Annotated in this window: 198 protein-coding genes, 1 pseudogene, 1 riboswitch and 2 other annotated features (2 of these 202 running past the window's edge); of the genes and pseudogenes, 62 read left to right on the top strand and 137 right to left on the bottom strand. The window is 38.0% G+C overall.

Annotation, left to right across the window (positions count from 1 at the left end):
- The 5 genes from M2M59_RS02760 to M2M59_RS02740 all read right to left on the bottom strand — a co-directional run.
- A protein-coding gene (locus tag M2M59_RS02760) for a GNAT family N-acetyltransferase (protein ID WP_147194962.1) crosses the window boundary here: on the bottom strand, window positions 1–219 show its beginning. It extends 237 nt beyond the left edge of the window; the window shows 219 of its 456 coding nt (coding positions 1–219); its start codon is at window positions 217–219; its stop codon lies beyond the left edge, outside the window.
- Window positions 220–370: 151 nt separating this feature from the next.
- A complete protein-coding gene (locus M2M59_RS02755) occupies window positions 371–1045 on the bottom strand; it encodes an N-acetylmannosamine-6-phosphate 2-epimerase (RefSeq protein WP_147194965.1) in 675 nt (224 codons plus the stop codon).
- Window position 1046: 1 nt separating this feature from the next.
- Window positions 1047–1922 carry an ROK family protein gene (locus M2M59_RS02750; protein WP_249775441.1) on the bottom strand — a complete coding sequence of 292 codons (876 nt, stop codon included), beginning with the start codon at window positions 1920–1922 and terminating at the stop codon, window positions 1047–1049.
- Window positions 1923–1931: 9 nt separating this feature from the next.
- On the bottom strand, window positions 1932–2603 hold the full coding sequence (locus tag M2M59_RS02745) for a FadR/GntR family transcriptional regulator (RefSeq protein WP_249775440.1): 672 nt from the start codon (window positions 2601–2603) through the stop codon (window positions 1932–1934).
- Window positions 2581–3297 carry a FadR/GntR family transcriptional regulator gene (locus M2M59_RS02740; RefSeq protein WP_249775438.1) on the bottom strand — a complete coding sequence of 239 codons (717 nt, stop codon included), beginning with the start codon at window positions 3295–3297 and terminating at the stop codon, window positions 2581–2583. The genes M2M59_RS02745 and M2M59_RS02740 overlap by 23 nt, the downstream gene beginning before the upstream one ends.
- 193 nt (window positions 3298–3490) lie before the next feature.
- On the opposite strand from M2M59_RS02740, the gene M2M59_RS02735 reads away from it, so the two are divergent.
- From M2M59_RS02735 to M2M59_RS02720, 4 genes are all read left to right on the top strand, one after another.
- Window positions 3491–4360: an N-acetylneuraminate lyase gene (locus M2M59_RS02735; protein ID WP_249775437.1), complete on the top strand. Its 870-nt coding sequence runs from the start codon at window positions 3491–3493 to the stop codon at window positions 4358–4360.
- Window positions 4361–4452: 92 nt separating this feature from the next.
- The gene (locus M2M59_RS02730; protein ID WP_147194980.1) at window positions 4453–5994 is read left to right on the top strand and encodes a sodium:solute symporter family protein; all 1542 of its coding nucleotides are present in this window, start codon (window positions 4453–4455) and stop codon (window positions 5992–5994) included.
- 232 nt (window positions 5995–6226) lie between these two features.
- Window positions 6227–7345, top strand: coding sequence for a C39 family peptidase (locus M2M59_RS02725; protein ID WP_249775436.1), 1119 nt, complete (start codon window positions 6227–6229; stop codon window positions 7343–7345).
- 48 nt (window positions 7346–7393) lie between these two features.
- Window positions 7394–8449 carry a DUF5776 domain-containing protein gene (locus M2M59_RS02720; protein ID WP_249775434.1) on the top strand — a complete coding sequence of 352 codons (1056 nt, stop codon included), beginning with the start codon at window positions 7394–7396 and terminating at the stop codon, window positions 8447–8449.
- A gap of 183 nt (window positions 8450–8632) precedes the next feature.
- Here M2M59_RS02720 and M2M59_RS02715 read toward each other — a convergent pair whose 3' ends face one another.
- A complete protein-coding gene (locus M2M59_RS02715; protein ID WP_147194986.1) occupies window positions 8633–9496 on the bottom strand; it encodes a pentapeptide repeat-containing protein in 864 nt (287 codons plus the stop codon).
- Window positions 9497–9679: 183 nt separating this feature from the next.
- Between M2M59_RS02715 and M2M59_RS02710 the strand changes: the two genes are divergently transcribed.
- The 3 genes from M2M59_RS02710 (at window position 9680) to M2M59_RS02700 (ending at window position 13953) form a co-directional block, all read left to right on the top strand.
- Window positions 9680–11029 carry a uracil/xanthine transporter gene (locus M2M59_RS02710; RefSeq protein WP_249775433.1) on the top strand — a complete coding sequence of 450 codons (1350 nt, stop codon included), beginning with the start codon at window positions 9680–9682 and terminating at the stop codon, window positions 11027–11029.
- A gap of 82 nt (window positions 11030–11111) precedes the next feature.
- Window positions 11112–12743 (top strand): gamma-glutamyltransferase, encoded by a 1632-nt coding sequence (ggt, locus tag M2M59_RS02705; RefSeq protein ID WP_249775432.1) that lies wholly within the window; start codon window positions 11112–11114, stop codon window positions 12741–12743.
- Between the two features lie 46 nt (window positions 12744–12789).
- Window positions 12790–13953 (top strand): oxalate decarboxylase family bicupin, encoded by a 1164-nt coding sequence (locus M2M59_RS02700; RefSeq protein WP_147194990.1) that lies wholly within the window; start codon window positions 12790–12792, stop codon window positions 13951–13953.
- Window positions 13954–14087: 134 nt separating this feature from the next.
- On the opposite strand, the gene M2M59_RS02695 is transcribed toward M2M59_RS02700, so the two are convergent.
- Both M2M59_RS02695 and M2M59_RS02690 read right to left on the bottom strand, forming a co-directional pair.
- Complete coding sequence (locus M2M59_RS02695) at window positions 14088–15572, bottom strand: FAD-dependent oxidoreductase (protein ID WP_249775431.1); 1485 nt, start codon at window positions 15570–15572, stop codon at window positions 14088–14090.
- 89 nt (window positions 15573–15661) lie between these two features.
- A complete protein-coding gene (locus M2M59_RS02690) occupies window positions 15662–16327 on the bottom strand; it encodes a YoaK family protein (RefSeq protein WP_147194995.1) in 666 nt (221 codons plus the stop codon).
- A gap of 617 nt (window positions 16328–16944) precedes the next feature.
- On the opposite strand from M2M59_RS02690, the gene M2M59_RS02685 reads away from it, so the two are divergent.
- A complete protein-coding gene (locus M2M59_RS02685) occupies window positions 16945–18156 on the top strand; it encodes a SpoIIE family protein phosphatase (protein ID WP_249775430.1) in 1212 nt (403 codons plus the stop codon).
- 101 nt (window positions 18157–18257) lie between these two features.
- Here the strand turns inward: M2M59_RS02685 and M2M59_RS02680 are convergent, their stop codons facing one another.
- The 4 genes from M2M59_RS02680 to M2M59_RS02665 all read right to left on the bottom strand — a co-directional run bounded on the left by M2M59_RS02680 (window position 18258) and on the right by M2M59_RS02665 (window position 22378).
- Complete coding sequence (locus M2M59_RS02680) at window positions 18258–19346, bottom strand: Ger(x)C family spore germination protein (protein WP_249775429.1); 1089 nt, start codon at window positions 19344–19346, stop codon at window positions 18258–18260.
- Window positions 19331–20365, bottom strand: coding sequence for a GerAB/ArcD/ProY family transporter (locus M2M59_RS02675; protein ID WP_249775428.1), 1035 nt, complete (start codon window positions 20363–20365; stop codon window positions 19331–19333). The genes M2M59_RS02680 and M2M59_RS02675 overlap by 16 nt, the downstream gene beginning before the upstream one ends.
- Complete coding sequence (locus M2M59_RS02670; RefSeq protein ID WP_249775427.1) at window positions 20362–21780, bottom strand: spore germination protein; 1419 nt, start codon at window positions 21778–21780, stop codon at window positions 20362–20364. The genes M2M59_RS02675 and M2M59_RS02670 overlap by 4 nt, the downstream gene beginning before the upstream one ends.
- Window positions 21781–22177: 397 nt before the next feature.
- Window positions 22178–22378, bottom strand: coding sequence for a hypothetical protein (locus M2M59_RS02665; RefSeq protein WP_249775426.1), 201 nt, complete (start codon window positions 22376–22378; stop codon window positions 22178–22180).
- A gap of 843 nt (window positions 22379–23221) precedes the next feature.
- On the opposite strand from M2M59_RS02665, the gene M2M59_RS02660 reads away from it, so the two are divergent.
- Window positions 23222–24964, top strand: a complete 1743-nt coding sequence (locus tag M2M59_RS02660; protein ID WP_249775425.1) for an ABC transporter ATP-binding protein — start codon at window positions 23222–23224, stop codon at window positions 24962–24964.
- Window positions 24965–25143: 179 nt separating this feature from the next.
- Here M2M59_RS02660 and M2M59_RS02655 read toward each other — a convergent pair whose 3' ends face one another.
- The 3 genes from M2M59_RS02655 to M2M59_RS02645 form a co-directional block, all read right to left on the bottom strand.
- On the bottom strand, window positions 25144–25668 hold the full coding sequence (locus tag M2M59_RS02655; protein WP_147195006.1) for a DUF1643 domain-containing protein: 525 nt from the start codon (window positions 25666–25668) through the stop codon (window positions 25144–25146).
- Between the two features lie 103 nt (window positions 25669–25771).
- Entirely contained in the window at window positions 25772–26404 is a 633-nt protein-coding gene (locus M2M59_RS02650) for a DUF1801 domain-containing protein (protein WP_147195008.1), read from the bottom strand.
- 33 nt (window positions 26405–26437) lie between these two features.
- The gene (locus tag M2M59_RS02645) at window positions 26438–27235 is read right to left on the bottom strand and encodes an ABC transporter substrate-binding protein (protein ID WP_249775424.1); all 798 of its coding nucleotides are present in this window, start codon (window positions 27233–27235) and stop codon (window positions 26438–26440) included.
- A gap of 346 nt (window positions 27236–27581) precedes the next feature.
- Between M2M59_RS02645 and M2M59_RS02640 the strand changes: the two genes are divergently transcribed.
- From M2M59_RS02640 to M2M59_RS02630, 3 genes are read left to right on the top strand one after another with little or no spacing between them, the layout of a single operon-like run.
- Window positions 27582–28172 carry a DeoR family transcriptional regulator gene (locus M2M59_RS02640; RefSeq protein WP_249775422.1) on the top strand — a complete coding sequence of 197 codons (591 nt, stop codon included), beginning with the start codon at window positions 27582–27584 and terminating at the stop codon, window positions 28170–28172.
- Window positions 28173–28208: 36 nt separating this feature from the next.
- Window positions 28209–29765, top strand: a complete 1557-nt coding sequence (locus M2M59_RS02635; protein WP_249775421.1) for a copper resistance CopC/CopD family protein — start codon at window positions 28209–28211, stop codon at window positions 29763–29765.
- Between the two features lie 18 nt (window positions 29766–29783).
- A complete protein-coding gene (locus M2M59_RS02630; RefSeq protein WP_249775419.1) occupies window positions 29784–30416 on the top strand; it encodes a YcnI family copper-binding membrane protein in 633 nt (210 codons plus the stop codon).
- 247 nt (window positions 30417–30663) lie between these two features.
- On the opposite strand, the gene M2M59_RS02625 is transcribed toward M2M59_RS02630, so the two are convergent.
- From M2M59_RS02625 to M2M59_RS02545, 17 genes are all read right to left on the bottom strand, one after another.
- Complete coding sequence (locus M2M59_RS02625) at window positions 30664–34185, bottom strand: S8 family peptidase (protein ID WP_371923800.1); 3522 nt, start codon at window positions 34183–34185, stop codon at window positions 30664–30666.
- Window positions 34186–34444: 259 nt separating this feature from the next.
- On the bottom strand, window positions 34445–36109 hold the full coding sequence (locus M2M59_RS02620; protein ID WP_249775417.1) for a glycerol-3-phosphate dehydrogenase/oxidase: 1665 nt from the start codon (window positions 36107–36109) through the stop codon (window positions 34445–34447).
- Window positions 36110–36256: 147 nt separating this feature from the next.
- Window positions 36257–37747: a glycerol kinase GlpK gene (glpK, locus tag M2M59_RS02615; protein WP_249775416.1), complete on the bottom strand. Its 1491-nt coding sequence runs from the start codon at window positions 37745–37747 to the stop codon at window positions 36257–36259.
- Between the two features lie 240 nt (window positions 37748–37987).
- The gene (locus M2M59_RS02610; protein ID WP_147195130.1) at window positions 37988–38818 is read right to left on the bottom strand and encodes an MIP/aquaporin family protein; all 831 of its coding nucleotides are present in this window, start codon (window positions 38816–38818) and stop codon (window positions 37988–37990) included.
- A gap of 187 nt (window positions 38819–39005) precedes the next feature.
- On the bottom strand, window positions 39006–39551 hold the full coding sequence (locus tag M2M59_RS02605; RefSeq protein ID WP_280524617.1) for a glycerol-3-phosphate responsive antiterminator: 546 nt from the start codon (window positions 39549–39551) through the stop codon (window positions 39006–39008).
- A 336-nt stretch (window positions 39552–39887) separates the two neighbouring features.
- Window positions 39888–40670 carry a YibE/F family protein gene (locus M2M59_RS02600; RefSeq protein WP_249775414.1) on the bottom strand — a complete coding sequence of 261 codons (783 nt, stop codon included), beginning with the start codon at window positions 40668–40670 and terminating at the stop codon, window positions 39888–39890.
- Window positions 40667–41785: a YibE/F family protein gene (locus tag M2M59_RS02595; RefSeq protein WP_249775412.1), complete on the bottom strand. Its 1119-nt coding sequence runs from the start codon at window positions 41783–41785 to the stop codon at window positions 40667–40669. Before M2M59_RS02595 ends, M2M59_RS02600 begins: the two co-directional genes overlap by 4 nt.
- Before the next feature lie 118 nt (window positions 41786–41903).
- The gene (locus tag M2M59_RS02590; protein ID WP_249775411.1) at window positions 41904–42821 is read right to left on the bottom strand and encodes a nucleoside hydrolase; all 918 of its coding nucleotides are present in this window, start codon (window positions 42819–42821) and stop codon (window positions 41904–41906) included.
- A 343-nt stretch (window positions 42822–43164) separates the two neighbouring features.
- Window positions 43165–44415: a right-handed parallel beta-helix repeat-containing protein gene (locus tag M2M59_RS02585; RefSeq protein ID WP_249775410.1), complete on the bottom strand. Its 1251-nt coding sequence runs from the start codon at window positions 44413–44415 to the stop codon at window positions 43165–43167.
- A 183-nt stretch (window positions 44416–44598) separates the two neighbouring features.
- Window positions 44599–45279 carry a DUF4956 domain-containing protein gene (locus M2M59_RS02580; protein WP_147195136.1) on the bottom strand — a complete coding sequence of 227 codons (681 nt, stop codon included), beginning with the start codon at window positions 45277–45279 and terminating at the stop codon, window positions 44599–44601.
- 18 nt (window positions 45280–45297) lie between these two features.
- Window positions 45298–46005 (bottom strand): polyphosphate polymerase domain-containing protein, encoded by a 708-nt coding sequence (locus M2M59_RS02575; RefSeq protein WP_249775409.1) that lies wholly within the window; start codon window positions 46003–46005, stop codon window positions 45298–45300.
- Window position 46006: 1 nt separating this feature from the next.
- Entirely contained in the window at window positions 46007–49096 is a 3090-nt protein-coding gene (gene pelG, locus M2M59_RS02570) for an exopolysaccharide Pel transporter PelG (protein WP_249775406.1), read from the bottom strand.
- Between the two features lie 2 nt (window positions 49097–49098).
- Window positions 49099–50514 (bottom strand): GT4 family glycosyltransferase PelF, encoded by a 1416-nt coding sequence (gene pelF / locus M2M59_RS02565; RefSeq protein WP_249775405.1) that lies wholly within the window; start codon window positions 50512–50514, stop codon window positions 49099–49101.
- Window position 50515: 1 nt separating this feature from the next.
- The gene (locus M2M59_RS02560) at window positions 50516–52348 is read right to left on the bottom strand and encodes a DUF2194 domain-containing protein (RefSeq protein ID WP_249775404.1); all 1833 of its coding nucleotides are present in this window, start codon (window positions 52346–52348) and stop codon (window positions 50516–50518) included.
- Window positions 52332–53237, bottom strand: coding sequence for a hypothetical protein (locus M2M59_RS02555; RefSeq protein WP_249775403.1), 906 nt, complete (start codon window positions 53235–53237; stop codon window positions 52332–52334). Before M2M59_RS02555 ends, M2M59_RS02560 begins: the two co-directional genes overlap by 17 nt.
- Window positions 53238–53239: 2 nt before the next feature.
- Entirely contained in the window at window positions 53240–55423 is a 2184-nt protein-coding gene (locus tag M2M59_RS02550) for an NAD-dependent epimerase/dehydratase family protein (protein ID WP_249775402.1), read from the bottom strand.
- A 515-nt stretch (window positions 55424–55938) separates the two neighbouring features.
- Window positions 55939–57090 carry a glycerate kinase gene (locus M2M59_RS02545; RefSeq protein ID WP_249775400.1) on the bottom strand — a complete coding sequence of 384 codons (1152 nt, stop codon included), beginning with the start codon at window positions 57088–57090 and terminating at the stop codon, window positions 55939–55941.
- Window positions 57091–57296: 206 nt separating this feature from the next.
- On the opposite strand from M2M59_RS02545, the gene M2M59_RS02540 reads away from it, so the two are divergent.
- Entirely contained in the window at window positions 57297–58079 is a 783-nt protein-coding gene (locus tag M2M59_RS02540) for a helix-turn-helix domain-containing protein (RefSeq protein ID WP_249775398.1), read from the top strand.
- 84 nt (window positions 58080–58163) lie between these two features.
- Here the strand turns inward: M2M59_RS02540 and M2M59_RS02535 are convergent, their stop codons facing one another.
- The 3 genes from M2M59_RS02535 to pxpB are packed head-to-tail and all read right to left on the bottom strand — an operon-like array spanning window position 58164 to window position 60651.
- Complete coding sequence (locus tag M2M59_RS02535; protein ID WP_249775397.1) at window positions 58164–58931, bottom strand: LamB/YcsF family protein; 768 nt, start codon at window positions 58929–58931, stop codon at window positions 58164–58166.
- Between the two features lie 2 nt (window positions 58932–58933).
- Complete coding sequence (locus M2M59_RS02530; protein ID WP_249775396.1) at window positions 58934–59944, bottom strand: 5-oxoprolinase subunit C family protein; 1011 nt, start codon at window positions 59942–59944, stop codon at window positions 58934–58936.
- Window positions 59941–60651, bottom strand: coding sequence for a 5-oxoprolinase subunit PxpB (gene pxpB, locus M2M59_RS02525; protein ID WP_249775393.1), 711 nt, complete (start codon window positions 60649–60651; stop codon window positions 59941–59943). The genes M2M59_RS02530 and pxpB overlap by 4 nt, the downstream gene beginning before the upstream one ends.
- A 265-nt stretch (window positions 60652–60916) precedes the next feature.
- On the opposite strand from pxpB, the gene M2M59_RS02520 reads away from it, so the two are divergent.
- The 8 genes from M2M59_RS02520 (at window position 60917) to M2M59_RS02485 (ending at window position 68696) form a co-directional block, all read left to right on the top strand.
- Window positions 60917–61624 carry a DUF969 domain-containing protein gene (locus M2M59_RS02520; RefSeq protein WP_249775391.1) on the top strand — a complete coding sequence of 236 codons (708 nt, stop codon included), beginning with the start codon at window positions 60917–60919 and terminating at the stop codon, window positions 61622–61624.
- On the top strand, window positions 61624–62577 hold the full coding sequence (locus tag M2M59_RS02515) for a DUF979 domain-containing protein (RefSeq protein ID WP_147195164.1): 954 nt from the start codon (window positions 61624–61626) through the stop codon (window positions 62575–62577). The genes M2M59_RS02520 and M2M59_RS02515 overlap by 1 nt, the downstream gene beginning before the upstream one ends.
- 13 nt (window positions 62578–62590) lie before the next feature.
- Window positions 62591–63238 carry a pyroglutamyl-peptidase I gene (pcp, locus tag M2M59_RS02510; RefSeq protein ID WP_249775389.1) on the top strand — a complete coding sequence of 216 codons (648 nt, stop codon included), beginning with the start codon at window positions 62591–62593 and terminating at the stop codon, window positions 63236–63238.
- Window positions 63239–63686: 448 nt separating this feature from the next.
- Window positions 63687–64556 carry a MurR/RpiR family transcriptional regulator gene (locus tag M2M59_RS02505; RefSeq protein ID WP_249775388.1) on the top strand — a complete coding sequence of 290 codons (870 nt, stop codon included), beginning with the start codon at window positions 63687–63689 and terminating at the stop codon, window positions 64554–64556.
- Between the two features lie 3 nt (window positions 64557–64559).
- Window positions 64560–65687: an amidohydrolase gene (locus M2M59_RS02500; RefSeq protein WP_249775386.1), complete on the top strand. Its 1128-nt coding sequence runs from the start codon at window positions 64560–64562 to the stop codon at window positions 65685–65687.
- A complete protein-coding gene (locus M2M59_RS02495) occupies window positions 65688–66503 on the top strand; it encodes a GNAT family N-acetyltransferase (RefSeq protein WP_249775385.1) in 816 nt (271 codons plus the stop codon).
- Window positions 66500–67606, top strand: coding sequence for an o-succinylbenzoate synthase (gene menC / locus M2M59_RS02490; protein ID WP_249775384.1), 1107 nt, complete (start codon window positions 66500–66502; stop codon window positions 67604–67606). The genes M2M59_RS02495 and menC overlap by 4 nt, the downstream gene beginning before the upstream one ends.
- A 13-nt stretch (window positions 67607–67619) precedes the next feature.
- Complete coding sequence (locus M2M59_RS02485; protein WP_249775383.1) at window positions 67620–68696, top strand: YkvI family membrane protein; 1077 nt, start codon at window positions 67620–67622, stop codon at window positions 68694–68696.
- Window positions 68697–69066: 370 nt separating this feature from the next.
- On the opposite strand, the gene M2M59_RS02480 is transcribed toward M2M59_RS02485, so the two are convergent.
- Genes M2M59_RS02480 through M2M59_RS02465 form a run of 4 tightly spaced genes read right to left on the bottom strand, consistent with a single transcriptional unit; the run spans window position 69067 to window position 73862 of the window.
- Window positions 69067–70647, bottom strand: coding sequence for a hydantoinase/oxoprolinase family protein (locus M2M59_RS02480; RefSeq protein ID WP_249775382.1), 1581 nt, complete (start codon window positions 70645–70647; stop codon window positions 69067–69069).
- Entirely contained in the window at window positions 70647–71741 is a 1095-nt protein-coding gene (locus M2M59_RS02475; protein ID WP_249775381.1) for an S-methyl thiohydantoin desulfurase family protein, read from the bottom strand. The genes M2M59_RS02480 and M2M59_RS02475 overlap by 1 nt, the downstream gene beginning before the upstream one ends.
- A 30-nt stretch (window positions 71742–71771) precedes the next feature.
- Window positions 71772–73091 carry a purine-cytosine permease family protein gene (locus M2M59_RS02470; RefSeq protein WP_249775380.1) on the bottom strand — a complete coding sequence of 440 codons (1320 nt, stop codon included), beginning with the start codon at window positions 73089–73091 and terminating at the stop codon, window positions 71772–71774.
- A 48-nt stretch (window positions 73092–73139) separates the two neighbouring features.
- Window positions 73140–73862 (bottom strand): aspartate/glutamate racemase family protein, encoded by a 723-nt coding sequence (locus tag M2M59_RS02465; RefSeq protein ID WP_249775379.1) that lies wholly within the window; start codon window positions 73860–73862, stop codon window positions 73140–73142.
- Window positions 73863–74076: 214 nt separating this feature from the next.
- Here M2M59_RS02465 and M2M59_RS02460 point away from each other — a divergent pair, with 214 nt between their 5' ends.
- Entirely contained in the window at window positions 74077–74664 is a 588-nt protein-coding gene (locus M2M59_RS02460) for a TetR/AcrR family transcriptional regulator (RefSeq protein ID WP_249775378.1), read from the top strand.
- 106 nt (window positions 74665–74770) lie between these two features.
- On the opposite strand, the gene M2M59_RS02455 is transcribed toward M2M59_RS02460, so the two are convergent.
- The 5 genes from M2M59_RS02455 to M2M59_RS02435 form a co-directional block, all read right to left on the bottom strand.
- Window positions 74771–76198, bottom strand: coding sequence for a M20 family metallopeptidase (locus tag M2M59_RS02455; RefSeq protein WP_249775377.1), 1428 nt, complete (start codon window positions 76196–76198; stop codon window positions 74771–74773).
- Between the two features lie 32 nt (window positions 76199–76230).
- Window positions 76231–77655 carry a YfcC family protein gene (locus M2M59_RS02450; protein WP_249775376.1) on the bottom strand — a complete coding sequence of 475 codons (1425 nt, stop codon included), beginning with the start codon at window positions 77653–77655 and terminating at the stop codon, window positions 76231–76233.
- Window positions 77656–77984: 329 nt separating this feature from the next.
- Window positions 77985–79598, bottom strand: coding sequence for a M20/M25/M40 family metallo-hydrolase (locus tag M2M59_RS02445; RefSeq protein ID WP_249775375.1), 1614 nt, complete (start codon window positions 79596–79598; stop codon window positions 77985–77987).
- A 57-nt stretch (window positions 79599–79655) separates the two neighbouring features.
- Window positions 79656–80417: a dimethylarginine dimethylaminohydrolase family protein gene (locus M2M59_RS02440; RefSeq protein ID WP_249775374.1), complete on the bottom strand. Its 762-nt coding sequence runs from the start codon at window positions 80415–80417 to the stop codon at window positions 79656–79658.
- Window positions 80418–80442: 25 nt separating this feature from the next.
- Complete coding sequence (locus M2M59_RS02435; RefSeq protein WP_249775373.1) at window positions 80443–81315, bottom strand: dimethylarginine dimethylaminohydrolase family protein; 873 nt, start codon at window positions 81313–81315, stop codon at window positions 80443–80445.
- 153 nt (window positions 81316–81468) lie between these two features.
- Between M2M59_RS02435 and M2M59_RS02430 the strand changes: the two genes are divergently transcribed.
- Window positions 81469–82206 (top strand): IclR family transcriptional regulator, encoded by a 738-nt coding sequence (locus M2M59_RS02430; RefSeq protein WP_249775372.1) that lies wholly within the window; start codon window positions 81469–81471, stop codon window positions 82204–82206.
- Window positions 82207–82262: 56 nt separating this feature from the next.
- On the opposite strand, the gene M2M59_RS02425 is transcribed toward M2M59_RS02430, so the two are convergent.
- The 8 genes from M2M59_RS02425 to M2M59_RS02390 all read right to left on the bottom strand — a co-directional run bounded on the left by M2M59_RS02425 (window position 82263) and on the right by M2M59_RS02390 (window position 91745).
- Window positions 82263–83696, bottom strand: a complete 1434-nt coding sequence (locus M2M59_RS02425) for an amino acid permease (protein WP_249775371.1) — start codon at window positions 83694–83696, stop codon at window positions 82263–82265.
- A gap of 359 nt (window positions 83697–84055) precedes the next feature.
- Window positions 84056–85138: a DmpA family aminopeptidase gene (locus M2M59_RS02420; protein ID WP_249775370.1), complete on the bottom strand. Its 1083-nt coding sequence runs from the start codon at window positions 85136–85138 to the stop codon at window positions 84056–84058.
- Window positions 85139–85190: 52 nt separating this feature from the next.
- Window positions 85191–86156, bottom strand: coding sequence for an ABC transporter ATP-binding protein (locus tag M2M59_RS02415; protein WP_249775369.1), 966 nt, complete (start codon window positions 86154–86156; stop codon window positions 85191–85193).
- Entirely contained in the window at window positions 86157–87149 is a 993-nt protein-coding gene (locus M2M59_RS02410; RefSeq protein ID WP_249775368.1) for an ABC transporter ATP-binding protein, read from the bottom strand.
- A gap of 18 nt (window positions 87150–87167) precedes the next feature.
- Window positions 87168–88052: a nickel transporter permease gene (gene nikC / locus M2M59_RS02405; RefSeq protein WP_249775970.1), complete on the bottom strand. Its 885-nt coding sequence runs from the start codon at window positions 88050–88052 to the stop codon at window positions 87168–87170.
- A 33-nt stretch (window positions 88053–88085) separates the two neighbouring features.
- A complete protein-coding gene (gsiC, locus tag M2M59_RS02400) occupies window positions 88086–89006 on the bottom strand; it encodes a glutathione ABC transporter permease GsiC (RefSeq protein ID WP_249775367.1) in 921 nt (306 codons plus the stop codon).
- Window positions 89007–89087: 81 nt separating this feature from the next.
- Entirely contained in the window at window positions 89088–90698 is a 1611-nt protein-coding gene (locus tag M2M59_RS02395) for a glutathione ABC transporter substrate-binding protein (RefSeq protein ID WP_249775366.1), read from the bottom strand.
- A gap of 36 nt (window positions 90699–90734) precedes the next feature.
- Window positions 90735–91745, bottom strand: a complete 1011-nt coding sequence (locus M2M59_RS02390) for an asparaginase (RefSeq protein WP_249775365.1) — start codon at window positions 91743–91745, stop codon at window positions 90735–90737.
- Between the two features lie 303 nt (window positions 91746–92048).
- On the opposite strand from M2M59_RS02390, the gene M2M59_RS02385 reads away from it, so the two are divergent.
- Both M2M59_RS02385 and M2M59_RS02380 read left to right on the top strand, forming a co-directional pair.
- The gene (locus M2M59_RS02385; protein ID WP_249775969.1) at window positions 92049–92951 is read left to right on the top strand and encodes a DMT family transporter; all 903 of its coding nucleotides are present in this window, start codon (window positions 92049–92051) and stop codon (window positions 92949–92951) included.
- Window positions 92952–93000: 49 nt separating this feature from the next.
- A complete protein-coding gene (locus tag M2M59_RS02380; protein ID WP_249775364.1) occupies window positions 93001–93381 on the top strand; it encodes a DUF4181 domain-containing protein in 381 nt (126 codons plus the stop codon).
- A gap of 56 nt (window positions 93382–93437) precedes the next feature.
- On the opposite strand, the gene M2M59_RS02375 is transcribed toward M2M59_RS02380, so the two are convergent.
- The 9 genes from M2M59_RS02375 to M2M59_RS02335 all read right to left on the bottom strand — a co-directional run bounded on the left by M2M59_RS02375 (window position 93438) and on the right by M2M59_RS02335 (window position 104141).
- Window positions 93438–94775 (bottom strand): cytosine permease, encoded by a 1338-nt coding sequence (locus M2M59_RS02375; RefSeq protein ID WP_147195204.1) that lies wholly within the window; start codon window positions 94773–94775, stop codon window positions 93438–93440.
- Window positions 94776–94847: 72 nt separating this feature from the next.
- Window positions 94848–95162, bottom strand: coding sequence for a cupin domain-containing protein (locus tag M2M59_RS02370; protein ID WP_244946659.1), 315 nt, complete (start codon window positions 95160–95162; stop codon window positions 94848–94850).
- A 14-nt stretch (window positions 95163–95176) separates the two neighbouring features.
- A complete protein-coding gene (locus M2M59_RS02365) occupies window positions 95177–96910 on the bottom strand; it encodes a hydantoinase B/oxoprolinase family protein (RefSeq protein ID WP_249775363.1) in 1734 nt (577 codons plus the stop codon).
- A gap of 1 nt (window position 96911) precedes the next feature.
- The gene (locus M2M59_RS02360) at window positions 96912–98954 is read right to left on the bottom strand and encodes a hydantoinase/oxoprolinase family protein (RefSeq protein WP_249775362.1); all 2043 of its coding nucleotides are present in this window, start codon (window positions 98952–98954) and stop codon (window positions 96912–96914) included.
- A gap of 24 nt (window positions 98955–98978) precedes the next feature.
- Window positions 98979–99524: a helix-turn-helix domain-containing protein gene (locus M2M59_RS02355; protein ID WP_249775361.1), complete on the bottom strand. Its 546-nt coding sequence runs from the start codon at window positions 99522–99524 to the stop codon at window positions 98979–98981.
- 424 nt (window positions 99525–99948) lie between these two features.
- Window positions 99949–101427 (bottom strand): sodium:solute symporter family protein, encoded by a 1479-nt coding sequence (locus M2M59_RS02350; RefSeq protein ID WP_249775360.1) that lies wholly within the window; start codon window positions 101425–101427, stop codon window positions 99949–99951.
- Window positions 101424–101624 (bottom strand): DUF3311 domain-containing protein, encoded by a 201-nt coding sequence (locus M2M59_RS02345; protein ID WP_147195214.1) that lies wholly within the window; start codon window positions 101622–101624, stop codon window positions 101424–101426. Before M2M59_RS02345 ends, M2M59_RS02350 begins: the two co-directional genes overlap by 4 nt.
- 60 nt (window positions 101625–101684) lie before the next feature.
- On the bottom strand, window positions 101685–102872 hold the full coding sequence (locus M2M59_RS02340) for a M20 family metallopeptidase (RefSeq protein WP_249775359.1): 1188 nt from the start codon (window positions 102870–102872) through the stop codon (window positions 101685–101687).
- A 21-nt stretch (window positions 102873–102893) separates the two neighbouring features.
- On the bottom strand, window positions 102894–104141 hold the full coding sequence (locus M2M59_RS02335; RefSeq protein WP_249775358.1) for a Zn-dependent hydrolase: 1248 nt from the start codon (window positions 104139–104141) through the stop codon (window positions 102894–102896).
- Window positions 104142–104338: 197 nt separating this feature from the next.
- Here M2M59_RS02335 and M2M59_RS02330 point away from each other — a divergent pair, with 197 nt between their 5' ends.
- The 3 genes from M2M59_RS02330 to M2M59_RS02320 are packed head-to-tail and all read left to right on the top strand — an operon-like array spanning window position 104339 to window position 106995.
- Complete coding sequence (locus M2M59_RS02330; RefSeq protein ID WP_249775357.1) at window positions 104339–106174, top strand: helix-turn-helix domain-containing protein; 1836 nt, start codon at window positions 104339–104341, stop codon at window positions 106172–106174.
- A gap of 32 nt (window positions 106175–106206) precedes the next feature.
- The gene (locus tag M2M59_RS02325) at window positions 106207–106596 is read left to right on the top strand and encodes a hypothetical protein (RefSeq protein ID WP_249775356.1); all 390 of its coding nucleotides are present in this window, start codon (window positions 106207–106209) and stop codon (window positions 106594–106596) included.
- Between the two features lie 33 nt (window positions 106597–106629).
- The gene (locus M2M59_RS02320; protein ID WP_249775355.1) at window positions 106630–106995 is read left to right on the top strand and encodes a hypothetical protein; all 366 of its coding nucleotides are present in this window, start codon (window positions 106630–106632) and stop codon (window positions 106993–106995) included.
- Window positions 106996–107039: 44 nt separating this feature from the next.
- On the opposite strand, the gene M2M59_RS02315 is transcribed toward M2M59_RS02320, so the two are convergent.
- Together M2M59_RS02315 and M2M59_RS02310 are read right to left on the bottom strand one after the other, a co-directional pair.
- On the bottom strand, window positions 107040–107471 hold the full coding sequence (locus M2M59_RS02315) for a hypothetical protein (RefSeq protein ID WP_249775354.1): 432 nt from the start codon (window positions 107469–107471) through the stop codon (window positions 107040–107042).
- A gap of 12 nt (window positions 107472–107483) precedes the next feature.
- Complete coding sequence (locus M2M59_RS02310) at window positions 107484–107984, bottom strand: GNAT family N-acetyltransferase (RefSeq protein ID WP_249775353.1); 501 nt, start codon at window positions 107982–107984, stop codon at window positions 107484–107486.
- Window positions 107985–108124: 140 nt separating this feature from the next.
- Here M2M59_RS02310 and M2M59_RS02305 point away from each other — a divergent pair, with 140 nt between their 5' ends.
- Window positions 108125–108652, top strand: a complete 528-nt coding sequence (locus M2M59_RS02305; RefSeq protein ID WP_249775352.1) for an N-acetylmuramoyl-L-alanine amidase family protein — start codon at window positions 108125–108127, stop codon at window positions 108650–108652.
- Window positions 108653–108959: 307 nt separating this feature from the next.
- A complete protein-coding gene (locus tag M2M59_RS02300; RefSeq protein ID WP_184117524.1) occupies window positions 108960–109304 on the top strand; it encodes a DUF4181 domain-containing protein in 345 nt (114 codons plus the stop codon).
- A 228-nt stretch (window positions 109305–109532) separates the two neighbouring features.
- Here the strand turns inward: M2M59_RS02300 and M2M59_RS02295 are convergent, their stop codons facing one another.
- The 4 genes from M2M59_RS02295 to M2M59_RS02280 form a co-directional block, all read right to left on the bottom strand.
- A complete protein-coding gene (locus M2M59_RS02295) occupies window positions 109533–110789 on the bottom strand; it encodes a helix-turn-helix domain-containing protein (RefSeq protein WP_249775351.1) in 1257 nt (418 codons plus the stop codon).
- A 119-nt stretch (window positions 110790–110908) separates the two neighbouring features.
- Complete coding sequence (locus tag M2M59_RS02290; protein ID WP_249775350.1) at window positions 110909–112546, bottom strand: M4 family metallopeptidase; 1638 nt, start codon at window positions 112544–112546, stop codon at window positions 110909–110911.
- 236 nt (window positions 112547–112782) lie between these two features.
- Window positions 112783–113856, bottom strand: a complete 1074-nt coding sequence (locus M2M59_RS02285; protein ID WP_249775349.1) for a helix-turn-helix domain-containing protein — start codon at window positions 113854–113856, stop codon at window positions 112783–112785.
- Between the two features lie 81 nt (window positions 113857–113937).
- The gene (locus M2M59_RS02280) at window positions 113938–114534 is read right to left on the bottom strand and encodes a class I SAM-dependent methyltransferase (protein WP_249775348.1); all 597 of its coding nucleotides are present in this window, start codon (window positions 114532–114534) and stop codon (window positions 113938–113940) included.
- A gap of 284 nt (window positions 114535–114818) precedes the next feature.
- Here M2M59_RS02280 and M2M59_RS02275 point away from each other — a divergent pair, with 284 nt between their 5' ends.
- On the top strand, window positions 114819–115847 hold the full coding sequence (locus tag M2M59_RS02275; protein WP_249775347.1) for a DUF5011 domain-containing protein: 1029 nt from the start codon (window positions 114819–114821) through the stop codon (window positions 115845–115847).
- 457 nt (window positions 115848–116304) lie between these two features.
- Here M2M59_RS02275 and M2M59_RS02270 read toward each other — a convergent pair whose 3' ends face one another.
- From M2M59_RS02270 to M2M59_RS02260, 3 genes are all read right to left on the bottom strand, one after another.
- Window positions 116305–117174 (bottom strand): DNA-3-methyladenine glycosylase family protein, encoded by an 870-nt coding sequence (locus tag M2M59_RS02270; protein ID WP_249775346.1) that lies wholly within the window; start codon window positions 117172–117174, stop codon window positions 116305–116307.
- 169 nt (window positions 117175–117343) lie between these two features.
- The gene (locus M2M59_RS02265) at window positions 117344–118189 is read right to left on the bottom strand and encodes an aldo/keto reductase (RefSeq protein WP_147195246.1); all 846 of its coding nucleotides are present in this window, start codon (window positions 118187–118189) and stop codon (window positions 117344–117346) included.
- Between the two features lie 22 nt (window positions 118190–118211).
- The gene (locus M2M59_RS02260) at window positions 118212–119405 is read right to left on the bottom strand and encodes an MFS transporter (protein WP_249775345.1); all 1194 of its coding nucleotides are present in this window, start codon (window positions 119403–119405) and stop codon (window positions 118212–118214) included.
- 201 nt (window positions 119406–119606) lie between these two features.
- On the opposite strand from M2M59_RS02260, the gene M2M59_RS02255 reads away from it, so the two are divergent.
- Window positions 119607–119978 carry a winged helix-turn-helix transcriptional regulator gene (locus tag M2M59_RS02255; RefSeq protein WP_147195695.1) on the top strand — a complete coding sequence of 124 codons (372 nt, stop codon included), beginning with the start codon at window positions 119607–119609 and terminating at the stop codon, window positions 119976–119978.
- 177 nt (window positions 119979–120155) lie between these two features.
- Here the strand turns inward: M2M59_RS02255 and M2M59_RS02250 are convergent, their stop codons facing one another.
- Window positions 120156–120851 carry a coiled-coil domain-containing protein gene (locus M2M59_RS02250; RefSeq protein WP_249775344.1) on the bottom strand — a complete coding sequence of 232 codons (696 nt, stop codon included), beginning with the start codon at window positions 120849–120851 and terminating at the stop codon, window positions 120156–120158.
- 462 nt (window positions 120852–121313) lie between these two features.
- Between M2M59_RS02250 and M2M59_RS02245 the strand changes: the two genes are divergently transcribed.
- On the top strand, window positions 121314–121490 hold the full coding sequence (locus M2M59_RS02245; protein ID WP_184117525.1) for a hypothetical protein: 177 nt from the start codon (window positions 121314–121316) through the stop codon (window positions 121488–121490).
- A 159-nt stretch (window positions 121491–121649) separates the two neighbouring features.
- Here the strand turns inward: M2M59_RS02245 and M2M59_RS02240 are convergent, their stop codons facing one another.
- From M2M59_RS02240 to M2M59_RS02210, 7 genes are all read right to left on the bottom strand, one after another.
- On the bottom strand, window positions 121650–123356 hold the full coding sequence (locus M2M59_RS02240; RefSeq protein ID WP_249775343.1) for a M20/M25/M40 family metallo-hydrolase: 1707 nt from the start codon (window positions 123354–123356) through the stop codon (window positions 121650–121652).
- A gap of 135 nt (window positions 123357–123491) precedes the next feature.
- Window positions 123492–124232: an IclR family transcriptional regulator gene (locus M2M59_RS02235; protein WP_249775342.1), complete on the bottom strand. Its 741-nt coding sequence runs from the start codon at window positions 124230–124232 to the stop codon at window positions 123492–123494.
- 88 nt (window positions 124233–124320) lie between these two features.
- Entirely contained in the window at window positions 124321–125736 is a 1416-nt protein-coding gene (locus M2M59_RS02230) for an alanine/glycine:cation symporter family protein (protein WP_249775341.1), read from the bottom strand.
- A gap of 190 nt (window positions 125737–125926) precedes the next feature.
- The gene (locus tag M2M59_RS02225) at window positions 125927–126142 is read right to left on the bottom strand and encodes a DUF2922 domain-containing protein (protein WP_249775340.1); all 216 of its coding nucleotides are present in this window, start codon (window positions 126140–126142) and stop codon (window positions 125927–125929) included.
- A gap of 20 nt (window positions 126143–126162) precedes the next feature.
- Window positions 126163–126381, bottom strand: coding sequence for a DUF1659 domain-containing protein (locus M2M59_RS02220; RefSeq protein WP_147195256.1), 219 nt, complete (start codon window positions 126379–126381; stop codon window positions 126163–126165).
- A 111-nt stretch (window positions 126382–126492) separates the two neighbouring features.
- Window positions 126493–127803 carry an aldehyde dehydrogenase gene (locus M2M59_RS02215; protein WP_249775339.1) on the bottom strand — a complete coding sequence of 437 codons (1311 nt, stop codon included), beginning with the start codon at window positions 127801–127803 and terminating at the stop codon, window positions 126493–126495.
- A 501-nt stretch (window positions 127804–128304) separates the two neighbouring features.
- Complete coding sequence (locus tag M2M59_RS02210; protein ID WP_249775338.1) at window positions 128305–129054, bottom strand: SDR family NAD(P)-dependent oxidoreductase; 750 nt, start codon at window positions 129052–129054, stop codon at window positions 128305–128307.
- Between the two features lie 364 nt (window positions 129055–129418).
- On the opposite strand from M2M59_RS02210, the gene M2M59_RS02205 reads away from it, so the two are divergent.
- The 5 genes from M2M59_RS02205 to M2M59_RS02185 all read left to right on the top strand — a co-directional run bounded on the left by M2M59_RS02205 (window position 129419) and on the right by M2M59_RS02185 (window position 134622).
- Complete coding sequence (locus M2M59_RS02205; RefSeq protein ID WP_147195261.1) at window positions 129419–130849, top strand: GntP family permease; 1431 nt, start codon at window positions 129419–129421, stop codon at window positions 130847–130849.
- A gap of 65 nt (window positions 130850–130914) precedes the next feature.
- Window positions 130915–131631 carry a CoA transferase subunit A gene (locus tag M2M59_RS02200; protein WP_249775337.1) on the top strand — a complete coding sequence of 239 codons (717 nt, stop codon included), beginning with the start codon at window positions 130915–130917 and terminating at the stop codon, window positions 131629–131631.
- The gene (locus M2M59_RS02195) at window positions 131622–132272 is read left to right on the top strand and encodes a 3-oxoacid CoA-transferase subunit B (protein WP_147195264.1); all 651 of its coding nucleotides are present in this window, start codon (window positions 131622–131624) and stop codon (window positions 132270–132272) included. Before M2M59_RS02200 ends, M2M59_RS02195 begins: the two co-directional genes overlap by 10 nt.
- Before the next feature lie 31 nt (window positions 132273–132303).
- Window positions 132304–133089: a 3-hydroxybutyrate dehydrogenase gene (locus tag M2M59_RS02190; RefSeq protein WP_249775336.1), complete on the top strand. Its 786-nt coding sequence runs from the start codon at window positions 132304–132306 to the stop codon at window positions 133087–133089.
- A gap of 141 nt (window positions 133090–133230) precedes the next feature.
- Window positions 133231–134622 carry a sigma-54 interaction domain-containing protein gene (locus M2M59_RS02185; RefSeq protein ID WP_249775335.1) on the top strand — a complete coding sequence of 464 codons (1392 nt, stop codon included), beginning with the start codon at window positions 133231–133233 and terminating at the stop codon, window positions 134620–134622.
- Window positions 134623–134757: 135 nt separating this feature from the next.
- On the opposite strand, the gene M2M59_RS02180 is transcribed toward M2M59_RS02185, so the two are convergent.
- The gene (locus tag M2M59_RS02180) at window positions 134758–135630 is read right to left on the bottom strand and encodes an AraC family transcriptional regulator (RefSeq protein WP_249775334.1); all 873 of its coding nucleotides are present in this window, start codon (window positions 135628–135630) and stop codon (window positions 134758–134760) included.
- A gap of 451 nt (window positions 135631–136081) precedes the next feature.
- Here M2M59_RS02180 and arr point away from each other — a divergent pair, with 451 nt between their 5' ends.
- Window positions 136082–136498: an NAD(+)--rifampin ADP-ribosyltransferase gene (gene arr / locus M2M59_RS02175; RefSeq protein ID WP_249775333.1), complete on the top strand. Its 417-nt coding sequence runs from the start codon at window positions 136082–136084 to the stop codon at window positions 136496–136498.
- Between the two features lie 126 nt (window positions 136499–136624).
- Here the strand turns inward: arr and M2M59_RS02170 are convergent, their stop codons facing one another.
- The 4 genes from M2M59_RS02170 to M2M59_RS02155 form a co-directional block, all read right to left on the bottom strand.
- Window positions 136625–136996 carry a DoxX family protein gene (locus M2M59_RS02170; RefSeq protein ID WP_249775332.1) on the bottom strand — a complete coding sequence of 124 codons (372 nt, stop codon included), beginning with the start codon at window positions 136994–136996 and terminating at the stop codon, window positions 136625–136627.
- A 418-nt stretch (window positions 136997–137414) separates the two neighbouring features.
- Complete coding sequence (locus M2M59_RS02165) at window positions 137415–137984, bottom strand: hypothetical protein (RefSeq protein WP_249775331.1); 570 nt, start codon at window positions 137982–137984, stop codon at window positions 137415–137417.
- Window positions 137985–138042: 58 nt separating this feature from the next.
- Window positions 138043–138477, bottom strand: a complete 435-nt coding sequence (locus tag M2M59_RS02160) for an NUDIX domain-containing protein (RefSeq protein WP_249775330.1) — start codon at window positions 138475–138477, stop codon at window positions 138043–138045.
- A gap of 85 nt (window positions 138478–138562) precedes the next feature.
- The gene (locus M2M59_RS02155; protein WP_249775329.1) at window positions 138563–139228 is read right to left on the bottom strand and encodes a DNA alkylation repair protein; all 666 of its coding nucleotides are present in this window, start codon (window positions 139226–139228) and stop codon (window positions 138563–138565) included.
- A 155-nt stretch (window positions 139229–139383) separates the two neighbouring features.
- Between M2M59_RS02155 and M2M59_RS02150 the strand changes: the two genes are divergently transcribed.
- From M2M59_RS02150 to M2M59_RS02125, 6 genes are all read left to right on the top strand, one after another.
- Entirely contained in the window at window positions 139384–140820 is a 1437-nt protein-coding gene (locus tag M2M59_RS02150; protein ID WP_249775328.1) for an AcpB/EbpR/MafR family transcriptional regulator, read from the top strand.
- 177 nt (window positions 140821–140997) lie between these two features.
- Window positions 140998–141705: a purine-nucleoside phosphorylase gene (gene deoD, locus M2M59_RS02145; protein WP_066784006.1), complete on the top strand. Its 708-nt coding sequence runs from the start codon at window positions 140998–141000 to the stop codon at window positions 141703–141705.
- A 44-nt stretch (window positions 141706–141749) separates the two neighbouring features.
- The gene (locus tag M2M59_RS02140; RefSeq protein WP_249775327.1) at window positions 141750–143027 is read left to right on the top strand and encodes a purine/pyrimidine permease; all 1278 of its coding nucleotides are present in this window, start codon (window positions 141750–141752) and stop codon (window positions 143025–143027) included.
- 48 nt (window positions 143028–143075) lie between these two features.
- A complete protein-coding gene (locus tag M2M59_RS02135; RefSeq protein ID WP_249775326.1) occupies window positions 143076–144257 on the top strand; it encodes a NupC/NupG family nucleoside CNT transporter in 1182 nt (393 codons plus the stop codon).
- A gap of 254 nt (window positions 144258–144511) precedes the next feature.
- Window positions 144512–144597, top strand: a riboswitch (cyclic di-GMP riboswitch).
- A 23-nt stretch (window positions 144598–144620) separates the two neighbouring features.
- The gene (locus M2M59_RS02130; protein ID WP_249775325.1) at window positions 144621–145397 is read left to right on the top strand and encodes a hypothetical protein; all 777 of its coding nucleotides are present in this window, start codon (window positions 144621–144623) and stop codon (window positions 145395–145397) included.
- A gap of 515 nt (window positions 145398–145912) precedes the next feature.
- Window positions 145913–146947 carry an acyltransferase family protein gene (locus M2M59_RS02125; RefSeq protein ID WP_249775324.1) on the top strand — a complete coding sequence of 345 codons (1035 nt, stop codon included), beginning with the start codon at window positions 145913–145915 and terminating at the stop codon, window positions 146945–146947.
- A gap of 115 nt (window positions 146948–147062) precedes the next feature.
- Here the strand turns inward: M2M59_RS02125 and M2M59_RS02120 are convergent, their stop codons facing one another.
- From M2M59_RS02120 to M2M59_RS02080, 9 genes are all read right to left on the bottom strand, one after another.
- Window positions 147063–147851 carry a DUF7669 domain-containing protein gene (locus tag M2M59_RS02120; protein WP_249775323.1) on the bottom strand — a complete coding sequence of 263 codons (789 nt, stop codon included), beginning with the start codon at window positions 147849–147851 and terminating at the stop codon, window positions 147063–147065.
- A 539-nt stretch (window positions 147852–148390) separates the two neighbouring features.
- The gene (locus M2M59_RS02115) at window positions 148391–152899 is read right to left on the bottom strand and encodes an endonuclease (RefSeq protein WP_249775322.1); all 4509 of its coding nucleotides are present in this window, start codon (window positions 152897–152899) and stop codon (window positions 148391–148393) included.
- Between the two features lie 463 nt (window positions 152900–153362).
- Window positions 153363–154565 carry an amidohydrolase gene (locus M2M59_RS02110; RefSeq protein WP_249775321.1) on the bottom strand — a complete coding sequence of 401 codons (1203 nt, stop codon included), beginning with the start codon at window positions 154563–154565 and terminating at the stop codon, window positions 153363–153365.
- A 133-nt stretch (window positions 154566–154698) separates the two neighbouring features.
- A complete protein-coding gene (locus tag M2M59_RS02105; RefSeq protein ID WP_249775320.1) occupies window positions 154699–156129 on the bottom strand; it encodes a YfcC family protein in 1431 nt (476 codons plus the stop codon).
- Between the two features lie 543 nt (window positions 156130–156672).
- Entirely contained in the window at window positions 156673–156978 is a 306-nt protein-coding gene (locus M2M59_RS02100; RefSeq protein WP_249775319.1) for a DUF2628 domain-containing protein, read from the bottom strand.
- Between the two features lie 190 nt (window positions 156979–157168).
- Complete coding sequence (locus M2M59_RS02095) at window positions 157169–158617, bottom strand: NPCBM/NEW2 domain-containing protein (protein WP_249775318.1); 1449 nt, start codon at window positions 158615–158617, stop codon at window positions 157169–157171.
- Window positions 158618–158648: 31 nt separating this feature from the next.
- A complete protein-coding gene (locus tag M2M59_RS02090; RefSeq protein WP_249775317.1) occupies window positions 158649–160115 on the bottom strand; it encodes an immunoglobulin-like domain-containing protein in 1467 nt (488 codons plus the stop codon).
- A gap of 157 nt (window positions 160116–160272) precedes the next feature.
- Window positions 160273–164493 carry a S8 family serine peptidase gene (locus M2M59_RS02085; RefSeq protein WP_249775316.1) on the bottom strand — a complete coding sequence of 1407 codons (4221 nt, stop codon included), beginning with the start codon at window positions 164491–164493 and terminating at the stop codon, window positions 160273–160275.
- Window positions 164494–164918: 425 nt separating this feature from the next.
- On the bottom strand, window positions 164919–166088 hold the full coding sequence (locus M2M59_RS02080; RefSeq protein WP_249775315.1) for an MDR family MFS transporter: 1170 nt from the start codon (window positions 166086–166088) through the stop codon (window positions 164919–164921).
- A gap of 131 nt (window positions 166089–166219) precedes the next feature.
- Between M2M59_RS02080 and M2M59_RS02075 the strand changes: the two genes are divergently transcribed.
- From M2M59_RS02075 to M2M59_RS02065, 3 genes are all read left to right on the top strand, one after another.
- Window positions 166220–166699, top strand: coding sequence for a hypothetical protein (locus tag M2M59_RS02075; protein ID WP_249775314.1), 480 nt, complete (start codon window positions 166220–166222; stop codon window positions 166697–166699).
- 109 nt (window positions 166700–166808) lie between these two features.
- Window positions 166809–167252 (top strand): hypothetical protein, encoded by a 444-nt coding sequence (locus M2M59_RS02070; protein ID WP_249775313.1) that lies wholly within the window; start codon window positions 166809–166811, stop codon window positions 167250–167252.
- Window positions 167253–167431: 179 nt separating this feature from the next.
- The gene (locus tag M2M59_RS02065; protein ID WP_249775312.1) at window positions 167432–168520 is read left to right on the top strand and encodes a fibronectin type III domain-containing protein; all 1089 of its coding nucleotides are present in this window, start codon (window positions 167432–167434) and stop codon (window positions 168518–168520) included.
- Window positions 168521–168583: 63 nt separating this feature from the next.
- Here the strand turns inward: M2M59_RS02065 and M2M59_RS02060 are convergent, their stop codons facing one another.
- The 3 genes and pseudogenes from M2M59_RS02060 to M2M59_RS02050 all read right to left on the bottom strand — a co-directional run bounded on the left by M2M59_RS02060 (window position 168584) and on the right by M2M59_RS02050 (window position 174305).
- Window positions 168584–171013, bottom strand: a complete 2430-nt coding sequence (locus M2M59_RS02060) for a S8 family peptidase (RefSeq protein ID WP_249775311.1) — start codon at window positions 171011–171013, stop codon at window positions 168584–168586.
- Between the two features lie 220 nt (window positions 171014–171233).
- Window positions 171234–171362 (bottom strand): annotated as a pseudogene (locus M2M59_RS02055) (DNA-binding protein); the annotation flags it as partial.
- 102 nt (window positions 171363–171464) lie between these two features.
- Window positions 171465–174305, bottom strand: coding sequence for a hypothetical protein (locus tag M2M59_RS02050; RefSeq protein ID WP_249775310.1), 2841 nt, complete (start codon window positions 174303–174305; stop codon window positions 171465–171467).
- Between the two features lie 1002 nt (window positions 174306–175307).
- On the opposite strand from M2M59_RS02050, the gene M2M59_RS02045 reads away from it, so the two are divergent.
- Complete coding sequence (locus tag M2M59_RS02045; RefSeq protein WP_249775968.1) at window positions 175308–175814, top strand: sigma-70 family RNA polymerase sigma factor; 507 nt, start codon at window positions 175308–175310, stop codon at window positions 175812–175814.
- Between the two features lie 130 nt (window positions 175815–175944).
- Here M2M59_RS02045 and M2M59_RS02040 read toward each other — a convergent pair whose 3' ends face one another.
- The 9 genes from M2M59_RS02040 to M2M59_RS02000 all read right to left on the bottom strand — a co-directional run bounded on the left by M2M59_RS02040 (window position 175945) and on the right by M2M59_RS02000 (window position 183080).
- The gene (locus M2M59_RS02040; RefSeq protein ID WP_158512616.1) at window positions 175945–176100 is read right to left on the bottom strand and encodes a YwzD family small protein; all 156 of its coding nucleotides are present in this window, start codon (window positions 176098–176100) and stop codon (window positions 175945–175947) included.
- Window positions 176101–176465: 365 nt separating this feature from the next.
- On the bottom strand, window positions 176466–177071 hold the full coding sequence (locus M2M59_RS02035) for an alpha/beta hydrolase (RefSeq protein WP_249775309.1): 606 nt from the start codon (window positions 177069–177071) through the stop codon (window positions 176466–176468).
- Window positions 177072–177111: 40 nt separating this feature from the next.
- Window positions 177112–177720 carry a flavin reductase family protein gene (locus tag M2M59_RS02030; protein WP_249775308.1) on the bottom strand — a complete coding sequence of 203 codons (609 nt, stop codon included), beginning with the start codon at window positions 177718–177720 and terminating at the stop codon, window positions 177112–177114.
- Window positions 177721–177743: 23 nt separating this feature from the next.
- Window positions 177744–178682: a ring-cleaving dioxygenase gene (locus M2M59_RS02025; protein WP_249775307.1), complete on the bottom strand. Its 939-nt coding sequence runs from the start codon at window positions 178680–178682 to the stop codon at window positions 177744–177746.
- A gap of 21 nt (window positions 178683–178703) precedes the next feature.
- A complete protein-coding gene (locus tag M2M59_RS02020) occupies window positions 178704–179324 on the bottom strand; it encodes a nitroreductase family protein (protein ID WP_249775306.1) in 621 nt (206 codons plus the stop codon).
- A gap of 137 nt (window positions 179325–179461) precedes the next feature.
- Window positions 179462–180055: an NADPH-dependent FMN reductase gene (locus M2M59_RS02015; protein WP_249775305.1), complete on the bottom strand. Its 594-nt coding sequence runs from the start codon at window positions 180053–180055 to the stop codon at window positions 179462–179464.
- A 12-nt stretch (window positions 180056–180067) separates the two neighbouring features.
- Window positions 180068–181051: a ring-cleaving dioxygenase gene (locus tag M2M59_RS02010; RefSeq protein ID WP_249775304.1), complete on the bottom strand. Its 984-nt coding sequence runs from the start codon at window positions 181049–181051 to the stop codon at window positions 180068–180070.
- Between the two features lie 126 nt (window positions 181052–181177).
- Entirely contained in the window at window positions 181178–181705 is a 528-nt protein-coding gene (locus M2M59_RS02005) for a YceI family protein (RefSeq protein WP_249775303.1), read from the bottom strand.
- A gap of 379 nt (window positions 181706–182084) precedes the next feature.
- The gene (locus M2M59_RS02000; protein WP_066791788.1) at window positions 182085–183080 is read right to left on the bottom strand and encodes an LLM class flavin-dependent oxidoreductase; all 996 of its coding nucleotides are present in this window, start codon (window positions 183078–183080) and stop codon (window positions 182085–182087) included.
- 194 nt (window positions 183081–183274) lie between these two features.
- Window positions 183275–183497, top strand: a binding site (T-box leader).
- Between the two features lie 56 nt (window positions 183498–183553).
- Window positions 183554–183778 (top strand) — a binding site (T-box leader).
- Window positions 183779–183826: 48 nt separating this feature from the next.
- Between M2M59_RS02000 and thrS the strand changes: the two genes are divergently transcribed.
- Window positions 183827–185740 (top strand): threonine--tRNA ligase, encoded by a 1914-nt coding sequence (gene thrS, locus M2M59_RS01995; protein WP_249775967.1) that lies wholly within the window; start codon window positions 183827–183829, stop codon window positions 185738–185740.
- 29 nt (window positions 185741–185769) lie between these two features.
- Here the strand turns inward: thrS and M2M59_RS01990 are convergent, their stop codons facing one another.
- Entirely contained in the window at window positions 185770–186225 is a 456-nt protein-coding gene (locus M2M59_RS01990; protein ID WP_249775302.1) for a GNAT family N-acetyltransferase, read from the bottom strand.
- A gap of 336 nt (window positions 186226–186561) precedes the next feature.
- Here M2M59_RS01990 and M2M59_RS01985 point away from each other — a divergent pair, with 336 nt between their 5' ends.
- A complete protein-coding gene (locus M2M59_RS01985) occupies window positions 186562–186876 on the top strand; it encodes a hypothetical protein (RefSeq protein WP_249775301.1) in 315 nt (104 codons plus the stop codon).
- 161 nt (window positions 186877–187037) lie between these two features.
- Entirely contained in the window at window positions 187038–187523 is a 486-nt protein-coding gene (locus tag M2M59_RS01980) for a tetratricopeptide repeat protein (protein WP_249775966.1), read from the top strand.
- 82 nt (window positions 187524–187605) lie between these two features.
- On the opposite strand, the gene M2M59_RS01975 is transcribed toward M2M59_RS01980, so the two are convergent.
- The 5 genes from M2M59_RS01975 to M2M59_RS01955 all read right to left on the bottom strand — a co-directional run bounded on the left by M2M59_RS01975 (window position 187606) and on the right by M2M59_RS01955 (window position 194996).
- Window positions 187606–189813 (bottom strand): glucosaminidase domain-containing protein, encoded by a 2208-nt coding sequence (locus tag M2M59_RS01975; RefSeq protein WP_249775300.1) that lies wholly within the window; start codon window positions 189811–189813, stop codon window positions 187606–187608.
- Window positions 189814–189938: 125 nt separating this feature from the next.
- Window positions 189939–191501, bottom strand: a complete 1563-nt coding sequence (locus tag M2M59_RS01970) for a glucosaminidase domain-containing protein (protein ID WP_249775299.1) — start codon at window positions 191499–191501, stop codon at window positions 189939–189941.
- Window positions 191502–191744: 243 nt separating this feature from the next.
- Window positions 191745–193292: a glycosyltransferase gene (locus M2M59_RS01965; protein WP_249775298.1), complete on the bottom strand. Its 1548-nt coding sequence runs from the start codon at window positions 193290–193292 to the stop codon at window positions 191745–191747.
- A gap of 60 nt (window positions 193293–193352) precedes the next feature.
- Entirely contained in the window at window positions 193353–194150 is a 798-nt protein-coding gene (gene tagH, locus M2M59_RS01960) for a teichoic acids export ABC transporter ATP-binding subunit TagH (RefSeq protein WP_249775297.1), read from the bottom strand.
- A 24-nt stretch (window positions 194151–194174) separates the two neighbouring features.
- Window positions 194175–194996, bottom strand: a complete 822-nt coding sequence (locus M2M59_RS01955) for an ABC transporter permease (protein WP_066791781.1) — start codon at window positions 194994–194996, stop codon at window positions 194175–194177.
- A gap of 408 nt (window positions 194997–195404) precedes the next feature.
- Between M2M59_RS01955 and M2M59_RS01950 the strand changes: the two genes are divergently transcribed.
- On the top strand, window positions 195405–196562 hold the full coding sequence (locus M2M59_RS01950) for a CDP-glycerol glycerophosphotransferase family protein (protein ID WP_249775296.1): 1158 nt from the start codon (window positions 195405–195407) through the stop codon (window positions 196560–196562).
- Between the two features lie 25 nt (window positions 196563–196587).
- Window positions 196588–196974, top strand: a complete 387-nt coding sequence (gene tagD, locus M2M59_RS01945) for a glycerol-3-phosphate cytidylyltransferase (protein ID WP_249775295.1) — start codon at window positions 196588–196590, stop codon at window positions 196972–196974.
- A 91-nt stretch (window positions 196975–197065) separates the two neighbouring features.
- On the opposite strand, the gene M2M59_RS01940 is transcribed toward tagD, so the two are convergent.
- Together M2M59_RS01940 and M2M59_RS01935 are read right to left on the bottom strand one after the other, a co-directional pair.
- Window positions 197066–197254 (bottom strand): hypothetical protein, encoded by a 189-nt coding sequence (locus M2M59_RS01940; protein WP_249775294.1) that lies wholly within the window; start codon window positions 197252–197254, stop codon window positions 197066–197068.
- 242 nt (window positions 197255–197496) lie between these two features.
- Window positions 197497–197859, bottom strand: a complete 363-nt coding sequence (locus tag M2M59_RS01935; protein WP_249775293.1) for a hypothetical protein — start codon at window positions 197857–197859, stop codon at window positions 197497–197499.
- A gap of 318 nt (window positions 197860–198177) precedes the next feature.
- Between M2M59_RS01935 and M2M59_RS01930 the strand changes: the two genes are divergently transcribed.
- Window positions 198178–200163, top strand: coding sequence for an acyltransferase family protein (locus tag M2M59_RS01930; RefSeq protein WP_249775292.1), 1986 nt, complete (start codon window positions 198178–198180; stop codon window positions 200161–200163).
- 144 nt (window positions 200164–200307) lie between these two features.
- On the opposite strand, the gene M2M59_RS01925 is transcribed toward M2M59_RS01930, so the two are convergent.
- From M2M59_RS01925 to M2M59_RS01915, 3 genes are all read right to left on the bottom strand, one after another.
- Window positions 200308–201702, bottom strand: a complete 1395-nt coding sequence (locus tag M2M59_RS01925; protein ID WP_249775291.1) for a polysaccharide pyruvyl transferase family protein — start codon at window positions 201700–201702, stop codon at window positions 200308–200310.
- A gap of 34 nt (window positions 201703–201736) precedes the next feature.
- On the bottom strand, window positions 201737–202915 hold the full coding sequence (locus tag M2M59_RS01920; RefSeq protein ID WP_249775290.1) for a CDP-glycerol glycerophosphotransferase family protein: 1179 nt from the start codon (window positions 202913–202915) through the stop codon (window positions 201737–201739).
- A gap of 172 nt (window positions 202916–203087) precedes the next feature.
- The gene (locus M2M59_RS01915; RefSeq protein ID WP_249775289.1) at window positions 203088–204182 is read right to left on the bottom strand and encodes a glycosyltransferase family 2 protein; all 1095 of its coding nucleotides are present in this window, start codon (window positions 204180–204182) and stop codon (window positions 203088–203090) included.
- 184 nt (window positions 204183–204366) lie between these two features.
- Here M2M59_RS01915 and M2M59_RS01910 point away from each other — a divergent pair, with 184 nt between their 5' ends.
- Window positions 204367–204831, top strand: a complete 465-nt coding sequence (locus tag M2M59_RS01910) for an SAM-dependent methyltransferase (RefSeq protein WP_249775288.1) — start codon at window positions 204367–204369, stop codon at window positions 204829–204831.
- A 68-nt stretch (window positions 204832–204899) separates the two neighbouring features.
- Window positions 204900–205031, top strand: coding sequence for a hypothetical protein (locus tag M2M59_RS16460; RefSeq protein ID WP_256467903.1), 132 nt, complete (start codon window positions 204900–204902; stop codon window positions 205029–205031).
- Between the two features lie 9 nt (window positions 205032–205040).
- Here the strand turns inward: M2M59_RS16460 and M2M59_RS01905 are convergent, their stop codons facing one another.
- On the bottom strand, window positions 205041–206027 hold the full coding sequence (locus M2M59_RS01905) for a YhdH/YhfP family quinone oxidoreductase (protein WP_249775287.1): 987 nt from the start codon (window positions 206025–206027) through the stop codon (window positions 205041–205043).
- A 102-nt stretch (window positions 206028–206129) separates the two neighbouring features.
- Between M2M59_RS01905 and M2M59_RS01900 the strand changes: the two genes are divergently transcribed.
- Complete coding sequence (locus tag M2M59_RS01900; protein ID WP_249775286.1) at window positions 206130–206549, top strand: MarR family winged helix-turn-helix transcriptional regulator; 420 nt, start codon at window positions 206130–206132, stop codon at window positions 206547–206549.
- Window positions 206550–206601: 52 nt separating this feature from the next.
- Here M2M59_RS01900 and M2M59_RS01895 read toward each other — a convergent pair whose 3' ends face one another.
- The 5 genes from M2M59_RS01895 to M2M59_RS01875 all read right to left on the bottom strand — a co-directional run bounded on the left by M2M59_RS01895 (window position 206602) and on the right by M2M59_RS01875 (window position 211651).
- Window positions 206602–207240, bottom strand: coding sequence for a LysE family translocator (locus M2M59_RS01895; protein ID WP_249775285.1), 639 nt, complete (start codon window positions 207238–207240; stop codon window positions 206602–206604).
- Window positions 207241–207463: 223 nt separating this feature from the next.
- Window positions 207464–208621, bottom strand: coding sequence for an aminotransferase class I/II-fold pyridoxal phosphate-dependent enzyme (locus tag M2M59_RS01890; protein ID WP_249775284.1), 1158 nt, complete (start codon window positions 208619–208621; stop codon window positions 207464–207466).
- 143 nt (window positions 208622–208764) lie between these two features.
- The gene (locus M2M59_RS01885; RefSeq protein ID WP_249775283.1) at window positions 208765–209913 is read right to left on the bottom strand and encodes a CDP-glycerol glycerophosphotransferase family protein; all 1149 of its coding nucleotides are present in this window, start codon (window positions 209911–209913) and stop codon (window positions 208765–208767) included.
- Between the two features lie 2 nt (window positions 209914–209915).
- Complete coding sequence (locus tag M2M59_RS01880; RefSeq protein ID WP_249775282.1) at window positions 209916–210941, bottom strand: ribitol-5-phosphate dehydrogenase; 1026 nt, start codon at window positions 210939–210941, stop codon at window positions 209916–209918.
- A complete protein-coding gene (locus M2M59_RS01875; RefSeq protein WP_249775281.1) occupies window positions 210938–211651 on the bottom strand; it encodes an IspD/TarI family cytidylyltransferase in 714 nt (237 codons plus the stop codon). The genes M2M59_RS01880 and M2M59_RS01875 overlap by 4 nt, the downstream gene beginning before the upstream one ends.
- A 754-nt stretch (window positions 211652–212405) precedes the next feature.
- Between M2M59_RS01875 and M2M59_RS16505 the strand changes: the two genes are divergently transcribed.
- Window positions 212406–212591: a sporulation histidine kinase inhibitor Sda gene (locus tag M2M59_RS16505; protein ID WP_066791768.1), complete on the top strand. Its 186-nt coding sequence runs from the start codon at window positions 212406–212408 to the stop codon at window positions 212589–212591.
- Window positions 212592–213026: 435 nt separating this feature from the next.
- Here M2M59_RS16505 and M2M59_RS01865 read toward each other — a convergent pair whose 3' ends face one another.
- On the bottom strand, window positions 213027–213494 hold the full coding sequence (locus M2M59_RS01865; RefSeq protein WP_066791767.1) for an IDEAL domain-containing protein: 468 nt from the start codon (window positions 213492–213494) through the stop codon (window positions 213027–213029).
- A 212-nt stretch (window positions 213495–213706) separates the two neighbouring features.
- On the opposite strand from M2M59_RS01865, the gene M2M59_RS01860 reads away from it, so the two are divergent.
- Both M2M59_RS01860 and M2M59_RS01855 read left to right on the top strand, forming a co-directional pair.
- Entirely contained in the window at window positions 213707–215278 is a 1572-nt protein-coding gene (locus tag M2M59_RS01860) for an SWIM zinc finger family protein (RefSeq protein ID WP_249775280.1), read from the top strand.
- Window positions 215275–218049, top strand: a complete 2775-nt coding sequence (locus M2M59_RS01855; protein WP_249775279.1) for a DEAD/DEAH box helicase — start codon at window positions 215275–215277, stop codon at window positions 218047–218049. The genes M2M59_RS01860 and M2M59_RS01855 overlap by 4 nt, the downstream gene beginning before the upstream one ends.
- A gap of 268 nt (window positions 218050–218317) precedes the next feature.
- Here M2M59_RS01855 and M2M59_RS01850 read toward each other — a convergent pair whose 3' ends face one another.
- Window positions 218318–218743, bottom strand: a complete 426-nt coding sequence (locus M2M59_RS01850; protein ID WP_147195385.1) for a single-stranded DNA-binding protein — start codon at window positions 218741–218743, stop codon at window positions 218318–218320.
- Between the two features lie 298 nt (window positions 218744–219041).
- On the opposite strand from M2M59_RS01850, the gene M2M59_RS01845 reads away from it, so the two are divergent.
- Window positions 219042–219476, top strand: coding sequence for a YwpF family protein (locus M2M59_RS01845; protein ID WP_371923798.1), 435 nt, complete (start codon window positions 219042–219044; stop codon window positions 219474–219476).
- Between the two features lie 64 nt (window positions 219477–219540).
- On the opposite strand, the gene M2M59_RS01840 is transcribed toward M2M59_RS01845, so the two are convergent.
- The 14 genes from M2M59_RS01840 to atpG form a co-directional block, all read right to left on the bottom strand.
- The gene (locus M2M59_RS01840) at window positions 219541–219930 is read right to left on the bottom strand and encodes a hypothetical protein (protein ID WP_147195387.1); all 390 of its coding nucleotides are present in this window, start codon (window positions 219928–219930) and stop codon (window positions 219541–219543) included.
- A gap of 123 nt (window positions 219931–220053) precedes the next feature.
- Window positions 220054–220494, bottom strand: coding sequence for a 3-hydroxyacyl-ACP dehydratase FabZ (fabZ, locus tag M2M59_RS01835; protein WP_249775278.1), 441 nt, complete (start codon window positions 220492–220494; stop codon window positions 220054–220056).
- A 28-nt stretch (window positions 220495–220522) separates the two neighbouring features.
- Window positions 220523–220813 carry a DNA-directed RNA polymerase subunit beta gene (locus tag M2M59_RS01830; protein WP_249775277.1) on the bottom strand — a complete coding sequence of 97 codons (291 nt, stop codon included), beginning with the start codon at window positions 220811–220813 and terminating at the stop codon, window positions 220523–220525.
- Window positions 220814–220831: 18 nt separating this feature from the next.
- Window positions 220832–221665: a flagellar hook-basal body protein gene (locus M2M59_RS01825; protein WP_066791760.1), complete on the bottom strand. Its 834-nt coding sequence runs from the start codon at window positions 221663–221665 to the stop codon at window positions 220832–220834.
- A 24-nt stretch (window positions 221666–221689) separates the two neighbouring features.
- A complete protein-coding gene (locus tag M2M59_RS01820; protein WP_147195391.1) occupies window positions 221690–222529 on the bottom strand; it encodes a flagellar hook-basal body protein in 840 nt (279 codons plus the stop codon).
- 133 nt (window positions 222530–222662) lie between these two features.
- Window positions 222663–223661 (bottom strand): rod shape-determining protein, encoded by a 999-nt coding sequence (locus tag M2M59_RS01815; protein WP_249775276.1) that lies wholly within the window; start codon window positions 223659–223661, stop codon window positions 222663–222665.
- Window positions 223662–223818: 157 nt separating this feature from the next.
- Window positions 223819–224100, bottom strand: a complete 282-nt coding sequence (locus M2M59_RS01810) for a sporulation transcriptional regulator SpoIIID (RefSeq protein WP_066791757.1) — start codon at window positions 224098–224100, stop codon at window positions 223819–223821.
- Between the two features lie 84 nt (window positions 224101–224184).
- A complete protein-coding gene (locus M2M59_RS01805; RefSeq protein ID WP_147195395.1) occupies window positions 224185–224844 on the bottom strand; it encodes a M23 family metallopeptidase in 660 nt (219 codons plus the stop codon).
- Window positions 224845–224854: 10 nt separating this feature from the next.
- Complete coding sequence (gene spoIID / locus M2M59_RS01800; RefSeq protein WP_249775275.1) at window positions 224855–225874, bottom strand: stage II sporulation protein D; 1020 nt, start codon at window positions 225872–225874, stop codon at window positions 224855–224857.
- A 503-nt stretch (window positions 225875–226377) separates the two neighbouring features.
- A complete protein-coding gene (gene murA / locus M2M59_RS01795) occupies window positions 226378–227679 on the bottom strand; it encodes a UDP-N-acetylglucosamine 1-carboxyvinyltransferase (protein ID WP_147195397.1) in 1302 nt (433 codons plus the stop codon).
- A 443-nt stretch (window positions 227680–228122) separates the two neighbouring features.
- Window positions 228123–228368 carry a DUF1146 family protein gene (locus M2M59_RS01790; RefSeq protein ID WP_066791753.1) on the bottom strand — a complete coding sequence of 82 codons (246 nt, stop codon included), beginning with the start codon at window positions 228366–228368 and terminating at the stop codon, window positions 228123–228125.
- A gap of 203 nt (window positions 228369–228571) precedes the next feature.
- Window positions 228572–228976, bottom strand: coding sequence for a F0F1 ATP synthase subunit epsilon (locus M2M59_RS01785; protein WP_147195399.1), 405 nt, complete (start codon window positions 228974–228976; stop codon window positions 228572–228574).
- 24 nt (window positions 228977–229000) lie between these two features.
- Entirely contained in the window at window positions 229001–230416 is a 1416-nt protein-coding gene (gene atpD / locus M2M59_RS01780) for a F0F1 ATP synthase subunit beta (protein ID WP_066791751.1), read from the bottom strand.
- 47 nt (window positions 230417–230463) lie between these two features.
- A protein-coding gene (gene atpG / locus M2M59_RS01775; RefSeq protein WP_147195401.1) for an ATP synthase F1 subunit gamma crosses the window boundary here: on the bottom strand, window positions 230464–230686 show its end. The gene runs 638 nt beyond the window's last position; only the last 223 of its 861 coding nucleotides appear in the window; its start codon lies off the right edge, out of view; it ends in the stop codon at window positions 230464–230466.

Here is a 230686-nt window from a genome sequence, read left to right as displayed (position 1 = left end):
TCGTTGCCCCTCTTTTTCATCCTGAAAGGAACCATACATGGCGAACCCTACAGGAATGTCGTCTACATACAAACCAACGGGGACAAAATTGGCATTCTCACCGGCCTCCTCTAAGCATTCTTGTGTTGTTTCAATAAACCCTTCTTGCGCTTTAGCTACATGCAGTGCTAAAATTTCATCTTTGTTGGAGATGGTAATGTTACGAATACTCGCAACCATAATTTCAAAACCCTTCTTATCAAATTTAAAACTTCATTTTAATTATATAAAATTATGTGTGATTCACCCAAATATTATGTATATATAAACTCACCAGATTGATATATATAATAAAAGCCTTTAACCTTGGTGAGATTAAAGACTTTACAGATTAAAACTTTTCCACAAAGCGCTGAGTGATTTCTTTTGGCCGTGTGATGGCTCCTCCAACTACACATGCGTGTGCACCTATCTCCATGCATCGCTGATACATTTCAGGGGTCAAAATATTGCCTTCTGCAATAACTGGTATCTTAATTTGACTGAGAACGTTCTTAAGAAATTCAAAGTCATTATCATATAATTTCTTCCCTTTTGTTTTTTCTGTATAGCCATGCAATGTAGTAGAGATACAAGTAAAACCCAATCTCTCTGCTTCGATTGCCTCTTCAAGTGTTGCAATATCTGCCATCAGCTGGCATTCAGGAGCCTTCTCTTTCACATACGCAACCAATTCACTTAAATGAATGCCACCAGGGCGTTTTCTGCTTGTCGCATCCAGTGCAATCATGTCACATTGGCTTTCTAGCAATTCATCTATTTCTTTCGTAGTGGCTGTAATATAGATATCACTATCCCTATAATCGCGCTTCACAATACCTACAATAGGCAAATCCACTTCTTCTTTAATCGCTATAATATCTTCTTTTGAGTTAGCACGTATCCCTTTTGCCCCCCCCTGCCAGGCAGCTAACGCCATTTTTGACATGATAAAAGAACTGTGTAATGGTTCATTCGGTAAAGCTTGACATGAAACAATCAGACCGTCTTTGACTTGTTGGATCATTCTACTTTTCCTCCTTAAAAAATGGGTATACAGCGCCGTACAAGGCTGCATCATTATAAAGTTGCGCCACTTTAATTTCCGTCTTTAAAAAATGGGATGGCAAGAACTCCTCCACCTGTTCTTCAATGAGGTGCAATAAAAAGTCTCCTTGTTGAGAAATGCCTCCACCAATTATTATGCAGCTTGGATCAACCAACAGGATAATTTCAGAAAGTCCTCTCGCGACTTCCTTACACCAATCTCTAATCATATCGGTGCAGCTCACATCACCTAGTTTCGCTTTGTCGAAAGCATCTTGCACTGTAAGATCAGTGCCTAATTCTTTTACAACCTTCCTTGATAAAGCAGAGGTGGAAGCCCTCATTTCATAGTTTGTTTTAGAAGCAGGGTCATATAATAAATAGCCCACCGAGTGAGCTTGCAAATGGTAGCCATCTACAATTCCCTCATCATAATAGGCCCCACCTATTCCCGTACCTAGTGTAATGCAATAGACTTGATCGTGATGTTGAGCCGCACCTTTCCATATTTCGCCCAATAATGCAGCATTCACATCATTCTCAACATGAACAGGCACATCAAACTTTTCAACTATATGTTTTTTAAACGAAGTGCCTTTATAATTTTTAATTGTAGGCCCGGCGTATACAATTTCGCCTTTCTGCCTATCAACAATTCCGGCTGTGCTTATACCGACCCCATTTATCGAGCTTACGCTTAAAAATTTTTCTATTATCTCGTCTACTTGTTGTAAAATGGCAGACTCCATATTTCTCTTTGTAGCTACTTTTCCCTTATCAATAAGATGTAGCTGCTCATCAACCAATGCGTATTTAATATAGGTGCCGCCGACATCTATTGTTAAATATTTAGCCATGGTAGCCCCCTATGCACGTGTATTTTTCATGTGATTTGTCAAAAGCTTTTTGGCTCGTTCTGCGTCTCCCGCTAGCAAGGCTGCTACTATTTCCTGATGTTCCTTATTAATCGCCTGATATTCTTCATGTGTCAGCTGTACATGCTGCACTTGGAAAAAGTAGCTTGTAATCATGTTGGTCATTTGTATAAACAACTCATTGCCCGTTGCTTTCAAAAGCTCCTGATGGAAGGCAAGATCAGCATTTCTGAATTCTTCCGGGGTTGTAAGCCCTGCACTATTATCCACCAATTCTTTTAGGCGGTTTAATTCTTCCTTGCGATTTGCCTTCACAATTTCATCAATAGCACTTGATTCAAAAAGTGCTCTTAAGCCTACAATTTCTTTCATTTTGCCGCTATTGATTTGCCATAAGAAGAAAAAATTGTCCAATAAATTTTCAAAATTTGTTTCGTTTAAAAAAGCTCCATGTCCTTGGCGTACGGTAATGATTTCTGTATTTTCAAGAAAGCTCAATGCTTCTCTGACCACGGATCTGCTCACTCCAAATAACTCTGTGAATTTCCTTTCAGTTGGGAGCTGGTCGCCAGCTTTTAATTCATGATCAATAATATATTGTTTAATTTCTTGGATGATCATTTTCTTTAATGACTTTCTTTCAGAGGATTGAATCGGCTCCATCTTCAGGTGTCTCCTTTAATTGTTGAACCAATTTAAAAATAGGTTCAAAATGCTTTTTCATTTTATTTTGCGCTTCATGTAGGTTTCCTGTTTCTATAGTTTCAATAATAGCTTTATGTTCTGCGTATGCCTGTAACAGTTCCTCTTCTTTTTCTTTTACATCAATACAAACAAATGAAAAGTATTCGTTGATAATTTCACTAAATAAATAGTACGTACTATTATCAGTAGCTTTCATTAAAGCTTGGTGAAATAGTCGATCATACGGCTTAGGATCATCCTTTTCTAAGATCGCTTGATAGTATGATTCATTCAAGTTTGTTAATTCGGTTGTATCTGCGAGCGTATTATTTTCAATAATTAATCTTAGAGCACCCATTTCAACAATCTCTCGCGTTTCAATTAATTCTTTAAGCTTTATTCCGTACGTATCATAGTGAAATTTCAAGATATCTGTAATGGAATCAAGCTTTGGTTCTGCAATATATACTCCGCCACCTGATTTGATAGTCAATATACCAATGGTTTGGAGAGATATGAGTGCTTCTCTTACAACCGTTCTACTTACCTGAAGCTTGGCTACCAACTCTTTTTCAGATAGGAATCTATCATTCGGTTTGTATTCTTGGTCTTTGATATAATTTTTTATTCGATCAATTGCAAGGTCGACCAAAGATATCTTCTGGATAACCATCTTTCACCTTCTCCTCCTCTTTTTTTCTATCATAACGACTCTGATCTATAAGCTGCAACTATATGAAAGCCCTTACAAAAAATATTGACTTTTCAATTTGAGCCTTTTATGATGGTACTAACTAAAAATTGGTCTGACAATATTATATATTTTGCGTATTGTTTTATCAATTAGTAAATAGGAGGAATGAGTAATGAAAGGTTTATTTTCTGCATTGCTTGTACCATTTGATGAAAATGGCCAAATAATTGAACAAGGTTTGCGTGATGTCGTAAGGTTTAACATTGATGTTCAACAAATTGATGGACTTTATGTAAATGGAAGTTCGGGAGAAAACTTCTTACTTTCCACAGAACAAAAGAAGCAGATTTTTCAAATCGTAAGCGATGAAAATAAAGGTAAAGTTAAATTAATTGCACAGGTTGGCTCGCTTAATCTTAATGAAGCAATTGAGCTTGGTAAATATGCAACAGAACTTGGATATGATAGCCTTTCTGCTGTCACGCCTTTCTATTACAAATTTACATTCCAAGAAATCAAAGCTTACTATGAAACAATTATTCGTGAAACTGGCAACGATATGATTATTTACGCTATTCCAGCGCTTACTGGTGTTTCAATGTCCATGGCTCAGTTTGACGAGCTTTTCCAAAATGAAAAGATTATAGGTGTGAAATATACAGACGGTAACTTCTTCTTACTTGAACGTCTTAGAAAACAATATCCTAATAAACTTATTTACTCAGGGTTTGATGAAATGTTAATTTACGGAGCAATCAGCGGTGTCGACGGAGCAATCGGTAGCACCTATAACGTAAACGGAAAACAAGCAAAACAAATATGGGATTTATGCCAAAGCGGCAAAGTCGCAGAGGCCTACGAAGTACAACATAAAACCAATGATTTGATTGAAAAGATTTTAGAGCTTGGCTTGTATCAAACGTTAAAAGAAATACTGAACGTAAAAGGCATTCAAGCCGGCACCGTCAAACAGCCAATGTCTTCTCTGGATCCAGTAAAGAAAGATGCAGTAAAAGATCTTGTGGAAAAATTTGAACTCTAATTTTTAGCAATCTTTTAGTAGATTGCTACGGGCTAAATTGAAAGAATTTTGTATAAATAAAAAATGTTTTATTTATTGAAAGGGTGAGTTTGATGGAGAAAATTAGCTTTGGAACGGCCAATTGGGCGGTACTTGTTCTTTATTTGCTGGCTATGTTGGCGGTAGGGATTTATTTCACAAAGAGATCAAGCAAAAATACAGATGCTTTCTTTACAGCTAGCGGCAAAATTCCCGCATGGGCTGCCGGGTTTAGTATATATGCAACGACATTAAGTGCGATTACATATATGTCAACACCCGAACAGGCATTTTTATCTGACTGGTCCTATGCAGCCGGGAATCTCACGATTTTGGTGATTATTCCGGTCTTAATCTATTTTTATGTTCCTTTCTTCAGAAAATTAAATGTGACAACTGCCTATGAATATTTAGAAGCACGATTTGGGGTATCTCTTCGCTTTATTGGCAGCTTGTTATTCACACTGTTCCATATTGGACGCGTAGCCATCGTTATTTATTTGCCGACATTGGCTATCACACTTGTATCTGATATTAATCCGATTATTATCGCAACAGCTGTTGGAGGTTTATGTATCATTTATACATTCCTAGGTGGTATGGAAGGTGTTATTTGGAGTGATGTTATCCAAGGGATTATTCTATTGGGCGGAGCAATTTTGCTTGTCTTTTTAGGGATTCATGCGATTGACGGTGGCTTTTCTACGGTGATGCAAAACGCGATGGACCATGATAAATTAATCACGGCGAAAAACTTCCAATTCGGGGGTGCAGCTGCTGCCATTCCCATTATTTTCTTGGGCTCTATTTTTAATAATCTACATCAATATACGGCGAGCCAAGATGTGGTGCAGCGTTATCAAACCACGAGTTCCATTAAGGAAACCAATAAATCTCTATGGACAAACGGCATTTTAGCTTTGGTGACAATTCCTGTTTTCTTCGGTATGGGAACTGTGCTTTTCAGTTATTACAACAATGTCACTTCACTTCCTGAAGGCTTTAATACGTCTGCTCTTGTTCCTTACTTTATCGTTTCCAGTTTGCCGGCAGGCGTGGCGGGTCTTCTGATTGCTGCTATTTTTGCAGCTTGCCAATCAACTATTTCATCAAGCTTGAATAGTATTTCTGCTTGTGTAACAGTTGATTTTAAACAACGTTTCTTTGGAAAAGATGAGAAAAAAGATGTTTGGTTGGCTCGTATCATCGTCATCATAGCAGGCCTACTCGGTATGGCTGCAGCTCTTTATCTAATTTCAACTAATCGTGCAGAAACATGGAATCTCTTCCTAGCTATTACCGGATTGTTTGGTGTACCTATTGCCGGTATTTTCGCATTAGGTATATTTACAAAACGCGCAAATACACCAGGCGTGTTAATCGGCCTATTCCTAAGTGCAATTACAGCGTATTTTGTTCAAAAGACTAATTTAACGCCGTTTACAGTTAGTATCGTTTCATTCTGTTCTGCATATGTATATGGATATATCATTAGTCTACTATTCTCTCGATCAACAAAAGATACAACAGGTTTAACTATCTATACCAAAGATGAAGTTTATAAAAAACCCACTCAAGAAGCAGGAGTGGAGCCTTCAATCGAGAGCATCAGCTAAATATAACAAAAATAGCTTAACCTTTCGCTCCATGATTAGGTATTAAAATAATATAGTTAAATACGAAAGTTCGCTTATTTTTTAAGCGAACTTTTTTAAATAAATATAAAGAAAAAGGACTATAAGCTACATTCCATTTTTTAATTTTTTTGTAAATTCACCCATTAACCTATATACTTTTAGCATGAATGGGTAATACATTATAAATAAATTAACATTGGAGGGACTATAAATGAAGAATAATAGGAAGAAAATTGGCTTACCTACTATATTGGCTGCTTCGCTTCTATTTGCAGAGCCTTCTCTATATTCTGTTCATGCGGCAAATGAAACACCCAAGCTCCCAAAAGCAAATGAGCTAAATCAGCAAAGAATCTTAAAACAGACACCAGCTATACACGAAGAAAATCAACGTGTCGATCAGTTGCTAGAGGACACACCAACCAGTGCTATAGAGGCTATTCCTAAAACCGATGATGAAAGCGACGGAGAGTTAAATAAACCAACCAATCCACAAACTCCTTCTGAAGAATCAGATGAAAGTAAAGAAGTTCCACAGACGAAACCACCGAAGGAAACACCTTTAAAGGCAAAACATTTTTACTATAAAAAGATAGATGAAAAAAAACAGAATTTCTATCTAAAAATCAAAACAGTGCAAAAGAAAAATTACCCTATCTATAAACATAATCCCTATAATGTAGACAAGAATTCCATGAAACCAAGCCACCGCAGCTTCAACTATAAGAGCAAGAAAATGTACATAAGCAGATCTGCTAAAGCTGGCGGAAAACTATGGTACAGAATTTCATATAAAGGCAAATTGTTAGGGTGGATTGAAGCAAATGGCTTAAGCGAATATTATAAAAACCTAAACGTAAAGGTCATTAATCAGCTTCCTGAGTTGCCAACTGGTTGTGAAATTACTGCCGTCACCATGATGCTCCAGTATAAAGGAGCCAAAGTGGATAAGATGAAAATGGCCAGGGAAATGCCAAGGACTAGTACATTAAACGGCAATCTAGGCTTCGTTGGTAGTCCCTATAGTAAAGCAGGTTGGTGGATCTTCCCTCCTGCATTGATGAAACTAGTCAAAAAATATGCCGGTTCCTCGGTTAACATGACAGGCAAATCGTTTACATCGATTAAAAAACAAATCAATCGTAATCACCCGGTAGTTGTATGGGTAGCGAATGTCGATGGTTTTGTAAATCATGCATTAACTGTAACAGGCTATGATAATTCAAGAGTTTATTTTAATGACCCTTGGACAGGTAAAAAAAGCAGCATGAAAATCAGTACATTTAAGAAACATTGGAAAGATGACAAATATCGGGCAATCAGCTATTAATGAAGAAATGCAAGTTTATTAATATACTAGGAAAGTTGAGGCTCATATATGAAGCGAAAATGGATAATGGGTTTGATGGCAAGTATTCTCTTGCTCTCCCCTACGATTGGCAAGGAATCCACTGCACAGGCAAAAGAAGTATCAACGTTCTATAAGACCAATCCTGTGATTGTAAAGGTAATAGCAGGTACCTCCATGTATAAAGATGTTGAATTTAAAAAGAAAGTAAGCTTTCAAAAGAAAGGCACCTATTTGCATGTTAAGCGAATTGTCTCCTCTTCTAAAGGAACACCGCGCCTTCAATTGACGAATGGCAACTATTTTACCGCTCATAAACACTTTGTGGTAAAAACGAAGGGTTATCAAAATCCCAAGGCCTACTATCAAGTTCAATATAAACAAATCAAGCCAACAGGGAAAGTTGGCTATAATTTAAGTCGAGGCTACGAAGGCATCAAGACATGGAAAGTTATGAATAAACTTGGGATTATCGGACCCAACGGCTATGCTAAATATAACAATGCCACATATAATGCCGTGCGTAATTTCCAAGCCAAAAATCATCTGCCCGTTACAGGTAATGTGGATATAAAAACTTGGAAGAAATTAGGCTTCAGTGAAGCATCATGGTATAGCATTGACCAGTATATAGCACCGCTTAAAGCCTTTGCTTGGGATGGACGTAAAGAACATATCGAAGCGATGATTACACAAAGCTATAAATATTTAGGAAAACCCTATATCGTCGGCGCTTCCTCTTCACCAAGCTATGGACTAGATTGCAGTGGGCTTGTAACGCAAGGATTGTATGCGGGCGGGATTAACCCCGTCCCAGTATCAAGCATCCAACACGCACATCCTGGCAATGAGTGGAACAGCCGCAAACTGTTTGCTTCTTCGAAATTTAAAAAAGTAAGCTACAGCAAGCGGCAGCGCGGTGATTTAATCTTTTACTATGAGCCGGGTACACACATCATTTGGCATGTGGCAATCTATCTCGGCGACAACAAAGTAATCGAATCATGGCCACAAAAAGTCATGATTTCACCAGTTGTCAACGCACACTGTAACATAATTGCAGGTGTAAGACGTCCCTTTGTATAAGAGAAAGACCTTTGTTCATGAAGCTGAACAAAGGTCTATTTTAGTTGTCATCAATAAAAATGAACAAGTAAACATACATGCTTTTCAGCGCTTCCCTCAGAGAAACTGCAAGGTTTGATCAAACGCTAGCAGGTCATATTACCTGAAGATTAAAAATATAAAACAGACAGCGATAAGCTACCTTTACCAATGAGACGGTTTCTGTATATATATTGGCAAGCGGGTCATCTCATTTCCTTTTGCCGAATTGATTTGCATTTGAGTCAAAAATATACTAGTGGAAAGGTCAGCTCCATCCAAATTAACATCTCGTAAATCTGCACCTATGAAATTTACTTCTCTCAAATCTGTATTTCTCATATCTGAAGCAATCAAATAAGCGCCTCTAAAATCAGCAGCCCTTAAATCTTTTCCTTCCAGTTTCTTTCCGATCCAGTCGACTCTTGCATGATCCAAATCTTTTATATTTCGATTTCCAGGCAGTTTACTAATCGCTTTTTCTCTAACAAAGTTGCTTGCTATAGTTAGGAGCTCATTTAAAGAAAAACGGTACATTATCAAATCCAGGTCAAGTAAATCATCTGCAGCCAACTCGGTTAAATTCTGCAATTTCTTTAACTGTATTCTCAATTTATCTGCTATATCTTCCGGCAATTCATAAGACAGAGCTTCTGAAACATATGCAATCATTTCATGGAGCTGCTCCATAATTGGAAATACCTGAAACATCTTCTTCCCTATTTCAGGATTCCCTCGCCAACTTTGTCCCTTAAAAGTAACCTGAGAAACGACCTGACCAGCACCCAAGCAATCAAAAACTGTACATCCTTTGAAGCCTTTGTCTCTCAACTGGCTATGTATTTGGCAGCTGTAATTAGGTTGCAAATTCAGGCAGGGAGTTCCTGCCTGTTTATTAATTGAAAAATCGCTTGAAGCAACAATATTTAGAGCAGTACAACAGAGACCAAAACATTTTGTGCAATCTGCTTTCATTCCCTCTCTGATCCGACGAGCAGCTTCTTTGTCAATTATAGTAGTTTTAGACATTGTCATTTCTCACTTCCATCCCATCAATGGTCTATCACCTAAAATATAGCATATTATTGCATACATGTATTTACATTTTACGGCCTATATATCTAGATTTTAATAATAATAATAAACCTAATTTCGTTTTATTTTTTTTTTTTAGGGAATCTTCTACTAACCTAAAAGATTGGAGGTTAGGTAATGGAACAAAATAAAAAAAAAGAAATGAAGAAGGAGTTTTCTGGCCTAAAGGAGCCATCTCAATGGATTGCAGGGATTGAGTGGTTTTTCTTTATTTTCGCCAATATTGTCATTATCCCATTAACAGTGGGAAAAGCATTTAAGCTTGGACAAGACAGTATTATTACCACATTGCAGTTATCCTTCTTAGTCACAGGAGCAGCTTGTTTATTGCAGGCTTTCATTGGCCATAAACGAGCCATTCTTGAAGGGCAATCAGGTTTATGGTGGGGCATGATTTTATCGATTGTCAGCATGGCCACTGCACAAGGAACTTCCCTCGGGGAATTAGGGGGCAGTTTGACAGTTGGAATCCTGATTTCCGCTGTTTTAAATATAGCTATTGGGCTTTTTGGCTGGGGGCCTGCTATTTCAAAGCTTTTCAAACCAGGTGTTATGGCTGTATTTATGCTATTGTTTGGCATTCAATTAATCCAAATCTTCCTAAAAGGCATGTTAGGCATACCGATGGGCAATGCGCCTGATGATGCGAAAATCAAATTATCCGTAGCAGTCTTGACGCTTGTCATTGCAGCTATAATGATTTTTATTAATGTGAAGGCACCTGTTAAATACAGCAAGTATTCACTTCTCGGCGGGATTGTTGTCGGGTGGATTGCGTATGCACTTATTTTTGGACCAGAGCATTCTGTCAAAACTGATGCTTCCTTCAAGTTCCAACTGTTTAATTTGGGTAAACCCGCTTGGAATATTGGCATTATAGTGATGGCTGTCATTACAGGCTTGATGAATTTGGCAAATACATTTGGTGCTTTAAAAGGAACAGAAAATTTATATGATGAAGAAACGAGCAAGAAGCAATACAAGCGCAGCCTTACAATTTCAGGCGTATTTTCTGGCTTGAGCGGGCTATTCGGACTAGTTCCTTATGCTCCATTTGTTTCTTCTATTGGTTTTTTAGAACAATCTGGAATCGTCAAACGCCTGCCTTTTGTGATAGGAAGTGTCCTATTTTTCATGATGGGATTGATACCGCCTGCAGCACATTTCTTTTCTAATATTCCGCTTAGCATTGGCAGTATGGTCCTCTTTGTTGCTTATTTACAGCTCTTAAATTCATCTATGGACTTCTTTAAGAAAATAGAGCTGAACAAGCAAAATGTCTATCGATCTGCTATTCCCCTTTTTTTAGCCATCGTCATTATGATTATGCCTGACTCTTATTTTTCATCTCTTCCAAAGGTAGTACAGCCTATAGTCGGAAATGGCTTATTAATGGGCATATTGATCGCACTTATTTTAGAAAATACCGTGAAATGGAATCGTATTAAACCACCTTCTAAAAATTAATATGTTTTACCCATATGTAAAAGGGTATGCATAGTTATAGGGACGAAATTACCTATAAATTTTCTAATTTGGAGGTACTTAAATGGTTCAAAAATCCAGGGTATATGGTGAAGATATTGATCCTCGCTACGGCAACTCCTTTATATCTAACAAAAATGCAGTTGCCACTCCTAACGAACTTGCTTCAATGGCCGCAAACCAAATTCTTATCAAAGGTGGAAATGCCATTGATGCAATGGTTACAGCCAACTCAGTTCTAGGTGTTGTATTCCCTCATATGACAGGAGCGGGTGGCGATTCTTTTTGGTTAATTTATGATGCAAAAACTGGTAAACGTCACGCCTTAAATGCTACTGGGCACTCAGGAAAGAATGTCACGCGTGATCAATTCAATCGGGAAGACGGCATGGACATCCGCGGAGCTAAAGCAGTTACCACAGTACCAGGAGCTGTCAGCGGATGGATTGAAGCGCATGAGCGGTTTGGAAAGCTTCCATTAAAAGATTGTTTAGAGCCAGCGATTGATTACGCTTACAATGGATTTCCTGTTGGAGACTCTCTTGCTAAGTTCTCAGAAAGTGCTCTTACATTACTCCGCACATACCCATCGACAGCTAAGGTTTACCTCAAAGATGGTGTCGCTCCGTATATCAAAGGCGACATCCTTAAGAATCCTGATCTTGGAAAAACTCTCGAGAAAATAGCAGAACACGGTAAAGATGCATTTTACAAAGGTGAAATAGCCGATATGGTTACAGCATTTTTGCAAAAAAATGGAGGATTGCTAACAAAAGAAGACTTTGCTAATCACAAAGCAGAATGGGTAGAACCTGTTTCTGTAGAATACGGCGACCGCAAAGTCATTGCGCCGCCGCCCAATTCAGCTGGAATGGTCACACTCCAAATCCTTGGTATGATGGATCATTTAGATATTACAAGCTTAATCGGCCAAGAGGAAAAATTTATTGATTACTTTACACGTGCCACGGCTTTTTCATTTATGGACCGGGACCAATATTTAGATGATCCTGCATTCAATAAAGTTCCAACTGATATCTTACTAAGCAAAGAATACTTTGAAGAACGCGTTAAAAAAATGCATGATCCATCGCTTGGTCCACCGGAAAACGGATATGCCAAGAAAGGAGATACAACATTTAGTTGTGCAGTTGATGAAGAAGGCAATGCAGTTGGAGTCATCCAAAGCCTCTATTGGGAATGGGGCTCAGGTTTCGTCGCAGAAGGGACAGGCATGATGCTTCAAAACCGTGGTGCTTACTTCTCGCTTGATCCAAAAGCGCATAACACTTTAGAACCTAATAAACGCCCTGCCCATACGTTAACTTGTTCCATGGTGTTCAAAGACGACAAACCCGAGCTAGTTGTTGGAGCAATGGGCGGAGACGGCGAACCGCAGACACAAGCACTGATTATCATGCGAATATTAAACCAGCATTACTCTGTCCAAGAAGCAATCGATGCTCCAAGATGGCTTCTCGGCCGTACATGGGGAGAAGATATACGGGGTCTTCGTTTAGAAAGCCGTTATGATAAAGAAATTGCAAAAAAACTCGAGGAGCTAGGTCATATTAACGTTTCCATGGTAGAAAACTTCAGTGACTTGATGGGTCATGCACAGGCAATTCGCATATGGCCTGATCGCCTTGAATCTGGAGCAGATCCGCGAGCTGGCGGACTAGCAATTGGCAACTAACTCGTTTTTTGAAAAATCCAATCATATTGAAAGGAGAAATTCAAGAATGACTTTAAATAAACAAAATGAAAACACTAACCCACAACCAATGAGCGGTGAGCGCGGAGGAGAAATTTGGGGTGCCCAAAATCCGGAAATTGACCGCCAAAATCCAGATATATTAGTTCCCCCAACGACTGATAAAGGGACTATGCCAAACTTAAAATTCCCATATGCTTTATCACATATGCGTGTAGAATATGGCGGCTGGTCTCGTGAGGTAACAGTTCGTGAAATGCCTGCATCTACTACTATCGCTGGCGTTAATATGCATTTAGAGCCAGGAGGGGTACGTGAGCTTCATTGGCACAAAGAAGGCGAATGGTCTTACATGATTAAAGGAAAAGCAAGAATTACAGCTATCTCTCCTGATGGCCGTGAGTTTGTAGACGATGTAGAGGAAGGAGATTTGTGGTATTTCCCAAGAGGTGTTCCTCATTCTATCAAGGGTCTAAGCGAAGGAGCCGAATTCCTGCTCGCATTTGATGATGGTAGTTTCTCAGAGAATAGTACATTCTCAATCACAGATTGGTTCGCACACACACCTAAAGACGTCCTTGCTGCAAACTTTGGCGTTTCAGAAGAGGAATTCGATAATATTCCAAGCGGCGAAGTATACATGTATCAAGGAAAAGTACCAGGTCCCATTGCGCAAGATTTACCAGATGATGCAAATGAATTTGTTAAAAATCCTTATAGCTTTAAACTTCATGATGTTGAGCCAATTGTCACAAACGGCGGTAAAGTGTGGATTTCAGATTCAAATAACTTTCCAGCCTCTACTACAGTGGCAGCAGCTCTTGTTGAATTAGAACCGGGTGCTGTCCGTGAATTACATTGGCATCCAAACAATGATGAATGGCAGTACTATCTTGAAGGACAAGGCCGAATGACTGTGTTTGCCTCTGGCGGCAAAGCTCGGACATATGATTATCAAGCTGGTGATGTTGGTTATGTTCCATTTGCGATGGGACACTATGTCCAAAACACAGGAGATACTCCTCTCCGCTTCCTTGAAATCTTCAAAAGTGATCACTATGCAGATATCTCACTTAATCAATGGATGTCTCAAACACCAAAATCACTTCTAAAAGAACACTTACCTCTAAGCGATGAATTTATCAAAAATGCGTTGCATAGCGATAAACGTCCGAATGTAAAATTTAAATAATAACCGTAGAGCCCTGTAGATTTGTATCTGCAGGGCTTTCGCTTTCTTAATGTGATAGTGTAATACCTTCCCTCTTGATACACATAAAGAAAGCCCTAAATCTTTCAAAAGATTTAGAGCTTTCTTTTCATATTTTAAAATGGGCTCACTCTCTTCAATGGTTCTTTTGCAGGTCCTGATATGACTTCTCCTTTTCCATCAAAGATAGAACCGTGGCATGGACAATCCCATGTATGGTCTCCATCATTCCATTTCACTTCACAGCCGAGATGTGTACAGGCTAAGTTCATATAATGAACCTCGCCATTTGCATCCTTATACATCCCTGCAGGTTTTCCATCTACTTCAAACTTCTTCGCTTGCCCTTCCTTAAGTTCAGCTGCTTCATCTAAAATAGTAGGAGTTAATTTCTTCCCGTGATTCTGTTGCTTTGGCAGACTACGATTCGGGTCATACAATGGCTGATATGGGTTTTCTTCTCCCATAATTAAATCGGTAATCAACTCTGCTCCCACTATACCAGTTGTCATACCCCATTCATTAAAGCCAGTCATAACATAAATGGAATCAGTTCCTTTTTGCAACTTCCCTATGAAGGCACGTGAATCGGGTGTAAGATAACCATGTGCTGACCAATAGTCCAGCATTTCGGTTAAACCAAATTCTTTTTCTACTCTGTCTTTAATAGATTCATACCTTTCCACTGTAGATACATTATCGCCAGTTGGATGAGATTGACCACCGATAATTAAAACAGGCTCTTCTTCATAATACGCGGACCTAAAGGAAAGCTCTGGTCTATCATTGCTTATATACATGCCTTGCAAATTTCGATCCAGATGAGCAAACGCGGTTAAATGTGTTGTAGAGGGTTTCATGTTTTTCGAATAAAATGACTCTGGATCTTCTGCGGGGAACAATGTAGCTAAGACCATATCATCACATATTACCTGGAATTGCGTATCAGTATTAAGAGTAAGACGATCACCGTCTCGTTCATAACCCGTATATTTGGTATGCTGATAAATATGGGCCCCCATGTCTTCCAATTCTCTTAAAATACCCTGCAGAAATTTAACCGGATGGAATTGTGCTTGATTCCTCATAACGAGTGCCCCTTTTATATCAAAAGAAATAGGAATGTCATCGACCATCTCTCCATCTATTCCTAATTTTCGGTAAGCAATTTCCTCACTTTCTAATTGCTCTAGAGAACTTTCTTTTTGTGAGAAGACGTACGCATCTGTTCTTTCAAAATCACAATCAATCCCATATTCCTTTACAAGTGACTCGGCTATATCGATAGCTTTTGAGTTCGCTTCATAATAAAGTCTCGCTAACTCTTCTCCGCTTTGTTTAATTAGTTTATTGTAAACAAGTTCATGCTGAGCTGACAGCTTTGCAGTCGTACCTCCAGTTGTTCCGCTAATTAATTCTCTTGATTCCAATAGAGCTACCTTCTTGCCTTTCTTTGCTAAAAAGTAAGATGCCAAAATACCTGAAATTCCTCCACCTACAATAGCCACATCCACTTCGACCGTATTGGCCAGCTTTGTGTAACTTAGCCCTTTGGCTGACATGCGCCAAAAGGAACGATTTTCGCCAATTAATTTATTCAATACAAAATCCTCCTATACTGGATATTTAAACCTTATACACTTCTACCTTTACTGGTAAAAAGTAAACATCCAAATAGGAGGATTGTCCCTTATTCTTTTACAAAAAACATGCTGACAATGGATAAGCAAACAAGATAGAAAGCAAACCATAAGCTATAGGTAGCGTGCCATTGCACAACTAGCGTCCCAATGCCTACCCCGAAGATAAACATCACAATAACGGTCAATTGATTGAGAAAATCGCTTTTCGCCTTCTTCTCTTTATTGAATAGAATACGATATAAGCTGTTCATCAAATTTTTCGCATTGCCTGTCATAATTCCATTGTTCACTTGTGTATCTCTAATTTTCCGGAACATTGTTAATTCATAGCCTGATAAGATTCCAAGTAAAACGCCCATCACGCGCGTATCTAATTGAAGCTGATATATAGCTAGCAATAATAGTAGGGCAGCTTGGAAATAGAGAAACAATCGATATTTGAGCATTCTCAGCTCCGCAAACTTCACAAGAAAAATCTCTCCTAAGAAAACACCTAGCGCGAATCCGAAGAACACAATGATATTACGGACAGCTTGCCGCCATTCTCCAGAAAACAGCTTCACGGCAAATGTCACCATATTCCCTGTCTGAGCACTCGCAAACACGTGGTTTTGCGCCATAAAAGTATATGCATCAATAAATCCCATCAAAAATGCTGCAATGATTGTCAAAAGTGTAATAACTCGATTGGATGACTTTTGTTTCTCTGACATAAGATCTTCTCCTATTAATAGGGTTTTATATTTCAAGCTTAAAAGTATGTATGATTACCCATTACCCTCAACACTATAAAAGTATTCGAAAACATTGTAAACCACTCTGCCTCGTTCAATCTACCATTCATTTCCTCGTTCCAGATAATACCTTTCGCACTGTTCTTCCATTTCGTATCATGTGACTTTCAACTTCCATTAGGGAGGTATAGTAGATTCCAGATATTGTTTGATAGTTATTTGATTTGATAGTAAATCGTGAATATTAACTTTACCTAGATTAATTATGTTATGATTAATCACGATTTAGATCTTTCGGTTATTAAAATAACTGGAGAACCCTTTTTCTCATTTTAAAACTACTCTTTATTTCGCTAGGCAACTTTTTTTGCAAACATCTTAAAATATCTCGAGAATGGTAGAAATCCTACACCTGCACTGATGATATCATTACTCATACAATACGCATCTACATATTTCAAATATTAGTGTATTAGAATAATTGAATGCAATTGGACATTGTCTACATATGAGCTATCCTGAAGAATTATCAAATACAAACCATCAATGTTTGAAACAACAGTTAACTAAAAAGCAGATAGAGGAGATTTTATAAAATGGATGAGCTATTGGATCGTGCACCATGTGGTTTTCTAAGTATGACAGAAGATGGCACCATCACATTGGTAAATCAAACTTTAGTAGAACTGCTTGATTATAAGAGAGAGAATTTGGTTGGGGAACATATCAATTTGATCCTAACTTCTCCATCATGCCTTTTTGTTCAGCTTTACCTTTTACCACTTATAGCGCTAGAAGGCCACGTTGAAGAATTGTATATAACTTTAAAGACAAAGAATGGCGGAGAAATTCCTATTCTTATCAATGCTTCTAAAAAAAACGTAATTGAAAACAATAATATTAAGTGCATATTAATTCCAATTAGACAAAGAAATAAGTATGAAAACGAACTGTTAATCGCAAAAAAAGATGCTGAAGCAGCTCTAAAAGCTAAGCATGATGCTATTGAAGAATTACGGGTAACACTAGAAACATTAGAATCTCAAGCAGAGGAACTTCTAAGACTGAATGAACAAAACCAACAATTCAAAATAGAAACAAAAAGAGAGCTTGAACTGGCTCGAAAAATTCAACAAACATCGTTAACCTCTCCAATTCAAAATAAAGATATTGAAATGGAAACATACTATAAAGCATCTAAAGACTTATCTGGTGATATATATGGGATTTATCAACTTGATTCAACCCGATTCGGGATTATCCTTCTTGACGTAATGGGACATGGTATCTCTTCAGCATTAATCACGATGTCTCTTCATGCCCTTTTCCATAGATTAATTAGGGAGGATGGCCTCACAGTCGAAAAAGTGATGAAAGGTTTAGATAACCATCTGCATGAATTGTTCCAAAATAACGAAGAGGCAAGGCATTATTGTACTGCTATTTTTCTCTTAGTAGATACAGATAAACAACAAATCGATTACATAAATGCCGGCCATCCATCTGCACTGTGGCAAGATGCGAATAGTACACAATTTGAATTACATTCGACTACTCCTCCTCTTGGTTTATTTAAAAATGTGCTATTTGAATCTCAAACCCTTTTATATAAAAACAGCGGTAGATTACTCCTTTATACAGATGGTGTAGACCCACTGGGGACAGAATATTTGCATCCCTTCCTTATGGAGAATGCATCTCTATCTTTACCTGCATTTAAGAAAAAAATGTTACAAACACTTTCCAACTGTCAGATTGATAACTCTAAGAGTGATGATCAGTGTTTTATTATTATTGATATAAAATGAAGAATTAAGCTGCTATAGCCTTTTCAATAAACAAACATGAATGTGTAACATTCATGTTTGTTTCAGTAATCTAACTAAAAGACAATCAGTAGACAGATTGCTTATCTAGTGCTGCCACTTCTTTCGATTTGTACATTTACTTTTGCCTTTATTTCCATGTCCTTATATAATTCTTTCCATTTTCCTTCTTTCCATAGATTCGGATGATATGCTCTAATCTCTTCTCCTATCCCTATTACATCTGATTCAGCATCCTGGCATTTTTTAAACATCTTGGCCATGTCTTTTTCAATCCTTTTTGCAATAAACTTCTCTATTGGATCTCTTTTTTTCTTTTTGTTTAAATGGTCAGGTGGATATTCTGTCATGACAACAGGCATTTTTATTTCATAGGTCATCTTTATCTTACTTCCAACCTGAGCCACTTTTTTCTTCTTTTTAAAACGGATCACACTAAATGAAACCGGAATTTGTTCTCCATCCTTATCCCATAAATATGATAGCTCAGCAAAATTTGCTTTTCCATGGCCTAATAAAGTGACAAATTGAGACTCTCTTTGTGTAAGATGAACGCCGGTATATTTTTGACCATTAAATAATGCTAAACCTTTTGCTTGTGGAAGCCCTTTTCCACTAGTTTTTATATATGGTAACCCTAAGTCCACTCCTTCACTAAACATTAGATTGGCTGCAATTTCTAAATTAGTTTTAGGATATATAGAGTAATCTTCAAAGCTTTTTATAAAGTCTAAATAATACTCACCAATCTCTTTTGGTATGGTTTCTTTCAAATTTAAATATCTTTTTACAGATCCATCTGTTATAGCAATTTTCGCAGTCATCGGACTCTGAGCTGAACGGTAATAGACATCTAACATTTTATATAAGTTTTTTTTTGCTGTATCTTCATTAAATAATATTGTCGTCAACTCTGCTATATCTATAGCTTGCTCTGATTTGTTATTAGCATCCATCCTCACTTCTCTCGCTGTTTTACCTTTTCCATCAAGTACAATATATTGAGTTGGATCATCACTAGAACTAGGATATGCATAGTAGGCTTTGATATCCCCAATATACCCATCAACTCCTATAACAGATATGATAGCAAGATCTTTATACAACCTCTGATCCCAACAACCACTAAGAAATAGAGAACCAATCACGAAGAACATCAAAGCTCGGCGCATTTAGATTTCCTCCTTCTATTGAATAACATAATGATGAAAGGAAGAATAAAAGTAGTTGGGATATAAAAATAGTGGAAGTGGTTTCGAATGAATTCCATTACTTGAATGTTTATTATTCCTACGCTACCAATAAAAACAATCAAATGCAAAACAGCCATTGGCCATATTTTGTGCTTACGTTTCTGTTTGAAATAGACAATTCGTATATTGAACACGATTAGACCAAATGAAATAATGCTCCAGCCCAGCCATAAAAAAAAGAAGAAAATATCGAGTCTTTTTACAAATGTTACTTCGATTGATTTTAAAATATACAAGATAGGTTCTGTTACATACGGCAAAGCATCTGTAGCAAAATACATTTTAGTAACAATAACTAAGAAACCAATAAATAGTGTTATAGAAAGTTGGAAGGTTAGAATATCTTTAAAGCTTATTTTATCCTCTGGCAAAACATATTTTCTTAATACTAAATACCCCTCTAGTCCTGTAAAAGCAGCCATTGCAACCATCGTCCCTTTCATCCATTGACCTCCTGTACTCGTCCCTATTGGGAATAGATGATTAAGGCTTAACTCTGGAATAGAAAATAACAAATATATAATAAAAATAAAAATAAAAGGAATTATAAATACTGGTAAATTGATAATTGTAGACGGTCTGCTTACACTGATATAAAAAGATATTAATAACATTAATACTAATGAAATAGTATGAGGTGTGTTTTGCTGTACCCATATATTCAAATTGTATTGCATATAAATAATTGAACCAATGAGAACAATTATCCAAATGAAAATATATATCCAAGCTGTGAATTTCCCTAAATCGAAGTACTTATATAATTTTTCGTATATCCATAATTGAAAGAAAACAATTAGTGATCCCACAAAGAATATAATCCACGCATCACGCCCACCAGCTAAAATAATTGTTTCGGGATAACCAATAAATATGATACCTGTTGATCTGAAAAAGAGCATGAGAAAAAGTTGAACTTTTGTAATTGTAAAATTCATATTTCCCTTCCTTTCGGGTCAAAACTGCTGGGTTGTGGAGAAGATTTGGTGTGTTTTCCACGGAATAAAATTTGTTTCACTTTCTTTGGATCAAATGGAACTATTGGATATAGATAGGGTGATTTCAATGAGTTTAAATTACATAAATGAACAACTAAAGCAAGCGCTCCTAGCAATATCCCAAAGAATCCTAGTATTGAAGCAGCAAACATAAACGGAAAACGCAAAACTCGGATAGAAGTATTTAACTCCACTGACGGTACTACATAACTAGATATAGCCGTTAAAGCTACCACAATTACAACCATATTTGAAACTAAACCTGCATTGATAATGACATCTCCGACCACTAAACCACCGACAATACCAATAGTTTGAACCAAAGCTACTGGAAGCCGTACACTGGCCTCACGAATGAGTTCAATAATAACTTCAACAATCAATGCTTCAAATATGGGTCTATAGGGAATTTCACTTATATCTAATTTTAACTTCTTACTTAATTCTATTGGCAGCACCTCATAATGAAAACTAACAACCGCTATATAAAAGGCCGGTAAAAAAATGGCTGCCAGAAAACTAAAGACTCGCACCATCCGATAAAAAGAACCCACGATTACACGACTATTAAAGTCATCAGGCGATTGGTAAAATGAAAATAATGTGACTGGTGCGATAAAAGCATTCGGGGAAAAATCAGACATTATAATAATTTTCCCCTCAGAAAGATTAGCGAAGACCCTATCTGGCCTTTCTGTATTCAAGATTTGTGGAAATGGCGATAAAGGAGAATCCTCAATAAAGTCATTTGCTTGACCAGAAGTGTATAATCCATCTATTTTATCTTTCATTAGATTGAGTTTACGCTCTAATTCTGTGAGGTTATCTTGATTGGCAAAGCGGGCTAAATAAAAATAATATACCTCAGCTTTATTGTCCGTTCCAACAGTCACTTTTTTAACAATTAAATCTGGTACGCGCATCCTTTTTCTGATTAATCCCAAATTCACATCCATATCTTCGACAAACCCTTCATGAGAACCTCGTATAATTGCTTCGTTCGTCGGTTCATCTGGGGAACGATGAGGTAAGTCTGGTATGGTAAAACGAACCATTTCCTGAGAATTCAATAATAGTAGCACTGTAAATCCCTGGCAAACATACTCAACTAATTTTTCAAGATTATAACTCTCCTTTTGGGAAGATGTCGTTGCATCCCACTCTTTTTCGTTTACCGTTGTTTGCATCTTCAATAAATTCACTATATCTTGTACATCTTTTTTGTTAGCCATCGAACTGTAGTAACAGAGAATAGCATACTGATCTTTCGGAAAAGAAATTTCTCTAGCTACAAAATCTACCGAATTATAAAAAGTAGCATTTAATTTTTCAACCATCGATTCTAGCTGAAGCACTTTAATACCCCCTACTCTACTCTTTTTTAATAAATTTAATTAAAAATAATCTATTTAACTTTCATACCTTCTTTTCTTCAGTATGGATTGAAAGATTACATTTCAAACAGAATCTCTTAATTTATTTATTGGAAAGAGTGAATAATTTAAAATCTCTTTTCTCACTAGATTGATTGATGTTAGTATCTTTTAATCTTCCGACGTTATATCTTTCCATTGCTAATATTCATAATCTACTACTTTAAATATGGGACATATATTATGATGATGAGTACTTAGGGGAATGCTAATTTAGTTAATGTCAAAAAGCCGAACTATATAGAATGCTGTGCTAGCATTGCTAATAGTTCGGCTTTTCTAGTTGTGGATAACTAATTGATGATCTTTTCATTAAGAATCATTCAATAAAATAATTATCTCTTGAAATCATTTTATTGTTATAATTACATTCTATCAATTCCAATATTTTTTCATCATTCAGACCGGTTAAAGTACTTATTGTTTGAATGTGACATGGAACAGATAAGGCTTTACAACGCTGTATTATCCCATCTATTTGCATATAATAAAGCTGATCTCGATCTACCACTTTTCCCATATTCTTCATCCCCTACCTATCCTAATTATTCTCAAGCATTCAAAGAATTTTACACGATAGTTGTTACCACTTGGATATTAATAAATAATTTTGTTTCTAATTATCTTCCACTTTTAAAAAATAGCAAAAAACAGCATCCAGAAAACAACTGAAATATGGTGAAATAAACTAATCTCTATCAAGATTATGTGCTGGAAATTTAAAAAGAGAATCGTGGGATGAAAAAGAAGGTTTTTCGAGGATTTTTCAATATTAAATGTAGTCACAAAAACTAATTACAAATACAACAGTAGTTTATTTGAATCATTTCATAAATTTTTTGTAATAGTGTATAAAGGAAACTTTTTCTTTGCCAATTAAGGCTTCGCTCCAATTGGATTTTAAGCTCAAGCTTATCCAAAGGATTTTCGTCTTCCTAAAAACTATAAAATAGAGATTATTCGTCAATCTTCATCTAATTTTACGAAAAATACTCATTTATCAAATCAATTCTTATAAACTACCCCCTTAGTATATTTTATTATATAAATTCTTCATTTGAGCACTCTAATCCTTTATTTAAGCAAATAAATACTTAATCTATCTAAAATAGTACAGTTTTTGTTATTAAAAGCTCTTTGTTGGAATCTATTACCCATACTATAGGTTTAAATTGGCATTTTCAAGCAAAATCACTTTTTGTCAAAAGTGAAGATAGACTGTTTTCCAGATATTTCGATATAAAGTTACACCCTCCCTTTTGCAAATTACCTTTTGATTCAATACTATTCAATCCCTGCTGCCTGACACACACTTAAAAGATGTATATAATTTGATTACTATGAGAGAAAGGAACACTACTCTATGAAACAAGAAAAGAATCAAAAAGGCTGGCGTCCATTTCTTCAGCTTGTACAACAAGCTAATCCGCCAAAACTCTTAATCAGCATAGCCATCTTGCTAAGTCTGATTACGACAGGGGTGGGCTTGCTCGTACCACTTTTCACTAAAAACCTGGTGAATGATTTTTCAATTAGCGCCATTAACGCAAAAAGTATATCCTTCCTAGTCGTAGCGATTCTTGCTCAGGCATTGGCAAGCGGTTTCTCTATTTATTTATTGAATCGTATTGGTCAAACAGTTGTGGCGAGCATTCGAGATAGACTTTGGAAGAAGCTACTTGTATTGCCTGTCAGTTATTTTGATGAACACCCTTCTGGTGAGACGGTAAGCCGAATGACGAATGATACATCGGTTGTGAAAGATCTCATCTCTGACCACTTAGCAAACTTTGTTGCAGGTATTATTTCCATTGTTGGTTCTATTATCGTTCTCTTTATTTTAGATTGGAAAATGACCCTTGTGATGTTCATTGCAATACCGATTGCGGCTGCTATACTTGTTCCACTTGGTAAAAAGATGTATAAAATCGCTAAAGGAACACAAGATGAAACGGCAAAATTCACTGCTGTCCTTCAGCAGGTTTTATCTGAAATTCGACTTGTTAAATCTTCCAATGCTGAAGAAGTTGAATATGCGAATGGACGTCGAGGCATTACCAACTTATTCAATTTTGGTTTAAGAGAAGCTAAGGTCCAATCGTTAATTGGCCCAATCATTAGCCTTGTAATGATGACACTGCTTGTTCTGCTACTGGGTTATGGCGGCATGCGCGTTTCATCCGGTGCTTTAACAGCGGGCTCTTTAGTAGCATTCATCATGTATCTGTTTCAGATCATTATGCCAATGGCCCAAATGGCGTCATTTTTCACTCACTTCCAAAAAGCTACAGGTGCCACAGAACGAATCATTGATATTCTTGAATTAGCCCCAGAGCCAAATGCTACAGATGACGTTGAACATGTAGATGCAGATTTAAAAGTGAAACATGTCAACTACAGTTACAATGAAAAAGATACAATCTTACATGATATAAACTTTACTATCCAGTCAGGAAAAGTAACCGCTATTGTCGGACCTAGCGGCAGCGGTAAAACAACCCTATTCTCTCTCTTCGAACGATACTACCAGCCCAATAGTGGACGTATTACCATTGGCGATAAATCAATCAACGATTTCTCCCTTACCTCTTGGCGAAGTCATATCGGTTATGTATCACAAGAAAGCCCGATAGTCTCCGGGACTATACGGGATAATATCTGCTACGGTTTGAGGCGTGAGGTGACCGATGAGGAGATTCAGACTGTCGCTAAAATGGCTTATGCCGATCAATTTATCGCGGATCTCCCAAATGGCTATAGTACAGAAGTCGGCGAAAGAGGAATGAAACTTTCTGGCGGCCAACGCCAACGAATTGCCATTGCTCGAGCGTTTTTAAGAAATCCAGAAATTTTAATGCTAGATGAAGCGACATCCAGCCTTGACAGCAAATCGGAGAAAGTTGTGCAACAAGCATTAAACGATCTAATGAATGGTCGTACCACGATTGTCATCGCCCACCGTCTCTCAACAGTTATTGATTCAGATCAGATTATTTTTCTTGAAAAAGGTAAAATCACAGGAAGCGGTACACATGAGGAGCTCTATCAATCACATCCTCTTTACAAAGAATTCGCAGATCAGCAATTGCATAGAGTGGAAGAATAGTAGACCCCTTATTCACAGCGAAAAACTGGTAGTTAGCCAGATAACTTCTGTGGTTAAGGGGTTTTAAAGAACGTTTACTATTCCGAACGCAAACAATCCCCAACCTTTTAACAGGCTGGAGACTAAATCTTTGGTCTTTATAGTTTTATGGTTAATGAAATTTTCCAACCGTTGAGAAATCATGAAGACAGGCCTATCTTTTCATGAAATTGATATTCCTTAAAATAGGTCATCGTTTTAATGAACGATGGATGCATAGGACAGCCAAAACTATTAGCATCTAGAAGGTGCGCTTTTTTTCCTGTCTCTTCTAAGTATTTCAAAATAGGATAGTTGGCATTGAACCATCCCCCTTTTGAGCCCCATGCTGCCACCACAATATGAGCTTTATCAATCGACTTCTTGATCGTCCAAAGATTTTGAGGAATAGAACGTATTTCTGCCCCTAGCAACTCTTCTGTTTTAGCGGTGCGTAAAGAAAATAAATTAACAATACTGATTGAGCCATAACCATTAAATTCGGCAATCTTAATGCAACGATCAATCGTGTGGTCACATTTGTCCAAATCAATAGAACTCGGATTTAACATAATATATAAACAATCCGGCAAATCTTCATCCCATGTACAAGTGAGTTTTAGACGGTGTTTCTGAGATTCGTCGAAGATTACTTCAATGTGCTCGTGCGATTTCCATGCTCTCATTTCCTCAGCACCTCATTCAGTATTTTAGTTTTTATTTCATTCTTCTCTAGAAGTCCAAAACCCTTTATTATTCGACAGATTCATTGTTTATTTTTCAATAACCTTATATAAACTTGTGTGAACCATCGCAATTCGGCATTTTTTTTGACATGCCACATATACAATCGTTCAATCCTTTACCGCTAAGAATTCTTTCGATATTCTTTGTTATCCTGGCATCTCGCGTTTTTGATTGTTTGGCAGCTGAAAAATGCATGATATAGGCTCTTTGTCGTCCAGGCGTTAATGACTCAAAAGATGCTTTTAAAGCTGGCATTTCAACAAATTTTGTTTTCAATTCTTCTGGCATCTCTACTTCTTCTTTTTTGGGAGCTACCTTCATGCCGGCCTTTTCCACTTCAATTGCTTCAAAGATATATGCTTTTACCGTGTCTTTCATAGACTCCATCTCTATGACATTAGCAAATCGAATTTGGCGACCACCTTGTGTATTCTCCCCTGGTTTGACTAAGATGCCATTGGGATCCTTTAATAAGGAGCCTTTAAAGAAGCCCAGTGCACAATATTTTTTAAATGCCTGAATCATAACGATATTGTTATCATCCATCGTGTAGCAAGGAATCCGCCACTTCCATTCTTCCGTAAGGCCACAGGATAGAATTATTTCTCTCAGCAATTTCATTTCCTCTTGCCAAAGGGTCGCACTGTTTATATATTCATCAATTTTGGGATTCATTTTGCTCAAAACCTTCCTAATTCATTTACTTTACTAATCTCTTTCAGAGATAGCTCTTCTTTTTACGTCCTTCAGATATTCAGAAGCCTCCAGCATCTTTGCGCCATACCAAAACATCTCACCATCTACTAAAAGAATTTTGACCTTTGGAAGGAACTTACGAAATTCTGCTATATGCTTTTCTTGAAATGGAAAAGGTTCAGAAGCAAGCAGAAGGACATCAAGATTAGCCTCTGCAAGTTCTTCGTTTGTAACCTCAGGGTATCTTGATTCTTTCTTCGTAAAGGGATTTTCGAACCCTAATATCCTTAAGACATCATCAATATACGTTGTTCCGCCAACGGCCATATAAGGCTTTCGCCAAATTATATAGGCCGCTTTAAGCGTTTGATCCTCTGTAGGTGTAGGAAAAACATTTTGACATGAGGTAAGCAGCTCATGAGCCTGCTTCTTTCGATTGGTCAATGACCCAAGTGTTTCAATCAACCGATATGCATCGTCTGTACTCTGTACCTCTGTGACGAAAACTGGAGCAATCTCTTCTAATGCAAGCACAATGTCTCTCGTATTTTCTTCTTTTTCTGCCAAAATTAAATCCGGCTGCAAATCATGGATAGTTTCAATCTTAACCTCTTTTGTGCCGCCAACGATAGGGATATTTTCTACTTTTCGTTTTGGAAATATACAATATTTTGTGCGTCCTACAATCATTTCGTCAAGCCCTAATGAAAAAAGAGTTTCCGTAATGGCTGGGCAAATAGAGAGTATTCGTTTAGGAGAGTCAGGAACAGTTATATGCCTTCCAATGTGATCCGTTATAGAATTTGCCATTTTGCAACTCCTCCATAGTTCGACCTTCAATAACTTTCGAATATTCTGTCGATTATATTGTTAGTTTATTTTACAGTATGACATTGATGATATCTAGTGTTTCTACATTAGAAAAGAGTATATTTTAAAAAGTAAATTACCCGCATATGAGAGTACAATTTAATTTAGCCGTTGTAAATAGGACGAATATATACTTCCCTGACACAAAAAGTTTCTATTTTAATAATAAAGCAGTAAACAATCAGACTATCTCGTTGATTTTTATTGGTATTGCACTTACAATTATCATGTTATAAAATGTTTATTTTTGTTATAAATTATCAATACTATAACAGGAGGGGATATCATGTTGCCGCTTGAACGACAAAAGCGCATAAAAGAATTAATCAGTGAAAGAAAACATTTGAAGATTACAGAGTTAAGTGAGCTATTGAATGTTTCCGAAATGACCATTCATCGTGATGTAAAGCCATTGATTCAGGAGGGCATGGTAGAAAAAACGTTTGGAGGCATTTGTCTTGCTCCATCATACCAAGCTTCCAATAGCACTAACTCGAATCTCTGTGTACTATGCCACAAAAGTATAAATGATAAGTTAGCCTATCGATTAATTTTAAGCAATAACCAGATTGAAATGGCTTGTTGTACACATTGCGGACTGCTTCGGCATCAACAGCTTGCAGAGAAAACCATGCAAGCTATTTGCCCAGACTTTCTTACCCAAACAACAATTAGTGCACCTATGGCATGGTATGTGATGGACACCTCTCTGAATTTAGGGTGCTGCCAACCTCAAGTACTTCCCTTTCAATGGCGTGAGCATGCGGAGAACTTTGTAAAAGGTTTTGGTGGTAAAGTGTATTCGTTTGAAGAAGCTATGCAACAAGTCTCTCAAAAAATGAATGGCAGCAATAATAATTGCTGTTCAGATTGCTAGGGGGAGTTTGCTATTTTTAAAAAATATATTGCCCAATTGGCGTTGTTCATAGTAGCTTCCATAGCCTTGTTGCTTCCCCTTTTTGGGATGCATACTGCCGATGCACATTCTGCCCTTATCGAATCGATACCTGCTGAAAGAGCTGTAACTGAAAAATCACCAACCACATTAAAGTTGCGCTTTAATGAGCCGGTAGAATTAGACTTAGCGAATGTTACTATTTATGATCGAAACTCATTGCCTGTCTTTACACATCAACCAGAAAGTAACAGTGAGCGTTCAGCTAATCTTTCTTTTTCACTTCCTAAGTTAAAAGAAGGAACTTATACCGTTCAGTGGAGTGTTGTGTCATTAGATGGTCATCCAGTCAGCGGTTCTTACTACTTTTCAGTTGGCAAAGCAACTAGTAATGGAGCAAACGCAATCGCAGATGGCAATCAAACAAGCGGTGTACTGCTGATTATTTTCCGTACGGTTGCACAAGGAGCTATTGTCTTACTAGCAGGTGTCTACATATTTAGCCTTTGGGCGGAGAGACGCAACTATCCTGCTCTTCGTCAGTTAATCACTAAATTCAACTGGATTTATCCAATCCTACTGGTAGCGAGTGCAGCCGAATTAGTGGCTTACGTAAATTCACTCCCACCTGGATTGGTACAAGCTATGTTTAAAGGAAGATGGGATCTATTGCTGCACTTCCCATTTGTGCTGATGTTATTTGCACAATTAGCTTGCATTCTACTTCTCTTGATTCCTGGTATGGTGCGAGGCTGGTATATTATCTTGTGGCTAGCATTGGCCATCACGCCAGCGTTTGGAGGACATGTATGGGGTCTGGCACATCCATATGCTGCATTGATTCCGCGTATTATTCACCAACTAGGCATAAGCCTATGGTTAGGCGCACTTTTGTACATGATTTTAATTAGACGCAAAGGAAAAGTTCATTGGGAAGAATTTAGATCCTTCTTCGTCAATCGAGTTCTTGTCTTTTCCGGGTTAGTCATCCTTTCCGGAATAGCCATGGTATTTTTCCAAACCAGTTGGAAAGCTATATTTGAAGGATGGATGAATTGGAGCACATTGCTTCTTTGCAAAATTGTGCTTACTCTTCTAATGCTTTGCTTGGCACTTGTGCAAACACTTAAATGGAAGAAAAACGGAGGATTTTCTACTTTCCGTCTAATTCGCACAGAATGGTTGATCGGTATTGTTCTTATATTACTTGGTGTTTGGTTAAGCCAATCAGCTTATCCCCTGCCAAAAACTTCGTATGATAAAGCTTTGACAGCATCGGAGTCAACAGTCCAAGTTCATATGAAAAATTTGCATGCCGGCAATAAAACAATGACGATCGAAATACCTCCGCTAAAAGAGAAAAAACCAAAAGATGTGAGCGTTACAATCTTTATGACCGATCATGATATGAAGGCCGGTCCTTATCCTGCCAAAGAAATGGATACCGGAAATTATCAGGTCTCACTTCCTTTCGTGATGTCCGGCAACTATCGTTACAGTATCACAGCCAACTACCCTGGTGGAAAAACCACGGAATGGACTGATCAAGTCTCAATCAGCAGTGCAAATAATTAATAATAGGAGAAGATAAAAATGAAAACAAAGAAAAAATGGTTAACCCCTATATTAGCTACATCAATTTTAATGGGATTTACTTATACAGCGGATGCTCATGTCTCTGTACAACCAAAGGAATCAACAACAAATGCATATGAGAAGTATACAATGCGTGTACCTGTTGAAAAGGATATCAACACAACTAAAGTAGAATTAAAGGTTCCTAAAGGGGTCAGCCTTGTCTCTGTTATGCCAATACCTGATTGGGGTTATGAACTTAAAAAAGATAAGGATGGACAAGTCAGCTCAGTTATTTGGACAGCTAAAAAAGCTGGAATTAAAGCCAACGAATTTATGGAATTCGCCTTTATTGGTGCGAATCCAAGCAAACCAGGAGAAGTGAGCTGGAATGCGTTACAAACCTATAAAGATGGTTCTGTAGTAAAATGGACAGGCGCTCCTGATTCAGATGAGCCCGCTTCTGTGACTACGATTAACAAAGGCGATGCAGAAGCAGGACATACTAAGGCTAATGCTCAAAGCGAAGCCAAAACAACGGAAGCAAAAGCTGAAACAAGCACAAACGATTCCTCCAATTGGCTTCCAATTACACTATCTGCAGTAGCTCTTTTACTAGCACTAATTAGTCTGTTTCGTAAAAAAGGCTAATATAAAGAACGGGTATTAAAACCTGATATAAAAATGATTTTAAAAATGATTGAAGTGGAAATAACGTAGACTCCTGCGGGATAGCGAGACAGACGAGACCCCACAGCGTAGCGAGGAGGCTCGGCGCTCGCCCGCGGAAAGCGTAGTTATTTCCACTTCTTTTCAAGTTCAAATTTCGGCTTAAAAATAACTCACTAATAATATAAAAAGTCTTCAACCTCCTTAGAGATTGAAGACTTTTTAATTCTTATTTATTAGTTGAAATGCTTAGTTTATATGGCTTCATGCTAGCATTGCCATTTACATCATTCACCTTGATATGATATCTGCCTTTTTTCAGATTAAATGGGGTGATTTCTGCATCGCCGCTAGAATAGTAATCTGACTTAAATACTAGTTTTCCATTTTTATAAACAGAAATGACACCATCAATTTCTTGGCCAGCAGATAGCTTGATGACCCCTTTGGTATTTTTCGTTACATTATATTCATACCAGTCGCTATCTCCCTTTGTGATACCTGCATTGAAGTAGCCTGTGGCCGTTTTAACCTTTGTTCCTTTCAGCTTAAGTGGCTTAGACGGAATATTTTTCTTCACAACTGAGCCAGCATCTTCATCCTTCGTGGGTGCTGAAGCAAGTGTAAATGTGTAAGGGACAATAGACATTGGAACATTACCATTCATCATTGGTTCCATCATAATGAAATAATTTTTTCCCTTTTTAGCGTTAAATGACCCATATAAATGACCCCAAATACCCTTGTCAATGACATGTACATAATTATATTCTTCTTCATCTATTTTTCTATTATTATTTCGGTCTTCAATTATAACTGTCACACCTGCATACATGCTTAATAAATCCTTTGCATATGTTGCTTTCATGGTATCTGTAATGGTGTGCTCATCAATGGTAACACCGATTAACTCCGTTTTCTTTGCCTGATAATAAAAAATATCCCTATCATATGGCATTGCAAAATTCCCTTTAAACGATGCTCCAGGTAAATTTTTCACATTCTCAAATGAATCATTGTCTTCATATTGATCCTCTACTCCGGAGAGCCTTACCTTAGAGCTTAGCTTGTACGGTTCAAACGAAATACTATTAGAATCATTAAAGTAATTCGATTGGATATTCACTAAATATGTCTTGCCTTTTTTAAAACCTGTATAGAAATTCTTCTTGGTTGAGATTAAACTACTGCCCCAATCAATGTTATCACCAAGGTTATTTAAGTTTAATATTTTTTCACCTTTTTCATTTTTCTCCTCATCAAGCTGATATATATCCATCATTGGAATCTCATTATCTTTATTTTCTAACGTAAATTTAAAGATGGCTGTTTGTTCTGGCTTGATGACATACCAATCCTCATCCATGTTGTTTTGCAAATAAGCGGATGTCTCCCCAATCATAGAGTAAGGTCTTGCGCTATCAAGTATCCCCTGAACATATTCATTAGGATCTTCTGTTTGTGGATCTTCTGATTCTTGTTCTTCTGCCTCCTCAAGTGCTGCTCGTTGTTTGGCAAGCGCATCTGTTTGTAGGCTTTCAGTTCCCTCTGTTTCTTCAGTAGATTCTTTATCTTCCATTTTCGGATAGTTATCCTCATCCTCTGGAAGCACTTTCGTTTCTATTTTTAATCCATAAGGAATAATCGATTGTTCAACGGATGTATTGGATTCTGAAATCTCCATACCCATAAAGAAGTCAAAAAGGCCAAAGTAATTGCTTGGTTTATTGGAGACTTTAAGGATATAGGTTCCCGGCTCAGCTGAATAAGTAAGCTTATCACCTTCACTTGTACCACCATTATTGGCATAAGCAATTGGTTCAATTTCATCTTTTCCCTCTAGCATGTTCTTAAGCAATTTTGTTTTTTCTTCTTCTGTTGTTTCCTCATCAGGCGATAGTAGTTGGTCTAATTGATATAAGCTCATGCTTGGATTCACACCTGGCACTCCAGTTGTCGTAATCTTAACCGCTTGATTCTCCTCAACTTTGAAAGTAAAGTAATCATTATCGCCTTTCTCACCAATGAATGTATAGCCCTCTTTCGATTCAAATGGGAGTGCATCTATAGCTACCATATTTTCTACAGATGAATCATCCTTAGGGAGTTCCTTCGTTTTTTCTACGGACAATGAATAATGAGATTGTTTTTTTGATGTGCTGTCATAACTACCGTTTACATCTTTCACACCAATAGCCACAGTTCCTGAAAATGGTGCCTTTACAAGCTTTCCTTCCTGCTTGCCAGCTCCTGTGCTATTCACGTCCATTGTTTCTTTTTTGTTATCCCCATAGAAATGGATCATCATTTTATAATCATACTGGGCAGCACCTTCAAGAACAGCCTGAATCGATTCACCTTCTTCAACCTTAAACTGAATCCATTTTTGTTCGAAAGGCTTTGTTATCTCACCATTTACTTCTATCTTGTCATTACTTTCTACATTCTGAGCATTTTTAAGTATTTCCTGCTGATTCCACTTTTCCTTTACAAATGTAGGAACTTTCTTAGTGTTAAATTTCATCGCTTCTACAACATTCAGGAGACCGGTCGCATATTTCTCGTCAAAACCTGCTGGACCTAAGTCTGTCGCGCTTTGCTCTAAAATATACTCGACTTGTGACGGCGTTAATTTTGGATATTTGGACAGCAATAAAGCAGCGGCACCTGCTACCATTGGCGAAGCCATAGAAGTACCGCTCATTTTTTGGAAGCTTGATTTCTTCTCTGCCTCATAAAAAGTGCTGTAAATTTCATCTCCTGGGGCGACAAGATCAACAGAAGTTCCGTAACTCGAATAATCCGCTAATTTTTTTCGGCTATCCACAGCTCCTACGCTGATGACGCCTTCATAGCCAGCCGGATAATTCACCCAATCATCTCCAGAGTTGCCCGCAGACGCCACGACGACCACGCCTTTTTCATTCGCTTTATTGATCGCTTCTTCGATTAAAGGTGAGGGCATTGGCCCACCAAGACTCATATTAATTACCTTTGCGCCCTTTTTAACTGCATGTAAAATCCCTTCAGCTATGCTATAGTCACTGGCACCCCAACGTTCAAACACATCTATCGGCAGGATTTTGACATTTGGATTTATCCCGTATCCACCAATTCCGTTATTTTTATTGGCTGCTATAATCCCGGCCACATGTGTTCCATGATTATCTGTTGCAGGCTGATGCATTGGGTCCAGGGCGTTATAGCCAGGCAAAAATAAGCCCTTTAGATCTGGATGTTTTGTGTCAATACCTGTATCAATGACCGCTACAGTCACTTTGGTTTTACCCGCTAGCTGCTGGGCTTTGGCGATATTTAACATAGAGAGATGATACTGCTCTGCAGCTTTCGGGTCGGTATTCCCCATTGTCTGATAGTTAACACTTGGGCCGATAGACTGGACCTTCTGAAGTTTTTGATATTTTTGAATCACTTTATACAGGTTTTTCTTGTCCTTCACTTTTACTACGGCATAGTGCAGGTTCGAAAACTGCTTTACGACTGTGCCACCTGCAAGTTTGTGCTCTGTTGCTGTCAGAGGCTTATCAAATTTAATAACGAGTGTATCCTTGCTCAATGGGTTTTGCTTTTCGGTATCTCCTGAGTGGATTCCCTTCGCCTCGAACTTAGAAAGATTTGTACTACTAAATGGCTTGCTTACTGCCGCTGTCCAAGTTGGCATGATAGTAGAAGCCATAAGGCCAGTACTGACACCTAGAACAGCGAGTTTCTGATAAAATGATTTCAACATTTCCCCTCCTAAAAACATAGTCATATGAATCATAGCTTTTATTCAAAATTTTGGAAATATATTCCGTAACCAAAATTCCGCTAGAATTCGACACGCATTAGATTGAGATGTATCTTGACTAAGATAGGTCAATTTGTTAGTATTTACACCATTTATAAAGTGTAAATAGAAAAGGTGTGATAGATTTTTGACAGTATTTCATCCAACAAAAAAGTCTCCATCTTTTTAGATGGAGACTTTCATAGTTTCAATGTGATTATTATTTTTGTAAATCTGCTGGAATCACTGCAAAATTCAATTCGCGTTCTAGCTCTTCCTCAAGACGTGCTTTCTCTTCTTCAGACCAACCAAAGACTGTTTGCATATAATGAATAACTCTTTCTTTTGTTTGTCTCACAGTGTCTATTGAGAATAGAAGGAAACCTGTTCGTCTTAGGAAAAAGTCGAGCGGTGTTACAGCCATTTCGTGCTCGATTGCATATACAAGCATAGAGAATAGGCCAAGAGGCAAGCCACAATCTTTTGCTTCCTCTTTTTTCGTACGGGCAATTTCAAATAAAATTTCCGCATTTGAACCATATTTACGTACTATATCGTTTGATTCTTTTTCAGTTAATCCTACATCGATACCATTTTTAAGCTGATTGGCCATAAAGGTTTGGAAACCTTTTGAACCGCCAACATGTCCGCCTGATAATGGAAGATGTTTTGTTTTTGTGCCTGGGAATTGACGATTTTCTTCTGCAGCAAATTTCTTAGCCACAAGATCGACTACATTTTCAGCCATTTTACGATAGCCTGTCAATTTACCGCCTGCAATGGTGATTAGGCCAGATTGAGATTCCCAAATTTCATCTTTTCGGGATATCTCAGACGCATTTTTTCCTTCTTGATAAATCAGTGGACGAACGCCAGCCCAGCTAGATTCAACATCATCATCTTTTATGCCAACAGTCGGGAACATATAGTTTATCGCTTTGATGATATAGTTTCTATCTTCTGTTGTCATGCGTGGTGTTGCCTTTTCTTTATTATAGAAAGTATCTGTTGTGCCCACATACGTTTTTCCTTCACGCGGAATCGCGAACACCATACGTCCGTCTGGCGTGTCGAAATATACAGCTTGTTTCAATGGGAATTTTGATTGGTCGAACACAAGGTGAACACCTTTCGATAATTGCAGGACTTTGCCTTTTTTTGAATGGTCTTTTTCACGAATATCATCTACCCATGGCCCTGCTGCATTGACGATTTTTTTCGCTGTGATGTTAAATGTTTCATCTGTTAAAAGGTCACGCACGGTCACACCGATAATTTTTCCGTTTTCATATAAGAGCTCTTCTACACGTGCATAATTCAATGCCAATGCGCCGAATTTCACAGCTTCTTTCATCGTTTCCATTGTTAAACGTGCATCGTCTGTCCGGTATTCTACATAGTAGCCACCGCCAATGAGGTCTTCTTTTTTTACAAGTGGTGCACGTTCGATCGTTTCATCTTTTGATAGCATTTTTCTACGTTCAGATCTTTTTACGCCTGCTAAAAAGTCATAGACTTTCAAACCTAGAGAGGTACTATATCTGCCGAATGTTCCCCCTTTATGGAATGGCAACAACATCCATTCAGGGGTTGTCACATGTGGGCCATTTTCATAAACAATCGCTCTTTCTTTCCCTACTTCTGCAACTACTCCGACTTGCAGTTGTTTTAAATAGCGCAAACCGCCATGTACTAACTTAGTTGAACGGCTAGATGTGCCTGCCGCAAAATCTTGCATTTCCACTAGCGCTATTTTCATGCCACGTGTTGATGCATCTAACGCAATCCCGGCACCTGTAATTCCACCACCGATTACGAGGACATCATGTTGTACATCTGTCATTGCTTTCTTGATTTCTTGCCGATTTTTATTTGAAAATTCCACAGTAAACCCTCCTGAGAATAAAATAAAAAGAGGCCAAAGAAAACATTTATAAATAAATGTTTCTTTGGCCTCTCCAAATCTCCAACCTGTTATTAACTTGGTTCTATTATATCATTTTCTACATGTGCTGTCATTAAAAAGTGGTTACTATTTAAAAGCCATTGTTGCATGAATCGCTTTTTTCCAGCCATTGTATAGGTCATTTCTTCTTACTTCTTCCATGGTAGGCTCGAATGCCCGGTCAATCGCCCATTGTTGGGCAATCTCATCCTCATTGTCCCAGAAACCAACAGCAAGACCTGCTAAATATGCAGCGCCTAAAGCTGTTGTCTCATTAATGCGTGGACGTTCTACCGGCACATTTAGTATATCGCTTTGGAATTCCATTAAGAAATTATTCTTCACTGCACCGCCGTCTACACGCAATGTTTTAAGCTCGATGCCTGAATCTGATTCCATAGATGAAAGAACATCTTTCGTTTGGTAAGCAAGTGATTCAAGTGTAGCGCGTACAAAATGCTCCTTGGATGTTCCGCGAGTTAGGCCGAACACTGCACCTCGCACATCGCTGTCCCAATATGGAGTACCAAGACCTACAAAAGCAGGTACCACATAAACGCCATCAGTAGATTCTACACTTGTAGCGTATTCTTCACTGTCAGCGGCATCTCTGAACATTCGTAGTCCATCACGTAACCATTGGATTGCAGAACCTGCAACAAATATACTTCCCTCTAATGCATATTCCACTTTTCCATTCAATCCCCAGGCGATGGTTGTTAAAAGACCATGTTTAGAAGGTACAGGTTTTTCACCTGTATTCATAAGCATAAAGCAGCCTGTGCCATATGTGTTTTTCGCCATGCCTGGTTCAAAGCATGCCTGGCCGAATAGCGCTGCCTGTTGGTCGCCTGCAGCACCAGCAATCGGAATCTCTTGCCCAAAGAAGTGGTAATCTACCGTATTCGCATATACTTCAGATGATGGACGCACTTCGGGAAGCATTTGTTTTGGCACATCCAGAATAGAAAGAAGCTCTTCATCCCATTCCAAGTCATAGATGTTGAACATCAATGTGCGAGAAGCATTCGTGTAATCTGTTACATGCGCTTTGCCGCCAGATAGTTTCCAAATCAACCAAGTATCAATGGTTCCGAATAAGAGTTTTCCAGCTTCTGCTTTTTCACGTGCGCCTTCCACATTATCAAGAATCCATTTTACTTTCGTACCAGAGAAATAAGCATCAATCAGAAGACCCGTTTTCTCACGAAATAGGTCATTATGTCCTGCAGCTTTTAATTCCTCGCAAATACCGCTAGTTTGCCGTGATTGCCAAACAATCGCATTGTAAATCGGTTTGCCTGTCTCTTTATCCCAGACAACGGTTGTTTCGCGTTGGTTGGTAATGCCGATACCCGCGATTTGCTCTGGTTTAACGTTTGCTTCGGATAAACAAGATGCGATCACCGCTAAGATAGAGCCCCAAATTTGGCTTGCGTCATGCTCAACCCAGCCTGGTTGCGGGAAGTATTGTGTAAATTCCTTTTGAGCTGTATGAACGATTTCTCCTTTATGATTAAAAAGAATAGCCCGAGAGCTAGTAGTTCCTTGATCCAAGGATAAAATGTACTTTTCCATGATATGTCCCCCTCAATGCATATTTTAAATAGGTAAAATAATTTCCTAACACTTTCAGTGATTTACTGCCGATAACCGTTCCGCTTCAGACGCACTTTCCGTAGGATATCTTCTCATCACTTCGTTCTTGCGTGCCCGCGGAGTCGCCGTCTTCTGCTACACAATATAGATAAAGAACGTTCGTTTATTAAAATTGTATGATGTAATTGACTTAAGTAACTCTGATAACATTATATATTTTTATTCATTTATTTTAGCTGATTTGGGATCGTGTGCAATTTTCCCTTTCTCGCCAAAGATATAGCATAGAACAAGCAACACGATAACCACGATTAGTACGATCCAGAATAAACCAGTTAGCTCTCCTTTAAATGCTGCTTTAAAGAAAAGTGCACCGAGTGAACCACCTAGTATTGGCCCAACAACCGGAATCCAAGCATATCCCCAGTTAGATCCGCCTTTACCAGCAATCGGTAAGATGGCATGAGCAATACGAGGACCGAGATCACGGGCAGGATTGATCGCATAACCTGTAGTTCCGCCAAGCGACATCCCAATTACGACAATCAAGGAACCTACAGCTAATGGATTTAGCCCTTCTGAGAATTTGTTTGCCCCAATAAAGTCTAAGCCTAACACCAGAATAAATGTACCAATCATTTCGCTTAAAAGATTTGAAAATGTATGTGGTATTGCTGGTCCAGTAGCAAATACACCTAATTTAGCGGCAGGATCATCTGTTGCTTTCCAATGTGGAAGATAATGAAGATAGATTAACACTGATCCTAAAATAGCTCCAATCATTTGACCCAGAATATATTTTGGTACATCTGCCCAAGGAAAATCACCGTTCATCGCTAAGCCAATGGTTACAGCAGGGTTTAAATGCGCGCCGCTTATACTGCCGACTGCAAATACACCCATTGTCACCGCAAGCCCCCAGGCCAACGAAATGACAACCCATCCTCCGTTTTTTGCGAAAGATTTGTTTAGATTAGCACCGGCGCAAACCCCTGCACCAAATACAATCAAAATCATAGTACCTAACATTTCACCCCAAAATGGTGTCATACTAACCGCTCCCCTTTATTTGAATGAATTTGTGTAAAAGAAAAAGGGAGACCATAGACATAGATAGCTTCTCAAAAAGAGCTACTACTGCCTGTGATCTCCCAATCTCCTTCACGATTATTAACTTACAATACATATTAATCGTAAAAGAAAGCGCTGTCAACAAGTATTTTTACATTTCAAACTTCTAGGAAAAGCGCTTCCATATTTCTTTCTCTGATGTGGTAATCGCAGAAGCCCCTGCATTAAGCGCTTTTTCTGCGTCTTCCACTGTACGGATTAGCCCACCTGCAAAGATTGGAATGTTCAACCTGTCTTTTACCTCACGTATCATATGTGGCATGGCCCCAGGCATTACTTCTATAAAATCGGGTTCTATCTTCTCGATGAGTTTATAGCTTTTCTCCAGCGCATGGCTGTCAATTAAAAAAATTCTCTGCACGGCGATTACGCCATTTTTTTTGGCTGTGGTAATCACGGTTGATTTGGTAGAAATCAGTCCATATGGTTTATATTCCTGGCACACATATGTTGTCCCAAAATCATCATTTTTTAGTCCATGAACTAAATCCATATGATAAAACATTTTTTTATTATGTTCTTTAGCCATTTTATGGATATTCTTCAACTGAGAGATGTGGACCTCCAGAAATACCCCTATTTCAAATGGCGATGCTAAAAACTTCTCAAAATCCTTCATCGTCGACATGGCCGGCAATATTTTTTGCTGCAAATAGAATCACCTCCACTGCTACACCAATGTGTTTCTTGATTATATAACTTTTCCCCTTCTTTCTAAAGATTTTTGTACGGCGGCAGGTGAGAGTGATGATTCGGTTTATTATATGGAAAACAGTAGGTGTTTAGGACTTTAATTCGTCACAGACAAAAATAAATTTTTCAGTTAATTGGCAGTGAATTCTTCCGCAAAAATAACTGAAGCCAATTAACCACTTTGTACATTACTACCCTTCAAAGCATAGCACTGAAACGCGAAACCTAGTCATCCACCAACAATAAAGAAAAAGCCTTCATCTCCATTAGAAATGATAGGCTTATTACAGTTTTTCTATTCGTATTGTTTTGTATCTTCGCCTTGTACATATTTTGTGATATACCATGCATTAAGACCTGCCGCTATCGGAATAATGAGCGCAATGCCGATACCTCCACAGAAAATCGTCAGCATTTCCGCTCCGAAGACTTTCGAATTAATGATTTCCCCAAAGGAATATGATAGATCACGGAACCATAGTAGCAATGCCATGTAGCCACCAATGAAAGCGAAGAAAAGTGTATTCGTATCAGAGCCCAATATATCTCTGCCAATGACCATCCCTGAGTTGAAAAGCTCCTGGCGGCTTATTTTCGGATGATGATGAAATACTTCCCTTATCGGCGAAGAAATGGCGATTGCCACATCGGTAATGGCGCCAATCGTACTGATAATGATTAATGATACAGCTACTTTCACAAAATCTATTCCTATATGCACTGAAAATATACTGATACCCTCCTCTTCTTCTTCGCTGAAACCTTGGATCATCGCTTTTTTGGCGAATAGATAAATAAGCAAAAGAAGAATACTTATTGTGATAAGTGTCGATACGAAGGCAATCACTGTTTTGCTGTTAATGCCATTAATATAAAAGAGATTGATTGCACTAACGCCAATACATGCAATCAAGGTCAAAACCACCGGATTATTATGCGAATTTAACATTAAGATAACAGTAAATAGAATGACGATAAAATTCAAAAATAACGCGATGAAGGATTTTGCCCCTTTTGCCCCTCCAACAAGAATCATTAAAATAAGTAAAATTGCTGCCAATACTACAATCGTATTCATATATTAGCCCTCTTTCTCTTTATGAAAAAAATTGAAATATATAAGCCAATCGGAATCGCCAGCACAATACCTATGCCGCCCGCCAAAGCCCGTGTTAATTCTAAAGAAAGATTAACGGACAACGTGTATCCTAGCGGAAGTGCATTTTTTAAATAGAGAATCAACATGGGAATAGAACCGCTAATATATGCAAAAAACAAAATGCTCGTCATGGTACCCATGATATCTCTGCCAATTTCGAGTCCAGACTTTTTCAATGCCTGAATCGTTATGTCGTGGTTCTTCTCCCACAACTCAAAAATAGAAGAAGTGATGGTAATCGCAACATCCATGACGGCGCCAAGCGCTCCAATAAATAGTCCTGCAATGAACACGGTCTTATAGGGTCGTGTCAAAAACTGCATCTCTTCATAGCGAAGGCCGTTTTCTGAAGTCAGCCGCATGACAAGCAGTGTAATGCCAATAGAAGCAAAGGTCCCTAACAACGTTGTCAAAATGGCTGCATATGTTTTTTGGTTCGGCCCATTAATAACCAAAAGCGACAGAACTGTAAAGAGAATTACCAATAAACCCGAAAGAAGTAATAGATTTTGTCCAGTTCGTACATATATTTCAAGAGCTCCTGCCAGTAAAGCAATATTGACAGCTAAGCTAAAGACAGCGAATAGCCCCTGTTTTTTCCCAATCCCGTATAAAACAAAGAGAAACGCCCAAAAACCTGCCATCATATATTTATCGCGTTTTACATCTTGGATAGTACCCTTCAAGGTCTTCCCTTTTGACTTATCAATAGTGATAAATAACTCATCACCCGTTTTATAGGCTTGATCGTAGGCCTTCGATTTCGTGTATGAATTCGTTAACTCGATTTTCTTTCCTTTTTGTTTGCCATTTTTTAATTCACCAATCAGCTTCTGCGTGTACAGGCGATCTTTATTTCCATTCATATCTATCTCAGCTTCTGAATGCGTGACTTCCATATGGGCTACTTTAGCAATTGGTCGGTCATATACACCATAGTTATTCGTTACAAAAACCATGGAAACTAAACATAAAAAAAGCAACAGGCAAAAGATAAAAACCTGTTTCTTCTTCAAGTTGTTCTTCCACTTCACTAGAAATCCACCTCCTAGGCATAGGACGACATCTACTCTCACACGTTGCACTGCTCAAATGTCGAGAAGACAGGACAGAAAAAGAGGACACCTGTGTAGGGTCCCCTTTTTCAAATCGTTATACAGTATGATTAACAAAATGCTCTACAAATCTATCTGCATCTACTTCTGTACATACGCGAATTTTTGGTCCGCCATTTGACTGCTCGAAGGTTCTGCCGACTTCTTCCCCTTCTGTTATGACACCTACTTCGATAGACTCCATTTTAACAAAGCTTGGGTCAATCACAACGCCTACAGCTAGTGGATCATGAAGCGCGCAGCCGCCAATGCCAGGATATGTAGATTCATAAAAATCAATATAAAACTCTGTAATGTCTGCCAAAAATGCAGCGCTCTCTTTTCCTGTTTCACGCCATTCTTGCAACTTGGAAATTGGCAATAATGTCTGCATGGTTACATCTAGCCCAACAAGAACCACTTCAATACCAGAAGCAAAAACAAATTCTGCTGCTTCCGGATCCGCATGAATATTCGCTTCTGCAAATGGAGTCGTATTTCCTGGTACTCTTACTGCACCACCCATGATGACCACTTCTTTCACGAGCGAAACAATTTCTGGATCTTTTTGGATAGCAAGCGCAATGTTCGTCAGCGGTCCAACAGCAATAATCGTAATCTCATGTGGGTGTTTTTTCACCTGTTCAATGATGAAATCAGGTGCATATTGGCTTTCCGCCTGGAAATTCAAAATATCATCAGATCTTTTATTACCTAATCCATCCTCACCATGGACATGCCTTGCCCAATGCGTTTTCTCACCACGTGCGAAGGTCTCTGCCGCTCCTTGATAAACCGGTATCTGCTTTCCTAACTTTTCTAGTACAGTTAGTGTATTGCGGGTTGCATCCTCCACTGGCACATTACCAAAACAAGTCGTAAAGGCAAGCACCTCTAGTTCGCTTGCTTTGACTGCATATGCCATCGCCATTGCATCATCTATACCTGTATCTACATCAAAAATTATCTTGTTCAACAATATTCTCTCCTTCTTTTAAACAATTGAATCCTTTCAAAGAAAACTATGTATCGCAACTTACCAGCGTTGCTATATAAGAAATCCATGGTTCTAAAAAGGAACTATATCATATTGAGTAAGTATTTAGCTACTTTATTATACTACTTTTTTGAATCGTTGGTCTTTATCCAATTTTTGTCCCGCTATATCTACTAATAGATGGAAAGGCTGCTTTTCAAATACAATTTTCAAGAGAAAAGTAACAAAATGAAAAGCCAAACAATTAGAAAGTAACTTCTGCTTTGTTTGGCTTTTTCACGCTAGAATGTATTGTTCCTGATTACATTAAATTTAAAGCATCCTAGAAAGATAGAGATAAATATTCATAGGTTGGAAAAATGGAGAATTCAAAATAGGTTTTGTTATTTTTAAAAGTGTTTTCAGGATTTTTTTTCGGAGCGGGATCAATAGACGTCGATTTCTTTTTTATATAAAATTTATTGTCTATAATCTGATTCTTTTTGGCATATTTTTGAAAAGTAATCTCACCATAGCCTTGATGCTTAATATCATTTAAAGAGAATGCATTATTTGTAATGATATTTTTGCTTGCTCCACCATTTGAGGTATATGCCCCTCCTAATAGAAGACCTGCCCCGTTATTATTAAAGATATTATTATTCTTCACCGTTACTGAACTTGTTGTTTTCCCTTTTCTTTCGCTTGCAAGCTCTATCCCAAAATCATTTTTATATACGATATTATTTAATATCTTAACCGCTTTTCCTCCGTCTACATAAATACCGCCTGCAGCATAGTGCCCAGCGTAGGATGGGTTCTTTTTAGAACTGTTCAGATAGACACGATTGTTTTTAATCGTTCCATTTCTTGCTTGGTCTATGCACCCAGTACATGTCCCATAAAACCCCGCTATATCAATGCCAATATTATTATTATCATGTACTACATTATCTGATATAGTAAACTTTTCTACATTACCGTTCAGTGTTAATGCTTCACTATTACCCAGAATTAAATGGTGGATATTGTTGTCCTTGATTGTGATATCCGAAATAGGATCTGAGGCATTTCCGTAAATCAATATCCCATGTGCATTTCCTTTTTTCGAATGATTTTCAATATGATGAATATCATTTTGAAGGAGACGTATGTGATGGCTCTGATTCATAACTAGGATACCGTTCGGGTAATATTCAGGACCGTTTGTGATTAAGTTCTTCATTTCAAATCCGTCAATTACAATGTAATTTGCATTTATCGTAAAGAAAGCTGAATTCCCTTTCTTTATCACCTGGTCATTCATATTCATTACTGGCGTTTCTCCTGGATATGCCTTGAACGTAATATATCCATCTTCCGCTGTGCCGGAATTTTTAATAGAGACCAACTCAGGATAAATACCTCCCCTAACATATACAAGATCTCCAGGTGCAGTATTGTCTGCGGCTTTTTGTATTGTTTTCCAAGGCTCATGGATGGTTCCGCTATTCTCGTCATTCCCATTATTATCTACATAAAAAATACGAGAAGTGGTTGTCTCTGCACTGGCATCTATACACCAGATAAAGAGACTTAGGCAAGCAATGATCAAACAAGAAAGACATCTACTTATTGTGTTACTGCGCCATAAAAATCGAATATTATTAATTATATCGGTTTCCTCCTTTCTACAAATATTCCTACCGCTATAATACCATTAATGGTTACTAAAAAAGCTCACACCCGTAAAAAACACAGCCTCCATATAAGGCTGTGTTTGTATATAATTTATGCATTATTGTGCGTAGTCGCCTGTGTAGTTGACTAAGGAGCAAGACTGCACACCATTCATTTGGTCAATTTCTCTCAGAAAAGCTGTGTTGTCATCAACTAAATTAATCTCCACTGTTACCTCTGTAAATCCGTTACGTATGCTTTTGGATTTTAGCTTTGTATTTAGTTTTCGCAATAATACACGTAGCTCGTCAGTTGCTTCATCTGTATGCCGTATGATCAGCAAGTACACTTCATGTTTTGCTTTCTTCTTAGACAACCATGCAATGACCAGACCAAATGCAAGAGAACCAATAATAGATAATGGATACATCTTAGCCCCGGTCGCAATACCAGCTGCGATCGCCCAAAACATATATGCTATATCTAATGGATCTTTAACTGCTGTTCTAAAACGGACAATACTCAAAGCCCCTACCATCCCCAGTGACAGGATAATATTTGAGCTGATGGTCATAATGATTAAAGTGGTAATCATTGTCATTAGAACGAATGAAACATTATAGTTATAGCTATAGACAACACCGCGGAAATATTTTTTATAAATCCAGTAGATAAACATCCCGATGCCAAAAGAACAAGCTAACCCTAGTACTATATCAATATAGGATACCGTCTCGAAAGATTCGAGATGAAGGATGCTTTTCTTAAAAAAATCTTGAAAACCCATTGTATCATTCATATAATTTCCCTCAAGTTTCTATTTAAAGTTTTGAAATGTTGCTTCTCTGCATAGCACATATTTAGAAATAGCAGAACGCAGCATTCTCTCAGGTTGTAATAACTGACGAATGCTATCAGGTAAAAAATGGTCAAATTTCACTTCCATGATGACTTGTTCCGGCAATAATACTTCCTGAGAAATCATATGTTCATCGAACAAATCAATGGTATTGACTGCAGCATTTAATTTTTTATCGAATGTAATCCTTACGTTACCAGGCTCATACACATATGGTTCTCGTGTATAACTCACAATAACGACTGGCTGGAAATTTCGATACATTAAAGCGGCATAGAAGTCCTTGAGCAATACATCTTCTTTATCTGCCAAGACCTCCGGATGCCCATTTAAAATGGCCTCATACTCTTGCTTAGAAAGAGGTGCATTTTCCTTACATATAAAATCTCCATTCTTACTTTTTCTCTCTAGCGTAATCTTTTGATCGCTCCCGTTATAAATACGAATGCGATATTTCTCTCGATTGAGGACGCCGTTGTTTTTGTCATACAGTGAATGCTGATGTATACCATCAAAGTATAAACTTGAGATGAGATACCCCTCTTCATCAAATGAATGGGAATCAAGCGGTAAGAAACTAGCAATCTTCTTTTGTAATGCAACATACTCCAAAGCGTTGAGATAATATTTGAATTCGTGTCTAAAAACCTTTTGTGCAATATCCATATTAATCTACCTCAAAATCTCTTATTCCGTAATAATTTGTTCCTTCTTCATCTGTATACAAATCAAAAGAGTTTTGCTGATGGTTCTTGCTATCCCTCACTGATACCTTCCAGAAATAATGACCTTTAGCCAAATAGTCTAATTCCACTCTATTAGTGCGTATATCTCTCTTAGTAGCAACTATATTTTTCATAGAAGGATCTTTAGCAACCGTAAATGTATAAAATACATCATCGCCCTGTAAATCAAAGGAAACATCCCATGTGAAGATCAATTTTTTACCGTTTTGTTCTACATCATCCGTATAAAAAGGCTTAGGTTTTTGTATATCCGCATAATATCTTTTCTTAGCTCTATCCGGTGTATTTCTTATTAAGTCTAAGTCATTCTCATAAAGCTTATTTTCAATAGGCAAATAATTTTTATCTGGACTGCTAAAGACAAATGGTTTTACTAGATCTTTATATTGATTCATTTGAGCAGTCACTGTACGTTTATTGATTAGGTTTGATAACTCTTCAATTTTATCCGTTAATCTTTGAACATTTTTTTCTGAACGAAAATAACGATTTAACAATACATTTCCCCAATAGTTACTGATCCCTGCTTGGTAAGGTCGGATACTATTAACACTTCGCTGTAATTCCCAACCGCCATCATAGTCCCACGGCAAGATAAACCATTTATCAGAATTCAATGGTGAATAAAGAAAGAAGTTATTGGCATCCGTATCCATATTGTCCATGAGAATATTCATTGCGGTCCAAGTAAGCAAATTATCCACATCAAAGTGTTTTTCAATAACATCCTCTATTGGCATATTATCGTTATTCACATCATCCAACATAGAAATCAACTTTTCGGGGTCATCTTTTCCTTTAACCTCTAAAATGGATTCAAATTTTTGTTTATCATATTTCGGATCTGTTTTCACTTTGATTTCATCAGGATACCGATTAAATTCAAAGAAAGTTACCTTATATAAATAACCATTCGGATCTAGTAAATGTGTACGAAGAAACCTTTTATTCGGCTGCTCAATTTGTGTATAGAGGCCATAATCCTCATATTTCTTTTTGTTTCCATCAGTCAAATCCTTTACATACAAATGGACAAACTGCGTACGGAGGCTTGTCATATGTGGAATTTTTTCCATCAAGTCAAAACTCAATTTATTTCGTAAACGACTAGGATCATCAATATGTTTATTTAAATTAATTGTGCGTTGTTGCTGCCAAAGACCTGCACTATCAAACAATTTGATTTTATATGATTTCTGCGCAGCCTCTCGTGAAGAGTTCCCCCGAAGGCTTATTTTGGCATTAGGTTCATCCTCATTTACACTAAATTCCCCTTTATCACCACCATTGCCTTCGGCAAAAATAATATCCAATTTGTCTTTGTTCTGGCGATTGGTATTTCGATTGAGTTTATACCAATCTAACCCTTTAGATTTGTCTGGCAACACGGTAATATACATATTTTTAATGGAGTGATCTTGATCTTTTTCATACAAACGCTTATCATCTTCTAACTTATCGTTATTTTTCGCAGATTCGACCTCTATCTCATTCTTCACTTGTTGTTTCTTATTATCTGCCTGGTTCTCTTGGGAACAGGCTGTTAGCAACATTGCCGCACTAATAGAAAGAACGAAAAGAGAAAGAGACTTTAAGGGACGCGATAAAGCCTGCTTCTTCTTGCTCATCGTAATAGCTGGCTGAGAACAGAAGGTATAGTAATCTAAGTTTTTAATAATATAAAGCAATCGATAAATGGCAATGAATAAAACGAAGAATGACGCAAAAAACATGCCTGCTCCGTCAAAATTTATCTTCATAGTGCCAAACGTTAAAAGAACGTTCACTAGTATAAATAAGCCACTAATAAATAAAACTCCCTTTCGATCATCAAAATACATGAGCAAATGCAAGATAACAAACAGAATGATAAAGAAGACATATCCCAAACACAATATAAGGAACAAATCCAGTTGTTCCATGGTAAATCCAATCTTAGGCAAATACAGAATACCTAAAGCGATAGATAAAACCGTAAATAGCACTTGGACTTCTACGAGGAAGGTCAGCTGTTGCATCAATACTTCCCGAAGCTTCTTCTTTGCTTTGCTCATACTCTCATATGTGCCGCCGTTCACGACGTTTTGGTAATAATTTAAAAACCTTTCATAAAATTTGGTTTCTACCATCACGACAAATAAGACGAGAGACGACAATACAGATATATACGCGTAAAACACTGGCACATCATAAAATGGCATTAAGACAAACCGGCCGGCCACTATAAAATGACGATCAGAGAATATCCAATAAACAAAATTATGAATATAAACGCCAGAATACACGAACAGACCACTAAAAAAAATAGATGGATACTTCCGGATATACGTTAAAAAGGCAAAGTAATCTTTTGAATGATCTCTTGGAAAAACACGTTCAAAGTGAAACATAATCATTCCCACTATTACTGCGAATCCTACATCGATACCAGCTAAAGCACTAATTGCGGGTGGTAGTGTTGTCACTTTGAACAATAAGAGGCTAATTAATATTGAAATAACAACGCCAATCGCAAAGCCTCGTACTATTCTCTTATAGTCTTTCAGGGCAGATAAAAAAACATTTTGTAGCCAAATAATCACTAATTCTATAAAGAACAAATAAGCAACTAGTTTATAGCCTATCGATTCTTCCACACTATAAAGAAAGAGTAGAGCAATTACTCCAGCTAGCGGCACGACAACAATGAGTGTTCCATAATAAGCTGAAATAATTTTGCTGAATGACTTTTGGTACACCATGTCGGCAACATATCTAGTAGCGCTCATTGAAAATCCCGATGTTATGATAATGGAGAACACAAAACTATAAACCATCGTTGCAATAAACAGCTCGTTCTCTAAGTATCTGCTGCCATTCGCCTTCATCATCATTTGTTGGGCAAACATCAAAATTAAGCACAAAATCATTGGACCAATCGTAGTCACAGAAGAATATACATAAGCTCTTATATTTTGAACAAGCCCCTGTTCTCTATATAGTTTTCGAAGTTCAAAACCAATTCCCGCCATGTCTATTCCTCTCCTATCGATTGATATAATTTTCGATAGTTTGATATCAAAGCCGATCTGGTATAAAAATGTTTCACTCGTTCCAATCCATTCTTTCCAAATTCTCTGCGCAATGCAGGTTTATTGCACAGTTCAATCATGTAATGCGCAATTTCTTCATAATGCATAACCGATGCAATAAATCCTGCCTGACCACAATCATCATCTAATCCGCCAAACAGCATTTCTTTGCATCCACCAACATTTGTGCATACAAAGGGTTTCCCACAGGCTAACCCTTCAAGAATAGCCAATGGTTGGCCTTCACTGATACTAGTTAATAGGAAAAAGTCTATTTGCCCTAAAAAGTCTTTGATATTGACTAAACCTGTAAAAACAATATTTTTTATTTCGAGAGCTTCTACCAATTGAAGGCACTCCTCGTAGTACTCAGAGTCCTCATCAGTAGGGCCCATGATATAGAGCTCAACATTTGGAACCTTCTTTTCTACTAATGCAAAGCTTTGGATCATTGTTTTAATATCTTTAATAGGCACGACCCTGACGATTGCTCCAATTCGAATTTGTTGAGTATCTGATTTTACTTCTAGCTGTTGATAATCCTTCCACTCAACACCATTCGGAATAAGCTGAATTTTTTCATCAGGGCAGCCTAATTCTATTTCGATTTCTCTGTTACGGTTGAAGAGTGTCACGACTTGGTCTGCAGCATGATAAATAGAGCTTGATAAAGTGTAAAAGTAGTTAATCCAAATATCTTTGAAATATCCTTTAACCCAATCTGCTTTAATAATTTCTTCTTCTCTTTCACGTGAATAGATCCCATGCTCTGTCAGGACCAATGGCTTCTGGTATAGATGCTTGGCTAATGTCCCTATTACACCTGCATATCCTGTGGAGACAGCATGATAGATATCCGCTTTAGGGACCTCATGCTGGATGATAGATATGAGAGGTAGCAACATAGAGCTGATAGTCCAATATAGTTCAGTGAAAGGTGCTTGCGTGTATTCATTCTTCCCCATAAATTCGACCAGATCATAATAATCCTTGCTTGATAAAAATTCGCCTACATTAGAAAACTTCTTGCTTCGTATCAAATCAAATAACTCGTTCCAGGGCACATTTACATCATTATTGATTAACGAGATGAGGGACTCTTTCTGTACAGTCGAAAGATTATACCTTTTCCCCCATTTCTTTTTCTCATATAAATATTCATCTAAAAATATCTCTTTTAATTCCAATACATTTGGCGGCAGCTGGTATTTATACTGTCCCTTTTGTTTTGTTTCTGCTCCTATAGCATAAATGATAAATTCATGCTCCTTCATCGTTGTCATAAGGCTGTGAATCCAGCTAGAAACACCGCCCGCCACATATGGATAAGATCCTTCAGCTATCAAGCATATGCGCATATCAGGATTCCCCCAAATCAATTTTGAAATCTGCCTTTTTTGCTTCTATTAAGTACGTATGTGTATCAATCTTTATAGCTTCACAATGCTCTAATCTATTCAGCTTCTTATCTGTTCGTAGGATATAAAACTGGTTCGGCGCATAGTTGCTAATATGACCTTCCAAACTATTTTCCGTATTTCTCCATTCTACTTGCATTTGCAGCGTATTGGCTACTTCATAAGCTGCATCTGTTGATGTATTAGCACGCAGCCACGGATACGTTTCTTTAATTCTTGCCATGTATTGATCAAACTCATCATACATCTCTTTCCAGCCAAGATTATTGCTGCGATCTTCACTAATCACATCATCGGGGTGGGCAAAATGAGAAAAGTACCCTAACTCTGTAACAGTATTAGCGATTGACCACCGATCAAATCCGCTCTCAAAATAGCCTGATGTAATTCGAGGCATTTCAATAATGCCATCTTTTGCAACCTCAAACTCTTGGACATAGCCGAGCCCCGTCATATCCTCCCTATACACAGAACTTATGACAGTCAAATCTGGCCAAGCTGCCTTTAAAGCACGTCTTCCTTCTTCAGACAGTACATTGGAAGGAGGAATATAGCTTGTAATCTTGTAATTTGGGAATGCCCTGCTTACATACGCGCTGAGTTCACGAATGGAATCCGACATATCCTCTTCATCCTTCCACACCTTGTAGCCATATACTGAAGATACTTTTGGGTCTAAAACAAGCGATTGATGATTAAATCCATGAAAGCCTAATTCTCCGCCGCTTTTTAATAATTCTCTACCAAAGGCAATTAAGTAATGGCTATCTTTATCTTCTACACTATCAAAAGGAGGTGTTACTACATCTGTGTACGATTCGATAATCCCACCAGTGTATTTAAAACCATACTTCTTCGCTGTTTTCAGCATATTCGGCCACCAAATTTCATTATAGAAAGATGGGATGTCACGCTGATATTCCTTTGATATAGCAGCATTCCTGCCTTTTGGAATAGGTGCGGGAAAATCATCAATATAAAACAGCTTTTCATTAAACACAGGATAAATATAATCAGGAACTAATAGACTTAAGGCACCTGTAAATAGACCACGACTTATCTTTTCTTGCATGATGGTTCCATTGAAAACCATAAACGCTCCTTCGCCATATTTACTTTTCCAGAGGAGCGGCGTTTTATCTACACTTTCAGCAAGCAATTCTGTTTGATCATCAAGGTCCAGACTAATCGAATCGTTTGTTATAAAATCATCGTCGACTTTATATCCTTTTTCTCCAATTAATACATTTGACAAAAGGTGAATACCTTTTGGTGATACATAATCTCCAAAACTTGAGATACCCAACTTCCGATATAAAATTTGATATGCTGAATCCTGATTAAGGACTGACATAAAAAGGACATAGCCACCATTCTGTACATATTTTTCGATAGTCTCTACAGAACCAAGATCTTTTAAATGCTCGGTAGCAAGAATTGTGGTATTACAATCCTTTAACTTTACTCGGTGTTCCTTCGTATCAAAAATTGTGGTTAGCTTTTTCATATTTTCAAGCGCTTTTTCAGCATTCGCTTTTAGCTTCCTGTTATAATCGCTTGAAGAATTATATGCTATACAATAATTATCTCCTGTTAGCTGAGGAGTCTTACGCTGGTTCTCCAACGTTGCCAAATATTGATTTCTTTGTGGATGATCTGCTTTTTGAGCTTTCAAAACGGTTTGTGAACGAGAAAACAAGAGTAAAAGACCACAGGCAAATAAAAGAAATAGAATAATATATACTTTTCTTAATTCCTTACTTTTGAAGTTCATGCTTATTTCCTCCCGACCAGTATCTCACGACGGTAAGAGCACGATTTGAAAATTGGATTGTTGAATTCATCAATTCATCTAAAATCTCCTGCATCTTCATTTTAGATTTTGTTCTGTAATAGTACTCCATCAGAAACAGGTAGGGCTCCTCTTGCAAAGGGTACGCCTCCAAGTATTGAAGCCCTGTCTTCTCAGCCTCTTGGTATTCGTGCAATTCCATTTCTACTCTCATCTTCTCTTCATAAATCTCTGGTTCACCTTGCCCATGTTCAATCAATATCCCTACAGCTTGGATGTAAATATACTTATACTTCTTTAACGTTTGATCATCTAAAAATCCGCTTGCCATGTACTCTTTCACAACCTGCGCATATGATCTAGCAACCGTTGTGTCTTGCTGATTCTTTTCAAACTCAACAGAAAAACGCTGAAGTGAAAGAGATAATTTTCGTTTCACTTCCATGACAGCAGCTACAGCAAAGTGAGATGTTTCCGAGTCCTCATTTAGCACCGCCATTTTGATCACATCAATATATTGCATGGTATCTTTCTTTAAAACATCGAGCATCAATTTCCTTCTCGTAGCAAAATCATTGATAACCAATGCTTCTTTAATCGGAATCACATTCAATTCTTTTTCACGCTTTACACTTTCTTCTTTTGTTAATAATTCAATTTCTATATCATTCGTTTGCTCATTCATATAATCCTCTAAAAATTTACCTTCATTTGAAATAAACTTTTTTGGCCAAATGCTAGGTAACAACCAGCCAATTAACGGTAAAAAGGACACAAGCGTCATACCTAAAAGCCATTCCTTTACATTTCTTTTAGCCAACGCAAGGATAATAGCAGAGACTATTACATAAATAAGATAGAGGTACAGCATTTTTACATTTCCCCTTCTAACAAGCGCATAGAAATATGATTTGCCTCAAAACGCGATAAAATTAACTCCACATCATTCCGATTTGTATTCGAAAGAATGACACCCACCCGATTCTGGTCTAACATGCCAATGTAATCCGTTTCTCGTAGCAAGTTTGATAATTTATTTGAATAAGTACCTATCTCTTGCTGAACAACAAAAGCCTCAAGCACTGCATACGGCAGACCGTACTTATCTTTTTGTTCCCTCTTGCTTTCTAATATGCTTTTAAATACTTCTAGATATAAGACATTCGTTTCAGGAATAAATCGGTTAGCCTCTGTCGCCTCTATATAACGCAATGCTCTATCTAATGCTGAACCAGCAAGCTCTGTTGTGATTTTAAATAAATTTTCATGGTAGAGTGACATGTGTTTAAATTCCATCCAGTCGATTGTAATCACAGCAGAAATCCTATTGTTGCGATAGATGGGTGCTGCCATAATAGGCGTATCCGGCAACAATTCTTTATTTACAAAGATGCTGCCAGTTTGCAATACATGCTGTATATATTTATATTCAGTTGCTTTAATCGAATTTTTTTGAGCTGATTGAGAGAAGTTTGTATTCGCTACTAATCTTAAAAATGCTTGATTACGATTAAAGACATAAATTGATACATTATCAGCGTCCATCACCTGTTTTACTACTTGAACAGCTTTTGAAAATACCTTTTCCGGCTCCAGTTCATCTAGTTCTTTTATTATGGAATAAATTTCACCAAAACTATCCTCGCTATTCAATAGACGCATTTGGAGCTCATCCTTAACCTCTCGAGTTTCTGTATGGATGCCTTCTAAAAACTCATAACGCTGTTCCAGCTCAGTCATTTTTTGTCGCTGCTCTTGTAAACGATTTGTTTTACGTTGTACAGAGTAGCCAACAACTAATCCGATAAATAAAAATAAGGCAATCTGGAAGAAAAATGATGTATCATACAATAATGATATAAACTCTCTTCCCTCAAACAGTTTCTCCATGGTTAATAGTCCGATTGATAATCCGACAGACAAGATAGATTGTTTAATGCCATACATAGCACCAAAAATCATAATATAAAAAACACCAATTTCTGTTGTATTAAAAATAGATATATCATTTGTCAGCACAAACCATGCGATAATAAGGAAAACTACAATATTTTCGATATAAGCTTTAAAAGGCTTTATTACATGCGCAAAATTCTTCGGCTTATCTGTTGCTTCTACAGTAGTGGCTGCTATTTCTTTTTGCGCCCGATCTCTTGCAGCCCATTGATAGGTTTTTTCTAATCCTGACCTAATATCATAAAGTGGACTCCAATCGATGCCATCCATAAGTTTCCTATTATTTAAAACAGAGTGGCGGATATCGCCTTCTTTTTCAGGCAGCATATTTACTTTCACTTTTCCGTGTATATCCTGAAAGATCTGCGCCAAGTCATTAATGCTTGTTTCTGTGTTTGTGGATAGATTAAAGACTCCACTAATAGGAGCATTGGTCGACCTATATATAGCGTCCGCAATATCGCCGACATATATAAAATCTCTCGTTTGTTCGCCGTCTCCGAAAATCTTCAGTGCTTCGCTATTTAATGTGTTGTTTACAAACTTAGAAACGACCCCACCCTCGCCTTTACTATTCTGACGAGGACCATATACATTTGAAAAACGAAAACACACAGTTTCAAACCCATATATTTCGTTCCACTTTTCACAATACGTTTCACCAATCCATTTGCTGATTCCATATGGTGATATTGGTGCACATTCCTCTTCTTCTGATAAAGGCAATTGACCGTTCACACCATATACAGCTGCAGATGAAGCAAATATAAACTTCTTCACATGGTACTTTTGAGAAAGTGATAATATATTTACAAGCCCAACAACATTAGATTCTGTATCTAACAAAGGATTATTAAAGGATTTCACGACACTTATTTGAGCAGCTAGGTGAATGACAATATCAAATCGGACTGCTTTAAAAATTTCTTCACATTTTGGATCATCAACAGAAAGTACGTATCCTTTGTGTTTAAAGGTGATATTCTCTTTCTTGCCTGATGATAAATCATCAATAATAAATATTTCATGGTCTTCTTTATGAAAGCGATCAGCTACATGCGAACCAATGAAACCATAGCCTCCTGTTATTAATACTTTCATACTGTTTCTCCTCGTATTTTCATAGTAAGCACTTTGGCTCCTTATCATGCCCCTGAATCCCTTATTATCACTAGGTTTATAGGGGGTATTAATTATATTCCTCTCAATAATTCTTAATGCCTAAAACACACTTTCTAATAAAAATTATTTTTCAGCCATAAGTATAATGTTCTATTATTATTTCTATTTTACTTGAAATAATTCCTCTATTATATCTTTCGAATCAATTTTAACTTTCATAGTATAGCAAAAACTAGAAGAAATACGATATAAAATCGGCAAAAATACTTCATATCAAACACTAATTTTCTTTTTGAAAGCCTCTAACTGAACACCTTTGTTATCCTACCTTCACAGCACTGAATAAAAACTGAACAAAAAAAGCACCTGCCATCTTTTAATAGTGGCAAGTGCTTAAGTAACAATTAATTAATTTTTTGTAGAAAATCATTCAAAGACCTAGCTCCTCTTGTTTCTGGTAGAAGTTTCCGTTAAAGTGAAACTTTTTTGCGATGTTATAATTTCTTTTCTTTATTTTTCTTACATACGAATCGTGCCATCACTTCTTTTGTCTTCTCTTTCAAATATACAAAGGCTGCATCCATTGCCTTTTCCGTTGAGACGCTCTCTTCTACAACCGAATAGATTTCAGTAAAATAGGGTGTAAGACTACATCGGCAATCCTCATCAATCGTTCCAGAAACTAAAATAGTGGGTTTGCCTGCTTTTTTGGCTGCTTGGGCGATTCCTATGGGCGCCTTTCCTGATAATGTCTGAAGGTCTGTTTTTCCTTCTCCGGTCAAAATAAGATCGGCGTCTGATACATGGTGAGTAAAATCAACTGCTTCTAATACTACTTGAATACCCTGTCTCATTTGTCCATCAAAAAAAGCTAGGAATGCTCCTCCAGCACCTCCCGCGGCTCCTGCTCCTTCTTTCTCGTGTAACGCAATGCCAACCTCTCTTTCAATCACATTCGCAAAACGTTTTAAACTAGAATCCAATAAAACAACCTCTTCAGCAGAAGCACCTTTTTGTGGTCCAAAAATAACTGAAGCTCCCTTAGGACCGATGAATGGATTTTTCACATCACATGCTATGATAAATTCAGAATCTACGATGCGAGCATCCCAACCATTCATATCTATGGAGGCTACATCAGCTAATGCTCCTCCACCTTTTTTCAGGTCTGCGCCTTCATCATTTAATAAACGAATGCCAAGAGCCTGCAGCAAGCCTGCTCCCCCATCATTCGTCGCACTCCCGCCTAATCCAATGATAAATTTACGAAATCCTGCATTCAATGCATGCTGGATCAATTCTCCGGTCCCATATGAAGACGCCTTTATCGGATTTAATGCCTCTTTATTTAAACGAGTAAGCCCTGAAGCTTCAGCTATTTCAATTACACATGTCTCTCCATCACCAAGCACTCCATATGCTGCCTGGACGTTTTTCCCAAGCGGATCTTCTACAAGTACGCGGGTAAGTTTGCCATTCGTTGCATCAATTAAACTTTGCATCGTGCCTTCTCCGCCATCTGCCACAGGCAATACAATCGTTTCAATAGTTGAGTCCACTTCCAGTATTCCTTCTAACATAGCATTAGCAGCTTCCATTGCTGTTAAACTACCTTTGAATGAATCTGGCGCCAATAGTACTTTCATTTGCTCTACCTCCTCTGCATGAAATTCATTCTGAAAAAATTTTCTTTATAAAAAAGCCTTCAACCTGAAAGAAGATTGAAGACATATATTTATTTAACATGACTGATATCATCATTCACATAAAGCGAAAAAATTCTTTCTCTTGTTGTCCTCTTTTCTCCACTTTCTTCTATTTAACATGTAAAAGCAGAAAGAGGGAGAATACAATGGCACGTTTTAATTATTTGGCACCATATGCGACATTTACAACTGTACAAGAAATGGACGAAGTAGTGGAACAACATATCCACAAGCATTACTACAATTTGACTCCATCAGACAAGGCAATTCTTTATAAAATGGCTTCACATGCATTGGATTACCCGGGGGCCTGCCACCTAAAAGCACAAACAATTGCAGCAGCTTTAGGCATTTCTGTAAGAACTGTTTTCCGTACGCTTAAACGCCTAGAAGAATTTCAAATTATCCAACGCATCCAAACAAAAAAGATGAATGGCATCAAAGGCGCCAACATCTTTTCTATTTTACCCTACCATGACACATCGATTTTGGCACATCAAGAGGAAGCTGAAACTCCTTGTGAGAGTAAGGAGGAGGTAGTAACAACTGAACAAGAACCTTCTTTATCTTCTAATCCTAAACATCAATACGGTAAACATACGTACCCGATGCTCAATACATCCATACGTAATCGAATCTTTCATTATCTAGCTTCTACCACAGGTAATACATCAGAGACAAAGAGGTTTGCAGATGTGGTGTACAAGCAACTTAAGCCGTTGCTGGAATGGGAAATATATCAATCCCGCAAACAACAACTCGAAGATATTAGTTTTACGGCCTTCAAAGAAACCATTCAACAGACCAAAAAGCAGTTTATTCGCAATCCCTTTGGCTATATGTACAAAAAGTTAGATAGAAAATTGAATCGATTTATCGTAGATGTGATGGAATTTTATTTGGAAGAGGCAAGAAGAAGTGATGCGTAGTAGGTGCTCATTAGGTGCCACAATCCATGCCTCTGTCATTCAAGAATATATGTAATTTTTTTAGCACAACTATCAAGGCGTTATTCACTTAAAGCTTGCAATCTTTGCTACTTCAATCCCAGCTTCCCGCAGGCTACTAGAAATATAACTAGCAAAGTCCAGTGCATTCTCTCCATCGCCATGAATACAAATGGTATCTGCTTGGATAGGGACGTCTATACCTTGAAGTGACGCTACAGTCCCTTCCTTTACCATGCGGATGACGCCTTTCACAGCTGTTTCGCGGTCCGTAATGAGAGCCTGCGGTTCAGTTCTTGATGTTAGTGAGCCATCACTTTGATATGTTCTGTCGGCAAATACTTCATTTGCTGTGCGCAAGCCAATTTTTTCACCTGCTTTGACTAGCTCGCTTCCTGCTAAACCAAATAAAATAATGCTTGGATCCACTTTGTAGACGGCTTCTGCAATCGCCATCGCGAGTGATGAATTTTTTGCTGCCATATTGTATAAAGCCCCGTGGGGTTTCACGTGTTGAATTTGTCCGCCTTCTGATTTAGCAAAAGCATAAATTGCTCCTATTTGATAGACAACAAGGTCATATGCATCCTGCGGAGAAATTTGCATATTTCTTCTGCCAAAGCCGACTAAATCTTGCAATCCTGGATGTACGCCAATACCAACATTTTTGTCTATTGCCATACGGACCGTTTTCCTAATGGTCGCAGGGTCTCCTGCATGAAAGCCGCAAGCAATATTAGCTGAAGTGATGAAATCCAGAATTTCTTCATCTCTTCCCATTTTATAAGTACCAAAGCTCTCTCCCATATCACAATTCAAATCAACTTTAAGCATGTTTATTCCCCCTCGTTTAGTTTCAATTCTATCGCTTTTTTTAGTAATTGTATTTTTCTTTCCTTTTGTAAAAGTAATATCTGGGCCTCTTCATGTGTAATTTCTGTAAAACGGATGGTATCACCTGGCTTCGCTTGAGCCAATAATGGCAAATCAACAGCAGCAACTTGCCCAATCTTTGGATAGCCTCCTGTTGTTTGGCGGTCTGCCAGCAAAATAATCGGATTTCCATCTGAAGGTACTTGGATTGTCCCAAAGCTTACCGCTTCTGATAACATGTCATTCGCCTTTATTAGTGCTAACTTCTCTCCCTTTAAACGATACCCCATCCGGTCCGATTGTGTAGAAACATCAAAACGCGAGGAGAAAAAAGCATTTTGGCTTGAAGTTGAAAAAAGTGAGTAGTGACGTCCCTTCATCACACGAATCACTTGGTCATTTTTAAAAGCAGGGATGAGCTCAGATGCAATGGACCATTCAGCTTCTACGAATGTTTGATTTTTCATGTCTTTTTTCAGTTGACCCATCATGTGCTGCGCTACTCCACTAATTGAATCGGTTGAAATTTTATCTCCCTGTTTTATAGCTCCTCCATTAAACCCACCAATTCCAGCCTTAAGGTATGTTGACTTGCTCTCCATGACCGAGGGTACAGCCAATCCGCCTGCAACCCCCAAGTTCACTCGGCATCCAGCCTTCGCCGCACCAAATCGAAGTTCGCTTCCTTTTTTCACATAAATGGTTTTCCACATTGAAACTGGCTCTCCATTAATTGAAGGAGATAAATCACCACCGCAAATTGATAGAAGTGTATCTTCATGAAATTCTATATGAGGACCCATAAGTGTGATTTCTAATGTAGGGGCATTTTCTTCATTTCCCACTAACAAATTCGATATCCGGTGTGCAACGGTATCCATTGCTCCGCCCACAACTACCCCGTATTTTTGAAAGCCATACCGACCTAGGTCTTGAATCGTTGTGAGGAGTCCGGGTTTTTTTATAGTGATCATCCTTCTTGCCCTCCCCACTCTATGTACTCTTGATAGCTAATCGGTTTAAAACGAATTTTATCTCCAGCTCGCAACAAACTTGGTGTTTCGGCATTTGGTTGAAATAGCTCTACTGGTGTCCGGCCAATTAAATTCCAGCCACCAGGTGTTGAAATCGGATAAATACCCGTTTGTTTGCCAGCAATCCCAACTGTTCTTTCGGGTATTTTCAGCCTTGGAGATGGCAATCGGGGTGCTGCAATCTTTTCCGACATACCACCAAGATACGGGAATCCCGGCGCGAACCCAATCATATAGACAGTGTATTCTGCAGAAGAATGGATTTGAACTACCTCATCTGCCGTTAAGCCGTTCAACTTAGCAACAGATTCTAAATCCGGACCAAACTGCTCCCCATAGCATACCGGAATCTCCACAATTCTCGTCTCTGTATGCTGGTCTACAGGTAAGTCTGATAATACCTCATGTAATTCATTGCAAACAAACTGGTTTGGGAGCTCTCCTTTTAAATTATTCATTATTTTTAACGGATTATAAAAAATAGTTACTGTCGAAAATGCAGGTATGTATTCTACCATCCAATGGAATGAATGATTCTCTAAAAAAGATGAAATTGCTTGTACCTTTTGATGCGTGAGTAAATTTAGTTCATTTCCCAATTCGATAATGATTGCATTTTCTCCCAATGGATACAAGGAATAATCCATTAAGTCTCCCCCTCGCAAAAATCATTAATTTAATAGCTTTTCTAATATAAATATCAATATACTATTATAGTATATTTTATTTTAAAGATTTAAACAATTTAAAATAGAATAAAGTCTTTATTTATTCATTAATATTTTTATTTATATATAATTTATAGATAATTAATACTATTTTAAAATTAAACTTCTGAAGCCCTTTTCAGCCTATTTTATATCTGTTAGTATTTTTATATTCAAAAAATTCCTAAGAGAAAGAAGAGTTTATATGGTTTTAATTGGCGTTGCATTAATTATCATCGGATTTGCATTAAGGCTAAATTCTCTTGTAGTTGTAACTGTCGCCGGTTTAGTAACTGGTTTAATTGCAGGTATGCCTATAAAAGAAATCATTACCCAATTTGGAGAAGCCTTTACGACAAATCGTTATATGTCTATTTTGATTGTTACACTTCCCGTCATCGGCCTTTTAGAAAGAAGCGGGTTACAAAATCAGGCGGGACATCTTGTTTCAAAAATAAAAGCCGCTACAGCAGGCCGTATCCTTACGATCTACTTGCTGATTCGCGAAATCGGTGCCGCTCTTGGATTAAATAGTATTGGCGGGCATCCACAAACTGTTAGACCGCTTATCGCCCCTATGGCTGAGGGTGCAGCAGAAGCAAAATATGGAGAGGTTCCCGAAAAAGAAAAAGAAGAAATTCGAGCGCATGCTGCAGCAGCAGATAATATTGGACTCTTTTTTGGAGAAGATATTTTTGTAGCTGTCGGTGCAATTTTACTGATGAAAGGCTTCTTTGATCAAAACGGGATTGAAGCAGACCCTATATCGATGGCACTTTGGGGTATCCCTACCGCTATCTTTGTTTTCATCGTCCACTCAATAAGACTTTATTTCTTTGATAAAAAGCTAGATCGGAAACTAAGAGGCAAGACAGAGAACACTCCACCGATCAATAAAAAGGATGTGAGCTAATGGTTTTTTCAGTTGAATTTATTTATATCATCATGGGTATTATTGGGTTTTGTTGCTCCATCTATACTTTTTTAGATAAAGCAAACCCACGCCGAATTTCCTCCGGTTTATTCTATCTTCTTTATTCTCTTACACTACTATTCGGCAAAGTCATACCGCCGTTTTACATAGGAATCATGGTTATCCTTATGGTGCTAATCGTCGGCTTAGGCGGTTTAAAGAAAGGTTCATATGAAGAGGCGACTGAGGGACAACGCGAAGAGCGCCGGAAGAAACTTGGAAATATGTTATTCCTGCCTGCCTTATTAATACCGATTATCACGGTTATAGGCTCTAAGTTATTTGTTAATGTAAAAATTGGCTCACTGCAATTATTAGATCCAGCTAACCCTACACTTGTATCACTGGGCATTGCATGTTTAATCGCAATCCTCGCAGCAGTAGCTCTGACAAAAAGTACACCTAAAACCACCATTAAAGAGTCACGAAGATTATTAGAAGCAATCGGCTGGGCAGTTGTACTCCCTCAACTATTAGCTACACTTGGAACCATTTTCACTTCTGCTGGTGTGGGCAAAGTCGTTTCAGATATGGTCACAAAGGTTATACCAGAAACATCTTTATTCTGGGTAGTATTTGCGTTCTGTATCGGCATGGCTGTCTTTACGATGATTATGGGAAATGCATTTGCAGCGTTCCCTGTGATGGCAGCTGGCATTGCCATTCCGTTATTGATCAAACAATTCGGCGCCAATCCGAATCAAATAGCGGCTATTTCAATGTTTGCAGGCTATTGCGGCACATTGATGACACCAATGGCTGCAAACTTCAATATTGTGCCTGCAGCTCTACTAGATTTAAAGGATAAGAATCATGTTATTCGAGTTCAAATTCCAACAGCATTATGTGCATTAGCTTTCAATATCGTTCTTATGTATTTTCTAATTAAATAGGAGGAATGTTCGAATGGAGAAAAAAGTACTGATTACCGGGTTTGACCCGTTTGGTAGTGATACTGTGAACCCCGCTTTAGAAGCTGTGAAAAAGTTAGAAGGCCAAAAAATTGATGATGTAACCATCATTACACAAGAAGTTCCTACTGTCTTTCATGAGTCAATTAAAGTTGTAACGGAATCCATTGAAAAGCACCAGCCTGATGTGGTAATTCTTGTTGGACAAGCTGGTGGACGCACTCAAATTACACCTGAACGGATTGCTATTAATATTGATGATGCGCGTATCCCTGATAACAAGAAGAATCAACCCATTGATGAACCGATTGCAGCAGACGGTCCGGCTGCCTACTGGTCCACTCTGCCAGTTAAAAGAATGGTGCATGATATGAGAGAAGCAGGGATTCCAGCAGCCGTCTCTCATACTGCCGGTACATTTGTCTGTAACCATTTATTCTATGGCGTCATGCATTATCTGGCTAATTATGCACCACATATTCGTGGAGGGTTTATCCACATTCCTTTCATCCCTGAGCAAGCCGTCTCTAACAACCAACCAAGCTTAAGTCTAGATACCATCGTAGAAGGCATTAAACTATCGGCAGTAGTGGCTGCACATGATCATGAAGATATTCGTGAAGTTGGCGGTACCATTTGCTGATAGATTTGTATTGAGGTATTGAACATGTGTAATTGTAAATGTTTTTATTAATTCATATTAAATTGAAGTGGGACAGCTGCGCATTCCTAGGGGCGAGCGGTAAGCTTCCTCGTCAGCTGTGCTTCCTGTGGGATCTTACCTGTCTCGCTAATCCCTAAGGAGTCTCCGCTGTCCCACTTCATAAACACATATATTATTTTTGGCCTTCATAATTATGTAGTAGACAACTGACCATTAAATTGGCTTTTCGTATAACTGTCAATTTCAAGGTATTCTTCATTATTTTCTCTCCTGATCTAATCAGTTTTAACCTTATTCTTTTTTATCCATCCGTGATCAATTAATCCCGTAAAATATTTCTGAATATTCATTGTTTTATGAATTAATTTATGCTATCCTCGTATGAAGTTGAAACTTCAAAACATACAATAAAAAGGAGAGACTTCTCTTGGAAAAAGAACGAAGTATCAAAGAATTGATTGAGATGCAATTCCATGATCTCTCAAAAGCTCAACAAAAGGTAGCAAACTTTGTCTTACGGCATCCCAAATTTGTGAGTGTTCACTCAGCTACTGAGGTTGGTGAAAAGGCGGGAACAAGTGAAACGACAGTTATTCGCTTCTGCTTTGCGCTTGGGCTTGAAGGCTATACAGAACTCCAAAAGAAAATTACCTTACATGTTTTTAACAATACCGCTGTTAGTACACTTGGTTACTATGTTTCTTCGAAAATGGAGCTCTACAATGACCAATGTCTAGTAGAAAAAGGCATGAACAAAGACAGTACAAAAATCAGCGGGATTGCCAAGCAAATTAATAAAGAACATTTTAATGAGGCAACCAAACGACTACATAAAGCAAAAAATCTATATATTTTGGGTGGAGGTGCATCAGAGTTTGGGGCAAGATGGCTGCACTTTACGTTAAATATCCTTCGGCCGAACGTAAAGCTGATTCAAACGGACTCGGCGGATCTCTTTCGGACAATGCAGGAAATAGATGAAGAATCGGTTGTCGTTGTCATTTCATTGCATCGGTATTTTAAGGAACCCATTCAAATTGCAGAAACACTTCACAACCAAGGGGTTACGGTCATAGCTATTACAGATTCGAAATTAGCCCCTATCCATAAACACAGCTCATATTCCTTTATTCTCGAACAGCCTGAACTGTCGACGATTGATCTCATGCCATCTCTTATATCATTTTTAAATGTTATCGTGACAGGTTTGATGACTCTTGATCCGCAATATTATCAGGATCAGCGAGTAAGATACGATGATTATAAAAATAGCTTTATTGCAGATCGGTGGTTTTAACTGATGAAACAACCATTTTCCGAAAGACTACAAACGATTTTCGAACATCTACATCATTTCCCTGAGACTAGCTGGAATGAAGTAGAAACAACGTCTTATATTGCAGAATTCCTTCGTCAAGAGGGTTTGAAGCCACATCTTTTTAAAAATATGACGGGTTTATATGTTGATATTGGAGAAGGCATTCCAAAAGTCGGTTTCCGCACAGATATGGATGCACTATGGCAAGAAGTAGACGGTAAATTCAAAGCAAATCACTCTTGTGGACACGACGGACATATGACCGTGGCCTTAGGGGTAGTGCTGCTCCTGAAAGAAATGGCCCCTTCCCTGCCAGGCGCCATTCGAATTCTTTTTCAGCCGGCTGAAGAAAAAGCGCAAGGAGCAAAGGCACTCGCCGAATTAGGAATTGTAGATTCCCTGACCTATTTGTTCGGCACCCATGTAAGACCGCTATACGAGTTACAGGACGGAACCTATTCACCAGCACTCTATCACGGAGCGGCAAAACTATTTACCGGAACCATCCAAGGACTTGAAGCACACGGAGCACGTCCTGAGAAAGGAGTGAATGCCATTGAAGTAGCAGCTGCCATGATCGATGGGTTAAAAAGGATTTTGATTAGTCCCGAACAATCAGCTTCTATTAAGATGACACAGCTTCAGGCAGGTGGTTCATCTACTAACATCATTCCTGGGAGTGCCACATTCAGCATCGATGCACGTGCTCAAAATAATGAATTGATGGATGAATTAACAAGTGGCTTTGACAAGGTAACGGAAGCTGTCAGCACATTATTTGGGGCAGTCATCACTTACAAGATAGATGCGCATATTGCAGCAGCGCAAGTGGATGATAGCGCGAAAAACATAATGAAGCAGGCCATCCTCGATGTGGTTGGTGAGGATCATTTAGCGCCTGAGATTGTGACACCAGGTGGTGAGGATTTTCACTTTTATGCCTATACACGCCCCCATTTGAAAACAACCATGCTTGGGCTTGGATGTGGGGTTACACCCGGATTACATCACCCAAATATGACTTTTAATCAGGAGCGACTCCCAACAGGTGCTGAAATTATTGCAAGAGCCTTAATACTAGCCCTACATCAAATAGAAAGAAGCGATTAGATGATGAATATTAGAGAATTGAAGACCATTGCAGAGATGGAACAGATTCAAGAGCTTGAACAAAAAGTATGGGATATGGATCCCATACCGACTCATCAAACTTTAACAGCTGTAAAAAATGGCGGCATTATAGTTGGAGCATTTGATGGAGTCGATTTAGTTGGCTTCAGCTATGGATTTCCTGGTTTTGATAATGGAAAAAGCTATTTATGCTCTCATATGCTCGGGATTGATGAGAATTACCGTTCACAAGGTATTGGCGAAAAGTTAAAACTTGCACAGCGTGAAATGGCCATTGCAAAGGGCTTCCACATCATGAAATGGACGTATGATCCACTTGAAACCCGCAATGCATCCCTAAACCTAACGAAACTAAACGGCATATGTAACACTTATTTCGAAGATTGCTACGGAAAAATGCAAAATAAATTTAATCAAGGATTACCATCAGACCGGTTTGAAGTGCATTGGCATTTGACTAGTCCATATGTGGTTGAAAAGCAACAGCTTCAAATAGAAGTAGTCAAAGCTTTGAACACCATTTCTCAGAATGAAGACCGACTACCTGTCTTTATTGCACGCCCTGAGCAAGAATTAAACAAACCTGCCTATTCCATTGCAGTGCCGAAAGATTTTCAATCCCTCAAAGCGCAAAGTCAAATACTTGCAATTGATTGGCGCTTGCAAACACGTAAGATATTTCAACGCCTCTTTAAAACAGGCTATGCAGCTGTGCGTTTGCAATCGTATGAAACACATAATGACTATATTTTTGTAAAAACAGAAACATTAGAACTTGGAGGAGAGTATCTATGAAAATTGTAAATATCACGATCCGTCAACTAAAAATGAAATTAAAGGATCCTTTCACTACAAGTTTTGGAACATTTACAGATAGAGATTTTCTTGTGCTTGAAGCGCAGGACCAAGATGGAACCATTGGCTGGGGTGAATCAGTCGCCTTCCACTCCCCTTGGTATAACGAAGAGACTTTGCAGACCAACTGGCATATGCTGGAGGACTTTTTAATTCCATTGCTTTTAAATAAGGAAATCCACCACCCGGATGAAGTTAGTGAGTTATTTGCACCTATTCGGAAAAATAATATGGCTAAGTCCACCATTGAAGGAGCCGTATGGGATATTTATGCACAGCAAACAAATCAATCTCTTGCCTCTGCACTCGGCGGTACAAGAGATAAAATTGAAGTCGGGATTAGCATTGGCATTCAACAATCGATTGAAGAGTTAGTTGAATTAGTCGATGGCTATGTCAAACAAGGCTACAAACGGATTAAAGTGAAAATTAAGCCGGGCTGGGATGTGGAAGTCATGCGCATATTACGAGACACTTTCCCCGATGTTGCCATGATGGCAGATGCCAATTCCGCCTACAGGTTAGAAGACGCAGAATTGCTGAAACAGCTAGATGCGTTCAACCTCACGATGATTGAACAGCCTTTAGCGTCAGATGACATTATTGACCATGCACAGCTGCAAAAATTGCTAGAAACGCCGATTTGTTTAGATGAAAGCATCCACTCGCTTGAAGATGCACGAAAAGCAGTAGTGCTTGGAAGTACAAAAATTATTAATATTAAAATCGGACGTGTCGGCGGATTAACCGAAGCCAAGAAAATCCATGATTACTGTGAAGCAAACGGCATTCCCGTGTGGTGTGGCGGGATGCTCGAATCAGGTATTGGGCGTGCACATAATGTGGCTTTAACAACATTATCGAATTTTACATTACCGGGAGATACAGCAAGCTCAAATCGATATTGGGATAAGGATATTATCAAGCCTGAAGTCGTATCCGAAAATGGCTACATCAACGTGCCACAGGCTGCTGGAATAGGCTATGAGATTGACCGTGAGGCTGTGGAATCCTTTACTGTTGCTAAAAAACATTACAAATAATGGAGGGAAATATATGAGGAAAAGTTTACGGATTGGCGCCGCTTTCGTTGGATTGATTGTAGGAGCCGGATTTGCTTCCGGCCAGGAAATCATGCAGTACTTTACAAGCTTTGGCCTTTGGGGAACCGTCGGTGGAATTCTTGCAACTGTCGCCTTTACATTTCTAGGCTATATGTTGGCTCAGCTTGGCTCAGATTTACAAACTTCTTCACATAAAGAAGTGATTTATCATATTGGCGGCCGGTATATCGGATTTGTTTTAGATGTCTTAATTACATTCTTTTTATTCGGTGTAGCGGTTGTGATGTTTGCCGGTTCTGGATCAACATTCCATCAAATGTTCGGCATTCCTCCATTAATAGGCAGTTTGATTATGGTTGCTGCCACCATCCTAACATTATTGCTGAATATAAAGAATATCATCAATTTGATTGCTGTAATCACTCCCTATTTAATGGCGATTATTTTTATTATATTAATCTATTCTATTTTTACGATGGATCTCTCCTTAGCTGATGCCAACACAATCGCTAAAGAACAAGGTTCCGCTGCCTCTAATTGGGTGCTGGGTGCACTGCTTTATGTTTCCTATAATATCGCAGCTGGTGCCGCCTTGTTGATTGTGATGGGCGGAACGATTAAAGACCGCAAAGTCGCAGGTATGGGCGGGATATATGGCGGGATTATGTTGGGTGCCTTAATTATCCTTATCAATATCGCGATGTTTGTAAAGATCGATGTGATCAAAGGTGTTGACATGCCAACTCTTGAATTAGCTGCCCAAATCCACCCCATTGTTGGCGTTCTTATGGGAATTGCCCTGCTTGGCATGATGTATAACACTGCGGTCGGCATGTTCTATGCTTTCACCGTTCGTTTCGTACAACCTGAAAAAAAACACTTCAAGCCTGCCATTGTTGTGATTGGTTTACTTGGATTCGGAGCAAGCCTTGTCGGTTTCACCACCCTTGTCGGAAAGGTCTACTCTACTATGGGCTACCTGGGACTCGCCTTAATCATAGCTATTATCCTTTCGTGGGCTCGAAAAGCAAAGAGACAAAAAACAGCGAATGCTCCAGAACCTTTGTAGAAAATGTTCAATAACCAAATTGCACATAAAAAAGACTGAATTTTCCAATAATATGACATCCTAATGAAAGCCTGAACCCATGTGAAATTATAATGAGTTCAGGCTTTTTCATTTGTTTTTTTCTATTGAACTGACATATAAAAGTTAGTTTGTGTTCCGTTCCAGACAGCGCTTTCCGCAGTCTTATCTTCAATCTCTGCGTCACTACGTTCCTGCGGGACTTTCAGATCGCGCAATTCCGCATGAGTAGCCGTCCTCCTCTTCACACAATTACAATGATGCTCATCATTAAAAACAAAGATATTCCCTCCCCCTTAAGGAGAGGGAACGTCTATTGATCAATTGGTAAATTATAAATTGAACTTTAAAATCACACCAATTCTTTCATTTCAAATTGTGCCAAATCACCGGCAGCTTTTACGCGTATACGTGTTGCATTTCCCGGCATATAGGCAAGTGGAACATCCTCAACATCTACGATGACCAAGCTTTCCTCGGCTGCACCCGCATTGATCGCTTCTGTTTTAGCCTGTAGTTTTGCGTGCTCTAATGCTTTTTCTCTTCCTATTTCATCTAAAGAATAAATCTTTTCGATTTGTCCGCTTACTTGTGAGATAGCTGAACCGATTGCGTTGGCAACACCTGAATGCTCCGGACGGATTACCTCTGAAGCACCTTCCAGATGTTCCGGCAACAATACGCTACCTCCTCCTACAAGAATTACAGGTACTGGGTCTGCGCTCGTCTTCATTTTATCAATGGCTTCTTCTACAAGTGACACCATCTTCGTGTACATTCTATTCAACAATTCCTTATCTAAATGTGCTACCTTAGTAGAATCACCGATCTCTACTTTGCCTAGAGCTACAGCAACATCTGTAGCCGTTAAAATATCTCCTCCAAAGACAAGGCTCTTTTCCTGTAATTTGTACCCAACGCTATCAGGTCCAATCGTAAATTCTCCATCGTCTTTGGTACGAATCACTGTCCCTCCTCCAAGTCCTATCGACACAAGGTCAGGCATACGGAAGTTGGTTCTAGCACCACCAATTTCAACTGCTAGAGACGATTCTCGCGGGAAGGATTGTACTAAAACACCCACATCGGATGTTGTACCCCCAACATCTACCACAATTGCATCAGTGAGCTCACTTAAATAAGAAGCCCCGCGCAATGAGTTGGTCGGACCGCAAGCTACAGTAAATATAGGGTACTTGACTGTATATTCAATAGACATTAGTGTCCCGTCATTTTGTCCGAAAAATACTTTCGCATCTATTCCTTCGCTCTTCAGTGCGTTAATAAATCCGTCGGCTGCTGTTTTTGCCACATTCACAACGGATGCATTCAGAATCGTTGCATTTTCTCTTTCTAAAAGTCCTACTGAACCAATTTCAGAGGATAGTGATAAAGGAATATGTTCGCCTAGCACTTCTCGAAGTATCTCGCTTGCTCTTTCTTCATGCGATTTGGATACGGGCGAGAACACTGATGTAATCGCAATTGAATCTACCTTTCCCTTAATCTCCTCAGCTATTTGATATAAATGATCTTCATCTAACGGAACAATTTCCCTACCATCAAATTCATGACCTCCACGTACGAGATAAACATGTTTCCCTAGTACTTCCCGAAGGTCATCAGGAACACCAATCAGTGGCTTCACTGATAAAGTTGCAGGAGCTCCGATTCGGATGGCAGCTACTTTATTTAACCTTTTTCTTTCTACTATGGCATTCGTGCAATGAGTGGTGCCAAGCATTGCATATTTAATTTTCTCACGAGGTACGTTTGCTTGCGTAATAATTTGGTGCATTGCATTATAAATGCCTGTTGCCACATCTTCAGTTGTCGGGGATTTTGTCTCTGACAATACAGTATTATTTTGGTCTAGCAAAACGGCATCTGTATGGGTTCCGCCTACGTCAATTCCTATACGATAAATACTCATTATGATAGCACTCCTTTTTTCGCAAGATCTTCTACAGGTACATAGTCCACATCGTATCCAAAGTATCGTGGACCGACAGCCTTAATTCCTTCTTCCGTTCTCCATTTTGGGTGGCATGGTATACCAATGACGACACATCTTGATCCATATCGAATGCCTTCTGTTGTGATAGGTAGCCCTGTTTCTGCATCAAGCACCGCAATCAAATCCGGGGTAACACAAAGTAAGCGATTGTCTGTCTTGGCAAGAAGATGTTCATTTTGAAAATGTAGCTGCAGTGTTTCCCCTTTATATGAATGAAGTCCCTCAAATGTTGCAATCCCCTTCGCAAAACCTGATTCTGTTTTGCGATTGATATCGCTAACTTTGCCGTTGAACAATTCATAACCATCAATCTGCTTCAATAATTCCTGGATTGGGTTTACATTCTTTTCTTTGGCGAGCCTAATCGTTCTACCGATTTCCTCTTCCAGTTTTAAAATATTTTTCACGCCACTGTCGCGTAGATTCTTGCCAGTCATTGAATACATCGCAGTCATAGCGGATCCACCCATTTGGATAGTAACAGCACGAGCAATTCTTTCTGTCCACACATTATCCACCGTAGACAATAAAGTCGTATTACCTTTCTCATCTGCGAGTATGGCAGGTGTAGCAGATATTCCATCTAGATAAAAAGTGACCATTTGTAATTCAGGGAATGCTCGCCCCATTCCATCTGCGTCTATGACAGGAATGCCTAGTTTGGCAGCAAGCGCAAATGGAATCATAGAATTGACACCGCCTGCTTCTATTGGGAATGTGGCATACACCTTTTTCCCTAAATAGTTTTCAAGGTTTTTAAAAGCCAAAATAGGCTCTTCACCGCTTGGCGCTTTTTCCAGCATCACTGTTGGTGCCCCCATCATGGAGGATGGCACTACTAAAGCGTCGTCTGGTACTTCCTCTACATCTAAAAGTGTGACTTCCCCATATTCTTCGATTGCCTGCAGTGCCATCAGCTTTCCGATATATGGGTCACCTCCACCGCCTGTTCCTAGCACTGCTGCGCCAACTGCAATATCTTCAATTTGTTGTTTGCCTATTTTCCTCATTAAAAGCCTCCCGAATATTCCGATTTTTTATTATGCCACTTGTTTCTCATTTTCAATATGTTTATTTGCACTCGATCTCGTAGCTAATTTCCCAATGTAATAAACTACTCCACTTACCACAAGAGAATTAATAGATGGAATCCCTAGAGTGACAAAGTAACCTGCAGCAAAACCCATTGCCCACGCGATAAGTGTAATCGGACTTAGCTTTTCACCCACCACTGGTAGTGTCCCTTCTTCTCTGCTCTCATCAAGTGCCTGGCGATTGGTTTTTAATATGAAATAGTCAATCACCATAATACCGGCAACTGGCGGTATCAGAACGCCCAACAAGACAAGGAAATCCACGAATTTATCAAGAATGCCTAGAACGGAAAGCAGCGTTCCAATAATCCCAATAACCAATGTGACAATTCCTCGATTTAATTTAACCTTAAATACTGAATCAAAGATGTTTGTAAAACCAAGTGATGAAGAATATAAATTCAAATTATTAATCTTGATCGTTGATGAAACGACTACTAATGCACCAAGCCAGCCAGATGTTTGCATCATGATGCTCGCCACGTCATTTGTTCTAGCAGCAAGTGCCATCAAAACCGCAATCATATTAATAAAAAGTTCGCCAATAACAGTTCCAATCATCGTCATCCAAAAGACGTCTTTTCCACTTTTAGCAAAACGGCTAAAGTCCGGTGTGATGACTGCTCCGATAATAAATCCTCCGGCGACCATTGTTGCTGCTACGCCCATGGTCATCTTTTCACCAGCAGGAGCCGTATTCATTAACTCAAAGATAGAATGATCTTTAAGAACCTGATAAATCCCAAAGGCTACAGCGATTAGAAATGCAGGTACAGCGATTGTCGCGGTCGCGCTTAATAATTTAAATCCAAAAATTACGAGGACCGTAACAGCAAGTCCCGTTAGTGTAGCCGCAACAGGGAGACTTAATTTCCCATGGCTTGCCTGTACTAGCCCTTCTGCAAAAACGGAGTTCTGTACACCGAACCAGCCAATTGTGGAAATCGCAATAACAGCACCAATAATACTTGACCCATAACGGCCAAAGCCCGTCCATCTTGACAATAGACTCGTGGAAAGACCTTCACGTGCTCCTGCATATCCTAGGAGAAGGCTAATTACTTCTAAAATGACACTGCCGAACATCGTTGCCCAAAAGGCTTGCCAAAAGGTCATGCCATATCCTAATGCTGCCCCGATCACAAATGAGGATATCGTTGCCATTGATCCAACACGTACAATCGACACATTCCATAATGATTGTCGTGCTGATTGCGGTACGCGAGATAGTGAATAATCATCCATTGCATTTTGTTTATTTTCCATTTGCCTCTTCTCCTCTACTCAGCTCTAACTCATAGGAACTAAACTCTATTACATCTTTACTCTTTGTTTTGAAGGTGGCGTCATATATGTCAAACGACTTTGTTTCACACCCATCTCTATCAAACCTTCGAGCATCTTTGTGGCAGCAAAGGCCGGATCAATCACTGGGACTTCATAACCTTTTTCCCTAAGGCGCTCTTGCAGTTCTGCTGCTACGCCCAAAAAGCCTGTACATCCAAGTACGATTGCATGTGCACCGTCTTGTTCTATTGCCTTCACCATTTCTTCGAATAGGGCCTCTTTCAACCTTTCCTTCTCATGAACTTCTAATACAGGAATATTAATATATCGAGTGGATGCTAGATTCCCGTGCACACCTAAAGTCTTGCTGATATTCTCAATCATTGGCACCACATTCGGTAGCACCGACACGACTGAAAAGGACTTGGCCAATGAACTCGCAAATAGCATTCCTGCTTCACATGGCCCAACGACAGGAATATCTAGTATCTCCCTGGCAGGCTTCACTCCGGGATCTCCGAAACAATCGCTAATAATCCCATCATAGCCTTCCTCTTCCGCCTCCTTAGCTTTTTCCAGCAAATTCGGTACGCTTAATGCTTCATCATATTCACTTTCTATTGATGCAGGACCATAATCTAGACTGCAAACGCCAAATTCTGTGTTAGCCGTACCATATAAATCAAATTCCTTTTTCGTTTCCTCTAAAAATACATCTGAAATAATAGGCATGATTACTTTAATTTTCATTGTCTGCTCTCCTTTTTCATTTATACTTAAAGTGATAAGGCTAGAATTCTTTTCATGCAATGCTAGATTAACTTTAAAACCACCCCTTTTGCGTGAATATTCCAGTTACCTTACAAATAATTCAATTAATATGAAATATTCAGATAATATAAAGTTTAATAAAATATATACTACCTAATATTAGTTAGGTAATCAAGAGGGAGAAGGAAATAGATTGTCGACAAAAATTAACATTATGAAAGCGGCTACAGAACTATTTGCCATAAAAGGATATGAAGGAACAACTTTAAAGGATATTGCAAATGCAGTTGGCATAAAGCCTCCATCTATTTATGCATTCTTTGAGGGAAAGGAAGATGTGTTGCTGCATATCTATCAAGAGATACTTGATGAGCATCATAAGCATCTGCAGGATATGCTAGAACAATTGAAGAATGGATACGCCAAAAATAAGCTGTATGGATTGTTAGTAACCGCGGCAGAATATCATTTATCTGAAGCTGGAAAAATGAAATTGTTTAGAAGGCTGATGCTCTTCCCGCCTGAAATTTTACAAAGCGAAATCACAGAAAGCTTCCAAAAACTTGTTGCAATAGAACGACAAGCAATTAATGCTGTCTTTGAAGAAGCTATACGCAACATAGAGGTTAGAGAAGGAAAAAGTGAAGACATGACAACTGCCTTCCAATGCTTAATGAATGGTTTGTTCTTAGAGTCACAGTATTATGATGAGCAGGAATTCTATCTACGACTTGATATTATTTGGGAGGAATACTGGATGGGAATTAGTAGAAAAGTCTGATTTCTAGGAACATCCATAGTCATCTCAATCACACTAAAAAACCGTGATATGTTGATAACATCACGGTTTTTCTTTGTGCGGAAAATCAATAGTAGAATCCATTTAATTATCTACGGATTCTATATTGCTTATAGTCCTCCGGAAGAGGTGAAACATAGCTTTCTCCATCAAGACGTTCAAGCAATTCTTCTTTCGCCTTCTGGATTAGATCTGGTCTCTTCATCACTTCAGCGGCAGTAGCAGCAATCACTTTTCCTGCATGCAGCATTCCCTTGTGGCCGATGGAAGACCCACCTTGTGAGACCATTTGCCAAGAGTGCAAAGAGGTACCTATTGCTGCACAGGCAGCATAGCATTGTGCTGTCGGAACAATCCAGCTGACATCTCCCACATCTGTAGAACCAGGCATGACTTCTATGTCCTCCACATGCGGCTCCACGATATCAGAGAGCTCTTTTCCTTTTAACTCTTTCACATTTTGCAAACCAAATTCTTTTTCTGCATCTGTAAGTGTATCTCTAATTTCTTTGGCTAATTGTATTTCCTTTTCGTTAAATTGAGGTACACCGAGCTCTACATATTTTTCCTGCATAACGGTTTCTAACGTTGTATTGGGAATATAATTGAACATGGCCGAATCAAAACCAATCTCAAGCTCGGTGCCTGTCATAAGAGCAGCTCCTCTTGCAATATCGCAGACCCGCTCATAAATCTCATGTGTTTGTTTTACTTCTGGCGCACGAACAAAGTACAACACTTCCGCTTCTGATTGAACCACGTTTGGCGACACTCCACCTGTATTGGTGATCGCATAGTGAACCCTTGCTTCCGGAATGATATGCTCTCTTAAATAATTCACTCCAACACTCGTTAACTCTACCGCGTCCAACGCACTTCTCCCTAAATAAGGACTTGCTGCAGCATGAGAACTTTTGCCTGTAAAGCGGAAATTCACTTCATAGCATGCGAGTGTGCGAGAAGACCAAATTTTATTATGAGCTTCTGGGTGCCATGTTAAGGCAAAGTCGACATCATCAAACACGCCTTCTCGAACCATGAAGATTTTACCGCCCCCGATTTCTTCTCCAGGACATCCATAATACCGTATAGTACCTGGTAAATTGTTTTCTTCCATTAATTGACGAAGAGCAATCGCTGCGGCTAGCGACCCAGTACCAAGCAAATTATGTCCACAGCCATGGCCGTTACCGTTTTTCACAACCTCTTCTTGTTTGGTTGATCCTGCTTTTTGGCTTAGACCAGTCAAGGCATCAAATTCACCTAAAATCGCCAACACAGGATTGCCAGTTCCATAGCTTCCCACAAAGGCTGTTTCAATGCCGCTAATCCCTCTCTCCACCTGAAACCCTTCATCTTCAAGCACCTTGCTAATGAGATCGGCAGACTTCCATTCTTCAAATCCAGTCTCAGCATATTCCCAAAGCTGATCGCTGACGCCAATCAGCTTGTCTCGTTTTTCTTCAATTAATTGATCTATTCTTGCTACTTCATTTTCTATTTTCGTATCATTCATTTAGAACACCTCATTTTTTCATTTGTATATCCTTAAAAAGGTCCATATTTTGTGAGATAGGCGATAATGACAAACACGATGGCTACTGCATATTGCACGAGCACCAATGGGAACAGCCATTTTAACCAGCGAATATAAGAAACGCCAACCAAGGCCGCCCCTGCTACAGCTATGCCAGGTATTATCATATTGAATATGCCATCGCCAAATGTGAATATAAGTACAGCTGTCTGTCGGGTAACCCCAATGATGTCAGATAGCGGAGACATAATCGGCATTGTTAGAGCAGCCATTCCACTGCCGGAAGGAACCGCTATATGGAGCAGCGAATCGAAAACCATCATGCCAATTGCCGCAAAGGAAGGAGGCAAGTCCTTAATTAAAGTAGAGGCATAATACAGAATGGTATCCATGATGTGTCCCTGATCGAGCACAATCACAATGCCTCTTGCAACACCAATAATCATGGCACCATAAATGAGTGCTTGAGAACCTTTCATGAATTCATCGACTAATGTATTGGTGGTATAGCGGGCAATGAGCCCAATTGCTATACCGAATATAATGAACATTCCGGCAATTTCATTTATAAACCAGCCAAATTTTACAACGCCCACTCCTAGGATTATCAAATTGAGAACAAAGCAAGCGAGAATCAATTTATGTTTGCGTGTTAATGTAATATCAGACTTTAATAGCTGGTCAATTTGTTCACGTTGAATTGTTCCATATTCCCCTAAGGACGGGTCTTGTTTCACTTTCATCGCGTGCCGATAAACAAAAATTACAGATACTATGTACATAACAACAAAAGCTACAATCCGAAGGCCCATCCCCGAGAATGGCGGAAGCCCAGCTATTCCTTGTGCCACCCCTACGGTAAATGGATTCATAATCGCCGTCGTAAAACCTGCGGATACACCGACTAACACAATGCCAAGACCTGTAAGCGCATCATATCCTAGCCCTACAATCAGCGGAGTGATAATCAGAATATAAGGAAGTGTTTCCTCATACATCCCAAGCAATGAGCCTAACAATGCAAAAAATAGCATCAAAACGGGAATGAGTAATTTCTCTTTTGAGCCGAACTTGCGAGTCATCGTTACAATGAAAGCCTCAACAGCACCCGTCGAATTCAGCACACCGTATGCACCACCAATAATTAAGAGGAAAAACATAATTGAAGCTGCATCGACCATCCCAGCAGGGATACTACCCAAGATGCCCATAAACCCAACTGGTTCAGCCTTTATAAAATGAAACGAATCAGGTTTCACAATACTCCTGCCATCGACCATTTCCCTTTCATATTCTCCAGTTGGCATAATATACGTCAATATTACGCAGATAGCTAACAATCCTAATAAAAGAGCAAAGACATTAATCTCTTTCGGCTTCTTCCCAGCTTTTGCCTCTCGTATGTCTACAACCTTTGGCGCCGTATTATTTGTCATACCTTTCCCCCCTTATCATCTATTCTTTTTAAATGAATAGTAATAAATTTTGAATATTGCTAATAAATATACAGAAGTACATATATTCCGTCAACCGAAATATTCTAAATATTTTAAATTAGTAATATGGTAGCACTTTAATTGGATGAATCATAAGTTTTACTTTATTAGTAAAGATTCATTTGCTAATCTATAAATTTCAAAGCTAAAAATAGCTCTAAATTTCAACATTAATGCTGGTATTTCAGCTATGTATTTTTAAACAACAACAAAAAAGCCTCCAACCTTATAAAAGATTGAAGACTTTGATATAATCTACGCTATTGTTTTCACTGAACAGTTATTTTCATCAAGCTTTTTATTAAACGATCAAGCATAGCAGGAGTTTGAATAAATGCACTTTCAATATGTAGTCGTTCAGTTAATTGATGGGGGTCCTTCCCAAACGGTCCTACATTAAGTACAGGTGCTTGAAGTTTATGCATATCAGCAAATGGAATACTGTAAACGTCTCCCCATACTGGTGTATTTCGCTCAAATGCAGCCCATCCATCCTCATCTCCACTATAATGGACATAACTTAAATCACAAATCCCGTTGAAATAATGGACTTGCTCCATTGCTACACCAAATTCTATAGCTACATCTTTTACCAATTGGACAGCATCCATAATAAGCGGATCATCAGATGTGTTAACGGCCGGATAATATGGTGGGGCGAATAGCAATACGATAGCTGGTGCCAACTCTTGGCATTCTATCATCAACTTATCTGCTATTCGTAAAGATTGCTCACGTTCGTCCCAATTAGAATTTGTGATAACTTCATCTCGTATCTGTACCACTCGTTCAATGCCCAACTTGTTTTCTGCGTAAGAAAGTAATTGTTCGTAACGCAATACTTTTACTTTCCCTACGCCTTCGATTCCTTGTTTTAAACAAAGTTCTGTATACGCCTTATTACAGTCTTCTGCTGATTCCTCTGCAATTTGCTCAAATAAATCCAATACCTCAGAAGCTGACCGTTTCATTAAAAATACATTATATAGAGCAGAGGCACGGTAAGGCGTTTGTGTTGAATACGCATCTTTTAAATCTCTTTGCTGTAGAGAAACCGGCAACGGCGTGGTTTCCGAAAGATCACTTTCTTGGAAAAGCGCATTCCATTCCATTCGTTGCGTTAAGAAGGTTGAAATATAATTTGCTGTCATCCCTTTTAGCGGCTCGCCAACATGCGTTTCTTTTCCATAGAAAAGAGCAGCTGGCATAATCTTACCAATTGTCCCTGAATAAATGTAATGTTTCTCATCACCAGGTATTTGTGCAAATGAAGGTTCACTATTTAAAAACAATTTATAGGCAATGCCATATTGATCGCGCATCTTGACTAGTTCTGTTACGGCCCTTCTCATGCCAGATGAATTCACTTCTTCATCCGGAACAGTTAATAAAATTAGATTAATGGGCCACTTTTCTATACTTGCTTTTTCGATAAGTGCCATATGCAGCGCGAGGCCCATTTTCATATCCATTGTCCCTCGACCAAACAAGTATTTCCCTGATTCAAGATCCAGCCGCGCATCTTCCGGAAGATTACTTTTTCGGTTGAGTAGCTCTTTTGTTAGTTCTTCAGGCTGGAAGGCAAGCGGCTCAAGATCACCATATTCTTCTGTTTGCACAGTGTCAAAATGGCTGATTAAAACTACCGTTTCTTCTACCTCTTGGTTTCTATAAAAGGCAGTCACCAATTTCCGACCAAGGTCAGCTTCGTGAAAAGACAAGTATTCTGGATGCATTTTGAAATATTCCAGGTCGCCTAACTTTTTATGGACTTTATGTGCAAATTGGCGTTCCCCCTCTGTAAAGGTTCGACTATCCCAGCTGACAAGCTCACATAACAGTGCTCTAAGCTTTTCCGGGGTGGCCCATAATAATTGACTCATCCCAATCACCTTCCTTGATAAAATTTCCCTTAGTGATAGTTTTATATTCTATTTATACTAGAACCGTAAAGATAAACAGCTTAATCCGCCATCTTGCTTTTGGAATTCGGACATTTCTAATTCGATGGTTTTATAGCCTGCTTCATTCATTTTTCGTTTTGTTTCTTCATAACCTTTTGGGATGATAACGTAATCATTTACTCTTATGCAGTTTGCAGAGTATTCATCCTCAGCTGATACTGTCAGTTTGTCATATTGCTCGAAATCTGGATGATCTAAAAATTCGCCTGCTGCCACAATTAAATTATTACCTAGATAAGCAATCCCTGTTTTGAGGTGGAAAAATTTTTCTAACGGGACAATAGTTCCTTTATAACCTTCAGATTCTACTATTTCTTTTAACTGGCGTGCCCCTTCTTCATTTGTACGATCTGAGATACCTATATAAAAATGATTATCTGCCTGAAGAACATCTCCACCATCTAAAGTGCCTGGTGCCTTGATATAATATATTTTTTCATAAAAATCTTTTAATACGGATTCCATTTCTGTTATTTCGCCATTTCGTGAATCCGCTCCTGGATTGGAAACCACCGCAAACTCAGAAGTTAGGACTGCAGTGTCTTCCACAAATGTAGAATCGGGAAAATCTTCACTTGCCGGAAGATGTGTTACTTCTACACCACATTTTTTTAATGCTTCTACATAAGCCTTGTGCTGTTCCAATAATTTCTCGTAATCCGGCTTACCAAGATCTGATGTTGTTAATCCATTTACATAGCTTTCCCCAGGTGTTTTTACAATTACATTTTTAAACATTTACTATTCCCCCATTGTTTTTAGTTTATTTGCGCACTACCGGACATGTTAAACAAGTTGGTCCCCCTGTGCCCTTATAGCTAATTTCTTGCCCCTTGTATTCATATACTTCAGCCCCTGCATCAATCAACTGTTGTTTGGTCTGATTGTTGCCTTCTGGAATAACGCATACCCTTGGAGTCAAGGCTAGTACATTACACCCTAGATTCATATATTCATCATCAGAAACTTCAATGAGCTGGATGCCCCGTTCAATCAATAGCTGCCTAAAGAAGACTGGCATGAGCCGTGAATACACTACTGCTAAATCATGATCTACCATGCTGATGAATGACATTAAATGCAGGCATTCGCGCACTCCTTGATCATGTGGAAGTTGCACAACAATGAATTCATCAACAAGAGGTGCTGTTATTTCTTTCAACTGTCGAATTGCTTCAGCATTCGTCCGATAGCCCAATCCTACAGCAAGCGTTCTGTCATCAAGCCACACAAGATCCCCAGCATCAGAAACAGCATCTCCTGTCAATTCACCAATAATAGGAATGTTCTTTTCCCCAAGAAATTCTTTATATGCCTTTGCTTCAGGCTGCCTTACTGCCTTTCCAGATTTTAAAATGATGGCTCCATCACTTGTAAATTTCACTGGATCATGGGCATATAAGGAATCCAATCCTGCATCAGAAAAGACAGGCAAATAATCAATATTCGGAACATGTTTCTTCAGGATAGAAATAAACGTAGCGTGTTCTTTTACTGCTTCTTCGTAATTCGGCTCTTCTAAATAGTTGAATCTCTTCCATTCCTTCGAGACATTTTCTTGATTGATAAATGATTCTTCTGGCCGTTTAACAATTACTCTTTCTAAGGGTTTATACATAGATGAACAAAAACTCATTCTCTCCCACTCCTTTTTCCGCATTGTGAAAAATATTTCTGCTTAAAGGAAAATCTTCTTAAATTATAAAAGTGAATATGTTATAATGTCAATATGTTTTAAATTTTTAGAAATCTTTATTTTTAATGAACCGAAAGATAGGTGACAAACCATATGCAATCAATTGACCGTGCGATGAGTGTTATTAAAATATTAGTTTCTGATTCTGATAACTGGATGTCTATTACAGAGCTCGCGGAAGCATGCAACCTTCCCATTAGCTCTATGCACCGACTACTAAAAGCCATGATGAAACATGGATTAATCCAACAAGATCTCCAATCTAAACAATATAGCTTAGGGAATAGTTGGCTTGAATACGGTTTAATTATGTATGACAAAATGGACTATATTAGTCAGATTAGACCTGAACTAGAGAGGCTTATGAACAACGTAGAAGAAAGCGTCTACCTTAGCCAACCTATGGGAAATGAATCACTAATTATTGAGCGAATTGACAGTATAGCAAACCCAATTCGGGTGTATGATCAGCTAGGATCTAAGATTCCTATGAACATAGGTGCTGCCAATAAAACGATGCTCTCATTTATGCCATACCAACAGACAAAGAAAATTTTAGAATCTCTTTTGCCTGAGCAGGAAATAGAAGCTTGTTGGGAAGTTTTAAAAGAAACAAAAATGAACGGATACGGAATCAGCCACAATGAAAGAACGGAAGGGACGACTTCTGTTGCCGCCCCGATTTTAAACCATTTTGGAGAAGTCCATGGTGCAGTAAGCATCGGATTTGTCAGCTTTAATTTAACAGATGATAGACTAGACTTCCTCATTAAAAATGTGGTGGAAACAGGCAACCGCATTTCTAAAAAGTTAGGGTATAACGGTTTTTAATAAGACAAGCAATGGGTTTACCAGCAGTGCTAATAACTCATTGCTTTTTATTATGGCTATGATTCTTGTTCAGTTATTTGTACAATGGTTTGTTCAGTAAACTCCTCTTCTTTTGTCACCACTTTCTTCGCCAACTTAAATTTATAAAACAATACACAAGCAATTAAGAAACCTACGCCATAAAACACACCCAGTCTCTGGGTAGGATCAAAGGCAAGAAAGATAAGAATAAAGAAACAAAATCCAAAACAAAATAACGGGACGATTGGATATAATGGAACCTTGTATTTTAAATCCGTCAGCTTCCCTCCCCCTTTTAGGAACTTTCGACGGAACATATATTGAGATAAAGCAATACCCATCCAGGAAATAGTGACCGATATTCCGGCTATAGACATCAATAAAACAAATACTGTGTCAGCTGCTATGAAGCTTGTTAATAAAGATAAAAGCGAAAAAGAGATGGTGAATATAAGGGCATTGAGTGGAACTTTTCTCTTAGTTAATTTTCCGAAGACTCTAGGAGCCATTCCATCGTGAGCCATTGACCATAATAAACGTGTTGAAGCATACAGACAGGAATTTCCTACTGATAAGATAGCAGTTAAAATAATAAAATTCATAATGCCCGCCGCATATGGCACACCGGCTATTTTCATTAGAGTAACAAATGGACTTTCCAATAATCCTAATTCAGAAGAAGGGAAAATAGCGGAAAGAATAATGATCGATGAAATGTAGAAAACGATTATTCTAAAAAGAACATTGCGAATCGCTTTCGGAATATTTTTTTCCGGCTCTTCACTTTCACCTGCAGCAATTCCAATTAATTCTGACCCTTGGTAGGAGAAAATAACATTCATCATGGTAACAAAGACAATGGCAATACCTGCCGGGAAAAGACCGGTCGGCGCTAAATTCGTCATAAAGGGAGTTGAGCGGTCAGATAAAGGAATGAAACCAAAGATTCCTGCGATGCCAATAAGAATAAATGCAATCACAGCTACTACCTTTATCCCCGCGAACCAATACTCCGCCTCAGCAAATCCTTTCGTTGTTAACGCATTTAAAGTGAATAAAAGCACAATAAATGCAGCACACCAAATCCAAACTGGCGTATGAGGAAACCAATGCTTCATAATCATGCCTGCAGCTGTAAATTCAACACCTGCAGTTGCAGCTGAACCCACAAAATACATCCATCCTAGTGAGAAACCCGCAGATGGCCCAATGTATTTAGCTGCGTACTTTTGAAACGAACCAGTAACTGGCATATGAACAGCAAGCTCCCCCAAGCAAACCATAACCATATACAAAATCAAACCGCCAATCAAATAGCCAATAATAGCTCCCCCGGCTCCTGCTTGATTAATCGTAAAACCTGCATTCAAAAAAAGCCCGGTCCCGATAACGCCGCCTAGTGAAAGCATAAATAAATGGCGTTTTTTCATCGAACGGTTTAACTGTTCGTGTGTTTCCATTTTCTCCATTAACCGCACCCCCAAGATATGTTTGAAGTCTAATAGAACCAAACCTGTTCCCCTATTAAAAGCTATAAGCGCTTCTTTGCCCCCTCTTTCCGCATAGCGGAATTAAATTCTGTTAAAAGGAATATTGATTAAATTATAAATAACGATACTTTTATTTGTCAATATATTTTGAATAGTAAAAATGTAAATGCTTTCATTTCATAATAATGATGAGCATTTAAAATAGATCGGCTTGAAACCAAAACTAGATCACATACCTCCTCCTATAATAATTTTTCAGACATAAAAAAATCCCCATTCAATAAACAGATTAACTGTCTACCAAATAGGGAGCTTCAATATTAAGTTAATAAGTACAACTAACTATTCCATCCTTTAAGCCCCATTAAAACTTCATAAGGAACTTCCTCTTTCACCTTTCCCTTGTTACCCTCGGTAGTGGTGGCTTTACAGATAGAATTCCAAATAGCTTCTTCCACAGTGTCCACCGCCATTTCAAAAAGTTGGGAGATCAGCTGGCCATCCTCTCGCAAAAAGTGAAATGTGTTGCATTCCTGGTTAGGTGGCAGCTTATGAGGAATACGATGCGCTGTAGAAAAGGCAATAACGATATCTCCGCTTCCATGGGATGCATAAGACCCAGTTCTCGAAAGACCAAAGGCAGCGCGTTTCGCTAATCGTTGCAACTGCCTTTCATTTAAAGGAGCATCTGTTGCAAGGACTATCATAATAGAGCCATCTGGCATTCTTTCTTTGTTCTCTTCCGCTTTCGCGAATCGGCCGTCACCCGGTATGCGCAAATCTTTTTTTTCACCAAAATTGCTCACGACTAAAGCTCCAACTGTATACAGATTATCCCCAAAGGAGGCTTCTCTTGAGCTTGTCCCAATGCCTCCTTTATAACCTAAGCAAGACATACCTGTCCCTGCACCAACGCATCCTTCTTCCACGATCCCACTCTCAGCATTCTGAATTGCTTGAATGGCATGTTCTGGTGCAACATGCATGCCGCGAATATCATTCAGATACCCATCGTTGCATTCTCCTACAATGACATTGACAGTGCCGGTTGTATCGCCAATTTGCGGATTTTGCCTGAGAAGATAACGAATGGTTCCATCTAAGACTGCCGGAACAGATAGCGTATTTGTTAGCATAATGGGGCTTTCAATTACACCCAATTCCTGTAGCTGGATGGTCCCTACCGTCTTGCCAAATCCATTAATCACATATGAGCTCCCTAAAACTTTTTCTTCGAAGAGAGAATCAGTATGAGGCAGGATAACTGTTACCCCTGTTCGAATGGCATGTCCGTCTTCATTATTATAGGAAAGGGTAACATGTCCCACCTTCACACCCGAAACATCTGTTATCGAATTATGTTTTCCGGTTTGAAATCTACCTATTTTAATACCTAGATCACGTAGCCTAACTCTGCCCATTTCTTTTCACCACCAAAATTTGTCTATTATATAAATTGAAGACTATCTCTTTTCAATATAAATGACAAGCAGAAAAATGGCCTGGAGAAGTTTCCTTTAATACAGGAACTTCGATTTTGCATATTTCCATACAGGCATTACAGCGAGGGTGGAATGTACAACCAGTTGGTGGATTTGATGGGCTTGGTATATCTCCTTGCAAAACAATTCGTTCTTTTTTTATACGCGGATTAGCTATTGGAACGGCAGACATTAAGGCTTTGGTGTATGGATGCTTTGGATTCTCGTACAATGTTTCCTTCCGAGCAATCTCTACTAATTTACCAAGATACATTACACCTACCCGATCACTGATATGTTCGACAACACTTAAATCATGAGATATGAAGAGATAAGTTAACCCAAATTCCTCTTGTAAATCTTGCATGAGATTCAACACTTGCGATTGAATGGACACATCCAATGCAGACACAGGTTCATCTGCTACTATCAATTTCGGATTGACAGCAAGTGCTCGCGCAATCCCAATTCGTTGCCTTTGTCCACCACTGAATTCATGTGGATAACGATTGGCGTGATAGGATGTAAGCCCAACACATTCTAATAATTCATGTACTTTTTTTATTCTGTCTTTTTTGTTCATCATATTATGAACAATTAAGGGCTCAGCAATAGTTTCGCCTATCGTCATTCGTGGATTTAAGGAGGCATATGGATCCTGAAAGATCATTTGTAATTCTTTTCTTGCTTCTCGAATTTGTTTGTCGTTTAACTTACTAAGATCTCTTCCGTCAAACAAGATTTCTCCCTCAGTCGGTGCAAGCAGTCTTGTAATCATTCGTCCAATCGTAGACTTGCCGCATCCACTTTCCCCAACTAACCCTAACGTCTCTCCTTTTTCGATAGTAAGCGATACTCCGTCCACTGCTCGAACAAAAGACTTTTTCTGCCCAAACAAACCTTTGTTGACTGGAAAATGTTTTTTTAGATTTTTGACTTCCAATAAGAGCTCTGTCATTTACTTTGCCTCCTTTACAAATTCATCTTCATAAAGGAAACAGCGACACTGATGTCCATTCGAAATCTGGCTCAACTCTGGATCTTCCGTTTTACAAATCTCCATTACTTCTATGCAACGCGGAGCAAATTTGCAGCCCTTTGGCATATTAGCAGGAGTCGGAACATTACCCGGAATAGACGTAAGCCGCTCTGATTTCAATCCTAATTTTGGAACAGAATTTAACAAGCCCTTTGTATAAGGATGTTTCGGATTTTCAAATAGTTCAAAGACATCCGCCTCTTCTACCACCTTGCCCGCGTACATAACGACAATACGATCACACATTTCGGCCACTACCCCTAAATCATGAGTGATCAGCATCATAGCTGTTCCCTTTTCTTGTTTCACTTTTTTCATGATTTCTAATATTTGAGCCTGTATGGTTACATCTAATGCGGTTGTTGGTTCGTCTGCTATTAATAATGTAGGATTACAAGACATGGCCATCGCAATCATTACTCTCTGTCTCATGCCGCCGGAAAGTTGGTGGGGAAATTCATCGATAATCTCCTCCGCTCTAGGTATCCCAACAAGCTTTAACATATTGATGACGTGTTCTCGCGTTTTTTTCTTGTCATACTTCAAGTGTAGCCTAACTGCCTCTCCAATTTGTTGACCTATTTTATAAACTGGATTAAGTGATGTCATAGGTTCTTGAAAGATCATAGCTATTTCATTGCCTCGTATTTTACGCATTTTGTCTTCTGGCAGGGTTAAAAGATCACTATCTTTAAACCTGATAGATCCATCTACGACTTTACCAGGTGTATGACCAAGCAAGCCCATAACAGAAAGCGACGTTACACTTTTACCACATCCGGATTCACCCACAATGCCCAGTGTCTCTCCTTCATTGATAAATAGGTCAACGCCATTCACTGCAGGTATTTGTTGATTATCAACGAAAAAATAAGTTTTTAAATTAGATATCTCTAATAACCTATTACTCATATGATCGCTCCCTATCTATTAATCTTTCATCTTCGGATCGAGCGCATCTCGTAATCCATCACCTAACAAATTAAAAGCAAGAACCGTAATAAATATGGATAGACCGGGGAAAAACGTAACATGGGGAGCCGTGTTTAGAAAATCTCTCCCTGCACTGAGCATGGCACCCCATTCTGGAGATGGCGGCTGTGCACCCAATCCTAAAAAGCTCAGACTTGCAGCTGTTAAAATCGCTGTGCCAATTCGCATCGTAAAATAGACAATGATACTTGAGAGGGTGCTGGGGAAAATGTGTTTAAATATAATCCTTTTTGCTGATGCTCCAACTGACCTGGCTGATTCAACATACAACGTTTCTTTAATCGAGAGAGTACTGCTTCTGACAATTCGCGCAAAAGTCGGTATACCAAAAATAGCAACAGCAATCACGACATTTCCTAATCCTGGTCCTAAAATAGCGATAATCCCAATGGCTAGTAAAATACCGGGAAAGGCAAATAAAACATCACAAATTCGCATAATCATATTATCGAGCCAGCCACCATAATAACCACTGACTAAGCCTAAAATTGTTCCAAGAACAGCACTGAAAAATACAGAGCTTAATCCGACAAAAAGAGAAATTCTTGTTCCTTCGATAATTCTGCTAAAGATGTCTCTTCCAAATGCATCTGTGCCAGCTAAATGTTGCATGGACGGTGAACTCAAAATATTTTCATAATCCGGCTCTACAGCTGAATATGGTGCAATAAATGGACCTAATAGCGCCACAATAAATAAGAATCCAATAAAAAAGGCAGCAATCATAGCAATACGCTGTTTCTTAAATTTTCTCCAGAACTCTAAAAACGGGGTTCGGACTTTTTCGGCTTCTTGTCGGCCATCTTTTAAATGAAGATCCACAGTACCATTTTTCAACTCTCTACCCCCTATTTATTATTTATAGCGAATTTGCGGATTCATCATCCCATATAAAACATCCACAATTAGATTAATCAAAATGAACTCTAATGCAAAAAGCAGCATTTCTGCTTGAATGACCGGATAATCGCGAAACGATACTGAATCAATTAACAAACGTCCTAATCCAGGCCAACTAAATACAGTTTCCACGACAATAGATCCTCCCAATAAAAAGCCAAACTGTAATCCAGTCATCGTTATTACTGGTATCATGGCATTCTTTAAAGCATGATTCCACACCACTACATTTTCTTTAAGCCCCTTCGCCCTTCCAGTCCGAATATAATCTTCTCTTAGAATGTCCATTAAAGAAGATCGTGTAAAACGCGCTATAACAGCAGCTACTCCTGCTCCTAAAGTGACTGAAGGAAGAATATAGCTTTTCCAAGACTCAATTCCTCCTGTTGGAAACCATCCAAGCTTTACTGAAAATAATTGAATGAGCATTAAACCCAGCCAAAAGGATGGCAACGAGATCCCTGAAACAGCGCCAAACATCCCTGTGTAATCTTGCCACTTGTTTCGCTTTGTGGCTGAAATGACTCCTATCAGCAATCCAAAAACAATTGCCCACACCATACTCCAAATTGTTAACCAGAAGGTGGGCATAAATCTGTCCACTATCTCATCAAATACAGGTCTTTTGGTTTTCATTGATGTACCTAAATCGCCCTGTAGTATTTTTCCTAGATATACAAAGTATTGTTTAACTTTTGGTTGATCTAGACCTAATTCTTGCCGTACAAGCTCTACATCTTTATAGCTCGCATCAGGTCCTGCTACTAGTCTTGCAGGATCTCCTGGAATCATATGCACAAACATAAATATAAAAATAGAGACAATGAAGAGAGTTGGAATAATCCCTAATAAGCGCTTAATCGTATAGTGAAACATAATCCTCCCCCTCGAAGATTGTTAGTAAAGGTTCTTATAATAGTGAGCGCTAATTTTGCAACTAGCGCTCTTCACTATGTGTTATCTTTTAATTTCAGCTTCACTTGCGCTGAGCGCACCATCGGGAAGTAAATAGACGCCTTCCAAGTAATTCTTTTTGCCTGCCATTGTATCTTCAACCATGAGATACGCCCATGGAGCATCCTTCCAAATAATTTCTTGCATTTCAGCATAGGCTTCTTTGCGTTTTTCTTGGTCTGCTGTTTGAAGGCCTGCATCAATTAATTCATCTACTTTTTTATTTTCATAATATGATACGTTATAAGATGTTGGAGGAGCTGAATCACCCGCTAACAGTGGGCGGATTCCCCAGTCTGCATCACCTGTAGAAGAAGACCAACCGCCATAGTAAAGCTCTACCTCAGCATCTTTTGCATTTTGCACAGACCAAATTTTATCTGAAAGTGTCCCGGATTCCATCGGGACCACGTTTACTTTAATACCGACTTGGCTCAGTTGCTGTTGTATAAATTCCATTGCCTTCATAGCATCCGAGTTGTTCGCGCCCCATACTTTTGTTTCAAAACCATTCTCGTATCCTGCTTCTTTTAACAATTTTTTTGCTTTTTCAAGATCATAAGGATATGGTGTTTGCTTAGAATAGAATTGGAGACCTTCTGGAATAATGGAGTCCATTTCACTTCCATATCCGCGGTAAACCACTTTTAAAAATGCTTCCTTATTGATAGCATAGTTAATTGCCTGGCGTACTCGCACATCATTAAATGGTTTCTTCGTGGTATTCATCGACATATACCGGGCCACAATGGATGGCTTATTTTCAACTACAATTCCGTTTTTACCGTTTATTTGAGCAGCTTGTTCAGTTGGAATTGGATAAATGAAATCAGCTTCGCCTGTTTGAAGCATGGCTACACGCGCACCATTTTCCGGCACTGGTTTAAACTTTATATCATCAACTTTCGGCAATCCTGCTTGCCAGTAATCTGGATTTTTCACAACTGTTAAATGATCACTTTGATCCCACTCAGAAAATTTGAATGGACCTGTGCCAACTGGATGTGTTGCAACATCTTTTCCATACTTTTTAATGGCTTTAGGGCTCATGATTCTTGCCGCTGGATGTGCGAAGTTATTCAGCATTGCACCAAATGGTTTCTTTAATGTCACCTTGAAGGTGTAATCATCGATCGCTTCTGTTTTCTCCACAAGCTCGAACATGCTATAACGTTTTAATTTATTATCCGGATTTGCTACACGATCGATATTGACCTTTACAGCTTTTGCATTAAATGGAGCACCATCGTGAAACTTTATTCCTTTTCTCAGATTGAAGGTGATTTCTTTTGCATCTTTACTAGCTTTATAGCTTTCCGCCAATACAGGAATCATTTTCATATCCTTATCAAAGCCAACAAGTCCTTCTAACAGGGTGGATTGAATGGAACCAGACAGTGTATCATTTGTGTCTTGTGGATCCATGCTCACAAGATTATCTTTAATGGCAATCGTAAGAGAGTTGCCTTCTTTCTTTGCAAGCGATTGGTTTTTAGGATTTGCATTCTTGGATGGATTAGGTTCTTTGCTTGTGGAACCAGAACACCCTGCAAGCACAAGGAGTACTGCCAATAAACTAGTTAACCATACAAATAGACATCTTTTCTTAAACATTTCCCTTCCCCCTCGACATTTTTATTTTCCCTGCTTCTAACACTTTCGCAAAATAAAAGATGGAACAAGTTGCCCTATATCCTCTTGTCGGGCATTTTTTAAAACTGGCTGATGATATTGCCTTAAATGATTCAATTGTTCTTGATCTAATAAATCCAGCTGTCTCAGTACCTCTAATGCTGTTGGATAAACGGCCCTGCTGTTCCCGTCTTCTACCTTTATAGCAATGCCGACGCCAGTTTCTTTATCGCCAATTAAGTACACAGCCTCGGCTCCTGCTTTTCCAAACATTCTTCCTGCGGCAGCTTTCATAAAATCTGTACAAAAACGGGCCGTCCCACCAACCATTTCCGGATATTTCATCATAGCGGTAGTGATTCGATTAACCGCTTCGGTCCGGCTGTCTGAAAATGTGTTTGGACGAGTCATTCTTGCAAATCCATATGCTAATCGTTCTAATGGCAATGCATGTACCGGCACTCCACAACCGTCTATCCCAATCTTTATTTTTTCAATTGGATACTCAGTCACCTCAGAAATCACCTTCATGATACGTTGTTGGACAGGGTGATCAGGTAAATAATAGTCTTCCAGTGATTCACTGTTATGCTTTGCTGTCACTAGCATGCCTGTATGCTTCCCTGAACAATTATTATATAAAGGGGTCAGTTCCTTTCCGGCTGCCATGAGCTGTTTATAAGTTTCCTGCGAATGAGGAATATGGGTGCCGCATTGCAAGAATGCTTCTTCTATGCCTGTCCTTTTTAACATCGCTAAAACGCGATCGGTATGCTGTGCTTCTCCGCTATGTGATGCACAACATAAGGAGAGGTCCTGTTCACTTAGCCCATATCGATCCGCTGCTCCCGTTTCCACAATCGGCATAGCTTGCAACGGTTTCACTGCAGAACGAGCATAGGTTTCTCGATATGGGTCACCCGCTGCATATAGTAATGTACCTGCCGAATCAACAACTGCTACATGTCCAAAATGAGAGCTTTCTATCTTTTTCCCGCGATAAACATCTACAAGTTTCAATGGATTCATCTTTATGCACCTCTTCTCATCAATAAAATTCGTTCAAATGTTTGACCTATTATATTGATGAGGAAAGTCTATTAGAACCGAATTCTTTCAGAGAATATCAATAATCCTTCATAGATATCAGATAAAAGTGGTATAACCATTTAGCAGAAGAGGCATATAGCATGTTTTTTTATGACTGTGATAATTCTTTGATGGACATTGGAATATAGAGTGTCCTTTATATGGGTAATTTTATTTATTCAAAATTCAGAAATGCTTGTTATAATTAGCTATACTTAAATAAAGGAGCTGGCTACCTTGCCTATGTTGTATGTATGTTTATTGTTATTGACGAGTTTTCTATGGGCGGGGAATTTTGTAGTGGGAAAATCACTTGTAGACCATGCTAGCCCCATTACCTTGACTACCTTAAGATGGTTGATTGCTGTACTTTGTCTCCTACCTTTTGTATGGTGGAAAGAAAAGAAGCTACTGCCATCAAAAAGTGCCATTCTACCCCTTATACTGATGGGGGTGACAGGCGTGGTGTTATTTAATATTTTTCAATTTTTAGCGCTCGAACATACTTCGGCGACAAATGTTGGGTTAATCTCCACACTTAATACCATTTCAATCGCTGTCTTTTCTTTTTTTCTATTAAAAGAGCGGATTGCTCCATTACAAACACTCGCAATGGCCTTCTCTTTCTTTGGCGTTTTGCTTGTACTGACAAAAGGGAAATTAGGCTTACTTCTCGCCTTTCAATTCAATGTGGGTGATTTGTGGATGATTGCGGCTGTTCTGATTTGGGGGCTTTATTCTGTTTTTAGTAAATGGGCGATGGCGAAAACCACACCGTTAATGGCTACCTTGTATTCAGGTATTTTTGGGCTAATCGCCATAATTCCTTTTAATGTGGCTGACTTCCACATCACCAATGTCAATCCATCCTTCTTGGGTGCCCTTTTTTATACCGGGCTGATCTCTACAGTCCTATGTATGGTGCTTTGGAATATTGGCGTACAAAAAATCGGCGCAACAACTGCTGGCCTTTTCTTGAATTTCAATCCTATTTTTACAGCCATCTTATCTTTTTTACTTTTAAGAGAACGAATGACGTTCATCCAAGTGATCGGCAGCATCATCGTCATTGCAGGCTGCTACTTGTTTTCTATTTTTAAAGCAAAAGAAGACGCTGAAGTTCATGAAGAAAGTTCGGCTGCATGAGATGAGTAATTCTTAAAACACAATACTCCTATACGAAGGAGGGTACTTTATGATGAAATTCTTAATTTTCCTTACCTTATTATTAGTTGGCGGTTGGGTTATCGAATATCTACTTCGAAAAACCTTTAACGTCAAAAGAAATGGTTATATTTATAAGCCTATCAATCTACTACATAAACGTTTAGAATGGACGCTGCTTGGACTTTTCTTCATTTCAATCGTACTTTTTTCTAAGTATACCTTTTTAATTGTGCTGCTTTATTTGATTATACTGAATCTGTTCCGCGGTTTTATGGAGTGGTTATTTGCTAGAGATAAAAGAGAGTATATTATCACTCTTTTATTTATGATAATTTATCTTCTGTTTGTGGCAATCACCTATTTCTTATTTGTATCATTCGATTTTATTCCGCCATTTCATTGGAATTAAAAATAAACTCAAGATTGCTGTAGAAATAGCAATCTTGGGTTTTAATTTATTCATCATTAAACAGTAAAATGGTCAGGTGCAATATTCTTTTTAACACGCATAGCAATTATATAGACAATCGCAGAAACCAATAGCGATTGGACTGCTGGGAGCCCTACATTATATACATATTGCGTCAAATAGCCAACAAAGATACCGGCAACTAAAGCGATCGTTGCCATCCAGTTCCATCCATTCTTATCTTCCCACTCCTGTTTACGAATCATGAAGAAGTCCGCCATCATTACTCCACCGATTGCTGGATACAATAGAGCAGTTAAATACAAGAAGTCCATAAAGTGGTCGAGTATTCCCAATAGCGCGACTATTATAGCGAGTATTGTTCCTAATAATGTTAAAAGCGCACGCCCCTTACCGGAATTTACATTCAAAACATTTGCTAAGGCGAGACCCATGCTATAATTATTTACAAGCTGTGAGGTCCATGTAGCAAACCATAGGATTAGAAATCCCCAAATCGGAAAACCCATGCCCATCATCACATTCACAATATCAGCATCACCTACGCCTACTGCCATTATTGCTCCGACAATGAAAAGAGGGAATCCAACTAATACGATGCCACTCGGAATGATAAAGTTATCCTTCCAAGTAGGTTTTGCATAGCGCGTGTAATCTGATGCGATCACCCACTGAGAAACATTCACCCCAATAACAAGGCTGATAGCTGCCCATATAGACATGGTAGGCTCAGGATGCCAGGAACTAATGGTTTCCCACCCTGTATTCTTTAAGGCATAGTATATCCCTCCTGCAATCAAAAGTAAGCCTGCTGGTACAGCGATATAATCTGTCCATTTCATTGAGCTATAGCCAATAATAGAAGGCAATGCAAAGAGTAAACCACAAATAACTGTTACAATGGCCCATCCAATCCAGTTATTCTTATAATCAATCCCAAACATAGCTGATATAGCATTCCCCGCAACTGCCGTTTGAACTGCCCACCAGCCAAGTGAAACAAGGAAAATCGTCAATCCGACTAAGACTTTTGCTTGCACAGATCCAAAGCTCGTCTTCGCTATAACGGAAGAGGCTCTTCCTGTTTTAGCGCCGATATATCCTTGAAGCGTATTTCCAATCCACTGAATACCGAATAGTGAAATAATCAGTATCACAAGAATGGTAGACAATCCAAAGCTAGCAGCAAGAGAAGCTCCTACCATCAAAACCGGAATGGTAAATTCTAAACCGCCAAAAATCATGGCTGGTGTCAGCCAATGCTGACGCTGGGATTCTGGAATTGAATCCAACGCTTGGTCTTGTTCCATAAAACCTTCAGCACTCGTTTTGTTTGTTTTTTCCGCCACCTCTACTGTATTCGGTTGTGCCATATGTTTCCCCCTTTTCATTTTTAAAAAATGAGAGAATAGAAAACTTGTAAAAGCTTCTATTCTCTCTTTGCATTACTTAGATTTCACTAAGGCATATACTAATTCGCAATCATTTTCTCCGCCTACACACCAATGGTATTCGCCTGCTGGAATATAGGAGGCTTCACCTGCTTGAATCTTGTATGGATTTCCACCACTTTCGCCAGATAAAGAACCTTTAATAATAAAGGAGTATTCATGCTCTTCATGAACAGTCGTTCCCTCTAAAGGAAGCCGTTCACCGGCTGGTATGGTAACATAGCCAAACTTTACTTCTGCATCTTGAAACTGATTTTGGAAGAGAACCTGTACAATATCCTCTGTAATCATTGGTTGTTCGATTTTCATACTCATTCCTCCAATTATGATCTTCTAGGGAGCTCTTTATAGTCAAAGGTAATCGGATTTACTTCCACTTGGAAGTGTTCCTTCGCTTCTTCAATGGTGAAATATCCATTTTTCACGTCTTTGGCTACTTGTTCTGCCGGGCGTTTTTTCGGGCTTCCGTAGCCTCCGCCTGTTCCAGTCATTAAGCGGATCACATCATTTTTTTGTAGTTTATAACGCGGATACACACCATATGGTCCGTCTACTTCGCCACTAGCTTTATGAATATAAAATTCATTTGGCGAGCCTTCGTTACCGCCGTTCATACCCCAAGGATAAAATTTATTACGCCCAAAGGTTACTGTAGCAGCTTGTCCATCTGTTAATGCACGATATGAACGAATGACCCCTTTTCCGCCAATGTATTCCCCTGCACCGGCACCATTTCCATCCGCTCGAAGGCTGTATTCATCAATCAACACACCATAACGAGTTTCTGCCACTTCAACCGGGACATTATAGGTTTCTCCATCAGCCATACAGAATTGACCAGAAGCTCCGTCTTGGCCCTGTCCGCCTCCCCATCCACCAACGGATGGTTCTACAATTAGGAATGGCTCGTCAGTATCTTGATGATTACCTGACAGAGTTACAGCGCATACAGACAAATGATGCCCTGCAGTCAGGCGATTTGGAAGATGCGAAGCTAATGCTTTCCAGACTAAGTCCATACCTCCTAATAATGTCTCGAAGTAGTTTGACACTGGAACAGGACGCTCAGCCGACATAATCGATTTTGGATCAACAATTACTTGGAGCGGCCTAAAGACACCATCATTCACATCTTGTTCAGGGTTCGTAATAGCTAAGAAAATTGTACGCACAGCTGACATCAGACCCGTGTATGAACAGTTTACTGGACCAGGAACTTGCGGACTGCTTCCTCGGAAATCACATATAAATTCATCATCTGTAATCGTTACTTTTACTTTAATCTTGAATGGGCCATTGCCGATTCCATCCGTATCAATAAAATCTTCAGCCTCAAAAACACCCTTAGGTAGTTTTTTAATCTCTTGTCTTGAGATGGTTTCACCATGATCTAAGAGATAATTAATCGCTGCTACGATAGTTTCCTTACTGTGTTTTTCACACAATTCCTTTATACGGCGGTCGCCTGTACGCAAAGCAGCTACCTGAGCCCACATATCACCTAATGAAAGGTCTGGGAAACGGACATTAGAACGAATGATTTCAACGATTGCCTCATTTAGGCGGCCTTCATCATAAAGCTTAATACAATTAAATTGCAGGCCTTCTTGAAAAATATCAACAGCATCATTCGTAAACGAGCCCGGGTCTTTCCCCCCTACTTCTGTCCAGTGAGCCTTGTTAGCAGAAAAAGCAATCAGCTCTCCCTCATAAAAGATTGGCATTACAAGCCCTACATCCGATAGATGGGAGCCCCCACCATTGTATGGATCATTGATAATAAACACATCGCCGGGCTTTATTTTTTCGCCGGGATACTTTTTGATTGTTTCTTTTACCATAAATGTAAGCATCCCGATGAAGCCTGTGACACCATTACCTTGTGTAAGAAGATTACCTTTTGCGTCTGTTAAACCACTTGCATAATCTAACACTTCATAAATGATTGGGCTCATCGATGTTCGAGCAAGAGCGATAAACATTTCATCCCCTGCCGCCAAAAGAGAATCTTTCACAATTTCCAGCGTAAACGGGTCCACTTTCACAGAAGTAATCATATTACTTTTCCTCCATTTCGATAATGATGTTTCCGTAGGTGTCTAAATGCAGTTGCTGGCCTTCATAAATAACCGTCACAGCCGCTTTTTCTTCAACTACAGCAGGTCCCTTAATGACCTTATTAGATGGGAGCTTTTCACGATCATAAACTGGTGTATTGATCCATCCTTTCTCCTCAAAGTAAACTGCACGGAATTCTTTCCGAGCTTCTAGGACTGTCCCTATCCGTTCAATTTTTGCAATGACCGGCTTAGGTACTTTACCGAAAGCTGTTACGTGCAAATTAACAATTTCAGTCGGAGAATCTTCTAATTTAAATGTATAGTTCTTTTCATGAAGAGTATGGAATCTCTCAATAATGTCTCTCTTATCTTCTTCAGACCATTTTCCCACAGGGACTGGTACCTTTACCGTGTGTTCTTGACCTAGGTAACGCATATCTGCGAAACGATGGAACTCTACTTTATCCTCTGTCATGCCTTCATCCACATAATGACGAAGTGCGTGATTCTCAATTTCATCCCACTGTGCAGTTATTTCATCTAAAGATAGTTCATTCATTCGCTTGATATAGGTTTGAATATAATCATGTCTCAAGTCCGTCATCAGCATGCCCCATGCGGAGAATACCGGAGATGCGATTGGGACAACGACTTTTTTCACACCGAGTTCAAGAGCAAGAGCAGGCGCATGCATAGAGCCACCTCCGCCAAAGGCTAATAAAGTGAAATCTTGCGGGTTATACCCTTTACGGATGGAGATTAACTTTAAAGCATTCAACATATTCGAATTGGCAATACGAATAATGCCTAAAGCAGCTTCTTCAGCTGTAATGCCAAATTGATTGCCGACTTTTGTTTGAATGGCTTCTCGCACTTCATCCATATCTACATCGTAATCAAAATTCTTAGGTGATAAGCGACCAGCCAATAAATTAGCGTCCGTAGTAGTCGGCTCAGTGCCGCCTAATCCATACGCCACTGGTCCTGGCAGAGCTCCAGCTGATTGAGGCCCTACTTTTAGAGAACCTGCATTATCGATCCATGCAATCGAACCGCCTCCATTGCCGATTTCCACGATATCAACTACAGGTGCCTTTATAGGGTAGCCCGCGTTACGGCTGTCTCTTTCAATATAGTAATCTGTTGAAACCTTCACTTCTCCATTTTCGATTAGTGAACATTTAGCCGTTGTCCCGCCGATATCAAATGCAATAATATTCTTTTCTCCAATTAATTCACCTAACACAGCAGCCCCAAAGATACCAGCAACGGGTCCTGATTCAACCATATTGATAGGCGCTTCCTTTGCATTGTTAAACTTCGTTGTCCCACCATTTGATTGCATAATGTAACGCTGATCGCTCTTTGTTTGTTTTTGTAATTCTCTATCCAGCTTATCCACATATGTGGTAGCTGCCGGTTGCACATATGCATTTAGAACTGCTGTATTCGTTCGTTCATATTCACGCCATTCTTTTGTAATATCACTTGATGCAGTGACAAACACTTCAGGCCATAGTTCTTTAATTATTTTTACAGTCTCTTCTTCATGAGCTGAATTTACATAGGAGTGCAGGTAAGAAACAGCAATAGATTCGACGCCTTCACTTTTAAAGTACTGTATACACTCTTCAATATCTTTGCGATTCAGCGGTGAAAGTACCTCTCCCTTATAATTCAGGCGTTCATCCACCTCAAGGCGTAAATGACGTTCAACAAACGGTTCAGGTTTTTCGTATCTTACGTTAAAAAGATCCGGTCTGTTGCCCCTTGCAATTTCAAGGATGTCGCGGAAACCTTTTGTAGTAATTAACCCCATTTTGGCACCCTTACGTTCTGTCAAAGCATTAATAATCACGGTAGTACCATGAATAAATGTAGATAACTCTCCACTTTGAACATCAGCCTTCTCCATTACATCTAAAACGCCTTTTTCAAAATTAGGTGGAGTCGTATTACTTTTTGCAATTCCAATAACACCGCTATCATCAACGTATACTAAATCTGTGAAGGTTCCTCCGATATCTGTTGCTACTCTCATTTGATCTACACTCCCTTTTTTAAATTAAAAAATAACAGGTGTTGAGACGCTTAAAATCTTGGTTTCATTTGAAGTAGGATTTTCCCATGCATGCAAAAGTTCTGAAGGAAAATGGACTGTGTCCCCAGCTGTCAGGTGATAAGACTCCCCATTGATCGTAAATATTACTTCACCCTCTAAAACATAGTAAAGCTCTTCGCCTAAATGGCTATAGCTATGCTCTTCTTTCAGATGAGGGGGAAGAATTACTATTAGCGGTTCAAGTTTGCGATCGGGAAATGCACCCGATAACCGTATATACTTCTGCTCTCCTCCATTTACCTTTAACGTTTTTTGCTCCTGCTTTTTGATGAGATAATTCTGATTTACTTTATCGTCTTCAAAAAAGTAGATCATAGGAACATCCAAAGCAGTTGCTAATTTCTTTAGCGAAGTAATCGATAATGAAGAAGTTCCTCTTTCAATTTGTGAAAGAAAACTTAATGAAAGTCCCGTCTCTTCGCTTAGCTCTTTTAATGTCAAATTCTTTTGCTGCCTTAATTCTTTGATTTTCTTATAGATGTCTTCCATGTTGCTAACTCCTAAAAAATTATAGTAGTACTGTAAATCATATTCTTCTTAATCCTTTGAAATGCTTTTAAATTACAGTGTCACTGTAATTTTTATCATAGTAACACAATATTTTTTGATAATCTATAATTTTTAGAATATTTATTATATTTTATTTCCAATATATCTTTTGGAATTACAGTATAAGTGAAATTATTATTTCTCCTATTACTCACCGTACTGTATGAGTGAATTACAAGAGGATGCTAGGGACTTAAATTGCTTTCTTTCGGTAGTAAATTGCCTCAAAGCGGTGGTAAATGTTGTGGGAGCGGTAGTAAATTGCCCAAGAACGGTGGAAAATCGACGTTCACCGAGGGTAAATTACCCCATCAAAAAAGTCTTCAACCTCCGAAGAGGCCAAAGACTTTAATTATTATAGCTATTAAGCTACTTGCTTATCAACAGAATCCTCGACAGTAGCTTGCGTTTTAGTTAGAGCACTTACGCCAAATGTCACAATAAGATTGACGATCAACGCTACTACACCCACGTTAAGATCCTTCACAAATTGCGGCAATGATGGGAAGAGTGTTCCGATTGTAGAGCCACTGATTGTAATGTAGGCCACCATGAATACACCGACAGCAATCCCTGCGAAGGCACCCGCCTTTGTCACTGGATTCTTTTTGCCAAGACTGAAAACAAGTGCAGGGAATAATTGAGTTACTAGGCTATAGCCCATTAACAGTAATGTAACAAGTGTATCTCCACCCTTGAACGTAAAGAACAGTGCAACAATCGCCATAACTGGCACAAGGTTTTTCGCTAATTTTGAAATTTGTTGGTCTGTAGCTGACGGTACAAATACCTTATAAACATTCTTAGCAAGCAAGGTAGATGAAGACATCATAATCATTGAACCTGGAACAATAGCAGTCAGCAATCCTGCCGCACCGATTAATCCGACAACCCATGGATCAAAGGTTTGCATGGAAAGCTTTAATAAAGCTAGGTCTCCATCTGCTCCTTCTAAGCCTTTCACTTGAAGAATTGCGGCAAACCCTACAAAGAATACAAATAATAATACTAGCTGATACAATGGCATGATAATAGCATTTTTCTTAAATACACGTGCATTTTCGGCAGAGTAGATCGTACCGAATGTATGAGGCCACATATAAAAGCCTAGTGCAGTCAATAAGACTGTTGAAATAAACCAAGAGGTACTTAAGCCTGCATCTGGAAGTGCAAGGAAGCCCGGTTTTGCTGCTTCAATTGATTCGAACATCGGCTGGAAACCGCCGTAATAATGCATCGGCAAATATATTCCTAAGAATAGGACAATACCGAGTATCATCGTATCCTTGATTACCGCTGTCCATGCAGAGCCGTGAATACCTGAAATCATGACATAGACAGTTACTGAAATTACACCAATCCAAATGGCAGCTGTAGAAGAAATAGAGCCACCAGATGCTTCAGCCACAATAATCCCCAAACCTTTAAGCTGTAAGACCAAGTATGGAATAAGCGCTGCCACACCAACAAGTGAGACAAATACGCCTAGATAAGGGCTTTTATATTTGCTGACAAAGAAATCCGATTGGCTCATCAGCTTGTGGTCTTTTGCATATCGCCAAACGGCTGGCAATAACCAGTACGACATGATATAAGCCAAACAGCCATAGCCTAGAATGTAGTATGTTGGACCACCTTTACCATATGCCCAGCCACTACCACCAAGGAATGTAAAGGTCGTATAAATTTCCCCTGCCATCAGCAAGAAGACAAAGATAGTGCCGAATCCGCGGCCGCCGACTGTCCATTGTTCAAGGTTCATATCCTTGCCTTTTTGTGCTCGAACGCCCAAGAAGATGGATAGCAATAAAAAACCAAATATGATAACTAAAGCAATATTCATTGTACTTCCTCCTTCTTATTCTCGGGGTCTAATTTGAAGACGATAGCCATAATACCTGAACTCAGCACTACCCATAAGACCACATAAAATAGAAGGAAAGGCATGCCGAAAACATACGGTGTCACTTTATTAGCAAATGGAATGCCACCTAGCAATCCGACGAATGGGATTAGGGCAAGAAAATGATGCAGTTTCATTGAGTAACCTCCTTATTTTATAAGAACCGCCGGATACCCAGCGGCTCTAACTTTTACTATTTATTTACCTAAGAATTTAAACACCGCATGCAGGAATGTTTTCACTCCAATTTCAAGCGCATCTTCGTCTACTGTAAAGCGTGCATGGTGGTGTGGATAAGTGATTCCTTTTTCTTCATTACCTGCACCTACATAGAAGAAGCAGCCTGGCGCTTTTTCCATGTAAGCTGAAAAGTCCTCGCCACCCATATTTGGCTTCATCAGATCAAGTGCTTCCTCGCCAAATACTTCACGCACCGTTTCCTCAATCACTGCTGTTACTTCCTCATCGTTAATCACAGGACGGTAGCCAAACTCATATTTGAAGTCATATGTCGCTTCATGTGCTTCAGTAATCCCTTTAATAACGCGTTCCATCTTTTCCGGAATGGTTTTACGAAGGTCAGCATCAAAGCTGCGAACAGTACCGCAAATATCCACAGATCCAGGAATGACATTATGTGTTGTACCACCTACAAATTGCGTTACAGAAAGTACTAGATTGTCTAGTGGATCTGTATTGCGTGATACAATATGCTGTAAATTCGTTACAACCTGAGCTGCAACTGCAATGGAGTCAACCGTTTGATGCGGAAGAGCCGCATGCCCGCCTTTTCCGTTGACTGTTAACCAGAACGTATCAGGAGCTGCCATCATCGGGCCATATACAACACCGATCTTTCCAAGTTCAAGAGGTGACCATAAATGAGTACCGATGACAAGATCAACGCCATCCATTACACCTGCTTGCACCATTTCTTCTGCGCCGCCTGGGAACAGCTCTTCAGCATGCTGGAAGAAGAAACGGACTTCCCCTTTGATTTGATCTTTTAATCCAGAAAGAATTTTAGCTGCGCCTAGAAGCATAGCTGTATGGCCATCATGACCACAAGCATGCATAACGCCCGGCACTTGGGAAGCAAATTCAAAAGTGTTTTCCTCATGGATAGGAAGTGCATCCATATCCGCTCTTAGTGCCAATGTTTTGCCTGGATTAGGGCCAATTAAACGAGCCATCACACTTGTTTTTGTTGGGCGAGAAAGCTCTAGGTTGCCAAACGATTCTAGCGTGTCATACACAAATTTTGCTGTTTTTTCTTCTTCAAAAGAGAGTTCCGGATTTTCATGCAAATGTCTTCTCCATTTAATAACATCCTCTCTCAAATCTTGTGCTGCTTTATTTAAATCTACTGTTACGCTCTCATTCATTGTCATGTCTCCCCTTTTCTACTAATCTATCGTTTCGTTTACTTTTTGGACTGCTAGCATTAAAAGAGTTTGGCAAAGAATGTTCGCGCCGTCCGCACAATCATCCTTTGAACTCCATTCAGCAGGATCATGGCTGATGCCATCCTTCGAGCGAATAAAAACCATCCCCATTGGACATAAATCTTTAAACTGCATACCATCATGTCCGGCGCCACTTGGAAGATATGTTTTTTCAAGTCCTACTATGTCAAATGCCTCTTCTACTGCTTTCTTTACTGAATCTGCACATGGGACCGGTGTAACGCGCTGCAAATCTTCTATCGTTAGGCGCACTCCTTGCTTTTCACAAATATCATAAGCTTGTTCACGAATTCGTGTTTCCACCTCGTCGCGCACTGCTTCATCCGTATCACGCAAATCGAGTGTAAACTCAGCTCTGCCTGGGATAATATTAATGCCACCTGGCTTCACATCCAGCTGACCGACTGTACCGACTGTTGTGCCATTTCGACCGGCTTCTGTTTCAATCGCAAGCATTATTTTCGCTGACGCTGCCAATGCATCCTGACGAATAGCCATTGGAGTTGCACCTGCATGGCCTGCTTCCCCTTCAATGATGAATTTCTGCCAGAGAGGACCTGCAATCCCTGTCACAATGCCCGCTGACAGTTTTTGTGTCTCTAGCACTTTCCCTTGTTCGATATGTAGTTCAATATAAGCTTTGACTTTCTCTGGTCTTCTAGCTGCCCGGCCGATAGATTCAGGATTCAGCCCATCAGCCTTCATCGCCTCCGCAATAGAGATTCCTTCTTTATCCCTTTGCTCTAAATCTTTCTCAGTAAGCGTGCCCGCAACACCGCGGCTGCCAATCATGCCAAAGCTAAATCTTGCGCCTTCTTCATCCGTAAAAGCAATCACTTCAATCGGATGCTCTGTTTCAATTCCTTGTTCGTTCATACTCTGCAATGCATCAATCGCAGCCAAAACACCAAGCGGCCCATCAAAATTTCCTCCATGGAACACGGAATCAATATGCGACCCTGTCAAAACTACACTCGCGTCTGGATTCTTCCCTTCTTTTCTGCCGATGAGGTTGCCAACTTCATCCTCCCAAACTAGCAGACCCGCTTCCTTCATATAAGAAGTGACCAATTCCTTTGCTTCCCGTAATTCCTTTGTAAAAGATAAGCGGATTACTCCACAGCCTTCCGCCTTACCAATCTCTCCAAGACGTTCAAGCCGGCTCCATAATCTTTCCGGGTTTATCATGATTGCCCCCTTCCCGACATCGTGTGATGGCTAAAATTTTGTGTTAAGAACCATTATAAAACTTTTCTGAATATTTGTTATGTTTTTGAAAACAAAATTAGCACTAAATTTTTGTGTAAATCTACAAAAAGTAGAGAAAATAGTTTGAAAATTTATTATAATTGATAAATATTATCTAGAATATGAGGTGACGCCAAATGAAAGAAACATTGAGCCATCGCCAGCTGCAATCTTTAATCGAGGTTTCGAATGTATTGAATTCAACTTTAGATATTGATACGGTAATAGATTCCATCATGGACCAAACAGTTTCTATTACAGAAGCAGCACACGGGGGTGTTTTATTTATCTATGACAAGGTGCAGAATGTTCTTTTGCCCAGATCTAATAGACGCTTCACAACAGCTCTATCCGAAGTGCGCCTTCGACCTGGCGAATCGATGACAGGCTTAGCCTTCAATGCACGAGAGTGTTTGATTTTCAAAAATAGAGTGGAAGTAGAAAAAGCTACTGCTACTTTATCTGAGAAAAATTCAAAGCTAATGTACGCCTCTGTCCCGATGCTTCCCTACTCTTCCATATGCTCACCTATTCTTTCGAACGGTGAATGCATTGGAGTTATTACCCTTGATTCCTTTGATCCGAACCTACAGTTTGTGCCTCAGGATATTCATTTGCTTAATGCTATTGCACATCAGGCTGCAGTTGCATTAGAAAAAGCCAATCTATATCAAGAACAGGAACAGACAGTCAAAGTATTGGAGAGATTAAACAATACAATCATCGATCAAAACAAAATACTTTCCCGTTCAGTCGAAATTCATAAAAATCTTGCGACGCTCGTATTAAAAGGAGAAGGACTGCAATCTATTATCAGTTATTTGCATGAAATCACAGGCTATCAAGTTTTCCTATTCGACGAGTTAGGGGAAAACATCTCCCATGCCTATGATGTAAGCTGGAATGACGATAAACTGTTTAAGCTAAAGGAAAAAGTTCAAAATACAATGCAAACCACCGAAATCGTGCGTTCTTCCATTGAAAGAACAATCAACCCACATTATCCATACATAAACCTACTTACTATTGGTGCAAGGCCTGAAATTTTTGGTTCACTCGTTGTAGCAGCTAGTGAGAAAATAGATGCCGTCGATTTGGCAGCATTGGAACACGCGTGCACTGTCATCTCACTTGAAATAGTGAAAGAGCAAGCTATTTTTGAAGCAAAAGAACGGATAGATGGTGAATTTATTAATGACCTCCTTGCTGGTAAAATGGATGATGCGCTCGTTCAAAAAGCAAAGCAGTTACATTTTGATCCGAGTGGAAATTATATTGCCCTCATCTTGCGTATAGATGAAGAGGATCAGCTTCGAACCAGCATCAGCCGGCATTTCATCCAGTTGGCTAATCATATATTTTCACATCATCAAATAAAAGGAATTGCCGTCAGAAACCATGACCAAATCGTTATGCTCATGACCTTTCCACAAAAGGTTTCTGTCTCTTATACCACAACGCAAATAAAGGAGCTTGTCTCAAAACTCCAACACGAGTATGTGGTCAAAAAATGGGGCGATGCGTTGTCAATTGGCATCGGCCGGATTCATCCAACACTGCAAAAAGCAACAAAGTCATTACAGGAAGCGGCAAAATGCTTGCAGTTCATGAGCAGTTACGGAGAGAACAACAAAGTCGTCAGCTATAAAGACTTAGGTGTTCATCAGCTGCTTCTTCAAAACACGGAGGATGAGCTAATGGAATTTATATATGAAACGCTTGGTCCACTCATCCGATATGATCAAAATAAAAAAGGTGGACTGCTCCCTTCCCTATTTGCCTATCTGGAATATAACCAAAATGCAAAAGAAGCAGCAGAAGCCATCCATGTTCATACAAATACACTTCTCTACAGGATAAAGAGAGTGGAAGAAATCTTAGAGACCAACCTATCAAACAGTCAGCAATTTCTCACCATCAACCTTGCCGTGAGCCTTTATCCGTTTCTGCAGGAGAAGATCGAGATGAGCTAGAAATTTAACTCAATTAATTAGGAGAATGAGAGATGAAAACTCTAAAAATAAATGCCATGTTAATCGGAATTGCTGCATTGATCGCAATAGGCTATTCCATTTTCAAGATTTCTAATGGAAAAGAGATGGGATTTAATGAGGTAGGTACAATCGGGGTGTTATTGATGATGTTTTTCTCTACCATCACCTGGGGAGATAAAATAGACCAAGATGGCATATTACAGGAGGAAGAACTTGGTCAAAGAATTACAGAAAAAAGCTCTAAAATAAGTTACTTTCTTCTACTATTCTTTATTGTAGTAGCTGTAGCTGCCGATAAATTAATAAATGGGACAATCAATGCTTTTTTATTAGGTCTATTAGGTTTAGCGATGATTATATTACCTATTGTTGAATACGTGGTTGCTAAAAAGTATCAGTAAAATAAAAGAATCGTATTGAAGGAGAGATAAATGATGCATATTTATTGGTTAGGCGGAGGGCTCTTTCCTCTTGATTGGGAGTTTTGTTTTTTAACAGTCTCCGAATACAAGGAGAGATTAATTGAGAAACGAAAGAGCAACCCTGATTATTTTGATTTAAAAACAGGCGGAATGGACAAATTGTCTGCTCTTATAGATGAACGCGTGAATTTTGCTCTAAATAACTTTCGTGAGGAATTTAATGAACATGGTAATGCATTAAGATGCCCACCCCTGATTATTCCAATTCCCCGTGGAGATATAAGTAACGGGGCAGATTTTATTATCATTTTAAAGCGAGAGGAAGATGGAGACACAGCAGTTTACTCTCCATACCCTATCTCATACTTAGAAACATGAGGGATTCTGTATCGACAGAACAAACTAAAAAGCAACTTCCAAAATTAAGATAGTTGCTTTTTTATCAAAACTAACAAATCATTAAATGCTTCTTTATCAAGAAAGGTATAAGGTTCATCAGATTCTGCATCAATCACAAAAGTACCCTGTTTTGAGAGATATAATTGAAATGATCCACCACTGCCGCCAATAAGGACTATATAATCGTCTCCCAACCACTTTGAAGTTCTAATACGTTTTACTTCAACTTCCCTCAAAACTTGTATAAATTTTGTTGAATCAGCTTGATCAAAATCTATTATTTTGGCTTCCTTATCACTGATGTTAATTAAGCTAACATCCACTTTATCAAAATTAACATCAGTTAAGATATCATTCGCTAAGGATTTTGTTTTAAAGGTATTCATATAATGTATCCCTGTCCACACTAATAAAATAATGACTATAACTGAAAAACCAATCTTTAATTTTCCCATTCAGATTTCCCCTTATAAATACAAAACCATATGTTCTTCATCATAATATGTATTATCAACCTTTAATGCCCTTTGCTCTTTTGCGTATATCGAAAAGCCACAGGTGGTGTACAACTTTATGGCAGGGATATTAGTTGATACAACGCTTAAATATATTTGCTCAACGCCTTCTAAACTTTTCGCTTTTTCAATTGCTTCATAGATTAAAGTCTTTCCTAATCCACTTCCTCGCTTTTCAGGTTTAATGTACATCGCTACAATCGTTGCTCTGTGATTCAGCTTTATTAATGGCTCTCTAAATAAGGTGACCACTCCCACTAGCTCGTTCTCTTCAAAAGCACCCAAAGTAAATGAGTTCACGGGATCAGTAAATCGCTCTTTATATTTCTCTGCTGTTTGGTTTTTTTCTTCTTCGTAGGTTGTGGCAAAAGCATCTGGGCTTTGTTGGAGAGCTTCAAGCCTTAGAGAAAAATAGTCCTCAGCGTCATTAGTTCTTAATTGTCTTAATTCCATATGCGTCCCCTCCTTTCTATAAATATACGGTACAACAATATCGTATTCCTCTAAGCTATAAAAAATAATTAAATGTCCCTTTTTCATCATTCTTCTCTATGTACTAGATGAAATAATAAAAAGTTATGGAGGAATATATTATGTTACTACTATTTGATTATGGCCATGGAGGCAGAGACCCCGGAGCTACTGCAGGTAAAAGAAAGGAATCAGACGATGTATTGAAACTCGGAAAAGCCATTGCAGCCATATTGCGAGAAAAAGGTCTAACTATCGATGAAACGCGAAATCGTGATGTCATGATTTCTTTGCTCGCTCGCAGCAATCTTGAACACAAGAAAAAATATGACTACTTTATCTCGTTTCACCGCAACGCAGCAAAAAGTTCTAGTGCCTCGGGAGCAGAAACCTTTGTTTATCTTACTAACAACAAAAAAGCTAAAGCTCTCGCTACCTCAATACAACAAGCAATGGTGAACCTTGGATTTAAAGATAGGGGTGTGAAACAGGCTGACTTCCACGTTCTACGGGAAACCTACTCACAAGCGATTCTTATTGAAGTTGGCTTTATCACTAATAAAACAGATAATGAACTCTTTGATTCCAAATTTGATCAGCTTACCAATGAAATCGCGGCAGCTATCTATAAACATTCTGTTTCTTACTAAGTCTATAGCACAATTTCTTCCCCCCTGAATCCTAGGCCGCAAAACATTTGGGTAGCTTATGACTTAAATTGCTTTCTTTCGGGAGTAAACTTCCGCTCAGCGGTTGTAAATGGAGAGAGAACGGTAGTAAAACGCTCGAGAACGGCTGGAAATCATCTAAGAACAGCGGTAAACCTTCCTAACTTTTTTCCTCTATGCATTTAAATTTTTATCAACTCTTAGAATGAATTTGTAGACTCTTCTTATCTTATTGAATATTCAAAAATCAATAAGTATAATAGTATAAAAAAGGTTGGAGTGTATTATATTGCTAAAATTTATAATTATTTTTTCTGTCTTTTGTATTATTGTTTGGGCTTTAGATTTACTACTAAGAAAAAGCTTAAAAATCCCAAAAGATAAGGATTACCGCTTTGTCAATTCTACACACAAAAAAATTGAAATCTCCATGATTTTAATTTTCCTATTTGTTTTAGTTTTTAGTAACTATAAATTCCCACTCGCCATGATCTTATTAATTTCTTTTGTTTTAATTCGAGCTTTTATTGAATGGAAATATGATAAAAATAGAAGAGAATACATCATAACGCTTATTTCAATTTTCACCTATCCGACTTTTATAAGCATTGCTTATTATTTGTCTTTTAATTGAGTTATAGTGAAAATAAAAAGAGTGGTTCCCCTTTTTGTAGGAGGAACCACTCTTATTCTATTTTAAAGGGGGGTATTTTGTTCAGATAAATTTTCAATCAACTTCTTAATATTTTATACCAGGGATAATATCATGGTCTGGAAATTCTAGACCTACATATAGACTTAAAGCACCTGTTAAAATTAATGTGAATACTAATAATTGTTTTCTTTTCATTTTGTTTTCCTCCTAATTGTGACGAGCTTTATTTGCTAAACGATAAAGCTCGCTCGCTTTTTTGTACTTAGTATTTTGGAAGTAATAGTTTGCTAGCTTTTCTGCATATTCCACAACGTACTGGTTTAACTGTTCTTTTTCAAAGAAATCGATCGCCTCCCGAAGTGTTTCTTCATATTGCTCATTTTCCAGATTTCTAATCTCCATATATTGAAGATGAAAGTGAAAATGGTATTCTCTATAAGGAAAAGTATCTAATAAAGACAGTCCCTTATCACACCATTCCATTGCTGCTCCAAACTGTTCCAGTTTCATATATTCTTTCGATAGCAAATAAATTAAACATAATAATTCATTACCCGATAATTGTGCAGACTGGAAGGCAGACTGTAGCTGATCAATAGCTTCTAGAGAACGACCCATATCTGAATAAAGATAACCTAGATTATGTTGCGTGATAGCAATTGTATGCGTTTTTTGTAATTTCTCAGAAAGCTGCAAGGCTCTTTTTAAAAACTTTTCAGATTCATAATAATCTTGAATTCGGCGTTGATTAACACCTATTAAAATTAATGAATCAAGTAAATTTTCAATATCAAATTCTGCTTCAAAGGATTCGATAGCATTTCTAGCAACCTGAATGGATTGAAAATACAAGCGATGATGTGTGTATAACCAAGCTTGGTTAAAGTAGATTCTACCTTTTTCAATCTCTGAAATTTCAATAAGCTTCATTAAGCCTATTAGCTTTTCATTGCATTTCATGGCTTTATGAAATTCCTCTTTCCTACACAGATACAAACTTAAGTAGTAATAATAATCAAAAAATATTTGTGGCCACTGGGAAAGCAGATCAATCGATGTTTGATGGATTTTTTGATACTGAATGGTAGACTGTTTGACTTGTCCTGTAAAAACATATAATCCAAATAAGTAAATATCGTACTGTATACGAATCTCTTGCGATTGACTTTCTTGAATTAGACCATTTAACTCTGGAATGAGCTTTTCAGCTTCTGAAAAGTTTCTGTTTTTTACATTCCCTTTAAACTGAGTAAAAACCCTCAGTAATCCCCCATCAAATTCATTCACTGCTTCCTCCGAGTCAAGTCCCAGCCTTTCACATAACATGTTGATGACTTCCTCACTCGCCGTGGCTACACCATTTTCGATTTTTGAAAGATAGGAAATTGCACATATTCCATCTGCTAGATCTTTTTGCGTAATGTTTTTCAGTTTTCGAAAGTAACGGATTCGTTCACCGATCAATTTGTCTAATCCCTCCTCCCACTATTCCTTATTAATAGTTTAATTATTCCATTAAATTAGAACAATAGGTTGGAGGGCCTAAAACAAACCGGTATACTATGAATTAATTATTAATATTCCTAGTTGACGCCAACTTTTGTCCACGCGGATGCCACTCCATTGTACTGTGTGCTTCCTGTGCCGTATAAATCAGCTGCTGATGCTAACATAGCTGCACGTGCTGCGCTAAAATTACTTTTTGGTGAAAGATAAACGGTTAGCGCGCGATAGTAGATTTTTTGAGCTGCATCGTATCCAATGCTTTGGATTGTATTATAAGCTGCTTTGTTTGGAATACCACTGTTTGTGTGGACACCGCCATTATCTGATGTAGTGTTGACATAGCCGCTCATATTATCCGGCTGGCCATATTGAGTTGGATTGGACAAACTTCTTAATGCATCACCTGCAATTTTAGGTGTGTACACATCTTCACCTATTAAGAAATTCTTTTTATCCATAAACATCGCAAAGGTATCAGAAATTGATTCGTTAAGTGCACCTGATTGTCCTTGATACTCTAAACCGGCGGTTCTTTCTGTCACGGCATGGGTAATCTCATGTCCTACAACATCAAGAGATCCTGATAATGATGTAAAGGTAGTTCCATCTCCATCACCGTATACCATTTGTGAACCGTTCCAGAAAGCATTATTATAATTTCTTCCATAGTGTACAGTAGAAGTTATCGTTGCGCCTTTATTATCAAAACTATTACGATTGAAAGTATTTTTATAATAATCGTAAACAACGCCTGCATAGTAGTGTGCATCTACATCGGCACGTTGATTTGTAGCATTAAAGTTGTCATCAGGATCGACAGAGTAGCTTCCTGGCAGGCTGGATAAATTTTTAGCAGTTCTAGTTTCAATCACGCCTGTCATTGCCTTAGTTGTATCATATAAATAGTAAGTGCCGCTTGAATAATAGGTATTCAATTTCTTCGTATCTCCAAGAACTCCTACGCCTGTCCCTTCTGTTACTGCATTATAGGAATCGATGACACTACCAGTTTCCGCGTCTACATAAACAACCCAGTTCGCTGGATAAGGATTAATAAATTGGAGATTAACTTTGTATGCATTATAGAAATTATCTCCTTTTTTATAAATCACCTGTTTTCCTTCCTCGTTGGTGCCACTTTGTTTTTCTCCTTTTGGTCCAACTTCAAAGTCAACTAGTGTTTCATCTTTTGTCAGATCGATAGATTTCCAAGCATTGTTGATTGCTTCTTTTTTCGTAAGGTTTGTTTTCAGTTTACCCTTACCTTTAAAGTAATCTCCCGCTTCAACGAATACGTCACCATTGACAGCAGTTACATAGCCCTTCTCATCTGTGTGAACTTTTAGTGCAGAACCATCAACCGGAATACCTTGAACAGATTGTACAAAGTCAAAGTGTTTACTTCCGATTTCGTCCTTCGTTACATCCAATAATGTTAAATCTTTCTCTACATCAAATGGATAGGTTTCTTTATTATCTTTAAGGAATTGTTTAACCGCTTCTTTGTCTTTATGCGGTTTGTTTGAAAGTTTCCCATGAATGAAGGTAGGAACGGCTTGTCCTTTTTTCTTGGTTACGTTTTTCTCATTACCAGATTCCTTGATTTTTGCTGCTAACACATTTTGAGAATTTGTAGCGTGGGCAGTTGACGAAAACGGTAGTACGGCACCAACAGTTAAACTAAGAGCAAGAGCGATAGATGTACCTTTTTTCATAGATTATTCCTCCTAAGATTTATTTTTTGTAATTTTCTAAATCTTATCACAGCTTGCTAGTTTGGTAAATTGGGAAAACTAGTTAAAAAACCTTAAAATATCAGCATTAATAGAGAGGTATTTTCCTCAACTTTCAAAGCTTCTGAACTCTCTTCAATAAAATAATTTTAAAATAAAAAGCCTAATTCTCTATTATATAAATAGAGATTAGGCTTACTAAAATACGGGTGATATAATTATCTATTTTTATGAATGAGCTCTATATATTGTGTATCTCCATACCCTATGGTTGGGAAACGAGTAAACAATCTATTCACTAATTCCATAGTAGGTACATCTTTATTTTTTGCTATATATTTCACTACAGCATTGTCTTCTTTAAGCATATCTAAATAAATTTCTATGGCCTGATACATTACTGAAAACACGTCATTCTTTGGTCTTTGATGTTTTACTAGCACTTCTTTATAAATAGCAGAATAAGTACCCAATTTAAGTTCAGTTACATTCACTTTAAACTCATCTTCTCTAAAACTATATAGGAATATTTCTCCCTTATAGTTGGACTGCTCCAGATAAGCAAGCATTGTAAGTAGGTTCATTTGACAAAACAAATCTTCTCCAAACCATAAAACAATACATTTATACTGTTTAGTAAACAGGTTATCTAATGGCTCGATAACTTTTTTAAAATAATTTTCTACTGAATCATTGTGTCCCTGAGCACGAGTTTTCACAAACTCTTCATCGAACACTTGGCTAGTTGCTGCATTTACGCACATGGCTTCATTAAATGGAACGTAATCAGAATCACCCATTAGTTTATTCTCTTTAAATTGTTCATACATAAATTGACCGTTTAATACATTTAGTACATCTCTATCAAATAGCTTGCTTGACTGCCTTTTTAATTTTTCAACCTCTTTTGTTGAAATAATCATTCCATCCCACTCCCCTTCTTTTTCTAGAGTAAGTTTAATAAATGATTGAACAGGCATCTCATTAAGCTGAAACTCTCTTGGATTCAGGCCAAAAACGCTTTTAAAAGCTCTGCTATATGCTTCTTGCGAAGAATAACCATAATCAACAGCGATATCAATTATTCTCCTATTATTTTTCAAATCATCGGTAGATAAATATAGCTTTCTCAGAAGAACATATCGTCTAATCGTTATACCTGTTGCCTGATGAAATTTAAAGGAACAATAATATGGAGAATAGCCCATATAGCTAGAAAGCTCTTCTAATGAAAAATCATTTTTTAACGTAGCTTCTATCCAATCAATCATATGTTGTATCTGTTCATTCATCTATCTCACTCCTCTATTCCATTATAGGAGGACTTTATTTCATCATTTTGATATTTCTTGTGATTAAATTAAAGAGCGGGATCATTTTACGCAGCTGGCTATAAACATTGATGCATCTTGGTTCATAAAAATTCGTTCTCCATGATAGAATGTCTTCATTTCTGTTGATGTAAATCCTGCTTCAGCGAGAGTGGTCTTTAATTCTTCATGAGCGAAACCGTTATGAACTTTCGGATGGTAGATTTTTTTATTTTCATCAAAATCGACAATGATTAGTTTGCCGCCAGGATTTAATATACTGAACAACTCTTGCAGTATTTTTTTCGTATCTGGCACATGAAGGAGCACTAAAGACATGAAAACAATGTCGGTTTTCAACGCTGGTGTTTCCACTGTAAAATCCGAATAAAGTACCTTGGCATTTGTAATTCTCTTTTGATTAATTTTTGCTTTAGCTACTTCTAGCATTTGCTTTGATGAATCAATCAATAAAACAGAATCAACCAAATCAGCTATCTCCAGACTGACCAGTCCCGTTCCACTTCCGTAATCTACTAATGATTGAGATGAGCAATCTTGCAATTCCTTCCTGACTTGCTTTGAAATCACCTTAGCTAATTGCATCCTATCTACCGTGTCGTACCTTTTCGCCATTTGTTCAAATACGTTCTCTTCCATTTTACTTTCCTCCACTTTTAGAAATATGCTATTTTACCTACAACAATAATTGATATCCTTTAAACAATTTGCACACCCTTTGATTTCCGCTCACAATTACCTTTTGAAAGACAAATAGTTATTAAATATTAATTCCATATTAATCCTATTTACTGATGCATCAACTTTTTTTTATTACTATAATAGTATTACTTTTATCATAGATTAGAGTTCTCTAAACCACCAATACCTCTCTACTCATCTCAAAACAATTCATTAAATAAAACAAAGTAAGGAGAATTAGCATGAAGAAATTTTTAAGCGCACTATTTTTTGCAGTAACTGCTTTGATTGCAGCTACTACTGCTTCTGCAACATCCATAAATGTTGTAAATGAATTAGAAAACAACCATGAAGAAGCAACAGCACAACTGGTTGAAGGCAATACAAAAGTAAATGGCTATATGGACGAGGAAAGAGATTATTATCGAATAGAGCTAACAGAAACAACTGCTATTGACTTCACTTTTAATAATATTGATAGTATAAATGGTTTTAAGTGGTCTATTTATTCCGCTAATGATTATAATTTTCAAAATATTAATAATGATACACACATTAACGTAGCTTCTTCAACAAAAACAAAACTGGTATTAAAACCAGGAACCTACTATATCGAAATATCCAACAATGTTTCTCAAGGAAGCTATACATTACAAATGAATAAAAAACTATATCACTTAACAGATTTAAGAGGGATGGGCTCTTCATCTAATCCTTTTTTATTAGAAAATAATACAATAGTAAACGAAGTTTCTTCTTCTTATGATGACGATATAGATTATTATCAAATTGAATTAAGCAAAAGAAGCCGAGTTACGTTAACGATTTCTAATACAGATCACCAAAACGGTTTTAACTGGTACATATACCCAAGGACAAAGGATTACTATTTTAATCATATTAATGAAAATACACACGTTAACCTAAATACATCAACAAAATTTTCGAGCATCTTAAGTCCAGGAACTTACTATGTCCGTATTCAAAATGAAGATTATGTTGGACGTTATACATTAAAAACATTAATAAATTCTGATATCCAAAAACCTGTCTTTAAGGGCATTTCCAACAAAATCATTAAGCGTGGCCAAGCCTTCAGTACAACTAAGGGCATTTCAGCAATTGATAACAAAGACGGTAATATCACGAAGAAAATTAAGATTTCTGGGAAAGTAAATTCAAAGAAAAAAGGCATTTATACACTTACTTATACTGTAACTGATAAAGCAGGTAATAAATCAATTGTTAAGCGGAAAATAACTGTAAAATAATTATATTTTTGAGTTTACAGCACCCTCTGTCAATTCAAATTAAGATGAGCAAACTATGATAAGAATAAGGCTAAAGAGAGCGTGTATTGAAATGATAGTTCAATACACGCTCTCAACTTTTAATTTATAATTAAACACATGCTTTGATCCGATAAAATGAGCGATTACTTTATGCATCTTCTATGCAATATTCACATTTCCAATAATAGCACGATACAATTTCCCTCTTATTCACCTGTAAAGCAAATTCATAGAAACAATCTTAGTAAAAAGATTTTTTTCCAAGGTCAGTTATCCCACAGTTGGAGATTTGCACGGGCTTACTTCTTCAGCTCATCCTACAGGGATTTCCGCCTTACCAAGAATTTTACCTAAATATGCTAATACTTATATACCTTATAAAATATAATAACCAGCATTATCCAAGATGGTTTACTAAAGCAATCTAAAATTAAAACTATGTCTCAATACTCCGCCATAGATAAAGGGAGGCATAACTTAAATAAGGAGACCATGGCTTGCTGTACTTTTCCATCTCATCCATTGTCGGCTTCTGTGGGAGGTTGTACCATTTTTTGATAGCGTTCTGGATACCGATATCAGCTTTAGGAAAATGATTAGGACGACCAACGCCGAACAAAAGAAAGTTTTCAGCTGTCCATCTGCCGATTCCTCGGATTTTTATAAGCGTATTCATGATTTCTTCATCAGGCTGTTGAGCAAGCGCCTCTAAATCTAAATGCCCCTCTGCAATTGTTTTAGCAAGGCCAATAACATATTCTGCTTTCCTCGTACTAAATTGGAGTGCTCTCAGTTCTTCTACAGTCAGTAGCGCCACTTCTTCTGGCGTTGGATAAAACCATACGCCGTCTAGTTGCATACCAAATGTGTGTACAAACCGTTCCGTCAATGTATGGGCAAAGGCAAGATTTAGTTGCTGATGAATAATACATTTAACCAAGCAGTTAAAATAATCAAAATCAAGCACAATTGCCGTTCCCCGATGCTCTTCAAAAAGATCACGAAGGTCAGTGCCTGCAAAATGTGTAGCAATCTCGTGTAAAGATTCATTCCAACGGAAAATCCTTCTCACGTGGCGAACTGCTTCCTCTCTAAATTCTTCTTTTCCCCCTTGAATACTAAATGCCGGTTCATCTACCGTGCCAATCCCTTGAACCGTAACCACCATAGGCTCACCCTGTAACCGTAGGGGCACTTTTATTCTACGTTCCGACAAATCAACCTCATGCAGAGGATCTAATGCCAGCCTACTCAATACCAAATCAAAATTATACGGACCTTGAATGTTTACATTTTCCGTCCACATGCCCATTCACCCTTTGTTATTTTTCTTCGATTATAGCATTTATATGGAATATATTGCTTGAATGCTATAGGGGTCACATTACTTTACTAAGACAAATGTGAAAAGCTTCTAGAAATTAAAAAAGTGCAGAGAAAGAAGTATCTCTCTGCACTCTGAATCCGTCTATTCATTAAAAATCAAAGTTATCTGGATCTGGACCTACACGATGGTTTTGGTTTAATCCATCGATTACTTCCAATTCTTCTTGTGTTAATTCAAAATCAAATAAATCTACATTTTCAACAATACGGTGTTCTTTTGTTGATTTTGGAATGGTCATTACACCATTTTGCAAGTCCCAACGTACGATGATTTGGGCAACTGATTTATTATGTTTCGCTGCAATTTCTTTTAGTACTTCATTATCTAACAACTGACCTTGCATTAATGGTGACCATGCTTCAAGCTGAATGTTGTTGTCTTGGCAGAATGCTTTCAACTCTTTTTGAGTTAATCGTGGGTGAAGTTCTACTTGATTGATCACCGGTTTAATTTCTGCATCCTTCATTAAATCTTCTAAATGATGAACTTGGAAGTTACTTACGCCGATTGCTTTTACGCGTCCTTCTTTATAAAGAGTTTCTAACGCTCTCCATGCATCCTTATATTTACCTTCCACTGGCCAATGAATCAAATATAGGTCTAAATAGTCTAAGCCTAGTTTTTTCAAGCTTGTTTCATAAGCAGCAAGAGTTGATTCATACCCTAAATCTTCATTCCACACCTTTGAAGTGACAAATAAGTCTTCTCTTGAAATACCCGCTTCTTTTAACCCTTCTTGAATCCCTTTGCCCACACCTTCTTCGTTTCCATAAATCGCTGCAGTATCAATACTGCGGTAGCCATGTTTAATAGCTGTTTTTACGGCATTTACCAATTCTGGGCCTTCCTCCACTTTAAAGACGCCTAGTCCTAGCCAAGGCATTTTCACACCATTATTCAAAGTAGTTGTATCTTGTAAATTTTTTGCTGTCATTTGTAAAACCTCCACAATTTGATTATATTTTACTCTCTTGATCTTTTCGTTCCAATGATTTACTAATTCCTGTTAATACTGCTGCCACGACAACCATGATTGCACCAATCCATGGTGTATGGATAAGTCCTATTGAGTCAGTCACAAGGCCTCCTACATAAGAGCCTAGTGCAATACCGGCATTAAATGCAGCAATATTTATCGCAGAAGCAACATCCACCGCACTAGGAACAAAGCGCTCTGCCAGCATAACAACATATACTTGCAATCCCGGCACATTCATAAAGGCTAAAAGCCCCATCAAAATAATTGTGATTAATCCAGCAACTTTATATGGTGCTGTAAAATTCAAAACAAATAGGATGATGGCTTGTATAATAAACATATAGAACAGTGCGCGAATTGGATTTTTATTCGATAGCTTTCCACCAACCATGTTTCCAATCGCAATCGCAATACCGTAAACTAACAAAATAACAGCTACTGTTCCTTCTTTAAAACCAGTAATATCCTGAAGCAATGGTGATAAGAAAGTAAATACCACAAATGTTCCGCCATATCCCAGAGCTGTAATGATGAATACAAGCAATAGTCGTCCGTTTGTTACAAGTTTAAGCTGATCGCTAAAGCTTGTTTTGATTCCTTTTTTCAAATTAGATGGAACCAGGATGCTATTTGCTATGAAAGCAATGACCCCTATAATGACAATGGTAATAAAGGCTGCTCTCCATCCAAGCTGCTGTCCAATAAAGGTTCCAAATGGTACACCCGTTACTGTAGCTACCGTAAGTCCGGTAAACATAATTGAAATCGCGCTAGCTCTTTTATTTTCCGGTACTAAATCGGCTGCAATAGTCGAACCGATTGACATAAATACCCCATGTGAAAATGCGGCGATAACGCGTGCTACTAGCAATAATCCAATCGTTGTAGAGCTAGCTGCAAGTGTATTCCCGATAATAAAGACAACCATAATCCAAAGCAATAAAGTCTTCTTTGACATTCCTGATGTCAAAGATGTTAATATAGGAGCACCGAATGTTGCCCCTAAGGCATATAAAGATACCGTTAAGCCTGCTGTCGTAACCGGAATACTTAAATCATTTGCAATAAGGGGCAGTAACCCGACACTAATGAATTCAGTTGTTCCAATCGCAAAAGCACTCACTGCTAATGCAAGCAAAGCTAACGTACTTTGTTTTTTGCCTAAAGCCATAATATCTCCTCCTTCATTTTTTATATAAATAGAAACTTTCTTTTCGGATAAGATTTACGAAAGAAAGTATAGTATCAATTGGCTGGCAAATGTTATTATGGTATATATCAATCACAAAGAAAAGTACGCACTTTAAAGTTCTATAGAAACATAAAAGTATCATAGGAACCTTTTAGTACCTATAAGGAGGATAAATAAAAGATGCAAAAGAAGAAATATAATATATCTGTGGAAGCCACATTAGAAGTCATTGGAGGCAAGTGGAAATGTGTGATTCTTTGCCATCTGACTCACGGCAAAAAACGCACAAGCGAATTAAAGCGGCTCATGCCAAACATCACACAAAAGATGCTTACCCAACAGCTTCGTGAACTAGAAGAGGATGGTGTAATCAACCGAATCGTCTACAACCAGGTACCACCAAAGGTAGAATACGAACTCAGTGAATATGGCCAAAGCTTAGAGGGCATCCTCAATTCACTATGTTTATGGGGAGAAAGCCATTTAACAAAAGTATACGGAGATAAATTTTCTGTTTTAGAAGATAGTGTGTTGAATGATCAACTGAAGTAAAAGATCCTATTTGTTTTCAAGCTAAATTTGATTAGATATAGTTGCCCAATTGTACTGATTCGGTCTTTAAGACCTCAGTAACAATTGGGTTTTTTCATTATCTATTCGTTAAGAAAAATAAAAAAACTGCCTTATCCAAATAGATAAGACAGCTATTTTTTATAAGGAAGCTCTAACCTAATCAGCAGCATTTAGACTGATCTGCTCCTGTACGTTTAATTCATCCTCATTTTCAGTTTCGTTATTGGTAACATTTTCGGTTGTAGCAGTAGTTTGTTTAACACTCTCTGCAAGAGATCCTTGTACAGTGGTCATTTGTTCCTTCAATTTTTCTAGTCGATTAGATTTATATTCACTATGTACACCGCGTTTTGCATCAATCTTCATTTCACTTTCTAGTGAAACCTTTTCACGAGAAAGCGTACGTCCCATTCGTGACAGTGTTTTAGTTTGCTCTAATGAGTCTGCTTTAGAAAAAATAGACTCCTCTGTAGTTTTGGGTGCTGACTCTTTGGACTCTGGGGTTTTATTTTCCAGCTTCCCTTTTTGCTCTTGAGCAATCTGTGCATCAATATCAGAGATTTGCTTTTCTAAGGCTTTCATTTGTTCTTTCAAACTAGATAGATCATTTCCTTTATCAAGTGCTCGTTCAGTTAGCTTGTTTTTCTGCTCTAAAATATTTTCACGTTGTTTCATTAAGCTCTCAATAAGGGAGCTTTTTTTGTTATGGCTACCAAACAATTGACGAGCCTGTACACCAATTGAAATAGAGTCTTTTGGTTGCTCTTGCTTTTGTTGTTGCATCTCCTGATTTTTCATCACGGTTACATTCGCGTGAATAAAATTCACTTTATGTTCTACCTGTATTTTCATCTCGAAGCCCCCCCTAACACAATCCTTATCTCATTCGTTATATCGGCAAAATATTGAGTAAATACAGTCACTTTACATGAATTGGGTGTTTTATGCCATGAATGGTTATTTGGCTGCTAAAAAATTTAGTAGTTTGAAGGATTTGAGAGGTAAATTTAGGGTTAAAACATCTTTGATTCTTGTAAATGTATTTAATAACTATGTTCGGTAATCGCAAATTACTAGGAAATGATTTTTCGCTTCCATCTTCACCAATCTAGAGACTACAGTCGTATATATGCCTATATTTTGCTCATTCTCTTTTAATTTTCTGATTGTATAACATACTTTAAAAATCCTATTCCATTTTGTCCTCTTGCTTCTTAAAACTGTAATATTAGTTAACTAAATTTAACATTTAAATTCATTAAAAATGGTTTATAATAATTAAAAAAATTAAGCTTGCGTTGGGGAGTAGAAACAATGGATAACGAAATGTATAAGTCATCAGATCTTAATCCAAATGAAGAACAAAAGTCTCAAAAAACTGACGAAAATGAAATTTTAATTTCTATAGAAGAAACCATAGCCCAAAACAGAAAAATATTAGCGGAAAATCGTGAAATCTTACCAAGTTATCGAGATTCTTCACTTTCTTAATTTTTTATGTTTTGTAAAACGAGAAGCGGGCTTTTATAGCAAAAAATAAAGTGCAGACTCCTTTTAAACGTGGAGTCTGCACTTTATTTATTTAAGCTCCTTTAATCACATTCTTATCATTTCCTAGAGCCACCACAATACCGATCGAATCCGGAACTCTTAGATTCCAATTGGTTCCTCATACTGTCTTTCTGACAAATCAGGCGCTGATAATTTTTTTTTTAATAAATTCAGTGCCATAGTGCGAATCACTATCGGTAAAACATGGAATGTATATGGTTTATACACTCGCTCTGTCCATTTATGGCCATCTTTTCCGTATACCCCAACGTTAATAGACGGTATATTTAATCCGCGAATCTCGTTAACTGGCACAGGGTAAATAGAATCCCATTCAGGGAAATTATTGATTAATGAGCTAAGCTCCTCATCACTTTCATGCAAGGATAGGAAACTGCCATCTGCTAAATACGGGAAGAATTTTTTTAAGGCAAATGTTTCGCCCGTTACCTGTTCCATTTCTACTAACGTTTCTTTTACCGATTTTAGAATCTCTGCATCCCGTTCATTGGATTGGTTCAAATAGTTGTGCGGCAAATAAGGAGGTGCAAAGAAAATGATGACTCTTGGTTTTTTATACGGATCCCAGTTCTGTAATTCCTCAACGATTTTAAAGCAAAGCTCCCTGGCCTCCATCTCTTTGTTTTCTCGCTGCACTTTTTTGGCCACTTCATAAGCAGGAATGCCTTGTGCCACTAATTCCTTCATAAAGTCAGCTAAGCTCGTCACTTCTAAATGCCACGACAGCTTTTTACCAGGCAATCCAGTTCGTTTCAAGAATTCTTCGTATTGCTTAGATAAATGAGCTTCTACGTCTACACATGCATCTGTAGCAATCGCAATCAACTTATCCATCACTTCTTTTGCAGAAAGCTCAAATAAGAAGTAGTTAAAATATAGGTAACTGCTTGTTGCAGTCTGTACTGAATAAAACTTCTTTGTATCTCTTTGTTGTAAACATGTTGGGGGGAGTGTCATTTCCCCTTCAATATTTTCAGCCAGCTCCAGATTATTATGGATTCGGCGTGTCAGTTCTGCTGCTACAAAGTTGGGGTCCACACCTGATAGCGTATCTCCTACATGTGCCTCGCGTCCGTAAATATAAAAGCTCGGAAGAATTTTACCAGCAGCACCCGTATAAATATAGCGGTGCGGATCATTTTCATAGAGAGGCGTAATGAAATCATCATTAATAGCTGAGATAAATTCCAGCCCATGCTCTTCTTTTAAACGCTTCAACTCTGGAATAGCTGAGATGATTCCTTTATGCTGGGATTCCTCATCAGGATTGAACATAAGAAGAATGTTCCCGGCCAGTTCTTCAGCATGTTCAGAAAAATAAAGAACATTGGCTAAATGGACAGCAGCTCCACTCTTCATATCGACAGATCCTCTTCCAAACATCCAATCGCCAGAATTTGCATCCATTTGGACATCTTTATCCAGTTCATATGTTTTGAAAAACTGTTCGATTTGGTCAGGGTTAAAGGCATCCTGTTTCAAATGTCCAAAATCCTCAATGCCCACTGTATCAATATGCGAATGGAAAATAACTGTATTCGTAGAGCTTCCCTTCCCTTTTACCAAGGCAAAAATATTTTTACGGTAAGGATCGTTCGGGACTTTTTTCTCCCAAACTTGATTAGGGTTTTGAATAAAGTAAGGAAAACTTTGAAGAATCTCCTTGAGAGAATCAGCGATAGCTCCCTCTCCAGATGTTCCGTTCACGCTATCTATCCCGACAAGCTGTCTTGTCAAAAATTCAACTTGTTCAGGCAAAGTCATTTCTTTTAATTGTTGATACATACCCATCCCTCCAATGTTTTCTGCATTATGGAAACGCTTTCTATTTTATTTATATTCATAATATATAATATTCAAATAAGTTTGTCATTATTTTTTTCACTAAAAAAATCCCTTGATTAACTCAAGGGATTCCCATCAATAAAATCTTCCTATACGATTTGAGATTTGCTCCGCAGCCACTTTTACTTTTTCTACTAGCTGTGGAAGACTCTCCTCTGTTATACGAAAATCAGGGCCATTAATGCTTACTGCAGCTAAAACCTTATTGCCGTATCCAAAAATGGGCGCTGCAATAGATATAGTGCCTTCCGTACGCTCCGAATTACTCATCGTATACCTATTCCGGCGTACTTCTTCTATCGTTTCCTTTAATTGAATGGTTTCTTCATCTGTCAAACCTAGCTTTTTTATAATATCTGCTCTTTCTTCTTCCTTCAAAAAGGACAAGATGGCCTTGTTGGGTGCCCCGACATTCAATGGACTGCGAATACCCAAAGTTTCAGCGATTCGAACCTTTAAGGGACTGTCCACTATTTCAATTGTCATCCCGAAATTCCCATCTTGAATGTTTAAGTAAATACTTTCTTTTACGTCCAGTGCCAGGTCTTCCATAATCGGACGAGCTACATTTCTATAATCAATACTTTCAAGCACTTGTAAACCAACTTCCATCCAAAGAAGGCCTATTTTATAATGCTTTGTGTTAGGATTTTGTATAACAAGACCATGATCAATTAAGGAGTTTAATAAACGATGCATTGTACTGATTGGCAACTCTGTGCGTTTTGATAGCTCAGAAATGGACCATTCATTTCGATGCGGATCTGATCTTAAAATATGAATAATTGACATGGCACGGTCAATCGATTGAATCATGGTATTCTCCTATTCTTAAAAAAATAGTTATTGAATCTATTATACTATTCCCCTGAATAGGAAAACAACAATCGACAGACTTTAACGACTATTCCGCCTTTTCTAATGACTGTTCTGGCTGTGAAAGCTGGACTTCCTCCATGTAGTTTTTCTTTTTATAGATACGTGTAAAGTAATCTTTTGTAATCTCTTTCACCTCACCGCCTAAGAATAACAGGGCGATAATGTTCGGCAAAATAACAAGAGCTAAAAGAATATCGAGGAATTGCCAGACAAACTTTAATCCGCCAATTGCACCGACAAATATGGCTCCAACATATACAAAACGCATTACTTTTGAAAAGAATGTACCAAATAAATATTCCGCTTGTTTCTCTCCGTAATAGATGATAACCACCACAGTCGATAACACAAAACAAAAGAGTGCAATGCTCATGATAATGCCAGCTAACTGGTCACCGAAAACTTGTCCCCACGCCATCGTCACCATGTTTGAAGCCTGTTCAGAAGGAACTTTCTCCCATTGCCCTGTACAAAGAACAACGATAGCCGTCATTGTACAAATGATGATGGTATCAACGATTACTTCAAAAACACCCCAGAACCCTTGTTTTGCAGGATGATCAGTTTTAGCGGTTGCATGTGCAATAGGTGCTGTTCCCATTCCGGCTTCATTTGAGTAGGTTCCTCTTGCAAGTCCCCATCGAATGGCAGCTGCAATACCAGCTCCACCAAATCCACCTGCAGCAGCTATCGGTGTGAAAGCATGTTCAAAAATTAAAGCGAATATTGAAGGTATAGCAGATACATTGGCAAAGACTACAATTAAAGATCCAATTATATAAATGCCCACCATAAAAGGAACAAACTTCTCTGTAATTTTACCGATTCTTGAAATCCCACCAAAAACAATAATGCCAATTAACACCATAACTAGTAAGCCCGTAATGATAGGCGAAATATGAAACGCACCAGAAATGGTTGTGGAAAGTGAATTGGATTGCACCATTGTGCTTGCTACAATTTCGAGCATTAAAGCAAAAGCGAAGAATGAGGCTACCGGCTTCCATCCCAAACCTTTCTCAATATAATACATGGGTCCCCCAACCCATTCCCCTTCTTCATTTTTCTCCCGATATTTTACTCCTAGCACAACTTCAGAATATTTAGCAGCCATTCCTATTAATGAGACAACCCACATCCAAAATATTGCCCCTGGTCCCCCGAATGCAATCGCTACAGGCACACCAATAATATTTGCCGCACCTACAGTTGAAGCTAACGCAGATGTAGCCGCTTGAAATGGTGTTAATGTTCCCTCAGATGCATCAGATTTGCTAAGAATTTTCCCGAAGGTTTGACTGATAATATGAGGCATATAACGAAACTGAAAGAAACCTAATTTAAAAGTAAGATACAGCCCCCCACCTAATAGCAAAAGCATCATCGGAAGTCCCCATATAAAATCAGTAATACCTCCAATAAGATTCATAAACTTGTCCAAAATTATTTCCCCCTTTGTGAACGCTTACAAAAATACAAATGTTTCCGTAATACGGAAATACTTTCTATAATAAAATTATATCAAAGGGAAATATCAATTGTATACACATTTCTAAAATTTCTAAAATAGATATTCTTATATTCAAAAAAGCTGTTCCATCTATATTTGATAGATGGAACAGCTCTGCTATTTATGCTTCTAATTCAGTTACAGTCCGCTCAACATAACGGGCACTATCTATTTCCGCTAAGCGTTCCCCTTTTATCTCAAACACGCCTTTTTCAATGATGGTGTTCATCACATCATACACCTCTTTGGATGATAGCCCTTCTTTTGGCGCATCAATACTCATTGAATAGCCTGTTCCCTTCGAGATTTGGAATTGAAGCTGCAATACTTTTGACATTCATTTTCCTCCTTTTCATATTATTGTTGAATGCTTTCTTGCATTAGGATCCCTGTGCCAATCCATTCGTGTTCGAAAAGACTTGCAAGTGCTGTACCTACAGCTGCCAAGTTTTCTAATTGTGCATCTCGCGCTACATTTTGAAATGCTTTTGTTTTTTCGATCATTTGTCCTTGCGTATTCACGCCAGTAGAGAATTTAATGCGAAGTGTACCTTTTTCAAATGTTTTCGTTGCCATGTTGCTCACCTCCCTTTCATTCACTACATAGACTAAACTTCGAAAAAGAGGACAAGTATTTATAAAAAATGAAAAAAAGCACCAACCCAAAGGTTAGTGCTTTTAAAACCATTATTTAGCTCGATTTAACTTCAAAATGGATTTATAGTGTGTAAAGGTATCAAAGCTACCTTGTCCATGATAAGATCCCATACCACTCTCACCTACGCCCCCGAATGGCAGGTAAGGTGTAGCTAAATGGGAGATGGTGTCATTGATACAGCCGCCACCAAATGAGATATTTCCTAGAACAGTGTTTTCTACTTCTTCGTCTTCTGTGAATAGGTATAGTGCAAGAGGTTTTGGTCTCTCTACGATTTTGTGGATTACCTCTGTTAAATCATCGTACTCGATGACTGGAAGAATCGGTCCAAAAATTTCATCTTGCATGACCGGATCTTCCCACTTGATGTCGTCTAATACAGTAGGCGCGATAAATAGGCTGTCTTCCTCTGTATCGCCTCCTACTACTCGTGTCCCATTGTCTAGGAAAGCGGACAGGCGGTTGAAATGTCGATCATTAATAATGTGTGTGAAGTCAGGATTTTTGGATACATCTTCTCCAAACATCTCCTTAATTTGTACTTTCATCTTCTCAAGGAATTCATCTTTCACACTCTTGTGAATTAGCAAGTAGTCTGGTGCTACGCAGGTTTGACCGGCATTAGAGAATTTCCCTTTAGTAATGCGCTGAGCTGCAGTATCGAGATCTGCATCCTCATGGACAATACAAGGGCTCTTTCCGCCTAATTCCAGTGTGACAGGTGTTAAATGTTTTGCAGCTGCTGACATGATAATCTTCCCAACACCCGTACTTCCGGTAAAGAAGATATAATCGAATTTTTCTTTTAATAGAGCTGTACTTGTTTCTGCTTCACCTTCTACAACCGCAATGTATTCTTCTGGGAAATTTTCTTGCACCATTTTTGCAAGCACTCCTGAAGTAGCAGGCGTGAATTCTGATGGTTTCAGCACAGCACAGTTGCCGGCGCAAATCGCACCGATTAATGGCGCAACCGCTAATTGGAATGGATAGTTCCAAGGCGCAATAATTAAAGCCAAACCATAAGGCTCTGGGTACAGCATACTCGAAGCATTACCAAAAACCTCTGGCGTTTGTGCTTCTTTCGGCTTAGCCCACGTATGCACATTATCTAAGATATATTTGATTTCGTGTAAAACGAATCCAATTTCAGTACGATAACCCTCTTTTTCTGACTTATTCAAGTCCTTACGCAAAGCTGCAAGTATTTCATTTTCATACTTCTTCATTGCGTCTACAAGTTTATTTAATGTCTCTACGCGAAACTCGACATCCTTTGTTTTTCCTGTACGGAAAAAAGCCCGTTGTCGTTCGACAAGACCTTGATAATTTTCTGACATGATTATTCTCCTCTCAAACAAACTATACTTATTTGATGCAAAACCAGATTTCCTGCTTTTATTAATCCATAATTCTAAGCAAATATAGATATTATCATTTTTAAGTATAAAAAGTATTATATATAATATACCTTCAATACACTAGTATACTGAATCGTGATTCTGCATTCTTTACTCTTCCCGAAAAAAAATATATCATTCAGCTGAACCAAATACCTTTGATTACCCGCTTCTTACTTTTTAAAACAGAACAGTGAATGAAAAATGTGAAAAGCTCACCAATTTTTGTGGATATTTTATTTATGAACGACATGCATTTAAGACTTATGTAAGGTTTCAGCGATAAACATTTGTAGAGCGGTTGTAAATGGCCCCGCGACGGTGGTAAACGAGTTCTCCGCGGTTGTAAATCATCGCAAATAGGTGGTAAGTTATTCCACCCACAACGGCAGAAAAAATCCCTTCTCCAGTAGAAAAGGGATTTAAGCTATCTTTAAATTATTAAACTGCAGTATATCCACCATCAACCAGCAAGCTTGCTCCTGAGATAAAGGATGCATCATCACTTGCTAAGAAGAGAACAGCTTTTGCAACTTCTTCCGGTCTGCCCAAACGGCCGATTGGATGGAGGTCAATCAATTCTTGTTTTGCTTCTTCTGGCATGCCAGCAAGCAATGGAGTGTCGATATAACCTGGGTTTACATTATTAATGCGAATGCCTTTTGCTGCATATTCAGAGGTTGCCGTTTGTGTAAGCAATTTTACGCCGCCTTTTGAAGCTGCATATGCACTGACTCCTGGCTTCCCTACAAATCCATGGATGGAATCATTATTAACAATGGCGCCGCCTGTTTCTTGTTTTAACATTTGCGCAAGGGCGTATTTATTGCAAAGGAAAACCCCATTAAGGTTGACATCGATTACCTTCTTCCAATCAGCATAGTTCATTTCATGAACAAGCGTTGCTGCGCCAATTCCTGCATTGGCAAAAAGGACATCTAAGCTTCCATATTTACTCACAGTCTCTTCGACTAAACGTTGTACTTCTTCCTCTTCTGTTACGTTTGTTTTCATAAACATAGTTTGGTATCCATCTTGATTTAATTGATCCGAAAGTGCTTGTCCTTTATCAGACATGTCGGAAATCACAACATTCGCTCCTTCTTTCGCGAACTCTACTACCGTAGCTTCCCCGATACCACTTGCTCCACCAGTTACAATAACTGTTTTTCCTTTAAAACGATCTGCCATTTCGATTCCTCCCTTAGAAATGATTTAACTTTTCGTCATTATTATAGCACTTTCCAAAAAAGCTAAACCGTCTGAAGTATTGCATTGGAAAGAATTTCATTATTTCTAATAGCAGTTATCATTCCGTAATATCGGAAAATTCCACTTTTACGGAACGCTTCTAAAATGAAAAATCCGATAATCCGGAAATTTAGAATTAATTTGCAAATTACACCGTAGAATTCTCAGTAATTAAGGGATTTGCTTAAACAGATGTTTTTGGCATGATTCTTGCAATTAAATTAAGCTGAAGGGGATTTTTCAAAAAAGGAGGATGTATTTTTTTGCAAACGCTTTCTTACAAATAATAATAAGGGGGATTTTCATGGATTTAATTGTCATACTGTTGGCGCTTGGTTTATTAATGTTTGTTGCTTACCGTGGATTTTCAGTTATTTTATTCGCGCCTATTTGTGCACTTTTTGCTGTTTTATTAACAGAGCCTAGCTATGTATTACCTTTCTTCTCTGGCGTTTTCATGGAGAAAATGGTCGGTTTTATAAAATCTTATTTTCCTGTCTTCTTACTTGGAGCTATTTTCGGCAAGGTTGTGGAAATGTCTGGCCTTGCAGAATCCATTGCCAAAACGATTGTTAAATTAATCGGTGCCAAAAGAGCGATTCTTACCATCGTTTTATTAGGAGCTATTTTAACATATAGCGGCGTTAGCTTATTTGTAGTTGTTTTTGCTGTTTATCCATTTGCAGCACAGCTGTTTAGAGAAGCAAATATTCCGAAACGCCTTATTCCGGGGACCATCGCATTGGGAGCATTTTCTTTCACGATGGATGCCATTCCTGGTACCCCGCAAATCCAAAATGTTATTCCGATTTCTTTCTTTAAAACGGATATTTATGCTGCACCTACGTTAGGAATTCTTGGCGGACTATTTGTATTAATTTTTGGATTGCTTTATTTAGAATCCCGCAGGAAAAAAGCAGCCAAAGCTGGAGAAGGCTATTATGGCTTCGAAACAGAAACGGCTGCTACTCTTGAAACGATGAAGGAAGAGCCTGCTATCAAATTTACGGCAAATCAATCTGTACTCCGGCAAATCTTTGCCTTTGTACCTCTGATCCTTGTCGGTGTAATGAATAAAATTTTCGTCACTTATATTCCGAAATGGTATCCAAACGGCTTCGACTTTTCAAAAATCGGACTAGATTCATTTGGTGTAGTTGATACGTCAGCAGTTGCGGCTATCTGGGCTGTAGAAATGGCGCTTGTTGTTGGGATCTTTGCCACCATTCTATATGACTGGAATCGAGTAAAAGTAAACTTTAAAGAAGGCTTAAATGCAAGTATCAGCGGTTCTTTACTCGCGACCATGAATACTGGTGCAGAGTACGGATTTGGTGGAATTATAGCTGCTCTTCCAGGATTCTCAGCTATTAGTGGTGGGATTTCTCATACCTTCACGAATCCGCTCGTAAATGGTGCGGTAACAACCTCCACACTTGCCGGTATCACTGGCTCAGCATCTGGCGGCATGGGGATTGCTTTAAGTGCCATGGCAGATAAATATAATCAGATGATTGAAGCGGCCAATATTCCGCCTGAAGTGATGCATCGCGTTGTCGCTATGGCATCTGGCGGCATGGATACACTGCCTCACAATGGTGCAGTCATTACTCTCCTTGCCGTTACAGGTTTAACGCATCGCCAAGCTTACAAAGATATATTTGCTGTAACAATCATTAAAACAATTGCCGTTTTCTTCATCATTGCGCTTTATTCTTTAACAGGCATTGTATAAATCTTTTGGAAGGTTACTAGTTTCTATTATGCTAGTAACCTTCATTTGAAAGGGAGACTTCTAAAATGAGTAAAATCAATGAAAGCTTTGTATCAGCCATTCTAGAGATACAAGATGGTGCAACCATTATTGTAGGGGGCTTCGGCCTATCCGGCATTCCAGAAAAATCAATCCTCGCGCTTCGAGATAAAGGTGTAAAAGACTTAACCATTATCAGTAATAATTGTGGCGTGGATGATTGGGGACTTGGCCTATTGTTAGCAAATAAACAAATCAAGAAAATGATTTCCTCTTATGTTGGGGAAAACAAGATCTTTGAACAGCAATTTTTAAGTGGTGAGCTAGAGGTAGAACTTGTTCCTCAGGGCACTTTAGCAGAACGTATCCGAGCGGGTGGCGCTGGAATACCTGGCTTCTATACAGCAACTGGTGTTGGCACGAAAATTGCTGAAGGTAAAGAACACAAAGAATTTGATGGAAAGACGTATATCCTTGAAAGAGGCATTACAGCTGATTTTGCTCTTGTAAAAGCATGGAAAGCAGACACTCTCGGGAATTTGGTATACCGAAAAACAGCACGCAATTTCAATCCTCTGGCTGCTATGGCCGGAAAGGTAACGATAGCTGAAGTCGAAGAAATTGTAGAACCAGGTGAACTCCAACCGGATCAGATTCATACACCTAGCATTTTTGTACAAAGGCTCTTACAAGGCAACGGATATGAAATACGGATTGAACGTAAGACAGTACAAGTGGAGAAAGGAGATTTTTCATGGACGTAAGACAAAAAATTATTCAACGGGCTGTATTAGAAATAAAAGATGGTATGAATGTGAATTTAGGCATTGGCATACCTACTCTGCTTGCTAATGAAATTCCCCCTTCCATCAACGTGTTGCTTCAATCTGAAAACGGGCTGCTAGGGATCGGTCCTTACCCTACCCCCGCTGAGGTAGATCCAGATTTAATTAATGCAGGAAAGGAAACTGTAACAGCTGTGCCCGGTGCTGCCTTTTTTGATAGCGCAGAATCATTTGCCATGATTCGCGGCGGTCATATTGATTTAGCTATCCTTGGCGGTATGGAGGTTTCTGAAACTGGCGATCTTGCCAACTGGATGATTCCAGGGAAGATGGTAAAAGGAATGGGCGGCGCGATGGATCTTGTGAACGGTGCAAAAAAAGTAGTCGTGGTTATGGAGCACGTCAATAAGCATGGCGAATCAAAAGTAAAACAAATATGTACCCTTCCTTTAACAGGTAAGAATGTTGTGCATTGTTTAATTACGGATTTGGCTGTTTTTGAATTCACTTCAAGTGGAATGGTATTAATAGAACTGGTGGATGGCGCCACCTTAGAAGAAGTACAAGAAAAAACGGAAGCTTCTTTTACCGTGAGCCCACAACTGCTTATACATCAATAATAACAACTACAGAAAAACGGAGGGAACGAACATGGGAATGTTATTAGAAGGAAAAACAGCTTTGATTACGGGAGCAGCAAGCGGCATCGGCCTTGAAATTGCGAAAGTTTTTGCCAAGGAAGGTGCAAAAGTAGCGATTTCTGATTTGAAGGAAGACGCGACAATCACAGTAGTCAATGAGTTGAAAGAACAAGGATTTGAGGCGATTGCCGCTCCATGTGATGTAAGTGATGAAGAGGCATTTGCAAAAAGCATTGAAAAAACCTATCAAGCCTTTGGACGGATAGATATCTTAATTAACAATGCAGGCCTGCAACATGTATCAAATATCGAAGACTTTCCAACAGCGAAATTCAAGCAAATGATCGATGTCATGCTTACAGCGCCGTTTGTGGGAATCAAGCATGTATTTCCTATTATGAAACAACAAGGATTTGGCAGAGTCATTAATATGGCTTCCATCAACGGACTGATTGGTTTTGCAGGAAAAGCTGCCTATAATAGTGCAAAGCACGGTGTCATCGGATTAACCAAAGTAGCTGCATTAGAAGGAGCAGAGCAAGGTATTACTGTAAATGCTCTATGTCCGGGCTATGTAGATACGCCATTAGTACGTAATCAACTTTCAGACCTAGCGGCAACTCGCGGTGTCGAGCTGGATAAAGTGATGGAAGACGTACTCTTCCCATTCATTCCTCAAAAAAGACTGCTCACTGTAGAAGAAATAGCGGATTACGCTGTCTTCTTAGCCAGCGATAAAGCAAAGGGTGTTACCGGGCAAGCAGTGGTTCTTGACGGTGGCTATACTGTTCAATAAGAGAGCCTATTACCGCATGAAGATACTCCCTTTCATGCGGTTTATTACTTTATAGCACTGTATGAAGTTTTTTAAATTTTAAATATTTTAATATTCTTTTGCTATAATAGAGTTATTAGATATTAAAAAGGGAGGCACATGATGAACGGATTTCAAAATATTCCCTTTAACTGGCTTGAAAAGATTATCAATCTAGCAGCAGAGCGAATTGTTTTAGTCAATCGCCAAGGAATCATTCTCTATATTAATACGGCTTATTGCGATTTTATTGGAACCACTGTTGATTGGGCGATTGGCAGGCATATTGAAGATGTGATTGAAAATACTCGTATGCATATCGTGGCAGAGACCGGCCGTGCAGAACTGGCTGCAGTCCAATCGATTAATGGCAGCGAAATGATCGCGAACCGTTTCCCTCTAATTATAGATGGCGAATTGGTCGGAGCCCTAGGCACAGTGATGTTCAGCAATCCAGAGGAATGGCAGAAATATCAGCGAAAGATTCAGTCACTGGTCGATGAGCTCGCCTATTATAAAACTCGGTTCGAAAAAGAATTGAAAAGCAAATACACCTTTGATGATTTAATCGGGAGTAGCACAGACTTCATAGCTGCAAAAAAACTGGCGGAAAGAGTAGCTGGAAGCCAATCGTCTGTTTTGCTGTTGGGTGAATCGGGCACGGGAAAGGAATTATTTGCGCATGCCATTCACTCGGGCAGCCCTCGTGCATCATTTCCTTTCGTCCCCATTAATTGCGCCTCTATTCCTGATCATTTATTGGAATCTGAGCTATTCGGCTATGAGGAAGGCGCCTTTACCGGAGCTAAAAAAGGCGGCAAAAAAGGACAATTTCAAAACGCAAACCTAGGGACAATTTTTCTGGATGAAATCGGTGACATGCCCCTTTCTATGCAAAGCAAGCTACTAAGAGTTCTGCAAGAAAAAGAAGTACAGCCCATCGGTAGCCAGCAATCCATCCCAATCGATGTTCGTGTCATCGCCGCCACACATCGGAATTTAGAAAAAATGGTGCAAGAGGGAAAGTTTCGACAAGATTTATATTACCGATTAAATGTCATTAAGATCGACATTCCCCCTCTACACAAACGGAAAGCTGATATTCCGATAATTAGTCTGCATTTATTAGAAAAGCTAGCGAAGAAATTTTACCGTGAGGATCTATCTCTTTCACCGGAAGTCATCCAAAGGCTGCAAAGCCATATGTGGCCTGGCAATATTCGTGAACTGGAGAACGTTTTAGAACGTGCCATCAATGTACTCGACGGGAAAACCATTGAGCTGTTTCACCTGCCTTTATATTTACAGGATGTAGCAGAGGATCCAAAAGACACTCCATTTGAAGGTCAGACTACTATTCCTTTAAGCCCCTTAAAAGATACAGTCGCTCAGGCTGAAATGTCGGCGATTCGCCGCGCGTTAGCTGTTACAAAAGGAAATAAACAAGAAGCCGCCAAGTTGCTGCAAATTAGCAAAACCACCTTCTATGACAAATGCAAACTATATAATTTATAAGGAGCAACCTACTGTGATGATAGTAGGATTGCTCCTTTTTTCTTTAGCCGCCATCATTGTGGGCAAGCCGTAAATCCTTTAAACACATAAAAAACCAGCCTATTAAGACTGGTTTTCACTCTAAATAATTGGTTTTTAATTCGCCTTTTGCTTCAAAGGAATCCATATCTCAGAATATAAATCCTCACTCGAAGGGTCCTCATCTGAATATACTTCTAATTCTGGGGTACCCGCGTGTTCATATGAATTTGAGGGAAACCACTCTTGAAAAATCTGCTTCCACACTCGTTGCATAGCATCTGGCATGGGTCCGTGAACCTCAAAAACTGCCCATCTAGTAGCGGGAATATCAAGTGTTTCCAAACCTTCAGGTGTTGTACCAGCATATTCTGTAGCTATCCAATAATCAAATAAATCACTTTTGCTTTCCGTTGTAGCAGCACATACACCAAGAACTCCATTAATTTTTCCATTGTTCAAGCTAAATAAAAGATCGTCCGTACCGTCTTTATTCACTTGATCCCACAATTTAGGTATCCCTTTAAGGTTCTCATCATTCACAGTTGAAAACTCTCTTTTTATCCCTACTACCTGAAAACTTTCTCTTTCAACAATTTTATACTTCATCGGCTCTGCCCCTTTCAGACTCACCTGGATGACCAGGCGGTTATAAGAATTAAGCATCCCTTTATTAAACCGCGCTTCTCTAGGTGTTATCCCGTGCTGCCTTCGAAATGCTTTGGTAAACGATTCAGGAGTTTCATAACCATATTTAAAGGCAATATCAATAACTTTATTTTTCGTATTAGAGAGTTCCTGCGCAGCTAAGGTTAACCGTCTTCGTCTTATATACTCTCCAACGGTACTATCAGTTAAAATATTGAATGTTCGTTGAAAGTGAAAGACGGATGCTTGTGCCTCCTTTGCTATATCGTCGATTGTCATTTCCTCTAACAAATGTTCTTCTATAAAGTTTATTGCCCTCTGTAAAGAATCAATCCACTCCATATCGCACCTCCTTGAATTAAGAATACTAATTTCATGGCCATAAAACCTGTCATTATCTGCTTTTATAGGACCGTTTTTTATTTATATCCAGTAGTAGTTTCTTCTCCAAGTAAGAATGGTTCTCCTTCAAATGAACGGTTTGTCTAAAAAAAACCAGCCTATTAAAAGACTGGTTTCTTACCACATACGTATTAATAATTGAAAGAATAGAAAAGAAAATAACTCCTCTACACTATAAAAAAATCTTACTCTTCAAGAAGAATAAGGTTTCTGTCTAAGTTTGTTATATAATTCTAAATTGAAATAATCAGCTTGGTTAAAAATAATGTCATTAACCTCTTGCCTCTACTTACATTATAACCCAATCTAAATATTATTTATAGACTGTTTTTTCGCTCTGATCCTGCTTTATACTGTAATACGAAAGTCTACAAATAAGGAGAGTGGCTATATGAATAACCAAACGAATACCTTAGATCCTGGGCCTTTCTTTCACGGTACGAAAGCAAATCTGAAAATAGGAGAACTGCTTGAACCATTATACTTATCCAATTATCAGGATAAAAAATCTAACTATATCTATTTTACTGCCACATTAAACGCAGCTAAATGGGGTGCTGAATTAGCCAGAACTAATTCAAAAGAGAGAATCTATATTGTAGAACCATTAGGTGATTTTGAGAATGATCCGAACTTAACTGACAAAAGATTCCCGGGAAACCCTACACGTTCTTATAGGTCCAAATCTCCTTTGAAAATTGTAGCCAAATTAGGTTCATGGGAAAGGCATTCCGATGAAGAAATAAATCATATGATCACATCTTTAAAAAAATTAAGTGAAGAAGGAAAAAATGTAATATACGATTGATTAGTTAGCCTTAACTAATTTTCCATAGAAATACCGTATTCAGAGGTCAACTCTTGAATACGGTTTTTTGTTTTGTTTGAAGCCTACAATACCACATACGCTTCGACAGATGTGTTCTTCTCAACTTTAATTTTCTCTTTTTCCAAGCTTTAGAGCTCCCATAATCAAAGGGATTTGTAGTGGCAGACGAAGCCATAGGATTAAAGGATTTGCTTTTTGACCTGGCTTGAATGATATTTTCTTTATTGTCATATACACATTTGCCGGAAAAACGGCCACCATAAAGAAGGCTAACAATTTACTTGTAATGGCTTGACCTTTTTTCACCCAAAGCAATACTGAAAAGATAATCTCAAACACGCCTGTCACTAATACAATAGCTCGACGGAATGGGAGGATTTTCGGTACGATCCTGCGGAAACCGGGTTCATGGACGAAATGCAGGACCCCTGCTCCAAATAAAATAACCGAATAGATGGATCTCAAAAAAGTTTTCATCTGCGTACTCCCTTCATCTTTATATTCCTTCTTATTGTAACTCTTTATTACCTTACAACACATTGTGTAAACAGAACAATTTTCATCCGTTCATAACAGTAGATAATATATCCTTTTAAGTTGCAAATTGTAAATTTTTAGTGTACAGTAAATATACAAAACAACGAACTAAGAGTACGATTCTCAGAGTTTATTATAACCGCATTTGTTTTGATTTATCTTAATGCTTCGCTCAGAAAAAATAGTATGGAAAAGAGAGAATGTTAAATGCACATTAATTATTTTGATATAACTTTTACTCTGTTATTTTTCATCGCTTTATTTTTTGTTATAGCCTTTATTAGACGTATGATAGCAATAAAAAAGAGCAGCTAATGCTGCTCTTTTCTTATTGTCTGAATCCATTCCCAGTCATCCCCTATTCATGAACTGGTATATAACCCTTCTGAACATAAATTACCGGATCAAAGTATGTGTTTTGATTATATTTCTGAGATATATCAGCACTTATTTTTTTAAAGGTCATATAGCTTTGATTTGTCTTACTCATTTTTACTTTTGCTGATATATAAATACTTTTTTTATTTTTAAAAGTTAATTTAAAATAATTTTTGACGTTCTTTTCTTCAACAAAAACACTATTCGTTAAATGATTAGGCTTATTTAAAACTTGTTCAATATGTTCTAATTCTATATTAGTAACTGATTTAGTTTGTAAATATGGTTTTAAATAATTCACTTTCCACTCTGGCTCTGTAATGGCATCTCTGGATTGTACAATATTCATTGTTAGAGTTATCAAAATCGCCATTACAATTACTATTGAAATTGCATTCCCTACAATAGTTGCGGCTGTCTTTTTCGTTTTTACAAATTCAACTAATATAGCCACTAAAACAATTGCCCAAAACACACATGCCACTATTGCTATAAGATTATTATCCACGTTTATTTTGTCATACATTAATTTAACTTTTTCTATATTCATTGGAGCACTCATTTCTTCGTAAGTTTACTTTTTTATCATTCTTGGCTTTAAGGTGAAATTATGAAATATTTAAATACTGTTTTAATAAGTATAAATGATGTTCATGGAAAAGATGCTTTTCTAAATAATTGAAATCAACCCAGCGCATTTTTTCTTTTTCAACTGGTTCAGCTATCTTTTCTAATAGTTTACAAGTGTATAATATTCCGATATTGTGTTGAGAGTCGCGAGGATATTTTGCTGAAACCCAATGTCTTTCAGCTTTACCCATCTGCTCAACGATTCGAATTTCATGACCTGTTTCCTCAATGCTCTCTCTTAATAATGCAACTTCAGGCGATTCATCTATTTCAATCCATCCACCAACTAAAAATAAATTCCCATCCAAATCTTCGACACATAAGAATTGTTGTTGGTCATTTTGAATAACAGCATATGCTCCAGTTCTTTTCCAATAATTTAAATCGTAATTACGTTTACCAAAAGTTTTCATTTTAGCCTCCTATTTGGAATTCTAGCGATATTATAACATTAAAAAAAGACCCAAAACGGTGTTTGGGGACTTTTCTTTATCTTCTCTAGAGTCTTTTCAAGGCCTCACGTTTACTAAGCGGTTTTAATTGATTTGTTCCTACGAACTCCTTTACTGCATCAGGGTTCGTCTTCCCATATTCTCTCAAGATCCATCCTATCGCTTTTTGAATAAAGAATTCATTGCTGTCGGCTCTTGTACGAATATAGTGAAATAGGCGGTCTTCGTCTGTTTGTTCCCTATACCGAAGCTGGTACAGTAATGCTGATCTTTGTAACCATATATTGTCGTCTAAAATCCACTCATCTGCATACGAAGAAATCAACTGTGGATAAGCTGTAAACAAATACCCCATTCTATGGGGCGAAAGTACATCCACCGTATCCCACCATGATTTCGTCACCAACAAAGAACATAGCCACGGCATATCCTCAGGCGTAAGTTCCTTTTTTACCTTCTCTAGTATATCGAGCGCCGCCTTTTGATACTCTCTTTCGGGAAGCTCCCATAATGTTAAAATGACCTCTTTTAGATTTTCTTTTGAGGGGACACCATGTTCGTTCAAAAATTGTTTCGTCAGCTTTCTGCGGATAGGTGTTCGAATTCCTAAAAATTGAAACTGATTGCGCAAATAATTTTGCGACCAGTTCGCGTATTCTTCATCCTTATGTTGGTTATATAATTCAACCAGTTGTTTTATGTAACTGTTCATACCTGCCACCTGCTCTAAGTTATTTATATTTCCCTTCTTTAAAGCTTATCTCATTGTACTCCTTATTAATCACTTGATCCTTGCATCTGTTGTTATAATTAAAAATATCAAGATTTCTAAACAAGCCAATCGATTGACTGGAAAGGGATGGGAAGTTGGATAAAGATTACATAGCAGCACGCCAATTATTGCTTTTACTTGATTCGGAGGAAAGATGGTTTACTTTAACAGAGGTTAAAAAGGAGTTAGGAAGCTCTGATAAAACAATTCGAAAAATAACAGAACGTTTAAATAAGCAGATGCCATCTGATATTTCGATCCTTGTATCGAGAGGAAAAGGGATTTATCTTCAACGTGATGGCCAAAGCAAGACTATCAGTGAAGTCATCTCTAGTATTTTCCGGCAAACCATCTATTACAGATTAATGAATATATTGTTTACAAGCGGCGCCAAGCACTCTTTAGAAGAAATTGCCGAGCTTTTATTTATGAGTGCTTCATCATTAAAAAAGTTAATTGTGCAATTAAATAATAATGATTTAAAGCCATATAAACTGCAGATTACCTATTCGGCTCCAAGGGTAAAAGGGAATGAATTAAATATCCGATATTTTTATTGGAAGTTATATGAAAATGCATATAAATTCACAGGGTGGCCTTTTCAGAATATCAGCTTTGAATATATTCAACAGCTTATAACAAGCTTAGAAAGTCAGCAAAATATAGTTTACTTTATTAATTCTAAACGGCGACTAACCTTTTTAGTAGCTATCATTTTGCAGAGAGCGGCAAAAGGTGAATTTGTGACTATTGAAGAAGATAATTATCCCTGGGAAGAAGGCTCCTTTCATATCCCGGTAAAAGAATTAGCAGAAAAAATGGAAGAAAAACTCCTAGTCGAAATCCCAAAGAACGAAGTGTATTTTATGCAATCACAGTTTAACCTTAGTCAATATCATTACTATGAAGGCTCTGAAATGACCCCCATAAAAGAGATAGAATTATATAGAAATAAGCGTGAATTCCATATGGGCAATGAGTTAATCTCGCTATTGACAGATTACTATGTGCATATAGAAGAAAAAGAACACTTCCAGTTAGAAATATATAAGTTCTTTGAGAAGCTTTTAATTGATAATGCCATTCCTGGCTGGATGGCCGTGACAAAAAGCGTTTTAACCATGTATGTTCAGAAAGAGTGTCAACAGATTTATCAAGAATTGGATCATTGCATGAAGAAGTGGCAAGCTTCACATCCATCCATTTTATATAATGATTACCATTTAACAAAATTGACCTTGCTTGTCCGTTCAAGTTTACGTTACAAAAGTAAAAAGGCTTTTCTTATAATGGGAGAGGAATTTTCGATTCGGCACTATATTGCCAATTTAATAAAAAAAGAAATTGGCGACCAATTAATAATCGATACATCTATAATGAAAGAATTGACGGATGAGATGGTACAACAGCATCATATCGACTTTGTCATTAGCAACTTGCCTGTTTCTTTAGAGGCTGTACCTGTTGTAACCATATCCACCATTCCTTCTAAAAGAGACTTAGAGAATATAAGAAAAGAGTTGCTACGATAATTTGGTCAAATTTTTTCTGTATTCATAGTAAAATTCTTATCTAGTTTCAAAAAGTTAAAAGCCTTATGCTCAAAGTAGTTCCAAGTTCGTTTTGGAATCACTTTGAGCTTTTTTAATTAAAAATGGAAGCGTTTACTAGAGTTTATATAAAAAATTAGATTTATTGGAGGAATAGATATGAGTAGACATTTGGGTGCGCAAAAAGGAGAAATAGCAGAACGTGTATTACTTCCTGGAGATCCATTACGAGCAAGGTTTGTGGCTGAGAACTTTTTGGAGAATGCCTATTGCTATAGTGAGGTAAGAGGAATGTATGGTTATACAGGCACGTATAAAGGAACTCCAATTTCAGTCCAGGGTACGGGGATGGGAAATCCATCCATGAGTATTTATGGTACTGAATTGATCAATGATTATGGTGTGAATAAATTAGTGCGCATAGGATCTTGTGGCGCTATGCAAAAGGAGATTCAGGTTCGTGACATTGTAATTGCACAATCAGCTTCTTCAGACAGTAATTTGACAGAGAAAATTTTTTACGGAAGCAATTTTGCTCCAACCGCAGACTTTCATTTACTAATGAAGGCATATCAACATGCGCAAAGCAAAGGGGTAAATGTTTTCGTCGGAAATATTTACAACTCTGATGAGTTCTACCGTGAAACATTAGATAGACTTCATAAGTTTATGGAGTTTGGCGTTTTGGCAGTTGAAATGGAAAGCACAGCTCTTTATACATTGGCTGCTAAGTATGGTGTAAAGGCATTATCTATTTTGACTGTAGGGAGCCAATTATTAACTGGTGAGTTCTTAACACATGAAGAAAGCGAAAGTTCTTTCCATGAAATGGTTGAAGTTGCCCTTAATACTATTATCGAAGATTAGTAGATGACTAGATAGAAGCAATATTACAAGAATCGAGTGAAAATATGAAGATTATATTATCTGGATTGCAGTGGATGATCTTTATGGTTGCTGGTGCGATTGCAGCTCCAATTGCAATTGCAGATTTATATAATTTAACAGCGGCCGAAACATCAGGATTAATTCAAAATACAATCATTGCTTTAGGAATAGCAGGCCTATTGCAAGCCCTTGTTGGCCATAAGCTGCCCATCCATGAAGGGCCAGCTGGATTATGGTGGAGCATATTCACCATTTATGCAAGCTTAGTTGGCGTTTTGTACACTTCACACATTGCCGCCTTGCAGGCATTATGCGGAGGAATGGTCATCAGCGGCTTTGTATTTATTATTCTTTCAATATTTAAGCTACTGGATAAAGTTGCCCGTTTATTTACCCCAACTATTACTTTTGTTTATATGTTTTTACTTATCTTTCAATTGAGCGGCTCATTTATGAAAGGAATGTTGGGCATTTCATCTACCCATCCAGCATTGGATGGCAAAGTATTATTGTTGTGTGTCATTGTCGTTTTTCTTACATTTGTTTTCGGCAATAGCCGTTTCTCTATACTCAAACAATATTCAATTATTCTTAGTATAATGATTGGCTGGGTTCTATTTTTGGCCTTTACCAAGGTATCTATAACGATTAATAAGACCGAAATTATTAGGCTTCCTGAGCTTTTTCCGTTCGGACAGCCTACCTTTGATAGCGGAACCATCACCACAGCTTTATTATTAACACTTTTACTAATCACCAATGCTATTGCATCGATACGTTTGATGGAGAGTGTTGTAAATTCTCCAGTTTCAAAGAGCGATAATCGTTACAATCGTGCTGGATTGGTAGCAGGTATAACACAATTAATGTGCGGCTGTTTGGGGGCAGTTGGCTCGGTTCCTATTTCAGGTGCGGCGGGCTATGTTGAACAAACAGGAATGAAAGATCGGGCTGCATTCATCATTGGCTGCAGTATTGTCGTAAGCATTTCTTTATTGCCGCCCATTATGGGCCTTATAGCAAGTATACCTACACCTATAGGCTATTCCGTCACATTTGTTATTTTTGTAAAAATGTTCGGCATCTCTTTGAAGGAGTTAAAAAAGGTGATAGATGAAGAATATACAGCTTTTATTAGCGGTATTTCTCTTCTGGTTGGCATTGGTTTAATGCTCATCCCAACATCTGCACTTAGCGAACTATCGCCCATTATTATTGCTGTTTTAAATAATGGATTAATTTGCGGAAGCCTTTTAGCGATTATCTTAGAACAAACTTTAAAGTGGAGACGAATTCACTAAGCTAATCTTTTAAATTCGCACAGTTTAACTATATAAGGAGGGAAAAGAATGCATTATTTAATATCAATAGTAGGGCTATTTTTAGTTCTATTGCTAGGATGGGCTGCAAGTAATAATAAGAAGAAGATTAAATATCGTCCAATCATTGTCATGGTGGCTTTGCAGATCATTTTAGGATTTCTTTTACTTAAGACAAGCATTGGGGAATTTCTGATTAAAGGATTTGCAAACAGCTTTTCGAAACTGCTTGGCTATGCTGAGGAAGGAATTAATTTTGTTTTTGGAGGAATGGCAAACGAAGGAGCCCATACATTCTTCCTATTCGTTTTAATGCCCATTGTTTTTATGTCAGCGATCATCGGGATATTGCAATACTATAAGATACTCCCCTTCATCATCAAATATATCGGTCTGATTTTAAGCAAGATCAATGGTATGGGAAAGCTAGAATCTTACAATGCAGTGGCAGCTGCCATCGTAGGACAGAATGAGGTATTTATCTCGGTCAAAAACCAAATTGGCTTTTTGCCTAAACACCGGCTCTACACACTATGTGCTTCTGCCATGTCAACGGTGTCTATGTCAATTGTCGGTTCATATATGACAATGCTAGAACCTCGCTATGTAGTTGCAGCATTGGTTTTAAACTTATTTGGCGGTTTTATTGTTGCATCTATTATTAACCCTTATGAAGTAACACCAGAAGAAGATATTATCCATATTCAAGATGGCGAAAAGCAGACATTTTTTGAAATGCTAGGCGAATACATCATGGATGGTTTTAAAGTTGCTATAGTAGTTGGTGTCATGCTAGTTGGATTTGTTGGGTTAATTGCCTTAATTAATGGTATTTTCAGCGGTATATTCGGCATGAGTTTTCAAGCGATTTTAGGTTATGTTTTTGCCCCTATTGCCTTTTTAATGGGTATACCCTGGCATGAAGCAGTTAAGGCCGGAAGCATTATGGCCACAAAACTTGTAGCCAATGAATTTGTTGCAATGCTGGATTTTGTTAAAGTGAAAGACCATTTAAGCGAGCGCACAACAGCCATTGTTTCTGTATTCCTTATTTCTTTTGCGAACTTCGGTTCTATTGGCACAATTGTAGGTGCTGTAAAAGGCTTGAATGAAAAACAAGGCAATGTTGTTGCACGATTTGGCTTAAAACTATTATATGGCGCTACACTCGTAAGTGTATTATCGGCCATTATTATTGGTATTGTCTTTTAAGATAAATGTCATCCCTAATATAATCTGCAACCTCCACTTCGATTTGATGTGGAGGTTTATTTTTTTATATAAGTATAGAGAGTACACTACTACTGATGCTGCATGATCTCTATACAATAAAAATGAGGCTAATCGCAGTGTAAACTCAATATTCAAAAAATATTTCTAAGAATAGGCCTTATTAACCTATTCAACATACAAAAAACTCATTATATTTATAAATAATTGTTGCTGTTTCTTCTGTATAAAGATAGACAACGACAAGGCAACACTATAGAAATATAGTTGCGCAAAGCTATAGGGGCTAAGGTGGTTTCCACTAAGCCAGCCAGTTACCGAATTATCTATAAAAGGAGAATGTATATGATAAACATGAAGAAAGCATGGAGTGTAGGACTAGCAGCAACATTGCTACTGTCACAGGGAATGACTGTAGCAAATGCAAAAGAACATTCAGAAAAAAGCCATGGGAAGAAAACACAAACTCATGACAAAAATAAAAATAAGATCGCTGATAAATGGGAAAAGAAGTATAAGCTAACAGGTAAAAATATCGCTTCACAAGACAAAGATAAGGATGGTCTTCCAAATATAGTGGAATACCAGCTTCACTTAAACCCTTTATCTGCAGACACTGATAAAAATCATGTAAACGATGGGTTGGAAGATGCGGATGGTGACAAATTAAGCAATAGAGCTGAAGTAGAGCTTAGGACGGATCCCAGCAATCCAGATTCTGATCATGATAAAATTAAAGACGGTGCTGAAGTAGACAAGCATGGCGTAGAATACTCAAAAAAAGTTCATGAATTCGAACTAGAAATTGAGACTGATGATGATGACTTCGAGGCTGAGTATGAATATAAAAAAGGCCATGCCAAAATAAAAGTAAGTAAGAAATTCATTACAAAAGCGACGGTTGAAGCCTTAGTAAAGAAATTTGAAGCAGCCACGGAGTTAACAGAAGAAGAAATGCAATCAATTATTGAAACAGAGTTACACTTGGAAGGTTCATATGATATGGAAGCCGAAGTAGAATTTTTAAATGGCAAAGAAGTAGAATTTGAAAAACAATCATTAGATCACGATGATTCCCAAGCAGACGATGATGATAATCAAAATGATGAGGACGAAGATTAATACCCTTGAAAAGCCAACAATTTTGTTGGCTTTTTATATTATTTCCACTGAAAAACTATGGCTTCACTTTAATAGTTTGAATGGAGAAAAAAAACATAATAAAAGGACTTTTTAATATGAATTCAAACAAATCTACTCCAATAGAAACAAAGCAGTATAGTAAAATTTCGCTCTTTTCATTAAAGTATTATGATTTTCCTTGTAAGATACTTTTATAGCCATTAAGATTTAACATAGTGACCTCAAGAATAATATCAAATTTAGAAGGACGAGAGAAACCTCCCTTAGATAGAAGCTTAGAATGTTACTGTGCTAAATATACTTTTTACCATTAACTTTCTTTCAGAAGTCCCACTCTCACAGTTGGGTCTTTTATTTTTTAGGTCGCCATTTTGCATTTTAGATTAGTTTTAGAACCAACACGAAATAATGCGCAAACTAGCTTCATAATTTAAAAACTATCTACTATATCAATAATATAATTGATAGTTGAAATGAAAGTGAGGAATTACGTATTGATTGCTAAAGAACGAGTTTTTACTTTTGATAATTCAAAAGCTTTATTGATTTTTCTAGTAGTTCTCGGGCATTTCGTTGACTACTATACTGATATCTCTCGTAATATGCAGGTTCTATTTTTCTTTATATATATTTTTCATATGCCTCTCTTTATCTTTATAGCCGGTTTATTTAGTAAATCTACTATTAATAAATCACCATTTCGAATTGATCGAGTACTGACTTTCTTATTGCTCTATTTTATATTGGAAATAGTGCTGTATCTTATGCTTCATGTATGGTTTGGAAGCGATAGCTATGACTTAACCATGTTTTCTGAAGATGGCGTATCATGGTTTATGTTTGCCATGGCAGCGTGGCTTTGCATAGGTTACTTCTTAAATCAATTCAAACCAAAGTATGTGCTCATTGGCACTACAGTATTAGCCTTATTAGTTGGCTACGATAAAGAAGTAGGTGATTTTTTAGTCGCTTCTCGAATTATAGTCTATCTACCTTTCTTTATGGCGGGTTACTATACAAATCCGCAAAAACTCGCGGGTTTTTTACAAAAAAAATCTGTTCGCATAACAAGTGGCATTATTCTCTTATTGACGATAGCCTTTATCTACTTCAATATTGATCTGATTTATGGCTTACGTCCTCTATTGTCAGGTCGTAATGCATATGTAGTTGCCGGCCTGCCGGTCATGGGTGGTTTTATCCGTCTAGGTTTAATGATTGTGACAACGATTGTCTCTTTAGCCGTTATGGCAATCATGCCTAACAAAAAAACATGGTATACAGTAATAGGAGTAAGATCTCTACAAGTTTATTTCTTGCATCGTTTTATCCTATTTATTTATCAACATTATCACTTGAATGACTACTTAGCTAAAATTTCACCTAACCATTGGTTAGAAATATATCTATGTTTCGCAGCCATTTTAACACTACTCCTATCCTGGAAAGGCTTCGGATGGATACTTATTAAAATCCAATCCATTTCTTATGTACGATTTAAGAAACAAGAAGAAGTAGTTAGACAATAAAAACAAAGCCCTCTCCTTGTGCGAGGGCTTTGTTTTATATATATATAACGATAGCTACTCAACCATCATTTCTCCACTTTGTTTATCTTCTTTTAGATTAAAGTATAATCTCGTATTAGAGTTCACTTTCCTCCAGATTATGCAATTCATAAACCCCCTTGCCTATCCGTCTAAAATCATTATGTACCGTTACATGATGTTTCGGAGCATTTACACAACATCTTGATGCGATGTGCGTTCTAATCGTTGATTCTTTATATTTCGTATTTAACTTATTCATATACTCAATCACTTCATTGATTGTAAATTCATTTTTACCTTTATCTTTCACTAATGACGTGACGGCTGAAAGTAACTCACCCCTACAATTTGCTTTCCGCCTTGATTTTCTTAATTTTACGCTTTCACTAACAAGCTTCTTACTTTCCAAAACTATTGATCGCTTTGTTTCGCTCGAAATATTCCATACTGGATTTACCTTCGCAATTAAGGCTGATTCTATACTAAATTTGTTGTCTGTCTCCAAGAAATACAGTTTAATTTCTTGAGCTACCTGGCTCGCTTCATAAATTAGATGATTTATACGACAATTGTTAGATTCTCCTCCAATAAAGCATTTTCTTGGTGAAATCATGCCGTATCCCTTATTAAATCTTCGCGAAAGACTTTCGCATACACCTATATAGACAAGTTCATTATTTAAAGCGATTGCATATAAACCCGCTTGCTGTATATCACTTGGGATAGAGAATTTGCAGAACGGCCCCTGACCATATTTATTCAAGGATAACCCTTGAATATTATTATTTTCGACATGTACCTCAAAACTTTCAACATTCCCATTATGGTCTCTCAAAGGTTTTATATCACAAATAAATTTAAATTGATTTTTCAAATCCTGCATTTCAAACAAATCCTCCCTTATAATTCGTATCTCAGAAAATATAAGATATATTCGTATATCGAAAAGTAAAAAAACTATATTGAATTGATTTTATCGGTAAAAGGCTATACTCCGTTTTAAAAAAAATCGTAAGCATCAACATCACATTTTTAGGTATTTATTACCTTACTTATTTTTATTATAAGGTAATAAGTATTAATTTTCTGTAAAAATTAAGTGAATAATAACCTATATTTTACACATATTATTACCAGTTCGGCTTGTTGTAAAGTTTTATATCCTTATATGATGCTTTCACTAGGTTTTTACTCGTTCGTTCAAAAATAAAGAACAATATTTTTAGCTAAACGAATATTCTTACCTATTCGATACCCTGAAGGAAAAAATCCTAATGCAATTAAAAAAGCCGAACTATTATCCAAATGCTAGTACAGCATTTTTCAATAGTTCGGCCTTCATTATTTAATTTAACTATAACCATCTTCGGCTTTGGTCGCACTGGGTCAGCGTTCTAAATTCTTACACCATGAATTTCTTATTTACCAAATAGCTTCTACCCATTCAGGGTGATCGACAAATGGATTTCGGTTCCCTTGAATGTTAAATATTTTTTCGTTTCGTTGTTTTTCCCATTCACTTACCGGGTCTTGTTTATTCCATTGCTTTAAAACAGATAGTTTGCCATGGTAAGGGTTTGTTCCATTGTTGACTTGATCGTTCAATTCTAAGTCAACTCTGTCACCCTTTTCATAACGAGTAGCCATGTAAAAGAGCATTCTTGCAATATCCCCTTTTACGTCATTTGGCGGCTCAAACGAATCGCCATCCCTTTTACAAAGAGAGCAACCGTTGATTGCGTTTCCACCGTTATCAAAATCTAGATTACCTCTTGCCCCGTTAACTTGAACGTCGGCTGGTCGTAAATGATGAATGTCTGTACCTGGGCCATTGCTCGTTCCGAAATTGCCATGGGATTTAGCCCATGTATGCTCTCTATTCCAGTCGCCCGCATTGCCACCTGCTCTATCCTTTGAGCGAGATTCACCTGTATAAAGAAGGATGACATTATTTTTGTTTTTTGGATCCTCATCAGTGATTTTCAAAGCATCCCATACTTCACTGTATGAAAGAACTTTATTATCATCTATGATATCGTGCAATGCCGTTTTTAACGCTTGGCCTTCTTTACCAATAGCATCGCTATAGTATTGATCCGTAGCATTGGCAGGTGTCACAGTTACGCTGAAACGAGAAGTAACAGATTTTTTACCATCTGAAGCTGTAACGGCCACTAAATGTGTACCAGTAGGCAAATCTAACGTTAGTTCTGAACCGTTAATCGTGCCCATCGTAGAACTGAAGGTTAGTTTATCTCCGTCTGGATCATGAAAATAATCTGCCAAAGAAAAGTTTAGCTTTTTTCCAGCTGTTACCGTTTGATTATCAAAGCTTTTCTTGGCTACGGGTGCATTGTTTTCTGCTGGTTTATTAGGCTGCTCTATTTTTTTGCCCTCTGAATCTCTAAACTGAATTGTTTCAGGATTTGCACCGTTTTTATAAACGATATTTTGTAGATTTTCAGCCCCTCTGATTTCCTTGACATTAGGACCATCAATAATTACTTTTTCTAACGCAAGACCTGTGAAGTTAATGATTGCACCCGCTTTGTTAGGGTCAACCGTCACTGTCGCTCCTTTAAAGCCTTTCTCGAATCCTTTTCCTTTAAGCTCTGCATATTGCGAACTTCTAATGATAATTCCCTCTGAAATATTGCCACTTTCAAAATTCACTCCAATGCTTGGTGGAGCAAATGTTAGTTTTTTCTGTTTAACATTTACTAAATGAACCATCTTTTTAGGAATAATCGGTTCAGCAATATCGTCGTCTGCTTTTTTCGCCAAGGCAAGCTGCACCATTACTGGATCATGGTCACTCGCACGACCAGCCATGTCAGTGAAATCTGAATTGATATGAAGAATATCAATATTCGCCGAGTTAGCTAGGTTATTTGATACCAAAATATGATCTAGTACCTGTGAATTCCCCTGATATACGTACGTATAACGATCGGCTTTTTCCACTTTATTAATCATATTCGTCATATATTTACCTTCCAGTATTTTTAACGAATCAGTGAATTGGAAATCGTTATAATCACCTACTGAGACAATATTTGCATCTGGATTGTCAGCTTTAATTTTCTCTGTAAAGTCTCTCACAATTGTTGCAATTTTATGGCGTTGAACTTCACTTACTAATTTAGGCGGCTGTGATGAGCCAAACAATGGTGTATCTCCAGATTTAGAGTTCCAGTGATTCGCAATGACAACAACACTTTCACCTTTAAAGTCAAATTGTGCGGCTAGCGGTTTTCGGCTATTATCAAATGCTGGATTTGTAGGATCAATTCGTCCAGGATTCAATGAAAGCTTTCCATCTTTATAGTCTACAGCTGTTGTTGCATCACCACTTGGAATATCTTTCGTTAATTGCACGCGGTCTGGATTATATAAGAAGCCGACACGGATATTCGCATTCGGTGCACCACCATCTGCATTATTTTCCGGGTCAATATTAGCATAGTTATATTTCACGCCACCTGCTTCTTCAATTTTAGCAATTAAACGCTTATAGCTTTGATCAGCAGCAGCATCTCCTGCAGCAGAACCATTGTTATCTTGAACTTCTGTTACACCAACAATATCAGGGTTTTTCATATCTGATGCAATCGCGCGAGCCAATTTGCCAGCTTTGTCCTCAGAAGTTTCTTTTGTATTGTTAGAGAAGTTTTCTAGATTATAAGAAGCAACGGTTAATTTGTCATCCTCTTTTACAATTGTTGTGGTTTCTGGCTTCGAATCACCTTCCACAAGTTTTGCTTTCATATCCTCATAATCAGCGTAGATTTTGTAATTTGAGAAGCCATAGTTTACTACCCCAGTAATAGGCCCCTTAAATTTATCGCCTGTCGCCACTTTAAAATCTCTCGCTTGTGTATTATCGTACAGTTTAAACTGAATACGATCTGCGTTTGCATTATCCTCTGTATATAAGACACCCCCATGGATGGTATCTGTTTTTCTATCTTCTAGAACAGTCACCAAATCACCATGATCTTGAGGCCCTACAGCTTTCACATCTCCTACCTGCACTCTCATGCCTTCAAGAGATTCCCAGAAATCAATCGCATCTTCCTGTGGATCAAATTGAGTAAATTGATCATTATCAATCACTTCAGACGGCAGGTTATTACGATCAATAACTACCGGTTCTGGAAGGGTGACATTACTCTTCAACACGCCTACCTTCCCGCCTTGGTCGTTGCGAGCATTAAGCTGTGTGACAGATAAATCCGTCTCTTTTTTAGAGTCAGCATAGCCGTCAATTTGGAATTCATCTACTTTACCATTCACACTGACAAGATCCCCAACTTTTACGCTCGCTGCTGTGTTACCTGTATAGACAATAATCCCTTCTGATGTTTTTGGATTGTTATCCTTTTTAGCATCTGGTGTTTGCATGTGGAAGTAGTTGCCGCTTCCGATTTTATAAATATATGTGACAATACCTTCAATTCCTGAAACAGTCTTACCTTTCATTTGTGAGTCATGTGACTCTCCTTGAATATCATGAATTTGAATTCCTTCTGCTGAATCAAAAACAGTATATTCATACGAAGCAACAGGACTATCTTTCAAACCATCTTTAACAGCAAACGCTTTTACTGTCATTTTATCTTGAATCGTAATTGGTTTACTATATACCTTACTTGATTTCGTAGGCTCTGTTCCATCCGTTGTATAATAAATGGTTGCGCCCTCAGTTGGAGTTGTGAGTTCTAATTCAGTACCTTTTGCCACTGCTCCAGCTTTCACTGATGTCGTGACAGGCTGAACAACACTTGCATCTTCAACGATATCTGATGTGGAACGTGGAATGACTTGGTATACATTATCGAATTGCTGAACAATCCCCGTAATGGAGTCATAGGTCTTCCCAACAGCTAAATTCAATGTTTTTGTCTCATCACGTACGACAAATTCAGTAGTACCATCAGTCACCGTATAGTTCGCCCATGTGTTGCCATCTTCTACAGAAACAATTTTAATATTTTTGGCTTTCACTAGGCGCGATTCATTTTCCTCTGTCACTTCTGCCCCTGTAACAGCTTTAGGCGTTGGTGCCCCTACATCGGATTTCTTCTCAACCAATTTTGCTCCGTCTAGTTGCAATAATCCTTTGTAATCAGCTAATGTGCCTGTCAAAGTGACTTCATCGCCCACTACTGCATCTAATGTAGCTGGTCTAACGGCTATTCCACCCGTTTCATCCTGGACGGAGATTGTATTTTTAAGTTTCGCAGCTACCACAGCTTTGATTGTGATCGTATCGCCTAAAGGTAGCGCTCTTGCTTGTTCAATCGATTTGATCTCAACTGGAGTTCCTGGTTCAACTGAAGAACCATCCATTGAATGCTTGCCCAGGTTAGATACATCGTCTATCGGGAGTTTATCCCACTCCTTAGTAGGTTCAAACGCATCATCAATAACCGTATCACCTGACGTAATAGTCGATTTTCGGACTAATGTTAAGTCCGCCATATTATTGACTCTCGTACCTACTTGTCCAAGCGAATCAATGACAGCGTTTGCTTTTTTTAATACAACAGCATCATCCCCGTTAAAATTGATAACGCTACCATTCGCAAGATTTCCTTTACTCTTTATCGATTCATTCGCATTATTATTGTAAATAACATAAGTATCTCCAGCTTGAATACTTCCACTAAGTTTTAATGTGGCAGTTGCTGTAGTAGCTCCATTTGCATAGAGTTCTAGGGAATACTGACTTAAATCAATTGTAGATCCAGTCCCATTATAAAGTTCAATTGCTTTATTGCTGCTACTTCCCTCAATATACTCAGAAATAATTAATTCTGAAGCATTTCCTGTAGCTGCTGATGTAGGTATGGCAGGTGTTATGATACTAGCTACTAAGAGTGACGACAAAAATGCATTAAAAGGCTTTTTCCATTTTCGTTTATTCATGTAAACTAGTTCCTTTCTGTATCAGAATTTGTTTAAGAATGAAAGCGTTACTTCGAGCACCATACACACTAGCAGTTGCAGGAATACTTAATGAGTAGTTTGTCACGAATAAAATTCCTCCCCAATCGTTATTATTTTCACTGTCCTGATTGATTTGAAATCAGAATTTAGTGAATATCTTAATTATTTACTATAGAAATAGATTTTTCCACTTTCTAGCTATAAAAATATTTAATATTAACAATTGTAATATTATTAAAAAATTGCTATTACTCATGCCATTACTCAGTTACTCTCTTTTCGAATGTTTTATACTATGCAAAACTCTCTGCAAAGAATGGAAAATTTGTAAAAGTGTTAAATTGCACATTATTTTCCAGTTCAAAACCTTGCTTTCCTAAAAAAAAGACAGCCCTTTACAGGACCGTCTTTTATCTCCGCTTACCTCTTATACGTACACTACTTAGCTATTCACTAACAATGTGCTCTTTGAACCGAAGTCTTCTTTTATCTTTTCTAGTAATTCCGGTTTTTCAATAAGTGAGAGTATGGTGTTGCCAATTAAACGAGCGCCTTGATTAATAACTTCTTTTGACTTTTCGCTAAGGCATACATCAACCATTTCTTGTGAATGCAATGTGAAATAATCATTAGAGCAAGCCAACATGGGATGGAAAGCAGGGCATTGATAACTCACATTCCCTATATCGGAGCTTCCCATAGAGTCGTCTTCTTCAATAAATGGTAAATCCATTTCCTCCATTACGGATTTAATAACCTCTATTCCAGGCTCGTTTTGAAGCATATCACTATAAGGATAGCCGATCATTTCTATATCGAATGAGGTTTCTGTTGCTATAGCAGCTCCTTTGATGCAATTTTCTACTTTTTCAATAACTGTATCTAAATAAGCACGATTACTATGCCTTAGTTCTACTTGGATTTCGGCGTAATCCGGTATAATATTAGATGCCTTTCCACCATGGACAATGTAGTAAGACATTCGTGTGTCAGGTTTTACCCGTTGCCTTAATTGATCTATAGCATGGAATGTCAATTGAGCGGCACTGAGCGCATTTTTTCCTTCCCAAGGAGAAGCAGCCGCGTGTGCAGGTTTTCCATAGAATCTCACACGATACGCACTGAGAGCTAAAAACTTCACTTTAGGCATTGTGGTATTAGAGTTTAGGTGAACCATCATAGCAAAATCGTATTTTTTAAAAACGCCCTGGTTAACCATGGTAATTTTTTCACCGTGCAGCTCTTCATCAGGCGTTCCTATTAAATCTATGTTTACATTCAGTTTCTCGCTGATGCTGTGTAGAGCAAGAGTTATGAGCAAACTCATGCTGCCGCTCATACTATGGCCACAGCCATGCCCTAAGTCTGGCAATGCATCATATTCTGCCAAAATAGCAATATGCGCTTGTGGGTTTTCTAGATTGTTTACATTGGCGCGAAATGCAGTCGGCAAACCGCAAAACTCTTCTTCTACCTCCATGCCGTGTTCTCTGCAAATGTCTACAAACTTTTGGCATGCTTTAAATTCTTCCCCAGAAAGTTCTGGATTTTCTGCGAGGAAATAATTTAACTGATGGCAGATGTTTTGGTATTTCAAAACAGCTTCTTCAAATAGCTCTTTTATATGTGTTGGATTAATAGCCATTGTATGTAGAGCCTCCTTTTTCTTTTTAAGTTGTATTAGCGGATCCTAGATTCTTGCCATTGACCCATAAGTGAAACGAAAAGAATACGTGTAAGTTGGTTATGCTTACAAAAACATGAACACGGATACTTCACTAAAATGGTCCATACTGTACAGCTTGAGCAATGATTAAAAATACAATGATAATAGCAAATTGGATAATTACATAGGGGAATACCCATTTGACCCATTTAGAGTATGGAATTCCCATCATACCTAATCCGGCTAATAAAACGCCTCCGGTTGGAATGATCAAGTTGGATACACCTGCGCCCATTATGGTGGCAAGCACGGTTGTTTGTCTTGTAACGCCTACAAGGTCTGCCAATGGAGACATGATTGGCATAACTAAGGAAGCATGCCCACTTCCAGAAGGAACAATAAAATGAATAAAGAAGTTGGAAATAGCTATTCCAATAGCCGTAATAGTTGGTGGAAGGTTGCCGATTAAAGTTGACGTATAATATAAGATGGAGTCTAATAATCCGCCAGCCGTCAAAACAACTAAGATAGTATTGGCAATACCAATAATCATAGCACCGGAAATCATGTCCGAGCATCCTCTGATAAAGCTGTTGGCTACTTCATTTGCAGAAATCCTACCAATGATGGCCATAATGATAGCACCTAAGAGGAAAACGGCAGCAATTTCACTAATATACCAGCCTAATTCTATCACGCCATAAATAAGAGCAATGAAGCAAAACAAAAGAACAAATAGTGAGAGAGAATGCCTTTTATTCATTTTATAACCAGTCATTACCACGGTGTTCTTTGTCGGTTGGAATCTCCCGTATTCAGCCATTTCAGGGTTTTTTTCAATCTTATTAACATGCCGGAGTATAAAAAATACCGTTAAAAGGTAGAAGGTTGCGTAAATACCTACTCGCAATCCTATTCCTGAATACATAGGAAGTTCGGCAATTGTTTGGGCAACCCCAATCGTAAAAGGATTTGTAATGCCTGCTATGAAGCCAGCGCCAATGACTCCTAGAAACACGATAGCAAAACCTGTAATTGCATCAAAGCCTATGGCAATAGTCATTGGAACAATAATAGCTATATAGACAAGCGAATCTTCTGCAGAACCAATAAGAGTACCTAATAAAGAAAATAACAAAACCATTATAGGAACGATTAATTTCTTTCTAGCTCCAAATTTCTCTACTGTAAACTTTATTAGCTCGTCAATGGATCCTGTTGCCTGCATAATGCCAAGTGCACCCCCGAACAGCAATACAAACATAATGATAGGGGCTCCGTTTACCATGCCTTCATGAAAGCTTTTGAACATTTGAAGCAACCCCACCGGTGTAGACTCAACAAATTCAAATTTCGAAGGATCAATTATAGTTCTTCTACCTTCTTCAATTCGTGCATATTTGCCTGCTGGCACAATATAGGTCAACACAGTCGCAGCAGCAATGATGATAAACATCAATACATAAGCATTTAAAGCTTGTTTAGGCTTTTTTTCTTGTAATTTAGGATTATCTTCGATGTTATTTTTTAATGGAAAGTTCAATTAATTTCCTCCTCTGAGAAATGAAAAATTCCCTATATTATCTAATCAAGATAGAAGATGTTTAAGCTAGTAATCTAGGAAAGCTGATAAGGTGGAGCATTTATTCTAAAAAATTGAAACAGTTATATACCCTCTTTATACTCCTCCTTGTTCTTTTGATTTCTGAAAGTACATACCATTGACTTGCAAATCATTCTCTTATAAAGGAAGCTTAACCCACTATATCTCATTAATTTGGCGCTTTTATATATGTTTTTCCAATCAGCGGAATACCCTTCCATTTATTAAGTTACATTTATTATAGATTCTTATTTTACAAAATTCAATGTATTTAGAATATTTAAATGTTTAGATTAGCAACTATTTTTTCGTTTGCTAATATTAAGACCCAAATTTCAGCGGAAGAACAGTCGCACTATTCATAAATACCTTATAAAAATCAAAATCTATATCATTTAATTCCAGTATTTAGTATACATACTTATTAGCAAATCAAAAAATCTCCAATCAACTATATGATTGGAGATTTACTATACAAATTTGTTAGGCAATGACGCCTGCAGTATGTAATAGTTGTTCTGATTGTTCATCGGCCGGTGAGTATTGTTTTTCTAAAAGTTCTTTAATATAGATTTTATTATAAATAAATGCAAATATAATATCCGCAACCATACCACCTAAGCCAAATGTAAATGATCCCAAAGCCGCTGCTACAATAAACATAATAATAGCCCATTTTAAATCACCACGGAAGAGTGCAGGGAAAAATCCAAAAAAGAAGGTAGTCCAGCTAAAACCAACTTTTACATTCTTCATCACACCAGCGCTATTCTTTAAATTCACTTTCATCTAAATCACCACCTTCCTACTAATAACATACTGATTATAGCAGTTCCTTTTACTCAATGGAATAGAATTTGTTAACAAAAATAAAGGAAAAGGTAAATTTTTTTATAGTTTTTTGAGATTAGTAGGTTAGTGGGTATTTCTTATTTTTTAATTATTTATCATTCGATATTGTCTTATAAGTCTTACTCTGCTATTTAGCCAGCTTTGTAAAGACAGCATTTCCAAATACTACGCCCTGCGTTCCTTTAGCGCCCTTTTTTTGTATAACTTTCAGCGTCACCTTTTTGGTTTTGCTAGGGAAACGAAGAGTTAAACTTTTTACGTCTTTCTTCGTCAGTGTGCGTTTGTACAGCAATTTTTTGTCTCCATAGATATATACAGTGGATTTTCCATAATTGCCTGCTAACCACTGTGAATCAAGTGAGAGCTTTGTCTTAAATGCATTGAAGCCCATCCCCGCAATGTCATAGACTGCATAGCCTGTTCCACCCGAGTTGCTATATGTTGAAAGACCCACACCATCTATTGCAATTTTGTTGTTGCTATATCGGAAAAGAGTATTCTGCCATTCAGATGAATAATAGTAGGTTGAATATTCAGTAGCACCAACTGTTTTTGCTGATACTGTTTTAGGGACAGTGACAAGTCGGTCTTTGGTTTTTATAAATAATGGATGGATGAACACAATCCTCTGTGTGCCCCTTGCACCTTTTATTTGCTTTCCAACAATGCGAATGTTTTTAGTTCCTTTTGGTATATTTAATCTTACTGTCTGCACAGGTGTTTTAGCCGTTAGCTCTTTTTCATATAAAAGATAATCATCTGCATAAATCCCTACTGCAGAACGCCCATAATCCCCTATTATCCATGCAGCATCTAGCGATAACTTTGTCTCAAAGCGATTGAAGCCCATCTGGTCGATATTATAAGAGGCAGAAACTGATCCTCCATATAAGCCTGAATGCATACCAAATCCATCTGTGACTAGATTTCCTTTGATATCTTGAAAGGCATTATCTGACCATTGATTTACATAGTAGCCGTAATAAATATTATTACTTATCGCCCCTATTGTATTGGGACTGACTGGCAGCTCTTTATCCGTATTTTTATATTTTCCTTCAAAAGAAAAAGAAGGGTTGTCTAGCACAACGTTATGACCTCCTTTACCGCCTTTATTTTGCTTTATAACAATACGAAAGTTACTCGTATTCATGGGTAGCTTTACATTAACAGGCAGAATACCGCTATTCTTCGTTAATTGCTTTTCATATAACAGGACATCATCAGCATAAATTCCTATTGCGGTCTTTCCATAATCGCCTACAATTCGGTTTGCATCTAAACTTACTCTTGCTTTAAATGTTTTATAGCCCATCTCTTTAATATTATAAGTTGCAAATGCTGTATTTCTTTCCCATGAACCTGTTGTAAGTGCAACCCCCGTATCTATAAGGTTTCCTTCTCTATCTGTTAAAGGTTCACCATTAATCTTGTTCACATAAAATAAACTGCTTGTTTGGTATGGCTTAATGTCTAATAAAGAAATATCCCCTGCCGCATATGAGGGAGTTGGCCGAAAGACGATCACTAGCAATGCAAATACCGCTATGAAAAATCCTAGAATTTTTTTATTCATAATGACCTCCATTAATTGATTGGCTTACTAGCTACCACTTCTTTACTTTAACTTTTATAGTTTTGGTTGTTTTATGCCCTGCCCCATCTACCACTGAGTAAGTGATTTTATAGGTACCTGGTTTTTGGGTGTTTACTTTCCCTTTTACTTTTAACTTTGATGTTAAATCAATCGTACCATCAAAGGCTTGTACGCCGGCTTTCGGATCAAAGGAACTCCACTGATAAATCGTTCGATTCTTTGCCCCTTTGATGACAGGTTTTTTAGTATCAACTACTGTAACCTTTTTGTCTTCATAAAAACCAAGATATTGAACACGAAGAGTCGTTGTGCCTTTTTTTGCCGCAATCAGTTTGTTTTCATATTGGTCAAAGTAGGCAACATTTAAATTACTAGATTGTACTTTAATCTGTGAATTAATAGTTTGAGTCGATTGATTGGCAAGCGTTGCTACGACTTCTGGCGTATATTGATAGCCTATCTCTAACTTCAATAATTTGGATGAAAGATTAATTTTAGTTACATACTTATTGAGATTTTTGCCATTATATAATTCTCTATCAACTAACACAAACTTGCCCTTAGGCATCACGAATACAGGTCCTCTAGCTCCATCTAACTCCGTGTAAATACGGAAGCCCGTTTTTGCTTCAAATAACTTAAAGCCATTATACTCAGAAGTGATTGCTAGATATTTGCCTGACTGATCGATATGCATTTGAATGGCTGGATCATTCCCAACATAATAGGCATTTCTATCAAGCGGTAACTCTTGTTCCCCTGATGCAATATCATATATTTGTAAATGCGCATCGCTAGTAGCTACATATAATTTCTTGTAATCAGCAGATACTACGGCCGTTTCTATATTGCTGGCAGGTACAATGACATCTTGGTAATTCCCACGATTATCATATAGATTAATTTGTTTATCTGAGATGGAAAGTATTGTTGAAGGCGTTGCAAGGATTTGTTTTGAGTTGGACAACCCTGTTACAAACTCTACTTGTCCTATACGAGTATTGAATGCTATTAGTTTTGTTTTAGAAGAAAACAACAATACATCTTCGTTAGGTACAAAAGTATCCAAAGTGAAATCGTAGTTGTTTGATTTATAGTAACTAAAATAACTATCCTCTGCTCCAAATAAATTTTCCGACTGATACACTTTCTTATCGAAACCATCATATATGAATAGTTTATAGCCATCACCTAGCGCAAACACATTGCCTTCTTCATTCGCCACAGCTGTATCGGCATAGGAATCGAATTCTTTCAATACATTGCCTGTCATTAAATCCATAATAGTGTCGTTATTAATCAAGGCATTTGTTTGATTAGGTATATCACCCAAAATACCTTGTATTGAATTGTAGGATATATTCTCGTTCACTGATGGAAGAGATACGCCTGTTGCTGCTTTAGCATTCGGCGCAGTAATCCAAAAGAACAAGAATGCTACCATAGTTAATAAGCTTCCATTAATATATTTCTTCATTGTGAGCCTCCATTTTTTAATTTGTATATAAAATAAATATATAACAAACGTAGAAGTAAACATATGCTAAAAATTTGATTCATTTTATCTAAACCTTAATACCTATAAAACAATAAAAACCCAATCTCTAAGGAGATTGGGTTTTTTAATTAGTATATTATTTTTTTACTTTAACTTTTAAAGTCTTGCTAGTATTTTTTGCTTTATCCTTTGCGTAAACAGAAAGTGTCGTATTCAGCTTTTGTTTTTTGATTTTCACTGAATACTTACCATGTTTATCGGCTACTGCTTTACCAATAATACTGCCGTTTGCCTTAATATAAACAGTCGAACCAGCTTCCGCTTTACCTGTCACTACAGTAGTTTTTGTCGTAATTGACTTTGTCACTGTTGGACGAGAAGGTGCTGTTTTATCCGACACTTTCACCTTCGTTGCTTTACTGCGGTTTCCTGCTTTGTCAAATGCCTTCACCATAAGCACAGTTCCAGCCTTTTGTTTTGGCAACTTAATAGTGAATTCACCTTTTGCATTCGCTTTTTTAGTCGCAATTTCTTTACTTGATTTGTAAACGACAACCGTTGCGTTCGCTTCCGTTTTGCCTTTTAACACTGTATCTTTATTACTGAAAGCATTTACTTTTGGTGGAACAGGAGCAGTTGTATCCTTATTGCCAGCTTTATTGATAACTACTTCTTCCTTCGTTACATGTCCCGCAATATCAGTGGCTTTGAAGACAATTTTATTTTCTCCACTCACTAATTTTACAGGCACCTTAAGTTCATGAGTTAGTGATCTCATTTCATATGGTTCATCGAATTGATGTGCATACACTTCATCGCCGTCTACTGTTAAACGAAGATCATCAAAGTTATCAGAGACCTTTACTTTTAACGTTACACTGCTTACTTTTTCACCAACTACATTACCTTTTGGAACACCGCTAATTTCGATAGTCGCCGGTGTTGTATCGACAATCAATTGGCGCTTGAATTCCACTTTATTACCCGCATTATCTTCACCGGTAAAGATGACATCATTTACGCCATCTTTCGTAAAGGCGATTTTCGTATTAAATTCATATTGTTTTGTTTTTTCGTTGTAGACTGTTGGGATGTCCATCTCGCCGCCTACTAGTTTATCGCCTTTGACTTTTAATGTCTTAACACCAGATACATCATCAACATATCCCTTAACAGATACTTTGTGATCATCAAACACGCCTAGTGCTTCTGGTGATGTTGTCACGATAAATGGAATAGTTTTATCCTCTTCGTGTCCGATTGTTACTTTTTCCATATTATTTGCATAGTCTACTGCGACTACTTCAACACGTGTTGAAGCTTTCAGGTTTTCTAATGGTATATCAAATGCAGTTTTTCCAGCTGGGTCGAACTGACCTTGGCTTTTTCCATCTACGAAAATCTCAATATACTGCAATCCGCTACCTTTCATATCAGTCGCTTCAAACTTGAGATTGCCTTTTTTCTCGCTAACAGATGCATTGGAGATGACAGGCTTCACAGTATCTACAATAACAGGAATTTTAACTGTTTGCGGTTCTTTTCCTGTATAATCCAACTGCGTCTTAATTTGATAGAAGTACGTGCCATCTTCTGCTTTTTTATTCTTGATAAAGCCATCCCATGTTGTTTTGTCAGGATTATAAACATATGGCTGTTTCGCTTGATAGTTCTTCGTTTGAAGACCTGTTTTCGCTAGGGTTCTAAGCGTTTTTCCATTTTCATCTACGATACTGTATTCAACCGATTTACTGTTACGTAAGAAGGTAATAGCAGGTGCAATTTCATCGCTAGATTTATCGCCATTTGGAGAGAATGCAATTTTGTCTGCATCTAATTTCTTAGTTTTTAGATTTTCACCAAGAACCTCACCTTCTTCATCTACCATGAAGGAGCTGCCTAGATAAGAATCTTCATCATACGCCATCTCATCAAGGATTGGCGCTTTGTTCCAATCTCCTTTAAAGCCGACAAAAGGAACTGTCAATGTTGGAGCAGCTTGGTCTGTTTTGTTTTCAAGGCTTACATAACCTTCAACAAAGTAGCCGTTCTTCATTAACTTCGCTAATTCTTCATCAGCATTTTTCAAATCTACTTTTATCGTAATATCTTTTGATTCTTTGCCTTTTAATTCAACATGTGGTGTATCTACTGTCACACTAGCTTTCGCGATATTTTGCTCTTTCAATGAGAGCGTACCGCCGTTCACTGCATCTGTTAGAACAGAAGTATTAACGTCATAGGCAATAGCTTCATCGCTCATATTCTTTGCAGTTAATGTGAAAGTGAATGAGTCGCCATTAATTTCTTTCAGCTCAACCTTGCCTTCATTCGTACCTTTGTTAACTACATAAGCAGGTGTTGTAACGGCAGAATGCAATTGCATGATGCCTGAGCCCTGGCGGCGAGGTGAGTAGTAGATGCCTCCATTATCTGGATCCTCCACTGGTTTTGCTGTATTCATTAGCAACACTTTCGCCATTTTAGATCTTTCTGCGTTTTTCAAGTCAGGGAATAACTCATGTACGCGTTGTAGAACAAGCGCTGACCCGCCGGATACATGTGGTGCTGCCATCGATGTACCACTCATTAGGCCGTATTTATCGTTATTTAAAGTAGAATAGATTTGTCCACCTGGTGCAGTAATTTCTGGCTTCAGCTCAAGGCTTGGCGTTACGCCCCATGAAGTAAAGCTAGACATCTTACCAGCTGACGTATTAACGACAGATTTTTGTTCACCTGTGAACGTAACCTTCCCAGTGCCGCCAGCCTCTTTCAATTTGGCAATCAAATTATTACCTTCACTTTGTGCAAGCGAAACTAAAGGAATGGTTGGCGCATTTAATGCCATGCTCACATAGTCGCCATGTGCTGCTAAACCTTTAACGATTACACCAGCAGCACCCGCTTTTTCTGCTGCTGCTTGGATTTCGCCATAGTTAGGATTTGATGCAACACGTTCTGCAACTACAATCTTGCCTTTGACGTCTTTGTCCTTATATTGGCCTTCACTGCCGTCACCCACCAAGACTGCATCAACTTCATTCTTGTCGAACACTTCTAATGGGTTTGGAGAAGATTGCTTTTTGTAAGGAACTGTTAGTGTTTCATTGCCAACTTTAATCTCAAATACATCGAGGCTGATTTTATTGTTTTCCATTGAAGCTACTGATAGAGAGCTTTTAGATACGGATGGAGCTCCCACTAACCCGATATCTGGGTTTGAAGCCAATGGTTGTCCACCAAACTCGCCACTCAAGTTATCTGAGTTACCAGCAGAAATAGACATAACAATACCGTTGTTCACAGCGTTGTCTACAGCTTTTTGCTCTAAGTTATTATCATCTACAAAGCCCGCAGTAGAACCTAAGCTCATATTTAATACATCTGCGCCAAGCTTGATACCGTCATCTATCGCTTTAATATAGATATCCCCAAAAGTAGATGGCATTGCTGGGTCATTACCGAATACTTTCAGCGCTAATAGCTGTGCTTCGGGTGCTACACCTTGAATGCCACCTTTACTTTCATCACCATTCGCTGCTACAGTACCGCCAACATGCATACCGTGCATGGATGCATCTGGGCCAAGATCTAGTACTTCATCATTTTTATCAGCGTAGTTATAGCCATAAGGAACTTTATCTGTGTAGAATTTACCTGGCAAGCTATTTTTTGAAATAATATCGCCAGTAGAACTCTTCGATAACTTTTCTCCATTCGTGCTAGTCAGCTTCATATCTTTATGGTGATAATCAATCCCTGTATCGATAATACCGACAACCATGCCCTTTCCGTTATAGCCGTCTTTCCATGTTTGCTGTGCTTCGACCATTTCCTTACTTGTAACCATGGTCGGTTTTTCTTTTGGTCGTTCATATTCAGTTGCAATGCTGACACTCTCAACGCCAGGCATTTTTTCTAACTTTTCAATATCTCCATATTTAACTTCACCGCTGACACCATTTAAAACAGTAGTGAATGAATTTTCAACCTTTAAGTTAACTTTTTCTTGTTTAACATCAGCCAAAAATCCTTTTTGTTCATCTTTAATTGAATTTTGCAGCTTTGTACGTGTACTAGCATTTAATTCTTTATACATGACGCCTTTATCTTGCGCATAAGAAATGGCAGGGGCACCTTCTAATTCAACAATAACTCGTACTTTTTGATTTTGTTTATATTCGTTGCCACTATTAAGCTTCGTTCTTTCTGTTTTCTTTTGGGAAAGATTAATTTTCGTATATTGAACTCCAGACTCTGCTTTTGCATGGCTTGTCATCATAACCATTTGAGATGCAAGCAAAGCTGATGCGATTCCGACAGTAAATCCTTTTTTCATCTTGTTTTTATCCAAGTCATTCTCCCCTTTAAACTATCAAGTTATAAGATTATGTAGTCTCTATGATTGTATTAGTATTTTAACACTTTTAACATTTTTGTTAAATAGGAATATTCTAAATATTTTTTATTATTAATTAAGTATTATTCGACATATAATGGTTAAAATGACCTATTTCGGTGAAATTTTTGTAATAAAATAAAGGATTGCTTGAAGTAGCTTTTTATATTTACTTAGAGTTATTTCTTAATGTCTCCTCGCAATCTATCACTTAAATAAAAAAAGCGCAGTTCCCATAATTGGGAACTGCGCCTGATTGTTGAATATCTTTGCCACCGTCATGAAATATAGGAATATAAGTTTACAGCGTTAATAAATTCATTCTATGCGAATTAAAATTGGCGATGATGAGCTTTGCATGTTCATTCGTTAGTTCTTCATTAATTCCGCAACGCCTTTTTATATATCCAAATACTGCTTGCCATCACCAATGCCAAAATAGTATACATCCAGTCAACGGCAATAACTAAGAGCCAACCACCTAAAATTGGACCAATAAAACCACCAATATTTTTTAACTGAGCAGCTCCCAAATAAAGGCCTTTTTGATTAGCCGGTGCAATTTCTTCAATAAGAGCATTCATCATTGGGAAGCAGAAAATCTCACCAATTGAAAAGATAATCATACTCCCAATAAACATCCACTTATTTTCTGACACGCCAAATAGGAGAAGTCCCATTGAAAAAATAATAATGCCAATTTGTAGTGACTTATAAATCGATATTTTCTCCGTTAATACGCTAAGCGGTAACTGTAATGCTAATACTGTAATTGAATTTGTAACAATTACATAACTAAACAGCTTCACACCGTCCTCCACTCTTAAATCGATAAGCTGCGGCAAGGTAGAATCAAATTGGGAATAGCCAAGAGAAATTAAGATACCGCCCAAGATTAGTAGCAGTAACTTTGTATCCTTACTGATTGTCTTAAAAATAGCACCAATATGACCATTTGATTTTAATTTTTGTTGCTGTGATTGATAACGATTCAATACAAACAGCAAAAATACCCCATACATTGCATACATAATCCCAGTAATCATAAATGGAATCGAAGCACTAGCCATATTTGAGATCCAAACGCCTAGCAAAGGCCCGATAACAGCGGCAATATTAATTGCCGTATAACGTACAGAAAATAGTCGACGTTTTTTATTGTTCTCTGTAAAATCAACCATTAGAGCTTGTGTACCAGGCTCGAAAAATGATCGACATAAACCGTTAATTGCATTCAGCACGACAAATATGGCTGCAGATGTTGTGAAAGCAAAACCGAAAAAGGTTAAACTCCAAACAAATACTGTTATGATAATGACTGTTTTACGTTCAAATCGATCTGTTAAATAGCCGCCAAAAAGTCCGCCAAAGGTAGAGAATAACGGACCTACGCCTAATGTTAGGCCTATGATTAAGGGAGAGGCATGTAAGTGATTATGTAAATATAAAGCTAAAAATGGCATAGCCATAAAGCTTGCAGTTCGTGCAAATATTGTTCCGCATAGTATTATCCACACTAACGGATGAAAATAATGAATAATAGATTTCATAACATTTTACCTCCTTTCTAACAAAACTTTACTTATCTATTTAAGATATACTAAAACTTACTAGAATAAGTACTTTTTTTAGTCTTTATTTCTTAATTTAGTTTATAGCTTCGAAAAGGAGTGGTTAGTAGATGAAAAAAATGACTAGTTCTCTCTTTCGTATCATCTATATTTTTAGTACAGTCATAACAATTGGCTCTTTTACTTTTGCAAATTTAACAGCTGTTTCTCCAACTCATAATAGTGGAGGAAATGGCAATATTGGATTATTGGGATTCTTTTTCTTATTTCCATTCATCCTTATTTTTGTTGCTTTGTCTATTAGTTATCTACATGCGTATTTGTATCTGAAGTTGAAAAAAAGCTCTATTCGAATTATTACAAGTGGAAGCTTAATAGGAATGACTTTGATTATAAGTATTATTCTTATAAGGGCATTTAAATTAAAATCAGTACTAGCTGAAGTAAACCCAATATATCGTGGAAGAACGGATATTCCTTTATTCACTATATACTCAAATGCTGTTTTTTTTAACTTCTTCACTTTTGTTTTGTTATTACTTATTTGTTTCTTTATCAGTGGAATGATGACATTAAAAGAAAAAAATTAACTATTCATTAATTCAATAAAAGTCCAAGGATTACAGATATTTAATATTAACTCTCTTTATAATCTTTATTATTTTTCAAATAAAAAAATAGGAACTAAAGGAGGATTATATGAAAAAAAGGTTCATAGCCATGATATTAGCAGTGGTTTTATTTGCATTAGGATTTTCTTGTTTTTTCTACACTCCGAGCTCTCAACGAGCGCCTAACGTCTATTATTTTGGTTTTTTTGAAACCTTTATATGTGTTATTGCTTATGCTGGCTTTCTTTATCTTATTGCAGGAATTCCCTTTTCAATTCTCATTGATTGGCTGATTAGAAAATTGAATAGAGGATCAAAATGGCGAAAGTACTTTTGGGGATTAGGTATGTATTCTTTGGCAGGCGCAATTGTTGGCGCCCTTTTCATTATAATTGGTGGAAATATCTATTGGAAAGGCATGCTTCTATTTGCACTACCAGGTGTCATCGCATCTAATTTGTACTTCCACTTATTGTTGTTAATATCGTGGAAATATAAAGGATTGAGCAAGGTTGGCTCTAAGGCTAGCTAATAATAGTAACAACAGTAAATTCTCCATGTTTTAAGCTTATCTTGTAATGAGTAAATAGGTAAATTGATAATGGGTTAGTATCTATTTGTATCAATAAAATAAGCAAAAACCTATCAATGACTCTAGAAATTTTTTACTGTATAGTTAAAAGTATGAAAATTTTAGAAACGAGGTATAACATGAAAAAGGTATTATTGTTACTAGGAATGCTTGTCCTATCATTCATTATTTTTTCAAATTCGGCTGCTGCTGATGAAAAAGGTTCTCGGACCAACCCATTTAGTGCCTATGATGAAAACTCTATCACGCTTCAAAGATACGACTTTGATACACCTAAAAAAATAAAAATCCAATTGCTTGATCTGTCATTTGGGGGACCCGTTGATTCTATTATTGAGAGCGAAAATATGTTTAATAGAAAACCCGCCTCTGATGAACAATGGTCTTTATTCAAATATAAAATCACCTATGTTAGCAGTCCTAAAGATGAAGAGCTTGATCTAAGTGATGTGATTGCCTATTATGCAGATGATTTTTATTTCGATAAAAACTTCCGGTCAGTACCACCTATTGATATCGCTACTTTAGGCGATTTATACGATAGCCAAAATGTAATGAACCTATCAATCTATCCAGGCTCTAACACTTTGGCTTATACAGCAGCACTCTTTAAGAAAAATAATCAATATCCATATTTCCGAATCAAGCGCGCTAATGGAAGTTATTATTGGTTCTCAACAGATCCATCATATAAACCTAAAGCGGATTCATCAATTAATCTCTCAGCAATTAACCTATCAGCAAAAATGAATGGCAATTCCCCAACCTATACAGGCAAATCAGTCAAACCGAATGTGTCCATATATGCTGGTCAAAAAAAGCTAAAGCAAAATGTAGATTACAAACTCAAGTTTGCTGATAACATTGAAGTAGGTTATGGAAAGATATTGGTAGAGGGCATTGGAAAATATAAAGGAAAGAAAAGCTTCACTTTCACAATTAAACCACAAAAAACAACCATTTATAGCATCAGCAATAATAAAAACAAAAGTATCAATGTTAGCTGGGATTATGTATTCGGAGCAAAAAATTACAAAGTATTCTACAAGACAGGCTCAAAGATGAAGAGCTTAAAAACAACCAAAACATCAGCTACCATTAAAGGATTAACAAAAAATAAAACATACAAAGTATTTATCGTCTCTTACTATGACTCAAAAGTATATAGTGCCAATAGCAATACCAAGTCAATCAAGATTAAGAAATAAAAATACCGCTCATTCCTTTTGGGAGTGAGCGGTGTTTGTTTTTGGGTTACCTATTCTATCAATCTATCTACCCTTTTCAAGCGAATGATGTGAAATCGGTCCGTTTTTATACGTTTTTTGATTTCCGATTGCTTGGACGGTCACGGAGTATTTACCATGTACTTTCATTTTAGAAGTATAGCTGTATTTATGGACTTTAGGTGAGACCTGTTTTGTATAAACTAATTTATTACCTCGGTACAATTTGAGTTCATACTTTGAGGATTTAGCAACAGTATGCCATTGAATAACAGTACCACTCCAAGTCGGTTTGGCTACTTGTTTTAAGGTTATCCTTTTACTCGAATGATCCGAGGCTGCTCCTGTTTGGTAGTTTTTATTGTCTCCAATAGCTTTTACTGTTACGGTGTACTCACCTGGATCTCTCATTTTAGAAGAAAGATTATACTTCTTCTCTTTTGCTGCCGCTCTTTTAGAATAAATTAATCTACTTCCTCTGTATAACCGAACCTCAACTATTTTAGCCGAATCACTTGTTTTCCAGTGAATAGTATCGCCTACCCAAGTCGGTTTTTGTACCTTCGCTAGCGTAATCAGCTTCTTGTTTACATTAGACAGGCTAGATATAAGACTATCTCGATAATTGATTGTATCACCTATCGCTTGGACGCTAACCGTATATGCTCCTGGCTTTACCATTTGGTCCCCAAAATTATATTGATCCACACTATTCGCTACTCGCTTCTTAGCTATTAATGATGCATCTTTATATAACTGTAGCTCGTAGTACGATGTATTAGCTACCTTTTTCCATAGGATAGTGCTGCCATGCCAAGTTGGTTTCTCAACTTTCGTTAGTGTTCTTACGATATGATTGATATCAGATTCAGGAGAAACAGGGCCATCCTGATAATTAACGCCATCACCGATCGCTTGGACTGTTACGGTATAGGTTCCATTACTGTCCATCTCATTAAAAAGGTCCAATTCATGTACACTCCCTGAAACCCGCTGTGTAGAGATCACGGTATCTTCCTTATATAGTCTAACCTCATATTGGGAAGCATTCGGAATACTTGTCCATTCAATCGTTTCCCCTCGCCAGGTTGGTTTTTGCACTTGATTCAACGTGACTAAGTTAGGTTTCATCCAAGCAAAGTCCAATCTAGGTGTCGAGATATAATTCGTCCAATCCGTCACTCTGACTCCGTTTACTTTCATATAAGAAAGAATTTGATCAACAGTCGAATTAGGATACTTTTGACGCACTAGCGTGAAGCCTCCTGTTACTTGTGGCGTTGCCATAGATGTACCTGACTTATAGCCGTAACCGCCTCCTGGAACGGAAGAATATACATATTCTCCTGGAGCCAATAAATCTAGGAAACTAGCACTGTTCGAAAAGCTCGACACATCATCATAATTATTTGTAGATCCTACACTCACAACAGAAGAAATACAGGCTGGTGCACTGAGCGCGTTTTTGTAGGAATCATTCCCTGAAGCAGCAATCGTCGCAATGCCTGCGCTCTTTAGATTATCTACAATACTTTTTATACTTGAATAAGAACCATCACATGTACTGTAAAATTGACCACCGCCTAAACTTAGATTAATAGCAGATATATCATACTGATTTCTTAATAAGTAGATTCGCTCTAGCCCATTTAATAAATCTGAAAAGTTACCCTTCCCCCCTGCATCAGGCAATACTTTAATCGCTATAATCTTGGAATCTTTAGCCACCCCCGACATCCATGATGTATTGCCAGTAGCTATGCCGGCCACGTGTGTACCATGCCCTTCTGTGTCATTCGCTGTCCCTGTACCTGTTGCAGTAGACTTCCCATTACAGTTTAAATTGGAGCTAAAGCATGCCTCATAAACCACTTTATTTTTTAAAAATGGATGGGCACGATCCACACCTGTATCAAGAATGGCTACTGTCTCCCCTTCTCCTGTAAAACCAGCTGACCATGCGTTTTCTGAATGCATCACACTGTTCGTCATGAAAAGCTTTGAACTTAGTTCGTCCTCTAATTCCCCAGTGTTTTTTATATCACTTTTAGAGATGACGCCATCTTCCATAATACTTTTTACAGACGGGTTTTCAGCCAAAGCTTGTAAACCTTCTGCATCTACTTCCATTGCCATATAAGGAATGGTTTTATATTTGGAAATATGACCCGTAACATTTTGATTGTCCAAATCTTTTACTATAGTATCCTGTGTCTCTTGAATACTACTCTCTTGTACATTCTTTTGGCTTTTAGAAATTTGTCCTTCCGGCTTAAACTTTTCATCTAATTGAATAATTACTTTCATCTTGCCCTTTTTGCTGTTAGCTAATTTCTGTTCTAAGTTGCTTTGTATTTTTATCGTGTTACCAATCTTATCTGTTATTCTCTCACTATCTTTTGCTTGTGCATTGAATTGCATTTCAAACAAAAAGAAGCAAAGGATCGGCATGATAATTAAGACATAACCCTTCATCTTATAACTCCTTATCTATATATAATCAAAACATAGCTTAGTAATCTCATTTACTAATATGTATCCATGGAAAGAATAGATACTCGGATTTATTCTCGGTTTATTTGCCATTTTTTTAAGTCCATCTCTAAAATAATTAAACCTAAAAAGAATCTGTGCACTTCTCAAAAAAGCAAACAAAAAATCCCACTCTCGCATGAGATTGAGACCTTCAATTCAAAACATTATATACCTTTTCATCATCATAAGTAATAGGAGTAGAGTTTCTTAATTCTTGTACATCAACAATTGCATTCGCAAAATCAGAAAAACCTTTTTCGATAACCCAATCGGCATCTCCCGCTGTCTCTCAATGCTATGAAACTAAAAAACTCCTATCTTCCGAAGAAGATAGGAGTCCTTGAATCCGTTCGCCCAATAAGGTAAGGGGTGGATTTAATAATCGGTTAGATTATTTTGAAGCAGATGCTGATAATCCAGCTTTAGCAACGTTACCAGCTGCATCTGCTGTAGTGTTACCAGAATCTTTAACTTTTACTGATACTTTAGCAACTTCACCAGCTAAGATATCTTTACCTGCTGTATATGCTGAATCTTCATCAACATCGATATAGTTACCTGCAGTTGCATCATTTTCGTAGTTGAATGTAGCAACAATTTTACCTGCATCAGAACCAGTACCAGCATCTAAAGTATAAGCTGCATCTGGAATAAGTTTATCGTTAACTTTCACTTCATATCCCGCATTTACGCCTACAGTATTAATTGATTCATCAAAACCAATAGTGAATGTACCATTTGCATTCCAAACAATTTTATTAAGTTTTGGAGCGATGTTATCCTTAACATTAGCGAAGCCAACGAATGCAGATAACGCTGAACCATCAGTTGCTTTTACATTATTAACAGTAAATACTGCATTTGAATCTGTTTTTGCAACAAAATCAGAAGGTAATGTAATTGTTACGTCTGTACGAGCTGCATTAATTTCAATATCTGTACCAGCTGGAAGAGCTTGACCAGCTACAGTATAGTTTGCAGGGTTGTTAGCAGCGTTTACTCCGAAGTCACCTACAACTGGTTTAGCAAATGTGATAACAATAGTGTTTGCAGTAGTAATATTTAAGTCAGTTTGTACTAATTTGAAAGCAGAACCTGCTTTATCAAATGCAACAGTTTTAGCATATGCAGTTGAATCATTTGCAGTTAAAGCAGTATCTTGTACAAAACCTTTAGCAAATGCAAAGTTGTATTTGTTACCTTGTGCTGCTGCCAATACTGGAATTTCAACAGTTTTAGCGTCATCAGATAATTTAATATTTGTAGCATCTAATAAATTTGTAACTGTTGCAGTTGTACCAGTTATTGCATCTTTAGCAGTTACACCTGTTAAATCAGCAGGTACATCTTTCAATTCTTCACTAAATGTCACTTTTAGAGTTTTAGCATTACCATTTGTATCATTCTCTACTATTACATTAGAAACAGTTGGAGCAGTTACGTCTTTTGCTAATGTTACTGCTTTAGTTGTTGTAGAAACTTTATTTCCTAGTGCATCTTTCGCTGCGTCATCAACTACCACTGTTAATGAACGAGAAGCAGCATTATCATAAAGTGTTGTACCTGTGATAGTTACTAAGAATTTTGTCTTACTTGTACCAACTTGAGTTACTGTAGAAGCTACTGTTCCAAGTTTTTCATCAAGAACTTTTACAGCACCTGCTACTGTATTTACAGTCATATCTTTATCGAAAGTTAATAGTATAGCATGATCTCCACTTGCTACAGTAGTTGCTACTGGCGCTACAGTATCTTGATTAACTGTAAATGTTTTTGTTTGTAATGGAGTAACGTTGTTGTTGTAGTCAGTTGCATTAAGAACTTCTACTTTGTGTTCTGAAGAAGTGCTTAATGATAAACCAGTGAATGTAAATTCATCAGTACCAGTGCCACTTGCTACTGGATAAACAGTTCCATCAATTTTAACAACAGCAGCTGAAACTGGTTCAGAGAATTTAACTTTTGCAGAAGTTGCAATTGTAGAATTTGTTTTAGCAGTTACTGATTCTACTGTTGGAGCAACTTTATCTGATACTGAGAATGCTCTAGAGAATTCTTCAATACTTTCTTTACCAGTAGTCTTTACTGCTTTTGTTGCATTTAAAGTATATGCACCATCAAAAATTTCACTACTATCAAGTGTAATTACTAATGTATTAGCATCTGTAAATTCACCAGTTGCATTTGCAGCAGTTACTGCAGCAGTAGTATTTGAAGCTGATTCTTTAAAAGTAATAGAACCTGCTAATAAATTTGAATTTGAATCAAGAACGGTATCTTCATCGATTGATTTGTTAAATGTTACTTTAACTTGTTTAGCGTTAATCGCTTCTACAGATTTAACTTTAGCGCCAACTTCAATACCTTTTTCAATTGCAATTTCTTTGCCTTCGTGTTCGTAAGTACCGTCAGCTAGCTCTCCATCGAAGTAGAATTTCTCTTCGTATTTTTCAAGACCTTTATTTAAAGAAGAATCTTTATATAGTTTGTCTTCAAATAGTGCAAGACCTTCATTTAAAGAAGAATCTTTATATAATTTGTCTTCGAATAGTGCAAGGCCTTTATTTAAAGAAGAATCTTTATATAGTTTGTCTTCAAATAGTGCAAGACCTTTATTTAATGAAGAATCTTTATATAATTTTTCCTCAACTAGTGCAAGACCTTTGTTTAAGCGACCATCTTTATAAAGAACAGTACCTTCTTTAGCCGTTTTGTAACCTTCTTTTAATTTACCGTTGTAGAATAAAAGAGTTGCATTATTAGCTGTTTTGTAGCCTGATTTTAGGTAGCCGTTGTAGTAAAGTGATGGATTTTTATCAATATCACCGTATACTTCGTAACCTTTGTCTAAATAACCATCTTTGTAAAGACGTTCGCCTTCGCCAGCTGTTTTGTAACCTTTTTTAAGAGATCCGTTGAAGAACAACAATTTTTTGTTGTTAGCAGTTTTGTAACCTTTTTTAAGTGAACCGTTGTAGTAAAGTTTGATTGTTTTGCCTGAACCAACAGTTTTGTAACCTTTTTTCAATTTACCATTGTAGTAAAGTTTAGATTTGAATACTACGTAACCTTTAACTACTTTACCAGTTTTAGCGTTTACTAATTTACCGTTTGATACTTTGTACTTAGAAGCAGCAGATGCAGATGTAGCAGCAGGAACGACAGCAGCAGTTACTACTGAAGCACCAAGAGCTAGAGCAGCTGTAGTTTTTACTAGTTTAAAATTCTTCATGAATTGAAAATCCTCCCTTATTGGATATGATTAGCATTAAATCGCATTGATAGACTTATCAACTAACCATGCTTGTCCTTATTATCGACTATATCCTATCAATTTTCCACCTTTTTTTCTGTAAAAATATTGAACAAAAAAATGTTAATGTCAATTTAATATTAAAAATAACAAAATTATATGATGAATATTCTAATAAATACAATTAAATGTTATTAATGATTGTTTTTTATTAAAAATTACCCCTTTTTATATCTTTAGTCTTATTTTATACACTTCTTATTAACAGTTATTTATTTTATTTTGTAGTTAATAGATAAAGTAATATATTATTAGTAAAGTATAAATTTAACTTCTTACATTAAAATTGGGTTATAAATAGATAAAAACGGTTAGTCTATTATGATTAACTTCCTTTATATATATACCATGTGTCTAGTACTAATATTATATTTCTATATCTTTCATTACTTTAGATTTACCTAATCACAATTATAAACCCTTTCCCTATTAAAATATTATTCTATCGCTTAGAAATTTTTAGTGATAGATCTATATTTTATATACGCATGATTTCCTACTCTCTCACTCCATTTCAAACAATTTTATAAGTTCCTTCAAACTGGACACCCTGCTATCTTATGCTCAACAACTCAAAAATATTCTCCTTTTCACTAAACAATTCCCCTTTGTTTTCTGAAAGAATATTTCATATAATTCTTATTTTCATAAAATATCTTTCAAGAGTATCCTTCTATTATTTTGATAAGTTTTTATGATGGTAATGGAAACACATTTTATCTTATTAAGTAAGAAAAAGGTTTCTCTATTTTTCTCCTCACTAACTGAAGATTGTTCATTTTTGTCGTTTACGGCTTCCATTCGGATCGTTTGGTGCCCGTAAACGACCTTTTTGGCGTGATTAATCGACAGAATGGCTTTTGTACATCTTTCTGAAAAGATTCTATTCTGAACTCACCTAGGAATAACCCGTTGTGCACAATGAGAATTGAGAAATCAAATATGTATCAATTTGAAGAAGTTCTGACAAAATACGAACCGATGATTTCAGCATCCATCCGAAAGTGCAGAATCTACAAAAACCATGAGCAATATCGCCAAACTGCTCGCATTGCCCTCTGGCAGGCGTGGCAAAAATATGACAGAGCACAGGGAGACTTTACCCCCTATGCTTATAGGTGCATTCATGGCAGTATTCTAGATGAATTGAAACGAGAGATTCGTTATGAGGCGCACTATCAACCTGAAGAAGACTCCCAGCTGGAGACATACTTGCCTATGAAGTTGGACAATGAAATAGCTAATGAACTGGAAGGTTTATTGAATAACATCGAGGAACAAGATCGGCAATTTCTCATAGATTACTATATAAGAGGGCTCGGCTATGAAGAACTTTCGGTGAAGTATGGTACTAGCGTCGTTGCATTAAAAAGGCGGCGAGGTCGGTTAATCAAACGAGTTCGGGATAATAATACTGTTAAGATTTAAGGCATGAAAAAAGGCACCTTTGACGAGTTTGTTAAGGGTGCCTTTTATGTTGATTTGTTTATTTGGAGTTTTTGGTGTAAGTGCAATTGGCGAATTTTCGAAAAGTTGCTTGAAGTTATATTTGTTATCATTACCCTTGCGTATTTGCGACCCATAGAACGTCCTTCATTTTATCCGCTAGCTCTTGTACTAAATCTGAAGCTGAGAGTGTCCCCTCTTCATTTCCTCTTTGGTAACCGTATAATAAGATTTCTTTGAATTTCATTTGCATTTCTTCTTGTGACATCTGTCTTCCTCCTTTAAATTTTGTTCATAAAGAGGAGATACCCGATGTTTTGTATAGGTAAACTTTTTTGAGAAGATTTTTTGCTGATGAAAGTTAATTATTGATAGAAAAATCTGTGATTTTTGCTGACGGAGAGAAATCAGGGACTTAATTTGTCTTTTTTCGTGAGTAAACTTCCTCTTAGCGGCAGTAAATTAGATGAGTGCGGTAATAAACGTCTCGTAAGCGGTTGTATTTCTCATAGGAACGACAGTAAATTTCAGATTGTCCCTTTTTCAATTTAATAAGCGCATGAAAAAAAGCCTTTAACCCCACTAAATGAATCTCGTTCATTTAATGAAGCTAAAGACTATATAAATAGGATTCTAACCTAACTTCAAATACCATTCCTTAGCACTTTCCACTTCACCCATTGTTAATTGATGACCTCTATTTTCCCAGTGAAGCTCAACGCTAGCATTGGCTTGTTGCAGTAGCTGTTGTAATTCTTTCGTCTCTTCAGGAGAGCAGATCGGGTCGTTTGTTCCGGCACCAATAAATACAGATTTTCCTGCTAGGTCTGGTAAAGCGATGCCTCTTCTCGGCACCATTGGGTGTAACAGGATGGCTCCTTTTAATGCATGTTGGTAGTGAAATAGCAGACTGGCTGCAATATTGGCTCCGTTTGAGTAACCGATGGCAATGATGTTATCTCGATCGAAGCCGTATTTTTCTGTTGCTTCATCCAGAAACTCATTTAGCTCTCTCGTGCGGAAGATTAAATCTTCTTCATCAAATACCCCTTCAGATAATCGGCGGAAGAACCTTGGCATGCCTTGTTCTAAGACATTCCCTCTAACGCTTAATACATTGGCTTCATCATCTATGACTCCTGCTAATGGCAGCAAATCAAGTTCGTTCCCACCTGTACCATGGAGCATTAAAAATGTTGGTTTATTCGGGTTGGTTCCTTTATTAAAAATGTGCTTCATGTTGCAACCTCCTCTTGTGTCCTTTTTCGTATAACCAAAGCTATTTTGGTCTTTCTATTTCAAACATCTCACCAATTTCAGCATAGGATTGGCCTGCCAATCTGCTAACGGCTGCTAATCCTCTAGGATCAATTCTTCCTTTTTCATAAATAGCCTCTTCTATATGAAAGTGAACGACTCTACCAATGATCAGGTCACAGCCAGGTTCATCTGTACCACCTAACTCTAAGGCTTTCTCCAGTACACATTCCATACGGACCTTCGATTCTCTAATGCCTGGTACAGTAATCTGTGTACTTTCTACAGGTGTTAAGTTTGCTAGCTCTACTTCACTTTGTTCGGGTGGTAAGCTAGCTGCTGTAATATTAATTTTATCTACATTGTGTTCATCCACAATATGAACAACAAACTCATTGGAGTCCAAGATGTTTCGAGCTGTGTCCTTCATTTTCCCATTGGCTCGTTGAATCGATAGGGATATCATAGGCGGATTAGATGAAACGATATTAAAGTAGCTAAATGGAGCTCCGTTCAGAACTCCATCTTGCGTACGGGTTGTAACAAATGCAACCGGCCTAGGGATAATGCTTCCTGTCAAAAATTTATAATTTTCTCTTTCAGACATTGTTTCTGGGTCAATCGATCGCATCGTCATCATTCCTTTTATATGATTTAATCTAGCTCTCTCACTTCAATCGGAATTAATCTCCGTTCCATTCCCGCTCTATAAGGTTCAAATTGCTCAGGCAGCATTAATTTTTCACCCATTGTTTCTGGTGATTCATCATGTGCGAATCCTGGAGGATCTGTCGCCATTTCAAACAGGATTTCGCCATGTTCTCTAAAGTAGATGGCATTAAAATAATTCCTATCTCGAACCGGTGTTACGCCATACCCGTGTTGTGAGATATATTTTTGCCAATCTAATTGGTCCTCATTATCAATGGCACGCCATGCAATATGATGAACTGTTCCGACACCCATAATTCCACGGCCATTTGTTGTTAGTTTCAGGTCGATAACATTCCCGATATCAGCGCTAGAACGGAAACGAATATAGTCTCCCTCTTGCCCTACTACTTCAAGCCCCATGATTTCTTCGACTAACTTAGCTGTCTCGCTTGGATTTGTGGAATAAAGTGTAGCTCCGGCAAATCCTTTAATCGCAAATTGTGGTGTGATTTCTCCGGTAGTCCATGTATTTATTTCCCCTGCTTCTCTTTCAACTAGCTCTAAGTGTAAGCCATGAGGATCATCAAATGCTAGAACTTCTTCGCCAAAACGTTCTGCAATTGTATATTGCACATTAAATTTAGCCAATCTTTGTTTCCAAAATGCCAAAGAACCCTGTGGAATAGCATATGCTGTTACCCCAACTTGTCCGTCACCAATTTCACCTTGTTGCGCATTTGCCCAAGGGAAGAAGGTAATGATCGTGCCTGGTTTTCCGCCATCGTTCCCAAAATAAAGATGGTAAGTAGCTGGATCATCAAAATTGACTGTTTTTTTCACCAATCGTAATCCTAATACACCTGCATAAAAATCTACGTTTTCTTGTGGGTGGCCTACAATGGCAGTAATGTGATGAATACCCATTGTTTTTTTGCTCATTTTACTCACTCCAATTCTTTATTAAACGATGGTGACGAACTCATTCACAGGCTTGCGATAGCCTCGTGGTTGTCTGCTCGCTACTTTTTCTTTTCCTAGTGTAATCATTAACGCTACCTCGTATTGATCACTGATATTCAGGATTTCTTTTACTTTATCCTCTTCGAATCCAATCATCGGGCAAGTATCCCACCCTTTTTCTTTGGCTACTAGCATAAAGAGCATAGAAGATAAGGAAGCATTTCGGATGGCTTCATCTCTTTGAAATGAAGGTCCTCTTGTCTCATACAGATCAACGGTACCTTCTACTGCAAAGTCATATTCTTGTTTATTTAATATACCTAGCATCAATAATCCTTCATTGATTTCAGCTGCTTTTTTATAGGCTTCTTTATCGCCCAACACCAAGATGACAGCTGATGCACTATGGACCTTATACTGCCCATTAGCGGCCTTTCTTATTTCTTCTTTCACCCCTGGGTCTGTCACGACTACGTAATGCGTGTGTTGAAGGTTGAAAGCTGAAGGTCCGAGCTTTACTAGGCCAAATATTTCATCTAACTCTTCCTGTGAAATCTCATAATTCGGAAGAAAGTTGCTTGCCGATCGTCTTTCTTTTACCAACTGCGTGAATTCTGTCATCTCCATATCCCCTTATCTGTCTCTTTTCTCATAACGACTGAGCACATCCATCAACTTGTTTGATGTGATTTGCTCAATTTTCATGATGTACATATACATGCGCAAGTCGCTGCGCATGTATATGAATGAAAGAAAGATTAACGAATTGTGAACAATGCTTTTGACCAAGGAACGACTTGATCTAACATTTGATTCACTGATTCTTCTTGAACAGCTTTTGGTTTAAAGTCTGTACCGTTTTCGAAATCTGTGAACAATGATAGCGCTGGGTGTACACGAACATCTGCTACAAGCAATTCACCTAAGATACCACGTAGGTGTTCTGCTGCACGAGCCCCGCCTACTGAACCGTATGATACGATACCAGCTGCTTTGTTGTTCCATTCTTCGCGAAGATAGTCTAGTGCATTTTTAAGTGAACCAGTAATCGAATGATTGTATTCTTGAACGATGAATACAAAGCCATCTTGTGCTGCAACAGCTTCTGACCATGCAGCTGCGCCTGATGCATCTCCGCCTGCTTCCCCTAGTAGTGGCAATTTGTAATCTGCAATATCAATGATTGTGTAATTTGCATCGCCGCGTTTGTCTGCGATTTCTTTTACCCAAGCGCCTACTTGTGGACTTAAACGTCCTTCACGAGTTGATCCTAAAATAATACCGATATTTACTTTTGTCATTGTTTCTTCCTCCTCTTGTTTTGTACCAAATAATTTAGACATAAATCCCATGATTTCACTTCCCTATAAATATTCCTTTTCAAATGTTCGAGTACTGCGCACTGTATCAATAGGTCTTACGATTTTTTCGATTTCTTCGCGTTTTGGCTCAAAGAAAGGCGGCAATGATAGTTTTTCACCAAGTGTTTCATATGGTTCATCCCCCATAAAGCCAGGACCATCTGTTGCTAATTCAAATAAAACGGAAGGGGCAGCATTTGTATAAAGAGAACCAAAATAGTAGCGTTCTACATAGCCGGAGTTTGGCAGTTTATATAACTCTAAACGTTGTTGCCAAGCATCCAAGTCAGCCCTGTCATTCACTCGGAATGCTGTGTGATGGACTGTGCCATAGCCTTGTCGAGCTTGCGGAAGCACGGTGTTCATTTCAACGATTACTTGAGCCCCGTTGCCCCCTTCACCCATTTCAAATAGTTTGAATGAGCCTTCTTTAGCGACTTCTTTCATGAAGAATACTTCCTCTAACAGTTGTTTGAAGTAGTCAGCGAAAGAAGTCCGGACAAAAATAGGTCCTAATCCAGTAATCGCATATTCAAGTGGCACCGGTCCATTTTGCCAAGGTGTCCCTGCTGGCACTCCCGCGTTTAACTCATCTGATATGAGCTGATAATTCTGATCATCAAAATCGACAAATGATAAAGTCTTTTTGCCAAACTGCTCTTGGATTCCTGTATGTCTCACTTCAAATTTATCAAAGCGTTTTACCCAATAAGCTAATGCCTCATCATTTGGAACTCGGAAACATGTTTTAGAAATCTCATTTGTGCCATGCACCCCTTTTGGAATGCCTGGAAAGTCAAAGAATGTCATATCTGTTCCGGGGCTGCCGACATCATCTGTGAAGTACAAATGATAGGTTTGGATATCATCTTGGTTCACTGTTTTTTTCACTAATCGAAGACCTAATACGTAAGTGAAGAAATCATATATTTTTTCTGCACTGCTTGTTATAGCTGTCACGTGATGTAGTCCTTTAAGTGCGTCCATGAAATACCCCTCCCATTTAATTATCTTGAATTCGAGATATTGTTTTAAAAAAATGCTTTTGAGCTTTTGTTTGGAGATGATGCTGAACTTTTATCAACTAAATTCAGCATCATTCACAGGCTTTTATTATGCAGCTGGGTTAATTTCTAACTCCACTTTGATTTTGATGTCTTTACCTACTAGTACGCCACCTGTTTCTAGTGCTGCGTTCCAAGTTAAGTCGAATTCTTCACGGTTGATTTTTGTTTCCGCTTCGAATCCGTACACTTCTACGCCCCATGGGTTTGTACCTTTACCGCCGTATTCTACGTTGAATGTTACTGGTTTTGTTACGCCTTTGATTGTTAAATCACCAGTTACTTTGTAGTCATCGCCATCTTTTACGATGTTTGTAGATGTAAAGTCGATAGTTGGATTGTTTTCTGCATCGAAGAAATCTGCTGATTTCAAATGATTGTCGCGATCTTCGCTGTTTGTGTTAATGCTTGCTACATCAAATTTGAATGCGATTGTTGCTGTTGTTAAATCTGTTAAATCTGCTGCTTCTACATCTGCAGTATAAGAATCAAATTGTCCTCTTACTTTTGAAACCATCATGTGTTTTACTTCAAAACCTACTGTTGAATGTGATTGATCTACTGTCCATTTTGCCATTTTAAATCTCCTCCATTGTATATAATCTGAAAATACTAACTGTCTCGAAATCGAGATATATATTAAAAAAATAATAGACTTAAAACAAATATCTTTAATTCGAGATAATCTTCTCATGAAAACAAACTCTTGTCAATACTCTTTTTAAAACTTATTTACTTTAAACAAATTTAGCATAATAAAAACCCGCAGCTGTCTTGGTAAGGCAATGAATGTTAGTGAAGTGTTTCATGATATTGAAGGGAAATAGTTGCGATTTTTCGGAGGCGAGCGGTAGCCCACTTTAATATTTATTTCCACTTCAATAAAATTATTCATCAAAATCTCAATGAATTACTTCTGTTTTTCATGTGCCCTGCTTCTGCTGCGGGTCTCTTATTTAATCCAATAATTCTTTTGCTAATAGCGTGTAGCTTTGTTTTCGGCTTTCGATGCTGAATTGGTTACAATTGAACATCGCTTCGTCAAATCCATATTGCTCTTGATCTCGACGAATAATATCGCCTACTTCCTTCGGTGTGCCGACTAGATGCAATTTGCGATTTTCTTCAATCATCATTTTGTCCATTTCAGTTAATGGATAGTCTTTTGCTTCTTCTGGTGATAAGGTTTGTATTAAGTTGCCTTGCATCAGCTGTAGTCTAGAAATATCAATCGGCATTGCTAAGAATTCTGCTTCTTCTTTTGTTTCCGCTACAGTTGTCGCATATGTCACCAGAATTTCTGGTGTTTCCATAAAGTATGAAGGCTCGAAATTAGCGCGATATGTGTCGAAGATTTCTCTCGTCATTCCACCATTGAAGAATTGAGCAAAGGAGTAACCCATTCCCATGCGACCTGCTCGTACGGCACTATTACCAGTCGAGCCTAATAGCCATGCTTCAGGAAGTTCCACGCGCGCTGGTGTTGCCACAACTGAATCATAGACAGAGATGCCTGGTTTTTGATCGTTCATCAACTTAAGTGTTGTTTCAATTTCTTTATATTGATCCGTCATCTCAGGTCGTTTACCTTTTGCCATCGCATAAATAGCATAAGTATCCCCGCCTGGTGCGCGTCCAACGCCAAAGTCGATGCGGCCAGGTGACAGTGCGCTTAATGTTTTGAACACTTCCGCTACTTTTAATGGTGAGTAATGCATCATCATGATGCCGCCTGTGCCGATACGAATACGGTTTGTTTTAGCAGCCAAGTGAGCCGCTGTTACTTCAGGCGCAGAGCTTGCAAGCGATTGCCCGTTATGATGCTCCGCCATCCACATACGGTGATAGCCTAGCTCTTCACCAAGAATCGCCAATGTTTCGCTGTTTTTTAAAGCCTGTGCCGGTTTAGCCCCTTTTGGTATCGGCGCTTGATCTAGAATAGAGAGTCTCATGTTACTCATCCTTCCCTTTTTTCATCTATCTGTGTAAATGTGATATTTATACGTCATAATGCTAGCGGAAGTTTAATGGGATGTAAAATGATTGGATTGGCGAGGAAGTTAAGTCAATAAATTGTTCATAATTAAAATAGGTGTTGCTAAATAGTAATAATTATCATAATATATATAATAATTTAATTCTTGATGAAGAAGCGCTGATAAGGACATGAATTGCTTTTACGGTTTACAGAGAGGGAAGTCTTGCTGAAATCTTCCTAACGCAGGAGAGTAATTTACCACCTTTGAGCTGTATCGGGGAATCTAGTATCCGATACCGTCTATGCTACGTTACAGCACCAAAGCCATAAGTTGTATCTAACTTATGGGAAGTTGGGTGGAACCACGGGTTAAAACGTACTCGTCCCTTTATTAGGGATGCGTGCGTTTTTTTGTATTTAACAGGATTCCATTGATTGAAATAAAAATTAAAAGCGATGATGAGGACATGAATTATTTTTACGGTTTACAGAGAGGGAAGTTTTGCTGAAATCTTCCTAGCTTAGGAAAATAATTTACCACCTTTGAGCTGTATTGGGGAATGTAGTATCCAATACCGTCTATGCTACGTTACAGCACCAGAGCCATAGGCTATTCTTTAGCGTATGGAAAGTTGGGTGGAACCACGGGTTAACAACACACTCGTCCCTTGTTTAGGGATGCGTGTGTTTTTTTATTATAAAAAAGGAGTGTTTAACATGATGAATGATCAATTTATACAAATTCAATTTCCAGATGGCAAACAACAGCAATATGAGCGAGGCGTAACACTAACTGATATTGCCCACTCCATTAGCCCAAGTCTTTCTAAAAAGACAATTGTCGGTTATGTAAATGGGATACCTACAGATGTAGGATGCCAGATTACAGAAGATGCACAGATTTCCTTATATGATGCAGCTTCAAAAGAAGGAATAGCAGTGGTTCTCCATTCAACAGCCCACTTATTGGCACACGCATTAAAACGTATATATCCTTCTATTCATTTTGGAGTTGGCCCTGTCATTGAAGATGGTTTTTTTTATGATGTGGAGCTAGATTCCCCTATCACTCCAAGTGATTTACCTCAAATAGAAAAGGTTATGAAACAAATCATTAATGAAAACGTGGAGATAAAACGAAAGGAAGTTTCACGCGAGAAAGCAAAACAGTTATTTGCGCATGATCCATTAAAACTTGAGTTGTTAGAAGACATTCCACAGGATGAAACAGTTACTGTTTATGAACAGGGTGACTTTTATGATTTATGCCGGGGTCCTCATATACCTTCTACAGGTAAGATCCAGCATTTTAAATTAACAAAAGTGTCTGGGGCATATTGGCGAGGCGATAGTAATAATAAAATGCTTCAACGCATCTATGGTGTCGCTTTTGCAACAAAGGATGAGCTACGTGACTATTTCGTCTTTCTAGAGGAAGCGGAAAAGCGAAATCACCGTAAACTTGGAAAAGAACTTGAGTTATTCATGTTCTCAGAGGAAGCACCCGGCATGCCTTTCTATCTGGCAAATGGCCAGATTATACGGAATGAGCTCGAGTCCTTTTTACGAAATTTACAGGCTAAGTATGATTATAAAGAGGTGCGGACTCCACTCATGATGAATCAGAGATTGTGGGAGCAATCTGGTCACTGGGATCACTACAAAGAAAATATGTACTTTACACAGGTTGATGAACAAAACTTTGCCTTAAAACCGATGAACTGTCCCGGACATATGCTCATCTTTAAAAATGAACGACATTCCTATCGTGATTTGCCTATTCGCATGGCGGAATTCGGGCAAGTTCATCGACATGAATTCAGCGGTGCCTTAAATGGTTTATTACGTGTTAGATCATTTTGCCAGGATGATGCTCATATTTTCGTTACACCAGAACAGATTGAAGATGAAATTACTCTTGCGTTAAAAATCATCGACCATGTGTATAAAGTATTCGGATTTGAATATGAAATTGAATTATCGACACGCCCAGAGGATTCAATGGGCAGCGAGGAACTTTGGAATCGGGCTGAAACAGCTTTAGAAAACGTACTAAATAACTTGGGGTATCCTTACAAAATCAATGAGGGCGATGGTGCCTTTTATGGCCCCAAAATTGATATTCATATAAAAGATGCCATTCAACGCAGCCATCAATGTGCTACAGTGCAGCTCGACTTCCAGCTACCAGAGAAGTTTGATTTAACATATATAGACAAACAAAATGAAAAAGCTCGTCCGGTGGTCATTCATCGCGCAGTATTCGGTTCCATCGATCGTTTCTTAGGCATTTTAATTGAACATTTTGCAGGAGCCTTCCCTGTTTGGCTCGCTCCTACACAGGTACAAATTGTTCCCGTCTCTCAGGTTCACCTAGATTATTGCTTCAAAGTCCAATCTCAGCTGAGACAATTAGGGGTACGAGTTAAAATTGACGATGACGAAGAAAAATTAGGATATAAAATAAGAAGAGCACAGATGCAAAAGATTCCTTATATTATTGTGCTTGGTGATGAAGAGTTAAAAGAAAACGCAGTAAATGTTCGGAAGCACGGAGAAAAACAATCAATCAGTATACCATTTAAGGATTTTAAAGAGAATATTGTAAAGCAAATAAATGAACGCAGCATTTAAAACCTTATATTGGTCCTCCCCTTTTTAATTTACTTATTTATATTTTTAATGACAGCCATTTCTTTTCCAAAGCGATCTCCATAATCAATAAACCCTAAGCTTGCATATAGATGATGGGCTTCTTTGTTCTCTGGATTGTAACCCACAATAATTTTTTTGGCATTTGGCAGCTTGCTCATTTCTAAAATCATTAACTGTGTTGCAGCTTTTCCTATGCCTCTACCCTGATAATTTTTATCGATCATTATACGGTATACCCAATATCCATCAAGCTCTTCTCTCACCGTATTATACATAAGAAAACCGACTACTTTTTCTTCATAATAAATCGCGAAAGGCTTTAATGATATTTCAAACTTAGATTGGGCAATTGAAATAGCATTCGACTCAATATACTTTGTTTGGCTCTCTGATATTTCAAGCGCACAACACTCATACCAGTTCTCTTCATTTAATTCGTTAATTTCTACACTACTTGTACGCATAACATTCCCCTTTCAAATTGAGGGGAAACGCTAAGTTACCGTTGCAAATTAGGCGTTATCCCCTTTGAGTTCTTACCAGTTCTATTGTTTTTCATAATGAACGCCTCCTTTAATATCTGCTCTTTTTTAAATTATTTTCAGACCTTTTAATTATATCATAGCTAACTTTCCATATTGATAAATTTCAAAATGATAATCACTTTTAACTGCGACTGAACAAAATGAAAAAAAGGAAATATGATCAAAACGAATTTCTGAAAGCAAATAGCATGAGAGACATAAACCTACTATAATAGATGTAAATACATATACAATAAATGGTATCGAGGTGGGTAGATGAATAAAAAATTAAAGTATTTTTTAATTTTTATTATTAGCTGTGTCGTTATTGGTGGTTCAATATATGGTTACATGGAATATAAAAAATATGTTATTAAAAATGATGTAGAAAGCTACTTAATAGAAACTAAAAAGATTGATAAAAAAGACATCACAGAAATTACACCGTTCTATACAAAGGAAACAGGCGATAGGTTTTTGCTAGTGTATGTTACTTTGAAAAATGATAAGAAAGAATATACTTATATGCGAGACTCTAAAACCAATAAAATCAAATTAGAGTCTTACAATATTGGCGGTAGAACTTACTAGCCCTTTTATAAGAGCAACCATGAGTATGGTTTGCTCTTTTAATTTGTATGCTATCTCTCTTTCTTCAACATGTCACAACCTACAATTATAAATATGTTAATTTTCTGAATTGATATATAATACTATTCAAGAGAATGAAGCCAAATATTTTGGAGGTTCAAATGGAAACTGATTTGAATAAAGCATTAGATTTAAGAAAGAGTGGAGAATATAAGGCATCTAATGAACTTTTCTTAAAACTTGTATTGAATTATCCTGACGATGCTGTTTTAAACTATCAATGCGCTTGGAGTTTTGACCTTTTAGGGGACGAGGTAAAAGCTATTCCTTACTATGAAAAAGCTATTCAGTTGGGATTACCTTCAAAGGATTTAGAAGAAGCATACATAGGCTTAGGCAGCTCCTATAGAACCTTAGGAGAATATGAAAAATCCAAAGATGTCTTCCTGCAGGGAATCGAAGCTTTCCCAACTAGTCAGGTACTCAAAACTTTTTATTCTATGACGCTATATAATTTAAATGAACATAGCCAGGCAATGGAGATATTATTAAAGTGTTTAATACAGACGACGAATGATGAAGAAATTCTTAGTTACAAAAAAGCTATTGAATTATATGCTGGCCAATTAGATCGGATTTGGGACTAATTGATAGTATGGGATGGCAATCGCCATCCTTTTTGCTTTTTAAAACATTAAAAAACTCCGCCTGTCATAGGCGGAGTTTTCTCTAAAACTTCGTAATAATAGTAGAGCTAATCCAAGCTTTGGTTGTAGTGCCTGGAATGTAAAGCTGATACCATGTTGTGTTGCTTTCATCTTTTTCAGTGACTGGTTTGTTTTTGCTGTCTAAGACGAGTTTGAAATACGTTTCGTCATTTAGTTTAGTTAAAATTTTTGAGCCTTTTGTTGTTGGTTTGTCGCGGACATTGCAGCCGTCTCCGTTCGTAACAGCTAGGTTTTGGATATCGAGGCTTTCGCTGCTTACCCATGCTTGGTCTGTAGCTTGTCCGTTAGCATCTGTATATTGAATACGGAACCAGCGCGCTTTAAATTTGCCGTTACTGTCTTTAATGTCCTTCACATCTGAATTATGGCCAAGCAGTGTAATGCTCTTGCCACTTGCTAATGTGCCAAGTTGACGTGCTGGCTGTGCATACGGCATTGAATAAACTTTCGTCGATGCATTCGTTGTTGCCTTAATGCCTTTATCAAATGTTTTAAAGATACTTGGCTGTGGCATATTGGCAGGAATAATATGATCGTATGTTTTATTCACTGGTGCCGGTACTATTGTGCTGATTGGCTGTGCAGTATAGTAGCTAGAGTTGTATGGCTTCATTTCTTCCATAATGCGTGTAATGGTGCGTCCCCAGTTTTTATCTGTCGCGTATCGAACATTCATGCCAGCCACATTAACACCATTATTATAGACGCCGCCAACCCTTAAATAATTTTGATAAATTTTTTCTGCATAATAAGCAAGACCTTCTTTTCCTGAAGGGAAGTATAGCGCACATGTAAATGGCGCAGAATCATATGCTTGATAGCCAAAGAAGTTGTTTTTGTATTGAGAGATTTGCGAGCTTCCCCACCCTGTCTCAACGATTGCATGCGCGAACATAAATTGTGCACTAATGCCGTACTCTTTTTGAATTTCCAAGAAAGCAGGAATCATTTTGTAAAGAGTGGCTGAAGTGATTGCAGTACCTTTTTTCTTAATTAAGTAATTTTGCATTTCACTCTGTGTGATGTTTGATGTTTTGCGCAGGTTTTCTGCTATATAGTTATTGCCTGCTTGTTCAAGATTGATCCAAACTGTCTTACCGCCGATCGATCCTTGGTAATACGTTTTGCCGTTTACTACCTCTACCTTTTTAGCGGTGAACGCTTTGGCACGGTAGGCATCAAGTTTCTCATAGACAACGTTTTTTGTATCGCCATCAGAGATATTATATGCTGCGCCGAAACCAGTCAGGTATAACTTCAGGCTTGTTGTACTTGATGATGTAATGTTTTTTAGATTCAACTGGCCTTCTTCTACCCAGCCGATTGGTTTTGAGTCGCGGCTAATTTGGTAGTAGGTTTTGCTTTTGATAACTGCTTTCTTATAAACATAGAAGTTTTCGCTGCTATAGCTGCTTCCTAGTTCGGCATCTACTAACTTAGTTGGATCTTGATAGATTTTGGCCGTACTTTTTAAAGAACCAATTTTTTTAACAGCTATTGTTTCAAAAGAAGGATCTTCCTTTGGTGGCTCGACTGGTTTAGTAGGTTCAGTCGGTTTGGTTGGTTCTTCTGTTTTAGGTGGTTCGGTTGGCTTTGGTGTTTCCGGTTTTGGGACACTTGTTGTTGGTTTTGTTGTAGTGACCTGATTGTATTTAAGCCAGACCGTTTGGCCATTTAATTTGCCACTGTACCATACGTCATTGCCAACTTTTTCGGTTGTTTTTGGTTGGAACAGTGTATTTTTGTCTTTGGTGAGAGTTGTAAACATAACATTACGCTCGTCTCCCCAAGGTCTTGTATACGCTTTGCCGTTCCCTTTCACATAACGTTTAGTTGTGCTATTTTTAGCAATCGTATGAGTTCTCGTTGTAATATCTTTCGATTTAACCCACCCAACAGTTGGTTTGCTCGGATCTTTGTAATTACTTATTAAAAAGTACGCTGTATCCTTGTAGATGGCTTTCTTATTTATATAAAACGTCAGGTGGAGCTGCTTAGCGCTTGTTGTCCCCTTTGTAGCTGTTGGTGTTGGATAGATGATGGCTTTCGCTGTTTTAATTCTGCCAAGTCGGCTTGTTTTGCCTTGTTTTACTTTTGCTTTGACAGTCGTTTTAGCATCCGCTTGAATAGTAGGAATGGCCGTTGTAACTGTCGTTGCAAGGATAGCTGCAGAAATCATCGAAGCAGCTAATGTTTTAGGAATCGGCATATAAAACTTCCTTTCTAGTAAAATCATGGATTTTTACTAACTATATCATGATTTTTATGAATTTAATAGATAGTAGATTGTGTCAAAATAAAAACGAGGTTCCAGAGTAGGAACCTCGTTACTTTTTAGTTGAACATTTGCAGGTTTGAGCTTTTAATCCATAATTTTTTTGTAGAGCCCGGCTTGTAGATTTGATACCATTTCACTTTTTTCTTGTCTGTTTTTGTGACATATTTATTGTCTCTTTTGACAAGCTTGATCAACGTATTCTTATTAACTGAGGCAACTTGTGTGTACTTGTCATTTTGAAGTGTTGTCTGATTGTTGGTAAAACCTAAATTCGCAACCGCAATTTGGTCACTTCTGAGCCAGCCTTGTTTGCCGCTGTAATCAATGCGATACCAGCGCACCATTTTACCTTTGGTATTTTTGAAGTCACGGACATCTGTGTGGTAGGCCTTTAATGTGATAGCCTGTCCTTTTTTATATGTGCCGTATTGCGCTGAGTAAACATATGGCAGGCTATAGATTTGGGCGCCTTCCGCTACATCCACTTTCGCTTTAATCTCCTCCGGCATTGTTAGGAATTGATCCGGCTGTGGTTTACCTACCGGAATGACGTTGTCGTATTCTTTTGGCTCTTTAAAAACAACTTTACTAGCTGTTGTCTTACTGTAATAACTGCTGCTATACGTTTTCATTTGAGCCATTAAATTGGCAATCTTATCGCTCCATTGCGGGTCTGTTGCATACCGGACGTTCATACCAAGCAATGTCGGACCGTTGTAATACGCGCCAGAGCTTGTTAGATAGTCTCGATATATTTTATAGGCATATGCGCTAAGTCCAGCCTTGCCCGATGGGAAATATTTAGCGCAGGTTAATGCACAGGTATCATAGGCTTGATAGCCAAAATAATTGTTTTTGTATTGGGAAATGGTTGAACTTCCCCAGCCTGTTTCTAAAATAGCATGCGCCAGCATAAACTGCGCATTAATTCCCGCTTCTTTTTGTAGCGTAACGAAAGTCGGGGCTAGCTTGTACAATACATTATTCGGTAATTTCCCTTTACTGATTAAGAAGTTTTGCATTTCTTTCGCTGTAACGTTTGATGGTTTTCTAAGATTAAGTGATGTGTATGGGTTTGTTTTAAGTGCACTAGTTGAAACCCATACAGTTTCTTTGTTTAATGTACCTTTGTACCAAAGAGTGCTGCCAATCTTTTCAATGCGAGTAGCTTTGAATTCTTTTGCACGAGAGCTACTCAGTGAGGTTACTTTGTTCTTCGTTGTACCCCATGGCATGTTATAGGAGTTATGTGTCCCTGCTATGTATGCTGTTGTCTTCTTGGTGCTTTGCAGGATGCGTTTGTGGCGTGTGATGTCTTTTGTCGCTAACCAGCCAACTTTAGTGTTGCCTTGTGACAGCTGATAGTACGTGGTTTTGCCAATCTTTGTTTTGCTGTTGGCTTCATATGTTTTACTCGTATGTGTCTTCGCAGCTAGCTTGAAGCTTTTGAGCTTCGTTGGATTGCTATAAATTTTGGCTGACGTCGTTTTGATACGAGCAACTTCCTGAGTTTTTGTTGTCTTGTATGCAGTTTTTGCACCTGCGGGTACTTGCATAGTGATGGTGATGCCGAGGATAAATGTTAGAAATAGAAAAAATCCTTTTGCAGTTTGATTCATGAGTACTCCCTTCGGTGAATGTTTTAGATATGGCTATTGTAACCGAAGATGGAAGCTATTTAAACAGTAAGTAGTGACTTTTGTTGCTTAAAGAAGGAAAAAAGACTTAAATTATTCAATTTCGGTGGTAAATTTCCAGAGTAAGTTGTAACCCTGGCGGCACTAGTTGTAATTTCTAGAGAGCGATTATAAAACCCTTGAGAGCATCGAATCTAGCGCCTACTAAAACAAAAAACCATCGCCCTAAAGCAATGGTTTCTGTTTATCTTCTTCAATTGTGTTCTGAATTAGTTTCTTCCAGTTATCATAGAAGCTTTGCGGTGTATATTGTTCTTTCACTAATTGTTGGGCATTGTTGCCCATTCGTTGTCTGTCTTCCGGATTATCAAGCAATATTTTGATACGATCGGCTAATGCCTCCATATCACCATCTTGTACAAGATAGCCGGTTTCATCATTTTGGATGAGTTGAGCTGGTCCGTAGTTGGTGTCATAAGCTACAACAGGTGTACCATTGGCGAATGCTTCGAGAATACTTTGGACAAAACCTTTCGCTTCTGCCGTAACGAGTGAGACAGCTGATTTCGCGTAGACCGCATCGGTATCTTGAACAGGTGTTTTTAGTTTGACACCGTGAGCGACTTTAAGCTTTTTAATTAATTTCTTCAGATTGTCTTCTTCTTCGCCCGCACCGTAAATTTCAAGCTTCGCGCCTGGTATGTCGCGCGCAACCTCCATGAATGCTTCGATTGCTTGGCCAATACGATTTTCTTCCGTAAAATCTGCGATCATCGATACAAGCAGCGAATTTCTTTCATTTTTAGCGCGTGGTATTTCAACACTTGGTGAGATAACATGGATATTGCCTCTGTTGCCGATCTCTTTATGCAAGTCCAGCTGTTGCTGTGAAGTCGGTACAACGATTGGATAACCTTTAGAAATAATATCAAGTATTGGCTTCGTTGTTTTACTGTAGTCACTGCCCAATGTGTAAGGCGCTTCAAAATGATTTTGGTGTATGTTATAAATTTTATAAGCTAAATCATCATCAAGCTGAATGACACGATTGACAGTTAACGCGCCGTCTACAATGATGACAGGCTTCACGACTTCTGTCCGGCACAACTCCTCTAGCCAGTAAATTTGAAAGTCTTTCCGATTCGAAAAGTCCTCCGCTTTTTTATGAGCAGGATCATATAGGAAAAGTGCTTGCTGCTTATCAGTTTTATAATTGAACCAATTGGTGCAGTAACAAAAGCCATCTGGTGTAAAGAAGCGCTCTTGATTCTTTTTATTATTGGCTGGGTGGAACAAAGTCTCGCGGATTTTGTAGCCCTTCGGATTGTACTCTTCTCTTCGGATTCGTACGCGGTTCTCATCGAAGTAGTCGATGAATTTCAGAACGCCATCCTCATCCCATTGCTTATATTTGAAATAACTGCCGTTTTGGAAATAACGTGCAAATGTATCCCCATCTTGTACCCAATAATCGCCCTCATATTTTTTGATATTTTGTTCATATTGCGCTTTTTGAGCAGAGGACACTTCTTTAGACGAGAACTTTTGTCTGTAATAATCAAAGACGTTTAACACTTCAACCTCTTTTTTAAGCCAGCCCGATGCATAAAGTTTTTTTATAATCTCATCATAATTAATTTTGAAGTCCATTGTCAGAATGACTGGGCGATAATCATCATTTGCAAAAAGGGATGCCCGCTGTAATAACTCTTTTGTTGTGTCATCCAGCGTATCGCTAATGCCCCATGTTGTCATAAATACTGTTCTTTTCATTGAGTTCACATCCTTTTAAGGTGAAACACGGACCGAGTTTTAGCCTCGATCCGTGAAAAACTACTTGTTGTTCTGTTTGCGGCGATTGGCCAATTTATCGCGGAAAGCCTTTTGATCTGCAGGCGAAAGTTTATGATATTTCTTAATGAATTCAGAGTAGTTTTTCATGACAATATTAGTCGGTCCAAATTCTCGTAAGTGGCCGCCTTCAATCCAAGCAATCTTCGTACAGAAGCTTCGAACCTGCGAAAGATTATGGCTGACAAAAAAGATGGTCTTCCCACGTTTTTTGTATTCATTCATCTTGGCAAGTGATTTGTCAGCAAAGGTTTGGTCACCCACCGACAGTGCTTCATCAATGATCAATATATCAGGATCTGCGGTTACACTTATGGCAAAGCCAAGTTTTGATTTCATCCCGCTAGAGTATTTTTTTACTGGCTGGTAGATAAAGTCCCCAAGCTCTGAAAACTCGATAATATCTGGCAAGACTTTTGCGATTCTTTCTTTGCTATAGCCCATCAGCAAGCACTTGAATTCGATATTCTCAATGCCTGTCAATTGATTGTTCAGACCTGCATTGATAGCAATCACATTGACTTCTCCATCGACGATCACCTCGCCTGATGTTGGCGGCACGATTCCGCCGATAATATTAGATAGAGTCGATTTGCCGGAGCCGTTGATGCCTACCAGGCCTACGACATCCCCTTTTTCGACTGCGAAGGAGATGTCTTCTATTGCATTAAAATCAGAACCTGATTTTCCAGGCAACACAAGATCTTTCAGCTGTTCGCCCTTGGTTTTATACATACGATAAGTTTTAGTTACATTTTTAATAATCACGGATTCCGCCATGGTAATTCTCCTTTTAATACATTTTTAGATAAAGTCAGAGAAGCGGTTTCTGAATTTAAAGTGCGCTGTTGAACCGATTAATAGAAGGAATAGTATTAATCCCCAGTTGTATAATGTCAGCTGCCAGTGTTCTACAATGTACCAGTCATTATATAAAAGCGAGGCTCTGTAGCCATTAGCTAGATAATAGAATGGGTTAAGCTGTAAAATACTTTGAATCCAGTGCGGCATCGATGTAGAACGATCCCATAGAATAGGCGATAAGAAGAACATCGCTTGTAATAGTGACTGTATCAGCATTTGAATATCCCGTACAACAACAGTAAGGGTTGATGTCACGAGTGTTATCGCAAATGCGAGAATATAGCTCATCAGCAAGAAATAAATTAGCTGTATATAATAGATGCTTGGGTAAAAGCCTTTAATCCAGAACACAATCATAATGAGACCGACAAGCGCTAAGTGGCCATAATATCTCCCCATGATGATATAGCTCGGCAATACGGATAATGGGAAATTCATCTTGGCGACCATCGTATATTTTTGATAAATGGCCTTTGATCCGTTTAAGATCGCCTTATTGATGAAGAACCACATCGATATCCCTGCAAGCATCCAGTAGATATATGGTATTTCTGAGTGGCCGTTTGAGATATTCTCTCTTCCTCGCATCCCAAAGCCGAAGACGAACCAGTACATCGCCATTTGAATAGCTGGATTAAGTATTTCCCATGCAAAACCTAGATAGTTGTTTTGATTGTCGATGCGCAACTGAAATTTAGCCAAGCGCATTATTAAATAAAAAGAATGGTATTGTTCTTTTATAATTTTTATAAGTGCTCTCATTTCGTTAATTCCTCAATTTCGTGGTTTTGATTTCCTAAATGAATGCTGCTATGCCTCCTTTTTCATGCCTTTTTCGCTTACGCTACAATGCTAACGCTAGCGGCAATCGAAGGTTCCACAATACACCAATTCATTTATATTTATTAAGAAAAATACTTCAACATAGTATAACATATTAATGGAAAATATTCCGTTAGCGCAATAACATCTTTTTGTGAAATTTGTCATGCGGTATTTTTTAGAAAAAGTCGGCAAAACTATGCTATAATCAGTAATTATGAAGAGAAACTTCAATCAGTTTGTATTATACATTCTCTGATTGTTGCAAGTTATTAAAGCCGCATTTATTGAATTGTGGCATAGACCTGCCAATGCAGGATAGATCGTTTTTGTAGATTGGGTGAATGAATGAGAAAAGAATGGTTAATTGAACTATTTTTATTTATAAATAAATGTATTTTTGGACTATTTAATCTATTTCCTATAAAGAAGAAGATTGTATTTATATGTGATTTTGGAGATAACTCACGCTTTGTAGCGGATGAGCTGACAAGGCGCGGCGAAAGAAGTTTCATCGTACTGCGTACTGCTAAATGTAAGGAAACATTTAAAGGGACAGGAGCCCAAGCGATACTAACGTTTAATCCAACCAATATGGTGGATTATGTGAGGGGTCTTTATCATTTGGCGACAGCTCGGACCATTTTGATTGATAATTATTTCCCAGTTCTCAGTGTGACAGATTTCCGACCGGATGTGGAATGTATTCAGCTATGGCATGCAGCAGGTGCTGTGAAGAAGTTTGGTATGCAGGATGCGAGCGTGTTGTTCCGTTCTCCCGCTGCTGTACGACGTTTTAGACGAGTATACAATCGGATGAATCGGGTGGTAGTGGGCTCAGACGAGATGGTACCGATTTTCAAATCTGCCTTTGAGATGAAAGACGGCCAGTTTTTACGGTTAGGCATTCCTCGCACAGACTTTTTCTATGACTTGGATGCTATGGAAGCGGCGAAAATTGCGATATTCAAGCAATATCCCGACATGATCGGCAAACGCATTATTCTTTATGCGCCTACTTTCCGCGATCAGCAGCTTAATGCGCAAAGTATTCCTTTAGACTTTGAGGATATCATCAACCAACTTGGCGAAAATTATTTATTGATCATTAAATTGCATCCGGCTGTAGCACAAAATGTGGCAGCGATGAATCATCCGCAAATCATCTCTGTAAAAAATGATGTGCCCATTAACGAATTGCTGTGTGTGGCGGATTGCGTCATCTCAGATTATTCTTCGATTCCATTTGAATATGCTCTCCTTGGAAAGCCACAAATCTTTTATCCATATGACTTGGAGAAGTATGAGATGGAACGCGGTTTTTGGACAAACTATGAAGAGCTTGTCCCAGGGCCTGTCGTATCAACTGATGATGAACTTGTCTATGTACTGCAAAATAATGTATTTGACCTTGAACGTATTCAAAGATTCTCTGCTTCGTGGAATCAATTCTCGGATGGACATGCAAGCAGCAAGCTAGTCGATTATTTGCTGGCACGAAATTAGTTGCGCATTGAATGGAGGTCTTACTGTGAAACGAATCATTACATATGGCACATTTGATCTACTCCATGTCGGCCATATTAATATTTTACGACGAGCAAAATCGCTTGGTGACTATCTTGTCGTAGCCATATCGACCGACGAATTCAATGCCCTCAAAGGCAAACAAGCATACTACAGCTACGAGGACCGAAAAACCATCCTCGAAGCAGTCCGGTATGTGGATGAAGTCATCCCTGAAAACACATGGGACCAAAAAATTGACGATGTTAAAATACATCGGATTGACACATTTGTCATGGGCCATGACTGGGAAGGCAAATTTGACTTTCTAAAAGACTATTGCGAAGTGATATACCTTCCCCGAACAGAAGGCATTTCCACAACGAAAATAAAAGATGATTTAACGAACTAGTAACTGCAGAGGTGACTCTGCAGTTTTTTGTTTGGTTTCAGGTTCTATAGGGAGTGTCGACTCTGCTCATTAAATCTTTAATATTTTTGTATTAGTTTATTAAGTTAAAAATAACCATTAGGACAATTGAAAGTATAAAATAGCCAACAATCATAAAACCTATAAATTTTAACGGTTTAGGTAATCTGTTTATTTTAGCATTATCAGTACCCACTGCATTTCCTTCTATTTTATTAAAATGGTCAATGACATCATTAAAAGGCTGTTTTTTATCTTCCATAGTGAATTAATCGCTCCCTTTCTCAATTTCCCCATATATTATATGATTAACTTTTCATATTATTTGTGAGTTAATAATCAAAGTAAACTGCAGAACCGACTCTGTAGTTGTTTGATTCCTTACATATTATTGAGAAATAGAAGCCATAAAAACCATATTATTTTCTAATGAACTTTAATCTTTTATTCAGATCCCAGAAAAAAGCCTAAATACGCAAAAACAAAAATAGCTAATGAATTAGATTATTCTACTCCCGAATGTTCTCTTTTATAATCCTTGAAAAACTTACCTAATATTAATAAATATAATATCCAAATAACACATCCAGTAGGATTCAAGCCATGCTGAGAACGTCCACCCAACAAATAAGAAATAACAATTAAAGCCATCATACACGTAGCAATTAAAACCTCTACTAACGCTTCTTGTTTTTTATCTATTTTCCATTTAGACTTTTCATTTTTAGAAAAATAATTATTCAATAATAGAATTACTACTAACAAAATAAGTGATACGAATATAAAATTTCTACCTCGTACAAAGAAATCTAAAAGTATTATAAATGCTAAAGTTATATGGAACATATAAAAAGTGATCCTTTCCAAAAACACACTTCCTCTTCACACATGGTATCTCTATTAGTTAATAATACCAATATTGAAAGGATGAGTAAATTGAAAAATCATAACAAACACACTTTCTACTATAGTAATTGTATTTTAATTATCGCTGTAAATCTTTGTCCAAGATCATTAGTTAGTATCCTTTCTGATTCATGTCTTGATACTTGTTCGAGGTAACGTAAAGATAATAAGCTGCTATAAACTATATTTCTTAATAAAAAATAAATTTACATTTTTGGTTATTTGTTTGCTATAATTTATAGTTGCATATTAAACAATTTACTGAGACGGAGCTTAAAAATGAACAAAAATATAATCAATATAGAACGAAAATTCCGTCCAGAAATAGAAGGATTACGCATTGTTGCCGCTCTTTTAGTAGCTATTTATCATATTTGGTTTGGTAAAGTTTCAGGTGGCGTAGATGTATTCTTCGTTGTTTCTGGGTTTTTAATTACTACTTCTATTATTTCCACAATTAATAAAACAGGGGAATTTAAGTTTTGGCCATACATATCAAAATTAATGAAAAGACTGTTTCCTCTAGCATTTATTATTATTACTGTGATTTTAGTGCTGAGTATATTTTTCTTACCTTTAACCATTTTTGATAAAACACTTAAAGAAGCCATTTCATCCATGTTTTATTATCAAAATTGGCAGTTGGCAATCAGTAATACAGATTATTTAGATGCCAATCAAATGAAAAGCCCGCTAGAGCATTATTGGGCTATGTCAATTCAAGGACAATTTTATATCATTTGGTTTATATTATTCACTTGTATATTATTCGGTATAAAAAAATATAATCTTTCAAATGGAAGACGATTAGTAAACTTGGTTTTAGGATTTATATTTGTTGTATCATTTGTCTATTCTATTTATTTGACTAAAGTAAACCAACCATTAGCTTATTTTATTACGTTTACAAGAGTATGGGAGTTTGCTTTAGGTGGTTTGTTATGTATTAACTTAAGTCGAATTAAAATACCTAACATAGCAGCAGAAATAATAGGATGGATTGGCCTTATAGGGTTAATTCTTACGGGGGCTTTATTTAACGTTTCGACAATGTTCCCAGGATATATAGCGGCATGGCCAATGACATGCGCATTGCTCATTATTCTATCTGGAAACAAAGAAACAAAGTATGGTGTTAAAAACTTCTTGGCGATGCCTATCATGATTAAATTAGGTGGTGTATCATTCGGAATTTATTTATGGCATTGGGTATTATTATCATTCTATAAATATAATATATCCGAGAACCCAGGCATCATTTCAGGGATATTAATTATTGCATTATCTATTGTGCTTTCGTTTATTACTACTAAATATATAGAAGCACCAATAAGAAATGCAAAATCAAATAAAGTAGCATTTAAAAAGATTGGTCTTATCGCACTAGTAAACATTTTACTAATTGCTGGCTTGTACACTCAAAATGCTTACTTAAAAACGGCTGATAATAAAGAACTTGCAAGTAAAGATTACCCAGGTGCTTTAGCGGTTAAAATGAAAGGCCAATTAAAGGAAATGGATCCGAAACCTGGTTTTGCCAATGTATTTGATGATTTACCTCAATCACATCTTGATGATACGAATCAGGGTTTGAAAAAATCAGATTTAAAAATAGGTACTTATGGAAAGAAAAAAGATTATAAAGCAACCATTGCGTTGGTAGGAAGCTCGCATTCTGAGCATTGGCTAGGAGCTGTCATTGAAGCTGCTAAAGAAAATGATTATAGAGTAATTAATATAACTAGATCTGGAACAAGATTCTCAACAGGATATGAAGACAATACATTGAAAGGCCAATGGGTAAAAAATCTAGAAAATTATCTAAAAAAATCAGATGATATAGATTTAGTTTTATCACATGTTACAGCAGCCGATACAACCAAAGATAGAATTCAGCAACAAATGGTTGATGAGTTGATGAAAGTAAAAAATGAATATGGCATCAATGTTTTAGCAATTAGAGATATTCCAAGATACGAATTTAACGTTTCTGAGGAACTTGAGAAATCTGGAGAAAAAGAAACGATTAAGATGATGAACAAAGCTAATAATCAAAAAGATGAATCCTATTGGAAAAAGCTATTAGAAAATGAAAAAAACCTAGCAACATTCGATCCAACAGAATACTTTAAAATAGATGGAGAGTATAGACCAATTATAGGAAATATCGTTATATACAGAGATATGGACCATATGACAAATACTTATTCCAAAACCTTTGGACCTATTTTAAGTGAAATGATTAAAAATATAGTAAAGAAATAAAAAAACACGACAGCCATCGGGGTTGTCGTGTTTTTTTTATTTTCAGTTCTAGGATTTTCTATTCAATATTTCGTCTCTAAAAAATATATCATTATCGAGCTAATTAAAAAAATGCCCACTCTCAATGGAATGGGCATTTTTATTTTATTTCTTTGCAAACATGTTCGCAATTTTCAATGCTGTGCGTACTGATTTGCGGTTTAATGTACCTTGCAGGTGTTTAATTTGTTTTTCTTTTTCTTCTAGTCTGCGTTTTTCAGCAGCGCCGCTAGAAGGTGCTTTTGGTTTTGGTGCTTTTTTACTTTCGAGCTCTGAAAGTGTTTCGAAGCGTTTTACTGCTTCTGGAATCGTACAGCTAGTGATTGGTTCTAGAGGTGGCTGTAAATCGATACCTGCTAACTTTTCATCAAGCGGAATGTGTGTTGGTTCGTTACCATTTTTATAGATATGGTCGATTTTACTTAGGTTTAGGAAATCAATATAACGATCAAAATTTTCCCCTTGGTATTTTGATGCTTCATGGAAGTCCACTTTTTCAATTAAGTCCCAAATGTTTGTGTTGTCGTCAATATCCTTTGCCCATACATGTGTTAAATGGTGGTATTCAGTTAATTCGCGCATACGACCATCTTTTGGAATCATCAAGCTTGGCGTTCCGGCAATTGTTGATGTAATATTACCGTGCAAACGCGCACCGAATGCAAAATCTGCTTGTTGCAAGAATTCTAACCATGTTGGAACGTTTAAGAAATAACGAACGCGGTTATTAGCATAAACAGGATCTGTAATTTTCCCTGGGTAGTTGCCATGTTCGATTTTTGGAATTTCCGGATAGCCAACATACGTCAAGCGCAATTCTTTCAGCCATTGCGGGATGAAGTAATGATTTGGGAATTCGTCCATGCTGCGTGTAATGAAATCTAACACATTTTTCGGTGAAAGACGTGATGAGTTGACAGCAACCATAGATTCTGGCGTAATATTCGTTTCACGGATTTTTAATTCACGTCCAAACGTATACATAGATGGGCAGCCAATAGCCATATGGTCTACACCATCTTTAAAGCCAAGACGAGATAAATAGTCAGCCGTGATCTGGCCGCGCACACCAATCATTGGCGATCTTTTTAGTACAGCTTTGACAAATGCTTTTACATCTTCATCAAATTCAAATTCATCATCCGGTTTAGGATCAAATGTTGTACGCAAGCCAACGCCTATTACATAAACGGGAATGGTCAATTTGTTAATTAACTGAGTATATTTGTGAAGTGTTGGCACAAAATCTTTACGGAATGCATCCGCAAGAGGAATTAGATAAGCATCATACGTTTCATTGATGTAATCCGCATCCTTTGGATTGATTTTATAATAATCGGGTACGAATTCTACGTTCTCATCCGTCATTAATGTGCGGTACACACTGTATGCATAAATAAGGTTGCCTACATTTCCGCCAATTGAATTGTTCACAATCATTTCAGCGGGGGTAAACGTTTGAAATGGCGTAATCCCTGAGCGTATTAAATATTTCTTCATGTGTTGATAACACTCCTTCTTCTTTCTTAGGGGGTTAAGACTTGGAAGCCATGCAAGCGTCAATTAAATCCGCTACACGTTCAGTAGACTTACCATCCAAATCCTCAAAGAATTTGTCTGTAAATGTTTTATAATCTACACCTTTTACATCTTTTAATTGAATTGCTTCATCAATCATGGCATCACAGGTGCGGACGATCGGACCTGGTGTAAAGTCTTGATATGGAATATAGAAATCACGTGTTTCAATATACTCTTCAAGGTCAAAGCAATAAAAAATCATCGGTTTGTTTAATAATGCATACTCAAAGCAAACAGATGAATAGTCTGTGATTAAAACATCTGTAATAAACAACAGATCATTGACGCTTGGGTATTTCGTGAAATCTTGAATCTTATCCTTGTATTCAGCAGGGATATGAACTTTCTTCTTCACAAATGGATGCATTTTGATTAGGAAGATGGTATTGTCATCCAACTTTTCGTAAATACGATCGAAATCAAGCATCTCCATTGGAAAGTGTGCACTGCTTTGTCCATTACCTCTAAAAGTTGGCGCATAGAGTACAATTTTTTTCCCTCTAAATTCCGGATACTTAGTATACAACATTTCTTCTTTATCTTTCTTGTATGTTTCATCGAAGAAAACATCGGTACGTGGAATTCCAGTAGGAATAACCTTGTCCAAAGAAACACCAAAGCCTTCTGCATAGAATGGCGCAACAGTTGAAGAGCTGACCGTTACTTTCGTATAGTTTTTATGGTTTTTAGAGTTCGGATCTGGTCCGCCGATCTTGCCTACACGGCTGTAGCCAAATGTTTTAAATGCGCCAACTGCATGCCAAAGTTGAACTAAATCAGCATTTTTACGAATTTTTAGCGGATAGACCATCGGATAAAAATCATCCACCATGATAACTTTCGACGTCGCCATATTGTAGGCTAGCTGGATAATCTCCAAGTATCTTTTGCGCTTTTTAACACTTTCTTTTAGCAAGAAATAATACTCATACTTATGCCTTCTCTTCAACTCATCATAAACAAATTGAAAATTGTCGCTCAATGTTTTGCGGCTATCTGAAAGAATCGAGATTTTGTTGTTATTGATTGGCAATAGAGAAAACATTTTATAAAGTGCTTGGAATATTTCTCTTTTGAATTTTCTATCTAGTTTTTTCCGAAATTTCTTTTTCACTTTTTTTAGCTTTTTCAATGCATGTACCTCTTTTACCGTTTAATGAGAAATATTATGGCGTCATCGTGTTGTATCTGTAATCGCTTTATTCACGCCACATCTTTTTGTCGTATAACTTTCTACATTATAAAGTTTTTTCTTCATTCGTTCCAGTGGATTCCCCTAATTCGGACAAATTGTGCTATTCTTCTCATCCTTCTGTTTTATTGCCGCTTTGTGATTTCTTTTCTGATTTTAGCTTTTTGATTTCTCTTTTCAACTCTTTATTTTCTTTTTTAAGCTTTTTGACATCTGTAGTTAATGTTCTTAGCTTTTCCGCAATTGTTAGTTTATATAAATCATTTTCACGAATATAATATAATCTTTCACTAAATGTAGCTGTCACGTATTGGTCTGCTTCCTCAGGCATGCTCTCGTTGAGAAAACGTGAGAAGGCAAGAAGCCATTCTTTCTTTTGTCCCACTGTCATGTGCTTGTCCTTGAAGAAATCCTTTGATTGTCCATGACGGAACATGCGCGTCACAAATTTGCCCGCCAGTTTATGCTTGTACTCTGTATCTCCGACAGAACCTTGATAAATGGAATGCAGGATGTCACCCATTAAACGAAAATATAGATCTGTATCTAGTTCATTTTCCGATAAATGTCCATCCTCGTGCTTCGTCACAAAGTAGCACTCATAATCAGCTACAATCGAGATTTGCTCCGTATTGCAATACATGGCAACTGTAAATGCTTGGTCCTCTGCTACAATGGCATCTGCGTCAAAAGATAGCTGCAACGCACGCACTTTCTCTAATCTGAACATTTTGAGGGCTGACAAGGCATAGAACAGGCTGTCATCTAGTATTTCTGCCTTCTCTAAATTCCCTTTGGCAAAAATAGCTTCCGGTACTTTCCTACCCTTCACGCCGACATATTTACCGATCACTATATCGGAATTGTTTGCATGGCCATATGCATACATTCTTTCTAAGGCTTCTGCACCCAAATAGTCATCACTATCGACAAAAAAGATATACTCGCCCTGCGCCATGGCGATTGCTTCATTTCTCGGTACACTGGCACCACCCGAATTTTCGCTGCGATAAATTGTTTGGATGAGCGATGGGTAGCGCATTTTGAAATACTCAAGTATGCTCTGCGTCCGGTCAGTTGATGCATCATCCACGACAATAACCTCATACTCATCTTTATTTAAAGATTGTTCTACAATTGAATTCAAGCATGTTTCAATATATTCTTCCGCATTATACACGGGAACTGCTACGGTTACTTTTTTCATATCCAAAACCTCCACTCATAGTATATCCATTTTTTCCTTATATCCCAATTTAGTATTTTATAATCTTTTATCAATGATTTTATAGGCAACATTAGGTTTTGAAGTAGGAGAAAAACAATTAACAAATAAAAAGTCCGTATATAATTAAATTAGAGAGAATTTTTTATTAGAAGGAGGAATCAGTATGCAGTATACGATTGAACCAATTGCCTTTGTTAACAATACAAGAAAGGATATTGCGGATGATCACTGGGGTCCAGTCATATCAACAATTGAACTTGTGGAAAATATAGATGAAGCCTCACTAAGAGGCATTCATGAATTCTCGCATCTAGAAATCATTTTTTACTTTGATAAGGTTTCAGATGATAAAATTCAGTATGAAGCAAGACATCCAAGAAAAAATACAAATTATCCTGTGGTCGGTATTTTTGCGCAAAGAGGAAAAAACAGACCGAATAAAATAGGTGTCACGATCGTTGAGCTGATTGAACTAAAACAGCGATCCTTCATTGTAAAGGGGTTAGATGCAATCGACGGCACACCTATTATTGATATTAAGCCTGTGATGAAGGAATTTTTGCCTAGAGGTGAAGTAAGACAACCGGATTGGTCCGTTTCTTTAATGAAAAATTATTGGGGAGATTAAACCCTCATTAATGTGTAAGAAAAATACCCGTATACAAACAAGATGTATACGGGTATTCACCATGAATTTTGAAAGCAATTGTAGCGGAAGACGGCGACCCCCTGCGGGAAAAGTTTGAGCTGAAAACCCTGCATGAGGAGATTGATGCCAAGCTCGCGGAAAGCGCGTCTGGAGCGGAACAATTATTGAAAAACAATTAGATAGTACTTCTAAAATTTAACAATCGTTCTACCTACATGCTGACCATTTTTAATAGCTTCAATTGTTTGTGGTACTTCATCAAGCGAGATTTCATTTATTAAGGTCGTTTGAGAAATATTCCAGTCATTGGCTATTCTCTCCCAAACAGCAGGGCGATCTTCAATTGGTACATTTACTGAGTCAATGCCTAAAAGGCTTATTCCTCTCAGTATAAATGGCAACACAGTTGATGATATTTTTATACCCCCTGCATTTCCACACATACTCATACTACCACCATAAGAAATTTGAGGAATGAGGACAGAAGCAATGTCACCGCCCACAGTGTCCAGGACAAAGTCAAAATTTTGCTTATTCAACGGTTTATTCAGTTCCCCTAATTCATGTGCAAAAACGATCTCTGTTGCTCCTAAAGACTTTGCGACCTCTACCTGATAATCTTTTCGAACTAAAGCTGCGATATTTTTGTAACCTATTTTAGATAAAATCTGTAAAGCTACGCTACCTACTCCACCGGTTGAGCCAGTGACTAGGATTCTAGCATCTTTGTTTACATCCAAGCCTTTCTTTTCTAAAGCCATGATAGAGAGGGAGGCCGTAAATCCAGCTGTTCCAAAAACCATAGCATCTTTTAAGGTTAAGTTGTTTGGCAATGGAACAATCCAATCCCCTGGTATTCTCGCATACTCTGCAAACCCGCCTGTATGGCTCACTCCAGTACCAAAGCCTGTAACCAATACTTTCTGACCTTCTGTATATCGGCTATCTGTTGAACTAACAACAGTTCCACTTAAATCAATACCAGGTATCATCGGATAATTCCGTATCACTCCTGCATTTTTTTGAACGGCTAACATATCCTTATAATTTATGGAAGAGTATGCTACCTTAATTAACACATCTCCCTCAGAAAGAGCTTCCATATGAACATCCTCTAACCCATAAATGACCTGATCTTGTTGTTCCTTTACCACTATTGCCTTGAATGTATCCATAGATATCTTCCTCCTTTTGCTACAAAATACTTTTGATACAAAACTATTTCATTACAAAAGTTACCATGATATTATAGGTAATGTCAATTTGGAGGAGATTTAATGGAATTAAAAGAGTGTATCAATTTTTTACTAAGCGTAAGTCAAAATAAAGTGTTTAAATACTTCAGCAAGCTATTAGAGGAATATGGCGTGACACCAGCTCAATATGGTGTGTTGAATTGTCTGTGGAGAGAAGGACAATTATCCCCTAAGCAAATTGGAGAAATGGTCCACTTAGAAGCCCCTACTGTCTCGGGAATATTAGATAAAATGCAAAAGGCCGGATTAATAGAACGTTCGGTGGATCCAAACAATCGTAGAAATGTCCTAGTAATAGCTACTCAAAAGTCGAATGAAATCAGAGAAGAAGTAGAGGTAGCCACAAATAAGCTAAATGATAAGGTTCTTCAAGATTTAACTCAAAGTGATACGGAAGCGTTAAAAAAAGCATTAGAAGCTATAATAAAGTCTGATTTTTAATGAACTTATCCCGTCTAAGAAAGGACAACACATTAAAGGTGTTGTCCTTTTTTCAGCTCACTAGTAGTCTCTTTGTCGCTAACACAAACTCAACTAGGAAATACCCTGCAAAGCATAATAAAATACACCCAGCAATAATCGATACCCATTTGATCATGGTTTGATTCATCACTTTCCTTGTTACAGCAACAATAGAAAGCAGACCAATATCATGAAGTAAGATTCCGCTTAATATCCCCGCTCCAACAACTAAAAATTTCGTTGGTTGAGTCATATCATAGGAATCGGAAAGTACAGCGCCAAAAACAGAAATCCAAAACATCAGATTTCCTGGTGAAAGAGCTACGAATAAGCCATTACGATAGGAGCTAAAAAATGATACATTCGATTTATCACCAGCAAGTGCAATGTCTTGATTCGAGTTTTTAATAGAATCGTACCCTAAATAGGCTAAGAAAAAAGCACCAATCAGCCACATTGGTATTTGTATATAAGATATAGAAAGGATAGATGCCAATCCCATATACAAGGCAATAATTAATAGGAAATCAACCGTCATTCCACCTAACCCTACAGCCCATCCTTGCATAAATCCTTTTTTCAGACCTTGTTTCGTCATTTCCACCGTCATAGCTCCTACAGGCATTGCAATTGCAAGACCAGCTATTAAATATGTAAAATATAAACTCAAAAAAACACTCCCTTCAGCACTTTCTCCATCCACATATTTCTATTTTTAATATAGCATATATTTTTAAATAATTATTCATTATTTTAAATTTTCATACAAAAGATACTAGTTAGAGTCTTTTTTAGTCTATATACATTAAACAAATATGGAGCAACTTCAAGAAGGGCATCACATAGTGATGTCCTTCATAATTGTCTTATCTAGTTTTGATTACAAGCGCATATCATGAGAGTGTTTGTATGAAACGTTCAAGACGATTCATGCCTTCTTCCAATTCTTGATCTGAATAGGCGTATGTGATGCGGAGGAAGCCTTCTCCATACGGAGTAAAGACAGAACCTGGGATGGTACCGACACCGGCTTCCTTCAGTAAACGTACAGCAAATTCTTCAGAAGTAAGACCGAATTTTTTGATGGATGGGAAGATATAGAATGCACCAGTTGGCAGCAATACATCAATTCCCATTGCCCTTAACCTTTTGTATACATAATCTCTACGTCGTATATAGCTTTCATTCATAATGGCAGGCGTATCCCTGCAATTTGTCAGTGCTTCAATGGCTGCATATTGACTGGGAACAGAGGCACAGATAGCATTGAAGGAATGTACTTTCACTACTTCTTGAATAAGTGGAGCATCGGCAAGCAGGAAACCGATACGGAAACCCGTCATAGCATGGGACTTAGATAGACCATGAATAAGAAAGAGGCGATCTTTTAGTTCGGGATAATAGCCAAATGAACGGTGTTCCCCACTAAATGTATTTTCGCTATAAATTTCATCAGATACAATGTAGATGTCCTCTTCCTTTAGCACTTCTGCCAATGCATCCATTTGATCAGGTGTAATCGTAGCGCCTGTTGGGTTCGATGGGAAATTAAAGATTACCGCTTTCGTCTTAGGGGTAATGAGCTCTTTAAGTTTGGTCGCAGATGGTTGAAAACCGGTGTCTGTTGTATCCAAATAAACCGTTTTTGCACCACAATATGAAATAACTGGCTCATAACCTGCATAAATAGGCGCAGGCAAAATAACCTCATCGCCTTTCTCTAAAATGGTACGGAGCACTGAATCAATTGCCTGGGAAGCCCCATTCGTCACAAGGATTTCAGTATTTGCATCATACTGGCATTGATATTTATCAGCTAAAAATGTAGAGACTGCTTTCCGAAGTTCTACTAAACCAGCATTCACGGAATAAGTAGTTAGATTATTTTCGAGTGCATAGATACCAGCTCTTTTTACAGCCTCTGGTGGCGCAAAATCAGGTTGGCCTATGGTTAAATTAATGGCATTTGGAAAGTTTACTAGAAGGTTGGAAAACTTTCGAATTCCGGGCAAACCGATTCGATGGATTTGTGGATTCAATGATAATGGCATAGCAATTCCCTCTTTCCCTAATTCTCTATCATTCCATTATAGTGTTCAATTCGGAATAGTTGAACAATTATATTTATAAAAGACGGAAAATTCTCCTAAATCCATAAAAAAAGCAGACAAACAAGAAAATGTTTGTCTGCTGCTTATTTAAACAATTGCTCAACAATGCTCTTTGCGATATGTGAGGTTTGGGAAAAATTATATTCTACCATGCGAGAGGTATCATATGATTCGCCTGTATGCCGACTGTTAATCCAATCGATCAGTGCTGACCTGCTTCTTAAAATAGCACCGTCTGAAATGTTATGAAGGTCATTATATAACCCGCGATTTTTTGTATAGGCTTCTAAGTCTGGTACATAATGCGCTAATGGCTTGTGGAATAGCGCAAATTCAAATATAGCCGAAGAGTAATCAGTGATGAAAGCATCTGACACTAGCATCCAATCATTTGTAGAAAACTGCCCGTCAACAATGATGTTGCTCGTTTTTTGAAGCGCCTCGAAATGGCTATGATCAATATACGGATGACCTACAAAGACAATTAGCTTGTCCTTGTCAAGATGTCCGGCTGTCTTGATCAACTCTTCTACAATATCGAGATCAGATTCCTTTGAGCTGCTTCCTGCGCGGTATGTAGGCGCAATCAGTATTTTAACCATCCCTCGCTGTTTTTCAGACAAGGTCTCTAATATCTGATCGCGCGTCTTTTCTACAAATGCTTGATCGCTAAAGTAATCAATGCGCGGCACGCCAACTGGATAAATACGATCTCTCTGCATATGAAATGCTTCTGCATAATACGGAATCATGTTTTCAGAAGATACGAATACATGGGTATAATGCGAATGGATTGGCACAACGTCTAAATAACTGCTGCTTGGACCAAATTTTGTGTTGACCGTACTATAGCCAAATTTCTTAAAAGCGCCTGCTGCATGCCAAAGTTGCACTATATCTGTTTCTTTTCGCGGATTGATTAAATAAACCGGCAAGTAATAATCATCCAACAAGATAATTTTGGCATCTGCAATCATATTGATTTCCTTAAACAACTTTACACTAATCTTGTTGTTCGGCTTGATAATATGAAATTGCAGCTCTGGGTGAGTCTTTTTCATTTCTTCATATACTGCCTTCAAGTTGCCTTCAAGCTCGTCTTGGCGATATAAAGGAATGACAACCTTATTTGACTTTACAGGCTTTCCTATGCATGCCAGACGATAACAGCACCGATAGATCAGCCTATAAAGCGATAATATATTGTACTGAATGGTTCTTCCAATGCCCATTTCTAGATTTTCCAGTTCATGATGGTTTTGCCCCATGAATTAGAAAGGTCTGATTCGAATGCACCGAGCGCATCTTGTACAGATGTCACGTGGAAGACTTGTCCAATTAAAGTAGCTAGATATTCAACGATTTCTGGATGTTCTTTATAAATATCCACTGTGCGTTGGAAGTCGGCCACACCGCTTCGGCTGCTACCGATAAGTGTTAATCCTTTTTCCAATACCATTCGCGTATTGATTTCTACCGGATATTCACTAACGCCAAGCAATGCAATAGAGCCTTCTGGTTTGATGACATCAATGATTTGGTCAATTGCGTATTGGCTTCCCTTGCCGCCAGCACATTCGAAGGCATGATCAATTTCATAGCCTTCTGGGATATCATTAATGTAAATCGCTTCATCGCAGAAAGAGAATTGATTTAATTTGTAATCTGTTTTCCCAAAGATTGTTACTTTACAATCAGGGTATAGCGTTTTTAAGAACAAGGATGTAATAAAACCAAGATTGCCGTCTCCCCAAACGCCGAATGAACTGCGGCGTTTGATGGATTTTTCTTCGAAACGAGTGATAGCATGCACAGCAACAGAAACAAGTTCTGTATAGGCAGCAACATTCATATCAATATCTTGCGGCAATACAATCAAACGGTCGCGGCGGATAAATACATAGTCCTGCATAAATCCATCATAGCCGCTTGATCTGAAGTGGCTTGAAGTCAAATAATTTTCTCTAATATAAGGATCTTCTTCTGTAGGCTTGTTCGGTACCATAACAACCTTTGTGCCTACAGGAAATTCATCTTGCGGGTCATAAGCGATTTCACCAACACCCTCATGGATAAGAGCCATCGGAAGCTTTTTCTTCATTGCTTCTTCGCCGCGCGTGCCTGTGTAATAGCGTTGGTCCGCCGCGCAAATAGAAAGATGTGTAGGGCGTACAACCACTTTTTCTGCTGTTATAGAGCTGTCTTTGTAAGTGACTTCAATTTGTCTTGGTGATACGAGGCGATAAATTTGGTTAATCACTTATCCATACTTCCTTTCAATATTGCGTTGGAAACACTTAAATCGTACGGTGTTGTCACTTTGATATTAAATGTTTCACCGCGCACTAATTTCACTTGAAGTCCCTTGATGGCAAAAATTTTGCACGCATCTGTAAGGATTTCTTTTTCTTCTTCACTAAGCGTACTATATATTTGTTTTAATTTATTGATTTTGAAGGTTTGTGGCGTTTGCCCTTGATACATATGTGATCTGATTGGAATAGATGAGATATATTCGCCGTCTGTTGATTCTACAATCGTATCAATCGCGCTGATAACAGTATCCACAGCATCATTCTTTAAGCCCTCTTCAATATTTTGTTCAATAATGCGGTGCGTCAAGAAAGGTCTTACCGCATCATGTGTAATGATGATATCTTCATCGCTGACCGGAGAAACGCTTTCAATATATGAAATGATGTTCATGATTGTATCGTTACGATCTGTTCCGCCTTCGATTACTTTAATGTTCGGCATTGTTAAGCCGTATTTCACTAATGTATCGGTAGTGTGACGAATCCATTCTTTCGGAGTTGCTACAATAATGGTATCGATTTTTTTATTTAGTATAAACTTTTCAATTGTGTGGATAATGATTGGTTTTTCATTTAAGTGTAAAAATTGTTTTGGCATTGGCACATTGCCCATTCGCGTGCCTTTTCCGCCTGCTAGTATTCCAGCATAAATCATTTGTATAGCACCTCTTCTTTTTTTGAAATTCCGACACTAGCCGGTATGCATAATGCTATGTTGTTACCTTGTCGTATAGGCACTAATTGTAGCATATTTTCATTGTATGTTCTACTAACGCCAGATAGCGCTAATTGCTTATCATCCTTACATGACGTATAGATTAGGATAGGGTTCGCTCTTTTCATCTTAGTTATACAAAATCTTCTGCCTCTCAAAAGATAAAAACAATGCATTGTCTATTGAATCGAACCTTTGTTCTTTGTTATAATGAAACGTAAGTTCGGTGAGTAAGAGATAAAAGATATTTCCGCTCAACGAATTATATATTTTTAAAAATTAATTGGAAAATTTTCTTATAAAAGGTTTAGTATTTGTTTATTTGGATATTTATTAAGGTGTTGGAAATTATTTTTGGAACGATTATGTCTTTAGCAATTGAACCAAAATAGTTATAAACTAACCCAATCTTTATGATAGAACTAATATTCACAAAAAAGTTTTCGACAAATTTCGATATTTCTGTCTTCTGTGGATAAGTTTATGCACAATGTCCACACTCATAGTCAACTGGTTTCCTATTTTTCCACACAGTTTAATCACATCTTATCCACTATTTCTTGTGGATAAAGGGCATATTGTTTTGCTGGAAGCGATTTGTTAAATTAGGTGTACACCCAAGCAACCTACAATAATATTCTTTCGTTTGACCATATAGAACCAGTATTTTCAAAAAAAAGAAGGAGGGAAGTTTATGGATACGTTATCAGACAAATTATTGGTTCAAGCATATAAAGATGCCAAAAGAAACAATTTGAACCCTGAATTCATCCGCATTCTTGAGGAAGAAATTCATCATCGTGTGCTTCGGAAAGTCTTATCCAACTCACAGGGCAGGGATATGTTGTTTGATGAAGAATCCCTGATGGAGATTCAGTAACTCCGTAACCGCTTACCTATACTCCGGTAGCGTTCAGTTACTGACTCCATATACCTGCCGTCTGATGATTTCCTCCATTGTCCTTCACTCAATTTTATTTTTAACTTCTTTTATTCTGTGTTTTACACCAATGCATATACACCACTATTCCATCGACCCTTTCTGTCATTAGTCACAAAAGGTCTTAACTCTTCATATCTATGAGTAAGGCAGTGTGAAGACGGAGGGATTGGGATGAGAGGGTTGTGGAAACGTTTAGGTTTCGACTTTATGGATGCCGTCATATGGGTTTATTGTTGTTTCCTCGCCATACTATTAATCTTGCTATTTATCCTTCTCTTAATTGGATAATGTTCCCCTAATTATAATAGATAATTTTTTTATATAGCAAAAGCACCCAATCTTTAGAGATTAGGTGCTTCTTAATTGTTTAACTTATTGTTCAACCTGTGCGTCCTCCATTGGTGCGATCTCTTTTGCGAGAGTATAGAATAACTCTTCATCTCGCTCTGCTAGTGCTTTGTCAATCAACTGTAAGCGATTAATGTCTTCCAGTTCTTTTATCAGCAAATCCATCTCTGAAGGGGCGCTCAGCTGTTCATCTCTTTTTAATTCAAGATCATCTAATATTAACTCCAAATGTTTATTTACATCCGATGTTAACATCAATTCATGTAAGGGCAATCGAAGAAAACGGCTGCCTTTTTGAAATACAAAGACTTCTGACAAATTCTCGATGCGCAAAGTGGATAAATTAATCACAATTTCCTTACCTTCTATAGGGATGAAATGAAATACTTCTTCGTCCTTTATTATGGAGAAATATTGATAGGCAAAAACCATTTTGAGCCTTGCGCCATCTCGCTTTGTGTAGAATGGTTCCATTCTTTTCACTTCCAACATTCTATTCCCCTCCTTATAAGGAATATTCTGATTATTAACAATATATCATGTAACCTTTAATCATGACACAAAAATCTTTGTCGCCTTTTCTGAATGTTTTTAAATTCATTTGCACAATTATGAAGGCTTTTGGCGAAACGGTTCAAAGGCATTTACGGCAGACCTTAAATAGCGATATAATGAAAGGAAAGTTTTTTTCAGGAGCGATCACTATGAATATGAATATTTCTGAAGTGGCCAACAGATATGAAGGCTTTATACGCAATCAAATGGCCGAAATAGATTTACAACTTCATGCCAGCGATGCTGAGGATGAAGAATTAGTACGGCGTGCAGCCTTTTTGGCGCGCCATAATTATGTGAAAATCAACACGTTTAGCGAAACACAAAATACAATTCAATTTGTGGTGCAAGACGCTATGCCAACACTAGTTCAATTAAACATGAATACTGATCGCATATCATGCAACTGTCCAAGAAAAATATGGTGCCGCCATAAAGTGGCAGCCATTTTTGTTCTGTATCAATATATTGACTCTTTATCAGACTGGCTAGATAACTTCCGCAGAAGTAAGTCTACACAGCTTCATCTCCTAAAAGATGAACGGTCGCCTGAATCTTGGTTAGCTCTAGTAGAAAGAGTGTATAAGGCCAACTTATTTCGTCAAACATCGCTCACTCCATACTTGCTGGAGAGTATTTTTCAAGATATGCAGCGCCAAGTTTTTCGTGAGACGCCTCTCGAACGCGAATGGCAAAGTTTGTTTAAGCTTTTCACACATATGGCACTAGTAATTCATACGTGGAAGCACTTAGAAGATGTCCATAAATCCTATGGTGGCTATATCATTCGCTTTATCGATAACGAAAAGGAAAATATTAGGGAGCATATACGGACGACTTCTTCAAAATCCCGTCTTTTTGCAACAGATCCATTTTACGATACACTTCAGGCGATGGTTCGCCGATTTACTTTGCAGGAAAAGGGCTTTTTTGGACATCGTTTAATGATTTACAAGAACTTCTGGGAATCAATGTTTAACGAAAAAGCGAGACGTGAGAATGAGCTACAAACAATCCGGCAAACTACGCAAGTAGTGGATGATGTTCGTATTGAAAGCATAGAGTCTATGTTTTATATTATGCTGAAAAATTATGAGGAACTAGGTCGTGAGCTTTCGAAGATGAACTCGGAAGACCTGCTGCTATGGCTCGACTTGGCTCAATTTGCCGCACACAATAACGATTATGAAGCACTTTCAATGATTTTGCGTACAATGCTTCCTCACTTAGATACTTTTATAAATAACCATATTTCAATTCGTTACCGCCCAAACTTTGTGGGGGCTTTCCATAGGCTATGTTCTTATATCAATCTTAATGACGAAGAAGCGGAAGTTTTATTTGCAGCAGCAGGCACGTATGGGTTGCAGCCCTATTCGCTCTTTTTAGTTGAACGCGGTCGATTCACTGAATGGTCGGCACTTCATCACCGCTTCCCTTCCTCACTCGGATATCTGGAAAATTGCGGTCTCAAAACAGTCGTAGAGCAAAAACCGGAAGTACTTTTGCCGCTATACCATTCTTTGGCGATGAATGAATTGGGCCAAAAATCCCGTCAGCATTATAAACAGGCAGTACAAGTATGGAAAAAAATGAAGACCGCTGCCAAAAAAAGCGGAAAGAACGAGTTTTGGAATCAATACATCGACCAAACGAAAAAGCAATATAAGCGCCTGCGAGCATTGCAAGAAGAAATCGAGAAAGGAAACCTCAAGCTATGACATTACAATCAAAAGTGCCAGCTTCATTTTTGAAAACCTTGCTAGTGGAAATCAAAACTGAAAATGGCCAGTCCTACACGATCCAATCGCTTGATGAGCACGGCACACCTATGAATGTTGATGAGTGGCTATCTTTCCTTTTTTATCAATACGAGGCATCCTTTTATGGCCTAACAGCAGTCCATACAGACGATACGGTTACAGTGACACCACTGGAATTCATCGAGCTGTTCTCAGCCCAGCAAAGGCATCCTTTTATTTCTATTGAAGGAGCAGATAAGGCTTCAAACGAAAGGATAGAGGCAGCTTCTACTGCGTCAAAATATTGGTATAGCGAGGATCTTTGGGATTATGTATCAGTGCAAGAAGACCAGCTTGCCCTCCAATTGCCAATTAACGAACAAGCTTCACAATTAGTGAATACAGCCTTGGCCCAAAAGCTAGTCGAATTGGGGCTTGCCATTGGAGAAATCCCTTCCCTTTTATCTTATTTCCGAAATGGCGGTTGGCCTATCCATTCCAAAACTGTTGAAGATGAGATCTATGTTGGCATGAGGCTAAGAGAGCCAGCAGAAAACGAAGATGAATGGCACCTTGAAACCGTCATTCGAGGCAAGAAAAGTATGAATTACTGGGCTCCACCAGTGCGAAAACGTACCTTGAAAATTGAAAATGCTCTTCCTGAAAAGTGGAAGAACTATGCAATCGGCATTCATCAGTTGCAACAGCAAATGATCGACCTGTTGAGAGATCAAGCATATATGCAAGACGTTGACTCTGAGAAGTTCCTTTCATCTCGGTTAAAAGATGCGGATGTTCGAGAGTTTTTACGGTCAGATTTCGCGAGGCTTCAAGCATTAGGTTTTGAAATTGTTCTGCCTGCATGGCTGAAAGAGCTGAAGGACTCTCGCTTCAAAGTGCGGGCAACCGCGAATACTGCATCAAACTATAAATCAGCTGCCGGCCTGCAAGAAATCTTAACATTTAACTGGAAGCTATCTTTAAATGGCCAAGAGATTTCAATGGAAGACTTCCAACAGATGGTGAATGATAATCGTGAATTCATCAGAGCTGGTACAGAATGGGTACGCGTAGATGCACAGTGGATGCAAGAGATTCGCAAGCTGATGGATAAAGCCGAATCGGAGAATTGGACAGTGAAAGATCTTTTGTTCCAAGAGTTGCCGGAAGAGCTAACCATCCCGCTTGACGACGAGGAAGAAGAGGAAGCAGATGATCCATTCTTCCAATTCGAAATGCAAAAGTCCCTGCGAGAGTATGTTAAGAAACTTGTGGATAAAAAAGGACTGCCACAAGTTCCCATCTCTCAAAATCTACATGCAGAATTACGTCCTTATCAACAAGAAGGATTTGAATGGCTATCCTTTATGCACGACCAACAATTCGGTGCTTGCTTAGCTGATGATATGGGTCTCGGGAAAACCGTACAGCTTATTTCTTATTTGCTGCATATCTATGATGAAAACAAAGAAGCATCACCGTCTCTGATTATTTGTCCAACCTCTGTGCTTGGCAACTGGCAAAAAGAATTAGCACGATTTGCTCCTACCCTAAAGGTCTATATGCATTATGGTCCAACACGTTTGAAGGACCAAACATTTTACGATCATTTGCAGCGTGAAAAACCGCAAATTGTGTTATCAACCTACGGTACCATCACCCAGGATGTAGAAATGCTTGAAGAAATAGAGTGGTCAAATGTTACGCTAGACGAAGCGCAAAACATTAAAAACATGCACACAAAACAATCGAAGGCGATTCGAAAATTGCGTGGAAAACATCATATAGCATTGACTGGTACACCCGTTGAAAACCGATTATCTGAACTATGGGCGATCTTTGATTTTATATACAAAGGTTATCTGGGCAGCTTTTCACGCTTCCAGGAAGAATATATAGCGCCGATTGAGCGAGATGATTCAGAAGTCCATAAACACCGTTTACGTAAGAAAATCCAGCCGTTCCTGCTGCGACGTACCAAGCAGGATCCTGCCCTTATGCTCAATCTGCCTGACAAAGTGGAACAACGGGAATATTGCCCACTGACAGAGGAGCAGGCCGTGCTTTATGAAAGCTTTATACAAGAAACGGTGCAAAAACTGGAGACACTCTCAGGCTTTGAAAGAAAAGGGCTTATCTTAAAGATGCTTAATAAGTTGAAGCAGCTGTGTAACCATCCTGCCCTTTATTTAAAGGAGCCTTTCGAGAACGCCAAAGAAATGATGGAACGCTCTGAGAAGCTGGATCGTATTATTACGCTGGCTGGCGATATTGCAGGCAATGGGGAGCAGTGCCTAATCTTTACACAATATATTGGAATGGGACAGCTCATACAGCATTGTCTAACAGAACTCTACGATATAGATGCGCCATTTTTAACAGGCAGCATGCCAAAAAATCAGCGTGATTATTTTGTCGAGTCTTTCCAAAAAGGCGAATTCCCCATTTTCATTTTGTCCTTAAAGGCTGGGGGCACAGGCCTGAATTTAACTGCAGCTAACCATGTTCTCCATGCAGACAGGTGGTGGAATCCAGCAGTTGAAAACCAAGCAACAGACCGTGCGTACCGGATTGGCCAAACCCAATTTGTCCATGTTCATAAGTTCATGACGACTGGGACGGTAGAGGAAAAAATTGATACATTATTAACCGAAAAGCAATCGTTGTCGGAAGAATTAATCCAATCCAGCCAATGGATTACGGAACTAAATGACGATGAGATCAAGGATTTATTGTCATTTAACTTTTAGCCAAATTAAAAAAGGTTCTGCTATTTACAGCAGAACCTTTTTATTATGTACAGATAAAGTCATACAATCGATGACTTCATCCGCTGTCTTCCCCATAGACATTTGTTTAATACGCTTTACTTTCATCACATAATTTCCCTGTACCTGTAATAGCCTTTTTTGAATTGTTCTGTGGATGATCATTTGGTTGAATTTTTTATTTAGAACAATTCATCAAACCCATTGGCGCGGTCTTGCCATAGGAGCTATCATTACAACCTTTGCCGCATTATACAATCGGCAACCCTTCTACTTCTTCTGTCGGTAATACAAAGCCCTGTGGTACGTTATTTTGAGTTGTTGCCCTCTGAGTTCCTTTTTGTGTATGTTCTTCGCGGTTCTTCAATGCGATAAAACGAACTTCATCCGCTACCACTTCTGTTAAATATACTCGCTTACCATCGTCACGGTCATAAGACCTTGATTGCAACCGGCCACCAACCCCAATTAATGAGCCTTTTCCGCAATACTTGACAACATTCGCAGCGAGCTTGCCCCATACAACACAAGATACAAAGTCAGCTTCAACCTGACCATTCGCATTTTTGAACTTGCGATTTATGGCAATGGTAAAGCTTGTTGCCATCCTACCTTCCGCTAATCGCCTCAAGTCTGGATCTTTTGTTATCCTCCCCACAAGAGCAACTTGATTCACCCCTTCACCTCCTCCCGCTTAAGTTATACCTATCATACGTAGGTGGCTACGTTTTAGCAAAATAGCGAAAACAAATTTCAACCTATATTTTGATTCGATATTCAATTTTGTTTCTGGAGAAACGGAGCGTTATGCTGTTTTCCTCATGCAGGAAAATACGTAAAAATCTATTTTAGCTTTTTTTCATGTTATAATAATGACATCTACTATCTAGACCAAAAAATAAAGCAAAAATTCTCGGAATCATCAAACATAACTAACATTTGTGTCATATACTATATTTTTTGAAAGATTGGCGGTGATTATTATAAAGACATTCAAAATGCTATCATTAGAGTTGTTAGAAGAAAATCAGTTCACGTCATACCCGCTCATAGACGGGATTATTATCAATCAAGAAAATAGCCATAAATATTGGATTCTAGAGATGTATATGGATGCTCAGTATGCCAACGATTTTGCTAAATATCTTCGGACAGATGACATCCTTGACGTCCGTGCAGTGATTTCTTATCCGGACAATGAACCTGCTTACTTCCGCGTTGTTGTCCATAACATTACGGAAATGCCCGATACTGGCCATGTATCTGTCTTATTGAAAGGTACACTAAATTCCAACAGAAGGCAGTACGCTGAGCAGCTATTGCTTGAACTTGTAGAAGAAGGCTTAACGGGCAATGTATTGCTTGAACGATTCAAGTCTGATTTACATAATCGAAAAAAATTAAAATAAAAACACGAAAAAAAGATGATCTCTTAACAGAAATCATCTTTTTTCTATAGGGTGTTAACCCTTTCTATTTATTGTCATCGTTATCATGATGTACATTATTGCCGTTTGTAGCTTCATCATCTGTTACCATACGGTCATTAGGTGTTGGCTGGTTGCCTGGCAACACATCATTAACGCCACGTTCTACATCTTCAGTGACATCATTGACGCCTTCTTCAACGTCTGTCATGCCATTGTTCACGCCTTGCTCAATGTCAGTTGTTGTACTGCCGTTTTGAGCGCCGTTGTTTACACCGTCATTTGTAACGCCGTCATCTGTATTGCCAGTGTTAACATCACGGTTGACGTCCTCCATCGGTGTTTCCGTACGTGTATCTTCTACTGCTTTTTTGTTATTGCACCCAACCAATAGAATGGCAGTACAAATTAAAACGCCTGCTGATTTTCTCCACATACTAAAATCCTCCTTCCAGCATATAATCTTAAACCACGACACGCTGTGTGCGATTCAAGAATAGTATGAACGGAAAGAGGAAAACTATCCTTACAACTAAAAAAACTTTTTAAAAGCAGGACTTTATTCTTTTGGAGTTGCAGGTCCAATTGCAAATAGGATATCCGCTTCGCTAGCAAGCTCTCCATCCACAGTTGCTTTTGCATGGCCTTTTCCCATTGTGCCGCGAATTCTTGTGAATTCTACTTCAATATGAAGCTGGTCACCAGGGACTACTTGACGTTTAAAACGTGCGTTGTCTATACCTGTTAGGAAGGCTAGACGACCTTTAAAGTCATCTGAACTCAATAAGGCAACGCCGCCTACTTGTGCCATTGCTTCAATAATAAGTACGCCAGGCATTACAGGATAGCCTGGGAAATGCCCATTAAAGAAAGGCTCATTAATTGATACATTTTTAATGCCGACAGCACGTTTGCCTTCTTCTACTTCTGTAATCCGGTCCACTAAAAGAAATGGATAGCGGTGCGGCAATATTTGTTGGATTTGTTCTGCAGTTAGCAATGCTCTTCCTCCTCTATAAATCAACTGCCTATTTGCCGTTCATAAGATCAAAAACATGTTCCCAAGTCTCTGGTTTAAAAACGCCAAATGGGTTGCCATCACCGATAACGCCATAGCCAATCATAGCTCCGGCGATGACTGCAATAGCTAGTAAAACAACAACAATTAGGATTCTGATGCCGATGGATAAAATACCTCTAGTGACCCAGTTTCCGTCTCTTTCTCCAACAACTGCTTGCTTTTGCTGTTTCGCTTCTTTGCGAGTTTTAGCGGCACGAGTTGGATTTTCAGTTTTTTGTTCTGTTGTATTATTTGCCATTACAAAATTCTCCTCTACTTATCGAATCCCATTTACTAGCCCCATCATTTGATCAGCCATTGTAATGGTACGTGCGTTAAATTGGTATGAACGCTGAGTATTAATGAGATCGGACATCTCTTTCGAAATATCTACATTAGATGCTTCAAGACCACCATTTTGCATGGCGATTTGGTTTCGGTTTCCGCCTTGCAAATTTTGGAGCACTGAAGCTTCTTGAACACCAAATTCACCGAAGTTCTCAGGCAAACCGATATAAGTGCCTGAAATATGTTCCATTAGCTCCGGCTTTTGAATTTGAGTTACACCTAACTCTATTTTAACACTTCTATTATTATACTGAACATTTAAATTCCCGTCTGCTGTTACGCTGAATTCTTTTGCGCCGTCCGGCAATTGAATTGCATTTCCTCTAGAATCAGCAATTGGATACCCATCGTTATTGACAAGCATCACATTCCCATTATCTGTTGGTGAGAGATAAAAATCTCCTTGTCTAGTGTAGACAGTTTTAGTAGCGTTGCCATCTGGCATCAAGACATTAAAATATTGTCTTTCTTTCGACAAAGAAAAATCAAGTGCTCGACCAGTTTGTTGAAATGTGCCGAGTTTTGAATTAATTTGCGCTTGTGCAAGACCTGCTCCGACCCCTATGCGGATACCGGGCTGTGATTGCCGTGGTGCTTTATCTTTATCATCATTATCGAACTGTTGGTATAGCAGTTCGCCAAATTTTGTTTCCTTCGCTTTAAAGCCATGCGTGTTGCTGTTAGATATGTTGTTACTGATTGTATCCAGCTGTTGCTGTAATTGCCCCATTGTATTGGCAGCAGACACCATTGTTCTGATCACTTAATATCCCTCCAAAGCCAATGCTTATACCTTGCCGATTTCATTGACTGCTTTATCCATGCTTCGGTCATATGCTTGAAGTATCTTTTGGTTTGCTTCAAATGCTCTATAGGCTGTCATCATATCCGTCATCGTGCGTGCTGAATCAACATTGGAGCGTTCAATATAGCCTTGTTTCGTTGAAAATTGTACACCGTTCACTGTATAAGCTGAAGGAAGATTATCACCATTATTTGTATAATAAAGCCCTGCATCACGTTTTGCTAGTGTATCCGGTTCATCAGAATAGGCAATTCCGAGTTTAGCCACTCTTCGTCCTTGCTCATAAACATCCCCATTCTCTCGAATTTGAAAGTCATCGCTTTGTAAATTAATCTTTTGGCCTTGATCTGAAAGGACAAATAAACCTTGTGAGTTTACTAGATTGCCAGCAGCATCAAGAGTAAAGCTGCCATTACGTGTATATGCCTCATTACCCGCTTCATTTTGTAAACGGTAAAATATCGCTCCCTTTGTGCCCGTTTCTTCGTTTACAGGGAGATTGCCGTCTACTAATGCTACATCCGTTGGCATATCTGTCGCAGTGATTTGGCCCTGCGTATAGTCTGGCAGCGTTTCTTGCATGTATGTGCCTGTACCGAGCGCGCCAATTTGTTTAACGGAACTGCCTTCATAGCCATTCTGGCGATTTGCAGGACCGCTTTTTGTAATGGTTGACATCAGCATATCCGGAAACGCGCGGATAGTTGATTGATCTGCTTTAAACCCAGGAGTATTAGCATTGGCAATATTATTCGATAATAGTTCAGTGCGCCGCTGCTCTGCAATCATGCCGGTAGCGACCGTGTAAAATCCACGAAACATTTCATTCATCCTTCCAGCTGGAATGTATATAGTAATCGTTCTTCAATGAGTATCGTAGTTGAATATTTTTATTTTAAATTAAATTTTACTTAGTATATTTTTATTGATTCTATCATTTTTTTATTTCGGCTAATTATTTCATACGTTTAGGTGTTCGGTCAATATTTTCTAATATTATTCCTGTACCTATCGCTACACAGTTCATAGGGTTTTCAGCAATGAAGACAGGTACTTTAATTTCTTCGGCCAATAAACGGTCTAAGCCGTGAAGTAGCGCTCCTCCGCCCGTTACCATTACCCCACGGTCTATAATGTCTGCTGAGAGCTCTGGAGGCGTTTTTTCGAGTACATTTTTGGCTGATTGTATAATAAGCGATACGGACTCTTGTAAAGCTTGTTCAATTTCATGCGAATGGACTTCTAAAGTTCTTGGCAGACCTGTTACCAAATCTCGGCCACGAATCTCCATGGATTCATTGCGTCCTTCCGGATAGACTGTACCGATTGTGATTTTAATATTCTCCGCTGTTCTTTCACCAATCAGGAGTTTGTATTTTTTCTTGATATATTGGAAGATATCATGGTCAAACAAATCCCCGGCCACTTTGATAGATTCTGATGTTACGATGTCGCCCATAGATAAGACTGCTACATCCGTAGTGCCTCCGCCTATATCAATAACCATATTGCCGCTTGGCTGAAAAATATCCATTCCCGCACCAATTGCTGAAACTTTTGGTTCTTCTTCTAAAAACACGTTGCGTCCACCAGATTTCTCTGCTGCTTCCCGAATCGCTTTTTGTTCAACACTTGTAATATTTGTAGGACAGCAAATAAGAATACGAGGTTTAGACATAAATCCTTTGATATTCAGTTTATTGATAAAGTAGCGAAGCATAGACTCTGTCATATCAAAATCAGCAATGACACCATCTCTTAAAGGACGTATCGCCACAATGTTTCCAGGCGTACGGCCGACCATCTTGCGTGCTTCTTCGCCAACAGCCAATACTTCGTTTGTTTTTTGATCTAGTGCTACAACGGATGGTTCGTTCAAAACGATACCTTTCCCTTTTAAGTGAATTAGCACATTGGCCGTACCTAAATCGATTCCTATATCTCTCGAAAACATAATTTCACCTTTCCTAACTGTTCTTTCGCACGTTTATATATATATATGTATCTAGAATATTTTAGCATAGCCTATACGCAATTACATCTATTATTTCTCCATATTATGGGCTTTTTGGCGGGTTTTCCACCTGCTCAAAATAAAAAAAACACCCCCGCTAATCTTGTTGCGAAGGTGTCTTATTATCGGCATGGTGCGTCAACCATTTTTGCCGAGTTGCCTCTCCACCGCGTATATGACGGATGGATTTGTGGTAAGCTAAGATCTCGCTTACTTCTTTCGCTAATTCTTCATTCACCAACATCAATCTTTCTGTAAGATCCTTATGAATGGTACTTTTGGAGTAACCAGTCTTTTGTGCTAAGGCTCTTACGGTTTGCTTAGTTTCCTTCAGCATAAAACCGAGTTTTAAACAGCGGTTGCGAATATGTTCGTGCACATTCTCTTCCTTTCCACAATGTACGAACGTTTCTTTACCATATGTTTAAAATCGTATGCTTAGAACTTGGGTGAATTGAATTTTCTAAAAAGCAAGTAAACTTGTTGGGTTGATGTGCTTGCCTTCTTGCATTACTTCAAAGTATAAATGATTTCCTGCAGCTGGGTTGTATTGGTTATCAGTTGTTTTACCGATAACTTGTCCTTGATCCACTTTATCGCCTTTTTTAACAGCGATATCTGAGACAGAGCTATAAACAGTTGTCATGCCATTCGAATGTGAAATCGTGATTTCATTTCCGATAAATGGATCACTCTTCACTTCTTCTACTTTACCGCTTAATGCTGCTAATACATCAAAGCTTTCACCGTTGACAGCAATAGAGATACCATCGCTTGTCGTAAATGTTTGGTTAAAGACAAGCAATGCGCCTGCTCTTGATTCTTCATTTGCTTCTACATCGTAATAGTCCTGTACAACTTTAGCGTCTTTTAAAAGTGCATCTTTAAATGGATACTGCAAAGATTCCGTTTGTGCATTTGTTTCGACAGTCGGTGACTTTGCACCATTTGTTGCTGTTAACTTGCTGCCTGTCAATGGTTTTGAAGAATTGGTTAATGCTGAGTAGCCCCAAACACCGGCAACAAGCAATACTGCAAAGCTTGCATAAATAACTGGCCAGAACCAGCGTTGTTTTGTTACATTTTTCTTTTGTGGAGTAGGTTTTTTATTTTCCTCTCTCATGTTCATCACCTCATTTGCTATTCTTGTCAATAGCTTGAGAGTTTAAACATAGAGAAGAAGATTTTTTTAATTTTTCTATTTTTACGTGTTGATAGAAATGATGCAATATTTCGCTCGAGCTCGCCCCCTTTTCTGCAAGAGCTTTTGCTCCGTATTGACTCATACCTACACCATGTCCATATCCTATTGTTTGGACTTTGACCTTTTTCGTGTCAGTATCCCAAGCAACGGTGAAATCAGATGAAGCAAGCTGCAATTTTTCTCTCACTTCTCTGCCTGTCCACTTTTTTGTACCCGAAGCTATATACTTCACTCTGCCCGAAGAATTCCGTGCAATCTTTATATTGTAGATTTGAGATTTCGTCCACTGTTGATTGAACGCGTTATTCCATTGCATCAGCGTGAATGTATAGTTGGTGTGAAAACGCGGTGATTCTTTTTCGCTTGTTGGCACAGTTACGGACTGCAGATAGGGAACCACTTGTCCACTGTAGCTTTTGGCGCTCTCCGTTTGGCCATTACTAGTCGAGAAAAACATAGCTGTAATAAGATCCTTTTTATAAGTAAGTACTTGTCCCTTTGTTGCTTGTACAGCTTTGCGGATCTTTTTTTCGTTCTTTTGGTAATTGGCACCCCAATCTTTTTTGCGCTGTGCAGGACTTGCATAAGCCTGGGCAGAGACAGTTGGTTCAATCTTACTTTTGCCGAAGCTTGTTCGCTTTAAAGCAAATGTCCTTGACGCAATGGCCTGAGCCTTTAAAGCTTCCAAATCAAAAGAAGCGGGCATTTCTGCCGCCACAACTCCTACTATATATTCTTCTAGCGGGTACGTTTCCTTTTGGCCCACTATTTGAATAGTAATCGGGCAGCTTCCATCTTTTTCTTTCACAGTATCTTGTCCACTTTTTAAAGGCCGTGCGACGTGTGTTTGTACTGGTACTTTCTCCTTGGCTTTTTGTTTAATCACAATAGTTGGCAGCAAAAACAATGCGACGATTGAAATGAGAATATATAGGTGTATTTTTTTCATAGTGAATTATATGTATGGTTTTTATTGATTATGCATAAAGAGGTGGGGCATCAGTTTGACTGTTGAAGTTGGGGTTAGGACAGGTAGAGGTGGGTTGAGTATGGCTTGGGAATGATTTTAGGGACACTCAGGCTTCTTTTTGGGACACTCAGGCTGCTATTCAGGTCACTCAGTTGATTTTTCGACCCACTCGAAGCTCTTTTGCGGACACTCGGGTCTATTTGGGTCACTCAGTCCTCTTTTTGGGTCACTCAGATCGCTATTCGGGTCACTCGACCGCTTATTCGGCCCACTCGAGGCGCTTTTACGGTCACTCGGCTCCATTCGGGTCATTCAGGCTCCTTTTTAGGACACTCAGGTCTCTATTCCGGTCACTCAACCGCTTATTCGATCCACTCGAAGATCTTTTACTGACACTGGGGTCACAGGCTCTGATTAAGGGCTTATACATTTCCCAAAATAAAAAAACTCAGTGCATACATGCAATGAGTTTTTTTCATTTTTTATGAATTAACTTGCAATTCTTTGGCAAAGACTTCTTCTGTAGAGATACGTTCAATATCAGCACCTAGAGCCGCTAATTTTGTATGGAAATTAACATATCCTCTGTCCAGATGTTTCAGTTCTGACACGCGTGTAATGCCTTCAGCAACTAAGCCAGCTAGAATCAATGCTGCAGCTGCGCGCAAATCTGTCGCTGCTACTTCTGCACCTTGCAATTTGCATGGTCCATCAATCATAACAGAGCGGCCATCGATTTTAGCATTCGCGTTCATACGACGGAATTCTTCTACATGCATAAAACGATTTTCAAAAACAGTTTCTGTTATAACACTTGCACCTTCTGCAACAAGCATTAATGACATAAGCTGTGATTGCATATCAGTAGGGAATCCTGGATGTGGCATTGTTTTCACATCAACTGCTTTTAATGGATGTGTTGCACGGACGCGCAAGCCTTCTCCTTCTTCCTCAATTTCGACGCCCATTTCCACCATTTTAGAAATTAAGGCTGTCATATGCTCTGGTACTGCATTTTCAATGTGTACATCTCCGCCAGTAATTGCAGCTGCAACCATGAATGTGCCTGCTTCAATTCTGTCAGGAATAATAGAATGTATTGTACCATATAATGTTTCAACACCTTCGATACGGATTGTATCCGTACCAGCGCCGACTACTTTACCGCCCATTTCATTGATAAAATTCGCTAAATCGACAATTTCCGGCTCTTTTGCAGCATTTTCGATAATTGTCGTACCATCAGCTAGCGCAGCAGCTGTCAAGATGTTCTCTGTCGCTCCAACACTTGGGAAATCCAAGTAAATTTTAGCGCCTTTTAATCGGCCTTCTGTGTGTGCTTCTACATAGCCATGGCCAGTAGAAATTTTAGCTCCCATTAGTTCAAAGCCTTTTAAATGCTGATCAATTGGGCGAGAGCCGATTGCACAGCCACCAGGCATTGCTACACGCGCATAGCCATTGCGGGCAAGAAGCGGACCCATCACCAAAATAGACGCACGCATTTTGCGTACAAACTCAAATTGAGCTTCAGATGATAATTGTGCCGAAGCATCAATTTCAACAATATTTTCCTCACTTGAGAAAGATAATTGAACATTTAAGCTTTTTAGTACTTCATCTATTGTATAAACATCGGCCAAGTTCGGCACGTTTTTAATTATATTTTTTCCTTCAGATGCTAATAACGATGCTGCTAGAACTGGTAGAACAGCGTTTTTTGCTCCTTCTACTTTTACTTTCCCGCTTAACACCTTACCGCCTTTTACAACAATTTTCTCCACAATATGTCCCTCCGAACTTATTCTAAATATCCATATTTATGTTTCAGTCCATCAAATTCATCCATTTTTTAAATCATCATTGTAAATAATTAGTAACAAAGCAAATTACATAATACAGCTTTTTCTGGATAAAGACAAGCACCGTTTACACTATTTTAGCAGTCTACGAATAAATAACTATAGTATTCCTATATTACGTAAAATACTTTGGAAGTGTGTAAAGATTTTCTAAAATTCCGCACCCAACTTAGGTACCCGTCATTTTCTTGGATAAAACAACTTACGACAATTTATTTCCCAGGCAATGTTACGCTTTATGCAAAAGAAATAATGTATGATGCATCAAATTTGTATAAGTGCATACATCTATTATAATACATCATCCGGATTGAATGTTTGTATAATCAGTTTGTGCCATTATTTCTTTTGCATACAGAATAGCTTTAATTAAATAAATATGGCAATTGTTTAGACCATGCTGCAATTGCAAGAAAGAAATTTGACACAGTTGCACCAATGGCAATGCTCAATAAAATAAAAACAAGCTGTATTTGGAATACATGATTCTTTTTAAAGATGTTCTCCACCCTAAAGGCTTGCAATGCATAAAAGGTAATAGCAATAAAGAAAATATGTGAACATATGCTAATTAGTGCATTTTGGCCAACCATTGTTGTAATTGTGTTCATAACATCCCTCCTTAATACTTGTAAAAAAGCGAGCAGAATATCCTGCTCGCTTAAAAAGTTAATTTTATCCGGCTTAAAGGGCAGTAAGACTTTCCATCATCAAAAAGTTCAGATGGAGATCGCTGTCTCTAAAAACCCGAATAGAATACTTACTATCAGCAAGGAATGAAGAAACCCAGCCAATTGAAGTTTCACTTTATTACTTAGATGTTACCCTCTTTAACGTTGATACGATTCATCGCGCGTTTTAGAGATAATTCCGCACGTTTGAAATCAATGTCATCTTGCTTGCTTTGAAGTCGGCTTTCAGCACGTTTTACAGCTTCCTTCGCACGTGCTATATCAATTTGATCAGCACCTTCTGCAGAAGGTGTTAGGATTGTCACTTTATCAGGACGAATCTCAACAAAGCCGCCGCTTACTGCTACAACATCCATACTGTTGTCTTTTTTAAGTCGAACAGCACTAACTGCTAAAGGAGCTACTGTTGGAATATGTCCAGGCAGAATACCCATTTCACCAGTTACAGTCTTCACAATAACCATGCTTACTTCTGAATCGTATACTGGGCCGTCAGGAGTGACAATGTTGACTACAGTTGTCTTCATATTTTTTCCTCCAAGTCCCTAGTATTAAAGTTCTACGCCCATATCTTTTGCTTTCGCAACTACTTCTTCGATTGGACCTACAAGTCGGAATGCATCTTCTGGTAATTTATCGTACTTGCCATCTAGAATTTCTCTGAATCCGCGTACAGTATCTTTTACATGTACGTAAGATCCTTTTTGGCCAGTGAATTGTTCTGCCACGTGGAAGTTTTGTGATAAGAAGAATTGAATTCGGCGTGCGCGGCCAACAATCAATTTATCCTCATCAGACAACTCGTCCATACCTAGGATTGCGATGATATCTTGCAATTCGTTGTAGCGTTGTAATGTTGATTGTACTTGACGAGCTACATCATAGTGTTCTTTCCCTACGATTTCAGGAGAAAGCGCACGTGATGTTGACGCAAGTGGGTCAACCGCTGGGTAGATACCCATTTCAGATAATTTACGTTCAAGGTTTGTTGTTGCATCTAAGTGAGCGAATGTTGTTGCAGGAGCCGGGTCAGTATAGTCATCGGCTGGTACATATACAGCTTGGATAGATGTTACAGAACCTTTATTTGTAGATGTGATACGTTCTTGCAAACGACCCATTTCAGTCGCAAGAGTTGGTTGGTAACCTACTGCAGATGGCATACGGCCTAAAAGCGCAGATACCTCAGAACCCGCTTGAGTGAAACGGAAGATATTATCGATGAATAGTAGAACGTCTTGTCCCATTTCATCACGGAAGTATTCAGCCATTGTAAGACCAGTCAAAGCTACACGCATACGTGCACCAGGTGGCTCATTCATTTGTCCGAATACCATTGCTGTTTTCTTGATAACGCCAGAATCGCTCATTTCGTAGTAAAGGTCGTTCCCTTCACGAGTACGTTCACCTACACCAGAGAATACGGAGATACCACCGTGCCCTTGTGCGATGTTGTTGATTAATTCTTGGATTAGTACAGTTTTACCTACACCGGCACCACCGAATAGGCCGACTTTACCACCTTTGATATAAGGAGCTAATAAGTCAACTACTTTAATACCTGTTTCAAGTACTTCAACATTTGTTGAAAGTTCTTCGAATGTTGGTGCTTCGCGGTGGATTGGGTCACGGCGAACATCTGCTGTGATTGGTGCGTCTAAGTCAATTGTTTCACCTAATACGTTGAATACACGACCTAGTGTTGCTTCACCAACTGGTACTGAAATAGCAGCACCTTTGTCAGTTACGGCTGCGCCACGTTGCAAGCCATCTGTAGATGACATTGCGATTGTACGAACAGCGTTGTCACCTAAGTGAAGAGCTACTTCCAGTGTAAGCGTTACAGCTTCTTCATTTGGACGTTTGATTTCTACAGTTAGCGCATTGTTTATTTCTGGCAATGTGTTGTTGTCGAATTGGACATCGACAACTGGACCCATTACTTGAAGAACGTGTCCTGTGTTCATACTTGTATTCCCTCCTATCGAACTATTACAGCAGTGGGGAAGCTCGCCTATTCTAAGGCCGCAGCTCCGCCAACGATTTCTGTAATTTCTTGTGTAATCGCCGCTTGACGTGCACGGTTATACAATATTGTTAAGTCATTGATTAATTCATGAGCGTTATCTGTAGCACTCTTCATTGCTGTCATACGTGCAGCATGTTCACTCGCTTTACCGTCTAGCAACGCGCCGTAAATCAAGCTTTCTGCATATTGAGGCAGCAATACTTCTAGA

The organism is Rummeliibacillus sp. G93 (assembly GCF_023515935.1).
GTDB lineage: Bacteria > Bacillota > Bacilli > Bacillales_A > Planococcaceae > Rummeliibacillus > Rummeliibacillus stabekisii.
Note: the sequence above shows the minus strand (reverse complement) of the source record. Positions and strands in the feature narration are given on the sequence as shown.

Excerpts from the sequence above, each read along its gene's own strand:
- M2M59_RS02005 (WP_249775303.1), bottom strand. The coding sequence starts at position 181,705 with ATGGCAAAATGGACAGTAGATCAATCACATTCAACAGTAGGTTTTGAA.
- M2M59_RS02560 (WP_249775404.1), bottom strand. The coding sequence starts at position 52,348 with ATGAACTTCAAAAGTAAGGAATTAAGAAAAGTATATATTATTCTATTT.
- M2M59_RS02470 (WP_249775380.1), bottom strand. The coding sequence starts at position 73,091 with ATGGAAAATAAACAAAATGCAATGGATGATTATTCACTATCTCGCGTA.
- M2M59_RS02190 (WP_249775336.1), top strand. The coding sequence starts at position 132,304 with ATGGGAATGTTATTAGAAGGAAAAACAGCTTTGATTACGGGAGCAGCA.
- M2M59_RS02305 (WP_249775352.1), top strand. The coding sequence starts at position 108,125 with ATGTTACTACTATTTGATTATGGCCATGGAGGCAGAGACCCCGGAGCT.
- M2M59_RS02540 (WP_249775398.1), top strand. The coding sequence starts at position 57,297 with ATGGCACGTTTTAATTATTTGGCACCATATGCGACATTTACAACTGTA.
- M2M59_RS02545 (WP_249775400.1), bottom strand. The coding sequence starts at position 57,090 with ATGAAAGTACTATTGGCGCCAGATTCATTCAAAGGTAGTTTAACAGCA.
- M2M59_RS02285 (WP_249775349.1), bottom strand. The coding sequence starts at position 113,856 with ATGAATGAACAGATACAACATATGATTGATTGGATAGAAGCTACGTTA.
- M2M59_RS02745 (WP_249775440.1), bottom strand. The coding sequence starts at position 2,603 with ATGGAGCCGATTCAATCCTCTGAAAGAAAGTCATTAAAGAAAATGATC.
- M2M59_RS02430 (WP_249775372.1), top strand. The coding sequence starts at position 81,469 with ATGCAATCAATTGACCGTGCGATGAGTGTTATTAAAATATTAGTTTCT.
- M2M59_RS02225 (WP_249775340.1), bottom strand. The coding sequence starts at position 126,142 with ATGTCAAAAGTATTGCAGCTTCAATTCCAAATCTCGAAGGGAACAGGC.
- M2M59_RS02680 (WP_249775429.1), bottom strand. The coding sequence starts at position 19,346 with ATGCGCCGAGCTTTGATGTTCTTCGTGATTGGTTCTCTATTTCTTAGT.
- thrS (WP_249775967.1), top strand. The coding sequence starts at position 183,827 with ATGAATGATCAATTTATACAAATTCAATTTCCAGATGGCAAACAACAG.
- M2M59_RS02655 (WP_147195006.1), bottom strand. The coding sequence starts at position 25,668 with ATGAGAGCATGGAAATCGCACGAGCACATTGAAGTAATCTTCGACGAA.
- M2M59_RS02210 (WP_249775338.1), bottom strand. The coding sequence starts at position 129,054 with ATGGCAGATCGTTTTAAAGGAAAAACAGTTATTGTAACTGGTGGAGCA.
- M2M59_RS02515 (WP_147195164.1), top strand. The coding sequence starts at position 61,624 with ATGGTTTTTTCAGTTGAATTTATTTATATCATCATGGGTATTATTGGG.
- glpK (WP_249775416.1), bottom strand. The coding sequence starts at position 37,747 with ATGGAAAAGTACATTTTATCCTTGGATCAAGGAACTACTAGCTCTCGG.
- M2M59_RS02115 (WP_249775322.1), bottom strand. The coding sequence starts at position 152,899 with ATGAATAAACGAAAATGGAAAAAGCCTTTTAATGCATTTTTGTCGTCA.
- M2M59_RS02075 (WP_249775314.1), top strand. The coding sequence starts at position 166,220 with ATGAAAAAAATGACTAGTTCTCTCTTTCGTATCATCTATATTTTTAGT.
- M2M59_RS01905 (WP_249775287.1), bottom strand. The coding sequence starts at position 206,027 with ATGGATACATTCAAGGCAATAGTGGTAAAGGAACAACAAGATCAGGTC.
- spoIID (WP_249775275.1), bottom strand. The coding sequence starts at position 225,874 with ATGAAAAAAATACACCTATATATTCTCATTTCAATCGTCGCATTGTTT.
- M2M59_RS01915 (WP_249775289.1), bottom strand. The coding sequence starts at position 204,182 with ATGAAAAAAGTAACCGTAGCAGTTCCCGTGTATAATGCGGAAGAATAT.
- M2M59_RS02100 (WP_249775319.1), bottom strand. The coding sequence starts at position 156,978 with ATGAAAGTGAATTTAAAGAATAGCGCTGGTGTGATGAAGAATGTAAAA.
- M2M59_RS02375 (WP_147195204.1), bottom strand. The coding sequence starts at position 94,775 with ATGGCACAACCGAATACAGTAGAGGTGGCGGAAAAAACAAACAAAACG.
- M2M59_RS01805 (WP_147195395.1), bottom strand. The coding sequence starts at position 224,844 with ATGAGAGAGGAAAATAAAAAACCTACTCCACAAAAGAAAAATGTAACA.
- M2M59_RS02090 (WP_249775317.1), bottom strand. The coding sequence starts at position 160,115 with ATGAAGAAATATATTAATGGAAGCTTATTAACTATGGTAGCATTCTTG.
- M2M59_RS02245 (WP_184117525.1), top strand. The coding sequence starts at position 121,314 with ATGGATAACGAAATGTATAAGTCATCAGATCTTAATCCAAATGAAGAA.
- M2M59_RS02290 (WP_249775350.1), bottom strand. The coding sequence starts at position 112,546 with ATGAAAAAAGGTACATCTATCGCTCTTGCTCTTAGTTTAACTGTTGGT.
- M2M59_RS02270 (WP_249775346.1), bottom strand. The coding sequence starts at position 117,174 with ATGTGGACGGAAAATGTAAACATTCAAGGTCCGTATAATTTTGATTTG.
- M2M59_RS02185 (WP_249775335.1), top strand. The coding sequence starts at position 133,231 with ATGAACGGATTTCAAAATATTCCCTTTAACTGGCTTGAAAAGATTATC.
- menC (WP_249775384.1), top strand. The coding sequence starts at position 66,500 with ATGAAAATTGTAAATATCACGATCCGTCAACTAAAAATGAAATTAAAG.
- M2M59_RS02535 (WP_249775397.1), bottom strand. The coding sequence starts at position 58,931 with ATGCTTAAAGTTGATTTGAATTGTGATATGGGAGAGAGCTTTGGTACT.
- M2M59_RS02740 (WP_249775438.1), bottom strand. The coding sequence starts at position 3,297 with ATGGTTATCCAGAAGATATCTTTGGTCGACCTTGCAATTGATCGAATA.
- M2M59_RS02335 (WP_249775358.1), bottom strand. The coding sequence starts at position 104,141 with ATGATAAACCCGGAAAGATTATGGAGCCGGCTTGAACGTCTTGGAGAG.
- M2M59_RS02165 (WP_249775331.1), bottom strand. The coding sequence starts at position 137,984 with ATGAATATAGAAAAAGTTAAATTAATGTATGACAAAATAAACGTGGAT.
- M2M59_RS02325 (WP_249775356.1), top strand. The coding sequence starts at position 106,207 with ATGAAAACTCTAAAAATAAATGCCATGTTAATCGGAATTGCTGCATTG.
- pelG (WP_249775406.1), bottom strand. The coding sequence starts at position 49,096 with ATGGCGGGAATTGGTTTTGAACTTCGAAAACTATATAGAGAACAGGGG.
- M2M59_RS02170 (WP_249775332.1), bottom strand. The coding sequence starts at position 136,996 with ATGAAAACTTTTTTGAGATCCATCTATTCGGTTATTTTATTTGGAGCA.
- M2M59_RS02260 (WP_249775345.1), bottom strand. The coding sequence starts at position 119,405 with ATGGCTTTAGGCAAAAAACAAAGTACGTTAGCTTTGCTTGCATTAGCA.
- M2M59_RS02715 (WP_147194986.1), bottom strand. The coding sequence starts at position 9,496 with ATGTCTAAAACTACTATAATTGACAAAGAAGCTGCTCGTCGGATCAGA.
- pelF (WP_249775405.1), bottom strand. The coding sequence starts at position 50,514 with ATGCGCATATGCTTGATAGCTGAAGGATCTTATCCATATGTGGCGGGC.
- M2M59_RS01830 (WP_249775277.1), bottom strand. The coding sequence starts at position 220,813 with ATGGCAAATAATACAACAGAACAAAAAACTGAAAATCCAACTCGTGCC.
- M2M59_RS02155 (WP_249775329.1), bottom strand. The coding sequence starts at position 139,228 with ATGAACAGTTACATAAAACAACTGGTTGAATTATATAACCAACATAAG.
- pxpB (WP_249775393.1), bottom strand. The coding sequence starts at position 60,651 with ATGGATTATTCCTTGTATCCATTGGGAGAAAATGCAATCATTATCGAA.
- M2M59_RS02195 (WP_147195264.1), top strand. The coding sequence starts at position 131,622 with ATGGACGTAAGACAAAAAATTATTCAACGGGCTGTATTAGAAATAAAA.
- M2M59_RS01815 (WP_249775276.1), bottom strand. The coding sequence starts at position 223,661 with ATGTTTTCGAGAGATATAGGAATCGATTTAGGTACGGCCAATGTGCTA.
- M2M59_RS02310 (WP_249775353.1), bottom strand. The coding sequence starts at position 107,984 with ATGGAATTAAGACAATTAAGAACTAATGACGCTGAGGACTATTTTTCT.
- M2M59_RS02390 (WP_249775365.1), bottom strand. The coding sequence starts at position 91,745 with ATGAATCCATTGAAACTTGTAGATGTTTATCGCGGGAAAAAGATAGAA.
- M2M59_RS01965 (WP_249775298.1), bottom strand. The coding sequence starts at position 193,292 with ATGAAAAGAACAGTATTTATGACAACATGGGGCATTAGCGATACGCTG.
- M2M59_RS02160 (WP_249775330.1), bottom strand. The coding sequence starts at position 138,477 with ATGAAAACTTTTGGTAAACGTAATTACGATTTAAATTATTGGAAAAGA.
- M2M59_RS01980 (WP_249775966.1), top strand. The coding sequence starts at position 187,038 with ATGGAAACTGATTTGAATAAAGCATTAGATTTAAGAAAGAGTGGAGAA.
- M2M59_RS02135 (WP_249775326.1), top strand. The coding sequence starts at position 143,076 with ATGCATTATTTAATATCAATAGTAGGGCTATTTTTAGTTCTATTGCTA.
- M2M59_RS01950 (WP_249775296.1), top strand. The coding sequence starts at position 195,405 with ATGAGAAAAGAATGGTTAATTGAACTATTTTTATTTATAAATAAATGT.
- M2M59_RS02720 (WP_249775434.1), top strand. The coding sequence starts at position 7,394 with ATGAAGCGAAAATGGATAATGGGTTTGATGGCAAGTATTCTCTTGCTC.
- M2M59_RS02320 (WP_249775355.1), top strand. The coding sequence starts at position 106,630 with ATGCATATTTATTGGTTAGGCGGAGGGCTCTTTCCTCTTGATTGGGAG.
- M2M59_RS02440 (WP_249775374.1), bottom strand. The coding sequence starts at position 80,417 with ATGTTTAAAAATGTAATTGTAAAAACACCTGGGGAAAGCTATGTAAAT.
- M2M59_RS01885 (WP_249775283.1), bottom strand. The coding sequence starts at position 209,913 with ATGGGCATTGGAAGAACCATTCAGTACAATATATTATCGCTTTATAGG.
- M2M59_RS02200 (WP_249775337.1), top strand. The coding sequence starts at position 130,915 with ATGAGTAAAATCAATGAAAGCTTTGTATCAGCCATTCTAGAGATACAA.
- M2M59_RS02275 (WP_249775347.1), top strand. The coding sequence starts at position 114,819 with ATGAAGAAATTTTTAAGCGCACTATTTTTTGCAGTAACTGCTTTGATT.
- M2M59_RS02020 (WP_249775306.1), bottom strand. The coding sequence starts at position 179,324 with ATGACAGAATTCACGCAGTTGGTAAAAGAAAGACGATCGGCAAGCAAC.
- M2M59_RS02755 (WP_147194965.1), bottom strand. The coding sequence starts at position 1,045 with ATGATCCAACAAGTCAAAGACGGTCTGATTGTTTCATGTCAAGCTTTA.
- M2M59_RS01955 (WP_066791781.1), bottom strand. The coding sequence starts at position 194,996 with ATGAGAGCACTTATAAAAATTATAAAAGAACAATACCATTCTTTTTAT.
- M2M59_RS02410 (WP_249775368.1), bottom strand. The coding sequence starts at position 87,149 with ATGAGTAATAGGTTATTAGAGATATCTAATTTAAAAACTTATTTTTTC.
- M2M59_RS02500 (WP_249775386.1), top strand. The coding sequence starts at position 64,560 with ATGAAACAACCATTTTCCGAAAGACTACAAACGATTTTCGAACATCTA.
- M2M59_RS02690 (WP_147194995.1), bottom strand. The coding sequence starts at position 16,327 with ATGTCAGAGAAACAAAAGTCATCCAATCGAGTTATTACACTTTTGACA.
- gsiC (WP_249775367.1), bottom strand. The coding sequence starts at position 89,006 with ATGTTTCACTATACGATTAAGCGCTTATTAGGGATTATTCCAACTCTC.
- M2M59_RS01840 (WP_147195387.1), bottom strand. The coding sequence starts at position 219,930 with ATGTGGAGAAAATCAGCAGGCGTTTTAATTTGTACTGCCATTCTATTG.
- M2M59_RS02255 (WP_147195695.1), top strand. The coding sequence starts at position 119,607 with ATGCAAAAGAAGAAATATAATATATCTGTGGAAGCCACATTAGAAGTC.
- M2M59_RS02070 (WP_249775313.1), top strand. The coding sequence starts at position 166,809 with ATGAAAAAAAGGTTCATAGCCATGATATTAGCAGTGGTTTTATTTGCA.
- M2M59_RS02735 (WP_249775437.1), top strand. The coding sequence starts at position 3,491 with ATGAAAGGTTTATTTTCTGCATTGCTTGTACCATTTGATGAAAATGGC.
- M2M59_RS02330 (WP_249775357.1), top strand. The coding sequence starts at position 104,339 with ATGAAAGAAACATTGAGCCATCGCCAGCTGCAATCTTTAATCGAGGTT.
- M2M59_RS02455 (WP_249775377.1), bottom strand. The coding sequence starts at position 76,198 with ATGAATGATACGAAAATAGAAAATGAAGTAGCAAGAATAGATCAATTA.
- M2M59_RS02725 (WP_249775436.1), top strand. The coding sequence starts at position 6,227 with ATGAAGAATAATAGGAAGAAAATTGGCTTACCTACTATATTGGCTGCT.
- M2M59_RS02080 (WP_249775315.1), bottom strand. The coding sequence starts at position 166,088 with ATGAAATCTATTATTCATTATTTTCATCCGTTAGTGTGGATAATACTA.
- M2M59_RS01890 (WP_249775284.1), bottom strand. The coding sequence starts at position 208,621 with ATGCCATTATCATTGAATCCACAAATCCATCGAATCGGTTTGCCCGGA.
- atpD (WP_066791751.1), bottom strand. The coding sequence starts at position 230,416 with ATGAACACAGGACACGTTCTTCAAGTAATGGGTCCAGTTGTCGATGTC.
- M2M59_RS02575 (WP_249775409.1), bottom strand. The coding sequence starts at position 46,005 with ATGGATATTGCACAAAAGGTTTTTAGACACGAATTCAAATATTATCTC.
- M2M59_RS02520 (WP_249775391.1), top strand. The coding sequence starts at position 60,917 with ATGGTTTTAATTGGCGTTGCATTAATTATCATCGGATTTGCATTAAGG.
- M2M59_RS02030 (WP_249775308.1), bottom strand. The coding sequence starts at position 177,720 with ATGCGATCGATTGACCCAGAAACAATGTCTGAAAGAGAAAATTATAAA.
- M2M59_RS01975 (WP_249775300.1), bottom strand. The coding sequence starts at position 189,813 with ATGCCGATTCCTAAAACATTAGCTGCTTCGATGATTTCTGCAGCTATC.
- M2M59_RS02095 (WP_249775318.1), bottom strand. The coding sequence starts at position 158,617 with ATGAATAAAAAAATTCTAGGATTTTTCATAGCGGTATTTGCATTGCTA.
- M2M59_RS02355 (WP_249775361.1), bottom strand. The coding sequence starts at position 99,524 with ATGGAAGACATCTATAAGAAAATCAAAGAATTAAGGCAGCAAAAGAAT.
- M2M59_RS02450 (WP_249775376.1), bottom strand. The coding sequence starts at position 77,655 with ATGACAAATAATACGGCGCCAAAGGTTGTAGACATACGAGAGGCAAAA.
- M2M59_RS02215 (WP_249775339.1), bottom strand. The coding sequence starts at position 127,803 with ATGTCAGAAAATTATCAAGGTCTTGTCGAACGACAACGGGCTTTTTTC.
- M2M59_RS01970 (WP_249775299.1), bottom strand. The coding sequence starts at position 191,501 with ATGAATCAAACTGCAAAAGGATTTTTTCTATTTCTAACATTTATCCTC.
- M2M59_RS02445 (WP_249775375.1), bottom strand. The coding sequence starts at position 79,598 with ATGAGTCAATTATTATGGGCCACCCCGGAAAAGCTTAGAGCACTGTTA.
- M2M59_RS02345 (WP_147195214.1), bottom strand. The coding sequence starts at position 101,624 with ATGAAACTGCATCATTTTCTTGCCCTAATCCCATTCGTCGGATTGCTA.
- M2M59_RS02060 (WP_249775311.1), bottom strand. The coding sequence starts at position 171,013 with ATGAAGGGTTATGTCTTAATTATCATGCCGATCCTTTGCTTCTTTTTG.
- M2M59_RS02110 (WP_249775321.1), bottom strand. The coding sequence starts at position 154,565 with ATGGCTATTAATCCAACACATATAAAAGAGCTATTTGAAGAAGCTGTT.
- M2M59_RS02435 (WP_249775373.1), bottom strand. The coding sequence starts at position 81,315 with ATGAGTTTTTGTTCATCTATGTATAAACCCTTAGAAAGAGTAATTGTT.
- M2M59_RS02000 (WP_066791788.1), bottom strand. The coding sequence starts at position 183,080 with ATGAGACTCTCTATTCTAGATCAAGCGCCGATACCAAAAGGGGCTAAA.
- M2M59_RS01875 (WP_249775281.1), bottom strand. The coding sequence starts at position 211,651 with ATGATTTATGCTGGAATACTAGCAGGCGGAAAAGGCACGCGAATGGGC.
- M2M59_RS01910 (WP_249775288.1), top strand. The coding sequence starts at position 204,367 with ATGCAGTATACGATTGAACCAATTGCCTTTGTTAACAATACAAGAAAG.
- M2M59_RS02640 (WP_249775422.1), top strand. The coding sequence starts at position 27,582 with ATGTTGCCGCTTGAACGACAAAAGCGCATAAAAGAATTAATCAGTGAA.
- M2M59_RS01785 (WP_147195399.1), bottom strand. The coding sequence starts at position 228,976 with ATGAAGACAACTGTAGTCAACATTGTCACTCCTGACGGCCCAGTATAC.
- M2M59_RS01990 (WP_249775302.1), bottom strand. The coding sequence starts at position 186,225 with ATGCGTACAAGTAGTGTAGAAATTAACGAATTAAATGAAGAGAACTGG.
- M2M59_RS02015 (WP_249775305.1), bottom strand. The coding sequence starts at position 180,055 with ATGGGATTTATGTCTAAATTATTTGGTACAAAACAAGAGGAGGAAGAA.
- M2M59_RS02040 (WP_158512616.1), bottom strand. The coding sequence starts at position 176,100 with ATGTCACAAGAAGAAATGCAAATGAAATTCAAAGAAATCTTATTATAC.
- deoD (WP_066784006.1), top strand. The coding sequence starts at position 140,998 with ATGAGTAGACATTTGGGTGCGCAAAAAGGAGAAATAGCAGAACGTGTA.
- M2M59_RS02365 (WP_249775363.1), bottom strand. The coding sequence starts at position 96,910 with ATGATTACTTCTGTGAAAGTGGACCCGTTTACGCTGGAAATTGTGAAA.
- M2M59_RS02685 (WP_249775430.1), top strand. The coding sequence starts at position 16,945 with ATGGATGAGCTATTGGATCGTGCACCATGTGGTTTTCTAAGTATGACA.
- M2M59_RS02710 (WP_249775433.1), top strand. The coding sequence starts at position 9,680 with ATGGAACAAAATAAAAAAAAAGAAATGAAGAAGGAGTTTTCTGGCCTA.
- M2M59_RS02120 (WP_249775323.1), bottom strand. The coding sequence starts at position 147,851 with ATGCAGGATTTGAAAAATCAATTTAAATTTATTTGTGATATAAAACCT.
- M2M59_RS01930 (WP_249775292.1), top strand. The coding sequence starts at position 198,178 with ATGAACAAAAATATAATCAATATAGAACGAAAATTCCGTCCAGAAATA.
- M2M59_RS16505 (WP_066791768.1), top strand. The coding sequence starts at position 212,406 with ATGGATACGTTATCAGACAAATTATTGGTTCAAGCATATAAAGATGCC.
- M2M59_RS02130 (WP_249775325.1), top strand. The coding sequence starts at position 144,621 with ATGATAAACATGAAGAAAGCATGGAGTGTAGGACTAGCAGCAACATTG.
- M2M59_RS01820 (WP_147195391.1), bottom strand. The coding sequence starts at position 222,529 with ATGTTTCGTGGATTTTACACGGTCGCTACCGGCATGATTGCAGAGCAG.
- M2M59_RS01940 (WP_249775294.1), bottom strand. The coding sequence starts at position 197,254 with ATGGAAGATAAAAAACAGCCTTTTAATGATGTCATTGACCATTTTAAT.
- M2M59_RS02140 (WP_249775327.1), top strand. The coding sequence starts at position 141,750 with ATGAAGATTATATTATCTGGATTGCAGTGGATGATCTTTATGGTTGCT.
- M2M59_RS02700 (WP_147194990.1), top strand. The coding sequence starts at position 12,790 with ATGACTTTAAATAAACAAAATGAAAACACTAACCCACAACCAATGAGC.
- M2M59_RS02045 (WP_249775968.1), top strand. The coding sequence starts at position 175,308 with ATGAGAATTGAGAAATCAAATATGTATCAATTTGAAGAAGTTCTGACA.
- M2M59_RS02660 (WP_249775425.1), top strand. The coding sequence starts at position 23,222 with ATGAAACAAGAAAAGAATCAAAAAGGCTGGCGTCCATTTCTTCAGCTT.
- M2M59_RS02420 (WP_249775370.1), bottom strand. The coding sequence starts at position 85,138 with ATGGGCAGAGTTAGGCTACGTGATCTAGGTATTAAAATAGGTAGATTT.
- M2M59_RS02205 (WP_147195261.1), top strand. The coding sequence starts at position 129,419 with ATGGATTTAATTGTCATACTGTTGGCGCTTGGTTTATTAATGTTTGTT.
- M2M59_RS02555 (WP_249775403.1), bottom strand. The coding sequence starts at position 53,237 with ATGCTGTACCTCTATCTTATTTATGTAATAGTCTCTGCTATTATCCTT.
- M2M59_RS02530 (WP_249775396.1), bottom strand. The coding sequence starts at position 59,944 with ATGATCACTATAAAAAAACCCGGACTCCTCACAACGATTCAAGACCTA.
- M2M59_RS01865 (WP_066791767.1), bottom strand. The coding sequence starts at position 213,494 with ATGTTGGAAGTGAAAAGAATGGAACCATTCTACACAAAGCGAGATGGC.
- M2M59_RS02625 (WP_371923800.1), bottom strand. The coding sequence starts at position 34,185 with ATGTTGAAATCATTTTATCAGAAACTCGCTGTTCTAGGTGTCAGTACT.
- pcp (WP_249775389.1), top strand. The coding sequence starts at position 62,591 with ATGGAGAAAAAAGTACTGATTACCGGGTTTGACCCGTTTGGTAGTGAT.
- M2M59_RS01985 (WP_249775301.1), top strand. The coding sequence starts at position 186,562 with ATGAATAAAAAATTAAAGTATTTTTTAATTTTTATTATTAGCTGTGTC.
- M2M59_RS02050 (WP_249775310.1), bottom strand. The coding sequence starts at position 174,305 with ATGAAGAATTTTAAACTAGTAAAAACTACAGCTGCTCTAGCTCTTGGT.
- M2M59_RS02035 (WP_249775309.1), bottom strand. The coding sequence starts at position 177,071 with ATGAAGCACATTTTTAATAAAGGAACCAACCCGAATAAACCAACATTT.
- M2M59_RS02065 (WP_249775312.1), top strand. The coding sequence starts at position 167,432 with ATGAAAAAGGTATTATTGTTACTAGGAATGCTTGTCCTATCATTCATT.
- M2M59_RS02550 (WP_249775402.1), bottom strand. The coding sequence starts at position 55,423 with ATGAAAGTATTAATAACAGGAGGCTATGGTTTCATTGGTTCGCATGTA.
- M2M59_RS02475 (WP_249775381.1), bottom strand. The coding sequence starts at position 71,741 with ATGAGGAAAATAGGCAAACAACAAATTGAAGATATTGCAGTTGGCGCA.
- M2M59_RS02340 (WP_249775359.1), bottom strand. The coding sequence starts at position 102,872 with ATGAATGAGAGCGTAACAGTAGATTTAAATAAAGCAGCACAAGATTTG.
- M2M59_RS01925 (WP_249775291.1), bottom strand. The coding sequence starts at position 201,702 with ATGAAGAAATATTTAATACGCTCAGGGATTACGCCATTTCAAACGTTT.
- M2M59_RS02360 (WP_249775362.1), bottom strand. The coding sequence starts at position 98,954 with ATGAGAGTAGCAACAGATATCGGAGGAACCTTCACAGATTTAGTATAC.
- M2M59_RS02580 (WP_147195136.1), bottom strand. The coding sequence starts at position 45,279 with ATGAATGATACAATGGGTTTTCAAGATTTTTTTAAGAAAAGCATCCTT.
- M2M59_RS02485 (WP_249775383.1), top strand. The coding sequence starts at position 67,620 with ATGAGGAAAAGTTTACGGATTGGCGCCGCTTTCGTTGGATTGATTGTA.
- M2M59_RS02250 (WP_249775344.1), bottom strand. The coding sequence starts at position 120,851 with ATGAAAATACAGGTAGAACATAAAGTGAATTTTATTCACGCGAATGTA.
- M2M59_RS02610 (WP_147195130.1), bottom strand. The coding sequence starts at position 38,818 with ATGACACCATTTTGGGGTGAAATGTTAGGTACTATGATTTTGATTGTA.
- M2M59_RS02220 (WP_147195256.1), bottom strand. The coding sequence starts at position 126,381 with ATGGCAACGAAAACATTTGAAAAAGGTACACTTCGCATTAAATTCTCT.
- M2M59_RS02465 (WP_249775379.1), bottom strand. The coding sequence starts at position 73,862 with ATGAAAATTAAAGTAATCATGCCTATTATTTCAGATGTATTTTTAGAG.
- M2M59_RS02650 (WP_147195008.1), bottom strand. The coding sequence starts at position 26,404 with ATGAATCCCAAAATTGATGAATATATAAACAGTGCGACCCTTTGGCAA.
- M2M59_RS01790 (WP_066791753.1), bottom strand. The coding sequence starts at position 228,368 with ATGAACACAATTACAACAATGGTTGGCCAAAATGCACTAATTAGCATA.
- M2M59_RS02370 (WP_244946659.1), bottom strand. The coding sequence starts at position 95,162 with ATGAAAATCGAACAACCAATGATTACAGAGGATATTGTACAGGTTCTC.
- M2M59_RS02180 (WP_249775334.1), bottom strand. The coding sequence starts at position 135,630 with ATGGAGTGGATTGATTCTTTACAGAGGGCAATAAACTTTATAGAAGAA.
- M2M59_RS01860 (WP_249775280.1), top strand. The coding sequence starts at position 213,707 with ATGAATATGAATATTTCTGAAGTGGCCAACAGATATGAAGGCTTTATA.
- M2M59_RS02380 (WP_249775364.1), top strand. The coding sequence starts at position 93,001 with ATGATGAAATTCTTAATTTTCCTTACCTTATTATTAGTTGGCGGTTGG.
- M2M59_RS02240 (WP_249775343.1), bottom strand. The coding sequence starts at position 123,356 with ATGTATCAACAATTAAAAGAAATGACTTTGCCTGAACAAGTTGAATTT.
- M2M59_RS02495 (WP_249775385.1), top strand. The coding sequence starts at position 65,688 with ATGATGAATATTAGAGAATTGAAGACCATTGCAGAGATGGAACAGATT.
- M2M59_RS02265 (WP_147195246.1), bottom strand. The coding sequence starts at position 118,189 with ATGACAGCAAAAAATTTACAAGATACAACTACTTTGAATAATGGTGTG.
- M2M59_RS02280 (WP_249775348.1), bottom strand. The coding sequence starts at position 114,534 with ATGGAAGAGAACGTATTTGAACAAATGGCGAAAAGGTACGACACGGTA.
- M2M59_RS01855 (WP_249775279.1), top strand. The coding sequence starts at position 215,275 with ATGACATTACAATCAAAAGTGCCAGCTTCATTTTTGAAAACCTTGCTA.
- M2M59_RS02395 (WP_249775366.1), bottom strand. The coding sequence starts at position 90,698 with ATGTTTAAGAAAAGATGTCTATTTGTATGGTTAACTAGTTTATTGGCA.
- M2M59_RS02350 (WP_249775360.1), bottom strand. The coding sequence starts at position 101,427 with ATGAATATTGCTTTAGTTATCATATTTGGTTTTTTATTGCTATCCATC.
- M2M59_RS02730 (WP_147194980.1), top strand. The coding sequence starts at position 4,453 with ATGGAGAAAATTAGCTTTGGAACGGCCAATTGGGCGGTACTTGTTCTT.
- M2M59_RS02235 (WP_249775342.1), bottom strand. The coding sequence starts at position 124,232 with ATGATTCAATCGATTGACCGTGCCATGTCAATTATTCATATTTTAAGA.
- M2M59_RS02025 (WP_249775307.1), bottom strand. The coding sequence starts at position 178,682 with ATGAGCAAAAAAACAATGGGTATTCATCACATTACTGCCATTGTAGGC.
- M2M59_RS02010 (WP_249775304.1), bottom strand. The coding sequence starts at position 181,051 with ATGGACGCACTTAAAGGACTACATCACGTGACAGCTATAACAAGCAGT.
- M2M59_RS02415 (WP_249775369.1), bottom strand. The coding sequence starts at position 86,156 with ATGACAGAGCTCTTATTGGAAGTCAAAAATCTAAAAAAACATTTTCCA.
- M2M59_RS02425 (WP_249775371.1), bottom strand. The coding sequence starts at position 83,696 with ATGGAGAAAATGGAAACACACGAACAGTTAAACCGTTCGATGAAAAAA.
- tagH (WP_249775297.1), bottom strand. The coding sequence starts at position 194,150 with ATGGCGGAATCCGTGATTATTAAAAATGTAACTAAAACTTATCGTATG.
- M2M59_RS02315 (WP_249775354.1), bottom strand. The coding sequence starts at position 107,471 with ATGGGAAAATTAAAGATTGGTTTTTCAGTTATAGTCATTATTTTATTA.
- M2M59_RS02645 (WP_249775424.1), bottom strand. The coding sequence starts at position 27,235 with ATGGCAAATTCTATAACGGATCACATTGGAAGGCATATAACTGTTCCT.
- M2M59_RS02675 (WP_249775428.1), bottom strand. The coding sequence starts at position 20,365 with ATGAATTTTACAATTACAAAAGTTCAACTTTTTCTCATGCTCTTTTTC.
- arr (WP_249775333.1), top strand. The coding sequence starts at position 136,082 with ATGAATAACCAAACGAATACCTTAGATCCTGGGCCTTTCTTTCACGGT.
- M2M59_RS01900 (WP_249775286.1), top strand. The coding sequence starts at position 206,130 with ATGGAATTAAAAGAGTGTATCAATTTTTTACTAAGCGTAAGTCAAAAT.
- M2M59_RS02665 (WP_249775426.1), bottom strand. The coding sequence starts at position 22,378 with ATGGGAAAAGTGGTAGATCGAGATCAGCTTTATTATATGCAAATAGAT.
- M2M59_RS02600 (WP_249775414.1), bottom strand. The coding sequence starts at position 40,670 with ATGAATACGATTGTAGTATTGGCAGCAATTTTACTTATTTTAATGATT.
- M2M59_RS02385 (WP_249775969.1), top strand. The coding sequence starts at position 92,049 with ATGTTGTATGTATGTTTATTGTTATTGACGAGTTTTCTATGGGCGGGG.
- M2M59_RS02630 (WP_249775419.1), top strand. The coding sequence starts at position 29,784 with ATGAAAACAAAGAAAAAATGGTTAACCCCTATATTAGCTACATCAATT.
- M2M59_RS02480 (WP_249775382.1), bottom strand. The coding sequence starts at position 70,647 with ATGAGTATTTATCGTATAGGAATTGACGTAGGCGGAACCCATACAGAT.
- M2M59_RS02750 (WP_249775441.1), bottom strand. The coding sequence starts at position 1,922 with ATGGCTAAATATTTAACAATAGATGTCGGCGGCACCTATATTAAATAC.
- ggt (WP_249775432.1), top strand. The coding sequence starts at position 11,112 with ATGGTTCAAAAATCCAGGGTATATGGTGAAGATATTGATCCTCGCTAC.